General features: G+C 60.6%; 183 protein-coding genes, 8 tRNA genes and 6 rRNA genes (1 of these 197 running past the window's edge). 82 read left to right on the top strand and 115 right to left on the bottom strand.

Annotated features, from left to right (window positions below; all coding sequences use genetic code 11):
• The 3 genes from GXM19_RS08545 to GXM19_RS11150 all read left to right on the top strand — a co-directional run.
• Positions 1–68 carry the 3' portion of a MurR/RpiR family transcriptional regulator gene (locus GXM19_RS08545; protein ID WP_050766130.1) on the top strand. It extends 487 nt beyond the left edge of the window, so only the last 68 of its 555 coding nucleotides appear in the window; its start codon lies off the left edge, out of view; the stop codon is at positions 66–68.
• Positions 69–279: 211 nt separating this feature from the next.
• A complete protein-coding gene (locus tag GXM19_RS08540) occupies positions 280–1,218 on the top strand; it encodes an IS110 family transposase (RefSeq protein WP_338149297.1) in 939 nt (312 codons plus the stop codon).
• Entirely contained in the window at positions 1,158–1,469 is a 312-nt protein-coding gene (locus GXM19_RS11150; RefSeq protein WP_233544231.1) for a transposase, read from the top strand. Before GXM19_RS08540 ends, GXM19_RS11150 begins: the two co-directional genes overlap by 61 nt.
• A 527-nt stretch (positions 1,470–1,996) precedes the next feature.
• On the opposite strand, the gene pyrE is transcribed toward GXM19_RS11150, so the two are convergent.
• Positions 1,997–2,680 carry an orotate phosphoribosyltransferase gene (pyrE, locus tag GXM19_RS08535; RefSeq protein ID WP_006236284.1) on the bottom strand — a complete coding sequence of 228 codons (684 nt, stop codon included), beginning with the start codon at positions 2,678–2,680 and terminating at the stop codon, positions 1,997–1,999.
• Between the two features lie 437 nt (positions 2,681–3,117).
• Here pyrE and mgtA point away from each other — a divergent pair, with 437 nt between their 5' ends.
• Positions 3,118–5,886, top strand: a complete 2,769-nt coding sequence (mgtA, locus tag GXM19_RS08530; RefSeq protein WP_006236285.1) for a magnesium-translocating P-type ATPase — start codon at positions 3,118–3,120, stop codon at positions 5,884–5,886.
• 181 nt (positions 5,887–6,067) lie between these two features.
• On the opposite strand, the gene GXM19_RS08525 is transcribed toward mgtA, so the two are convergent.
• Positions 6,068–7,582 carry a helix-turn-helix transcriptional regulator gene (locus tag GXM19_RS08525; protein WP_040360100.1) on the bottom strand — a complete coding sequence of 505 codons (1,515 nt, stop codon included), beginning with the start codon at positions 7,580–7,582 and terminating at the stop codon, positions 6,068–6,070.
• Between the two features lie 391 nt (positions 7,583–7,973).
• Between GXM19_RS08525 and GXM19_RS08520 the strand changes: the two genes are divergently transcribed.
• The 4 genes from GXM19_RS08520 to GXM19_RS08505 all read left to right on the top strand — a co-directional run bounded on the left by GXM19_RS08520 (position 7,974) and on the right by GXM19_RS08505 (position 12,271).
• Positions 7,974–8,711 (top strand): DUF4428 domain-containing protein, encoded by a 738-nt coding sequence (locus GXM19_RS08520; RefSeq protein WP_006236287.1) that lies wholly within the window; start codon positions 7,974–7,976, stop codon positions 8,709–8,711.
• Between the two features lie 24 nt (positions 8,712–8,735).
• Positions 8,736–10,058 (top strand): hypothetical protein, encoded by a 1,323-nt coding sequence (locus GXM19_RS08515; RefSeq protein ID WP_006236288.1) that lies wholly within the window; start codon positions 8,736–8,738, stop codon positions 10,056–10,058.
• A gap of 48 nt (positions 10,059–10,106) precedes the next feature.
• Positions 10,107–11,348 carry an SPFH domain-containing protein gene (locus tag GXM19_RS08510; protein ID WP_006236289.1) on the top strand — a complete coding sequence of 414 codons (1,242 nt, stop codon included), beginning with the start codon at positions 10,107–10,109 and terminating at the stop codon, positions 11,346–11,348.
• 80 nt (positions 11,349–11,428) lie between these two features.
• Entirely contained in the window at positions 11,429–12,271 is an 843-nt protein-coding gene (locus GXM19_RS08505) for a hypothetical protein (RefSeq protein ID WP_050766192.1), read from the top strand.
• Positions 12,272–12,382: 111 nt separating this feature from the next.
• Here GXM19_RS08505 and GXM19_RS08500 read toward each other — a convergent pair whose 3' ends face one another.
• From GXM19_RS08500 to GXM19_RS08450, 11 genes are all read right to left on the bottom strand, one after another.
• Positions 12,383–13,003, bottom strand: coding sequence for a response regulator transcription factor (locus GXM19_RS08500; RefSeq protein ID WP_006236292.1), 621 nt, complete (start codon positions 13,001–13,003; stop codon positions 12,383–12,385).
• On the bottom strand, positions 13,000–14,499 hold the full coding sequence (locus tag GXM19_RS08495; protein WP_147293025.1) for a sensor histidine kinase: 1,500 nt from the start codon (positions 14,497–14,499) through the stop codon (positions 13,000–13,002). The genes GXM19_RS08500 and GXM19_RS08495 overlap by 4 nt, the downstream gene beginning before the upstream one ends.
• Positions 14,496–16,295: a histidine kinase N-terminal 7TM domain-containing protein gene (locus GXM19_RS08490; protein ID WP_040360126.1), complete on the bottom strand. Its 1,800-nt coding sequence runs from the start codon at positions 16,293–16,295 to the stop codon at positions 14,496–14,498. Before GXM19_RS08490 ends, GXM19_RS08495 begins: the two co-directional genes overlap by 4 nt.
• A gap of 253 nt (positions 16,296–16,548) precedes the next feature.
• The gene (locus tag GXM19_RS08485; protein ID WP_006236296.1) at positions 16,549–17,193 is read right to left on the bottom strand and encodes a DUF4867 family protein; all 645 of its coding nucleotides are present in this window, start codon (positions 17,191–17,193) and stop codon (positions 16,549–16,551) included.
• A 135-nt stretch (positions 17,194–17,328) separates the two neighbouring features.
• Positions 17,329–17,817, bottom strand: a complete 489-nt coding sequence (locus GXM19_RS08480) for an S-ribosylhomocysteine lyase (protein ID WP_006236297.1) — start codon at positions 17,815–17,817, stop codon at positions 17,329–17,331.
• 202 nt (positions 17,818–18,019) lie between these two features.
• A complete protein-coding gene (locus tag GXM19_RS08475; RefSeq protein WP_040360103.1) occupies positions 18,020–19,030 on the bottom strand; it encodes a LacI family DNA-binding transcriptional regulator in 1,011 nt (336 codons plus the stop codon).
• Positions 19,031–19,212: 182 nt separating this feature from the next.
• Positions 19,213–20,631, bottom strand: a complete 1,419-nt coding sequence (locus GXM19_RS08470; RefSeq protein WP_040360109.1) for a 6-phospho-beta-glucosidase — start codon at positions 20,629–20,631, stop codon at positions 19,213–19,215.
• A 146-nt stretch (positions 20,632–20,777) separates the two neighbouring features.
• On the bottom strand, positions 20,778–22,226 hold the full coding sequence (locus GXM19_RS08465; RefSeq protein WP_040360110.1) for a PTS transporter subunit EIIC: 1,449 nt from the start codon (positions 22,224–22,226) through the stop codon (positions 20,778–20,780).
• 70 nt (positions 22,227–22,296) lie between these two features.
• Positions 22,297–23,136, bottom strand: a complete 840-nt coding sequence (locus GXM19_RS08460; RefSeq protein ID WP_040360113.1) for a PRD domain-containing protein — start codon at positions 23,134–23,136, stop codon at positions 22,297–22,299.
• Between the two features lie 249 nt (positions 23,137–23,385).
• A complete protein-coding gene (locus GXM19_RS08455) occupies positions 23,386–24,360 on the bottom strand; it encodes a nucleoside hydrolase (RefSeq protein WP_006236303.1) in 975 nt (324 codons plus the stop codon).
• A 30-nt stretch (positions 24,361–24,390) separates the two neighbouring features.
• Positions 24,391–25,353, bottom strand: coding sequence for a ribokinase (locus tag GXM19_RS08450; protein ID WP_040360116.1), 963 nt, complete (start codon positions 25,351–25,353; stop codon positions 24,391–24,393).
• A gap of 187 nt (positions 25,354–25,540) precedes the next feature.
• On the opposite strand from GXM19_RS08450, the gene GXM19_RS08445 reads away from it, so the two are divergent.
• Both GXM19_RS08445 and GXM19_RS08440 read left to right on the top strand, forming a co-directional pair.
• Positions 25,541–27,757, top strand: a complete 2,217-nt coding sequence (locus GXM19_RS08445) for an acyltransferase family protein (protein WP_006236305.1) — start codon at positions 25,541–25,543, stop codon at positions 27,755–27,757.
• A gap of 670 nt (positions 27,758–28,427) precedes the next feature.
• Positions 28,428–29,585 (top strand): IS110 family RNA-guided transposase, encoded by a 1,158-nt coding sequence (locus tag GXM19_RS08440; protein ID WP_225093533.1) that lies wholly within the window; start codon positions 28,428–28,430, stop codon positions 29,583–29,585.
• Positions 29,586–29,698: 113 nt separating this feature from the next.
• On the opposite strand, the gene GXM19_RS08435 is transcribed toward GXM19_RS08440, so the two are convergent.
• The 5 genes from GXM19_RS08435 to GXM19_RS08410 form a co-directional block, all read right to left on the bottom strand.
• The gene (locus GXM19_RS08435) at positions 29,699–30,187 is read right to left on the bottom strand and encodes a transposase (protein ID WP_239057613.1); all 489 of its coding nucleotides are present in this window, start codon (positions 30,185–30,187) and stop codon (positions 29,699–29,701) included.
• 77 nt (positions 30,188–30,264) lie between these two features.
• Positions 30,265–31,038 carry an IS21-like element helper ATPase IstB gene (istB, locus tag GXM19_RS08430; RefSeq protein WP_006234495.1) on the bottom strand — a complete coding sequence of 258 codons (774 nt, stop codon included), beginning with the start codon at positions 31,036–31,038 and terminating at the stop codon, positions 30,265–30,267.
• Positions 31,038–32,270 carry an IS21 family transposase gene (istA, locus tag GXM19_RS08425; RefSeq protein WP_006234496.1) on the bottom strand — a complete coding sequence of 411 codons (1,233 nt, stop codon included), beginning with the start codon at positions 32,268–32,270 and terminating at the stop codon, positions 31,038–31,040. Before istA (GXM19_RS08425) ends, istB (GXM19_RS08430) begins: the two co-directional genes overlap by 1 nt.
• A gap of 411 nt (positions 32,271–32,681) precedes the next feature.
• A protein-coding gene (locus tag GXM19_RS08420) for an IS3 family transposase (protein WP_370448105.1) occupies positions 32,682–33,823 on the bottom strand; the annotation gives its coding sequence in 2 pieces (ribosomal slippage) (positions 32,682–33,565 and positions 33,565–33,823; 1,143 coding nt in all).
• 44 nt (positions 33,824–33,867) lie between these two features.
• Positions 33,868–34,293 (bottom strand): IS110 family transposase, encoded by a 426-nt coding sequence (locus GXM19_RS08410; protein WP_239057612.1) that lies wholly within the window; start codon positions 34,291–34,293, stop codon positions 33,868–33,870.
• A gap of 340 nt (positions 34,294–34,633) precedes the next feature.
• Here GXM19_RS08410 and GXM19_RS08405 point away from each other — a divergent pair, with 340 nt between their 5' ends.
• Entirely contained in the window at positions 34,634–35,968 is a 1,335-nt protein-coding gene (locus tag GXM19_RS08405) for an IS256 family transposase (RefSeq protein WP_115596155.1), read from the top strand.
• Between the two features lie 428 nt (positions 35,969–36,396).
• Here the strand turns inward: GXM19_RS08405 and GXM19_RS08400 are convergent, their stop codons facing one another.
• The 9 genes from GXM19_RS08400 to trhA form a co-directional block, all read right to left on the bottom strand.
• Positions 36,397–37,593 carry an Nramp family divalent metal transporter gene (locus GXM19_RS08400; RefSeq protein ID WP_006235731.1) on the bottom strand — a complete coding sequence of 399 codons (1,197 nt, stop codon included), beginning with the start codon at positions 37,591–37,593 and terminating at the stop codon, positions 36,397–36,399.
• Between the two features lie 74 nt (positions 37,594–37,667).
• Positions 37,668–39,512, bottom strand: a complete 1,845-nt coding sequence (locus tag GXM19_RS08395; RefSeq protein ID WP_040359669.1) for a magnesium transporter — start codon at positions 39,510–39,512, stop codon at positions 37,668–37,670.
• Positions 39,513–39,848: 336 nt separating this feature from the next.
• Entirely contained in the window at positions 39,849–41,036 is a 1,188-nt protein-coding gene (locus GXM19_RS08390; protein ID WP_239057611.1) for an IS110 family RNA-guided transposase, read from the bottom strand.
• 247 nt (positions 41,037–41,283) lie between these two features.
• Positions 41,284–42,690: a polysaccharide deacetylase family protein gene (locus GXM19_RS08385; protein WP_040359671.1), complete on the bottom strand. Its 1,407-nt coding sequence runs from the start codon at positions 42,688–42,690 to the stop codon at positions 41,284–41,286.
• Positions 42,691–42,762: 72 nt separating this feature from the next.
• Positions 42,763–43,518 (bottom strand): PRC-barrel domain-containing protein, encoded by a 756-nt coding sequence (locus GXM19_RS08380; protein WP_006235736.1) that lies wholly within the window; start codon positions 43,516–43,518, stop codon positions 42,763–42,765.
• Entirely contained in the window at positions 43,518–43,907 is a 390-nt protein-coding gene (locus tag GXM19_RS08375; protein ID WP_035136593.1) for a YtxH domain-containing protein, read from the bottom strand. The genes GXM19_RS08380 and GXM19_RS08375 overlap by 1 nt, the downstream gene beginning before the upstream one ends.
• Before the next feature lie 136 nt (positions 43,908–44,043).
• Positions 44,044–44,877, bottom strand: coding sequence for a cyanophycin synthetase family protein (locus tag GXM19_RS11145; protein ID WP_006235738.1), 834 nt, complete (start codon positions 44,875–44,877; stop codon positions 44,044–44,046).
• 24 nt (positions 44,878–44,901) lie between these two features.
• Positions 44,902–46,275 (bottom strand): hemolysin family protein, encoded by a 1,374-nt coding sequence (locus GXM19_RS08365; protein ID WP_006235739.1) that lies wholly within the window; start codon positions 46,273–46,275, stop codon positions 44,902–44,904.
• 110 nt (positions 46,276–46,385) lie between these two features.
• Positions 46,386–47,069 carry a PAQR family membrane homeostasis protein TrhA gene (gene trhA / locus GXM19_RS08360; RefSeq protein ID WP_006235740.1) on the bottom strand — a complete coding sequence of 228 codons (684 nt, stop codon included), beginning with the start codon at positions 47,067–47,069 and terminating at the stop codon, positions 46,386–46,388.
• 186 nt (positions 47,070–47,255) lie between these two features.
• On the opposite strand from trhA, the gene GXM19_RS08355 reads away from it, so the two are divergent.
• Positions 47,256–48,221 (top strand): alpha/beta hydrolase, encoded by a 966-nt coding sequence (locus GXM19_RS08355; RefSeq protein WP_006235741.1) that lies wholly within the window; start codon positions 47,256–47,258, stop codon positions 48,219–48,221.
• Between the two features lie 133 nt (positions 48,222–48,354).
• On the opposite strand, the gene GXM19_RS08350 is transcribed toward GXM19_RS08355, so the two are convergent.
• The 6 genes from GXM19_RS08350 to GXM19_RS08325 form a co-directional block, all read right to left on the bottom strand.
• Positions 48,355–49,560, bottom strand: coding sequence for a DUF362 domain-containing protein (locus tag GXM19_RS08350; RefSeq protein WP_006235742.1), 1,206 nt, complete (start codon positions 49,558–49,560; stop codon positions 48,355–48,357).
• Positions 49,561–49,712: 152 nt separating this feature from the next.
• Entirely contained in the window at positions 49,713–50,618 is a 906-nt protein-coding gene (locus GXM19_RS08345; RefSeq protein ID WP_082222915.1) for an IS3 family transposase, read from the bottom strand.
• On the bottom strand, positions 50,561–51,070 hold the full coding sequence (locus GXM19_RS11140; RefSeq protein ID WP_006234611.1) for a helix-turn-helix domain-containing protein: 510 nt from the start codon (positions 51,068–51,070) through the stop codon (positions 50,561–50,563). The genes GXM19_RS08345 and GXM19_RS11140 overlap by 58 nt, the downstream gene beginning before the upstream one ends.
• 209 nt (positions 51,071–51,279) lie before the next feature.
• Complete coding sequence (locus GXM19_RS08335; protein WP_006235743.1) at positions 51,280–53,952, bottom strand: ABC transporter permease; 2,673 nt, start codon at positions 53,950–53,952, stop codon at positions 51,280–51,282.
• A gap of 8 nt (positions 53,953–53,960) precedes the next feature.
• Positions 53,961–54,674, bottom strand: coding sequence for an ABC transporter ATP-binding protein (locus tag GXM19_RS08330; RefSeq protein WP_040359674.1), 714 nt, complete (start codon positions 54,672–54,674; stop codon positions 53,961–53,963).
• Positions 54,675–54,808: 134 nt separating this feature from the next.
• Positions 54,809–55,168, bottom strand: a complete 360-nt coding sequence (locus GXM19_RS08325) for an IS110 family transposase (protein WP_050766140.1) — start codon at positions 55,166–55,168, stop codon at positions 54,809–54,811.
• Positions 55,169–55,418: 250 nt separating this feature from the next.
• Between GXM19_RS08325 and istA (GXM19_RS08320) the strand changes: the two genes are divergently transcribed.
• Positions 55,419–56,651 (top strand): IS21 family transposase, encoded by a 1,233-nt coding sequence (gene istA, locus GXM19_RS08320; protein ID WP_006234496.1) that lies wholly within the window; start codon positions 55,419–55,421, stop codon positions 56,649–56,651.
• Positions 56,651–57,424 carry an IS21-like element helper ATPase IstB gene (istB, locus tag GXM19_RS08315; RefSeq protein ID WP_006234495.1) on the top strand — a complete coding sequence of 258 codons (774 nt, stop codon included), beginning with the start codon at positions 56,651–56,653 and terminating at the stop codon, positions 57,422–57,424. The genes istA (GXM19_RS08320) and istB (GXM19_RS08315) overlap by 1 nt, the downstream gene beginning before the upstream one ends.
• Here istB (GXM19_RS08315) and GXM19_RS08310 read toward each other — a convergent pair.
• The gene (locus GXM19_RS08310; protein ID WP_050766167.1) at positions 57,414–57,956 is read right to left on the bottom strand and encodes an IS110 family transposase; all 543 of its coding nucleotides are present in this window, start codon (positions 57,954–57,956) and stop codon (positions 57,414–57,416) included. The genes istB (GXM19_RS08315) and GXM19_RS08310 overlap by 11 nt on opposite strands.
• A 379-nt stretch (positions 57,957–58,335) precedes the next feature.
• Between GXM19_RS08310 and GXM19_RS11135 the strand changes: the two genes are divergently transcribed.
• Together GXM19_RS11135 and GXM19_RS08300 are read left to right on the top strand one after the other, a co-directional pair.
• On the top strand, positions 58,336–58,845 hold the full coding sequence (locus GXM19_RS11135) for a helix-turn-helix domain-containing protein (protein ID WP_006234481.1): 510 nt from the start codon (positions 58,336–58,338) through the stop codon (positions 58,843–58,845).
• Positions 58,788–59,693, top strand: coding sequence for an IS3 family transposase (locus GXM19_RS08300; RefSeq protein WP_082222915.1), 906 nt, complete (start codon positions 58,788–58,790; stop codon positions 59,691–59,693). The genes GXM19_RS11135 and GXM19_RS08300 overlap by 58 nt, the downstream gene beginning before the upstream one ends.
• A 74-nt stretch (positions 59,694–59,767) precedes the next feature.
• On the opposite strand, the gene GXM19_RS08295 is transcribed toward GXM19_RS08300, so the two are convergent.
• From GXM19_RS08295 to GXM19_RS08285, 3 genes are read right to left on the bottom strand one after another with little or no spacing between them, the layout of a single operon-like run.
• Positions 59,768–60,973 (bottom strand): ABC transporter permease, encoded by a 1,206-nt coding sequence (locus tag GXM19_RS08295; RefSeq protein WP_006235746.1) that lies wholly within the window; start codon positions 60,971–60,973, stop codon positions 59,768–59,770.
• Positions 60,960–62,147, bottom strand: coding sequence for an ABC transporter permease (locus GXM19_RS08290; protein ID WP_006235747.1), 1,188 nt, complete (start codon positions 62,145–62,147; stop codon positions 60,960–60,962). The genes GXM19_RS08295 and GXM19_RS08290 overlap by 14 nt, the downstream gene beginning before the upstream one ends.
• Before the next feature lie 9 nt (positions 62,148–62,156).
• Positions 62,157–63,095, bottom strand: coding sequence for an ABC transporter ATP-binding protein (locus GXM19_RS08285; protein WP_006235748.1), 939 nt, complete (start codon positions 63,093–63,095; stop codon positions 62,157–62,159).
• 198 nt (positions 63,096–63,293) lie between these two features.
• On the opposite strand from GXM19_RS08285, the gene GXM19_RS08280 reads away from it, so the two are divergent.
• Together GXM19_RS08280 and GXM19_RS08275 are read left to right on the top strand one after the other, a co-directional pair.
• The gene (locus tag GXM19_RS08280) at positions 63,294–64,439 is read left to right on the top strand and encodes a sensor histidine kinase (RefSeq protein WP_006235749.1); all 1,146 of its coding nucleotides are present in this window, start codon (positions 63,294–63,296) and stop codon (positions 64,437–64,439) included.
• Positions 64,436–65,065 carry a response regulator gene (locus tag GXM19_RS08275; RefSeq protein WP_006235751.1) on the top strand — a complete coding sequence of 210 codons (630 nt, stop codon included), beginning with the start codon at positions 64,436–64,438 and terminating at the stop codon, positions 65,063–65,065. Before GXM19_RS08280 ends, GXM19_RS08275 begins: the two co-directional genes overlap by 4 nt.
• A 601-nt stretch (positions 65,066–65,666) precedes the next feature.
• Here GXM19_RS08275 and GXM19_RS08270 read toward each other — a convergent pair.
• From GXM19_RS08270 to bilR, 8 genes are all read right to left on the bottom strand, one after another.
• Positions 65,667–72,965: a Spy0128 family protein gene (locus GXM19_RS08270; RefSeq protein ID WP_006235752.1), complete on the bottom strand. Its 7,299-nt coding sequence runs from the start codon at positions 72,963–72,965 to the stop codon at positions 65,667–65,669.
• A 707-nt stretch (positions 72,966–73,672) separates the two neighbouring features.
• Positions 73,673–74,014, bottom strand: a complete 342-nt coding sequence (locus GXM19_RS08265; protein WP_006235753.1) for a 4Fe-4S dicluster domain-containing protein — start codon at positions 74,012–74,014, stop codon at positions 73,673–73,675.
• Positions 74,015–74,021: 7 nt separating this feature from the next.
• Complete coding sequence (locus tag GXM19_RS08260) at positions 74,022–75,110, bottom strand: hydrogenase large subunit (protein ID WP_006235754.1); 1,089 nt, start codon at positions 75,108–75,110, stop codon at positions 74,022–74,024.
• 5 nt (positions 75,111–75,115) lie between these two features.
• A complete protein-coding gene (locus GXM19_RS08255) occupies positions 75,116–75,832 on the bottom strand; it encodes an NADH-quinone oxidoreductase subunit C (RefSeq protein ID WP_006235755.1) in 717 nt (238 codons plus the stop codon).
• Positions 75,832–76,419, bottom strand: a complete 588-nt coding sequence (locus GXM19_RS08250) for an NADH-quinone oxidoreductase subunit B family protein (protein WP_006235756.1) — start codon at positions 76,417–76,419, stop codon at positions 75,832–75,834. The genes GXM19_RS08255 and GXM19_RS08250 overlap by 1 nt, the downstream gene beginning before the upstream one ends.
• A 12-nt stretch (positions 76,420–76,431) precedes the next feature.
• The gene (locus tag GXM19_RS08245) at positions 76,432–79,314 is read right to left on the bottom strand and encodes a proton-conducting transporter transmembrane domain-containing protein (protein ID WP_006235757.1); all 2,883 of its coding nucleotides are present in this window, start codon (positions 79,312–79,314) and stop codon (positions 76,432–76,434) included.
• Positions 79,315–79,495: 181 nt separating this feature from the next.
• The gene (locus GXM19_RS08240) at positions 79,496–79,891 is read right to left on the bottom strand and encodes a helix-turn-helix domain-containing protein (RefSeq protein WP_006235758.1); all 396 of its coding nucleotides are present in this window, start codon (positions 79,889–79,891) and stop codon (positions 79,496–79,498) included.
• Positions 79,892–80,339: 448 nt separating this feature from the next.
• On the bottom strand, positions 80,340–82,370 hold the full coding sequence (bilR, locus tag GXM19_RS08235; protein WP_040359676.1) for a bilirubin reductase, long form: 2,031 nt from the start codon (positions 82,368–82,370) through the stop codon (positions 80,340–80,342).
• A 1,028-nt stretch (positions 82,371–83,398) separates the two neighbouring features.
• On the opposite strand from bilR, the gene GXM19_RS08230 reads away from it, so the two are divergent.
• The 4 genes from GXM19_RS08230 to GXM19_RS08215 all read left to right on the top strand — a co-directional run bounded on the left by GXM19_RS08230 (position 83,399) and on the right by GXM19_RS08215 (position 87,334).
• Positions 83,399–84,556, top strand: coding sequence for an IS110 family RNA-guided transposase (locus GXM19_RS08230; protein WP_225093533.1), 1,158 nt, complete (start codon positions 83,399–83,401; stop codon positions 84,554–84,556).
• A gap of 226 nt (positions 84,557–84,782) precedes the next feature.
• Positions 84,783–85,223 carry a hypothetical protein gene (locus GXM19_RS08225; RefSeq protein ID WP_006235761.1) on the top strand — a complete coding sequence of 147 codons (441 nt, stop codon included), beginning with the start codon at positions 84,783–84,785 and terminating at the stop codon, positions 85,221–85,223.
• An 11-nt stretch (positions 85,224–85,234) separates the two neighbouring features.
• Complete coding sequence (locus GXM19_RS08220; RefSeq protein WP_187367069.1) at positions 85,235–86,329, top strand: tyrosine-type recombinase/integrase; 1,095 nt, start codon at positions 85,235–85,237, stop codon at positions 86,327–86,329.
• Positions 86,330–86,377: 48 nt separating this feature from the next.
• Positions 86,378–87,334: an ORF6N domain-containing protein gene (locus tag GXM19_RS08215; RefSeq protein ID WP_006235763.1), complete on the top strand. Its 957-nt coding sequence runs from the start codon at positions 86,378–86,380 to the stop codon at positions 87,332–87,334.
• Between the two features lie 71 nt (positions 87,335–87,405).
• On the opposite strand, the gene GXM19_RS08210 is transcribed toward GXM19_RS08215, so the two are convergent.
• The 3 genes from GXM19_RS08210 to GXM19_RS08200 all read right to left on the bottom strand — a co-directional run bounded on the left by GXM19_RS08210 (position 87,406) and on the right by GXM19_RS08200 (position 89,928).
• Positions 87,406–88,395 carry a caspase family protein gene (locus GXM19_RS08210; RefSeq protein ID WP_006235764.1) on the bottom strand — a complete coding sequence of 330 codons (990 nt, stop codon included), beginning with the start codon at positions 88,393–88,395 and terminating at the stop codon, positions 87,406–87,408.
• A gap of 10 nt (positions 88,396–88,405) precedes the next feature.
• Positions 88,406–88,774 carry a TIR domain-containing protein gene (locus tag GXM19_RS08205; RefSeq protein ID WP_040359710.1) on the bottom strand — a complete coding sequence of 123 codons (369 nt, stop codon included), beginning with the start codon at positions 88,772–88,774 and terminating at the stop codon, positions 88,406–88,408.
• Positions 88,775–89,412: 638 nt separating this feature from the next.
• The gene (locus tag GXM19_RS08200; RefSeq protein WP_006235766.1) at positions 89,413–89,928 is read right to left on the bottom strand and encodes a helix-turn-helix domain-containing protein; all 516 of its coding nucleotides are present in this window, start codon (positions 89,926–89,928) and stop codon (positions 89,413–89,415) included.
• A gap of 51 nt (positions 89,929–89,979) precedes the next feature.
• On the opposite strand from GXM19_RS08200, the gene GXM19_RS08195 reads away from it, so the two are divergent.
• The 5 genes from GXM19_RS08195 to GXM19_RS08175 all read left to right on the top strand — a co-directional run bounded on the left by GXM19_RS08195 (position 89,980) and on the right by GXM19_RS08175 (position 94,448).
• The gene (locus GXM19_RS08195; RefSeq protein WP_006235767.1) at positions 89,980–90,369 is read left to right on the top strand and encodes a hypothetical protein; all 390 of its coding nucleotides are present in this window, start codon (positions 89,980–89,982) and stop codon (positions 90,367–90,369) included.
• Between the two features lie 128 nt (positions 90,370–90,497).
• Positions 90,498–90,689, top strand: coding sequence for a helix-turn-helix domain-containing protein (locus GXM19_RS08190; protein ID WP_147293024.1), 192 nt, complete (start codon positions 90,498–90,500; stop codon positions 90,687–90,689).
• 540 nt (positions 90,690–91,229) lie between these two features.
• On the top strand, positions 91,230–92,792 hold the full coding sequence (locus GXM19_RS08185) for a PTS transporter subunit EIIC (RefSeq protein WP_006235769.1): 1,563 nt from the start codon (positions 91,230–91,232) through the stop codon (positions 92,790–92,792).
• Positions 92,793–92,830: 38 nt separating this feature from the next.
• Positions 92,831–93,100 carry a hypothetical protein gene (locus tag GXM19_RS08180; RefSeq protein WP_040359680.1) on the top strand — a complete coding sequence of 90 codons (270 nt, stop codon included), beginning with the start codon at positions 92,831–92,833 and terminating at the stop codon, positions 93,098–93,100.
• A 19-nt stretch (positions 93,101–93,119) separates the two neighbouring features.
• Entirely contained in the window at positions 93,120–94,448 is a 1,329-nt protein-coding gene (locus GXM19_RS08175) for a 6-phospho-alpha-glucosidase (protein WP_040359682.1), read from the top strand.
• 74 nt (positions 94,449–94,522) lie between these two features.
• Here GXM19_RS08175 and GXM19_RS08170 read toward each other — a convergent pair whose 3' ends face one another.
• Positions 94,523–95,380, bottom strand: a complete 858-nt coding sequence (locus GXM19_RS08170) for a MurR/RpiR family transcriptional regulator (protein ID WP_006235773.1) — start codon at positions 95,378–95,380, stop codon at positions 94,523–94,525.
• 579 nt (positions 95,381–95,959) lie between these two features.
• Positions 95,960–96,036: transfer RNA gene (locus GXM19_RS08165), tRNA-Met, on the bottom strand.
• A gap of 197 nt (positions 96,037–96,233) precedes the next feature.
• Here GXM19_RS08165 and GXM19_RS08160 point away from each other — a divergent pair.
• Entirely contained in the window at positions 96,234–97,007 is a 774-nt protein-coding gene (locus tag GXM19_RS08160; protein ID WP_006235774.1) for a type III pantothenate kinase, read from the top strand.
• 86 nt (positions 97,008–97,093) lie between these two features.
• Here GXM19_RS08160 and GXM19_RS08155 read toward each other — a convergent pair whose 3' ends face one another.
• The 4 genes from GXM19_RS08155 to GXM19_RS08140 all read right to left on the bottom strand — a co-directional run bounded on the left by GXM19_RS08155 (position 97,094) and on the right by GXM19_RS08140 (position 101,833).
• Complete coding sequence (locus tag GXM19_RS08155; protein WP_006235775.1) at positions 97,094–98,290, bottom strand: ATP-binding protein; 1,197 nt, start codon at positions 98,288–98,290, stop codon at positions 97,094–97,096.
• Positions 98,291–98,540: 250 nt separating this feature from the next.
• Positions 98,541–99,242, bottom strand: a complete 702-nt coding sequence (locus tag GXM19_RS08150; protein ID WP_006235776.1) for a hypothetical protein — start codon at positions 99,240–99,242, stop codon at positions 98,541–98,543.
• A complete protein-coding gene (folP, locus tag GXM19_RS08145; protein WP_115596153.1) occupies positions 99,243–100,985 on the bottom strand; it encodes a dihydropteroate synthase in 1,743 nt (580 codons plus the stop codon).
• Positions 100,986–101,080: 95 nt separating this feature from the next.
• A complete protein-coding gene (locus GXM19_RS08140) occupies positions 101,081–101,833 on the bottom strand; it encodes an NAD-dependent protein deacylase (RefSeq protein ID WP_006235783.1) in 753 nt (250 codons plus the stop codon).
• Between the two features lie 135 nt (positions 101,834–101,968).
• Here GXM19_RS08140 and GXM19_RS08135 point away from each other — a divergent pair, with 135 nt between their 5' ends.
• Positions 101,969–102,787 (top strand): exodeoxyribonuclease III, encoded by an 819-nt coding sequence (locus GXM19_RS08135; RefSeq protein WP_006235784.1) that lies wholly within the window; start codon positions 101,969–101,971, stop codon positions 102,785–102,787.
• 150 nt (positions 102,788–102,937) lie between these two features.
• Here GXM19_RS08135 and GXM19_RS08130 read toward each other — a convergent pair whose 3' ends face one another.
• Genes GXM19_RS08130 through GXM19_RS08120 form a run of 3 tightly spaced genes read right to left on the bottom strand, consistent with a single transcriptional unit; the run spans position 102,938 to position 106,186 of the window.
• Positions 102,938–103,651: a DUF6580 family putative transport protein gene (locus tag GXM19_RS08130; protein ID WP_006235785.1), complete on the bottom strand. Its 714-nt coding sequence runs from the start codon at positions 103,649–103,651 to the stop codon at positions 102,938–102,940.
• 4 nt (positions 103,652–103,655) lie between these two features.
• Positions 103,656–105,299: an ABC transporter ATP-binding protein gene (locus GXM19_RS08125; RefSeq protein WP_006235786.1), complete on the bottom strand. Its 1,644-nt coding sequence runs from the start codon at positions 105,297–105,299 to the stop codon at positions 103,656–103,658.
• Positions 105,299–106,186, bottom strand: a complete 888-nt coding sequence (locus tag GXM19_RS08120; protein ID WP_225094074.1) for an energy-coupling factor transporter transmembrane component T — start codon at positions 106,184–106,186, stop codon at positions 105,299–105,301. The genes GXM19_RS08125 and GXM19_RS08120 overlap by 1 nt, the downstream gene beginning before the upstream one ends.
• Before the next feature lie 199 nt (positions 106,187–106,385).
• Between GXM19_RS08120 and glmU the strand changes: the two genes are divergently transcribed.
• From glmU to gltA, 5 genes are all read left to right on the top strand, one after another.
• Positions 106,386–107,798, top strand: a complete 1,413-nt coding sequence (gene glmU / locus GXM19_RS08115; protein ID WP_006235788.1) for a bifunctional UDP-N-acetylglucosamine diphosphorylase/glucosamine-1-phosphate N-acetyltransferase GlmU — start codon at positions 106,386–106,388, stop codon at positions 107,796–107,798.
• A gap of 193 nt (positions 107,799–107,991) precedes the next feature.
• Positions 107,992–108,978 (top strand): ribose-phosphate diphosphokinase, encoded by a 987-nt coding sequence (locus tag GXM19_RS08110; protein WP_006235790.1) that lies wholly within the window; start codon positions 107,992–107,994, stop codon positions 108,976–108,978.
• A 223-nt stretch (positions 108,979–109,201) separates the two neighbouring features.
• Positions 109,202–109,831 (top strand): aminoacyl-tRNA hydrolase, encoded by a 630-nt coding sequence (gene pth, locus GXM19_RS08105; protein WP_006235792.1) that lies wholly within the window; start codon positions 109,202–109,204, stop codon positions 109,829–109,831.
• A gap of 373 nt (positions 109,832–110,204) precedes the next feature.
• Positions 110,205–111,044, top strand: coding sequence for a sulfide/dihydroorotate dehydrogenase-like FAD/NAD-binding protein (locus tag GXM19_RS08100; protein ID WP_006235793.1), 840 nt, complete (start codon positions 110,205–110,207; stop codon positions 111,042–111,044).
• Positions 111,035–112,444: an NADPH-dependent glutamate synthase gene (gene gltA, locus GXM19_RS08095; RefSeq protein WP_006235794.1), complete on the top strand. Its 1,410-nt coding sequence runs from the start codon at positions 111,035–111,037 to the stop codon at positions 112,442–112,444. The genes GXM19_RS08100 and gltA overlap by 10 nt, the downstream gene beginning before the upstream one ends.
• Before the next feature lie 122 nt (positions 112,445–112,566).
• On the opposite strand, the gene GXM19_RS08090 is transcribed toward gltA, so the two are convergent.
• The 13 genes from GXM19_RS08090 to GXM19_RS08030 all read right to left on the bottom strand — a co-directional run bounded on the left by GXM19_RS08090 (position 112,567) and on the right by GXM19_RS08030 (position 124,125).
• Positions 112,567–113,190 (bottom strand): cytidylate kinase-like family protein, encoded by a 624-nt coding sequence (locus GXM19_RS08090; RefSeq protein ID WP_006235795.1) that lies wholly within the window; start codon positions 113,188–113,190, stop codon positions 112,567–112,569.
• Between the two features lie 48 nt (positions 113,191–113,238).
• Positions 113,239–113,877 carry an amino acid ABC transporter permease gene (locus GXM19_RS08085; protein ID WP_006235796.1) on the bottom strand — a complete coding sequence of 213 codons (639 nt, stop codon included), beginning with the start codon at positions 113,875–113,877 and terminating at the stop codon, positions 113,239–113,241.
• A gap of 3 nt (positions 113,878–113,880) precedes the next feature.
• The gene (locus GXM19_RS08080) at positions 113,881–114,627 is read right to left on the bottom strand and encodes an amino acid ABC transporter permease (RefSeq protein ID WP_006235798.1); all 747 of its coding nucleotides are present in this window, start codon (positions 114,625–114,627) and stop codon (positions 113,881–113,883) included.
• A gap of 25 nt (positions 114,628–114,652) precedes the next feature.
• Positions 114,653–115,528, bottom strand: coding sequence for a transporter substrate-binding domain-containing protein (locus GXM19_RS08075; RefSeq protein ID WP_006235799.1), 876 nt, complete (start codon positions 115,526–115,528; stop codon positions 114,653–114,655).
• Positions 115,529–115,536: 8 nt separating this feature from the next.
• A complete protein-coding gene (locus GXM19_RS08070) occupies positions 115,537–116,268 on the bottom strand; it encodes an amino acid ABC transporter ATP-binding protein (RefSeq protein WP_006235800.1) in 732 nt (243 codons plus the stop codon).
• 173 nt (positions 116,269–116,441) lie between these two features.
• Positions 116,442–117,347 carry an IS3 family transposase gene (locus GXM19_RS08065; RefSeq protein WP_082222915.1) on the bottom strand — a complete coding sequence of 302 codons (906 nt, stop codon included), beginning with the start codon at positions 117,345–117,347 and terminating at the stop codon, positions 116,442–116,444.
• A complete protein-coding gene (locus GXM19_RS11130) occupies positions 117,290–117,799 on the bottom strand; it encodes a helix-turn-helix domain-containing protein (RefSeq protein WP_006234481.1) in 510 nt (169 codons plus the stop codon). The genes GXM19_RS08065 and GXM19_RS11130 overlap by 58 nt, the downstream gene beginning before the upstream one ends.
• A gap of 178 nt (positions 117,800–117,977) precedes the next feature.
• On the bottom strand, positions 117,978–118,421 hold the full coding sequence (locus GXM19_RS08055; RefSeq protein WP_006235801.1) for a GatB/YqeY domain-containing protein: 444 nt from the start codon (positions 118,419–118,421) through the stop codon (positions 117,978–117,980).
• A 54-nt stretch (positions 118,422–118,475) separates the two neighbouring features.
• The gene (locus GXM19_RS08050) at positions 118,476–119,699 is read right to left on the bottom strand and encodes a peptidylprolyl isomerase (protein ID WP_006235802.1); all 1,224 of its coding nucleotides are present in this window, start codon (positions 119,697–119,699) and stop codon (positions 118,476–118,478) included.
• A 187-nt stretch (positions 119,700–119,886) separates the two neighbouring features.
• The gene (locus GXM19_RS08045) at positions 119,887–120,351 is read right to left on the bottom strand and encodes a PTS sugar transporter subunit IIA (RefSeq protein ID WP_006235803.1); all 465 of its coding nucleotides are present in this window, start codon (positions 120,349–120,351) and stop codon (positions 119,887–119,889) included.
• Between the two features lie 152 nt (positions 120,352–120,503).
• Complete coding sequence (gene purN / locus GXM19_RS08040) at positions 120,504–121,205, bottom strand: phosphoribosylglycinamide formyltransferase (RefSeq protein WP_006235804.1); 702 nt, start codon at positions 121,203–121,205, stop codon at positions 120,504–120,506.
• Positions 121,195–122,298, bottom strand: a complete 1,104-nt coding sequence (purM, locus tag GXM19_RS08035) for a phosphoribosylformylglycinamidine cyclo-ligase (protein ID WP_006235805.1) — start codon at positions 122,296–122,298, stop codon at positions 121,195–121,197. The genes purN and purM overlap by 11 nt, the downstream gene beginning before the upstream one ends.
• Positions 122,299–122,454: 156 nt before the next feature.
• A complete protein-coding gene (locus tag GXM19_RS08030; RefSeq protein WP_006235806.1) occupies positions 122,455–124,125 on the bottom strand; it encodes an amidophosphoribosyltransferase in 1,671 nt (556 codons plus the stop codon).
• Between the two features lie 294 nt (positions 124,126–124,419).
• Between GXM19_RS08030 and GXM19_RS08025 the strand changes: the two genes are divergently transcribed.
• Complete coding sequence (locus GXM19_RS08025) at positions 124,420–125,649, top strand: putative ABC transporter permease (RefSeq protein WP_006235807.1); 1,230 nt, start codon at positions 124,420–124,422, stop codon at positions 125,647–125,649.
• 90 nt (positions 125,650–125,739) lie between these two features.
• Here the strand turns inward: GXM19_RS08025 and GXM19_RS08020 are convergent, their stop codons facing one another.
• The 6 genes from GXM19_RS08020 to GXM19_RS07995 form a co-directional block, all read right to left on the bottom strand.
• Complete coding sequence (locus tag GXM19_RS08020) at positions 125,740–126,189, bottom strand: molybdenum cofactor biosynthesis protein MoaE (RefSeq protein WP_006235808.1); 450 nt, start codon at positions 126,187–126,189, stop codon at positions 125,740–125,742.
• A gap of 3 nt (positions 126,190–126,192) precedes the next feature.
• Positions 126,193–127,191 carry a class B sortase gene (locus GXM19_RS08015; protein WP_006235809.1) on the bottom strand — a complete coding sequence of 333 codons (999 nt, stop codon included), beginning with the start codon at positions 127,189–127,191 and terminating at the stop codon, positions 126,193–126,195.
• A 35-nt stretch (positions 127,192–127,226) separates the two neighbouring features.
• Complete coding sequence (gene purE / locus GXM19_RS08010) at positions 127,227–127,691, bottom strand: 5-(carboxyamino)imidazole ribonucleotide mutase (RefSeq protein WP_006235810.1); 465 nt, start codon at positions 127,689–127,691, stop codon at positions 127,227–127,229.
• 336 nt (positions 127,692–128,027) lie between these two features.
• Positions 128,028–128,378: a type II toxin-antitoxin system RelE family toxin gene (locus GXM19_RS08005; RefSeq protein WP_006235811.1), complete on the bottom strand. Its 351-nt coding sequence runs from the start codon at positions 128,376–128,378 to the stop codon at positions 128,028–128,030.
• On the bottom strand, positions 128,375–128,695 hold the full coding sequence (locus GXM19_RS08000; protein ID WP_006235812.1) for a type II toxin-antitoxin system prevent-host-death family antitoxin: 321 nt from the start codon (positions 128,693–128,695) through the stop codon (positions 128,375–128,377). The genes GXM19_RS08005 and GXM19_RS08000 overlap by 4 nt, the downstream gene beginning before the upstream one ends.
• A 331-nt stretch (positions 128,696–129,026) precedes the next feature.
• Positions 129,027–130,094, bottom strand: a complete 1,068-nt coding sequence (locus tag GXM19_RS07995) for an alpha/beta hydrolase (RefSeq protein WP_006235813.1) — start codon at positions 130,092–130,094, stop codon at positions 129,027–129,029.
• A 124-nt stretch (positions 130,095–130,218) separates the two neighbouring features.
• Here GXM19_RS07995 and GXM19_RS07990 point away from each other — a divergent pair, with 124 nt between their 5' ends.
• The gene (locus GXM19_RS07990) at positions 130,219–130,974 is read left to right on the top strand and encodes a GntR family transcriptional regulator (RefSeq protein WP_006235814.1); all 756 of its coding nucleotides are present in this window, start codon (positions 130,219–130,221) and stop codon (positions 130,972–130,974) included.
• Here the strand turns inward: GXM19_RS07990 and GXM19_RS07985 are convergent.
• From GXM19_RS07985 to rpsF, 15 genes are all read right to left on the bottom strand, one after another.
• Complete coding sequence (locus GXM19_RS07985) at positions 130,971–131,831, bottom strand: PTS system mannose/fructose/sorbose family transporter subunit IID (protein WP_006235816.1); 861 nt, start codon at positions 131,829–131,831, stop codon at positions 130,971–130,973. The genes GXM19_RS07990 and GXM19_RS07985 overlap by 4 nt on opposite strands.
• Positions 131,815–132,591 (bottom strand): PTS mannose/fructose/sorbose/N-acetylgalactosamine transporter subunit IIC, encoded by a 777-nt coding sequence (locus tag GXM19_RS07980; RefSeq protein ID WP_006235817.1) that lies wholly within the window; start codon positions 132,589–132,591, stop codon positions 131,815–131,817. Before GXM19_RS07980 ends, GXM19_RS07985 begins: the two co-directional genes overlap by 17 nt.
• Positions 132,592–132,605: 14 nt before the next feature.
• Positions 132,606–133,082 (bottom strand): PTS sugar transporter subunit IIB, encoded by a 477-nt coding sequence (locus GXM19_RS07975; protein WP_006235818.1) that lies wholly within the window; start codon positions 133,080–133,082, stop codon positions 132,606–132,608.
• 269 nt (positions 133,083–133,351) lie between these two features.
• Positions 133,352–136,666 (bottom strand): carbamoyl-phosphate synthase large subunit, encoded by a 3,315-nt coding sequence (carB, locus tag GXM19_RS07970; protein WP_006235820.1) that lies wholly within the window; start codon positions 136,664–136,666, stop codon positions 133,352–133,354.
• Between the two features lies 1 nt (position 136,667).
• The gene (gene carA, locus GXM19_RS07965; protein ID WP_006235821.1) at positions 136,668–138,107 is read right to left on the bottom strand and encodes a glutamine-hydrolyzing carbamoyl-phosphate synthase small subunit; all 1,440 of its coding nucleotides are present in this window, start codon (positions 138,105–138,107) and stop codon (positions 136,668–136,670) included.
• A gap of 207 nt (positions 138,108–138,314) precedes the next feature.
• Complete coding sequence (locus GXM19_RS07960) at positions 138,315–139,280, bottom strand: hypothetical protein (protein ID WP_006235822.1); 966 nt, start codon at positions 139,278–139,280, stop codon at positions 138,315–138,317.
• 19 nt (positions 139,281–139,299) lie between these two features.
• Positions 139,300–141,072 (bottom strand): ABC transporter ATP-binding protein, encoded by a 1,773-nt coding sequence (locus tag GXM19_RS07955; protein ID WP_006235823.1) that lies wholly within the window; start codon positions 141,070–141,072, stop codon positions 139,300–139,302.
• 80 nt (positions 141,073–141,152) lie between these two features.
• Positions 141,153–141,848, bottom strand: a complete 696-nt coding sequence (locus tag GXM19_RS07950; protein WP_006235824.1) for an NUDIX domain-containing protein — start codon at positions 141,846–141,848, stop codon at positions 141,153–141,155.
• 21 nt (positions 141,849–141,869) lie between these two features.
• Positions 141,870–143,174: a phosphoribosylamine--glycine ligase gene (purD, locus tag GXM19_RS07945; RefSeq protein WP_040359685.1), complete on the bottom strand. Its 1,305-nt coding sequence runs from the start codon at positions 143,172–143,174 to the stop codon at positions 141,870–141,872.
• A 118-nt stretch (positions 143,175–143,292) separates the two neighbouring features.
• Entirely contained in the window at positions 143,293–144,579 is a 1,287-nt protein-coding gene (locus GXM19_RS07940; RefSeq protein WP_006235826.1) for an adenylosuccinate synthase, read from the bottom strand.
• A 93-nt stretch (positions 144,580–144,672) separates the two neighbouring features.
• The gene (dnaB, locus tag GXM19_RS07935; protein WP_006235827.1) at positions 144,673–146,070 is read right to left on the bottom strand and encodes a replicative DNA helicase; all 1,398 of its coding nucleotides are present in this window, start codon (positions 146,068–146,070) and stop codon (positions 144,673–144,675) included.
• Positions 146,071–146,289: 219 nt separating this feature from the next.
• Positions 146,290–146,805, bottom strand: a complete 516-nt coding sequence (gene rplI, locus GXM19_RS07930) for a 50S ribosomal protein L9 (protein WP_006235828.1) — start codon at positions 146,803–146,805, stop codon at positions 146,290–146,292.
• 15 nt (positions 146,806–146,820) lie between these two features.
• The gene (gene rpsR / locus GXM19_RS07925; protein ID WP_006235829.1) at positions 146,821–147,087 is read right to left on the bottom strand and encodes a 30S ribosomal protein S18; all 267 of its coding nucleotides are present in this window, start codon (positions 147,085–147,087) and stop codon (positions 146,821–146,823) included.
• A gap of 72 nt (positions 147,088–147,159) precedes the next feature.
• Entirely contained in the window at positions 147,160–147,612 is a 453-nt protein-coding gene (locus GXM19_RS07920) for a single-stranded DNA-binding protein (protein ID WP_006235830.1), read from the bottom strand.
• A 48-nt stretch (positions 147,613–147,660) separates the two neighbouring features.
• Positions 147,661–147,954, bottom strand: a complete 294-nt coding sequence (rpsF, locus tag GXM19_RS07915; protein WP_006235831.1) for a 30S ribosomal protein S6 — start codon at positions 147,952–147,954, stop codon at positions 147,661–147,663.
• 504 nt (positions 147,955–148,458) lie between these two features.
• Here rpsF and GXM19_RS07910 point away from each other — a divergent pair.
• Positions 148,459–148,549, top strand: a tRNA-Ser gene (locus GXM19_RS07910).
• A 48-nt stretch (positions 148,550–148,597) separates the two neighbouring features.
• Positions 148,598–148,688, top strand: a tRNA-Ser gene (locus tag GXM19_RS07905).
• A 160-nt stretch (positions 148,689–148,848) separates the two neighbouring features.
• Here GXM19_RS07905 and GXM19_RS07900 read toward each other — a convergent pair.
• Positions 148,849–149,856 carry a PDDEXK family nuclease gene (locus tag GXM19_RS07900; protein ID WP_006235833.1) on the bottom strand — a complete coding sequence of 336 codons (1,008 nt, stop codon included), beginning with the start codon at positions 149,854–149,856 and terminating at the stop codon, positions 148,849–148,851.
• Positions 149,857–150,160: 304 nt separating this feature from the next.
• On the opposite strand from GXM19_RS07900, the gene GXM19_RS07895 reads away from it, so the two are divergent.
• Both GXM19_RS07895 and GXM19_RS07890 read left to right on the top strand, forming a co-directional pair.
• Positions 150,161–150,850, top strand: a complete 690-nt coding sequence (locus tag GXM19_RS07895) for a trimeric intracellular cation channel family protein (protein ID WP_239057610.1) — start codon at positions 150,161–150,163, stop codon at positions 150,848–150,850.
• A gap of 107 nt (positions 150,851–150,957) precedes the next feature.
• A complete protein-coding gene (locus GXM19_RS07890; protein ID WP_006235835.1) occupies positions 150,958–152,103 on the top strand; it encodes a DUF8173 domain-containing protein in 1,146 nt (381 codons plus the stop codon).
• Between the two features lie 127 nt (positions 152,104–152,230).
• Here the strand turns inward: GXM19_RS07890 and typA are convergent, their stop codons facing one another.
• The 14 genes from typA to GXM19_RS07820 all read right to left on the bottom strand — a co-directional run bounded on the left by typA (position 152,231) and on the right by GXM19_RS07820 (position 167,308).
• On the bottom strand, positions 152,231–154,069 hold the full coding sequence (typA, locus tag GXM19_RS07885) for a translational GTPase TypA (protein WP_006235837.1): 1,839 nt from the start codon (positions 154,067–154,069) through the stop codon (positions 152,231–152,233).
• Positions 154,070–154,186: 117 nt separating this feature from the next.
• Complete coding sequence (locus GXM19_RS07880) at positions 154,187–154,636, bottom strand: hypothetical protein (protein ID WP_040359688.1); 450 nt, start codon at positions 154,634–154,636, stop codon at positions 154,187–154,189.
• Positions 154,637–154,666: 30 nt separating this feature from the next.
• The gene (locus GXM19_RS07875; RefSeq protein WP_147293023.1) at positions 154,667–155,038 is read right to left on the bottom strand and encodes a hypothetical protein; all 372 of its coding nucleotides are present in this window, start codon (positions 155,036–155,038) and stop codon (positions 154,667–154,669) included.
• 18 nt (positions 155,039–155,056) lie between these two features.
• Positions 155,057–155,557 (bottom strand): bifunctional nuclease family protein, encoded by a 501-nt coding sequence (locus GXM19_RS07870; RefSeq protein ID WP_006235839.1) that lies wholly within the window; start codon positions 155,555–155,557, stop codon positions 155,057–155,059.
• Positions 155,558–155,715: 158 nt separating this feature from the next.
• Positions 155,716–155,792: transfer RNA gene (locus tag GXM19_RS07865), tRNA-Ile, on the bottom strand.
• Positions 155,793–155,796: 4 nt separating this feature from the next.
• Positions 155,797–155,872 (bottom strand) — tRNA-Ala (locus GXM19_RS07860).
• A 67-nt stretch (positions 155,873–155,939) separates the two neighbouring features.
• Positions 155,940–156,016 (bottom strand) — tRNA-Ile (locus GXM19_RS07855).
• A gap of 301 nt (positions 156,017–156,317) precedes the next feature.
• The gene (gene gyrA / locus GXM19_RS07850) at positions 156,318–159,029 is read right to left on the bottom strand and encodes a DNA gyrase subunit A (protein WP_115596225.1); all 2,712 of its coding nucleotides are present in this window, start codon (positions 159,027–159,029) and stop codon (positions 156,318–156,320) included.
• Positions 159,030–159,070: 41 nt separating this feature from the next.
• The gene (gene gyrB / locus GXM19_RS07845) at positions 159,071–161,101 is read right to left on the bottom strand and encodes a DNA topoisomerase (ATP-hydrolyzing) subunit B (protein WP_040360015.1); all 2,031 of its coding nucleotides are present in this window, start codon (positions 161,099–161,101) and stop codon (positions 159,071–159,073) included.
• Positions 161,102–161,206: 105 nt separating this feature from the next.
• The gene (locus tag GXM19_RS07840) at positions 161,207–161,770 is read right to left on the bottom strand and encodes a DciA family protein (protein WP_050766185.1); all 564 of its coding nucleotides are present in this window, start codon (positions 161,768–161,770) and stop codon (positions 161,207–161,209) included.
• Positions 161,757–162,863, bottom strand: coding sequence for a DNA replication/repair protein RecF (gene recF, locus GXM19_RS07835; protein WP_006236184.1), 1,107 nt, complete (start codon positions 162,861–162,863; stop codon positions 161,757–161,759). The genes GXM19_RS07840 and recF overlap by 14 nt, the downstream gene beginning before the upstream one ends.
• A 10-nt stretch (positions 162,864–162,873) precedes the next feature.
• Positions 162,874–163,977: a DNA polymerase III subunit beta gene (gene dnaN / locus GXM19_RS07830; RefSeq protein ID WP_006236186.1), complete on the bottom strand. Its 1,104-nt coding sequence runs from the start codon at positions 163,975–163,977 to the stop codon at positions 162,874–162,876.
• Positions 163,978–164,215: 238 nt separating this feature from the next.
• Complete coding sequence (locus GXM19_RS07825; RefSeq protein ID WP_040360018.1) at positions 164,216–165,940, bottom strand: DnaA ATPase domain-containing protein; 1,725 nt, start codon at positions 165,938–165,940, stop codon at positions 164,216–164,218.
• Between the two features lie 15 nt (positions 165,941–165,955).
• Positions 165,956–167,308 (bottom strand): ATP-binding protein, encoded by a 1,353-nt coding sequence (locus GXM19_RS07820; RefSeq protein WP_006236189.1) that lies wholly within the window; start codon positions 167,306–167,308, stop codon positions 165,956–165,958.
• A gap of 345 nt (positions 167,309–167,653) precedes the next feature.
• Here GXM19_RS07820 and rpmH point away from each other — a divergent pair, with 345 nt between their 5' ends.
• From rpmH to GXM19_RS07775, 9 genes are all read left to right on the top strand, one after another.
• On the top strand, positions 167,654–167,788 hold the full coding sequence (gene rpmH, locus GXM19_RS07815; protein ID WP_019127408.1) for a 50S ribosomal protein L34: 135 nt from the start codon (positions 167,654–167,656) through the stop codon (positions 167,786–167,788).
• A gap of 20 nt (positions 167,789–167,808) precedes the next feature.
• Positions 167,809–168,147, top strand: coding sequence for a ribonuclease P protein component (gene rnpA, locus GXM19_RS07810; RefSeq protein WP_006236191.1), 339 nt, complete (start codon positions 167,809–167,811; stop codon positions 168,145–168,147).
• On the top strand, positions 168,144–168,368 hold the full coding sequence (yidD, locus tag GXM19_RS07805; RefSeq protein ID WP_082222962.1) for a membrane protein insertion efficiency factor YidD: 225 nt from the start codon (positions 168,144–168,146) through the stop codon (positions 168,366–168,368). The genes rnpA and yidD overlap by 4 nt, the downstream gene beginning before the upstream one ends.
• 29 nt (positions 168,369–168,397) lie before the next feature.
• On the top strand, positions 168,398–169,168 hold the full coding sequence (locus GXM19_RS07800; protein WP_006236192.1) for a YidC/Oxa1 family membrane protein insertase: 771 nt from the start codon (positions 168,398–168,400) through the stop codon (positions 169,166–169,168).
• Positions 169,169–169,212: 44 nt separating this feature from the next.
• A complete protein-coding gene (locus GXM19_RS07795; protein ID WP_022093802.1) occupies positions 169,213–169,782 on the top strand; it encodes a Jag family protein in 570 nt (189 codons plus the stop codon).
• A gap of 96 nt (positions 169,783–169,878) precedes the next feature.
• Positions 169,879–170,616, top strand: a complete 738-nt coding sequence (rsmG, locus tag GXM19_RS07790; protein ID WP_239057609.1) for a 16S rRNA (guanine(527)-N(7))-methyltransferase RsmG — start codon at positions 169,879–169,881, stop codon at positions 170,614–170,616.
• Positions 170,617–170,750: 134 nt separating this feature from the next.
• Positions 170,751–171,551 carry a ParA family protein gene (locus GXM19_RS07785; RefSeq protein ID WP_022093800.1) on the top strand — a complete coding sequence of 267 codons (801 nt, stop codon included), beginning with the start codon at positions 170,751–170,753 and terminating at the stop codon, positions 171,549–171,551.
• Entirely contained in the window at positions 171,544–172,449 is a 906-nt protein-coding gene (locus GXM19_RS07780; RefSeq protein ID WP_172544928.1) for a ParB/RepB/Spo0J family partition protein, read from the top strand. The genes GXM19_RS07785 and GXM19_RS07780 overlap by 8 nt, the downstream gene beginning before the upstream one ends.
• Entirely contained in the window at positions 172,439–172,693 is a 255-nt protein-coding gene (locus tag GXM19_RS07775) for a hypothetical protein (protein WP_006236197.1), read from the top strand. The genes GXM19_RS07780 and GXM19_RS07775 overlap by 11 nt, the downstream gene beginning before the upstream one ends.
• 199 nt (positions 172,694–172,892) lie before the next feature.
• Here the strand turns inward: GXM19_RS07775 and rlmN are convergent, their stop codons facing one another.
• Entirely contained in the window at positions 172,893–173,945 is a 1,053-nt protein-coding gene (rlmN, locus tag GXM19_RS07770) for a dual-specificity RNA methyltransferase RlmN (protein WP_006236198.1), read from the bottom strand.
• An 85-nt stretch (positions 173,946–174,030) separates the two neighbouring features.
• Between rlmN and GXM19_RS07765 the strand changes: the two genes are divergently transcribed.
• Complete coding sequence (locus GXM19_RS07765; RefSeq protein ID WP_006236199.1) at positions 174,031–174,996, top strand: D-alanine--D-alanine ligase family protein; 966 nt, start codon at positions 174,031–174,033, stop codon at positions 174,994–174,996.
• Positions 174,990–177,884 (top strand): helicase C-terminal domain-containing protein, encoded by a 2,895-nt coding sequence (locus GXM19_RS07760; protein ID WP_006236200.1) that lies wholly within the window; start codon positions 174,990–174,992, stop codon positions 177,882–177,884. Before GXM19_RS07765 ends, GXM19_RS07760 begins: the two co-directional genes overlap by 7 nt.
• Here the strand turns inward: GXM19_RS07760 and GXM19_RS07755 are convergent.
• Complete coding sequence (locus tag GXM19_RS07755) at positions 177,881–178,798, bottom strand: helix-turn-helix transcriptional regulator (RefSeq protein WP_006236201.1); 918 nt, start codon at positions 178,796–178,798, stop codon at positions 177,881–177,883. The two genes, GXM19_RS07760 and GXM19_RS07755, sit on opposite strands and share 4 nt — an antisense overlap.
• Entirely contained in the window at positions 178,785–179,807 is a 1,023-nt protein-coding gene (locus tag GXM19_RS07750) for a helix-turn-helix transcriptional regulator (RefSeq protein WP_006236202.1), read from the bottom strand. Before GXM19_RS07750 ends, GXM19_RS07755 begins: the two co-directional genes overlap by 14 nt.
• Positions 179,808–180,005: 198 nt before the next feature.
• On the opposite strand from GXM19_RS07750, the gene GXM19_RS07745 reads away from it, so the two are divergent.
• Both GXM19_RS07745 and GXM19_RS07740 read left to right on the top strand, forming a co-directional pair.
• Entirely contained in the window at positions 180,006–183,176 is a 3,171-nt protein-coding gene (locus tag GXM19_RS07745; RefSeq protein ID WP_006236203.1) for a hypothetical protein, read from the top strand.
• Positions 183,177–183,197: 21 nt separating this feature from the next.
• Positions 183,198–183,416, top strand: coding sequence for a hypothetical protein (locus tag GXM19_RS07740; protein ID WP_022094153.1), 219 nt, complete (start codon positions 183,198–183,200; stop codon positions 183,414–183,416).
• A gap of 66 nt (positions 183,417–183,482) precedes the next feature.
• Here the strand turns inward: GXM19_RS07740 and GXM19_RS07735 are convergent, their stop codons facing one another.
• Positions 183,483–186,914 (bottom strand): SpaA isopeptide-forming pilin-related protein, encoded by a 3,432-nt coding sequence (locus GXM19_RS07735; RefSeq protein WP_006236204.1) that lies wholly within the window; start codon positions 186,912–186,914, stop codon positions 183,483–183,485.
• A 297-nt stretch (positions 186,915–187,211) separates the two neighbouring features.
• On the opposite strand from GXM19_RS07735, the gene GXM19_RS07730 reads away from it, so the two are divergent.
• The 17 genes from GXM19_RS07730 (at position 187,212) to rrf (GXM19_RS07650) (ending at position 209,585) form a co-directional block, all read left to right on the top strand.
• Positions 187,212–187,286, top strand: a tRNA-Gly gene (locus tag GXM19_RS07730).
• 423 nt (positions 187,287–187,709) lie between these two features.
• On the top strand, positions 187,710–189,056 hold the full coding sequence (purB, locus tag GXM19_RS07725) for an adenylosuccinate lyase (RefSeq protein WP_006236205.1): 1,347 nt from the start codon (positions 187,710–187,712) through the stop codon (positions 189,054–189,056).
• 128 nt (positions 189,057–189,184) lie between these two features.
• The gene (locus tag GXM19_RS07720) at positions 189,185–189,448 is read left to right on the top strand and encodes a TIGR03905 family TSCPD domain-containing protein (protein ID WP_006236206.1); all 264 of its coding nucleotides are present in this window, start codon (positions 189,185–189,187) and stop codon (positions 189,446–189,448) included.
• Complete coding sequence (locus GXM19_RS07715) at positions 189,448–190,659, top strand: twin-arginine translocation signal domain-containing protein (protein ID WP_006236207.1); 1,212 nt, start codon at positions 189,448–189,450, stop codon at positions 190,657–190,659. Before GXM19_RS07720 ends, GXM19_RS07715 begins: the two co-directional genes overlap by 1 nt.
• Positions 190,660–190,812: 153 nt before the next feature.
• Positions 190,813–191,535, top strand: coding sequence for a response regulator transcription factor (locus GXM19_RS07710; protein ID WP_006236208.1), 723 nt, complete (start codon positions 190,813–190,815; stop codon positions 191,533–191,535).
• Between the two features lie 11 nt (positions 191,536–191,546).
• Positions 191,547–193,112, top strand: coding sequence for a sensor histidine kinase (locus GXM19_RS07705; protein WP_040360026.1), 1,566 nt, complete (start codon positions 191,547–191,549; stop codon positions 193,110–193,112).
• A gap of 118 nt (positions 193,113–193,230) precedes the next feature.
• On the top strand, positions 193,231–194,109 hold the full coding sequence (locus tag GXM19_RS07700) for a phosphoribosylaminoimidazolesuccinocarboxamide synthase (protein ID WP_006236210.1): 879 nt from the start codon (positions 193,231–193,233) through the stop codon (positions 194,107–194,109).
• Positions 194,110–194,685: an ABC-2 transporter permease gene (locus GXM19_RS07695; RefSeq protein ID WP_035136480.1), complete on the top strand. Its 576-nt coding sequence runs from the start codon at positions 194,110–194,112 to the stop codon at positions 194,683–194,685.
• Between the two features lie 89 nt (positions 194,686–194,774).
• Positions 194,775–196,055: an aminopeptidase gene (locus GXM19_RS07690; RefSeq protein ID WP_040360029.1), complete on the top strand. Its 1,281-nt coding sequence runs from the start codon at positions 194,775–194,777 to the stop codon at positions 196,053–196,055.
• Positions 196,056–196,083: 28 nt separating this feature from the next.
• Positions 196,084–196,156, top strand: a tRNA-Lys gene (locus tag GXM19_RS07685).
• 777 nt (positions 196,157–196,933) lie between these two features.
• Positions 196,934–198,439: ribosomal RNA gene (locus tag GXM19_RS07680) — 16S ribosomal RNA — on the top strand.
• Positions 198,440–198,840: 401 nt separating this feature from the next.
• Positions 198,841–201,815 (top strand): 23S ribosomal RNA (locus tag GXM19_RS07675).
• A 146-nt stretch (positions 201,816–201,961) separates the two neighbouring features.
• Positions 201,962–202,077: ribosomal RNA gene (rrf, locus tag GXM19_RS07670) — 5S ribosomal RNA — on the top strand.
• Together the 16S, 23S and 5S rRNA genes form the textbook arrangement of a ribosomal RNA operon.
• Before the next feature lie 247 nt (positions 202,078–202,324).
• Positions 202,325–204,019: a phospho-sugar mutase gene (locus GXM19_RS07665; protein WP_006235592.1), complete on the top strand. Its 1,695-nt coding sequence runs from the start codon at positions 202,325–202,327 to the stop codon at positions 204,017–204,019.
• A 422-nt stretch (positions 204,020–204,441) separates the two neighbouring features.
• A 16S ribosomal RNA gene (locus tag GXM19_RS07660) occupies positions 204,442–205,947 on the top strand.
• Positions 205,948–206,348: 401 nt separating this feature from the next.
• Positions 206,349–209,323, top strand: a 23S ribosomal RNA gene (locus GXM19_RS07655).
• 146 nt (positions 209,324–209,469) lie between these two features.
• Positions 209,470–209,585, top strand: a 5S ribosomal RNA gene (gene rrf / locus GXM19_RS07650).
• A gap of 130 nt (positions 209,586–209,715) precedes the next feature.
• Here rrf (GXM19_RS07650) and GXM19_RS07645 read toward each other — a convergent pair.
• Complete coding sequence (locus tag GXM19_RS07645; RefSeq protein ID WP_138113597.1) at positions 209,716–210,183, bottom strand: hypothetical protein; 468 nt, start codon at positions 210,181–210,183, stop codon at positions 209,716–209,718.
• A 277-nt stretch (positions 210,184–210,460) separates the two neighbouring features.
• Between GXM19_RS07645 and GXM19_RS07640 the strand changes: the two genes are divergently transcribed.
• Positions 210,461–210,892: an Hsp20/alpha crystallin family protein gene (locus tag GXM19_RS07640; protein WP_040359532.1), complete on the top strand. Its 432-nt coding sequence runs from the start codon at positions 210,461–210,463 to the stop codon at positions 210,890–210,892.
• 82 nt (positions 210,893–210,974) lie between these two features.
• Here the strand turns inward: GXM19_RS07640 and GXM19_RS07635 are convergent, their stop codons facing one another.
• Positions 210,975–211,784, bottom strand: coding sequence for an MBL fold metallo-hydrolase (locus tag GXM19_RS07635; RefSeq protein ID WP_006235598.1), 810 nt, complete (start codon positions 211,782–211,784; stop codon positions 210,975–210,977).
• Between the two features lie 48 nt (positions 211,785–211,832).
• Between GXM19_RS07635 and tilS the strand changes: the two genes are divergently transcribed.
• The 5 genes from tilS (at position 211,833) to GXM19_RS07610 (ending at position 218,551) form a co-directional block, all read left to right on the top strand.
• Positions 211,833–213,371, top strand: coding sequence for a tRNA lysidine(34) synthetase TilS (gene tilS / locus GXM19_RS07630; RefSeq protein WP_006235599.1), 1,539 nt, complete (start codon positions 211,833–211,835; stop codon positions 213,369–213,371).
• A gap of 148 nt (positions 213,372–213,519) precedes the next feature.
• Positions 213,520–214,068: a hypoxanthine phosphoribosyltransferase gene (gene hpt / locus GXM19_RS07625; RefSeq protein WP_006235600.1), complete on the top strand. Its 549-nt coding sequence runs from the start codon at positions 213,520–213,522 to the stop codon at positions 214,066–214,068.
• A gap of 61 nt (positions 214,069–214,129) precedes the next feature.
• Positions 214,130–216,208 carry an ATP-dependent zinc metalloprotease FtsH gene (gene ftsH, locus GXM19_RS07620; protein ID WP_256637916.1) on the top strand — a complete coding sequence of 693 codons (2,079 nt, stop codon included), beginning with the start codon at positions 214,130–214,132 and terminating at the stop codon, positions 216,206–216,208.
• A gap of 171 nt (positions 216,209–216,379) precedes the next feature.
• A complete protein-coding gene (locus GXM19_RS07615; RefSeq protein ID WP_040359535.1) occupies positions 216,380–217,564 on the top strand; it encodes a pyridoxal phosphate-dependent aminotransferase in 1,185 nt (394 codons plus the stop codon).
• Between the two features lie 165 nt (positions 217,565–217,729).
• Complete coding sequence (locus GXM19_RS07610; protein WP_006235603.1) at positions 217,730–218,551, top strand: phosphatase; 822 nt, start codon at positions 217,730–217,732, stop codon at positions 218,549–218,551.
• 65 nt (positions 218,552–218,616) lie between these two features.
• Here the strand turns inward: GXM19_RS07610 and rlmD are convergent, their stop codons facing one another.
• Positions 218,617–220,065 (bottom strand): 23S rRNA (uracil(1939)-C(5))-methyltransferase RlmD, encoded by a 1,449-nt coding sequence (gene rlmD, locus GXM19_RS07605; protein ID WP_006235604.1) that lies wholly within the window; start codon positions 220,063–220,065, stop codon positions 218,617–218,619.
• Positions 220,066–220,414: 349 nt separating this feature from the next.
• On the opposite strand from rlmD, the gene GXM19_RS07600 reads away from it, so the two are divergent.
• The 4 genes from GXM19_RS07600 (at position 220,415) to GXM19_RS07585 (ending at position 225,071) form a co-directional block, all read left to right on the top strand.
• On the top strand, positions 220,415–221,275 hold the full coding sequence (locus tag GXM19_RS07600; protein WP_006235605.1) for a transporter substrate-binding domain-containing protein: 861 nt from the start codon (positions 220,415–220,417) through the stop codon (positions 221,273–221,275).
• On the top strand, positions 221,275–221,928 hold the full coding sequence (locus GXM19_RS07595) for an amino acid ABC transporter permease (RefSeq protein ID WP_006235606.1): 654 nt from the start codon (positions 221,275–221,277) through the stop codon (positions 221,926–221,928). Before GXM19_RS07600 ends, GXM19_RS07595 begins: the two co-directional genes overlap by 1 nt.
• Positions 221,921–222,685, top strand: coding sequence for an amino acid ABC transporter ATP-binding protein (locus tag GXM19_RS07590; RefSeq protein ID WP_040359537.1), 765 nt, complete (start codon positions 221,921–221,923; stop codon positions 222,683–222,685). Before GXM19_RS07595 ends, GXM19_RS07590 begins: the two co-directional genes overlap by 8 nt.
• Before the next feature lie 310 nt (positions 222,686–222,995).
• On the top strand, positions 222,996–225,071 hold the full coding sequence (locus GXM19_RS07585; RefSeq protein WP_040359539.1) for an elongation factor G: 2,076 nt from the start codon (positions 222,996–222,998) through the stop codon (positions 225,069–225,071).
• 129 nt (positions 225,072–225,200) lie between these two features.
• On the opposite strand, the gene GXM19_RS07580 is transcribed toward GXM19_RS07585, so the two are convergent.
• Positions 225,201–226,184 carry a DNA/RNA non-specific endonuclease gene (locus GXM19_RS07580; RefSeq protein WP_050766155.1) on the bottom strand — a complete coding sequence of 328 codons (984 nt, stop codon included), beginning with the start codon at positions 226,182–226,184 and terminating at the stop codon, positions 225,201–225,203.
• A 119-nt stretch (positions 226,185–226,303) separates the two neighbouring features.
• Positions 226,304–227,314, bottom strand: a complete 1,011-nt coding sequence (locus tag GXM19_RS07575) for a LacI family DNA-binding transcriptional regulator (protein WP_040359542.1) — start codon at positions 227,312–227,314, stop codon at positions 226,304–226,306.
• Positions 227,315–227,729: 415 nt separating this feature from the next.
• On the opposite strand from GXM19_RS07575, the gene GXM19_RS07570 reads away from it, so the two are divergent.
• Together GXM19_RS07570 and GXM19_RS07565 are read left to right on the top strand one after the other, a co-directional pair.
• Positions 227,730–229,202, top strand: a complete 1,473-nt coding sequence (locus GXM19_RS07570; RefSeq protein WP_006235614.1) for a PTS fructose transporter subunit IIC — start codon at positions 227,730–227,732, stop codon at positions 229,200–229,202.
• Between the two features lie 144 nt (positions 229,203–229,346).
• Entirely contained in the window at positions 229,347–230,621 is a 1,275-nt protein-coding gene (locus GXM19_RS07565) for a class II D-tagatose-bisphosphate aldolase non-catalytic subunit (RefSeq protein WP_006235615.1), read from the top strand.
• The last annotated feature ends 65 nt before the right edge of the window (positions 230,622–230,686 follow it).

Raw genomic sequence — 230,686 nt, 5'->3', positions numbered from 1 at the left:
ACTACGCCCGCTGCTCCGAGTTCCTAGAGCACTCGTTTCCCTACGCCCGCCTGCCCGGGCTCAAGTAGTCATTTAAGAACGTCCATTACAGTCGAAATTGTCAGCCCGGGACCGTCTCGGGCTACGATTGAGGCGCGCCCAGAACGGGCCGCCGACCGGGCGCCCGCGCACGGCCGAACGTCCCTGCCCCCGAGAGGGCCTGTTGGGTGCTGCCGGCGCGGGACGCGCCGCCCCCGACGGCTGATAGGAAAGTGCCGGGCAGGCGCCGCGGCTGGTAATGTGAGTGCCGAGGGGGAGGCCATCCGGTCGAACGACTACCGGAAGGATACCACCGTGAAAGCGCCATCCACCAGACCCGCGGCCGTGCTCGGCCTGGACGTCGGCAAGTCGTCGCACTGGGCCTGCCTGATCGACCGCGACGGGGAGGTGCTGGCCAGCGCCCCCGTCCGCAACAGGGAGGCCGAGCTCGACGCGCTGTTCGCCTCCGCGCCCGCCGGCACGCTCGTCGTCGTCGACCAGTTCCGCAACATAGGGTCCCTCGCCGTGAGGCGGGCCCGCGCCGCGGGGCTCGGGGTCGCCCACCTGCCCGGGCTCGCCGCCAGCCGCGCCGCGGGCCTGTTCGCCGGCGAGGCCAAGACCGACGAGCGCGACGCCGCGGTGATCGCGCGGACCGCCCTGGGCGTGCCGGACTCCCTGTCGGGGGGTCCCGGGCCGCGGCGAGGCCCTCGAGGCCGCCCGCGCCCTCTCGTCGCAGCGCGACCACGTCGTCGCCTGCGCGACCAGGGACAAGAACCGCCTGCGCGCGGTGCTGCTCGAGTCCTGCCCGGCCCTCGAGGCCGCGGTCGACCTGTCGGACCGGCGGTGGCTGGAGCTGCTCGCCGGGTTCGGCGGGGGCGTGGGGGATCGCCCGCTCCGGGGCCGAGGGCCCGCGGGCCGAGGCCGCCGGGGAGGCCGCGGCCGCCTCCACCGCGCCCCCGCCGGCGCTCGTCGAGGCCGAGAACAGGCAGGTCAGGTTCCTGGCCGCCCGGATATCGGAGGCCCTCGACGAGGCCGGGGCCCTCGAGGCCGAGACGGCGGCGCTGCTCGAGGGCGACGAGACCTACGCGTGTCTGCTCACCGTGCCCGGCATCGGCCCGAGGACCGCGGCGCAGCTCGCGGTGTCGGTCGACATCGGGAGGTTCCCGGACCACGACCACCTGGCCTCGTACTGCGGCATAGCCCCGAGGGTGAGGAGCTCCGGCACGTCGGTGAGGTCGGTCAGGGCGTCCAGGCGCGGCGACGCGAGGCTCAAGTCCCTGCTGATCTTCTCGTGCAACAGCCTGGTGAGGTCCTCGGGGCGCTACGGCGAGTACTACCGGGCCTGCAGGGCGCGGGGCATGGGGCACGGGCGGGCGCTCAAGGCCGTCGCGAGGAAGCGGCTCAGGGCGATATACGCCGTGATGCGCGACCGGGTGCCCTACCGGGAGTAGCCCCGACGGTTGACAAAACTATAGGAACACCCAATGACTAATGGCCGACCTAATAACGACTTCTCGTCATTAGGTCGGCCATTTCAGCTCTAATAACTATTTATTCCGTAAACTCGTTATTAGAATCTGGCATAGGAGGCCAGGCTCACATGTGGCACCACAGCGGAAAACAGCTTGCCCCTGCGCCAACCGAATGAGCGTTGATTTTCGGACACCTATCCAACGAGCGTGAATAATCTCCCACTTTGAGCCCACACGGGGGCCAAAAACGGGAGATTATCCACGCTCATTCCTAAGTAGTCATTGGGGACGCTCTTAAACGACCAGTCAAACAAGAACGTCCTCAATGACTACCACGGCAACGCCGATGTTTTGGCAACGCCAGCGAGCGGGTCGCATTTGTGACAAGGTGACGTGAAACGAAAGGGCGCTGACCTTCTGGTCGCGCCCTTGAAGTTGAACGTCAGATTGTCCAAATGCGGCCCGCGCAGCGTCGAGCTGTTACGGCGTTTGGTAAAACGCCGTAACTACTCCCGAGCTCCGTACTGCTCGTAGTAGGCGTCGATGGCCGTCTTGAGTTCGTCATCGATGACGACCTTGCCGTCGATCTCGTGGTTGTAGAGGGTCTCGACGACCTCGGCCATGGAAACAATGCTCGCGACGGGGAAACCGTACTTTGCCTCGATCTCCTTCTGCGCGGTGGTCACGCCGCCCTTGCCGACCTCCATGCGGTTGAGGGACACGATGAGGCCCTTGATTTCGACGTCGGCAGCAGCCTTAACCTTGGGATAGGTCTCGTCGATGGACTTGCCGCTGGTGGTAACGTCCTCGACCATGACCACGCGATCGCCGTCCTGCGGCTCATAGCCCAACAGGTTGCCCTTATCGGCACCGTGGTCCTTGGCCTCCTTGCGGTCGCAGCAGTACTTGACCTCCTTGCCGTACAGCTCGTGGTAGGCAATTGCGGTCACGACGGCCAGCGGAATACCCTTGTAGGCCGGTCCAAACAGGACATCAAAGTCGTCGCCAAAGTTATCGTGAATGGCCTGGGCGTAATACTCGCCCAGCTTCTTGAGCTGATAGCCCGTCACATAAGCGCCGGCGTTCATAAAGAACGGGGACTGACGGCCGCTCTTGAGCGTAAAGCTGCCGAACTTAAGAACGTCGGACTCGACCATGAACTTGATGAACTCTTGCTTGTAAGCCTCCATGCGGGCTCCTCTCGTAATCGCGTACGTGCTTCCAGTTTAGCGCAGGCGAAGCGTCGATGCGGGTACGCTTTGAGGCCACGGCATTCTGTAAAGGCTTTGTCAGGGGCAACGGTTTTCCGAACAATGGGGTTGACACGGCGAACCCCCTCATCAAGAATACGGGCGGATTGAAACGGGTACGAGATACCCAAAGCGCGCCGCGCCCGTCCATAAGGAGGTGTGCCATGGAAGGCAGTCATAGTCGAAAAACCTGCATGTCGCCCTCGGCACGCCGCGAGGACTCCGTATTCGCATAAGCGCCACCAACCGATTGTCAAAACCACCACAAAGGTGCCTGTCCCCTTTGTGGTGGTTCGTGAGCATGACGTGAGCGACATCTAGGTTTTTTGCAACTCAATACGACACGTACGCTAACTCCCTTCAACAAGGAGGACCCTATGCTGATGCTCAAAACCGCCACGGTACTCGAAGCCATCTCCAAGCGCCGCCGCGCGGAGCGCCCTGCCGCTCACACCGGCCTGTCCAAGAACACCATATTCGCCACCACCCATAGTGCCGATGACGCTCTCGTACTGCTTGGCGCCACGGCAAACGGCCTCACCGCCGAGCAGGCAGCCGAGCGCCTGGACGCCTCCGGCCCCAACACCATCGAGGCAACGACCAAAACGCTCGCCCGCCGCGTCGCCGACGCGTTCATCGATCCCTTCGCCGGTATCCTCGCCGCGCTCGCGCTGGTCTCGCTCTACATCGACGTGCTCGCCGTGCCCGAGCCGCAGCGCGACCCCTCCACGGTCATCGTCATCGGCATCATGCTGCTGGTATCGGGCGGCATGAAGTTTATCCAGGAAGCCCGCAGCGGCAATGCGGCAGAGGCTCTCAAGGACCTGGTGTCCAACACTTGCACCGCCCTGCGCGACGGTGAGCGCCTCGAGATCCCCTTCGACGAGCTCGTTCCCGGCGATGTAATCCGCCTCTCTGCCGGCGATATGGTGCCGGCCGACGCCCGCATCGTCACCGCGCGCGACCTGTTTGTGATCGAGTCCGCGCTCACCGGCGAGAGCGAGGCCGTCGAGAAGACCGCTGCCACCACCGTCGTCGATGGTGCCGGCGGCTCTGCGCTGCCGCTCTCTGCCTGCAAGAACATCGTCTTTACCGGCACCTCCGTGCAAAACGGCACCGCCATGGCGCTTGTCGTTGCCACCGGCTCGGACACCTACCTGGGCAGCATCGCCAAAATGCTCAACGGGCGCGGCGAGAAGAGCGCGTTTGACCGCGGCGTCTCGAGCGTCTCCATGTTGCTCGTACGCCTCATGCTCGTTATGGCGCCGGCCGTCTTTGCCATCAACGCCGCCACCAAGGGCAACGTCATCGACGCGCTGCTGTTCGCCACGAGCGTGGCCGTGGGCATCACGCCGCAGATGCTTCCCGTCATCGTGACCACGAGCCTGTCGCAGGGCGCCAAGGACCTCGCCCGTCGCCAGGTTATCGTCAAGGAGCTGCCGGCGATCCAAAACCTGGGTGCCATGGACGTCCTGTGCTGCGACAAGACCGGCACCCTCACCGAAGACCGCATCGTGCTCGAGCGCTACCTCAACACCGATGGCAACGAGGACGCGCGCGTGCTGCGCCATGCGTTTTTGAACAGCTTCTTCCAGACCGGCCTCAAAAATCTTATCGACCTGGCCGTAATCGACCGTGCCGATGTGACGCCCTCGGCCGTCGTGCCCGATTCTATGCTGGGCCAGAGTCTGCGCGACCGCTATACCAAGGTCGACGAGGTTCCCTTCGATTTCTCGCGCCGTCGCCTGAGCGTAGTTGTCGCCGACGCCCAAGGCAAAACCCAGATGGTTACCAAGGGCGCTGCCGAGGAAATGCTCGAGATCTGCTCCTTTGTCGAGATCGATGGCATCGCTCAGCCGCTCACCGACGAGAAGCTCGCCCAGATTCGCAAGCAGATCGCCGGACTTAACGCCGAGGGCCTACGCGTAATTGCCGTGGCGCAGAAGACCAATCCGCGCTGCGTGGGCGAGTTTGGCATCGCCGACGAGTGCGACATGGTGCTGATGGGCTTTTTGGCCTTCCTCGATCCGCCCAAAGCAAGTGCCGCGGGCGCCGTCGCCACCCTCGAGGCCAAGGGCGTGGCGGTCAAGGTCCTAACCGGCGACAACGACCGCGTCGCCGCCACCGTCTGCGAGCAGATTGGTATCGATGCGAGCAACGTCTTGCTCGGCTCCGAGATCGATGCGCTCGATGACGCCGAACTTGCCGAGCGCGCCGAGAAAACCCACCTCTTCGCCAAGCTCTCGCCGCTGCAGAAGGCGCGCCTGGTACGTGTCATGCGCGAGATGCTCGGCCACACCGTGGGCTTTATGGGCGATGGCATCAACGACGCCGCCGCCATGCGTGCGAGCGACTGCGGCATCTCGGTCGATTCGGCCGTCGACATTGCCAAGGAATCCGCCGATATCATCTTGCTTCAGAAGGACCTGGGCGTGCTCGAGCGCGGCATCATCGAAGGCCGCCGCACCTACGGCAACCTGCTCAAGTACCTCAAGACCACGGTGAGCTCCAACTTTGGCAATGTGCTGTCCGTGACCGTCGCGAGCCTGTTCTTGCCGTTTTTGCCCATGAGCGCCCTGCAGCTGGTGCTGCTGTCGCTGGTCTACGAGATCGTGTGCATCGCGCTGCCGTGGGACACCGTCGATGACGCCTGGACTGCCCGCCCGCGTGCCTGGGACGCCGCGTCCATCAAGGGCTTTATGCTCGAGCTGGGCCCCGTGAGCTCGCTGTTTGACATCGTGACCTTCGCCGCGCTCTTCTTTGTCGTGTGCCCCGCCGCCGTGGACGCAAGCTGGTCCGAGCTTGCCGCCGCGGGCGACGTCGCGGGTATGGCGACCTTTGCTGCGCTCTTCCAGAGCGGCTGGTTTGTCGAGTCCATGTGGTCGCAGACACTCGTGGTCCACATGTTGCGCTCCCCGCATCTGCCGAGCCCGCGCGACCACGCCGCGCCCGCGCTGTGTGCGCTCACCGTGCTGGGCCTGGCGCTCGTCACCTGGCTGCCGGCAAGCCCCATCGCCGATGCGCTCGGCCTCATGCCGCTGCCCACGAGCTTTTTTGGGCTGCTCATTGGCATCGTTACCGCCTATATCGCGCTCACCCAGCTGGCAAAGCGCCGCTACATTGCCCGCCACGGCGAGCTGCTGTAGCAAGTAGACGGAAAACACCCTGCCAGCTGCCGTTGCCACTACCACAGCTGCCAACGCCGCTGCCGTTGCCTCTGCCGCCGCCGCAGTCTGTCCCCCCAGCAGTTGCGGTGAAATAGTTCCTGTTTAAGGTCCCGTGACTTTAATTTAGGGATTATTCCACCGCAACTTATTGGAGGATTAGCTAGTCCTTGGGTGTCCAGGACCAGAAGAAGTTGAAAAGGGCTACACGCGAGGCGGTGCCGGTCTTTTTGTTGATCGAGGAAATGTGACGATAGAGCGTGGAGCGCGAAAGGAAAAGCGTTGTGGCGATGTCCTGAACGCTCTGGTCCGAAACGACCAAGACCTCAAGAATATCGCGCTCGCGCTCTGTAAGCCCAAAGGTGGCGACGAAGGCATCAAGGCGTTCATCGGACGTGAGCTCCGCTGCCTCCACGGGCTCGGGGTCGGAGCATGTGGGCGCAAGATTCCCACCAAGATCGTCGGTGGCAAGCGGCAGTCCGTCCCGCATCGCGGCATCATCGGCTCGTTGCCCCAACTGCCCCAGCAGCGTAATCGCAATGCCCACAAACATCACGAGCGCCGCACCGACCGCAGCCAGCACATTTTGACTCGAGATAATCGCCACTGCCGGCGCCGTCACGAACATCGAGCACACGTTGTTGACGACGCGACCCATGCACGGCCAAAAATATGACCAGCGCGCATAGAGCGAGACGGCGGCATATTTTGTGGTAAAGAACACCACGAAAAAGCCCGAGCCCAGATAAAAGATGATCGTGGCAGCAAGCTCGTTGCCGCCATTGCCATCGACGATGAGCACAAAGAACGAAAGCGTGGACAGTATGGCGGCACATGTCATGCCGATATTCATATACGAGCGGCCGTGCAGGTCAAATAGTGCGCCAGCGACCAACGAGCTCACGACAAGCAGCAGGCGCGGCCAATCGCCCAAATCGACGGCTCCGACAGCATGCAGGGTCGTGAAGCCCGCGTTGAGAGCGGCGAATACGCTGGAAAGATACGCCGTCGCCACGGTTAGGCGAACTACGGCGCGACGGAATGCCGCCTTTGCCTCGGGATCGTCATGCCACTTGGCGCCATATTCCAGAGCATCTACCGAAAGCCCGGCAGCACTGGGTTCAAAGTTGGGATCGGACTCGTCGCGCAGCTTGGCGCGTCGGGCACCGTGGAGCAACGCCACCTGCGCGATCGCACAGACGACCAGAACAGCCTGCTGAGGAATGCCGACAGGCATCACCATGTGGTTGAGAACCTGCACCAGAACGCCCATGGCGTAAGAAAGTGCGGCGGCGCGCGCCAAGCAGGGCGTTCGCGCAAAGCGCCTCGCAAAATTTGCATGAGCAGTCGATCCGCAGTAGCCCAGCGCGCAGCACGCCACCAAACCGCCGGCAATTACCACCTCAACCTGAACCGCCATAATCAACAGCAGCAATGCCGCCACCAGCAAAACGCCCGTGACGTCACTCGTTGCGTCGATAGCATGGGGACGGCGATAGTACAGAATGGGACGCACAAAGAAGCCAATCACGCTCGCGCCGATGACAAGGCTCTCATAAATAACGACCTCGTTCGGAGACACGAACTCGGCCATGCGCACATCAAAAAGATACTCGCACGCCAAAAACGTGAAGAAGAACAGCGCCAGGCATATAATCTCCCGAATGCCCCGACGCAAATATGCGGTTGTGTCTCCTATGCCCCTCATGGTTAACCCCCAGCCGCTCAATTGTCTGGAAATCTATTTTAATAAGGAACCAGTCTCAATATCGAAGCCAGGCTCGAAATGCTGCCAATTCGACCCCAGCCGTCCACATCACGCCGCGATTTTGAGCCGCATGGACCAGAAGGGACGCGTGCGATCTCTAGCTCGGCCAGGAGTGTCCCCAACTACCACTCATTTAAGTACGTCCCCAATGAGTGGCCGAAGAGTGTCCCCGGCGTCCAATCAAAAAATGGGCCATGTGTCCCAGTTGTGGAGACTCCTTGAGCCGTCTGGGTAACGCGAAGGATCGCGCACTCCCCCATCATCAAAAGTGACACACGCTACCAGTTGATGGGAGGCAGCCATGGGCTTCTTTGACAAGATGTTTGAGAAGAAAGAGTGCGCGGTTTGCGGTACCGAGCTGGGACTTCTAGGTAAGACAAAAATCAATGAGGGCTACCTGTGCAAAGAGTGCGCCGGCAAGCTCTCCCCCTACTTTCACGGCTATTGCTCCAGCACCGCGGACGATATCCGTGAGCAACTCGCCTACCGCGAGGCCAACGCCGAGCGCCTGTCTTCGTTCAACCCCACGCGCACGCTTTCTGCCGGGCGCACCAATATTATGCTCGATGAGGACGCGGGCCTGCTGATCATCACTTCGCAGAGCCGCTGGCGCGACGCCAATCCCGACATCATCGAGTTCTCGCAGGTACTCGGCTGCGATATGGATATCGACGAGCAGCGCACCGAGATCTATCGCGAGACCAAGGACGGCGAGCGCGAGAGCTACAACCCGCCGCGCTACGACCTGGATTACGACTTTAATCTGACCATCCACGTCAACACGCCGTACTTTACCGAGATCAACCTGCGCGTGAACGACTCCACCATCGATCAGCGCGGCTCCATCGAATACCGCGAGGCCAAGCGCCAGGCAACCGAAGTCCGCGATGCGCTGGTGCAGCTGCGCCAGGAAACGCGCGACAGCGTCGTGGCCGCCAAGGCTCCCAAGACCGCGGTCACCTGCCCCTTCTGCGGAGCCACCACCATTCCCGATGCCAGTGGGCGCTGCGAATACTGCGGCGGCGCCATCGGCGCATAGCCTCCGGCAGCGAAAGGACCGATCATGGCCTTCGAGAGCGTTAACTATCAGTGCCCTGCCTGCGGTGGCCCCTTGCATTTTGCAAGCGCCGAGCAAAAGCTCGTCTGCGACTACTGTGACTCGCGCTTTGAAGTCGAAGAAGTCGAGGCCCTCTATCGCGAGCGCCAGGACAAGGCAGACGCCAAAGCCGATGCCGCAGCCGCAACGCCAAAGCCCGTCGCCGACGACGCGGTGCAGGAGCTCGCCCAAAACGCCGGCTACATCTGCTCGTCGTGCGGCGCCGAGCTCGTGTCCGACGGCACCGTCGCTGTCACCACCTGCCCGTACTGCGGCAACTCCGCCGTAGCGCCCGGTCAGCTTTCGGGCGACTTCTCGCCCGACCTGGTGATTCCATTTAAGCTCGGGCGCGATGACGTCACGGCCGCACTCAAGGAACACTACAAGGGCAAGATCTTGCTGCCCAAGAGCTTTGTCACCGGCAGCCACATCGACGAGGTCCAAGGTGTCTACGTGCCGTTTTGGCTCTACGGTGCCCGCGTTGACGGCGAAGTGTACTTTGACGCGACCAACGAGACCGTGACCGAGGAATCCGACCGCACCGTCACGACCACCGACCACTACGATGCCTATCGCAAGGGCAATATCTCGTTTAAGCGCGTGCCCGTCGACGGATCGTCCAAGATGCCCGACGGCCACATGGACGCCATCGAGCCGTTTGACTACGACGCACTGCGTCCGTTCTCGGTCGCATATATGCCCGGCTACATCGCCAACCGTTACGACGAGGACTGCGAGACCTGCAAGGCGCGCGCCGAGCGCCGTATGGAAGAAAGCACGATCTCGGCCCTGCGCGAGACCGTCGTCGACGAATACGACGATGCCACGGTCGAAAGCAAGCAGCTCGACTACACCTGGGAAGACAGCGACTATGCCCTGTTCCCCGTGTGGATGCTTTCCACCTCGTGGAACGGCAAGAGCTACCTGTTTGCCATGAACGGCCAGACCGGCCGCTTGGTCGGCGAGCTTCCTTGCTCCAAGCCCAAGCTCGCTATCGCCTCGGTGCTGTTCTTTGTGATCGGATTTGTCCTCTCCCAGATCCTCTTCATGGGTGAGAACGCCTTCGATCCGGATTACCTCACCTTTGATATCGAGGGCATCCTCATCAACATCGTCGCGCCGCTGATCATCGTGGTCATCGCAGACGTGCTGCTGGTGGGCCAGCTCAAGACGGCCAACGAGGCCACCCACGCCGATTGCTACTGTGGCGAGCTCGACCTGACCGAGAAGCACGACACCTTCAGCCACACCGAGACCACCGTTGTCATGAAGGACGACAAGGACGATTAACCATCCTGACCAATACCACCCGGCCTTTGACGAGAAAGGAAGATCACCATGGGACTCTTGAAAGCTGGATTGGGTGCTGCCGGCGGCGTCATGGCCGACCAGTGGAAGGAATTTATCTACTGCGAATCGATGCCCGCTGACGTCTTGGCCTGCAAGGGCAGCAAGCGCACCGGCGGCCGCAGCTCCAACACGCGCGGCGAGGACAACGTCATCTCCAACGGCTCGGTCATCGCCGTCAACGACGGCCAGGGCATGCTCGTGGTGCAAAACGGCAAGATCATCGAAGTCGCGCTGGAGCCCGGTGAGTTCGTCTTTGACACCGGCAGCGAGCCGAGCGTCTTTAGCGGCAACCTGGGCGATTCCATCAAGGAGACCTTCGCCAATATCGGCAGCCGCTTTACCTTTGGCGGCGACGCGGGCAAGGACCAGCGTGTCTACTTCATCAACACCAAGGAGATCATCGGCAACAAGTACGGCACCGCCTCGCCCGTGCCCTTCCGCGTGGTCGATAACAACATTGGCCTGGACGTCGACATCTCCGTGCGCTGCAACGGCGAGTATTCGTACCGCATCACCAACCCGCTGCTGTTCTACACCAACGTATGCGGCAACGTGACCGATAGCTACACGCGCGACAAGATCGACAGCCAGCTTAAGTCCGAGCTGCTCACCGCCCTGCAGCCCGCCTTTGCCAAGATCTCGGAGATGGGTATCCGCTACAGCGCCATCCCCGGCCACACCACCGAGCTCGCCCGCGCGCTCAACGAGGTCCTCTCTGCCGACTGGCGTGACCTGCGCGGCGTTGAGATCGTAAGCTTTGGCGTCAACTCCATCGCCGCCTCGCAAGAAGACGAGCAGATGATCAAGGACCTGCAGAAAGCCGCGGTCATGCGCGATCCCACCATGGCGGCAGCCAACATCGCCAGCGCCCAGAGCGATGCGATGCGCGCGGCAGCCGCCAACCCCAACGGCGCGATGGCAGGCTTTATGGGCATGGGCATGGCAGGTGGCATGGGCGGCATGAACGCCAGCCAGCTGTTCGCCGCCGGCCAGGCACAGCAGCAGGCCGCCCCGCAGCCGGCTCCGGCTCCCGTCCCCGCACCGGCTCCCGCCGCCGCACCTGCGGCCGGCACGTGGACTTGCAGCTGCGGCGCCACCAACACCGGCAAGTTCTGCTCCGAGTGCGGTAGTCCCGCACCCGCCCCGGCACCGGCCAAGTGGTTCTGCCCCAACTGCGGTAGTGAAAACGGCGGCAAGTTCTGCAGCAACTGCGGAACGCCCCGGCCCTAGCCCCTCTATCTGGTAATTGGCGGGGGATCCGCCACCCCCGCATTTGCTTCTATGGGTTTCGTTCGATGAAGGAGGACACCATGAAGACAACGTTCAAAAAGTCCGTACTCGCATTTCTGACATGCGTCCTGGCGCTCGCCTTTGCCCTGACGGGCTGCAGCGGCGGCGGCAAGGACCCCAAGGCCAACTTCGTCGGCAGCTGGCAGTACTCGGGTGGAACCTTGGATGGCGAAGAGCTCACCGATGAGTACATGGATATGCTCAAGGAGTGGGGCCTCAACTGCGTCCTGATCCTCGACGAGGACGGCACAGGCGTCCTCGATATGTTCCTTGAGGTCGCCGACCTGAAATGGGAAGCCAAGGACGCCACCACCGTAACGATCACCGCCGAAGATGAGTCGCACGACCTGAAGCTCAAGGACGACAAGCTCGTCCTTGAGGTGGAAGGCGACAAGCTTATCTTCACCAAGTCCGACAAGGATCTGTCCGGCACGGTGAAGAAGGATCGCGAGGCGGCCGAGAAGGAAGAAGAGGTCGATGAGGCCGTCGAAGACGACGACGTCCAGAGTGTCGAAATCTCCCCCGCCGTCACCGTCGCCGATGACGATCTGTGCACCATCACCATCACCGAGAAATTCAAGGACGACTGGGGCGACATCGGCTTTGTCGTCAACATCACCAACAAGAGCGACAAGGACCTGACCTTCTACGCTCCTTCCGGCAAGACCAACGTCAACGGCACTATGAAGGAACCCTGGTTCTCGGCTAACCTGATGCCCGGCACCAGCGCCACCGAGGAATTCACGTTCTCGAGCGGCGAGCTTGACAGCCTTGACGACCTGGTCAATACGACCATCGGCATCGACGCCTACCTGACCGATTCCTACGAGGACGTCGCCTCCTACAGCGCAACCATCGCGTAGCGGCAGACATCGACGGCCGCGGATTGGCGGATACATCCGCGCACATGTCAGGCGGGGCCGCAGGAGTTGATCCTGCGGCCCCGTCGTTTTTGTGCCGATGCGTAACGAGCGCTAGCGCTCCATATTGGGAACGATGCTGCCCTCCGTTACTGCGCGCACGGCCAAGCGCATGATGTTGTCGTAGCCGGTCTTGTTGAGGATCTCCGAGATGCGACGCTTGATGGTGCCCTCACTCATAAACAGCTCGGCCGCGATCTCGCGACGGCTCTTGCCCTCGCAGGCAAGGCGCAAAATCGATAGCTCAACATCGTCGAGTGCCGCCGTACCCGAAAAAATACTCTCGGGCGGCTTGGGAAACGTGCAATAGCCCGCCAGCGTGGAGCGCATCACGGCGAACAACTCGTCGATACCGACGTTCTTGTACACAAAGCTATCGACGCCCGCCTCGCGGGCCTGATCGACAAAGGTGATCTCGGGCATGCCGGTCATGATAATGACGCGGCACTCGGGCAGTTGTTCTTTAATGCGCGCCGCCGCCACGATGCCGTTGGAATCATGCTCGGTGCATACGTCCATCAGTATCATGTCCGGGCGCTCCTTGAGCGCGACACCCAAGGCCTCGGAAGCATCGGCAATGGCGGAAACAACGGTCATATCGGGCTGGTCGCCAACGGAACGCGCCAGGCTCTCGCGCAGGATGGCCTGGTCTTCGACTATAAGGACGCGGATCATGAGCTTCTCCTTTGAGCTGTGGCGCTGGCGTTGAGCGGGATGGACACCGCAAGCGTAAAGGGCGGGGCGGCATGGATTTCCAGGCAGCCGCCCAGATCTTGCGCGACATGCCTCATACCTGGGATACCCGTTCCCTCGCGATACGATACGGGTGCAGGCGCGCCGTCGTTAGAAACGGTCATCCGCGCAACAGCGCCGTCTTCCGACGTCTCCCGCCACAGGCGCACATGGACCCGATGGGCCTGTGCATGCTTGGTGGCATTGGTCGAGGCCTCACGGATAATCTGCAAAAATGCGGCGGCGACACGCGCGTCCTCAGGCAGCGCACCCTCAACATCGATCTGCACACTCACCAGGCCAAAAGCATGGACGATATCACCCAGCTGCTCTGCAGGCTCGCTGGCACCGCCACTGCGCAAATCGGCGGCAATTGAGCGCAGCAGCGGGTCGATCTGCTCGAGCGACTCGTCATCCAGGCGCCCCTCCTCCAGATAACGATGGAGGATGGACAGGCGCTGCCCGATCACGTCGTGCACGCGAGCGCGCATACGCAGATAGGCCGCATTGTCAGCAACTTTTTTGACTTCTTCGATCTGGGCTTGGAGCTCTTGGCCCGCAAGCTCAAGCAGGTGGTTGGCTTGCGCTAGGCGATCATGAGCATGCGCATACTCTGTTACATCCAGGCCGATAATGCGCTCAAAGAGGCGGCCCGAAACCATAACGTCATCGTGCACAAACAAGCGAATCTCGGCGGGAGAAACCTCGACCACCGCCCGCGCCTCACCAAAGCGGTCCAGATTAATCCGCACACGGTTCTGGCTGCTTTCGGGCATTTGCATGCTGAGTTTGCGCAGGCCGTTCCATGTACCGCTCATATCGCCTAGGTCGGTGGGCATATGAAGCTCCACCAGGTTTTTGCGCATGCAGCGGTTCATGAGCAGCGGACGGCCCCTCGGGTCCAGATACAGGATGCCCACGGGAATCACGTTGATGGTCTCGATCGTCGAGAACGCGGTGATATCCTCCTGGCGGTTACGGACGTCCATCAAGAGCGCCGCGATGGAACGGAACAGGAAGAACGCTCCCTCTGCGATAAGGACAACGGTCCACGCCGAGCCCATGGCAAAAACCACCGGCGGCGTCACGGCGACAACAAGCAGCAGCTCGACCAGCATGACGGGGCGACGATAGCGCACCATAAGCACCACGCCATAGGCAAAGATTGCGGCATTGAGCCACAGCGCTCCGCCCATTGCCCTGGCGCAAACGTCAAGCGGCGCCACCAGATACGAGCCAGACGACGCGAACAGGATAAGCGCCGAAACCACCAGGTGAAGCACGAGGCTCGCCTCGTAGGTGCAAACCGCCTTACGGTTATAGGACGAGCGGCGCGATGCGATGAGCGGAACGTGGATCGTCTGCAGGCACGCAGCCAGGGCAAAGACAATATCGAGTGCAACGATTTGGGGAAGGATGAGCGAAATCTGCATCGTCACTCACCCGCCCGCGGCATCAACACGATCATACGCAACTGGCCGGGTTCGCCCTCAAGGCGGTATGCCACGTTGCGCCCTTGCAGAGCGCTTTCGAGCTCTTGCGCAGCGGGCGTCTGCGAAAGATCTTCATCATCGTTGGAAAAAAGCGTGGCACGCAGCTCGACACTGCACCGGTCATGGTCGCCCAAGTGATACATAAGCGCCGGATGGTCGGTGGTGTAGGCAAAAAACGCAAAGTCATACACGCAGTCGTACAGGGCGCTTACTGTACTGGCGTGCAACGGGCGCCGTATGGCGATAATCGAGGCGCAATCGATATCGATGGTGCGCAGGTCGCTTGCGAGCTCGTTGGCAATGAGCTGAATGCGGTCGCGATCAAAGCCGCTCTCCCCGTGCTGCGCCAACGTGAGTGACCCCTTGCGCTTGCAATAGGCGACGAGCATCTTGGCGCGCTGCAGCATGCGGTAACGCTCGTGCGAAGACACTTCGTCGGTCAACGGCGGCAGCGAGCTCAGCAGGTCGTACATCCCTTCGAGCGCGCGGACAAGCGCTTGATCCACGTCTTGGACCAGCAAGGTCTCGGCCTCTTGATCTGCCAAATGCGTCTTAAGGTCGTAGTCGGCGGCGAGCAGCTCATTTTGACGCTGCAGTTCCATGCGACGATGTGCCAGTTCACGGTTAAGCTCGTTGAGCTCCGACACGTCTTGGGCGAGCAGGGCCGATCCGCCCAGCAGTGGAAAGGCACGGTACATCACATCGGGATCGGACGCCACGGCAAAGGCATGGGCGCGGCCGTGCTCCTGGGTCCGCAACTCCTCGCGCACGCCTACCGGCGTTGGCTTTGACACCGGCGTGGCATAGACCTCCTGCAGGTCGCGCGTTAGAACTTTGAGGTCAAGCGGCAAGGTGTCGAAGATGCCGGCGATGTCGTGATACGACGGAACGACACCGCAATCGAGACAGATTTCCATCGCCACCACGCACAAGACGCAATAGATGAGCGAGAAGTTGAGCCTCCATGCCCAGGGCACGCGCAACGCATATGAGATGGCAAAGAACGCGCCGCCCAGCAGCACGAGCGCCGCCGTGCCCGAGAAACGTTGGATGCGAAAGGACGAGGACCGGCCCACCAGGATAAAAAAGGCCACAAAGTTAAAGGCCGTCCACACGAGGACGGCGAAATAACCCCAGCCGTACGTGTAATCGTTGCTCCAGGTGTCGCTTGTACGGTCAAAGTGGAAGACCTGCTGGTGAAAATCGTTGGTGAGAACAAATCCGATAAGCAGGATAGCCACAATCCACAGCGCAGCGCAGTAGCGGCGACCCAGGCGGTGTTGCTCCAGGCCCGCAAGGCGCAAACCACACAACTGGTAGAGCAGCGGAATGAGCGTCATGGGCACGTAGTACAGGTACCACAGCACGGTGGCATAGAACGGCGTGAACGACTTGTACTTGAGAATGACTTCGATCATCCACAGGGCGCAGATGGTGGCGACGGCAACAAGGCGGCGGCGCAGCACATAGTCCAAACAGCGCAGATAGACCGATACGCCCCAGATCGAAAATACAATTGCGGCGACAAGCAACGGCAGAGAGCTCGAATGGACGAGCGCATCCACGACCTCTTCGGACGCCTCGCTATAGGCGGGCACGGTGTTAGAAAGTTTGGGGTCGAAGGCGAACAGCGCCGGCAAGACTGCCAAAAGCATGAGGAACAGCGCGGTGATGGCGCCGGCGATAGCAAAGACGCGGTGACGGTACACCTGATGTGTTATGCCAACAAGGAATCGCGGCATGGCGAAGAGCCTGCCGCCCCTGGGATCCGCCACGGGTGCGGATCGGGCGGCCGCGTGGCCGATATGTCGCTCGCGGGTACCCATAGTGCTTTTAGTGTACCGACAGGTGGGCCCAAAAAGCGGGCCACATGTCCCAAAATCCGCAGACGGCAAGGCGCCCGGCAGCCTCCCCCGTCCGGCACTTCCCGATATCCGCCCGCCCCAAACCACCGCAAAGGGGACAGGCACCTTTGTGGTGGTTTGGGGCGATGCGCTAGTCCACGGCGATGTCGAGGTTCTTGCCGATGAGACCTACGTAGCCGCCCTCGGCAGCCTTGGGGCTGTCAGCATGGCAGAGAACCCACTTGTCGGCCTTCCAGTAGCAGTAGCTGTCGCCAGCCGTGGGCATGTCGGCTGCAGCCTCGGGGCGCGGGCCGTTGGTGCCGGCGGGCAGCGCCACCATCACCTGGAAGCCGCCGTCGTCGACCATGCAGGGCGTGTAGTGAAGCGTGGTGTTGAAAACCTCAACAAGCGTGCCGGCCGGCACGCGGAACGCCTTGACGCACGCGGTATCGAGCTTGCCGTCCTCGATCTCCCAGCGATGCGCCACGAGCAGGATAAAGTCGCGGGCGCCCAGGTTGAACTCGCTCGCGCGGTGGTACTCCAGGCAGTTGAGACGCGTGTTGTGGCCGTTGCACCAGCCCAGCTGGAAGGGACGACCGCCAAACATGAGAAAGCCCAGCTTATCGGCATCCATGACACCCTCGAGCTCGGGCGCGGAGGCCACATACTTGCTGCCCTCGGGGATGGGCGTGGAGGCAAGTGCCTCGAGCACGGGCGACGTAAGCTCGGACGGAACGTTATCCCAAACGTTGCCATAGGACTTGAACTCGGGATCAGAGACAGAGTAGATATGCATGTTCGCTCCTGTTCGTTTGTGTGACAGTATGAACATTCTAGAACAATCTTGTTCTGTTTTGAGCACTCGGCATAAAAAAGCGCTCCGCAAAGAGCGGGAGCGCTTCTGGCACAAACGTTATTCCTGCAAGCAGCCTTACGCCTGCTGATAGTGCAGGTGATTCTCGTCGATATCGGCCAAGTCGCGGTCGAGGTAGCGGCGCGCGAGCCAGTTTGCCATGGGAAGGTTCTGGTCCAGGTAGTTACCGCACTCCTCGGGAGCGGCACCGGGGATATCGCCCTCAAAGCCAGCGACAAACTCGAACAGCTCACGCACGAGCGGCAGAATCTCCTCGCTCGTCACCTCGCCAAACACGACGAGGTAAAAGCCCGTACGGCAGCCCATGGGACCAAAGTAGACAATGCGGCTCGACCACTCGGCATGATTGCGAAGGAACGTCGCGCCCAAGTGCTCGATGGTGTGGCATTCGGCCGTGTTCATAACCGGCTCCTTATTGGGCGTGGTCAGGCGCAGGTCAAAAGTGGTGACGGCGGCGCCGGTCGCCGGATCGCGGTCGATGCGGCTCACATACACGCCGGGCTCAAGCAGCAGATGGTCAACGGAAAAACTCGCGATGCGCTCCATGGCAGATCCTCTCGGTAGTTAAATTGGGACGGGGCTCTTTTAGCTGGTTCGAATGGTCGCACCAATCATACCAGTCAAAAAAGCCCCGTCCCAAATGAGCTACCCGGGACGGGGATCAATGAGTTTTAAATCCCCGTCCCAGAAAAATCATTCTAGGTAATCTAGAAGGACTTTTCCGCTCTGGGGTCTGGCGCCGTTCCGACTAGATCTCGCGCACGCTTTGGCGCTCGACAAAATAGGTCGATACGGCCGTCTTGCAGGTATAGCTCTTGGGATTGCGGATGTTGCCCACCAGGCGGCGCACCGCGATCTCGCCCACCTCGTGCTTGGGAACGTGCACCGTGGTGAGCGGCGGGTTGGAAAAGGCGCCCAACGACAGGTCGTCAAAGCCGATGATCGAGACATCCTCGGGCACGCGAATACCGTGCTCGTTGAGCGCGCGCATGGCACCCACGGCGAGCACGTCGTTTTCGGCAAAGAAAGCCGTCGGCAGGTCGTCGTGCGAGACGCTGTCGAGCCACGCGCCCATATCGCGATAAGCGCCCTCGAGCGTGGTGCCCAGCGTGACACGCCATGCCGGATTGGCCTCGAGGCCCGCATCCTCAAGCGCTTGGCGATAGCCGCGCTCGCGGTCCTTAAAGTTGCGGATGCGAAGGTCGCCCGCCAGATAGCCGATTTGCTTGTGACCTTTCTCGATAAGGTAGTCCACGGCGCGCAGTACCGAATCGGTGTTGGCAATGACCACGGCATCAAAGTATTGGCGATCGCTCCAGCCGTCGAGCACGATCAGGTGGGCGGCGGCGTTGGCGAACAGGGCGTAGTCCTCCTCGCCCAGCTCGGTACCCATCAGCACGATAGCGGCGGACGGATCGGCGATCAGGCCCTCGACCTGCGGGCGCACAGCGTCAAGATCGCTAAAGTCGAGCGTGACAAAGCTCGTGCTCATGCCGTGGCGACGCGCCTGGCGCTCCACGCCCTCGATGACCGCGGGATGGAAGGTGCTCTCGTCCAGGATGGCGGCCGTCTTGCGCGCAAGCACAAACTGGATGCTCTCGAGCTGCGTCGACTGCTGGTAGCCGAGCGACTGCGCACACTCCAGGATGACCTTGGCGGTCTCCTCGCTCACGCTGCGCTTGCGGTTGAGCGCGTTGGACACGGTTGCGGGCGAAAAGCCGGTAATGCGGCTGATCTCGCGGACGCTTGCTTTAGCCATCATTCCCCCTAGCATCGGTCGCGGCCGAGCATCGTGGCTTGACCGCCCCGTGGCTCGGCAACTAAACGACCGCAAATTCAATCTAAACAGAAGAGTAAATGTTTATTAGCTAGTTTAGCCTGTTGTCAAGCAAAGTGGCGCGACTATTCCCCCAACGGGCGCATTTGTCCATCTTAACGTTATTACGCAAGGTCTTCGCCATTGCTTGCTATTACGCGTCGGTACCATTCGAAGCTTTTCTTTTTACGTCTCTCAAACGAGCCCGCACCGCTATCGTCTCGATCGACATAGATAAACCCGTAGCGCTTACGCATCTGTCCTGTGGCGACCGAAACCAAATCGATCGGGCCCCAACAGGTATATCCCATGAGTTCCACCCCGTCGAGCTCGACGGTCTCCCTCATCGCCTCGATGTGGGCCCGCAGGTATTCAACTCGATAGTCGTCTTCTATTTCACCCGAATCTTCCGGCACATCAGGAGCACCCAAACCGTTTTCGACGATGAACAGCGGCTTTTGATAGCGATCCCAGATTTCATTCATGGTGACGCGCAGCCCTTTGGGGTCGATAAACCTCCCCCAAGGCTCCTGTTTTAGATACGGATTAGGCGCCGAGCGAAGAAGGTTCGAATCGAACTGACCTTCCGCATGCGCTTTTGCGACGCGCGTCGAGTAATACGAAAACGAGACGAAATCGACCAGGTTTGCAGCCAGTACTTCGCGGTCATCATCCCGATAGGGCACCTCAAAACCATGGCGGGCGTATTCCTTGAGAACATAGCTCGGGTACGCACCGCGCACCTGGACGTCGGTAAACATGTAATGGCTGCGATTCTCAGCCTGCGCAGCCAGCACATCGTCCGGATCACATGTAGCCGGATAGAAGACACCTGCGTTGAGCATGCAACCGATCTTCGCCCCGGGGCACAGTTCATGACACGCCCCGACCGCACGGGCACTCGCAACCAATACATGGTGCACGGCCGTGTGAACCGTTGCATAGCGATTCTCCCCTTGCTCGAAGATGATCCCCGCCGCCATAAAGCACGCCTGCGTCATGATGTTGATCTCGTTAAAGGTCAGCCAATAATTGACCAATCCCCGATAGCGCTCGAACACGGTACGCGAATATCGATCGAACAGGTCGACCAACCTGCGATCGCGCCATCCGCCATACGCATCGACGAGATGCATGGGGACATCATAGTGGTTGAGCGTCACCAAAGGCTCAATGCCATGCGCGCGGCACGTCCTAAAAACATCCTCGTAAAAGGCAAGGCCTTCTTCATTGGGCTCGGCTTCGTCTCCTTTGGGAAAAATGCGGCTCCAGGCGATCGATAAGCGCAGGCATTTAAAACCCATCTGGGCAAACAGTTCAATATCCTGCTTGTACCTATGGTAAAAATCAATGCCTTTGCGAGCGGGATAGAAGCTGTCGGGTGCCAACGCACGCGGATCAAGGTCTCCCCGCATGACGTCCATGCGTTGATCGCCAAACGGCAGCATGTCGGAATTGGCTAAACCGCGACCGCCTTCGTTCCATCCTCCCTCGCACTGGTTTGCAGCCAGAGCCCCGCCCCATAAAAAATCTTCTCTAAACATTATGGTGTCGTCCTTTCTATCAAATTCCCGGCCCACACTGTCGAACGCAACGGACTCGGCAAGTGCCGCGCAACAGCACAGTACCGTTGCGCGGCCAAGGGGTCGGACCGCGCAACGGCTGGGGAGCATATTTGTGCAGTAGCCTCTTATGCCTCGACGGATTCAACGGCCTCAGAATCGCCGCTCTTGGACTTCAACGGCATCTTCTCCTGTCCTTCAAATCCAAAAACCATCGCCAACGCAAACGTCACGGCACCGCCAGCAAGACACCCGATGGTGCCAGGGATGATATCCTGAGCAAACATGAGCACGTTCATCCATGGGAAACCAACGCCAGTGAAGATATAGACGTTGGCATGAAGAAGGCTTACCAGCAGACCACCGACAGCACCACCAATCATGTTCCAGGCAAGAGCCTTCTTGTCGCGAAACAGGATGCCGTAGATGATGGGCTCACTCACGCGACCGAAGGCATAGGTGATGAACAAGTTCCAGCCCGTGGCTCGACTCTCCTTGTCCTTAGCGCGCAGGCCATAGGCGAGCGCGATGGCAAGCGTGGTGTAGGCTACAACCGCGGCGCCGGGGTATAAGATGGCGTCGTAACCGTTCTGGAGCGCGGCGGGCAATATGGCGGTATAGATCGGCACGTGCATGCCGGTGGCGATGATCAGATTCCAGAATGCGCCGATAACCGCGGTCGCAGCGGGACCGGCAACAGAGGCGAGCCAAATGATGAAATCGGCCACAAGGCCCATGACAAATTGGACGGCAGGGCCGCAGAGGCACAGCGCGACCGGCAACATCACGAGCACCGTACCCACGGGTACGATCAGAACGCGCAACATATCAGGCGAGATCTTCTTAAAGAAGCGCTCAATATAGGACTGGGCCCAGGTGATCAAGATGACCGGAAGAACAGCCTGGGTGTAGTTGACGAGCTGCATGGGGATGCCGAAGACGCTGAAAGGCTTTCCGTCCTCAACAATAGCGAGCATGTCGGGATAAATCATCACAACAGCGATGAGCAGTGCCAGCACAGGACTCGTTTTGAACTTCTTAGCCGAGCTATAGGCGGCAAACACCGGGAAGTAGTAATACGCCGCATCGCCCACCAGGGAAAGGATCCGATACAGGTCGCTCGTTTCGGACATAAAACCGGCGCCTTCGGGCCCAAACAGAATAACGAGCATCTTGAAGATACCGGCGACACAAAAGATCGGAAGGATCGGGGTGATAGCGCCGCTCACGGCATCGAGCAGCTGATTGAAGAGGTGCTTGGGCGCCAAGCGCTCCTTCCAGCTAAGCTGAGGGCCATCGAGTTCCTCGTCAATCGATACCGTGACCTCGAATCCGCCCTGCTTACAAACCTCGTCGTAGACCTTGTCGACCGTGGGCCCGACCACCAGCTGCACCTGCCCTCCGGCGTGCACGACGCTGATGATAGACGAGATGTCCTCAAGCTTCTCATCATTCGAGAGGCTTTCATCCTTGAGGCTGAAGCGCAGGCGCGTCATGCAATGCGTAACCGAAGCCACGTTTTCCGCCCCGCCCACAGTGGAGAGAATCTGCTCTGCCACCTTTTTGTAATTTGCCATCATTGGCTCCTTTGCACAATCTTGGCTTACTGTTCGAATCGGCAAAGGTCATGCCCCGAATGGCTACGGGTTACAATCCTTTTTTGGAGATGATCCGGTTGAGATGGATCATCAGATAGAGTTCCTCCTCCTCGGAGAGCGTGGCGTCCCACGTTTCACGACAATAGGAACCGATATGCTTCACGCACTCTGCCAACTGCGGAAACTCCTCACGAAAGTTCTTGTACATCTGCATGTTGGCGCTGTTCAGCGACTCGCCGGCTTGAATGCGCTTGAACAGGTACCGCAGATGCGTGGCGAAGCGGGTGAAATCAAAGGAATCGCGGTCGACAATAATGCGGAAATCGCTTTCGAGAATCTCGATAACGTCCTCGAGCATATCGTCGAACTGCTTTGTGGGCTCGGCCGTGGCTTTGACGGCTTCAACAACCCGTGCGTTCACGAGATTCATCGCAATACTGGCAATCTCATCCTTGGGAAGCCGCTCTCCGAGCTCCTTCTCGAGTCGCATGACGATAAACTGGGCAGCCTTGTATTCCTTCGGATACGTCTCCCGCACTTCATAGGCAAGAGGCATCGCGATGCGGACCCCCTTTTGGGCTCGCGCAACGGCAAACGACAGGTGATCAGCCATGAACAGCGTCGCATTGGTCGAGAGGTCGTAGGGCAGTTCGTTGGCAACGATGTCCATAACTTTCGCCGCAAACATCACGATATCCGAGGGAAGATCCCTCATGACATCTTGTCCTTTAGGATCAATGTCGTAAAACGTATGCTCGATTTTAGAAAGAGGGAGCTCTCGAGGAAAATCTCCGCCGAAACCGACGCCCCTGCCCATGGCGATGACATCTCGCCCCTGTCCGTCACGGCAAAGAACCGCGTTGTTGTTAAGCTTTTTAATTGCAAGCATGGTGAACCTCCTTTCAAGAACACTCACAGAAAAAGGCATGATAGCCAATAGCAGTGCTATTGCGGTCATGCCTTACGTAACAATCCGTGTTGTATTGCTCTTGGGCATGCCTCCACACAGGAGTAACAATCCAAGATGCAAAATGCATTATAGCGCTCTCCCCGCCCCGGGGACCATCGGGCTGGCGAACGGTAGATGTCGGCCCGCCAGCGGCCACATCGAGCAGATGGGCGTGCTTCGATCCCGAGCCTAGCCTAGGATGCGGGCCATGCGCGCCTTGAACTCGGACAGGAAGCGCGGGGCATCCACGGTCAGTGCCACAAGCGCGCTCTTGTCTGGATCGGATAGGCGGCGCTCATCGCAGATGGTGCGACCGCGGTACTCGCCCAGCAGATCAACACGCAGGTTGCAGCCGAGCGCACCTACGAGCGTGGGGTCGACCGCCACGGCAACGGCCAGCGGATCGTGCAGCGCACAACCACCCAGGTAGGGTGCGTTCATCTCGTACGAGCCAATGTAGTGCTCGACCATGCTCGCAAATGCGCAGCCCGCCATGGTGCCCGAGCCCGTCCAGCCGGCAATGTCGCGGCGTGTGAGCACCACGCGATGCGTCACGTCCAGACCCACCATGGTGAGCTTACGGCCCGAGCGCAGCACCGCGTCGGCTGCCTCGGGGTCGCTCGCCATGTTAGCCTCGGCGCCCGCGCTCACGTTACCGGGCACGGTAAGGGCGCCGCCCATCACGACCACGCGGCCGATGGACATCATCGCCGCCGCATCGCGCTCCAGGGCGAGCGCCAGGTTGGAGAGCGGGCCAGTCGCTACGTAGACCAGATCGGAACCATAGGTGCGCGCGGCATCGATCAGATAATCGACCGCAGCGTTGCCGTCGGCCGAGGTCGCCCCCACCGGCTCGTAGGGCGACGCGGGCACGCTCGCGCCGCCGATGCCGTTCTTGCCGTGAATGAGCGCGGTGGACGCCGGCGGCGTATAGGGCTCAGTCGCCTGCAGAGGACGGTCGGCGCCCAGGTACACCGGCACCTCGGGGCGACCCAGCAGATCGAGCACCGCCAGGCAGTTGTGCGCCGATTGCTCGACGCGCACGTTGCCAAAGCACGTGGTGATGCCCACGAGCTCCACCTCGGGGCTCGCGATGGCATAGGCCAGCGCCATCGCATCGTCAACACCCATATCCAGATCAAGGATCAGCTTCTTGATTGCCATTGTTCTACTCCGCTTCTCCGTCTTTATCGTTTAACCAAACCAATGTTCAACTTCGGCGCGCGTGGGAATCGATTGCTGAGCGCCCAGGCGCGACACCGTCACTGCCGAGGCGCGAGCACCCGCGGCCATGCACTCAAAGAGCGGCAAGCCCCCTAGGCGAGCCGCCGCCAACGCGCCGATAAACGTATCGCCGGCGGCCGTGGTATCGACTACCGTACTCGAAAGTGCCGGCATGCGCAGCAGCTCACCGCCATCGCCGAGCGTAACCGAGCCGGCACCGCCCAACGTGATGACCGCGGCGCCGGCGCCCTTGTCGAGCAGCGCATTGAGCGCGGCGACGCAACTCACATCATCCGTGGGCAGAATGCCCGTCAGAACCTGGCACTCGGTCTCGTTGGGACAGACCAGGTCGACCGCAGGCCAGACCTCCGCAGGCAGCTCGCAGGCAGGCGCCGGATTAAAGACCGTATAGAACCCCAGCTCGCGAGCGCAAACAAGCGCCTCGGCCGTCGCTGCAAGGTCACATTCGCCCTGGGCGATAAAGACGCTTCCGGCAGCCGGGGCAATCTCGCTGGTGTCGCCGTCGAGCTCATGGGCCACCAGACGCCTCAGCGCGCAGGCAACGTCCGCGCCCGCAAGCGCATGGTTGGCGCCCGGTGACAGTACGATGCGGTTGTCGCCCTCGCAGCGAATGATGGTCGCGGTACCGGTCTCCACGTCATCGCGAAGCGCCACGAACTCAACGCCCACGCCAGCATCCTGGAGCCCTGCCACAAGCGCATCGCCAAAGGTATCGCGCCCAACAGCGCCGATCATGCACGTGCGCGCACCCATGCGCGCAGCGGCGACGGCCTGGTTGGCGCCCTTACCGCCGGCGTTGGTGATAAAGCCGCTACCGCCGACGGTCTCGCCCGCGCGCGGCATGCGCTCGCACGCCACCGAAAGGTCCATGTTCATGCTGCCGAACACCGCAACGATGCCGCGATCTGCCATGGAAACCTCCTCATCTGCGGGCCTTATACCCACCGCCAGTCGTCGATCGTGCATTCTCGCACCCCCTATAACTTTAGTTCACTTTGATGTGGACGCGCGCTTGAGCTTGCGCCAGCAGCAAGCATTCACAGGAGCAGGCAGCTACAATGAAGGCGTGCTGATTATTCTCGTCATTGGATGATGTTTTATGGAACAATTCTCGCAATCGGGCTCGCGCGGTCGACGCCGCACGGGCAACGAGCCGGCGCCGCACGAACGCGTGAAGAGCGAACGCCGTGCCAACGAGCCGCGACGCACCGCGAGCCCCCATCGCGCTTCTGCCAACAACGCGGGCCGCGCCAACACTCCCGCCGCGGAGCAGACGCCTGCTCGCCCCAAGTCCCGCTACATCCCTGCCCTTGACGGCCTGCGCACGCTTGCCGTCGTCGCGGTGGTGCTCTATCACCTCAACCTCACGTGGGCGCAGGGCGGTCTGCTCGGTGTCACGATTTTCTTTGTGCTTTCGGGCTATCTGATCACGCGCCTGCTGCTCAACGAAGTCGCTAAGACCGGACGCATCGACCTCAAGAGCTTCTGGATTCGCCGCATCCGTCGCCTGGTCCCCGCCGTGGTGACCATCGTGGTGGTGACCTGCGCGCTGTGCACCATCTTTAACCACGTGATGCTCACCAAGATGCGCCCCGACATCCTGCCGTCGCTGCTGTTCTTCAACAACTGGTGGCAGATTGCCCAAAACGTCTCGTACTTCAATGCTCTGGGCGACCCCTCGCCACTCACGCACTTTTGGTCGCTTGCCATCGAGGAACAGTTCTACCTGATTTGGCCGCCACTGCTGTTTGCCATGGTATCCATGCATGTGAGCAAGCCCAACACGCGCCGCGTGGTTCTGGGCTTGGCTGCTGTCTCCGCCATCGCCATGATGGTGCTCTATAACCCCGCCGCCGACCCCAGCCGCGTGTACTACGGCACCGACACCCGTGTGTTCTCGCTGCTGCTGGGTGCCTGGATGGCCTTTATCCCCGATCGCGACCTGGCGCCGGTGCGTCTCGCTCGTCGTTTGGGGCTCAATCGCCTAGCTGGCGCCGCCAAGCACGGCAAGAACGCCGAGGGCAAGCCTGGCGAGAAGGCCGACGAAGCAGCCGAGACCGCCCCGGCACAGCCGAGCGCCCTCGTGCGTTTTTGGTCCTCGCCCGCATCCATCGATGTGTTGGGCGTCGTGGGTCTGGTTGGCCTTGCCGCCATGGTCGCGCTCACCAACGGCTACACCGCCTTCCAGTATCGCGGAGGCACGCTGCTGTGCTCGATCCTCACACTCATGGTCATCGCGGCCTGCGTGCAGCCCCAGGGAATGGTTGCCCGCGCGCTATCCGCCGAGCCACTCGTGTGGGTTGGCAAGCGCTCCTACAGCATCTACCTGTGGCACTATCCGCTGCTGCTCCTCATGAACCCGGTCGCCAACATCAACGATACGCCGTGGTGGCAGTACATTTTGCAGGTGTTGTTGGTGGTCGCCGTGGCAGAGTGCTGCTATCGCTTTATCGAGACTCCGTTTAGGAAGGGCGCCTTTGGGCGCACCGTCGCCGAATTCCGCGATGGCACCACCACGCCCGCCAACTGGGCACGCACGCACATCCCTGTCTGCGCAGCCTACGCTGTCGTGTTGGTCGTTGCACTGGGCGGCCTGATCTTTGTGCCCGAGACGTCTGCGCTGAGCGGCGAGGGCGCCGAAGTTCTGAACAAGGAAGCCAAGAACACCGCGCCCACCGACCAGCAGGCGGCCGACGACACCGACAAGGACAACGACGGCTTCCCCGATGGCTCCTACGATCTGCTTATGATCGGCGACTCCGTGTCGCTGCGTGCCGTAGACACCTTTGACGGCGTGTTCCCGCACAGCCATATCGATGCCGAAAAGGGCCGCCAGTTTGATGCGGGGCGCGCGACATTTGAGGGCTATATCCAGCAGAACCTTGCCGGCAAGATCGTGGTCTTTGCCCTGGGCACCAACGGCTTGGTAACCGACGACCAGATCGACGCCATCATGGCCGATGCAGGAGATAAGCGTATTGTGGTGTTTGTGAACACGCGCAGCCCGCAGCCGTGGGTTGGCTCTACCAACCAGGCCATCGCCAACGCCGCTACGCGCTACAAGAACGTGCGCGTTATCGATTGGTACGGATACAGTGCCAACCGCAACGACCTGTTCGATGGCGATGGCACGCACCTATCGACCACTGGCGTGACTGAGTACCTCAACTTGATCCACGATGCCGTCAAGAAGGACCTGCCCGTACACCCCGAGGATCACGTCAACGATCCGCAGCCGGCAGCCGTCAAGTCTGCCACCGACGCACTCGTCAATGCGCTCGCTCTCAAGCCGCACAAGCTGGGCACCGACAAGTAACCTGCAGCGCAAACTTCCCACATCCGGAGGGGGTGTCTGCCACGGCAGACGCCCCCTCCGGCAGTTAGGGACGTTCCTTATAATATGAGCAGGACATTGTCAAGAGGCAAAATCGGGCCTGGCCCCAACGATATGGGGTCAGGCCCTCTCCCTATATCAACCCGTCCGCGGCGACCTCGGCGTGTCTTCCCGACGCTCGTCTTTGCAGTTTAATATCCGCCCGTGGCGATCTCTCGCTGGGCAATCCGTTGCTACGGCTGAGGCTTCTACGTCGAACCGACAGTCTGTGCACGCGTGTGGCGCCCTGGGCGCTCGCAGAAAAGGGACCTGAGGTTCGCCTCAACGGCTTCGGATCCAACCGCTTCCGGGGTGATCGGCTTATGTGCGGGGGACCGCCCCATTACAGTCTGAAGTGGGCCACCGATAAATTTCGATGGCGAGCATTCGGCGCATTGCCTACGATACGGGCAAGCCCCGAGGGGCCGCCGATCGGGCGCCTCCGGATGGCCGTCTGCCCCTGCCCCGTAGAGGGCCCGGGGGGTGTTGCCACCGGGGGCGCTCGCCGCTCCGGACGACTGATAGGAAACTGCCGGGCGCAAGCGCCACGGCCAGGTAATGTGGGTGTCGCAGGGAGGGGTTCCGATCGGCCTACCGATTGGAGGATAACACCGTGGCACCACCTAGAATGCCGGAAGCCGTCATCGGGCTCGATGTCGGGAAATTGTCCCATTGGGCATGCGTCGCGACCCGGGACGGCGAGATACTGCTGAGCGCCCCCGTCGCGAACAGGGAGGGCGATCTGGACTCGCTGTTCGGCCGCTTCCCCGACGCGCTCGTGGTCGTCGACCAGTCGCGCAACATAGGCGCCCTCGCGCTCGCCCGCGCCAAGGCGGCCGGGATGTCGGCGGCGTACCTGCCGGGACTCGCGGCACACGGGGCCGCCAGGCTCTTCGCCGGCGACGCCAAGACCGACGAGCGGGACGCAATGGTCATCGCGAAGACGGCGCTGGGCATCCCCGACGCACTCCTGCCGGTCGGGGATCCGGGCCCGACGGTCGCGGCGGCGAGGGCGCTGGCCGCCCAGAGAAACTTCCTGACCTGCGAAAACACCAGGAGCAAGAACCGGCTGCGCAGCATCCTGCTGGAATCGTGCCCCGCCTTCGAGGCGTTGGTCGACCTGTCCGACGGTCCCCAGCTGAGGCTCATGGCATCCCTCGGCGGGGCCTGGTCGGTGGCCGACGCCGGGCCCCGCAGGGCGGCGGCGCTCACGCGCGGGGCGGCGCGCGGCAAGATCGAGGCCCTCGTCCGCTCGACGGCCTCCTCGACAAGGCCGGACGCGGCGGCCATCGCCGCCGAGGACCGGGCGGTGAGGCTGCTCGCGCGCAGGATCTCCGAGAACTCGGCGGAGATCGATGTGATCACGGCGGAGATATCCGCCCTCCTCGAGGGCGACGATACCTACCGATGCCTCCTGACGGTGCCGGGGATCGGCCCCAAAACCGCTTCCGAGCTCGCGATCTCCATAGATATCGAAGACTTCCCAAGCCACGACAGGCTCGCGTCGTACTGCGGCCTGGCGCCGCGCAACCGCCAGTCGGGGACCTCGATCTCCTCGGTGACGGCATCGCGCCAAGGCAACAAGAGGCTGAAGAACCTGCTCATATTCTCGTGCAACTGCCTTACCCGGACAGAGGGAAGATGGGGCGATTACTACGCTAGGTGCCGAGAGCGGGGCATGCCGCACGGCAAGGCGCTCAAGGCGCTGGCACGAAAGAGGCTGAAGGTCATCTACGCGATCATGCGGGACAGGGTGCCCTACGCCGCCTAGTCGAAGCGCTCCGAACAGATTGGAGCCCATCGGCCGAAAGGCCTGGCGTTAGCATGTCGCGATTCAATCTCGAAAACAGCATTGCCCAGTTGACAAAACTATAGGAACACCCCCTACGCCTCCTCGGCCATGAGGCCGACCGCCCACACCCAGCAGGCGAGCTCGCGCGCCGTGGCGACGTTCGCCTTGTTGTTGTGGACCCCGCGCGCGAGCAGGGTCCCGCGCCTCTCGACCAGCCTCCGCACGCCCTTGGCGGCATGCCTGCGGGCGCCCGGGTCCGGGGCCTGGCCCCTGGCGGGCTCCTTCGGCCGCGCGGAGCACGTCAGGTAGTGCCACGCGGCCTCGACCAGCGCCTTTCTCAGGTGCTTGTTGCCCGCCTTGGTGATCGCGCCCCTGCGGTCGCTCTCCCCGCTGGAGTGCTCGGAGGGCGTCAGGCCGACCCATGCGGCGAACGACCGGGCATTCCTGAACCTCGAGAACTCGCCGGCCTCGAACACGAGGTCGGCGGCCGTCGCGGTGTCGACGCCCTTGAGGCAGCGCAGGGAGTCGACCCTCCTCCTCCACCTGGGCTTGCGGGTTGTTAGCGTCAATCTATTTTTCACCAGTTTCGCTAAACAGGCGTGCCGTTCGCGCAAAGGCGGTTTCACCGGTTGCGCTAACGTATTTTCACCGATTCCGGTCACGGCTTGACGGGACCGTCCCTCGGCAGGTCCTTCAGCCTGTAGGACCTGCCCGTTATCTTGACCAGGTGGCAGTGGTGGCACACCCTGTCCGCGATCGCGCTCGCCGCCACGTCGTCCCCGAACACCCTGCCCCAGCCGCTGATCCCCACGTTGGTGGTGATGATCGTCGAGCGCTGCTCGTAGCGCGTCGATATCAGCTGGAACAGCAGGTCCGCGCCCGCGCTACCGACGTCGAGGTAGCCGAGCTCGTCGATGATCAGCAGCCTCGAGTGGGCGTAGTACTTGAGCCTCTTCTTGAGGATGCCGCGCGACGAGGCGTCCTCCAGGTCCTCGACGAGCCGGGCGCAGTCCACGAACCTGACCTCGCGCCCCGCCCTGACCGCCTCGATGCCCAGCGCGACGGCGAGGTGCGTCTTGCCCACGCCGGGGCTCCCCACGAACAGGACGTTCTCGGCCCGCTCGACGAACCTCAGGGTCGCGAGCTCCTCGATCTCGGCGCGCGGGACCGACGGCTGGAAGTCCCAGTCGAAGTCCGCCAGCCCCTTGACGTAGGGGAACCCCGACGACCGTATGCGCTGGCTGGTAATCCTGACCTCCCGGGCGGCGACCTCGACGCGCGTCATCTCCTCGAGGGCGGAGGCGAAGCCCCGCTCGCCCGCGGCGACCATCCTCACGTAGTCGGGCAGGGACGCCGCCATCTCGTGCAGCCCGAGCGCGGAGAGGTTCGCCTGCGCCCTGATCGAGGGGCTACCCTCCGCGACGGCGCCCATCACGCCCCTCCGAGCGAGTCGAGCAGCGCGAGGTTGGCGCGCGCGGCCTCGGCGATGTCCGCGTCGGCCAGGCCGCGCTTCCCCTCGAGGGCCTGCCCATAGTGGTCGGGGTCGTAGTTGATGGGCCTCGACGGCCCGGACGCGGCGTCGTGGACGGCGACCTCCTCGCCGGCCATCCTCACCACGACCTGGCCGCCGGGCATCGCTATGACGCTCACGCGCCGGCCGATGCAGCGCCTGGGCACGGACCACTCCCTGCCGGCGGCCCTGACGAGCATGGTCGGCGGGACGGTCTGGACGCTCACGTCGCCCACCATCGACTCGAGGAGACGGAGGTTCCCGATGGGTCGCAGGCTCTCCTTCTCCCGCATGAACAGCGCGTCAGGCGGCAGGCCGGTGGTGCGGTTCGGCTCCGAGTTTGCCTGGGCCTCGATCCGGGCCACCGCCTCGGCGAGGCCGCTCCACCCGGTGAACTCGCCGCCGTAGGCGAGCAGGCGGTTCAGGAAGCGGTTGGCCGACTCGTCCTTGCCCTTGGTCTGCGGCGAGCGCGGCGCGCAGAGCCTGAGCTCGAAGCCGGCCTCCCGCGCGAACCGCCACGCCCTCTCCTGCCTGGTCCTCCTGCGGCCCGAGACGGTCACCAGGCACGACATGTTGTCCGTGATGCACTCCTCCGGGACGCCGCCGAGGCGGGTGAAGGTGGCGAGCAGGCAGGACAGCAGGTCGTCGAGCGTGCGGCTCCTGACCGGTATGAAGCGGTGCTTCCGGGAATAGCCGAGCGTCGCGGTGAACACGCTGAACTCGAAGACCTCGCCCTCCGAGTCGACGAGCCTCATGCCCTCCTTCCAGTCGAACTGCAGCTGCCTGCCCGGGGGCGTCTCGAACCGCGGGTGCGGCTCGCGGCCGCCCACACCCCCGAAGGGCACGTCGCGGCCCCGGCACCATGCGGTGAAGGCGCCGTACCCGGGCAGCCCCTCCCCGCGGCCCTCGCGCAGGAACGCGTACACGGCCATCTTGGTCATCCCGGGCAGCTGGGCCTTCGCGCGGATCACCTCCTCGAGCGGGTCGAAGGCGCTGCCCCTCGCGGACCTCCCGTCGGCGGCGGCCTCGCCCTCCCGCCAGTACTTGGCGACCGTGTGCCGGTCCATGCCGTGCCTCCTCGCGATCTCGCTGAAGTTCGGCTTCGCGCCGGACCCCCTGTAGACGTTCAGCTCTCCCATTACGTTTCGCTCCATATCCCGCTCCTCCCGGGTCGGATACCCGATCGGAGCATAGTTCCGTTAGCGCAGTTGGTGAAAGTACGTTAGCGGGGTCGGCGAAAGCGCGTTAGCGCATTCGGCGAGATGCGTTTGCGAAAGTGGTTAATTTTAGATTAGCGCTAACACGGGTCTCGGCCTCGACGAGCCCCTCGAGCCTCGCCTTGTCCTCCGCCGCCCGCCTGACCGCGTCGACGTAGTAGGCGAGCGCCTCGTTGTCGGCCCCCTCCGCGAACCTTATCGACTCGATCCAGGACCAGTGCGCCCGGGTCCAGTTGCCCTTCCTGCGGCCGGTGGGCGTCCTCTCGTCGAAGACGAGCCCGTGCCTGAGCAGGAACTTGGAGAGCCGCTGCTTCGAGCGCGAGAGGTCGTCCCTTGGATTGGCAACACCTATTTGGACGATTCCGGGAGGGACAGCCCCGCCTCCCTGAACTCGACCGGAGACATGTAGCCCAGCGTCGAGTGGATCCTGAAGTTGTTGTACCAGTGCACGTAGTCCGAGAGCTTGGCCCGGAGCTCGCGCGTCGTGCCGAACGTCTCGCGGTGGACGAGCTCGGCCTTCAGTATCCTGTTGGTCGACTCGTCGACGGCGTTGTCGTAGGGGCAGCCCTTGGCCGACAGCGACCTCTCAATGCCGAAGGCCTCGAGCATCAGGTCGATCTCGGCGTTGTCGAACTCGCTGCCGCGGTCCGTGTGGAAGACCTCGATGTCCGAGATGGGGAAGGAGAGCGTCGCGAACGCCGACTTGACCAGCCGGGCGTCCTTCCTGGGCCCGGCGGAGTGGCCGACGATCTCCCTGTTGTAGAGGTCGACGAGCAGGCAGACGTAGTTCCACGAGGCCCCGACGCGCACGTAGGTCAGGTCGCTGCATATATGGGTGCGCGGCGCCCTGCCGCCGAAGCCGCGCGCGACGACGTTGGGCACGTCGGCCTCGTTGACCGCCCCGGGGTGCACCTTGAACCTCTTCCTGCCGTATGCGCTGACCAGGCCGTTCTCCCTCATGATGCGGCAGACCCGGCGCCGGCTGACGGTGACGCCCGACCTCTCGAGCGACGCCTTTATCTTGCGCGAGCCGTACCGGCCCTTGCTGGCGGCGTGGGCCGCGACCACGGCCGGCGCGGCGGGGTCCGGCGCGGCGGGCCGGTCGGCCCGCGAGCGCATGGAGTAGTACGTCGACCTCGCGACGCCGAGGAGCCTGCACTGCGCTGATATGGGGTAGCGGCCCTCGTTGGCCGCTATGGCCCTCACTTTCGAGCGTATATCAGCGCCGCTTGTTTTAAGACGTCGACCTCCATCCGGAGCCTGCGGTTCTCGCGCTCGAGCTCCAGGATCCGGTTCTGCTCGGGCGTGCGGTTGCACGCGGCGCGCGGCGAGCCGGTCGCGTTTATCGACTTGATCCACCTCTCCACGGTGCTCTTGCCGAGGTCGTACTCGTCCATGATCTCGCGCTTGGGCTTGCCGGCGTTGTAGAGGTCGACTATCTGCCTCTTGAACTCGTCGGTGAAATGCCTCGGGTGCCTGGGGTCCCTCATATACGGCCCTCCCGTCTCCTGCGCCCCTCCCGGAACTGTCCACATCAGTGTAGCCAATCCACCCTCGCGTCCTCGAGCGCCCTGGTCAGGTCGCGGGCGGCCTCGCACTCGTCGTCGGGGACCCACACCTCGACCACGTTGCCGACCGACAGCATGCGGGCGAGGAACTCGGCGTCGTTGCGGTCGTTCTTCCTGCGCCTGTCCGCGCTGGGCTTGATCATCTTCGAGACGGCGCCGACCACGCAGTCGACCCCGAGGCCGGAGAGCCTCTTCTGCAGGTCGAACCCCGTGACCCCGGACTCGTACACGCACTTGGCCTTTGGGTCCACGGACCGCACCCACTCCGCGACTGCCCCGGCGTCGTAGCCGAAGGTCGCGCAGCGCACCTCCCCGGTCATGACGTCGAGGGAGACTGCCTTTATCGAGCGGGCGTGGACGTCGAGGCCGACGAAGGTGGTAGTATCGAGCATGGGAGCCCCTTCCATGAATGCGGCGTGGCCGCCGCGGCTGAATTAGACACTCACCATTGTCGGCCTAATCCGCGGTCTTTCATGCAGCAGGGGCTCTCAATGTTTTTATGTCCTGCTCATATCGTCTGTGCCGGTACCTAGGGACACTCCTGGCGCAGCCAATGAAGACCTCTACGGATGAATTCCAGGCCGCTCCGTCGCTCCAGACATCGTTTCCGCGCCTCGCGCCGGTAGCGCACAGAGATGTGGTGTAAGAGGCGGGGCATGCCCCGCCTCCGCCCTTTCTTGAAAGGGAGGGGACACCGCCTAGAATTCGTCGTTGGAGTAATGAAGGTGACGAATGGAAGGAAAGGCGATGCCCCAAGAAGAGAGTGTACTGCGCCTCGGCCGCGACGAGGCCCTCGAGGCGGCGAGGCTTTGGCAGGAGTGCGGCGACGCGCGCGAGTTCGCGTGCAGGGTGCTGGGCGGCGTGATGAACGCACTGATGGACTCCGAGGCCCAGCAGATGTGCGGCGCGAGCCGCAACGAGCGCAGCGACGGCAGGGAGAACAGCCGCAACGGCTACCGCCCCAGGTCGCTCAAGACCGCCGTGGGCGACGTGGAGCTCGAGATACCCAAGCTCAGGCACGGCACCTACTACCCCGAGGGCATGCTCGCGCGATGGTCGCGCGTCGACACCTCGGTGGCCGCCATCGTGCAGGAGATGTACGTGTGCGGCGTATCCACCCGCAAGGTCGAGCGCGTGGCGTCCAGGCTGGGCATATCCTCGCTGTCGAGCTCGGAGGTCTCGAGCCTCTGCTCCGACCTCGACGCCGAGGTGGCGGAGTTCCGCCGCCGCGACCTGTCGGGCACGCCGTGCTGCTACCTGTGGCTCGACGCCACCTACATGAGCTGCAGGGTCGGCTCGTCGGTCGTCTCGCAGGGCGTCGTGACCGCGATCGGGCTGGGCGCCGACGGGCGCAAGCACTTCCTGGGCTGCGACGTGGTCGACACCGAGAGCGAGGACTCCTGGGCGGCATTCCTCGGCGGGCTGCGCGAGCGCGGGCTGGCCGGCGTCCGCCTCGTGGTCTCCGACAGCCACGCCGGGCTCGTGGCCGCCGTCTCGCGCCTGTTCCAGGGCTGCGCCTGGCAGCGCTGCGTGACGCACCTGCAGCGCAACCTCCAGAGCGCCTGCTCGGGCAGGCCCGAGGACTCCAAGGCGGCCGTCAGGGACCTCGTGCACGCCGCGGTCTACCAGGACGACCCCGACCTCGCGCGCTGCGTGTGGGCCGAGGCGGCGCCCTGGGTGGCGTCGGTGTCCGCCAGGGCCGGCGAGGTCTTCGAGCAGGCCGAGGACTCCGCGCTGGCGTTCACGGCCTTCCCCAGGGCGCACTGGGCCAAGCTCCGCACCAACAACGTCCAGGAGCGCGCCAACCGCGAGATCAAGCGCCGCTACAGGGTCGTGCAGTCCTTCCCCTCGAGGGAGTCGATGCTGCGCCTGACGTGCGCGAGCCTCATGGAGACCGAGGGACAGTGGTCCCAGCAGCGCGTGTTCTCCGAGGCCTCGGCCGCCGAGGGCTTCGCCGAGCCCGCGGGCAGGCCGGCCCCGACGGAGGGGAGGCGCCGCGCGCTCGGGCGGCGCGCCAGGGAGATAGTGGACGAGATAGTCGAGAGGCGCGGTCTCAAGAAGGAGTAATATCGGGACTTGCAGCGACGGACCTCAGGACGCTCTTACACCACGTCTGCGCGCGCCACCCTCGCGCCTGCCCCAAACAATCAAAACAAGCCCTTTTCGCCGCACCCTCAAAGGTCTGTGGGCAAAAAAGGGCAAATATGAGTACTGTTACCATTTTAGTAGCAGGCAAAACCACCCAAAATGACGTCCGAGCGAACCCTACAACCCCCTAAGACAGCCAACCTGACTGGTTTAAGGCGTATTGGAGCCAATTTTAATGAACATACTATAGGTTATGTTTATTATCTTCTTGAATGTAAATGCTATTCACTTAGCAACAGTACTCATATTTGGCATTTATTGCCCACTGCCATATAACTAACACCCTATAGCAGACAAAAACAGGCCGTAGCCCATCGCTGCGGCCTGTTTGGAGTCCAAAAGAGGCGCTAAGCGCTGTAGCCCATCGCCTGCAGGACAAACATGACAACCGTGAGCACCGTAATCACGCCGATAGTCGCCCAAGTGAGCACGTTCCACACGCGGCCATTGCGGTTGGCACCCATGATGTGACGGTCGGCGGCGATAACCACCTGGAACACCAGAACCACGGGCAGTAGCACGCCATTGATGACCTGCGAGGTCATCATAATCTGGAACAGATCGACGCCGGGCATGAGCACCAACACGGCAGAAATGCCGATGATGGCCGTAATGATGCCGCGGTAAACCGGGGCCTCGTCCCAGCTGCGGTCGGCACCGCGCTCCCAGCCAAATGCCTCGCAGATAGCGCTCGACGTAACGCCCGGCAGCACGCAAGCAGCCAAGAAGCTCGCCGCGACCAGGCCCGAGGCAAACAGTACCGTGGACCACTGACCCGCAATAGGCTCCAGCGCACGGGCAGCATCGGCAGCATCGCTAATCTGAATGCCCGCCGGGAACAACACCGTACCGGTCGTGATGATAATAAAGCCGGCAATGACATCGGCGGCAAGCGAGCCGCTCACGGTGTCGATGCGCTGCAGCACGATATCGTCCTCGCCCGCGTTCTTATCGACCACGTTGTTCTGCGCCAAGAAAATCATCCACGGCGCGATGGTGGTACCGATCGTTGCAACCACGAGCGACACGTAGCTGGGGTCATTTTGAATGTTGGGCACGACCAGGTCGACCGCGACCTCACCCCAGTTGGGGCCAGCCATAAACGCGGCGACAATATAGGTCACGAACACGCAGCTCACCAGCAGCAGAATCTTCTCGATGCGCTGGAAACTACCCGACATGGTAAGCATCCACACCAGCAGCGCCACCAACGGCACCGAGATGCTCGCCGGCACGCCAAAGAGAGCAAGGCCGCTGGCGATACCCGCAAACTCCGAAATGGTCACGGCTGTGTTGGCGATCAACAGCGCCGCCATAGCAAGCACACTCTTGCGCACGCCAAAGCGCTCGCGAATGAGCGATGCCAGGCCCTTGCCCGTGACGCAGCCGCAGCGCGCCGCGGTCTCCTGCGTCACGATGAGCAGCACAGTCATGACGGGAAGCATCCAGAGCATCTTGTAGCCATAGCTGGCGCCCGCGCTGGAATACGTTGCAATGCCGCCGGCGTCATTGCCCGAAAGCGCCGCCAGCAGACCGGGACCCATAGCGCCAAAGATGGCCGCGATGGTCAACTTTTGCTTGGTGCCCGACTTTTGCTTGGTATTTTGCACGCGACCACCTAACCAATGACCGACATGGCGAGCAGCACCGCAGCGGCGCAGTACGCTACGCACGAGATCATGACGGCAATAACGTTCATGGCGGTGCCCGACGTGTTGAGGTCATGCTCGTCACGCCAGAACAGCACCATCAGGTAAATCACGGCACTCATGTTGCCAACCAGGCAAATGATGGCAGCGATATTAAAGCACCCGGTAAAGAGCTGCTCCTCAAACATGGGCGCATCGGGGAACGCAGCGGTGCGCACCAGTTGCGCGCACAGGTAGGTCACGAGCGAAAGGATCAGGCCCATGCCCGTGCTTTGGAAGAAGAATCCCAGGTACGGCTTGGGCTCGTCGTCGTGACCGTCGTACTCGAGGAAGTAGTTCTTGACGAACGACACCATGCGCGAGGCAGCCAGCAGCACGAGCGGCATGGCGCACATGGGGAACACCACCAGATGCGCGGAGCTCAGCGCAGTCCCCAGCACGGTCGCCATAATGCACGAAGCGATGCCCCACACGACGACCCAGTACTGACGATGCACAAACCAGCTGAGCACGTTCGTCGAGTCGTCCGACGCGCTATCGCCCGAGCCGACACCGGCGATCTGCAGGTCCTCCTGATGCTCCTCGGCGATAACGTCCATGGCGTCGTCGAAGGTCACGATGCCCAGGATATGACGGTTCTCGTCGCAAACAGGGATGGCAACCAGGTCGTACTTGGTCATCTCGTCCGTCACGTCTTCCTGGTCTTCGTCGGGTGACACGTAGACCAGATCGCGATAGGCGAGCTGGCCCAGCGTGGCGTCGCGGTCGGCCACGATCAGCGTGCGCAGCGAAAGCACGCCCGTCAGCATGCCGCTCGGATCCTCGGTATAGACGTAATAGACGCTCTCAAAGTCCTCGTCGAGTTTACGAATCGCCTCGATGGCATCACCGACTGTCGCCGTGGCGGGCAGCGAGACAAACTCCGAGGTCATGATACGGCCGGCGGTGTTGTCCTCATAGCCCAGCAGGTTACGAATCGCCTTCTCCTCCTTGACGCCCATCAGGCGCAGGAGCTTCTCGGCCTTCTCATAATCGAGCTCGTCGATCAGGTCGGCAGCGTCGTCCGGGTCCATCATGGCCAGCATCGACGATGCGTCGGTATCGGACAGGCCCTCGAGCATCTCGGTCATGAGCTCGTCGTCATCGAACTCCGAGATGGCCTCGGCGGCCTGTGCCGTGTCGAGCTGCGCGAACACCTGCGCGCGCAGGCGCGGGTCGAGCTGCTCGATGATGTCGGCGATGTCGGCAGGATGCAGCTCGCCAAGCGTCTTGTGCGACACCGAGAGCTGGATGTTCTTAGTCGAGCGATCGAGCAGGTCCATGTAAGACCAGGCGATAATGTCCTCGCTGAGCGGCTTGCCCAGGTGCTTCATAAAGCCCTCGACGACGTGCTCGAGCGCAGGGCTGATCGCGCGCAGCAGACCGCGGGCACCAACTTCGGCACCCAGCAGACGCAGCTGATTTTCGCCCGACATGGAAAACTTGATGTCGTTGACGCGCACGACCTTCATGCCCTGCGTGTCGACAATCTGCTTGTTAAGCACGTCGCGGGCGAGCAAGAGTTCGGTCGGCTGCAGGTACGAAAAACGGATTTCGGTGGCCGATGTCTTAAGGTGTACACCCGTCTCGTCGATACGGTCGACCCATTTGCGCCAGCTGATCATGAACGGCGTCTTGCCGGGCCCGCGGAACGCGAGCGACGTCACGTGCGGAAAAACTTCGCCGGTTGCAATGCCAAAATCGTTAACCACGCCGAGCTTTTCGCCGTCGACGTCCAAGACCGGCAATTTGAGCATCTCACTCAGATAATTCAATGGTGCTCCCCATCATTATTCCTGCGGACCGCGCGACCATGCCGGCACGCAATCCGTGGACTTTTAGATATGTATACGCATGCGCGGGCGGCACGCCGCTCGGCACTCACACCCCGTGCATGCGCAAAAAGCACCTGCATGGGGTCATCGACTGTATGGTCGAGGTTTGGATTTCACCTGTAACCTTTCTCTTGACCCTCATTAACCGCAGTAACTATAGCATCAGCATCGCCCTGCGGCATCGAATTTATGCGCTGCACATTGCAGGCATACCAAACGCTGACGTATCCGTGACATAGCCATTGGGTGTTCCTATAGTTTTGTCAACCGTCGGGGCTACTCCCGGTAGGGCACCCGGTCGCGCATCACGGCGTATATCGCCCTGAGCCGCTTCCTCGCGACGGCCTTGAGCGCCCGCCCGTGCCCCATGCCCCGCGCCCTGCAGGCCCGGTAGTACTCGCCGTAGCGCCCCGAGGACCTCACCAGGCTGTTGCACGAGAAGATCAGCAGGGACTTGAGCCTCGCGTCGCCGCGCCTGGACGCCCTGACCGACCTCACCGACGTGCCGGAGCTCCTCACCCTCGGGGCTATGCCGCAGTACGAGGCCAGGTGGTCGTGGTCCGGGAACCTCCCGATGTCGACCGACACCGCGAGCTGCGCCGCGGTCCTCGGGCCGATGCCGGGCACGGTGAGCAGACACGCGTAGGTCTCGTCGCCCTCGAGCAGCGCCGCCGTCTCGGCCTCGAGGGCCCCGGCCTCGTCGAGGGCCTCCGATATCCGGGCGGCCAGGAACCTGACCTGCCTGTTCTCGGCCTCGACGAGCGCCGGCGGGGGCGCGGTGGAGGCGGCCGCGGCCTCCCCGGCGGCCTCGGCCCGCGGGCCCTCGGCCCCGGAGCGGGCGATCCCCCACGCCCCGCCGAACCCGGCGAGCAGCTCCAGCCACCGCCGGTCCGACAGGTCGACCGCGGCCTCGAGGGCCGGGCAGGACTCGAGCAGCACCGCGCGCAGGCGGTTCTTGTCCCTGGTCGCGCAGGCGACGACGTGGTCGCGCTGCGACGAGAGGGCGCGGGCGGCCTCGAGGGCCTCGCCGCGGCCCGGGACCCCCGACAGGGAGTCCGGCACGCCCAGGGCGGTCCGCGCGATCACCGCGGCGTCGCGCTCGTCGGTCTTGGCCTCGCCGGCGAACAGGCCCGCGGCGCGGCTGGCGGCGAGCCCGGGCAGGTGGGCGACCCCGAGCCCCGCGGCGCGGGCCCGCCTCACGGCGAGGGACCCTATGTTGCGGAACTGGTCGACGACGACGAGCGTGCCGGCGGGCGCGGAGGCGAACAGCGCGTCGAGCTCGGCCTCCCTGTTGCGGACGGGGGCGCTGGCCAGCACCTCCCCGTCGCGGTCGATCAGGCAGGCCCAGTGCGACGACTTGCCGACGTCCAGGCCGAGCACGGCCGCGGGTCTGGTGGATGGCGCTTTCACGGTGGTATCCTTCCGGTAGTCGTTCGACCGGATGGCCTCCCCCTCGGCACTCACATTACCAGCCGCGGCGCCTGCCCGGCACTTTCCTATCAGCCGTCGGGGGCGGCGCGTCCCGCGCCGGCAGCACCCAACAGGCCCTCTCGGGGGCAGGGACGTTCGGCCGTGCGCGGGCGCCCGGTCGGCGGCCCGTTCTGGGCGCGCCTCAATCGTAGCCCGAGACGGTCCCGGGCTGACAATTTCGACTGTAATGGACGTTCTTTGACATAGTCATTGGGGACGTTCTTAAATGACTACCCAATAACTACTCTGCGGTGTCGTCGTCCTCGGCAAGTTGGGGGAACACGGCGTCCTTGGGCATGGCGACCTTCGTCAACGAGGTGAGCTTTTTGCTCAGCGACGTGTCTGTCTTGACCAGGTCGCTGAGCGTCACGATCTTGTAGCCGTCGGCGACAAGGCCGTCGATAATCTGCGGCAGCGCCTCGAGTGTCTGCTCGGCGCATTCGTCTCTATCGGTGAGCAGCACGATATTGCCCGGCGTCACCGAATCGAGCACCGTCGAGACCTGTTCGTCGGCACCGTTGAGCAGCCAGTCGCCCGAGTCGATATTCCACGAGACCACGGCGGAGACCAGGTCCATCGCATCAATCCAGTTTTGCTCGTCAAAGGCAGCGTAGGGAGCACGCAGCAGCATCGTCTTCACGCCGGTCGCCGACTTAATCGCGTCGGTGCCTTTCGTGATCTGTTCGCGTACCGCCTCACGGTCCTGACCCTTGAGCGAATCGTCGCTATAGCTGTTGGATCCGATCTCGCACCCAGCATCGACAATCGCCTTGGCCGTGGCAGGCGAGGCCTCGACCGCATCGCCCGAAAGGAAGAACGTCGCGGTGACGCCCTTTTCCTTGAGCACCTGCAAGATCTGCTTGGTAGCGCCGCTCGGACCCTCGTCAAACGTCAGCGCCACATACTTTTCGTTACCCTTGGGCGCCACGCTGGCGCACGCAACGACGCAATCGGTGGCGGGCACAACCTCGCCGCGGTCTTGCGTCTTGCCCGACTGCTCACCAACCCACACCTCGGAGCGGCCCTGGACACCCCACGTCTGCACATACTCGATAGCGCCCGTACCCTCGACCTTGAGCTTGGGCTCGATAACCGTAGCCTGAACCTCGTGCTTCTCGTAGGTGTTACGGCCATCCTTGACCGTCACCTTCTCGCCGCCCTCAAGCTCGCGGCTGTCCCATTTGCCCTGCTTCACGCGCTTGCCGTCGACCTTCACCGACAGCTTTTCGCCCCCATGGCGCTTGAGCACGCTGTCATCGACGGCCAGCAGGTCGCCTGCGTCGTAGGTGTCAGTCAACTCCTGGTCGTCGATGAGATTCTGCAGCGTAGAGCCCACACGCACCGCGGTCTTCTGGCCGTTGAGCTCCACGTCCACACTGCGGTTGACGTAGCCCACGACGGCAGCGATAAACAGCACGAGCGCACAACCCACGGCAATGAGCGCATAGGGCAGGCGAGACGAACGACGGGGCGTACGGCTGTTGCCGATGCGAGCGCTGCGGTCGCTAAAGCCGCGGCTATGGTTGAGATACATCGCGCCGGGCTTACGGTGACGCTTGCGCTGACCGCTGGGCAGCTGCCCCAGGTCGCGGCGCGCCGTCGGACGCGCACCCGAACGCCCGTTTAAGTTGGATCCGTTTTGGCGCATGTGCCCTCCCCCATAAACACAGCAAGCCGGAGCAACAGGTCTCCGGCTTGCCTCCCATCATTTGGTACGTCGCTATTTTGTAGCTTTTGACGAGCCTCCGCTCGCCTTTTGGTATTCGTCCTTAAAGGCCTTGAACATGCCGCGCGTCTTGCCGAGCTGCTTGCCCAGTGCGCGACTGCCCTTGTCCACGGCAACCGATCCCTTGTCGTCGAGCACCTTGGCGCCCTTTTTGACCTTGTCGCCCACCACGACGCTTGCCTCGGCAGCCTTTGCGGCGGCGCCGCCCGAATACCCGAGCGACTTGACCTCGTCCGAAACAATCATCGCGCCGTCCGCATAGCCGCGCAGCATCGTCGGCGGCACCTGCGTGTCACCAACCAAAACACTCGAAGCAGCACCGGCGGTCACATAGAATGCCTGCACGATGCCCGAGCGTGGCTTGAACTCAACGTCCGAGCAATAGCCCACGACGTCGCCTGATTCCGTGCGCACGTCCATACCGACCCAGATGATGCAATCGTCCAGGTTGATGTCGAGGCGCTTGGCAGCGGCGGCATCGTACGTGTCCTTGACGTCATCGACCGCAATGGCGCCCTCGTAGACACCAATGGCGTCGAGCGCTACGAATCGATCGGGGCGCTCGATCATGCCCGCGATATCGGACTGACGGACCATAAAGCCGACCACGCGCGTACCGCCCGGGGTAAAGACCGGAAAGTGAATCTTTCCGAGCTTTTTAGGGCTGCGCGGCGTGCCGTCCTTTTTGGTGCGCTTGTCCTCGGTAGGCTTGCGATAAATCTTGGCGCCGACAAAATCCCCGGCGCGCATTATGCCTCGGTCGAGGGCTCCGCAGCCTCGGTATCAGCCTCGACGGCGTTCTCGACCACGACGTCGGCGGCAGGCGTCACGTTGCCGCCCGAAATGGCGTCGTTGAGCTGCTCGCGCAGCTGGTCCATGCGCTCGCGGGCCAGGTCAACCTTAGCGCGCAGGTCGTCGGTCTTGGCATCGACCATCGGGCCAAAGTCATTCACCGCAGCACGGGCCTCCTCGGCGCTGTGCTCGTAGGTGTCGCGCATATTGTCCCAGGCGTCGTTGGCGATATCGGCAGCCATGGCGCGGGTCTCGGCGCCCGAGCGCGGGGCCAGAGCAACGCCGACAATAGCGCCGGCAGCGGCACCAAAAAGTGCGCCGGAGACAAAGCTGAAAGTCTTACCCATGATCATTCCTCTCCTGCGGGCACGTCGGTGCCCACCGTTTGAATGCTGTCCATTATACCCGCAGCGCATCACTTGCCGCTCCGCTCATCTGCGTACGGCAAAGGCGCAGGTACGTGATGGTGATAAACGCGTAGGCCTACTCCTGAGGCATAGCTGGCATGGTCACCGTGGCACCCGGGTCCTCGCCGGCGCCGTCCACGAGCGGCAGGCCGCCCTCATGCGCAGGTCCTGCCGGAATCGTCGCCGCACCGCCAAAGACGGCAGCGGAGGCCTCGTGGTTCTCGGCAACCGCGCCCTCGGTATCAATCGCCACCTGGGGCTCGTCGTCAAAGTTGGGGACGCCCTGGGGCTCGGTGGGAACGGGCCCGGCGGTCGCATCGGCAACGGGCTCGGCGTCGACCGGCACATCGCCCTCGTCAGCGCCCTCGTCCTCGGCAGCATCTTCGCCGTTCGCAGCGGCGACGGCCTCGTGAGGATCCTTGCCCTCGGCCTCGGCGCGCATGCCCAACACCAGGTTGCGCAGACCCGCGACCGTGCCTTCCACGTCGGGGGCAGGCTGGTCGGCGTGCAGGTACGCCCAGTCCATCATAAAGGTGGCCGACGACAGCGCACCAATGGCCAGTGCGTCATCGGGGCACGAAAGCTCAACCTCAAAGACGCGCTCGTCGTGCTCGCTTACGCGCGTGCGGCCGCACGAGATGCTACCGGCAAGACCGGTCTCGTTCATGAGCTCAACCGTCACGTGCTCCAGCAGGTGGCAGAGCTCGGTCTGGCCCATGCAGTCCTGGAACTCGCGACCGGAATCACCCAGGCACAGGTGCTTGGCAATCGCCGGCACCAGGTAATACACGCGCGCCGTGGCCTCGATATCCTCCGAGGTCATGAGCGGCATGCCGGGGTTCACCAGCACATGCGCGCAGATCTTGTCCTCGCTGACGGTGACCTTAAGGATGTTGAACAGGCCTGCCATAACTCTCCCCTACTCTTCCTTGCCCTACTCGTCGCCATCGTGCGGATCCACAGAGCCCGCACCCGACGCCGCCGGCTTCTCTGCCGAAGACTCGGAATCCTTCTTATCGGTTTCGGCCGGAGCGATCACGCGAATGAGCGAGATGCGCTGGCCACGCATCGACTGAACTTTAAACTTGTACCCCGCGACCTCAAACACCTCTCCGATGTCGGGCACCGAGTCGCAAAGCTCCAAAATCCAGCCGGCGATGGTCTCATAATCATCGCTTTCCTCGAGCGGCCAACCAAGCTCAATCGCGTCATCGCACGAAAAACGCCCATCAACGAGCCACTCGCGGCGCGAAAGGCGCGTGAGATACTTGTTGTCGGGGTCGAACTCGTCCTCGATCTCGCCGACGATCTCCTCGACGATATCCTCGATGGTGATAATGCCGGCCGTGCCGCCGTACTCGTCCACGACCACCACGATCTGGTCGTGCGAGGTCTGCATCTCGGACAGTAGCGGCAGGATGTCCTTGGTGTCGGGCACAAAGGTGGCGTCGCGCAAAAAGCCGGCGATGGGCTGGTCACCCTTGCCGTCGAGCGCAGGTTGGATCAGGTCCTTGATGTGCGCAATGCCGGCGACGTTGTCGGGATCCTCGTGATAGACGGGGATGCGGCTGAAGCCGGTCTGGCGCATGGTGGACAGCACGTCGGCGACCGTCTCGTCGTCCTCGCACATGGTGGTGTCCACGCGCGGCACCATGACCTCGCGGGCAACGGTATCGCCCAAGTCAAAGATCTCGTGGATCATACGCTTTTCCTCGTCGAGCAGGTCGTCCTGCTCCGAGACCATGTACTTGATCTCTTCTTCCGAGACGTTTTGGCGGTCGTCGGCGCTCTTGATGCGCAGGATGCGGGCCAGGCCATCGGAGCAGGCGCCGGTCAGCCACACGAGCGGACGGGCGATCTTTTGGAAAAACGACAACGGTCCCACGACCTGCTTGGACACGCCCTCGGCATTGGCCAGGCCGATGCGCTTGGGGACGAGCTCGCCGATCACGATGGACACGAAGGCGACCGCGACGGTGATGATGACCGGCGCCAGGCCGCGCGCGATGGCGGAGAGCGGCGCGATGCCAAAGCTCATGAGCCACGTGGCGAGCGGGTCGGACAGACTCGTCGAGGCGACGGCGGACGAGGCGAAGCCCACGAGCGTAATGGCAACCTGGATGGTGGCGAGCAGCTGGTCGGAGTCGGCAGCCAGCTTAATGGCACGCTCGGCGCGCTTGTCGCCTTCCTCGGCCTCGTGCTCCAACACGGCGCGCTTGGCCGTGGTGAGCGCCATCTCGGACATAGAGAAGTAGCCGTTGATGAGGGTCAAAACGAGGGTGGTGATAAGGGAGATGGTTATGTCCATCGGGAGTTTCTCGAACCTCCAAGATTCGGGACGTCAGGTTAAAACGTTGATGGCGGATACGGCAATTGCACCGGCGCCCAAACGAGAACGCGGGCGCGCAGGCGTGGTCGCTAGATTACGAAGAGGATCACCGCCATGAACTGGAAGATGCTGCCGGCGAGCACCCACAGGTGAAACACGCTGTGCAGATAGCGCACGTTTTTGGCGATATAGAACGGCACGCCCGCGGTGTAGCACACGCCGCCGACGGCGAGCAGGGCAAGTGCCACGGGGTTGAGCAGCGCAACAAGTTCGGGCAGCTTAAAGACAACGAGCCAGCCCATCAGCAGGTAGACCAGGCCGCTTACCCAATGCGGCTGGCGCTCGCGTAGGAAGCACTCGAGGGCGATGCCGATGATGGCGATGGCCCATACGGCAAAGAACAGCACAGCGCCGCCGTCGTTTGCGAGCGTGATGAGGCAAAACGGCGTATAGCTGCCGGCTATGAGCAGGTAGATGCAGCTGTGGTCGATGATGCGAAACACGCGCTTGGCGCGCGCGGGCTGAATCGCGTGGTAGAGCGTGGAGGCTAGGTATTCGAGGATAATGCTGACGCCATAGACAATCGCCGCGGCCATATGGGCCGGGCCTCCGCCGCGCAGGGCGGCGAATACGATCAGGAGCACCAGGCCCGCGATACCCAGCAGGCAGCCGACACCATGGGTGACGGAGTTCATGATCTCCTCACCCACTGTGTAGTGTGGAACGACCGCGGTCTTGGGTCGCGGCTTAGAACTGTCGCTCGAATCGGACATGCCGGTTACATCCTCCAACGTAAAGAGTTCTCAACACTATATCAAAGCGTCTAGGTACGTGCGAAATTTGCACCATACGTGACCCTTTGTTTACCCATTCTTTGCCTGTTGACGCATCAACGGCGAACGTCCATAATGCGCTTGCATTAAATGTTGATGTATTAACATCTTATAGGAGAATACCGCATGGCTCAAAACGCACGTTCCCATCGAAAGCTCAAGATAGCCGGCATCGTTGCACTGGTGGTTGTCGTTGCGCTGCTCGGATTTGCCGGCAACTTTCTGTTTGACTTCGCGCTGAATCCCCGCGCGCCATACACCATGAAGATGATGCAGGATAGCAAGAACGACAAAGAAGGTGAGCAGCCGGATGCCGAGGATACCGAGGCGCGGGCATGGTTTAAAGAGAACCGCAAGAGCAGCAACCTCACCGCGGACGACGGGACCGAGCTTGCCGCCTGGTATTTTGCTGCGTCGGAGAGCACGCACGACTACGCCGTCTGCCTGCATGGATATACCAACGAGCCCATCGGTATGGCCCGATACGCCAAACGCTTCCACGACCGTGGCATGAACGTACTCGCACCCGCCGCCCGCGCCCACGAGCGCTCCGGCGGCGACTATATCGGCATGGGCTGGCCCGAGCGCCTCGACATCGTCGCATGGATCGAGCGAATCGTTCAGGCTGACCCCAAGGCGCGCATCCTGGTCTTTGGCGAATCCATGGGCGCGGCGACCGCCATGAACGTCGCGGGGGAACCTCTGCCCGCAAACGTGAAATGCATTATCGAGGACTGCGGTTATACGAGTGTTTGGGACGAGTTTTCTCTGCAGCTCAAGGACGTGTTCGGCCTGCCCAGCTTTCCCTTGCTCGATGTAGCAAACTTGGTGTGCAACGTGCGCGCGGGCTACGACTTTCATAAGGCGAGCAGCGTGGAACAGCTCAAGCGCGCGACGGTTCCCATGCTGTTTATCCACGGTGACCAAGACACCTTTGTGCCGTACAGCATGCTCGACCAAAACTACGACGCGTGCGCCAGCAAGGTCAAGCAAAAGCTCACCGTCCATGGCGCCACCCACGCCAAGAGCGCGCAGGTCGACCCCGAACTCTACTGGAACACGGTCGACGACTTCCTCGACGAGTATTTTTAGGCAAATAGTACGGTTTACTGGCCTATCTGACCCCCTAGCACTTCCGAAAAGCCGCCCGTGGGCACTGTGCTCACGGGCGGCTTTTGCTAACAGTTGTGCTACAAAGGCGCTTGTTTTGTCTAATAGCTAGGTGCTACTTGACCTCGATGAGCTCGTACTTGCTCGTGCCCAGGCCGATCTTCTCGGCGTGCGCGATGCACACGCGCCAGTCGGTGTCGGGATGCGTGATGCAGAAGGGATCCTTGGCCTGCTCGCCCTCCAGATGCTCGTGGTTGTGCTCCATCTTGGCCGCGCTATCGGTGAGCTCGGTGTTGGGCAGCGGCTCAGACGCCATGACGGCGTCGGCGCAGGCCTGGTCGATGGCGACCGGGTCGAAGCTCGCGAACATGCCGATGTCGTTGACGATAGGCGTATCGTTTTCGGGATGGCAGTCGCAGTTGGGACTGATGTCCATGGCAAGCGAGATGTGGAAGCTCGGGCGGCCGTCGACGACGGCCTTCGTATACTCGGCGATCTTGCAGTTGAGCACGTCGGCCGCGGCGTCATAGCCGGGCTTGATGCAGTCCTGGTTGCATGCCGCAATGCAGCGTCCGCAGCCCACGCAGCGATCGTGGTCGATGGCAGCCACGTGCACCGTGCGAGTAGCGCCGCTGGCAAGCTCGCGCTCGCGGGTGCCGTCGAACGAGATAGCGTTGTGCGCGCAGATCTTTTCGCAGGCATGGCAGCCAACGCAGTGCTCGGTCGCGACGTTCGGCTTGCCGGCGGCATGCTGCTCCATCTTGCCGGCACGGCTGCCGCCTCCCATGCCCAGGTTCTTCATGGCGCCGCCAAAACCGGCCTGCTCATGACCCTTAAAGTGGGTGAGGCTGATCACGATATCGGCATCCATGAGCGCCTGACCGATCTTGGCCTCGTGCACGTACTCGCCGCCCTCGACCGGGACGAGCGCCTCGTCGGTGCCCTTGAGGCCGTCGGCAATGATGATCTGGCAGCCCGTGGCATACGGGGTAAAGCCGTTCTGGTAGGCGGTATCGATGTGCTCGAGCGCGTTTTTGCGGCTACCGACATAGAGCGTATTGCAGTCGGTGAGGAAGGGCTTGCCGCCCAGCTCCTTCACGACGTCCGCGACGGCGCGGGCGTAGTTGGGGCGCAAAAAGCTCAGGTTGCCCAGCTCGCCAAAGTGAATCTTGATGGCGACGAACTTGTTCTCAAAGTCGATCTGCTCGATACCGGCGTGACGGATGAGGCGCTTGAGCTTGTCGAGCTGGCTCTCGCGAGCATGCGTGCGCAGGTTGGTGAAGTACACCTTAGCGGGTGCTGCGGGTGCAGTTGCGGTCATAGATCTATCCCCTCGGTCTATATGGCGTTACAGACATAAGGGATGGTACCAGTTAAAGCAGAGTTAATGTCAAGCGCGGCACCTAGTCATTGGGGACAGACTTAAATTGAACTGCGTCCCGAATCTTGGCCTTCTTTTATTAGAAGCGAACACTAGGACGCTTTCAATAGCCGTTTCCGAAACTCCACCGGGGTGAGGCCGCCGAGCGCCACCTGGCGACGCCTCGTGTTCCAATGCACGACGTAGGCGTCGAGGTCCCTCTTGAAGGACTCGAAGTCGGCCCACTCGACGCCCCTGAAGAACTCGTCCTTGAGATGCCCGAACACCTGCTCCGTCGCCCCGTTGTCTAGGCAGTTGCCCTTTCTCGACATGCTCTGCCTGGCGCCGTGCCTCCTGAGCTCGCCGGTCCACCTAGGGTGCTGGTACTGCCAGCCCATGTCGCTGTGGACGATCGGCGAGGCCCCGGCCGGCATTCTCGCGAACAGGCGCCTGAGCACCTCCTCCTGCTGGGCCATGTCCGGGCTCGTCGACACCGACCAGGAGACGATCTCCTTCGTGCAGAAGTCGTAGACCGGGGCGAAGTACGCCTTGCCCCAGGGCTGCCTGAATTCCGTGACGTCGGTCCCGAGCTTCTCCCACGGGGCGCCCGCGCGAAAGTCACGCGCTATCAGGTTGTCGAATCTCTCGCCGACCGGGCCGCGGTAGGAGTTGTAGCGATGGTAGTCGGTCTCCCGGCGGATGCCGCAGCGGATGCCGAGCTCCCGCATCATCTTGAGGACCGTCTTGTCCGCTATCCTCGCGCCCAGCTCGGCCCTCAGGCACATCGCTATCTGGCGGTGGCCGCACCCGTTCGCCGTCCTCGAGAAGATCTCGCGCACGGCCTCCCGGAGCTCTGGCCGGGTCGCTCTCGGCGGGTGCGCTACGGCATAGTGGTAGCTCGACGGCGCGAGCCGCGCGGCCGCGAGCAGGTCGCATAGGCGGTGGTGCCCTGAAAGGGAGGCTACGACCTGGGCTTTCTCCCAGTTTGAGAGCTCTTCTCCGCTTTCAGGGCTATCGATTTTTTTAGATACGCCACCTGGGCCTCGAGTTTGCGCACGCGCTCCTCGAGCTCCCGCTCGCGCGTCCGCCCCCCGGGGCCCTCCGGCCTGCCGCGGCGTCCCGGCTCGAGCGCCTCCGGCCCGCCCTCGCGGTACAGCCTGCACCAGCGGTCGAGCGATGTGGCGGCGGCGATGCCGAAGCGGGCCATCGCCTCCGACCGCGGCATCCCCTCGTCCACGACGGCCCTCGCGACGGCGAGCTTGGTCTCCATGTCGTAGGTCCTGCGGCTCTCGCCCATCCCGATCAGCCCCTTCCTCCCGGTTGCCCGGTACGCGTAGAGCCATTTTCTCACCGCCGGGGCGGGAACGTCGAGCTTCTTGGCCGCGAGTTCGAAGCCGAGGCCGGCCTCGAACAGGTCGGCGGCGCGTGTCCTCATCTCGCGACCGTATCTTGCCTTCTTCCTGCGGGGCATTTCCGATGCCTCCCTTTTCTCGAACCTTAATTTCAAAGTCCAAGAAATGGGATGCAGTTCAAATGACTGAAACCACTCATTGGGGACGGACTTAAATGAGTGCCTCGCCACCTGGCAGCTAGGGACGTTCCTTTCCTGCCGGCAGTTGGGGACAGTCCTTGCCAGCACGGCCGGCGAACCGGCGAATCGGCAAAGACTGTCCCCGATGACTACTCCTGCACCTTGAGAGCTTCGGCCAGGCCCACACGTTTGATGGAACGCATGTGCAGCAACGCCACGACCAGGTAGGTCGCAAAGCCAATGCCGACGCATGCAACCATGGACCAAGCGGGCGCATAGATTTCGATATTGCCGTTGTAGGCGAGCAGCATCGAGCGGAAGATGGCCGTGAGCGAGCCAATAATGACCGGCAGACTCAGCACGAGCGACGCCGCCACGCACAGCGTGATCGAGCGGATGTACAGATGCGAGATCTCGCTATCGCGATAGCCAAAGACTTTCATATAGCTAATCGAACGGGCGCTGTGGTCGATCACAGCCTTGGTCAGTAGATACATAAACAGCAGGAAGATAAACACCGCGAGGCCAACCATCATGCCGATCATTTTGCTCATCATGCCGATGAACTGGTCGCCCACGGCGCGCATGTCGTCGGGCGTGGTGTCGCCGGCAAAGTAGCGCGCGTCGAGGTCGAGCTTCTCGTCGCTCACATAGCCGTTAAAGTAGGCGGCGTCGTTGTCGAACAGCTCGTTAAAGTCGTCGATACTCATATAGATATTCATGTCCGACTTGGAGCCCCAGGCACAGTCCTTGCCCGCGCACTCAAGAGAATAATGCTCGCCCTCGTACTTGTCGTCGAGCGTGACCTTCTGGCCCTCGCTCCAGCCAAACTTGTCGAGCAGGCCGCCGCCAAAGACGACACAGCCGCCGCCGACGTCCAGTCCTTTCCAGTAGCGCGAATCGGATGAAATGCCGTAGACGGAAATCGTCTCCTGCCCATTACCATCACCGCGGTCGTACTGCAGCTGGTAGACGGCGTATTTCTCGGCCTGCGCGATTGCACCCGCATCGTTATCGGTCGTATTGACCGGGTGGATATCGTCGTTGTCAGCGTCGATCTTAGAGGCCTTGTCAATCAGGTCGATAGCCTCATCGCGGTTGCAGCCGAGGGCATCGGCAAGATCGTCAAGGCGCGCATAAAGCGCATCCTTCTTGTCCTGGACCTTGGCGAGCGCGTCCTGCGCCGCGGCCAGGCTCTCGGCAGACGGAGATGTGGTCGCGGCATCAGCTGCCGTCTGCGCCGCATCGGCCGCGTCGTCAAGCTCGTCATCGGCATCCTGGGCGGCGGAAAGCAGCGCGCCGTCAACCGACTGCAAGCGCTCGATTGCCGACCACTGCTCGCGCTCCTCGGCGGTACCCTCGAGCTCCACCGGCGCCTTGAGCGTGTACTGGTGCTCGGCGACCAGGCTCGTCTCGAGGTTGTCCGCGTAGTGCGTCATCGTGGGCAGAATCGCCAGGCCAAAGAGCAGCAGCAGCGAGGCAAACGCAATGCCCACGAAGAGCGTGGCGAAGTTGCCCAGGTTGCGCAGGAAGATACGCAGGCGGAAGCGGGAAACAAAACCCATGCGCTCCGGCAGCTGCAAGCCGCGCTTGGTGCCCGATTTGCCGCTCGCCTCGTGACGAAGGAACTGCAACGGCGTCTTGCCCATCTTGCGAAGCAGGCCCACCAGCGTGATGAGGATGAGCGCGGCGGCGGGAACCACGGCGCACTTCACAAAGATCTCCCAGCTCCAGTACACCTGGAAGGGCGGCAGGCTATACGAACCGTAATAGAGGCTGCGCATGGGCTCGGTAAAGAACGCAACGCCGAGCGCAGTGCCCAAAAGCGCCGCGACCACGCCCACGATAGCGGGAAGCGCAAGGTAGTGCAGCACGATCTCGCGTCGACGATAGCCACTGGCGAGCAGCGTGCCGATGATGGCGCTCTCCTCCTCGATGGTGGCGTCGGTAAGGACCACAAAGACGAACGCCATGATCACGATGATGATGTCGAGCAGCGTCATCCACATCATAGAGTCGCCGTCCACGTCATCGCGCGCATAGCCAATGCCCTGATTGGAATCGGAGTCGATCAGATCGTCCACGCGCGCATCGGCGTCGGTCAGTGCCTCGACCATATCTTGCTCAGCGTCGATGCGGTCCGCGGTGGGGAGGTTGCGATCGGTAAAGGTGAAGGAGTAGGTGTAGGTGTAGGCGGGTGCGCCGCCGGCATCTTCGAGCGCGGCAAAGCCGCCATCGGCGACCTCGGCCACGCCGTACGTGATGGTGTTCACCGTAAAGTCCGAATTGTTGAGGAACAGCGCCTGGCTATCGGGCTGAGTCATGATGCCGCAGATGATGTAGGTGCGGCCCTCGAGCTCGACTTTATCGCCCACGGACAGGTTGTTATTGGTGGCAAAGACACGGTCGATGGCCACCTCGTCGTCCGCCTTGGGTTCCTTGCCCTCACAGTAGGACGCAATGTCCACCTTAGCACGGTGTGCATAGGTGCGCAGCGTGCGCTTGGTGCCATCGTCGCCGGCGGTCTTTTTGATGATGGCGTCGATGGAGAAATTCTTGTAGAGCGTGACGCCGCCGACGTCGCCGGCTGCATCCTCGGCGGCCTTGAGTTGATCGTCGGTAACCTCGAAGGAGGTGGTCACGCGGCCGTCCTCAATCGTGTACGCATCGCGCATGTCGTCGATAAGGCAGCCGATGGAATGCGCTGCGAGCAAAAAGCCCGAGGTGAGGGCGATGCTTCCGCACATAAGAAGAAAGATGCCCAGGTACTTGCCGATATTGCGGCGCAGCTCGCGCGGGAGACGTTTTGCGAGAGGCGTCATGGCGCCGCCTACCAATCGAGCTCGGCGGCCGCGACGGGCGACTCGTTGAGCTCATCCTCGACGATGCGTCCGTCGCGCAGGCGCAGCACGCGGTTGGCCATGCGGGCGATGGCGGCGTTGTGCGTGACGATGATGATGGTGCAGCCGTAGGTGCGGTTGACATCCTCCATGAGCTGCAAGATTTCCTTGGACGTCTTATAGTCGAGCGCACCGGTGGGCTCGTCGCACAGCAGCAGGCCCGGGTTTTTGACGAGCGCACGGCCGATGGCGCAGCGCTGCTGCTGGCCGCCCGAAACCTGGCGCGGGAACTTGTTGCGGTGCTCGTAGAGACCCAGCGAACGCAGCAGGTCGTCGATGTTGAGCGGCTTTTTGGACAGGTGTGCCGTGACCTCGATGTTTTCCTTGATGGTGAGATCGGGCACCAGGTTGTAGAACTGGAAGACAAAGCCCAGCTCACGGCGGCGATACTCGCCCAGGTCGGTAGGTTTGAGCACCGTGAGGTCGCAGCCGTCCACCAAAATAGAGCCAGCGTCGGCATCCTCCAGGCCGCCGATCAGGTTAAGAAACGTCGACTTGCCCGAGCCCGAGGGCCCCAGCATGACGCAGATCTCGCCTCGGTTGATGGACGTGTCGATGCCATCGAGTACCGTCAGGCGCGCATCACCGTCGCCGTAGTGCTTTTTGAGATCCTTAACCTGGACGTAGGCTTCCTGCGTTGCCATGGTATCCCCCATTGTTAGCCTAGTACTACTTTATGAACGTAATAGTAAACCTTGGCGAACTATTTTGGGGCGAGAGTGGGGATTTGTTTCAGACTAGTCATTGGGTGTTCCTATAGTTTTGTCAACCGTCGGGGCTACTCCCGGTAGGGCACCCGGTCGCGCATCACGGCGTATATCGCCCTGAGCCGCTTCCTCGCGACGGCCTTGAGCGCCCGCCCGTGCCCCATGCCCCGCGCCCTGCAGGCCCGGTAGTACTCGCCGTAGCGCCCCGAGGACCTCACCAGGCTGTTGCACGAGAAGATCAGCAGGGACTTGAGCCTCGCGTCGCCGCGCCTGGACGCCCTGACCGACCTCACCGACGTGCCGGAGCTCCTCACCCTCGGGGCTATGCCGCAGTACGAGGCCAGGTGGTCGTGGTCCGGGAACCTCCCGATGTCGACCGACACCGCGAGCTGCGCCGCGGTCCTCGGGCCGATGCCGGGCACGGTGAGCAGACACGCGTAGGTCTCGTCGCCCTCGAGCAGCGCCGCCGTCTCGGCCTCGAGGGCCCCGGCCTCGTCGAGGGCCTCCGATATCCGGGCGGCCAGGAACCTGATGTTAGCGCTAATCTAAAATTAACCACTTTCGCAAACGCATCTCGCCGAATGCGCTAACGCGCTTTCGCCGACCCCGCTAACGTACTTTCACCAACTGCGCTAACGGAACTATGCTCCGATCGGGTATCCGACCCGGGAGGAGCGGGATATGGAGCGAAACGTAATGGGAGAGCTGAACGTCTACAGGGGGTCCGGCGCGAAGCCGAACTTCAGCGAGATCGCGAGGAGGCACGGCATGGACCGGCACACGGTCGCCAAGTACTGGCGGGAGGGCGAGGCCGCCGCCGACGGGAGGTCCGCGAGGGGCAGCGCCTTCGACCCGCTCGAGGAGGTGATCCGCGCGAAGGCCCAGCTGCCCGGGATGACCAAGATGGCCGTGTACGCGTTCCTGCGCGAGGGCCGCGGGGAGGGGCTGCCCGGGTACGGCGCCTTCACCGCATGGTGCCGGGGCCGCGACGTGCCCTTCGGGGGTGTGGGCGGCCGCGAGCCGCACCCGCGGTTCGAGACGCCCCCGGGCAGGCAGCTGCAGTTCGACTGGAAGGAGGGCATGAGGCTCGTCGACTCGGAGGGCGAGGTCTTCGAGTTCAGCGTGTTCACCGCGACGCTCGGCTATTCCCGGAAGCACCGCTTCATACCGGTCAGGAGCCGCACGCTCGACGACCTGCTGTCCTGCCTGCTCGCCACCTTCACCCGCCTCGGCGGCGTCCCGGAGGAGTGCATCACGGACAACATGTCGTGCCTGGTGACCGTCTCGGGCCGCAGGAGGACCAGGCAGGAGAGGGCGTGGCGGTTCGCGCGGGAGGCCGGCTTCGAGCTCAGGCTCTGCGCGCCGCGCTCGCCGCAGACCAAGGGCAAGGACGAGTCGGCCAACCGCTTCCTGAACCGCCTGCTCGCCTACGGCGGCGAGTTCACCGGGTGGAGCGGCCTCGCCGAGGCGGTGGCCCGGATCGAGGCCCAGGCAAACTCGGAGCCGAACCGCACCACCGGCCTGCCGCCTGACGCGCTGTTCATGCGGGAGAAGGAGAGCCTGCGACCCATCGGGAACCTCCGTCTCCTCGAGTCGATGGTGGGCGACGTGAGCGTCCAGACCGTCCCGCCGACCATGCTCGTCAGGGCCGCCGGCAGGGAGTGGTCCGTGCCCAGGCGCTGCATCGGCCGGCGCGTGAGCGTCATAGCGATGCCCGGCGGCCAGGTCGTGGTGAGGATGGCCGGCGAGGAGGTCGCCGTCCACGACGCCGCGTCCGGGCCGTCGAGGCCCATCAACTACGACCCCGACCACTATGGGCAGGCCCTCGAGGGGAAGCGCGGCCTGGCCGACGCGGACATCGCCGAGGCCGCGCGCGCCAACCTCGCGCTGCTCGACTCGCTCGGAGGGGCGTGATGGGCGCCGTCGCGGAGGGTAGCCCCTCGATCAGGGCGCAGGCGAACCTCTCCGCGCTCGGGCTGCACGAGATGGCGGCGTCCCTGCCCGACTACGTGAGGATGGTCGCCGCGGGCGAGCGGGGCTTCGCCTCCGCCCTCGAGGAGATGACGCGCGTCGAGGTCGCCGCCCGGGAGGTCAGGATTACCAGCCAGCGCATACGGTCGTCGGGGTTCCCCTACGTCAAGGGGCTGGCGGACTTCGACTGGGACTTCCAGCCGTCGGTCCCGCGCGCCGAGATCGAGGAGCTCGCGACCCTGAGGTTCGTCGAGCGGGCCGAGAACGTCCTGTTCGTGGGGAGCCCCGGCGTGGGCAAGACGCACCTCGCCGTCGCGCTGGGCATCGAGGCGGTCAGGGCGGGGCGCGAGGTCAGGTTCGTGGACTGCGCCCGGCTCGTCGAGGACCTGGAGGACGCCTCGTCGCGCGGCATCCTCAAGAAGAGGCTCAAGTACTACGCCCACTCGAGGCTGCTGATCATCGACGAGCTCGGCTACCTCGACGTCGGTAGCGCGGGCGCGGACCTGCTGTTCCAGCTGATATCGACGCGCTACGAGCAGCGCTCGACGATCATCACCACCAACGTGGGGATCAGCGGCTGGGGCAGGGTGTTCGGGGACGACGTGGCGGCGAGCGCGATCGCGGACAGGGTGTGCCACCACTGCCACCTGGTCAAGATAACGGGCAGGTCCTACAGGCTGAAGGACCTGCCGAGGGACGGTCCCGTCAAGCCGTGACCGGAATCGGTGAAAATACGTTAGCGCAACCGGTGAAACCGCCTTTGCGCGAACGGCACGCCTGTTTAGCGAAACTGGTGAAAAATAGATTGACGCTAACACCCGGGACCCCCGACAGGGAGTCCGGCACGCCCAGGGCGGTCCGCGCGATCACCGCGGCGTCGCGCTCGTCGGTCTTGGCCTCGCCGGCGAACAGGCCCGCGGCGCGGCTGGCGGCGAGCCCGGGCAGGTGGGCGACCCCGAGCCCCGCGGCGCGGGCCCGCCTCACGGCGAGGGACCCTATGTTGCGGAACTGGTCGACGACGACGAGCGTGCCGGCGGGCGCGGAGGCGAACAGCGCGTCGAGCTCGGCCTCCCTGTTGCGGACGGGGGCGCTGGCCAGCACCTCCCCGTCGCGGTCGATCAGGCAGGCCCAGTGCGACGACTTGCCGACGTCCAGGCCGAGCACGGCCGCGGGTCTGGTGGATGGCGCTTTCACGGTGGTATCCTTCCGGTAGTCGTTCGACCGGATGGCCTCCCCCTCGGCACTCACATTACCAGCCGCGGCGCCTGCCCGGCACTTTCCTATCAGCCGTCGGGGGCGGCGCGTCCCGCGCCGGCAGCACCCAACAGGCCCTCTCGGGGGCAGGGACGTTCGGCCGTGCGCGGGCGCCCGGTCGGCGGCCCGTTCTGGGCGCGCCTCAATCGTAGCCCGAGACGGTCCCGGGCTGACAATTTCGACTGTAATGGACGTTCTTAAATGACCAGTCACAAGGGACGCTCTTTCGCCACCCGGCAGTTGGGGACGCTCCTTATCTGCCCCCGATGGCTAGTCATTTAAGTCTGTCCCCAATGAATACTTTTGGTCGTTTGAACTGCATCCCATTTCTTGGACTTTGAAATTAAGGTTCGAGAAAAGGGAGGCATCGGAAATGCCCCGCAGGAAGAAGGCAAGATACGGTCGCGAGATGAGGGCACGCGCCGCCGACCTGTTCGAGGCCGGCCTCGGCTTCGAACTCGCGGCCAAGAAGCTCGACGTTCCCGCCCCGGCGGTGAGAAAATGGCTCTACGCGTACCGGGCAACCGGGAGGAAGGGGCTGATCGGGATGGGCGAGAGCCGCAGGACCTACGACATGGAGACCAAGCTCGCCGTCGCGAGGGCCGTCGTGGACGAGGGGATGCCGCGGTCGGAGGCGATGGCCCGCTTCGGCATCGCCGCCGCCACATCGCTCGACCGCTGGTGCAGGCTGTACCGCGAGGGCGGGCCGGAGGCGCTCGAGCCGGGACGCCGCGGCAGGCCGGAGGGCCCCGGGGGGCGGACGCGCGAGCGGGAGCTCGAGGAGCGCGTGCGCAAACTCGAGGCCCAGGTGGCGTATCTAAAAAAATCGATAGCCCTGAAAGCGGAGAAGAGCTCTCAAACTGGGAGAAAGCCCAGGTCGTAGCCTCCCTTTCAGGGCACCACCGCCTATGCGACCTGCTCGCGGCCGCGCGGCTCGCGCCGTCGAGCTACCACTATGCCGTAGCGCACCCGCCGAGAGCGACCCGGCCAGAGCTCCGGGAGGCCGTGCGCGAGATCTTCTCGAGGACGGCGAACGGGTGCGGCCACCGCCAGATAGCGATGTGCCTGAGGGCCGAGCTGGGCGCGAGGATAGCGGACAAGACGGTCCTCAAGATGATGCGGGAGCTCGGCATCCGCTGCGGCATCCGCCGGGAGACCGACTACCATCGCTACAACTCCTACCGCGGCCCGGTCGGCGAGAGATTCGACAACCTGATAGCGCGTGACTTTCGCGCGGGCGCCCCGTGGGAGAAGCTCGGGACCGACGTCACGGAATTCAGGCAGCCCTGGGGCAAGGCGTACTTCGCCCCGGTCTACGACTTCTGCACGAAGGAGATCGTCTCCTGGTCGGTGTCGACGAGCCCGGACATGGCCCAGCAGGAGGAGGTGCTCAGGCGCCTGTTCGCGAGAATGCCGGCCGGGGCCTCGCCGATCGTCCACAGCGACATGGGCTGGCAGTACCAGCACCCTAGGTGGACCGGCGAGCTCAGGAGGCACGGCGCCAGGCAGAGCATGTCGAGAAAGGGCAACTGCCTAGACAACGGGGCGACGGAGCAGGTGTTCGGGCATCTCAAGGACGAGTTCTTCAGGGGCGTCGAGTGGGCCGACTTCGAGTCCTTCAAGAGGGACCTCGACGCCTACGTCGTGCATTGGAACACGAGGCGTCGCCAGGTGGCGCTCGGCGGCCTCACCCCGGTGGAGTTTCGGAAACGGCTATTGAAAGCGTCCTAGTGTTCGCTTCTAATAAAAGAAGGCCAAGATTCGGGACGCAGTTCAGTTTAAGTCTGTCCCCAATGAGTAGGTGTCTAGGCGTGGGATTTGTTGTGGGCGAGGGCTAGGCCTACGGCGGCGATGGCCGCGGCAAAGAGCACTGTGACGCCCAGATCGCAAGCGATGTCGCCCAGCACGGTGGACGTCAGGTCCGCGGCGAGCGCCTTGCCAATCGCGTCGTTCACCCAATACGTCGGCACAAAATGCGCCGCGGTCTGCACGGCTGGGCCCATCAGCGACAGCGGCATCCAGGCGCCGCCCAAAAACGTCATGAGCATGCCGAGCAGGTTGCCCACACCGTTGAGCAGCTCCTCACGCGCACCCAGGCTCGAAAGGGCAAAGCCAACGGCCAGAGGCGTGCACGCCAGGGCAAACGTCGCCGCCAGCGCCAGGCACACACGACCCACGCCGACCTCGGCAACCGCGCCGGCAAAGCCCACGACGCCCATCATGCTCGACACAAACCAGATGCAGACGGTGATCACAGTGGCGGCCGCAAACACGGCGAGCGAACGCCGGCGCTCGGAGATTGGGCCGGCATCCATACGACGCACGCGCTCGGGCTCGTTCATGCCCGAGAACACCAGCCCCACCGATACGATGACCGACGAGATAATCGCGTACGCGCCAAAGTTGAAATACGACTTGAGCATGGCGGCGGCAGTCGAACCAACCTTGACCTGCTCAATCTGGACCTCGGCGCGCTTGGCGGCGGCATGCTCGGCGGCCTTGGCGACGCTACCATTAGAGGCGGCGGGCTCTAGGGCCGCTGCAGCGCCCGCGAGCGAAATCCAGCGCGAGGCCTCAGCAGACGAAAGCGCCGCCGCCATGGTGCCGGCACCGTAGGTCACATCGAGCTTGGGCAGGGCCTCCCCCGCGCGGGCGGCCGCGACCAGGTCGTTCTCAAACCCCTCCGGGATAAAGAACACGCAGTCGGCGCTACCCTTGGCGCTGTTGCTCTTGGAGAGCGCGTCCGCAAGATCGTAGGTATCGTCGCCGACGCCCGTGACCAACTCAAAGCGCGACCCCAGGTGCTTGGTGAGCGCATGCGAAAGGTCGCTGTCGTCGCGGTCGACCACGATCACGTTGGCATCGTAGGGCTCGTACTCGGTGAGCTGCGACGAGTTCCAGCTCACCGATGCCGCGATGAATACGCCCATGAGCGAGATGAACACCGTATAGATGAGCAGGTAGAACGGGTGCGCCAGCGCCATGCGAAGCGCAGTCTTAAAGGTGCTCATAGCGGCTCCTTCCAAAGGTCAGCGTGGCGGCGGCAACGAACAGCAGCGCCATAAGGACCAGCGCGCCGGCGCGAACGACAAAGGGGCCCAGGTTCTCAAAGAAATACAGGCGGTTGAACATGTCGCAGATGAGCTTGACGGGGTTGAGCCAGCACTCGGCCGGGCAGGCGCGGGCGACGTCGTCGGCAAGCGCCATCGCCGGCTCGCCGTAGAGGCCGGCGAACAGGGCGCACGTGGTAGCAAAGCCCGTGAGGATGCCGGACTTGGACGCCTTGCCGCCCTTAACGGGAAGCGTGCCCACAAAAAGGCCCAAGCCCGTGGCGGCAAGCGCGGAAGCGGCGCCACCCACCAGACACAGCCCCTCGCGCCCGCCAAAGTCGACGCCCACGACCAGGCGCACGTAGCCGATCGCGATCGTCATCGAGGCAAAGGAGACCAGCCACGAGCCGACAAAGATGCCGGTCAGCGATGCCGTCTTGGAAAGACCGCCCACACAGCGACGTGCGCCAAGGCCCGACAGATTGGGCTGCAGGTCGACGACGCTCAAGGCGGCAAACTCCGCAGACATCATCGCGACCAGGCCAAAAAGCGCGTAATAGTAGACGACCGTGCCATCGGGCGTGGTGCGTGTCAGGCTTACGCGGCGGGTACCGCCCTCGAGCGATAGAGCGCGCGCAACCGCCTCCGGGTCGGCGAGCGCCGCCGGGTTGTCCTGGGCAATCTGGGACATGAGCTCGGCATTTTGCGTATATGAGCTCGCCACCGTCTCCAGAATGCTGCGGTCGGTGAGCACCGACGTGGCGCGCGAACTGTCGTAGCTCGAGAGCAGCGTGAGCTTGGGCGCGCCCGTGGCATCGACCGTGTAGATGCCCGCGACCTCGCCCGCCTTGAGCGCGCGGCTTGCGTCGGCCGCGTCCTCGCACTCGTGAATCTCGAGCAGCTGGTCGTCGCCCTCCTTGGCAAGCGAGGTCACCACGTCCTTAAAGGACGAAGCGCCCCAGGCTTCGTCAGCGACAACGGCTACCGGCACCGGGTCGACCTTGCCGTCGGAGCTGAGGTTCGCAAACATAAACACGAACATCGTGGAAAGCGCAATGGGAAAGATCGCTCCCCAGACCCAGGTGCTCGGTCGACGCAATAGCGTCTTGAGTGTGGTGATGATGGTATTGAACATGGCCACCCCCTAGTCGCGCAGCTCGCGGCCGGTGATCTCGAGGAACACGCCGTTGAGGGTCGGCGGCTCACTCCACACGCGGCCTAGCGCCACGTCGGCGGCGCGCAGCGTGTCGAGAATGTCGACCAAATTGTGCGGACTCGCTTCGCAGGTGCAGACGAGCTCGCCGCCGGACAGCTCAACGCTGAGCACGTGCTCGAGGGCGCGCAGTCGCTCGACCGTGGCGGTCTCGACGTCGCCGACCTCGACGGTCACGCGCTCGCCCATCTGAATCATGCGCTTGAGCTCGTCGTTGGTGCCCTGCGCCAGTACGCGCCCGCCGTCCATGATCATGATGCGGCTGCAGATCTGCTCGACTTCCTCCATGCAATGGCTGGTATACACCACCGTGGCGCCCTCGTCGCGCAGACGGCAGATGCCCTCTAGGATGGCGTTACGGCTCTGCGGGTCGACCGCCACCGTGGGCTCGTCAAAAAAGATGAGCTCGGGCTTGTGCGCGATGCCGCAGGCAATGTTGAGGCGGCGCGCCAGGCCGCCCGAGAGCTTGCCGGGGCGAAACTTGGTAAAGTCGCCCAGGCCGACAAAGTCGATCGCCTCGTCCACGAGCGCGCGGCGGCACTTGCGGTCGTTGACGTACAGACTACAGAAATAGTCGATGTTCTCGCGCACAGTGAGCTCGTCGAACACCGCCACCTGCTGCGGCACTACGCCGATGCGTCGCTTGAGGTCGTAGCGGGTGGGCGTCATGGGCTCGCCGAACAGCTCGATGGTGCCCTTGTCGTAGGTGAGCAGCTGCAGGATGCAGTTGATGGACGTGGTCTTGCCTGAGCCGTTGGGGCCGAGCAGACCAAAGATCTCGCCAGGGGCGATATGCAGGTTAAAGTGGTCGAGCGCAATAAGATCGTCGTAGCGCTTGACGAGGTTTTCGACGTGGACGATGTCAGTCATGAGGCGGCCCTTCTGTTGATCGCGGCCCGGTACGATTGCATCATCGCAGGAGCAGGCGGCGCGCACCAGTGAGCTTTGTCACGAGTGCGGGGGCCTGGTCGCGCGGACCGCCGACACCACCGTTTCGCCGCACGGGAGGAATGTCACGGTTGCGCAGGCGGCCTCTCCCCCGCGCGCGGCATCGCGTACAATACCCGTATGAACAGGCTTTTCGACAAATCGATCGTGCTGGCGTGCTGCATTGCGGCCGCTATGGGCCTTGCTGTGGACGCGCGCCTGGTCGCGGCGTTTTGCCTTGGCGTTATCGCCACCTCGCTGGCCGAGGTCGCACAGGGAGAACGCACGCGCCGTGTAAGCGAGACCGCGAGTTACGCTTACATCATCGCGGCTGTCTTCGTGCCGCCGTTTGTGCCGTTTGCGCCCCTCGCCCTCTATGACATTGCGCGGCGGGTGCGCCGTGAGCATGTCTGGCCTGCGCTGGGTGTGGCCACCATTTTTGCCTTCGTACTCGCTGCGGATTTCCGCGCCGGCATGCTTCCCGCCCGAGCGCTCCTGCTGACCGCTATCCTTTCAGTTGCCGCCACCTTGCTATCGCTACGTACCGCCCAGTTAGAGCGCGAGCAGCAGCGCATGCGCCGTACCCGCGATGAGCTGCAGGAACGAGCCCTCGCGCTCGAGGCGCGCAACCGCGATCTAGCTGACCGCCAGGACTACGAAGTCGAGCTCGCGACGCTCGCCGAACGCGCCCGCATCGCGCGCGAGATCCACGACAATGTGGGCCACCAGCTCACGCGCGCCTCGCTGCAAGCCGAAGCACTGCGCGTGGTCCACGCCGACGAGCCCGGCGTCGCCGCCGATTTCGCCGACGTTAAACGCACGGTTGACGAGGCGCTCCAGCTTGTGCGCACCAGCGTCCATGCGCTCAACGACAACGCTGTCGACCTTTCCGTGCAGCTCGAACGCATTGTTGAAGGCGCGCGCTCGGACGGCGGCCCGCAGATTGAGCTTGAAGTTATGGCCGAACATGCACCCGCAAACGTCGCCAACTGCTTTGCGGCGGTCCTGCGCGAGGCGCTCTCCAACACCATGCGCCACGCTTGCGCCCAGACCGTCACTGTACGATGCATGGAGCATCCGTCGTTTTACCAGCTCATCGTTACCGACGATGGCGCGGGCGGGGTCCAGGCAAGCGGCCGCGGCGCCGCGGCGGGCATGGGACTCGCCTCCATGCGCGAGCGCATCGAGGCGCTTGGCGGCACCTTCACCGCCGGCCCGCGTGCCGGCGCCGGCGGCTGGCGCGTGTTTGCCACCGTTCCCAAACAGCAAGGAGATGAGGACCGATGAGGCTCATCGTTGTCGACGACGACCGCCTGGTGGTCGATTCGCTCAAGATTATCCTGGGCGCCCAGCCGCAGATCGAGGTGGTGGGCACCGGCGCCAATGGCGACGATGCGGTGACGCTCTACGCCGAACACGCGCCCGATATCGCACTGCTCGACATTCAGATGCCGGGGCGTGACGGACTTTCGGCGGCACGCGAGATCCTTGAGCGCGACCCTTCGGCGCGCGTGGTGTTTCTGACGACATTCTCGGATGACGAGTACATTGTGTCGGCGCTCAAACTGGGTGCCCGCGGCTACCTGATCAAGACCGATGTCGCCGCCATTCCGCCGGCGTTGGCGCAGGTCATGGACGGTAAACGCATACTCGAGGGCAAGGCGATCGAGGACATCGACTTTGACGGAACGGGCGTCGAAGCGGGCACGCCCCGCCGGCCCGCAGCCTTCGCCAGCCTGACCGACCGCGAGTTCGAAGTCGCCGAGCTCATCGCCCGCGGCCTCGACAACAAGGAGATCGCCGCCACCGCCTACATGGGCGAAGGCACCGTGCGCAACCACATCAGCTCGATCCTTGCCAAAATGGGCCTACGCAACCGCACACAGATCGCCATTGCCTACCTGCGAGGGTAATTACCCAACGGCCGACCACCCCGGCATAGCAAAATGGCTGTCACCGATTTAATACCATTTCAAAACTATGCCGGATTACGGGGCTAAACCCAGGAACCCCGTCCATACTTGCGTTTTTCGAAAAATGACGGCTCATCTACCTGCGGTTTTATTCTTGCAACTATCGGCATGGTTGGGGGTTCGCGATTCGGCCCCGTAAACCGACATAGTTTTGGAACAGTGGGGTCACATACCGACGCCCCGCAAGCCGTACAGAGCCAAAAATGATCCGTTTTCTTCCGCCCGCGGAGATCGGCTGACGGCGCCCGCCACGAAATGGGCCCATCTACTACGCTTGACTCGATACCCCCGACCATAACCGCGTTTCATGAAAAATCGCAGGCGTTTTACCTGCGGTTTTGTTTTCGCGCATTTTGGCATGGTTGGGGGTAAGGGGCTAAACGTAGTAGATGGGCCGGTTTCGTGGCGCCCCCGGCACACAAAAGTGCCGCCACGGAGAAGGGAGATGTCTCCGTGGCGGCTGGGGGTGGGGTGGGGGCTATATTTTTGGCTTTTCGCCAAGCGGCCCGGGACCTTTTGGCCCCGGGCGCTGTCAGCGCGCCTAGCACTTACGGATACCCCAGACTAGGGCTCCGACGCCGGCCATGGCGATAACAAACGCCATGAGCAGTGCGGCAGCCTGCTGGTCGCCCGTAGTAGGCAGGAAGCCCTTGACCGTCTTGACGATGTTCGTCACCGTCTTGGGCGTGCCGGGATCGGGCGCCGGCACGGGCGTCTCGGGCTTCTTGTACGTGTTGTTGAACACGATACCCTCGACGCTCTTGTCGCCCTTGGCAAAGGCGACGTTCGCCTTGAGGTTGCCCTCGCCGTCATCGACCACGTTGACGGTCGCGGTAAAGACGGACTTGTCGTAGTTCATACCAGCCTCGTCGCCCTTGACCTCGCTGATGGTGTAGACGTACGTACCGGGCTCGTCGTACTCGAGCTTGTCGAAGTTGATCTTGCCGTCGGCGTCGTTGGTAACGGTGGACTCGACGTCCTCGCCAACGAGCTTAAAGCTAAACTCGTCCTTCTTGAGCTCGCGTCCCTCGAGCACCTTGATGGCACCGATGGAGACCTGGGTAGGCATGGCGTGATACTTGTTGGTAAAGCCAGCCGACTCGGTGGTTCCCTCGAGCTTGTGCGTCGCGGTCAGCGTACCGTCACCGTTGTCGGAGACGGTGGTCACGACGGTGTAGGTCGCGCCGTCATAGGTGACGCCCTTGTACAGGCCGAGCGCGTTGGGGCAAGCCTCGCGCAGCGTGTACGTGTGCGTGCCGGGCGCCTCGTAGCGGATCGGGCTCAGCGCAACGTTACCGTCGACGTCATTGGTGCCGCTCGCGACGACCACGCCGTCCTCGAGCAGCTCAAACGTGAACTCGCCAGCTGCAAGGTCGCGTCCGGTCAGACGCTTGACCGTCTTGACCTGATCGGTCACGGAAGAATCGGTAGGCGCCACGCCGTAGGTGTTGGTGAACGTGAAGCCTGCACCGTCGCCGCCTTCGCGCACGACACCCAGGTATCCGGTACCGTCGTCAGTCACGGTGTAGGAAACCTTGCGCGTGGCGTTGGCGTCGTTGGTCACGCCAGGGGCGCTACCGGACTCGGTCACCGTGTAGGTAAAGGTGTGCGAGCGCGGAGCGGTGGAGGCTGCGGGCTCGGACTCGTCGTTGGACTCGTCGGTGTCAGCAGCGTCGGCGTCAACCTCGACCTCGTCGGCGTTAGCCTCGGCGTCGTTCGATGCGTCGTCAGAAGCATCGTTCGTCACGCCCAGGGCGCGGTTGAGGTCCTCAAGCGTAAAGTGGATCTTGCCAAAGTCCACGTTGCCGGCCGCGTCGTTGGTTGCGGTCGTGCGCTCGGGCATCGGGGCGCCAGCCTCGTCAGCGGTCACGGTAAAGGTGAACTTGCCCGTGATGTCAGCCGGGGTCAGACCCTCGGCAGCCTGGAGCTTCTTGGTGCCGGTGAGTGCGGCATCCACGGCCTCGGCGCCGTAGACGTTTTCGAACAGGGGCTCGACGCCGTCATAGACGGGCGTCGCCGTCAGGGTACCGTCACCGTTGTCGACGACGATAACCTTAAAGCTAAAGCTCGGCGTTGCGGCCGTGATGCCCTTGGCCGCGAGCGGGGATGTGTACTCGAAAGCCGTGTAGTTGATGGTCCACGCAAGCTTGGCATCCGTGTCGGTGCGGATGGCGCGGCCGGCGTTTACCAGATCGGCGAGCATCTCAGTGGTGTAATGCAGCGTGCCAAAACTCACCTGGCCGTTAAGGTTGGTAACGCACATGCCATCGATGGCTTCTGTCTCACCTGCATAGGCGATACCAAAGTAGAACTCGCCGTCGACCATCGGACGACCGGCCAGGGTCTTGGTGGCGACGACCTGAGCGACGGTGCCACCATGCGTGTCGGTCGTAGCGCTGTAGCTATTGCGGAACGGGACCAGGGCACTCTCGACCTTGTTCTCACCGCTCTTGTGGACCGTCGTATGCATACCCTCGGGACCGCCGGAGACGGTCGTCGTGGCGGTAAGCGTACCGGCACCGTCATCGGCGACTGCGATCGTCACGGTACGCACGGCGTCGTCGTAGGTGTAACCGGGCTTGCCGTCATTCTTCTCGGCTACGGTGTACGTGAAGGTCTTGCCGGCGTCGGCCTGCGTAAACTTGACCTCATGGCCAGCCAGAATGTCAATCAGACCGACCGTCGCCTCTGCCGTTGCAGGGGACTTGAAGTTGTTGGCTCCGGGCAGCAGGCCAAGCGCGTTGGCCGAAGCCTCTTCGGCGGGCGTCACGGTAAAGGTGAACTGACCCTCAGTCATGGGACGTCCGGAGAGGCTCTTGCTGAGCTTGAGGCCGCCGGCCGCGGTGTAGTTAAGCTCAGTGCGGTACGTGTTGGTGAAGCGTCCGTTTTCCTTCTTGGTGACATTGGCGATCAGCTTGCCCTCGCCGTCCTCAGTCACGGTCACCTCGGCGGTCGCGGCGTGCTCGTCATACGTCATGCCGGCCGCGTTGCCCGCGTTCTCGCGGATCTCGTACTTATAGGTTCCGGCAGCCGTGTAGCGGATCTTGCCGAACTTGATGGCGGCGATACCGTCCTTCGCGTCGTGCGTGCCCACGGTTACGGTTGCGGGATCGGGCAGCGGGGTGCCCTCGGCGGCAGTGATGGTAAAGCTGAACTTGTCCGCATCCGTCCAGTCGCGGCCGTCAATGGCCTTGCTCAGGTCAAAGTCGAGCTCTGCATCGAGCGGGATCACACTGTAGGTATTCTTGAACTCGGCGGGTTCGTCGCCCTTCAGGACATGCTTCGCCTCGAGCGTGCCGTCGCCGTTGTCGGTAATGGTGGTCTCGATGGTGTATTCGGCGGTGCTGTAAGTGATGCCCTTGCTGGTGGTTCCGCCGTTGACCTCGCGCAGCGTGTAAGTGTGCTCGCCAGCCTCGGTGTACTTCACGGCGCTCATCGTGATCTTGCCGTCGGCAGCGTTGGTGCCGGTGGCGACGACATCGTTACCCTCGACGAGCTCGAAGGAGAACTCGCCGGCAGCAAGCTCGCGGCCGTCCAGAACCTTGGTCGCGGTGATCTGGTCGGTGACGCTGAACTCACCAGGATTCGGCTTGTAGCTGTTGCTGAACTTCGCCTCGTCGTCGCCCTTCAGGACATGCTTCGCCTCGAGCGTGCCGTCGCCCTTGTCGGTGATGGTCGTCTCGATGGTGTAGGTCTTGCCATCGTAGGTGATGCCGTTGCCGGCGTCGCCCGGGACCTCGCGCAGCGTGTAGGTGTGCTTGCCGGGCTCGTTGTAGGTGATCTCGCTCATCGTAATCTTGCCGTCGGTAGCGTTGGTGCCCCTAGCGACAACCTCGTTGCCCTCGACGAGCTCGAAGGAGAACTCGCCCTCAGTCATGTCGCGCCCGGTCAGGTACTTGGTCGCCTTGATCTTGTCGGTAACGCTGGAATCCTTGGGCGTCACGTTATAGGCGTTCTCAAAGGTCGCCTTCTCGTCGTTCTGCAGCTTGTGCTCCACGCTGAGGGTGCCGTCTCCGTTGTCCTTGACGATGGTCACGATGGTGTACTCAGCGGTGCTGTAAGTAATGCCGTTTTCGGTGGTGCCGGCCTTGGTCTCGCGCAGCGTGTAAGTGTGCTCGCCAGCCGCGGTGTAGGTGACGGAATCCATCACGATCTTGCCGTCAGCATTGTTGGTGCCGGTGGCGACCACGCTATTGCCCTCCACGAGCTCGAAACGGAACTCGCCAGCCCTGAGGTCGCGCCCGGTCAGTGACTTGGTCGCCTTGATCAGGTCGGTGACGCTGGAGTCCTTGGAGCCAGGCTTGTAGGAGTTGGTGAACTTCGCCTCGTCGGCGCCCTTCAGCTTGTGCTCTACACCGAGCGTGCCGTCGCCGTTGTCCTTGACGACGGTCTCGATGGTGTAGGTCGCGGCATCGTAGGTGATACCACCGACGTTGCCCCTGACCTCGCGCAGCGTGTAGGTGTGCTTGCCGGGCTTGTCGTAAGTGATTTTGTCCATGACAACCGTGCCGTCAGCGGCGTTCTTGCCGGTGGCGACGACCTTGTCGCCCTCGACGAGCTCGAAGGAGAACTCGCCTTCCTTGAGGTCGCGCCCGGTCAGGGACTTGCTCGCCTTGATCCGGTCGGTGACGCTGGAGTCCGTAGGCGTCAGGTTGTAGGCGTTCTTGAACTCGGCAACCTTGGCGTCCTTCAGGACATGCTCGGCCTTGAGGGTGCCGTCGCTGTTATCGGTGATGGTGGTCACGATGGTATAGGTCTTGCCGTCGTAAGATATACCGTTGCTGGCGGTTCCGCCGTTGACCTCGCGCAACGTGTAGGTGTGCTCGCCGGCCGCGGTGTACTCGATGGCACTCATCGTGATGTTGCCCTCGGCGTCATTGGTGCCGGTGGCGACAACATCGTCGCCCTCGACGAGCTCGAAGTTGAACTCGCCGTCCTTGAGGTCGCGGCCGTCCAGGACCTTGGTCGCGGTGATCTTATCGGTGACGCTGAAGCGCTTGGGAGTCAGATTGTAAGCGTTCTTGAACTCGATACTCTTGACGTCCTCGTCGCCCTTCAGCTCGTGCGTAGCCACCAGCTGGCCCTTGCTGTTATCGCTGATGGTCGTCACGATGGTGTAAACCGTGTTGTCGTAGTCAATACCACCGGCGTTGCCCTTAACTTCATGCAGCGTGTAGGTGTGCTGGCCGATCTCGGTGTACTCAATGGGGCTGAACGTCACCTTACCGTCGGCAGCGTTCTCAACGGTCTCGATAAGCTCGGAGTCCTCGCCCTTAACCTCGCGCAGCTCAAAGCTGAACTCGCCGGCTGTAAGGTCGCGCCCGGTCAGGACCTTGGTTACGTCAATCTTGTCGGTAACGCTGGACTCAACAGGATTCGTAGCGTAAGCGTTTTCGAACATGACCTTGCCCGAGGTCACCTTCACCTCAGCGCTGAGCTCACCTTTCTTGTTGGGCGTCACCGTCACGGTGATTTCCGCAACATTCTTGCTGTAGGCGATGCCGTCGACCGTGGTCCCGGCGTTCGTCTCGATAACCTTGTAGACATACGTACCGGGTTCGGTGTATTCGATCGTGCCGAAGTTAATGGCAGCCTTGCCCTTGTCCAGGTCAGCATTGGTCACGGACACAGCCACGGGCGCAGTCGCGGACTCGGGCATCGGGGCGTTGCCCTCGGACGTCAGCCTAAACTCAAACTTGTCCTCATCCGTCCAGTCGCGGCCCACGAGCACCTTGGTCAGGCCAAAGTCTGCCTTGGTATCCACCGTCGCCGGCGTCATGTTGTACGCAAAGCTAATCTTGCCGTTGTTACCCAGGTGAACGTCAACCTCCGTGGCGTTGTTGTTCCACTTGGGGTTGAGCACGTCGGTCACGGTGCCGGTGAGGTTACCGCCCACGCTCTCCTTGGTGGTGTGGAGCTCATCAATAAAGGCCAGACGTGCGGTCCCCTTGCTAAACGACAGGTTTCCACTCGCGTCGCGCACGACGGCGCCCTCAAAGTTCGCAGCGTCTTCACCGGCAAACTCAATAACAGCAGTACGGGATTCGGCCTTTCCGTCTGCGCCCAGCGCCTCAAACTCATCCTTGTAGTAATACTTGCTGCCGACAGGCAGCGAACCCGTTGCAGGCGTCGTGCAGTTCTTATCCGTGTAAATGGGGGTCTGCTTCTGGAAATAGTAATAGCGGTTGGTGTCGGCAGGCTCAAAGTTCGCGATCGTATCGCCCAGCGCGCCAGCGTTCCACTTGTTCGTGTAGAAGTTAACGGTCTTGGAACCGTTCTCCGCGGTGGTCGTATTGCTCTTGATGTAGTCCTCGAGCCCCTTTACGTTCTTGGGCGTAAAGAGGTTATCGAGCGCTTCTTTCTTAACGCTCGAGGTGTAGTTCACCTGGATGGGCTCAGTATTGTCGACCGTAAGAACACCATCGGTGATCTTAAAGTGGCGCAGCGGAATCAGCGACGCGGGGATCTTGACCGTCACGATATCGCCGTTCTGGGGCTTGCCCTCTTCGGCATGCTGAACGGTGATGACCAGGTTCGCAGCGGCACCAGAAAATGTGTAGGTGTCGACGTTACCCTCGGGCTTCTTTGACGGTTTTTCAAACGTCTCGCCGCCATACACGACGGACGTAAAGTTGTCGACCTGCATAAAGTCGCCCAGCTCATCGGTAAACGTGATGTAGCCGGACTTATGCTCGCCATAACCGCTGTGAACTTCTGTCGGGTAACCAGTTTGGATAATGCTTCCCGAGATCTCTTCGAAGATTTTCTCGAGCTCAGAGGCGCTGGTTGCCGACTTGTAGTAGTCGGAGTTTTCCGCACGCGTGCCATAGTCGATGACCCACTCGCCCCAGAAAGAGATGCTTGACGTGGCACCAGGATAGTTGCTCGACACAGCATGCATGAACTTGTTCACTTTGCTCGTGCCTTCAGCTGTGGGGTCGGCGCTGGGATTTGCTCCGCTAAAGATGCCAATAGTATAAATGTCGGCACCATTAGCTTTGAGGCTCTTGGCGCTAGCGATGGCGCTATCGGCAACACTTGCCTGGAATCCACTTGAACTCGTAGGTGAGCCATCGGTAAAGAACACAACAATCTTCTTGGCATCTGCACGACCAGAATTAATAGTAATGTTCTCGGCCAGCTCCAGACCATAGTCGGCTTGCGTGGAACCGGCAGGATTGATGTTGCCAACCGTGTCCTTGAGGCTATCCGCATCCTTGCCCTTGCAGGACGTCAGGTTCTTCATGGTCTGCGAGTAGTTGTAGGTGTACCGTCCATCACGATAAGTGTCGTTGCCGACCTTATCAGTCTTCTTCTTGCCCGCAAACTTTACGATGGCAACCCGATGCTGCTTGGACGCATCTGTAATGCTTTGGTTTTGCGCGGCGATGGCGTCAATAAAGGTATTGGCGGCCGTCTTTAGCGCATCGATGCGCTTTGTGTTGTCGCCCGTGCCCATAGGGTCGTCCATCGAGCCAGAAGCATCCAGCACCATCACGATGTCGAGCGGCTTGCCGGAAATCGTCGTATCGGATGTCGAAGAGATGGCAGACAGCGTGGTCAGGAAATCCGAATCCCCGCTCTCGACTGCCTTGACCGTCTTGTCGGTCCAGATTCGGCCGACGTTTTGAGTTGTTACTTCCTTTCCGTTATAGCCGCCGGCCCAGAACTTCCAGTAGTTGCTGGTGTCGGGGTCGACGACCTTTCCGGTCATTGTCGGTCCGTCCATTCCGGTGCTGGACCTGGCGTTGGCCTCGGGCAGCATGGCAAATGCTGCAGCCGGCAACACAAGCACTACGGCAAGTATCACCGCCAAGAGACCCCTCGTGTACTTACTCATCGCGTCTCCCTTCTCGCGGTCTCAGACCTTGCAACAGCCTAAAGTTACGAAATGAGACACAATTTGGGCAGGTGACACATGTTCCAGATTCCGTTTTGGGCGTGAGACAAATGTCTCACCAAAGTTGAGACACGGCATTTTCGCAGGAAAACGGGTGCGACTCGGAGCCATCAGGCAAAAATGATCCGCTTTCTTCCGTCCCCGGGGGATCAATTGGTGGTGCTCGCCTCAAAACTGGCCCATCTACTACGTTTGACCCGATACCCCTGACCATAACCGCGTTTCATGAAAAACCGCAGGCGTTCTACCTGCGGTTTTGTTTTTGCGTCGTTCGCCATGGTTGAGGGTGGCAGCCTAAACGTAGTAGATGGGCGCATTTCGTGGCAGACGGGCCACGTGGCAGCCCTCGCAAGGCCAAAATGATCCGTTTCCCTCTGTCCACGGGAGATCAAGGGCCGTTACGGATATGGTGCCATTTCAAAACTATGCCGGTTTACTACGATAAAAACGAGGTCGCCGATCACGCGCGACTTTTTCACAAAACTGCAAGCCGTCTACCTGCGGTTTTTGTTTTGCCAAATGCGGCGTGGTTGAGGGTAGGCGATTTATCGTAGTAAACCGGCATAGTTTTGTTCGCGGAGGCTTAGCCGCACGTTCACGCGCGGGGCCGGTGGGGCAATTTTGCCCCACCGGCCCCTATTCCAGTGCTATTCCAGCTTGGTTTCTACCGTGGGAGTCTTGTCCGCTGCGACCGGAGTGCGGGCGGTATCCATAGTCAGGCAGTGCTTGGGGCAGCTCTCGATGCACTCGCCGCATACCACGCAGGCATACGGGTCGATCGACCAGGTACCGCCCTTGCGATCGACCGCGAGCGCACCCGCCGGGCAACGCCGCGCGCACATGCCGCAGCAGATGCACACGTCCATGTCATTGACGATATGCCCGCGCAAGCGCTCGGGCGCCGCCAGCTTCTCCTGCGGATAGCACACCGTTACCGGCTGCTTGACCATAGAACCCAAGGCCGTCTTGGCAAATGTCAGTAAACTCATGCCGCGCCTACCTTTCCGTGCAGCTAATGCAGGGGTCGATGGTCAGGATAATCATGGGCACGTTGGCAAGGAGCACGCCCTGCAGCGCATGCGTCAGACCCGCCAGGTTTTGCGACGTCGGAGTGCGCACGCGGAAACGGTCCAGGTTCTTGGTGCCGTTGCCGCGCACATAGTAATACGCCTCGCCACGCGGCTGCTCAATCACAACCTCGCCGCGCGCGCCGTCAGCCGGCGTAAGCTTGGTACGCCCGCCGATACCGTCGTGCGGAATCTTGCCCACAAGCTCCCTGATGATGTCCATGGCCTGCGTGACCTCGGCACAACGCACCTGACAGCGGGCATAGCAGTCGCCGTCGGTGGCAACGATGGGCTCAAACGCAGCCAGATCCGCATAGGCGCCGTCACCGAACATGCGCGCGTCGTAGTCCACGCCCGAAGCGCGGCCAAACGGGCCGACCATCGAAAGCTCCAGCGCATCCTTCTTGCTGATCACGCCCACGCCATGCAGGCGCTCGCCGCAGCTATTGTCGTCCAAAAACGTATGCACCAGGGCCTCGTAGTCGGGGCGCATGGCGTCAAGCGTCTGGACAATCCCCGCCAGCTCGGAGTCCTCAATGTCGTGCTTAAGGCCGCCGATCTCGTTGATTGACAAAATCACGCGGCCGCCGCACGTGCTCTCAAAGATCTTGAGAATCTGCTCGCGCAGGGTCCACGAACGATAGAACAGCGCCTCAAAGCCAAAGGCATCGGCGAGCAGGCCCAGCCACAGCAGATGCGAGTGAATGCGCGAAAGCTCGTGCAAAATGGTGCGGATATACTGCGCGCGGCCGGGCACCTCGATGTCGAGCATGCGCTCGCAGGCGCTGGCATAGCCGTAGCTGTGGCCCACGGCGCAGATGCCGCAGATGCGCTCGGCGATGTAGCCAAACTGATGCATGTCGCGCCTTTCGGTTAGCTTCTCGAGCCCGCGGTGCACAAAGCCGATCTGCGGAATTGCCTCGATGACGCGGTCGTCCTCGATCACCAGGTCCAGATGAAGCGGCTCGGGCAGCACCGGGTGTTGCGGGCCAAACGGAATAACGGAGCGATGTGCCATGGACCTTACGCCTCCTTTTTCTGCTTGTCGCGGGCGGCCTTGGCAGCAAGCGCCGCGCGGACCTTGGCCGCTTTCTCGGGATCCATGGCGGCGAGCTTTGCCTCCATCTCGGCAGCCTTGAGCGCGGCCTTGGCAGCGGCATCGTCATGCTGAGCATCGGAGCCGGTAGCCGCAGCGGGCTGGGCGGCAACAGCGTTCGCAGCATCGCCGGCACCCGCGGCGCCCTCCCCCGCAGCAGCAGCGGCAGCGGCCTTCTCGGCCGCAGCCTTGCGCGCCTTAGCCTCTGCGGCGGCACGGACCTTCATGGCCTTCTCGCGCGCGGCCTTCACCTCGGGCGTGATAACGCTCATGGGCTCGGCCGTTGAGACCTGGTAGAAAAAGCCCTTAAAGTCGATCTGCATGTCGGTGATGGCAAGCCCAAACAGATCGTGTGCCTCGTTCTCAAACGGGAACACCGCCGGATAGTACGAGCTGATGGACGGAATCTCCTGGTACTGGTCGATGCCCTCGACCACCAGGTTCTCGATCGCATAGCTACCATCCTGAGCGATCTGCTCCTGTGCAGCACGAACGTTGATAAACGTATAGACCAGGCGATACGTGCCGTCGTCGACGTTGCGCTCGGCGTGCATTTGCACAAAGCGCGCGCCGACGCCCTTGAGCGCCTGGACATGCGACAGGAGCTCGTCGATCCCGACGGTGGTATAGATAGCCTTCTGCATTACTCAGCCTCCTTTGCAGCGGCGGGCGCGGCGGGCTTCCCGGCAGGCGCGCCACCGGCACCGTCAGCCCCGGCCCCCGCGGCCACAAACCCGTCCTCGCCCAACTCAACGCCACCGTCCCAGGTAGCGGCGCCGCCCACGGTGAGCGGGTCGCCGCCGGCGCGCATCACGGCCTCCTTCTGGTCCAGGATGCCGCACGCCTCCACGATGGCATCGATCACGGTCTCGGGGCGAATGGCGCACCCGGGCGCGTACACGTCCACGGGAATCGCGCGGTCCACGCCGCCGATTACGTTGTAGGCATCGCGGAATACGCCGCCCGAGCACGCGCAGATGCCGCACGCCACCACGCACTTGGGCTCGAGCATCTGGTTGTAGATCTGGCGCACGACGGGCAGGTTCTGGGCATTGACCGACCCCGTCACCAAAAAGATGTCCGCATGCTTGGGGTTGCCGGTGTTGACCACGCCAAAGCGCTCCGCATCGAACAGTGGCGTGAGCGAGGCCAGCACCTCGATATCGCATCCGTTGCAGCTCGAGCCGTCGTAATGAATAACCCACGGCGAGCGCGACATTTTATGATCCATGAATGCCGCCTCCTAAATAAACACGTCGACGAGGATGGGCATAAGGTTGAGCAGGCCAAACACCAGCGCCACGCCCCATCCGAGCTTAAAGCAGCTGCGCCAGGTGCTGCGTGCGAAGGTGTTGTCGATCAGCACCTCGACAAAATACGTCGCGGCCATCACGACCAGGGCTACGACCCAGCTCACCGGGTTGTCCCAAACAAAGAACATGCCCACCCACATCAAAAACAGCACGGTCTCGCACCAGTGCATAAGGGTCATCTTTGCCAGCGTGCCGCCGCTCATCTCGGTGGCGACGCCCTGAACGATCTCCTGATGCGCGTGATGCGAGTACGAAAGGTCAAACGGCGACTTGCGCAGCTTGATGGTGAGCACCGCGAGCAGCGCGAGGAAAATGGGCGCGCTGTACACGATGATGGGGGCCGACTGCCCCGTCACGGCGATGGAATCGAAGCTATCGGTGGCAAGGTACAGGCCCACGCTCATCAGCAAAACGGCGGGCTCGTAACTCATGACCTGCAGCAGCTCGCGGTCGGCGCCGACCTGGGCAAACGGGCTTTGCGTCGAGGCGGACGCCAACACCACAAAGATCGCGGCGAGCGTCACCATAAAAGCGCACAGCAGCGTGTTGGAGCCCGACACAAAGATGCCGCCGCCCACCACGGTAAAGATGAGCGCGCACGCCATGTAGGTATCGTCCATGGTGTTTACGCTGGCAGGAGCCTTGCGCAGCAGCTTGGCAACGTCGTAGAAGGGCTGCAGCAAGCGCGGGCCCACGCGGCCCTGCATGCGAGCCGAAAGCTTACGGTCAACGCCGTCGATCAGGCCGCCCACAAGCGGCGCCAACAGGGCAAACGCCACGGTGCCAATAAAGATGCCCACGACACCCGAACCTTCAAAATACTTACCGCGCAGCACCGAGGGCGCACTCATGGCAAGCCGCTCGGGCCCAATCCACGCGCAACACAGCAGCGCAAACAAGATAATGCTGCAGCACACGACACTACCCGCGGGGCCAATACGCTTCTCGCCAAGGGCGTCCTCCGAGTACCAATTGCGCTTTTCGGCCTTCACCTCGTGGCCCATCGAGCCGCGGAAATGACGGTAGTTGTCGGTTCCCACGCCCGAAAGATATACGTTTACGTGCGGCTTGTTGCTCACGCGGAATGAAGTCAGCAGCACCACGGCGATAAAAGCCACGATAACGACCATCAGATACATGGCATCCTTGCCGATAACGTACGGCACGCGGCCAAACACCATGGCCAAGTAAGGCGACACCAGACCGCTCGAGATAACCGGGAACGCCACGCAGCACAGAATCAGCAGCGCGGCGATGGTGTTGAGGGCCACCCATTCGGTCTTATGGACATTGACCTCAACGTTTTGAGCCGTGGGGTCGACGCCCGAAAGCTTGGCAAGCCACTTGCCCCAGAAGTAAAACGTCGCGGCCGAGCCAAAGGCAAGCACCATGATCATGAGCACGTTGCCGGTCTGGGCAAACGCCACCAGGGCGCCCCACTTGGACACGAGCATGCCAAACGGCGCCACAAACATGCCCATGATGCCCAGCATCATCAGGCGCGTCAGGTGCGGCATGCGGCTGAACATACCGTCCATGTCCTCGATATTGCGGCTGCCGATATGATGCTCGGCGGTGCCCACGCACAGGAACAGCAGCGACTTTGCCACCGTATGGAACAGGATCAGGAAGATGGCGGCCCACACGGCCTCGGGTGCGCCGACACCCAGGCAAGCACTGATGAGGCCCAAGTTGGAAATGGTGGAGTACGCGAGCACGCGCTTGGCGTTGCTCTGCGAGATGGCCATGAGGGCAGCGAGCAAAAACGTGATGGCACCCACACTCGTGACCATAAACCCGGTCACGGGATAGATGGCATAGAGCGGGCTCAGCTTGACCATCAGGAACACGCCGGCCTTGACCATGGTGGACGAGTGCAGCAGGGCGCTCGTGGGCGTGGGGGCGACCATGGCGCCAAGCAGCCAGGTATGGAACGGCATCTGTGCGGCCTTGGTGAGTGCGGCGAGCGACAGCAGGATGACCGGCATCACCAGCAGCGCGGATTGCGCGGTTCCGGCGCCGGAAAGCTCGATCATACCCGAGATGGTCAGCGGCATACCGTTAACGTGCAGGTACATGAGTCCGGCCAAAAACGCGATGCCGCCCAGCATGTTGAGGATGATCTGGGTGAAGGCGTTCTTGATGGCCTCGGGCGTGCGCGTATAGCCAATCATAAGGAACGAGCACACGGTGGTGATTTCCCAGCCGCAGAACAGCCACTCAAGGTTGTCGCTCGTCACGATAACGAACATGGCCGAGAGGAACAGGAACATGAGCGCCAGGAACTGCGGGCGACGGTCGGGCGCGGTCTGCCCGCGCAGCGCGGCCTCGTGCTCGTCATGGGCCTGGAAGTCCTTCATATAACCCAAGGCATACACGCAGATTAGGCTGCCGACGATGCCGACGGCGAGCACCATGATCACGCTCATGTAGTCCAGGTAGAGCGGCGTTGCCGTGACGGCTTCGGCCGCGGGCAACGTCATGGCTGCAAAGGCGAGCGAGCCCACCAGCTGGACTATGCCGAGCACCGTGGTGAGCGCGTTCCTATATTTGTACGCGTTGTACAGGATTACGGCGCACAGGATGACGTCGATGACGGAGCTGATGATCGAGAGCACATGCGAGGTGCCGGGGGCAACCTCAAAGCTCTGCGGACCCGTGCCAAAAAACATGACGGCGACTACAACTGTCACCGCCATAATAATGCCGGAGCCTACAAGCCCCACCGCATCGCGGGCGCGGTCACCGCGCGCGAGCAGCATGCCCAGCGCCGGTACCAGCGGAAACAGGGTAAGGAAATACAGTAGCGTCATACCATCACTCCCCCGTGCAAAAACGCTGCAATTGTTTAACGTTATAGCTCAATTGAGGAGTAGCGGCGGCAGGTTTTCGGTCAACTGGGGAGTTTTAGGCGTACGAGGCAAGGAGCCTGTCCGCATTGGAGTAGAGGGGCGGCAAGAAAAATGCGCCCCTGTGGGCGCACCATCCCGTTTGCTATTCCGCCTTTTTAACGCGCGGCTTGCGACCGCGCGGCTTATCGACCAGTGCGGACTCACCGCTCTCGCGGTACTGACGGCACCAAGCCTTGACCGAAGACTCGCTGGGAATCTTGTGCTTGATCATGGCCTCGCGAACCGTCAAGCCGTTTTCCAGACGGTCCTTAACCACAGCGAGCTTTACGTCGTACGAATAGGTGTGATGATGCGAACCGGCATTGAGAACGGCGTCGGCACCGCCCACGGCATACGCGCGGGCCCACTGACGAGCCGTGGCCTGGGGAATGCCAAGCTCCGCAGCGAGGGCACGATGACCGACCCCCTCTTGGAGGATCTCGACGGCGCGCTGCCTAACCTCGGGCGCATGCGTGCGAGTCCTAGTTGCTTCCGACATACCTGCCACTTCTTAGCCTTAACCGTTAATCTGCTTTCTTACGTGCAAGTTAGATAGTAGCATTTTACTGTTTGCTCAAAGCAGTTAATTAAAATAGACGCGGCGTTATCTGGGCATTTGGCACCAAATTACGACATTTCTTTATCGATTATTTACGCTGGTAGCTGACTCGCAGCTAATCGTCATTCGCTTGTCAACAAAATTGGCATCTCTTTATGTCCTTTGGTATAGAAGATATAGTTATTAACCCCTCCCCCAATAATTTTGAGTAATCTGCAAGGCAGTAGACGTCCTCACTCCTCATGATTACCGCGCATTGCCATCCACCGGAGCAAAACAAAAGGGCGGGACCTGCTGCGCTTGCAGGCCCCGCACCGATTGACACCCGACGGGACGCAGTCGGGCGAGGCGGATCCGTGCTACCGCCCCGCCTGGCCGCGATGCTCAACTACAGCTCGTTGGCCGCGTGATACGCCGTGCGGATGGCGCTCGCAATGTCGGCGGTGCGCTCGCCCGAGCAGTCGCCCACGCAGGTCACGGGCACCGTCACGCCGTCCAGGTCAAACGCGTTGGCCTTGGAGCCCACGGCCATCACCACGTAATCGCAGGCGATATTTACCGGCTCCTCGGCGCCGTCCTCGGTGGTGCGCACGGCCTCCACGCCCTCGTCGGTAATGGCGGTCAGGCGGGTCTTCACGTGCTGCTCCACGTTGTGCTCGGCAAAGTCGCTCATAATCAGCGGCAGAATGGTCTCGGACTCGCCCGCGGCAATCTTGTCGAGCATCTCCACGATCGCCACCTCGCAGCCGTGCTGCAGCAGGTACTCGGCAGTCTCGGTGCCCACCAGGCCGCCGCCAATGACGGCGACGCGGCCCGTAAGCTCCACCTTGCCGGCCAGCACGTCCCAGCTCGAGACGACCTTGTCCGAGTCGGCACCCGGAACGGGGATGACCACGTCGTGCGCGCCCACGGCCACAATCGCGGCATCGGCGGCGTTGAGGTCCTCTGCCGTAGCGACGTGGCTGAGCTCAACCTTCACGCCCAGGCCAGGCAGAATCTTCTCGTAATACTCGACCGAGCGCATGATCTCGTCCTTGCGCGGAGGCGCAGCCGCCAGCACAATCTGGCCGCCCAGATGATCGCTCGCCTCGTAGACGGTCACGTCGTAGCCGCGCTTGGCCGCCACGCGCGCGGCCTCCAGGCCGGCGATGCCGCCGCCCACCACGGCGACCTTCTTGTCGCCCTCGCCCGGCTTGATGGCGATGGTCGCCTCGTCGCCGTTCTCGGCATTGAGCACGCACGAAATGTACTTGCGGTTTTGAATCGCATCGACGCAACCCTTGTTGCAGTTGAGGCACTCGCGGATGGGCTCACCCGTGGCGGCCTTCAGCGCAATGTCGGGGTCGCACATGAGCGAGCGGCCATAGGCGATGATGTCGGCGGCGCCGTCTTCCAGAATCTTCTCGCCGGCCTCGACCGAAACCACGCGGCCCACGGTTGCCACCGGCACGGAGACCAGGGCCTTGACGCGCTCGGCCACGGGCAGCGTCCAGTTGTAGGGCATGGCGCCCATGGGCGGAATGGTGTCGCCCATGTTGCCGGTGTGGTTGGCCTGTGCGACCTGGATCATATCGATGCCCGCGCCCTCGAGCAGCTTGGCGAACTCGCAGGCCTCGTCGGGCTGCAGGCCGCCCTTGCCGCGCGGCGTGCCGTCGGGGTTCTCCATGATCACGGGGAGCTTGTACTCCACCATCAGCTGCGGCGCGGCTTCCTTAATGGCAGCGACGACCTCCAGCGCGTAGCGAACGCGGTTCTCGAACGAGCCGCCGTACTCGTCGGTGCGCTGGTTGAGGATGGCCGAGCACAGCGAACCCACCAGACGATCGCCGTGGACCTCGATGGCGTCGATGCCGGCCTGCTGCGCACGGGCGGCCGAGGCAGCGATGGCCTCCTTGATCTGGGTGAGTTGCTCTACGCTCGCCTCGTTCACAAAGTGCTGCATGTCGTGATGCAGCTTGGCGTAGGCCTGGTTGCGGATCTCGTTGGACTCGGCCATCTTGGCGGCAAAGGTCTCCTCGTCGCCGGCGGCCTTGGCCTCCTGCGCGGCCTTGGCGGCAGCCATGGAGCCCATGACCATGCGGCCGACACCGGGCACATCGTACTCGGGGTGGAACAGCTGCAGCGCGACCTTGGCGCCGTGCTTGTGGACGGCATCGGCCAGCGCCTTAAACGTGGGGATCTGGGCGTCGGTTGCCAGCTTGGGCGTGGGGCTTGCGGTCATGACGGGAGCAACGTCGCCGATGACGATGTAGCTCACGCCGCCACGGGCCAAGCGCTCGTAAAAAGCCAGGCTGCGCTCGCCGATGGAACCGTCACGCTCCTCGTAGCCGGTGGTCAGCGGCGGAAACATAATGCGGTTCTTGAGCTCAAGGGGGCCAACCGTAATGGGCTGGAGCAGCTTGGATGCAGGTGTGGTCATGGACATTCCTCTCTTGTAGGCGCGGCGGCGATGATGCCGCGTAGTTGTCTAGAGGATATGGCATGGGAATACAACAGCGCAACGGAAATCGGCGGACAGCAGGTAGCGGCAGGTGGATGGGGATGGGCGGGGCGGCCCGTCGGTTCGTCTCAATCTGTAACAGTTACTCGGCAAAACCGGGTCTTACTGTTACAGATCGAGATATTCCCCTCGACCCAACCTCAACAATCTCAATCTGTAACAGCTAGACCCACTTTTGACCCCTACCTGTTACAGATCGAGACAAACCAAACCCGCCTGCTAGAAAATCTAAATCTATAACAACAACTCGGCAAAATCCGTCCCTCGTGTTACAGATTTAGACAAACACGACCCAACCCACCGGTATATCTCGATCTGTAACACCTAGCCGCCCAAATCGGGTCTAGATGTTACAGATCGAGATTTTGTTTGAGAGGCCGAGAATTGAACCGAAGAAACGATCCCGGAATAACAAAAAAGCTCGCCGACTAGGCCGACGAGCTGCAAGTTCTTGGTCGCGGGGGCAGGATTTGAACCTACGACCTCCGGGTTATGAGCCCTTTCCCGATGAGTAAAGCATATTATTCCGATTATAACGCTTGTGTTTCTTTTGTGGCTCTGACCTGCGGCTTTTAGTCAATCTCGATAAATCTCGCACAACCACGCGAAACCGCGTAGCCCTGCCGATTCCCCCCGATTTCCCCCATTTCCGTTCGCCCCGTCTAACAAATCCCCCATTACAGTCTGAAGTGGGCCACCGATAAATTTCGATGGCGAGCATTCGGCGCATTGCCTACGATACGGGCAAGCCCCGAGGGGCCGCCGATCGGGCGCCTCCGGATGGCCGTCTGCCCCTGCCCCGTAGAGGGCCCGGGGGGTGTTGCCACCGGGGGCGCTCGCCGCTCCGGACGACTGATAGGAAACTGCCGGGCGCAAGCGCCACGGCCAGGTAATGTGGGTGTCGCAGGGAGGGGTTCCGATCGGCCTACCGATTGGAGGATAACACCGTGGCACCACCTAGAATGCCGGAAGCCGTCATCGGGCTCGATGTCGGGAAATTGTCCCATTGGGCATGCGTCGCGACCCGGGACGGCGAGATACTGCTGAGCGCCCCCGTCGCGAACAGGGAGGGCGATCTGGACTCGCTGTTCGGCCGCTTCCCCGACGCGCTCGTGGTCGTCGACCAGTCGCGCAACATAGGCGCCCTCGCGCTCGCCCGCGCCAAGGCGGCCGGGATGTCGGCGGCGTACCTGCCGGGACTCGCGGCACACGGGGCCGCCAGGCTCTTCGCCGGCGACGCCAAGACCGACGAGCGGGACGCAATGGTCATCGCGAAGACGGCGCTGGGCATCCCCGACGCACTCCTGCCGGTCGGGGATCCGGGCCCGACGGTCGCGGCGGCGAGGGCGCTGGCCGCCCAGAGAAACTTCCTGACCTGCGAAAACACCAGGAGCAAGAACCGGCTGCGCAGCATCCTGCTGGAATCGTGCCCCGCCTTCGAGGCGTTGGTCGACCTGTCCGACGGTCCCCAGCTGAGGCTCATGGCATCCCTCGGCGGGGCCTGGTCGGTGGCCGACGCCGGGCCCCGCAGGGCGGCGGCGCTCACGCGCGGGGCGGCGCGCGGCAAGATCGAGGCCCTCGTCCGCTCGACGGCCTCCTCGACAAGGCCGGACGCGGCGGCCATCGCCGCCGAGGACCGGGCGGTGAGGCTGCTCGCGCGCAGGATCTCCGAGAACTCGGCGGAGATCGATGTGATCACGGCGGAGATATCCGCCCTCCTCGAGGGCGACGATACCTACCGATGCCTCCTGACGGTGCCGGGGATCGGCCCCAAAACCGCTTCCGAGCTCGCGATCTCCATAGATATCGAAGACTTCCCAAGCCACGACAGGCTCGCGTCGTACTGCGGCCTGGCGCCGCGCAACCGCCAGTCGGGGACCTCGATCTCCTCGGTGACGGCATCGCGCCAAGGCAACAAGAGGCTGAAGAACCTGCTCATATTCTCGTGCAACTGCCTTACCCGGACAGAGGGAAGATGGGGCGATTACTACGCTAGGTGCCGAGAGCGGGGCATGCCGCACGGCAAGGCGCTCAAGGCGCTGGCACGAAAGAGGCTGAAGGTCATCTACGCGATCATGCGGGACAGGGTGCCCTACGCCGCCTAGTCGAAGCGCTCCGAACAGATTGGAGCCCATCGGCCGAAAGGCCTGGCGTTAGCATGTCGCGATTCAATCTCGAAAACAGCATTGCCCAGTTGACAAAACTATAGGAACACCCCCCTGATACAATTCGCGCTAGAAGGGGGCTCCGAGCAGCCCCCTCGACACCGGGCCGCGCGGCCCCTCTTCCTCACCACGGGCCGCGCGGGATACGTGAGGGAAAAGGGAGGCCATGCCGAAGGTCACGGGCTGCGGCGAGATCGAGGAGATCGAGCGGGGCAAGGTCCACAGGATCAGGCACCATCTGGGTAAGGACCCCGCCACGAGGAAGTACATCCGCTCCCCGAAGAGGACGGTGCACGGCACCAAGTCGGACGTGAGGCGGGCGCTCGAGGAGTACCGCCGCGAGCTGGAGAGTGGGTTCGCCAACCCCGACAAGGTGACGGCGCCCGAGCTCGGGTGGAGGTGGCACGAGCAGCGCAAGCTCCTCAAGAACCTCTCGCCGCTCACGCACAAGACCGACGAGTGCGAGCTCAAGAAGGCGGAGCGGTGGTTCGCGGGAGTGCTCGTGAGCGACCTGTCGCTGCTCAACATGGTCTACGCGGACCCGCGCGAGGAGCACGGCATGTCGCAGCGCGGCGTCCACAAGCTCAACGCCGTCATGTTCAGGTGATGGACCTCGCCGTGAAGGAGCACCTGACCGAGCACAACCCCTGCCGCGACGTCGAGGTCTCGCGCCCGCGCTCGGCTGAGAGGACCCCGCTCACGCTCGAGGAGGCGATCTCGCTCTGTCAGGCGCTCCACGGCGACGAGCTCGACGACAGGCGCGTCGCCATCTGGCTCGCGCTCGCGACCAGCGTGAGGCGTGGCGAGGCGCTCGGCCTCACGTGGCGCTACGTGGACTTCGACAACATGCGGGTGTTCATCAAGTACCAGTACACCGAGAACAAGGCGCTGCGCGAGACCAAGAACCGCCGGTCGCGCTGGATCGCGATCGACGACGGGACGGCGCGGTACCTGCGCACCTGGAAGGCCGTGCAGGTGAGGCGGATGCAGGTTCAGGGCCTCTCCCAGACCCCGAACACCCCGATGTGCTCGGACGGCGACTTCGGCTTCCACGACCCCGACAACTTCTCGACGTGGCAGAGGGGCTACTTGATCGAGCACGGCCTCGGCAGGATGGAGGAGGCCGAGGAGGGCGGCCGCAAGCGGAGGCGCTACGTCGGCTACGACTTCCACGAGCTGAGGCACACGCAGGCCACCTTCCTGATCGGCAACGGCATCGACCCGAGGAGCGCGCAGGGGAGACTCGGCCACGAAGTGTCGAGCATGACGATGGACGTGTACGCGCACATGATGGGAGGGAACGACCGCGAAGCCGCCGATCTCATGGGGAGGCTGCTGCGAACCGGAGGCGGCGGGCAGGAGGCCCCGGGCGAGGAGGCGCGCGCCAATCAGGCGGCCGGGGAGCCGGTGAGGCTCACCGTCGTCGGGCCGAACCCGGACCTCTGCCCCTGTCCCGGCGCGAAGCTCGTCGAGCGCGAGGTCGTGCGCGACGGCCGCGCCGCCTGGGTCGAGGAGTGGCGGATCACGGCGTCCTCGGCCGCCGATCTCCTGGAGATCCAGCGCGGGGCGGGCGCGCCCATCACCATCGACGGGAGCCGGATCACCGTCATGGCGAGGAAGGCTTGGGGCCGACGTCGCCACGACGAAGCACACTCCCTCCCTAACGTCAGAGGTCATCGCCGCTGGACCGGCAGGCGACAAAGCTCAGGATGATAAAATGCTTTCGACGCAGGAGCGTCCCCATCTTTGAATCGAGGAACCATGAGCGATTTTGATGCCGAGAACGAATCGGTCGAAACGAGCGCGCCGATAGCCCTGGTCGATTCCGCAAACATAGAGACCCTAATCCATACCGTCCGTGGGCAGCAAATCATGCTCGACACCGATCTCGCTCGGTTATACGAGGTAGAGACAAAGAATCTCAACCGCGCCGCCGCACGCAACGCCGACAGATTCCCCGAGGACTTCCGTTTTCAACTGACCAAGGAGGAGGACGAGTCTTTGAGGTGCCAAATTGGAACCTCAAAGACCATGGAGGGCCGCGGCGGGCGGCGTTACCTCCCCTATGCCTATACCGAGCAGGGCATAGCCATGCTGTCCGGCGTGCTACGCAGCGAAGTGGCGGTGCAGACCAGTATCAGTATCATGAGGGCGTTTGTCGCCATGCGCCACTTCCTCGCCGAAAATGCCACCCTGTTTGAGCGGCTGCGCGGTGTCGAGTTGAGTCAGGCGGCGTTTCAGCAATCGACCGACGAGCGTTTCAACCAGGTGTTCCGCCTGCTCGAAGGCGAGGTAGAGAAACCCCAGCGGATCTTCTTCGCCGGGCAGATGTTCGACGCCTTCAGCCTGCTGACAGATCTCGTGGGCCGCGCCGAGCGCGAAATCTCCCTCGTGGATGGCTACGTAGATGTCCACACCCTGAACGTCCTCGCAAAGAAGCGCAAGGGCGTCGCGGTGACCGTCTACACGTCCGGCAACCGGCTCACGCAAGGCGACGTCGACGTGTTCAACGCACAGTACCCGCAGCTCACCGTCCGCCGCACCAGAACGTTCCACGACCGCTTCCTTATCCTCGACAGTGCGACCGCATATCACATCGGTGCATCCCTCAAGGACGCGGGAAAGAAATGCTTCGGCATAGACCTCATCCAAGACGAGGAGCTGACGAAGATGCTCATCGAGAAACTAAAGCTCCTCGATGAGCATCAAACGGCTTGAGCGTTATCCGACCTCTAGCCACAAGCCCTAAAGTTTGAGCATGATCGCTGAAAGCCTCGTTAGTCAACATGTCAAAGCAGGCCCTGGTCCGCAAGCCTTCGATAATGCTTGCCGAGGAGCGTCAACCGGCAGGACTTGCTCTCCATCGCCGCGTTCCACATATGGTCGGCGCCAACTGGAACCAGAAGACCATGCCGGTTGTATTTCTGGAGCAGAGAGAACACCAGGTTGTTCCTGGGCTCTGCTGGAGGCATAGCGTCTGTTCTTCCCTCGTCCCTTGGCTCATACGACGGATCCAGCCTGTATTCATAGTCCTCTGTTGGGAAGAGCTTTTTCAGCTTCCGCAAATCATCGAGTGAGATTGCGGGATCGACTTCGCGCAGCGACACGAAGCTGTCCGTGTTCGTTTTGAAAACGGGTCTTTGGTCCCACATGCCAAGCGATTGATCGATGTGCGCATAGACGCTGCCCGGCGTGATGCTGCCCGTCAGGTTCGCCGCAGCACCCTCTAGGGCGTTTATGAGGAGACTTGTAAAAACGCCATGCCCCTTACGCTCAAGCGAGGGCTGATCGCTTCGCGAGGCGGTGAGTATGGTGACGCCCTCCGAGATTGCGGCATGGTTCTCCATGCCCGGGACCGACCCTGCCGCCCCCGAATAGCAGCTGTCAAGGATAACGATTCTGTGGCGCGCGCTCGAGCCGTTCGCCAGATCAACGAGTTCCCTCAGAGAGAGCCCCTCGTCTCCCCGAGTGGAATCAGACCCATTGATAAACCCGCCGGTTGACTCGATATACCCGTGTCCAGAAAAGTAGAAGAGCGCTATTTCGGCTTTTGACTGAAACAGCCTGCGCGCCTCATCTTTGATTGCAGTGCGATTCACGACATGGTCTGGGCCGGTTGCATACAGCTCCTTGCAGTCAAAGTTTCTGCTCCGAGAGGAATCCCCGTTGCGCTTGAGGAGGCGCGCGACCTCCTCGGCATCGTTCACGCAACCCGAAAGATTTGGTATGCGCTTGTCAGAATAGTAGTTAACTCCAACTACTAGGGCCATTCTGTCCATCGCCCAGCTCCTACAGACTGTCGATGAAATCTTCGATATGGCTCCAGGTCCATGAAACCGTGCGTACACCGGGAAGATCAGTTCGGTCATCGCTATACGCCCAGATTCCCAGCACCTTCTTCCCCTCCTCGCGCGCGCAGCCGATTTCCCACTTTTCCCCACTTGAGCTCAACGAGTTCTTGCTTACGAGCGCAATCACGCCGTCGGAGCGCTTGATGCGAGTGCGGACCTTCTCCTTCCAGGCGGTTGCGTACGGCTCCTTGACCGACATATCGATATACTCGAAGGGCGACTTCGTGTTGAGCGACTGACCCTTCAGAAAATCGCGTTGACGTTCGTCCTCGATTGCAAACGCAACGAATACCGTCTTCTTTTCCATAAATCTCACCTTTCGCATATAAAAACAGCTCCTTATCAGTATAAACCTGACCGGTTGCGATTCTCCACCGGAGCGATCCACCTCATTACCGCGCCCATCTGCACGTCGCAAGGATCCCACCTCCAGCGGGCTCCGATAAAAGTGGGGAGTGGAAACTCCTACGACATCCCATGTCGCAGTAAATGTCGTAGCAACGTCGTAGTAAACCAGCCACGCCGTCCTAAGACCCAACTTCGTGGCAGCCCATGCCCGAGATACGGCGGTGGCCTTCGGGTGGCGTCTTGATTCGAGACACCGTTGCCGCAGGCTTAGTCAAGCCCGTCGACCCCAACACGGCGCCGCGCCATATGCGCTACGTCCCATACTGGGCCTAAGGGGCAGCCTAACTTTCCGTAACTTTCCAAAAGAGGAGAATTGCCCCTCTTTTTTTGATGGGCGGGGTTTCGAGCTGCGGATACGCATCTCTTCAAGTCGCCTCTAACTTTCCTTAACTTCCCATCCGTCCCATTCCCACGTGTTGCGCCTCAGCTGCGCGGCGTCAAGGGCGCTCGCGGAACCCCGCGCAAATCTGCGCTCCGCTCCGATTGGTGGGGGTTGCCGCGAACAACCCCTGACCCCCTTCGCCTCGGCGCGGCGCTTCAGGGAGCAAAGCGCAAGGCGCCGCAGGGCAAGCGCCTTCCGCTTTGCCCGCAGGCAGAGATTCTACGGGCCGGAAGGCCGGAAGGGAGCGGGACATGAAGGCGAGCGAGGTCATCGTGGAGCCGGAGGGGCGCAGGGACCGCAGCGCATGGGACAGGGGCTCCCGGCTCGAGCGCCTCCGGCCCGCCCTCGCGGTACAGCCTGCACCAGCGGTCGAGCGATGTGGCGGCGGCGATGCCGAAGCGGGCCATCGCCTCCGACCGCGGCATCCCCTCGTCCACGACGGCCCTCGCGACGGCGAGCTTGGTCTCCATGTCGTAGGTCCTGCGGCTCTCGCCCATCCCGATCAGCCCCTTCCTCCCGGTTGCCCGGTACGCGTAGAGCCATTTTCTCACCGCCGGGGCGGGAACGTCGAGCTTCTTGGCCGCGAGTTCGAAGCCGAGGCCGGCCTCGAACAGGTCGGCGGCGCGTGCCCTCATCTCGCGACCGTATCTTGCCTTCTTCCTGCGGGGCATTTCCGATGCCTCCCTTTTCTCGAACCTTAATTTCAAAGTCCAAGAAATGGGATGCAGTTCACCGTCGGGGCGTTCCTCGAGTACTGCGAGCTGCGGGGGTTCCGCTCCCCGGACAACGACCCCCACGGCTGGGCGCGCGTCTGCCAGGCGGTGGCGAACTTCATGGGTGCCGACGGCCTCAGCGTGGGCATCTCGCGCTACGAGGGCGACGCGCGCATGGACCCGGGCGACAACGGGATCTACGTCATCGAGGGGTGGCGCATCGCCGAGCGCCTGCGGGCGGAGTACGACCCCGGCTGGGAGCCCACCGGGATACGGGATGTCCGCCCCGAGGATGAGCAGCGGGCCCACGACCGCGCCGAGATGCTGCGCGCCATCGACGCCTCGCGGCCCGAGGGCCAGAGGCTCGGGGCCTACCTCGATGCCGAGTGTTTTCCGTAACATCTAAATCGACAAAAACGGCAGCATAAAGTCGAAACTTCCCGCAAGGGGCATGCTGACCAGATCGCAGGGCCATCTTGGTGGTGCTTCGTATCTACCAAAGGAGGCCCGGAGAGGAAATGATCGGCATGACCGACAAGAATTCTATACGCCTGCTGTGGCGGCAGGGGGACAGCGTCGCCGAGGTCGAGCGCAAGACCGGCGTGAGCCGGGACACCGTCTACAAGTACCGCAACATGGACGACTTCAGCCCCGAGCCGCCCGCGAGGCGGGCGCAGGGCTCAAAGCTCGACCCGTACAGGCCCCTGATCGAGTCCTAGCTCAACGACAACATGCGCAGCGGGCGCAAGCAGCTACGGCACGCGGGGCGCGTATGACGCCGGGCCTTGACGGCCTTCCGGTTTATCTGACCACGCTACCAGTGGAAACGAACTCGGCACGCCGAGTTGCGCCGCAAAATCCCGGGCGCACGTAGTGCGCCCTTATCCGGCTCCTCCTCCTTTCCTCCAGGATGCCCGGACGGCAAGATTCGGAACGTCCCCTCAATATCCAAACTTCACGCAAGCCTAATGCGAATAGAGACAGACCTGGCAAATCAAGACACGGCTAGCCGCTCGCACCCAAAGCCATTTGCCTAAAAATGAATACCGTTGACCGAAATGGAAATACGGTAACAACGAAAAAGACTAGTCAAGCTCGTTTTAAGCACCGTTTGTTCCAGCCCGCCCCAACTGCAGACATCCCAACTATCATGAATCCAGTAAACAGAGGCGGACATCAACATCCAACGCCGGCAAGCATGCGGGTGCCTCCTCTGCCTAAGGGGCAAACCCCCGAGATTAGTTAGGAGAGGGGAAGAGATGGATAAAGTCAAAACGGCCTTCCAGAACTTTGGCCGCGTTATCGTCGACCCTATTTTGTACCTTTCGGTAACGGGCATCATTTTGGCCATCGCCACGGTATGCTCGCTCGGCAGCGGAGTTGTCGCGGATCTGGGCACGCTGCTCTCCGCGGCAACCAACTCCGCGGTGATCGGCAACCTGCCGGTGATTTTCGCAGTCGGCCTAACGGCAGGCTTCGCAAAGAAGCAAAAATCCAACGCGGCAGTGTTTGGACTTATTAGTTACCTCATGTTCCTGTATGTCAACAACGCCTACCTGACGCTCACCGATCAGCTGGCAAAAGCCGGCGCGATGGGTCTGTATGGCACTGGCCAGGCAACGGTACTGGGTCTTCAAGTTACCGATGTCAACGTCTTCGGCGGCGTACTCATCGGATGTTTCTGCGGTTGGCTCTATAACAAACTGATCGATGTAAAGGTATCGGACTATATCCGGATTTACGGCGGACCCCGCCTGGCACTTCTGGCGATGATCCCGCTGAGCATTGTCTTTGGCATCGGAGCGACTGTCGTGTGGCCCCCTATCGCCAACGCCATCAGCAACGCGTCTTCATTCATCGCAGCCTCGGGCGGTCTGGGCGTTTTCATTTACGGCTTCCTGAACCGCGTCCTCGTACCTCTCGGCATGCACCACTTTATGTGGATGCCGTTTGACTACTCCGCGATTGGCGGCACGGCGGTCGTCGCCGGCCAGAGCGTTTCCGGCGCAGCAAACATCTTCTATGCCGAGCTTCCCCATATCGCCGACGGATCCCTCACCACAGTCGACCCCTCTGTCCGCTTTGCCATGTTCGGCTTTGGCAAGGAATTCGTAACCCTTGGCACCGTGCTCGCAATGATTGCAACTTCCCGTCCGGAGAATCGAAAAGCCGTCGCAGCCATGCTGGTGCCAATTTACATCACCGCCATGCTCTCCGGCATCACTGAGCCGCTCGACTTCATGATCCTGTTCGCGTCTCCGATTCTCTGGGTTGCCTACAGCCTGTTCTACGGACTGGGCGAGATGCTCCTGTTTGTCCTGGGAGTCCGCTTGCTTAACATGTACGGTGGCATCGAGCTGCTCACGCTCAGCCTGCCTTTGCCAATGGGCGTCACCAAGTTCCCGATTTACATCGTCTTGGGCATCGTGTTTGCCGCCGTTTCGTTCGTCGTGCTGGCGATGGTGATCAAGAAACTCAACCTCATGACGCCCGGTCGTTCTGCAGAGTGGTCTGCCGAGGTCTCTGGCGATGCCAACGCTCTCGAGTCTTCCGGAACGCCGGAAGTCGACGCAAAACAGCAGGAGATGGTGCAAAACATCATCGACGGCCTTGGCGGTAAGGACAATATCAACACCATGGGCTGCTGTATGACTCGCCTCCGTGTCGAGGTCAAGGATCCCAACAAGGTCAACGAAGAGATCATCAAGAAGGCTATTGACAAGGGCTTATTTAAGAACGGCACTAATGTCCAAATTATCGTGGGAACCAACGTGCACTCCGTCTACGACCTGCTTCGTCCCATCCTTAATCTGGAAGATTAACAGTCGCCTGATCGACAGACGACAAGCAAGGAGACCTCATGTTGACCAAAACGTTACATTCAATCCGAGGCATGTTCGAACGCTTGCTCAACATGTACAAAGAAAAGTCGACAAGGGGTCTTCTCGCTCTGATGGCTGCATTCGTATGCGGTTTTATCTGGCCACTCCTTGGTCTACTCGCTGCGGTTTGGACCCGGCATTCAGGAAAGCACGCGGATGCGGGCAGCGTTGCGGGCATGGCGGCCGTTATCAACATCGTTACTTACTTCATACAGATAGCGACCAGGATTGTCTGCGGCTCGATTTGATTTGAAAGGCATGAACAACATGAACGGATACAAGATTGTAATCTGCGGCGGCGGCAGCACCTATACCGCCGGTATCGTCAAAGACCTGATTGATCAAAAGGACGAACTGGGGATTCGTGAGCTTTGGCTCTATGACATCGACAAGGAACGCCAGGACACGGTCGCTGTGGTGGTTAAGGCAGTTATCGATGACCTTGCTCCCGAGATTCCCCTGCATGTAACTGTCGACCCCAAAGAAGCATTTACAGATGCGAACTTTGTTATGGCGCAGATGCGCGTGGGCGGGCTCAAGATGCGTATCCAAGATGAGCAGATCAGCCTGCGCCATGGCGTAGTCGGCCAGGAGACCTGCGGAGCAGGTGGCATGGCCTATGGCATGAGGACCATCTTCCCCATGTGCGAGCTTGTCGATTTCTGCGAGGAGTACGCCTGCAAGGACTACTGGATCGTCAACTACTCCAACCCCGCTGCCATCGTAGCCAAGGCGATGCACAAGCTACGTCCAAACGCTCGCATTCTCGACATCTGCGATATGCCAGTAGAGATTGAAGCCCGCATGGCGGAGATTTTGGGCTGCGAACTCAGCGACATTGAAGTCGACTACTTCGGCCTCAACCACTTTGGGTGGTTTACCAACGTGCGTTGCAAGGGCGTCGACGTTACAGACAAGCTCAAAGAGCATGTGCGTAAATTCGGCTACATTTCCGAGGCAAGCCTCAATGACGCCTTGGTAAAGGACCCCGATTGGGCCCATACCTTCAAGAATGCGGCGACGATTTCCACGCTATTCCAGGATTACCTCCCCAACACCTATTACCAGTACTACCTGTTGCCCGATGCCTGCGTGGAATACATGGACATCAATAACACGCGTGGCATGCAGGTCGTAAACGGCCGCGAAAAGCGGATCTTTGATGCTTCTGCGGCGCTTAAGCGCGGTGAAAAGGTCGATCTCACGCAATTCTATGTAGGCGTCCACGGCAGATTCATTGTCGATGTCGTCAAGTCTCTAGCGCATGACCTGCGACATCGCCAGCTGGTAATTGTGCCCAATAATGGCGCAATCGAGAATCTCTCGGACGACGCGACCGTCGAGATTCCGGCGTACATCACCGATCGAGGAGCCGAACCGGTCCGCGTCGGGAAGATCCCCCGCTTCTACAAGGGCCTTATCGAACAGCAGGATGCCTGCGAAGGCCTTGTGGTCGAAGCCGTTATCGAAGGCTCCTACCAGAAGGCACTCGAGGCCTTCACCCTCAATCGCACGATCCCCTCAGCGCGCGTGGCTAAGGAAGTCTTGGACGACATGATTGAGGCGAACAAGGGCTATTGGCCTGAACTGAAGTAGAGAAACCATCCAAATAGCAAAAGCACAAAAGGTGGCCTCAAGGCAAAAATGCTTTGGGGTCACCTTTTGTATGACTAAATCTCCGCAAAACTCGTAAAGATGAACGAATCGGCCTCGTGTTTTACACGATAGTTCTCTTGATAATCCTGATTGAATATAAGCGAATAAATAACCTGAAGCGTATACGTGAGCGAGATCATGGAAGAGTAATTGGCAACCTTTCCAATCACGCGCTCTGATTTTGGAATGAGCAGGACAGTATCGCATTGCCTGGCGAGCGCCGAATCAGAAAACGCCGTGATTAAACACGGCTTGATTCCGCGCTCGGAAAGAGCGGCGGCGTATTTGGAATAATCATAGTGAATGCCGCTGTAGCTTAGGAATAAAAACAGGTCTCCGGGCCTACCGTTCTTAACGTGCAGTGTCTGCAGGCCCCCGTCGTCTGCCATGGTGACATGACGATCGAGCTTGAGAAGATTGTTGCGAAAGATACATCCCGCCAGATAGCTTTCCCCTTTAGCAAAGATGTAAATTCGCGGGGCGCTAAGAACTGCCTTGGCGATTATGCTCAATTTGGCGCTATCGAGCTCAATTTTCGTTTGATCTATGACGCCCTTCAAGAGATTTGCAAGGTTGCCCTCGATGGCCTCAATTGAATCGGTACTGCCAAAAGGACGATTGTGATCGACAGTGGCAGCCAGAAGATAGTCTCCGCTTATCTCCTGGATGAGCTGCATGATCAACTCTCGATAGCCGCTTAGGCCCAATTTCTTACAAAAGCGGATGATAGTCGCGTTCGAAGTGTAAGTCTCCTGTGCGAGCTTTGCCATAGTGAGGGTCTTAAGGTCGCCGGTATGATTGAGCAGATAGGTAGCAATGGCTCGGTCGGTTTCATTAAAAGACGCGCTGTTACGCAGGCTGTCAAGAATCATGGTCGCTCCGATCGCTTTAGTTTGTCACTTAATTATGTCATTATCAAAACGACGGGCAGCTCTTCATACGCTGACTTACGCCCTGCAATCTCTCTTCTGATATTCCGCATGCTTCGGCAACATTATTTGTGCGGAGCACATCGCTCAAGTCTCAGCGAACAGATACGAAGAAGTTCGATTGCCAGAATTCACTGCCCGCCTTGAGACGCAGAGACGGCCTCCGAACAAGCTACATGCGGACTTGAGACAGCATAGCGCTCGCCCGTCGGCATCCTACGACCTGTATCCCCCTCTCCCCTGTTTCCGTGTTGAGAGCAGTAAACGGGGCTCCAAGGGGACTTGTCCCTTTGGAGCGCAGGGTCCGGGGATGGCGCGGTCCATCCCCGGCACTATTATTAGCTAAGGACCGCCGGAACTCCTCCCAATTGGAGTTTATCGGTCGATAAGTCAAGCCGACCGGCCCGCGATTATCAATGGTTTATTTGCTTCACATAATAAATTGACTCAGGATTCACCCGCAAAGTAAACCGATAAAGAAAAAGCTCGGAAGCAATTTTGCTTCCGAGCTGCTAAAAGTCTTGGTCGCGGGGGCAGGATTTGAACCTACGACCTCCGGGTTATGAGCCCGGCGAGCTACCAGACTGCTCCACCCCGCAATGTCTGGGCGCCTCATGTGCGCAAGAAAGAATATTACACGGGAGTTCGGTAAACGGCAAGGAAAATCTCGTAGAGCATAATTCCTTCATATTTAAAACCCCTCAGCCCCTATCACCGTAAACGAATCGCAGCCGAGCGCCGTCGACGGCACGTATACAATGGTGCGCGTCCTTTTATGCCAACACCGGGAGTAGACATGCTGCTCGCTATCGATATGGGAAATACGCAGACGGCCATGGGCCTGTTTGACGGAGACGAGCTGGTGCAGTCGTGGCGCATGCCCACCGACCGCTCTTATACCGCCGACGAGATCCATGTGCGCCTGATGGGTTTCTTTAAGATGTACGGCCTTTCGCTCGACGCGGTCGACGCGATCGCCTTTGCGGGCGTGGTGCCGCAGCTCTCGCGCGAGTGGCACGCCGTGGCCGACCGCATCGCGGCGGATGCCATCGTCATCGGGCCGCAGACGGCTGCCGTGACCAAGCTGCGCGCGGCGCGCCCCCAAGCCGTAGGTGCCGACCGCGTCGCCAACGCCGTTGCGGCCGAGACTTTCTACGGCGCGCCGGCAATCGTGGTGGACTTTGGCACCGCGACCAATATCGACGTCATCGATGAGGACGGTTATTACATTGGCGGGGCGATTGCGCCGGGCATCCGCATCTCCATGGACGCGCTTGCCGCCCGTGCCGCCAAGCTCGCCAGCGTGCCGCTCGAGGCGCCCGAACACGCCATCGGTCGCGACACCGAAGAGTGCATCAAGGTCGGCGCCGTGATGGGCGCCGCCGCCATGGCCGAGGGCCTGGTCACGCGCATGAAGCGCGAGCTGGGCCGCGAGGATGCCACCGTTATCGCCACGGGCGGTCTCGCCGGCATTGTCGCCGATTCGACCGATGCCTTCGACGTGGTCGACGGGCAACTCACCATCAAGGGCATCTGCGAAATCTACCGCCGCATGCAGGAGCTGGGATAGAGTAAACGCCAGGTCGCAGCAACCAGCCGCCAATCCTATTCCTCAAAATCGAAAATTTTTCAGTTTTGAGGAATAGGATTTTTTTGCTAAGCCTCGCCGCACAACCACCTCGCCAGGTCCACGATCTGCACCCCATCGCGATCCGTGGCCTCGTGATGCGTGCGGGCAAGAATCATCTTGGGATACGCATCGCCAATGCTCAGCAGTGGCGAAATCTCGCGTTCAAACGTCTTATCCGAGCTGATGTCGTCGCTCACCTGAATGTAGAGCTTCTCGCTTCGCTTGATTGCTACAAAGTCTATTTCCTTTTTATAGAGCACACCGACGTATACCTCATATCCGCGGCGCAGCAGCTCGATTGCCACCATGTTCTCGTACACGCGACCCCAGTCCATATCGCGTGTACCGAGCAGTGCGTATTTGAACGCGTGGTCTGCCAGGTAATACTTCTCGCCGCTCTTAAGGTATTTCTTGCCGCGAATGTCATATCGACGAACTTTATAGAAGGCAAACGCATCGCACAGGTACCCCATGTACGCACCGACCGTCTTGTTCGTTATCTTTAGCCCATCCGCGTTCAAAACATCCGTAATGTTGCGCGCCGACGTTATGTTGGAGACGTTGTCCATCATGTAATCGGTAATGCGCAGCAGCGCCGATTCGTTTCTCACGTTATGCCGCTGCACGATATCTCTCACAATGAGCGTCTTAAAGACGTTGGAGAGATATTGATAGCGCTGCTCCTGCAGTGGATAAGGGTAAGAGCCAGACATACCGCCGGTTCTCGCGTACTCATCGAAGTCGCGGTCAACCTCGCCCTCGTCGCCATAGGAGCGATACTCTTCAAACGAGAATGGGAAAACCTCGATCTCGAACGTGCGCCCCGTAAAGAGCGTCGACAGGTCGCTTGACAGCAAAAAGGCGTTCGATCCGGTAATGAAAATATCGTACTGCTCGGATGCATGGAGGCTGTTGATCGCGCGTTCAAAGCCGTCGCACATCTGAACCTCGTCGATAAGCAGGAAGTTTTGCTTGTCGGACACTCGATGCTCTTTCACATAGGCGAGCAGGGCATGATATTCGAGCAGGCCCTCGAACTCGTCGAGGTTGTAATTGATATGGATGACATTCGAATTGGACAGATTTGCCTCCACGTAATCGCGGAGGGCCTCGAGCAATTTTGACTTACCGCTACGGCGAATGCCCGTTATGACCTTGATGTCCGGTACGCCAATAAGGCTCGTCAACGTGTCCATATATGACGTTCTATTGATGAGTTTCATTGGTGCCTCCCTGCGGTCTTCTATCGCTATTCCTCAAAAACGAAAATTATTCAGTTTTGAGGAATAGACTCTGCAACGAATATACCTCGTTAAAGGCCGAGCTGGCTTAATTCTATTCCTCAAAATCGAAATATTTTCAATTTTGAGGAATAGAACCGCGATGCCACCCTGTAGTCGCGTAAAGACCCTCCCCGGCACAGCCGAGGAGGGTCTTGTTGTCATCGCTATCTTTGAGCGCGGGCGCCTCGCGTTACAGTCCGCGAATCCGTACGGCCTCGGGCGGAAACTCCTGCTCGCCGGCATCGGTCTTGATGGTCGCGCGACCCCAGATGTCCAGGCCTGCAAACACACCGACCGCAAGCGGCAGGCCGTTGGGCGACACCGCCGCAACTTGGCGGCCCAGCAGCGGCACCATGTCGAAGTACTCGCCCAGCACGGGAGCCAGCGGCCCTGCGGCGCCTTGCGGCGTGTTGGCAACAACCGCCCAGGCGTCCACGCGGGCCAGCACGGCGGCGGCCAGCGCCTCGACCAGCGCTTCGTCAGCCACGTCCACACCAAGCTCGCTCAACGCCGAACGCTCAATATCCACCGTCACGGCACCGAACATGCCCGCAGCACCGGCACCGCCGTTCACGGCAACACGCGCGAGCGACGTCTCAAACGCAGGCGTTCCGCACACGATATCGCTCGGCCACTGGATACCCACCTTACCGGCAAGGCCCAACCCCGGCGTCGAAGCCGTGCCCACGAGCGCGTCCATCATACCCATCGCGGCCACAAACGGCAGGCCATGGAAGGCGTGCATATTCACATCCGGACGCACGACCAGCGAAAACGCCAGCGAAGCGTTGCCCGCGCTCCATGCGCACCAGCCCGCGGACACGCCCTCGCGGCCCGCGTCACGTGCCGCGTCGAGCTCGGTGCCGGCGGCAACAGCATTCATCTCGATCATCTACATACGCCCCAATTCGCCCACGATATGACCCACGCGGTCCTCGGGCTCCTTGACCTCGACACCGTTGTAGCGGAAGAACCGCGCCGGGTCGTGCATCAGGTCCTCGAGCGGCACCAGCACAAAGTCGCGCTCGCCAATGAGAGGATGCGGCAGGCGCAGCTTTTTGCCGCCGTGGGTCTCGCCGTCCATCCACAGCAGGTCCAGGTCGATGGTGCGCGGACCGTTGGCCTTGGCCTTTTTGGAGCGGTCGCGCCCCAGCTCGGCCTCGATCTTCATGAGCTCATCGAGCAGCACCAGCGGCGCCAGCTCGGTCTTGATCTCGATGACGGCGTTGGCAAACGCGTCCTGGCGCGTCTCGTAGGCCGGCTCGCTCTCGTAAATCTTGGAGGAGTTGGACACGCAGGTGAGTGGAATCTCGGCGATCATCTCGCGTGCGGCGCGGATGTTGTCGCAGCGATGCCCCAGGTTGGAGCCCACGGCCACAAACGCGCGGCGCGGCTGCGGCTTGGCAACCGCCCAGTAGCCGTTCAGGAACTGCGCAAAACCCGCGGCGTCGTGCACGCGCACGATGTTGGCACCGGCCTGGATGGCGCCCAGGCACACGCCAAACGTAGCGGCATCGCGCTCGGCGGCCTCGGTCACGCCCGAGACGGCGCCCACAAAGCGCTTGCGCGACACGGCGCACACGAGCGGATAGCCCAGTGACGCCATCTTGGCAGTCTCGCGCTGGATGACGATGTCCTCGTTAGCCGACTTACCAAAGCCCGGGCCAGGATCGATGCAGATGCGGTCGCGCGACACGCCGGCATGGATGAGCGTGCGGGCCTGGTCGGACAGAAAGCCCATGACGCGGCGCATGATGGGCGCCGAATCGGGCAGGGTAAAGCGGCGGAGCTGCGAGGTGGGCACATAGGCCTCCTCACGGCGGGCACTGCGGCGCATCATGGCGGCCAGGCGGTCATTGGACTCCGATGCGGCCTCGGTGGCTGCGGGCGCGGCCTCGGGCGCGGGCGCGACGGTCTCGGCGGCAGCAGCCTGCTCGGCGGCCGGCGTCTCCTGCTCGCTTGCAGGCTCGGACGTGGGCTCCGGTTCGCCAAACGGCAACGAGGGCTGCACCACGCCGCCCGGAAGCTTGGCCTCCGGCTTAGGCTCGCCCAGCAACTTGCCGCGACGGCGGCGAGCCGGCTTCTCGGCCTCACGCGCGGCCTCGGCAGCCGCCTCGCGCGCCTTCTCGGCAACAAACGCCGCTGCCGAGGTATCGAGCTGCACCGTTGCGTGCGTGCGGACGGGCGCGGCGACCTCGCCGGCATGCATCACGATGACGCCGCAAGTGCTCGTCTTAACGAACTCGACCATCTTGGGATCGGTGAAGCCGGTCACGTCGTTGACGATCGAGGCGCCGCAGCGCACGGCCGCCTTGGCAACCGCCACATGACGCGTGTCGATCGAGACGATGGCGCCCTCCTTGGCCAGCGCGCGCACCACGGGCAGCACGCGGCGAGCCTCCTCGTCGGGGTTGACCGGGGTAAAGCCGGGGCGCGTGGACTCGCCGCCCACGTCGATGATGTCGGCGCCGGCGTCGAGCATCGCCAGGCCGTACTCGATGGCGGCATCGGGGTCGAAGTGCTCCCCGCCATCGCTAAACGAATCGGGCGTCACGTTGAGGACGCCCATGATGCGCGGACGGTCAAAGCTGAGCTCGTACTTTCCGCACCGCCATGTCTTGCTGTCGTTCGCCATGAACATCCTCCTAAAATGCCCACGCCGCCGAGCCTGGGGAGCTGGCGGCGGGGTCGCTTTGCACTCAGTCTTTCTATTGTATCCGCGCGCGCGGGCTAGAACGCAAACGCGGCCGCGATGTCGCAAGAAATCAGCAGGTCGGCATTTGCATCCTGATCGGTGGGAGCAAGGTTGCATATGGCCAGCGTATCGCCGGTAAAGTAACGCGTAAGGCCCGCCGCCGGATACACCACGAGCGAGGTCCCACCCACAATGAGGGCATCAGCCGCGGCGATGGCGGCAACGGCACCGGTCAGCACATGCTCATCGAGCGGCTCCTCGTAGAGCACCACATCGGGCTTGATGCGCCCGCCGCACGCAGGACACACAGGCACGCTCGCGGCGTCCTCGTGCTCGCGCGAGCAAATCCACTCGGCGCTATAGACCGCGCCGCACGACTGGCAAATGTTGCGATGGACCGATCCGTGCAGCTCGAACACGCGCTGCGAGCCGGCCGCCTGGTGCAGACCGTCGATATTTTGCGTCACCACGGCGTCGAGCTTGCCGGCGCGCTCCAGCTCGGCCAGCTTGGTGTGGCAGCGATTGGGCTTGGCGCCAAGCGCGATCATCTTGGTGCGGTAGAAGTCGAAGAACTCGGCCGGATGCGCCTCGTAAAAGCTATGCGACAGCATGGTCTCGGGCGGATAGGCAAACTGCTGGTGATACAGGCCGTCCACGCTGCGGAAATCGGGGATGCCACTTGCCGTGGAAACACCAGCGCCGCCAAAGAAGACCACGCGCTTGTGGGTGTCAAACAGATCCGCCAGCGCGGCGGAGGCCTGCCTGGGGTCCGATATTGCCTGCGTCATATGAGTCCTCCGTCCTTGTTAGTCGGGCAGCGTTGAGCGACGTCCCAGCATGCGGCCTTTAAGTCAGTATGCGCGGATCCCACCCCGCCCCTGTTGCGCTAATCTTAAGCCTGCCAACCCCGTCGAAAGGACACCATGCCTCAGACTTACACTTTCGCCTCGTGGAACGTCAACGGCCTGCGCGCCGTGCTCAAAAAGGACCCGAGCTTTATCCAGATCGCGCAAGAACTCGACGTCGATATCCTGGCACTGCAAGAGACCAAGCTGCAGGAGGGCCAGGTCGATATTGACCTGCCCGGCTATCACCAAACCTGGAGCTACGCCGAGCGTAAAGGCTATTCGGGCACCGCGGTCTTTAGCCGCCAGGAGCCGCTGCGCGTACTGCGCGCCGATGCGCTGCTGCCCTACGCCGGCGGAGGCGAGGCGGCCGTGCTCGTCGCCCAAGCCGCAACCGAGGGCCGCGTCTGCGCGCTCGAGTTCGACAAATTCTGGTTTGTGGATGTCTACACGCCCAACGCACAAAATGAGCTCGCGCGCATCGACGTGCGTATGGCCTGGGACGATGCCTACCGCGGCTTTTTGAACGCGCTCGAGCGCGAGACCGGCAAACCCGTCGTAACCTGCGGCGACTTTAACGTGGCGCATGAGGAGATCGACCTTAAGAACCCCAAGTCCAACCGCGGCAACGCAGGCTTTTCGGACGAGGAACGCGGCAAGTTTACCGAGCTGCTCAACGCCGGCTTTACCGATACCTGGCGCGCGGCAAACCCCGACGTCGAGGGCGTCTACAGCTGGTGGAGCTATCGCTTTAATGCCCGCAAGAACAACGCCGGCTGGCGCATCGATTACTTTCTGGTAAGCGATTCGATCGCCGCCAACGTTCGCGACACCGGCATCCGCGGCGACATCTTTGGCAGCGACCACTGCCCCGTCACCCTCACGCTAGAGCTCTAGCCCCAAGTAATTCCTCTAGGGGACAGAGGAAAACAGATCATGTGACCCCTCTCCCCCTATAAGGTGCGGTGGAATAGTTCCTGTTTGGGCAGCAAATAGCCAAAAACGAGAACCATTCCACCGCAAGTTCGTGAGGGAACGCGAAATGCCTTACAGCCCGTATTTCACGACGACACGGTTAATGCGACGGCACCAAGGCTTGTACAAGGCAGCCAAGAACACGCAGGTCGCGAGGCCGTGTGTGATATCGAACGGCACTGCCGTGGCAAGACGTGCCATGGCACCCGCCCACGTGAGCGGTTGAACAAAACCGATAATGTCGTAGGCGTTGATCACAACGCCGTACAGCAAACCCGAAGCAAAGCCGTAGGTCAGCAGCGCCGGCATACGCACGGTGCCATCGGCGCGATCAAAAGCGCCGGCATGCGCCAGCGCACCGCCAACGTATCCCACGAGCCCCCAGGCATACATCTGCCACGGCGTCCACATGCCCTGCCCAAAAAAGAAATTGCTGGTCAGCGCCGCCAACGCACCGACCATAAAACCATTGCGGCGACCAAGCGTCGCCCCCGCGATAATGGCGATGGCACTCACGGGTTTAAAGTCGGGAATGGGGCCAAACAAGATGCGCCCCGCCGCGGCCAATGCTGCCAGAACCAGCGTGGGCATAATCTGGCGCAAACCCGGACGAGATGCCTCGTAACCCGCAAAGAACAGCGCGAGCACCAGCGCCACCACAACCAGCATGGCCAATGCTGCCTGCTCAACACCCGACAGCAACGCGGCAGCCATCACCGCCGGCACCGCCAACAACAGCGGGACCTCCAGTTTTGCAAGCAAGCGCGCGACGCGATAATCCGTCATCCCATCACGCCCTATAAAACACGTTATCGGCAAAGAAGTCGGCCGGCGGCTCCATGCAGGCAATCTCGCCGTCAAACATCATGACGACGTCGTCGGCTACCTGCTCGGCAAAGTCCAAATCGTGCGTAGCCATGATGACGGTGCCGCCAGCCTTCGCATGGTCACGCAGGGCGCGGGCGATGATGCGGCGGCTGAACAGGTCTAGACCCTTGGTGGGCTCATCGAGCAATAGCAGTTCGGGGCCGATTAGCAGCAGTTTTGCCAATGCAAGCAGTTGACGCTGCCCGCCCGAAAGATCGTACGGATGGCGTCCATCCAGACCCGACAACCCCAAGCTCGCCGCACGCTCCCGCGCCAAGTTCTCGTCATATCCGCAGGTCGAGGCCCATTCCATCAGCTCATCGCGAACCGTCTCGGCAACCAGCAATGCTTTGGGATTCTGAGGCAGCAGCGCCGCCGAGGCCGCTCCGCGCACCATGCGGCCGCGCTGCAGCTTGGCGGTCTTCGCCAGCACCGAGAGCATCGTCGACTTGCCGCAGCCGTTACCGCCAACAACCGCATGCACCGCACCGGCCGAAAACGACGCATCGAGCCCACGCAACACCCAGCCGGACGCTCGATCGTAGCGAAACCAGCCTTCCGACAGGGTGGTAGCCGACCCGCCGTGCATTTTTTGGAGTATTCTGCTTCCATCCGTGCGCGAGAAGGCTTCCGAGCCGTTCTCGAGCGACGTTTGCGCCACAAATTCGGACGATTTGTCCAATTCCGAACTTTTTTTCGCGCTCGATACGTCCCCGGGCGGCTCCAGAGAACCCAAATTGTCCTCACGCCTGCTGAATACTCCGTTTTTTGCACATCGGATGGCACCCCACCCCAACATGTCATCGGAAAACAGCGATTCTCGGCGTCCCAAAGAAGACATATCCGCCACCTCGCGCACGCGACCGCCCTCAATCCGGTACGTACACGTCGCATACTCGAGCATCGGCCGCGGCTGATGCGTCGCCACAACAACCGTGCAGCCCAGCTCGCGATTCACACGAAACAGCGCGTGCAGGAAATTCTTCTCCGCAACCGGATCAAGCTGAGACGTGGGCTCGTCGAGCAGCAGCACGCGCGGGCGCAACGCCAGAACGGCCGCCAACGACAGCAACTGTTTGCGACCACCCGAAAGCGTGTCAGTATCGCGGTGAAGCCAATCTTCCAGCCCAAAGAAATAGCTGGTCTCAGCTACGCGACGGCGCATCTCATCACGTGCTAGCCCCAAGTTTTCCAGGCCAAACGCCATCTCGTGCCACACGGTTTCGCACACGATCTGGTTCTCGGGATCCTGGAACACATAGCCCACGCGCTCCGCCGATGCCCGCACATCCATGTCGGCGACGGGCTCGCCCAGCACGCGCAGCTCGCCGGAGCGCGTACCCGCCGGCGCGATCTCGGGCTTGAGCAGCGACAGCAGCGTCGACTTGCCCGAACCGGTACCGCCAACAAGCAGTGCAAACGCACCTTGGGAAACACGCCAATCAAGCCCCTCGAGCACCGGTGCCTCGGCCCCGGGATAGGCAAAACTAAGGCCTCGCACCTCAATCGCCGGCGCGGCCGAGCCATATGCCACACCCGCCGCCGAGCTCCTATCCAACCGAGCCATCAGCCAAACCTCTTCTCATCAATCGCGTGCGACGCGCAAGGCAGCATCATCCAGGCAGCGTACACGACATAGCCCAGCCACGGCGCCGGCACCGATAGTTGCGGGTAAAACGAATACTGCATCGTCGCAGTCCACGCCACTGCCGTCGTGGCCATGCCAAACAGCGCAAGTCCAACCAGCGCGGCAACATCGCCGCGCCCCAGCCGATACCGCGCATACGTCGTTCGACGCGTCGCGGCGCCCCACCCACGGGAACGCATGGCGTCCGCGCGCTCCAGCGAATCTTCCATGCCCCAGCCCATCAACACGCTCGACGCCCGCAGGCGCGATCGCACGGGATCGGTGGGCGCGCGGCCCGGCACATCAATCGCATCCTGCACCGCCAGCACCGTACGACCGCGGCGTAAAAACTGCGGGATAAGCCTCATGCACATCGAGATCATGAGCGCAATCACCGGTGCGGCATTGCCCAGCAGCGCGAGCACCTTGTCGTATTCGAGCATCGACGCCGCGGCCTCAAACCACAGCACGCTCGCCACAAACAGCCCGCCCATGCACAGGCCGTATACCATGCTTTCCAGATACACCGCGCGCATGCCAATACGGAACAGCTCCGTCGAGCCCGAGGCGCTAAACAGCGGATTGACCAGCGCGATAATCAAAATCACCGGCAGCTGCCAGCGGAGTGCGCCCAGCGTGCGGGCAGCCCCGCGCGTCGCAAATCCATACGCCAGCCCGCCCGCAAGTGACAGCGCAATCAGCACCGGCTGCATCGAGAACATGGTGAGCCCCAGCGTCAGCACCATGTAGAGGGCCGGCACAGCCGGATGCGACATCGAGAATGCCGCGACGGGCTCGCCGCCAAACTCCTCTTGTATGTTGTCCACGGGCACCCCCGTCCCCTCGCTCAAACGACAGCTCCGCAGCACCGCCAACGCCGCACGCAAGCAGCGCAAACGCCACGCCGGCGGCACCGACATCGGCCGCCATGAGCCAATCGCTACGCGCTCAACATATGCCTGCGGTATCATATTGCGCCGTGTATCGTTTCCAAACACACGTCTCTATAACGTAACAGGAGATCACATGGACGCAACCGCAATTATCCTCGCTGCCGGCGAGGGCACCCGCATGAAGTCGAACCACTGCAAGGTTTCGCACAAGATCCTGGGCAAGCCCATGGTCCAGTGGATCGTCGACGCCACCATCAAGGCCGGCTGCAGCCGCGTCGTGGTCGTCATCGGCAGCCACGCCGACGAGATGCGCGCCCTTATCGACGGCACCTACGCCAACAGCGCCACCAAGGTCGAGTGCGTTGAGCAGACCGAGCGCCTGGGCACCGGCCACGCCGTGAAAGTCGCGCTCGAGGCCTGCGGCATCACGCAAGGCCCCGTCGTCGTGCTCAACGGCGACTTGCCCCTCATCACCGCCGACACCGTTGCCAAGTTCGCGCAAACCGTCGCCACCGGCGAGCTCGCCTGCACCGTCATGACCATGACCCCGCCCGACCCCTTCGGCTACGGCCGCATCAAGCTGGGCGCCGACGGCCAGATCGAGCGCATCATCGAGCAGAAAGACTGCACGCCCGAGCAGGCCGCCACGCTGCTGGAGTGCAACGCCGGCTGCTACGCCTTTGACGGCGCGCAGCTCGCCGCCCACATTAACGAGATCGGCAACGACAACGCGCAGTCCGAGTACTATCTGCCCGACATGCTCGAGATTCTCAAGGGTCACGGCCAGGCGGTCTCCATCTTCCACTGTGACGACTACCGCGACGGCCTGGGCGTCAACAGCCGCATCCAGCTCGCGCAGCTCACCGCCATCGCGCGCGACCGCATCAACGAGCACTGGATGGCCGAGGGCGTTACCTTCATCGACCCCACGCAGGCCTGGATCGGTCCCGACGCTACCATCGGCCGCGACACCGTCGTGTGGCCGCAGACGCATCTGATCGGCCACGTCACCGTGGGCGAGGAGTGCCAGCTCGGCCCCAACAGCCGCCTCACCGACACCACCGTCGGCAGCGGCTGCATCATCGATGAGACCATCGCCATCGAGGCCGTCATCGAGAACGGCGTCGACTGCGGCCCGCGCGCCTACCTGCGCCCGGGCACCCACATGCTCGACGGCTCCAAGGCCGGTACGCACGTGGAAATCAAGAAGTCCACGATCGGCGAGGGCTCCAAGGTGCCCCACCTGTCCTACATCGGCGACACCACCATGGGCTCCGGCGTCAACGTGGGCGCGGGCTCCATCACCTGCAACTACGACGGCGTCCACAAGCACAAGACCGTCATCGGCAAGGATGCCTTTATCGGTTCCGACACCATGATGGTCGCGCCCGCCCAGATTGGCGACGGTGCACTCGTGGCCGCCGGCTCCGTCATCACCGAGCCGGTCCCGGCCGACGCACTCGGTCTGGGCCGCGCCCGTCAGGTAAATATTGAGGGCTGGGCCGCCGATTATCGCCGCCGTCTGCACGAGGACGACGAGGCATAACGTTTTACCAAGCACAAAAGGGGCTGTTCCCACGGGGACGGCTCCTTTTTCTATCGTGACCTGCGCGACCGGATGAGTGGTCGGTTCGTGTCCGTTGACGGTAAAGACGTTATCAAGACCCGATTAACCCCGCCGCACGGTTACAATGCAAAAAGGCATCTATATGGCATTCGATGTATAAAGGAGAAGGGTAATGCCGATTAATGATCCCGAGAAGTCGGAGAATATGCGCAAGTCCATCCGCGTGTATTCCGGTTCCTCCAACCGTCCCCTCGCTCAGAAGATCGCTGAGTACCTTGGGGTCGAGCTTTCGGGCCTTACGCTAAAGCAGTTCGCCAACGGTGAGATTTACGCCCGCTACGACGAGACCGTCCGCGGCGCCGACGTCTTCCTGATTCAGTCCGTGGCCGGCGGCAACGTCAACGACATGCTCATGGAGCTGCTCATCGCCACTGACGCTGCCAAGCGCGCATCCGCCCGCTCCATCACCGCCGTTATCACCCACTACGGCTATGCCCGCCAGGACCGCAAGGCCGGCCCGCGCGAGCCCATCACCGCCCGCCTCGTCGCCAACCTGCTCGAGCGCGCCGGTGTCGACCGCATCATCACCCTCGACCTGCACCAGGGTCAGATCCAGGGCTTCTTTGATATCCCGGTCAACCACCTGTCCGCACTGCCGCTGTTTGGCCAGTACTACAACGACATGCACTTCGACACCGACAACCTGGTTGTCGTCTCCCCCGACGTGGGTCGTGCCAAGGCCGCCAAGAAGCTGTCCGACATGCTCGGCTGCGACCTGGCCATCGCCCACAAGGGCCGTCCGCGCCACAACGCCGCCGAGGTCATGGGCATCATCGGTGACATCAAGGGCAAGACCTGCGTCATCAACGACGACATGATCGACACCGCTGGCACCCTGTGCGCCAACGTCAAGGAGCTCAAGGCTATGGGCGCTGGTGACATCTACGTCTGCGCCACCCACGGCATCTTCTCCGGTCCGGCCATCGAGCGCCTGAACGACGCCCCGATCGTCGAGTGCGTCGTCACCGACGCCATCCCCGTCGAGGTCGGCGGCAAGATCAAGACCATCTCGGTCGCCGAGGAGTTCGCTCAGGCCATCTCCGCCGTTTACCACGAGGAGCCCGTCTCCACGCTCGTCGGCGGCGACTTCGCGCTGTAGTCGCATCGTCCTTGCAACCCGGCGCATCGCCGTCGGAACAGAAGAAACCCCCGCGCTCCCCCTTGCTTCGCAAAGGTCGCGCGGGGGTTTCTTCTGTTCCGACGGCTCGCTCTGCCGCGGCCGCGCTTTTGTCTGGTGGGATTTCGCTGAAGCAAAGCCTCGCCTTCGGCGGGCGTGGTAGCCTTTGTCGTTGATTAAACTTTTGTGTAACGAAAGGAAGCATATGGCAGCTGCACAGCCGCTTAAGATTCGCATGGTTGCCGGGCTTGGCAACCCGGGCGAGGAATATGCCGAGACCCGCCACAACGCCGGTTTTAAGGCAATCGACGAGCTGGCCCGTCAGGCCGGCGTCACGTACTGGAAAAACCAGGCCGGCGCCGAGGTCGCGCTCATCAACATCAACGACCCCGAGGAAGAGGGCGGCAAGCGTCAGATTGTGCTGGTCAAGCCGCAGTCGTACATGAATACCTCGGGCGGCCCCATCTCCAAGCTCTGCCGCGAGTACAAGATCAAGGCCGAGGAACTGCTCGTGATCCACGACGAGCTCGACATTCCCGCCGGTGACGTGCGCGTCAAGGTGGGCGGAGGCCATGCCGGTCACAACGGCCTGCGCTCCATCATCGACAAGATGGGCAGCCGCGACTTCAGCCGCATCCGCACCGGCATCGGCAACCCTCCCGGTAAGATGGCCGTCGCCGACTACGTGCTTAAGCAGCTGCGCGCCCGCGAGGCCGAGGATTTCCAGGACACCTGCGCCCGCGCGGCCGACGCCGCCGGCCTGGCGATCGTGCACGGCGTGGTCTACGCCCGCGACCATGTCAACGGCGCCGCCTCCGCCAACGGCAAGCACTAAAACCTATCATTTAGGGACAGGTTTATTTTGGCAGGTTTTACCTGCGGAAACGCCCCAGTTGCGGCATCGCAATAAACCGCGCGCCGCCATACGCACATAGCACCCCAAGGGGGCCGGCCCCATCACAACCCGAGGCCGGCCCCCTTTGCCGTTTTACCCGATAAAACTGACCAAAATAAACCTGCCCCTATTTGGTAGGCCAAAGTGGATAAACCCTGCTCCCAACCGCCGAAGACACACGTAAGTGACATGTCCATGAGGGTATAATTTGCACCGTATGTCTGCACAACGCCTGTGCGCGTACGGTTTTATTCGGGCTACCGTCCATTTCCGTGGAGGCACGGTTCGGCGGCCCTAACAAGAGAGGGGTTCTATGTATAAGATCCTGGAGAAGACGCAGTTCTCGGAGAAGGTGTTCAAGTTCCGCATCGAGGCGCCCGCAATCGCCAAGCATGCGCACGCTGGACAGTTCCTCATGGTCCGCGCCAACGAGACGGGCGAGCGTGTCCCGTTTACCCTGGCCGGCTGGAACGGTGACGAGGGCTGGGTCGAGTTCATCTTCATGGTGATCGGCAAGACCACCGAGATGCTGTCCACCTACGAGGCCGGCGAGTCGCTGCGCGACGTCGTGGGCCCGCTGGGCGTTCCCACCGAGATGGCCGAGGGCCCCTGCGCCGTCATTGGCGGCGGCGTCGGCCTGGCAATTGCCTTCCCGGTCGCCAAGCACCTGGTCGAGACCGGTCACGAAGTTCACGCCATCATGGGCGCCCGCACCAAGGACCTCCTGCTCATGGAGGACCAGTTCCGCGAGCTCCTCGACGAAGACCACATCCACATCACCACCGACGACGGCTCCTACGGCGAGCAGGGCGTTGTTACCGCTCCGCTGGAGCGCCTGCTGCAGGACAAGGCCGTGAGCCAGGTCTTCTGCGTCGGCCCCGTTCCGATGATGAAGTTCTCGACCCTCACCGCCCAGAAGTACGACACCCCCATCACCGCGTCCCTCAACCCCATCATGGTTGACGGCACCGGCATGTGCGGCTGCTGCCGCGTCGAGGTGGGCGGCGTGACCAAGTTCGCTTGCGTCGACGGCCCCGACTTCGATGCCACCCTGGTCGACTGGGATGACCTTCGTGCCCGCCAGGCCGCTTACCGTTCCGAAGAGGGCGAGTCCCTCAAGGCCTATGAGGAAAAGAGCTGCGCATGCCACTAGTTAACGGTCGTTTCGTTGCCGATATGAAGTCGCCCCGCACCCCCGATAACGAGGAGCCGGCTGCCGAGCGCGCCTGCGACTTCCGCCCCGTCGACAAGGGCTTCACCGAGGAGATGGCGCTGGCCGAGGCCGAGCGCTGCCTCAACTGCAAGAAGCCGTTCTGTGTTGAGGGCTGCCCCGTCAACATCAACATCCCCCGCTTTATCGAGCAGATCCGCGAGAAGGACTTCGGCGGCGCCCTCGATACCATCCGCGAGGACTCCATGCTTCCCGCCATCTGCGGCCGCGTCTGCCCGCAGGAGAACCAGTGCGAGGGCAAGTGCATCCGTGGTAAGAAGTCCGAGCCCGTGGCCATCGGCCAGCTCGAGCGCTTCCTGGGTGACCGCCCCGAGCTCGCCTCCACGCCCAAGATGGCTCCCAAGAACGGCAAGAAGGTCGCCGTCGTCGGCTCCGGCCCGTCCGGCATCACCTGCGCTGGCGAGCTCGCCCGCAACGGCTTTGACGTTACCGTCTTTGAGGCCTTCTTCACCGGCGGCGGCGTGCTGGTCTACGGCATCCCCGAGTTCCGTCTGCCCAAGGCGGTCGTCAAGCGCGAGATTGACGGCCTGGAGGACATGGGCGTCAAGTTTGAGTACAACTCCGTCGTGGGCAACATGGCCACGGCCGAGGAGCTGTTCGAGCAGGGCTTCGACGCCATCTACGTGGCGACCGGCGCTGGCCTGCCCAAGTTCCTCAACGTCCCCGGCGAGAACCTGCCCAACGTCTTCTTCGCGAACGAGTACCTCACCCGCGTGAACCTGATGAAGGCCAACAAGTTCCCCGAGTACGACACCCCCACCAAGCACGGCAAGAACGTCGTCGTCTTTGGTGGCGGCAACGTGGCTATGGACGCCGTCCGCACCGCCAAGCGTCTGGGCGCCGAGCACGCCATCATCGCCTACCGCCGTACCGAGGACGAGATGCCCTGCCGTCGCGCCGAGCTGCACCATGCCAAGGCCGAGGGCGTCGAGGTTCTGCCGCTCGTCTCCCCGCTCGAGTTTGTCGCTGGCGAGGACGGCTCCGTGTGCGCCGTCAAGGTCCAGAAGATGGAGCTCGGCGAGCCTGACGAGTCCGGCCGTCGTCGCCCGGTGCCCATCGAGGGCGCCATCGAGGAGATCCCCTGCGACGTCGCAATCTCGGCTATCGGCACCAACGCCAACCCCTTCGCAAAGAAGATCGGCGGCAAGATGGAGCTCAACAAGTGGGGCTACATTGTTGCCGACGAGGAGACCGGCCAGACCACCGATCCCCGTATCTGGGCCGGCGGCGACATCGTCACCGGTGCCGCTACGGTCATTCTGGCGATGGGCGCCGGCAAGAAGGCCGCCGCTTCCATCACCAAGAGCCTACTGGGCGAGTAATCATCCGCAGCGCTAGCTACCAAACGGCAAAGTCCCCGTCGAGCACACGCCCGGCGGGGACTTTTTCTATGCCGGCCGACTACCACAAAGGGGACAGGCACCTTTGTGGTGGTTTTGGTCGGTTAGCCTTCGAGCTGTGCCACCTTGTAGCGGTAGGCAGCGGCGATAACGTCTTTACAACCCTCGCGGCCCAGCTTGGCGCGGTTGACGACGATGTCCTTGCCACTCGTCATCTTCCACTTTCCGGCGCTGTAGCGCTTATAGAACGCCTCGCGCGCCTTCTGCTGCTGCTTGACCAGCTTGGCGCCCTTCTTTTTGTTAAGGCCGCGCTTCTTGCGCACGATCTCGACGCGGTCCTCAAAGGGCGCAGTCACCAGCACGGCGATGTGGTTGGGGTTGTTGCGCAGCAGATAATCGGACAGACGGCCTTCGATAATGCAGCTCTCGGTCTCACCCAGATCCAAAATCACCTGGCTCATCTTTTGGAACAACTTGTCCGAGTACGAACGCGCATCGTAGCGGTCGGGCAGAAACGCCATGTTCTCCACGGCCAGGCGCTCGTCGTAGGCGGCCATCTTGTCGAGCGACTCGCCCGCGCGCAGCGAAGCACGCACCAGCAGATCGTTATCGTACAGCGGAATCCCCAGCTCATCGGCGAGGATACGACCAATCTCGTGGCCCTCGGCGCCAAAGTCGCGCGCGATGGTAATGACCACAGGATTCTTCTTGTTCTCCAGATCGCTCATCGCGATTCCTTTCTCTATGTGACAAAGGGGCTGTCCCTTTGCCACATTCTACGCTGCCACCATTCGCCTCTGATATGCGCGAACCAGCAGCGAGATACCAAAGTTGAGCACAAAGTACATCGCAAACACCAGGCCGTAGAGCATAAGAACCTGCGACAGGTCGATCGCGTGAGCCATCACGACATTTGCCGTGTACATGAGCTCGGCCACGTTAATGCCCGAAAGATACGAGCTGTCCTTAATGACAGTCGTGCACTGGCTAAACAGCGCCGGAATGATCGTCTTAAACGTCTGCGGCAGAATGATGTAGCGCATGGTGGCAAAGAAGCCAAAGCCCTGGCTCTGCGCTGCCTCAAACTGGCCGCGCGGAATCGAGTTGAGGCCGCCGCGCACAATCTCGGCCATAACAGCGCTGGTAAACAGCGTGAAGGCGATGGTCGAAATCACAATGTCCAAACCCTGCACCGTAAAGTAGATAAACAGAATCCACAGCAGGTTCGGCGTGCAACGGAACAGCTCGATATAGGCGCTCACCAAAATACGGAACGGGCGGGGCGCATAGCTCTTAACGAGCGCCAGCACCGTGCCAAAGATGAGCGAGAAAAAGATCGACAGCGCCGAGATCTCGATTGTCTTAACAAAGCCGCCCCAAATGTAGAGCAGGTTGGTCGCGTTGAAGATTTCCATGCGCTAGGCCTCCTCTACGTTGTCGAGCCCCAGCTCGGCCAGGCTCACGCCGCGCGGACGCTCCTTGGAGCGGCGCTCGAGCCACTGCACCAGCATGGCGAGCGGAAAGCAGATGATGAAGTACATAAGGCAGCAGACGATGTATCCCTGCAGGTAACCGTACAGACTCACAAAGTTGTCGGAACGGTACATAAGGTCGCCGCCGGCCACAAGCGCCAGCACCGACGTGTTCTTGACCAGGTTGAGCGCCTGGTTACACAGCGGCGGCAGAATGATCTTGAACGTCTGGGGCAGCACGATGTACCAGTACGCCTGCGCACGGGTGAAGCCCTGGCTCTGGGCCGCCTCCATCTGACCGCGCGGAACCGCCTCGATACCAGTGCGGATGACCTCCGAGATGTAGGCCGCGTGATACAGACCCACGCCCAAGAAGCCCAGCACGAACGGCGCGATGCGCACCGGCTGATCGGCACCAGTCATGGCCTGCAAAAACTGCGGACCGGCCATGTACATAAAGAGCACCTGCACGGGCAACGGGGTGTTCTGGTAAAACTCCACGTATACGCGGCTTATGGCGCGCAGCACGCGCGAACGAGTGGTAGAGAACACGCCCAGCAGCGTGCCCAGCACCAGCGACAGCAGCAGACCGGCAACGACCACCTGCAGCGTCACGCCAAAGCCCTCCCAGAAGGGCCCCATGTTTTGAAATGTCGTCGACCAACGGTCGGCGTCAAATAATCCTTCGAGCATTTGATTCCTTCCTTGGACGATGCGCCTATACAAGACCCCAGGTCTTAACCTCTTGGTCGAGCCAGCCATCGGCCAGGCGATCGCAAATCACCTGATCGACCACGGCGGAAAGGTCGCAGCCCTTCTTGGTCGCCACGCCGTAGCCCTGCTCGCCAAACTTGACCTCGGGCTGCAACAGCTCAACGGTCTCGTTCATGTAACCGGCCAGCGTGGAGCGGTCCATGGCAAAGACGTCGATATTGCCGGCGTCGAGCGAACTCTTGATGATGGGGTAGCCGCTAAAGGCCCTAAACTCGGGCTTGCAGCTAAAGCCGTTGTCCTTGATCATCTGCTCGATCAGGCTCTGCGTGGTGGCGCCCTGGCTCACGCCAATGACCTTGCCATCCAAATCCTCAATCGAGGTAAAGCCCGAACGCTTCTTGACCATGAGTCCCACGTAGTCGGTGCGGTACGGCGTCGAGAAATCCCAGCTCTTCTTACGCTCGTCGGTGATGGTGTAGGTCGCCGCGACCACGTCAAGTTGGCCGTTATCGATCAGCGGGCCGCGCGTCTTGGGCGTTACGTCGGTAAACTCGACAAGCTCCTGGGCGCGGGCCTCCTTGTAGCTCACGCCAAAGACGGCAGCGGCGATCTGGTAGCACAAATCGACTTCCATGCCCTCAAAGCGGCCCTTGGCGGTGTCGTAATAGCCATAGCCGGGAACGTCCTTCTTAACGCCGGCATTCAGATGGCCACGCGACTTGATGGCCGCAAGCTTGGACCCCTTGTCGGAGCCCTCGCCGCTGGTGGAGTTGCCGCAACCGGTAAGCGCGGTCCCCGTCAGCGCAAGCATGCCGGCGCCAGCCAGCTGCAAAAAGCGACGGCGCGACACGGCCGCCCTCGTCATATCCGTCATGTCCATCACCGCGCCTAGTGCAAAATCTTGGACAGGAACTCGCGGCAGCGCGGGTTCTCGGGGTTGTCGAAGAAGTGCTCGGGCGTGCCCTCCTCCAGAATGCGGCCGTCCTCCATAAAGATGACGCGGTCGGCCACCTGGCGCGCAAAGCCCATCTCGTGCGTCACGCAGATCATGGTGATGTCCTCCTGCGCGAGCTCAATCATAACGTCCAGAACCTCCTGGACCATCTCGGGGTCGAGCGCCGAGGTCGGCTCGTCAAACAGGATGATGGGCTGTTTGGTGCACAGGGCACGGGCGATGGCGATGCGCTGCTGCTGACCGCCCGAGAGGTTCTGCGGATACTCGCCTGCCTTATGCGCCATGCCGACGCGTTTGAGCGCGGCGATGGCGATCTCGGTCGCCTCCTCCTTGCTCTTCTTTTGCAGCTTGATGGGCGCAAGCGTCAGGTTGCCGAGCACCGTCATGTTGGGATACAAGTTGAACTGCTGAAACACCATGGAGCTATACTTGCGAGCCATCTCCAGGTGATTCTTTTTGGTGAGCGACGTACCGTCGATGACGACCTCGCCCGACGTGGGCTCCTCCAGATAATCGACGCAACGGATGAGCGTCGACTTACCCGAACCGGAAGGCCCGATCATTACGAGCTTCTCGCCGCGCTTGACGGTGAGATTGATATCTTTGAGCACATGCAGGTCGCCAAAGTACTTGTTGAGATGCTTGATCTCGATCATGTCTGCCATGAATGTCCCTTCCCTGCGTTTATACGAGTTGCACTATTGTACGGAAAGAACCACGTTTCCGCAGCCCACGCTACATCCCCGTAAAGAACCCGCAACCTTCCACCCACTCATTGGGGACAGGCTTAAATTGAACTGCGTCCCGAATCTTGGCCTTCTTTTATTAGAAGCGAACACTAGGACGCTTTCAATAGCCGTTTCCGAAACTCCACCGGGGTGAGGCCGCCGAGCGCCACCTGGCGACGCCTCGTGTTCCAATGCACGACGTAGGCGTCGAGGTCCCTCTTGAAGGACTCGAAGTCGGCCCACTCGACGCCCCTGAAGAACTCGTCCTTGAGATGCCCGAACACCTGCTCCGTCGCCCCGTTGTCTAGGCAGTTGCCCTTTCTCGACATGCTCTGCCTGGCGCCGTGCCTCCTGAGCTCGCCGGTCCACCTAGGGTGCTGGTACTGCCAGCCCATGTCGCTGTGGACGATCGGCGAGGCCCCGGCCGGCATTCTCGCGAACAGGCGCCTGAGCACCTCCTCCTGCTGGGCCATGTCCGGGCTCGTCGACACCGACCAGGAGACGATCTCCTTCGTGCAGAAGTCGTAGACCGGGGCGAAGTACGCCTTGCCCCAGGGCTGCCTGAATTCCGTGACGTCGGTCCCGAGCTTCTCCCACGGGGCGCCCGCGCGAAAGTCACGCGCTATCAGGTTGTCGAATCTCTCGCCGACCGGGCCGCGGTAGGAGTTGTAGCGATGGTAGTCGGTCTCCCGGCGGATGCCGCAGCGGATGCCGAGCTCCCGCATCATCTTGAGGACCGTCTTGTCCGCTATCCTCGCGCCCAGCTCGGCCCTCAGGCACATCGCTATCTGGCGGTGGCCGCACCCGTTCGCCGTCCTCGAGAAGATCTCGCGCACGGCCTCCCGGAGCTCTGGCCGGGTCGCTCTCGGCGGGTGCGCTACGGCATAGTGGTAGCTCGACGGCGCGAGCCGCGCGGCCGCGAGCAGGTCGCATAGGCGGTGGTGCCCTGAAAGGGAGGCTACGACCTGGGCTTTCTCCCAGTTTGAGAGCTCTTCTCCGCTTTCAGGGCTATCGATTTTTTTAGATACGCCACCTGGGCCTCGAGTTTGCGCACGCGCTCCTCGAGCTCCCGCTCGCGCGTCCGCCCCCCGGGGCCCTCCGGCCTGCCGCGGCGTCCCGGCTCGAGCGCCTCCGGCCCGCCCTCGCGGTACAGCCTGCACCAGCGGTCGAGCGATGTGGCGGCGGCGATGCCGAAGCGGGCCATCGCCTCCGACCGCGGCATCCCCTCGTCCACGACGGCCCTCGCGACGGCGAGCTTGGTCTCCATGTCGTAGGTCCTGCGGCTCTCGCCCATCCCGATCAGCCCCTTCCTCCCGGTTGCCCGGTACGCGTAGAGCCATTTTCTCACCGCCGGGGCGGGAACGTCGAGCTTCTTGGCCGCGAGTTCGAAGCCGAGGCCGGCCTCGAACAGGTCGGCGGCGCGTGCCCTCATCTCGCGACCGTATCTTGCCTTCTTCCTGCGGGGCATTTCCGATGCCTCCCTTTTCTCGAACCTTAATTTCAAAGTCCAAGAAATGGGATGCAGTTCAAATGAGTACCCGCTCATTGGCACTCATTTAAGCCTGTCCCCAATGAGTACCCAGCCAAAAAAGGGGCGCGACCGCAATGGTCACGCCCCTCAGCATCGGCTATGTGTCGGCCGGCGCTTACGCCAATTTTGCACCGACGATCTTTGCCGCGGCCGGCTTGTCGAAGTTGCCGCCGGTGGCCTTGCCCAGAGCGCCCATGACCTGGCCCATCTGCTTCTTAGACGTGGCACCCAGCTCGGCGATAACCTGCTCGATCAAGGCCTCGAGCTCCTCGCCCGAAACCTGCGCGGGCAGCAGACTCTCCAGAATCTTGACCTGCTCGGTCAGGTTGTCGGTACGCTCCTGGTCGGTACCGGCCTTGATGGACATCTCCAGCGTCTCGCTCGTCTGCTTAATCAGACGCTTGATCATGCTGTTGACGTCTTCCTCGGTCACATCGCGGCGCTCGTTGACCTCGATGTTCTTCACCTCGGCCTTAACCTGGCGAATGATAGACAGGCGAACCTTGTCCTTGGCCTTCATGGCCGCGATCATTTCCTTCTGCAGCTCTTCGTTGGTCATCTGCAAATCCTCCTCAATAGCGTGGGCGGCACTCACGCGGGCACCGCCCCATGATTACTCAGTCTTCGACGAATCGTCGGTCGAACTCTTGGTGACGCCCTTCAGGCTGACGTTGTACGGCACGTCCTTGGGCATGGGGTTAACGGTGATGTCGGCGTCCTTCTTGTACTGCTCCAGCCACTCGCTGTACGCGGTGCTTGCCGCCTGCGTCTTCACCACGTTGGAGACGTACTTCTTGATGTCCTTGGGCACCTGCTTAATGTCATCGACCTGATTATCGACATGGAAGTAGTCGGTGCACTTGATGATGTGATAACCATAGGTCGACTCGACGACGTCGCTCACATCGCCCTTGTTGAGCCCCTCGAGCGCCGCCTGGTAGCTGTCGACGAAGGTAGTGAGCTTGTCCCAGCCAACATCGCCCTTCTTGTCCTTGGAGCCGGTGTCATCGGAGTACTGCTCCACGGCGTCCTCAAAGCTCAGCTCGCCGGAGTTAATCTTGTCCAGGCACTCCTGCGCCTTGGCCTTGGCGGCGGCCTTGTCCTCGTCGGAAGCGTCAGAATCGACCTTGATCAGAATATTCGACGAGCGACGGGCGTCATTGTAGTTGGACAGGTTCTCGTTGATGTAATCGACAATCTCGCTGTCCTTGGGCTTGCTGGTGGGTGCCACGGCATCCTTGAGCTTCTGCTGCGCCAGGCTCTCCTTGAGCGAGTCCTTGTAGGTGTCCTCGGTGTAGCCATAGGTCTTAAGCGTCTTCTTAAAGGCTTTGGCGCCGCCGGCACTCTTGCAGGCGTCCTTCCAAGCCTTCTCGACCTCCTCGTCCGAGACGGTCACGCCGTTTTCCTTCTGCGCCTGCTGAAGCAGAATCTGCTGCGCGTAGGAGTCGATGAGCTGCTTGCGGTACTTCTTGGGCGTGAGGTCATTGTCAACCAGGTACTGTGCCCAGTCCTTGTCCTTGGTGTAGCCGTAGGACGTGCGCATGCTCATAATCTGCTTGGTCACGGTGTCCTCGGTGAGGTTGGTGCCGTTGATAGTGGCAGCCACGCCACCAGTGAGCTTATAGCCTGAGCTGGCGCTTTCGGTCTGCGACATCAGGCCGGAGCACGCCATGGCCGAAACGGAGAGCAGCATCGCCAGCACGCCGATGACCACCAGGACAATCTTGACGGTCTTGGACACATAGGTCTTGCGCTGCTTCTTGCGAGAGCTGGAGGCGGCGCGGGACCGTTGCTCGGACGTCGGCGCGACCTCGGGGTTCTTTTTCTTATTTGCCATGTTTGGCCTTTCGCATCACGAATCGAACAAACGCCATTGTGTCACAACGCAGCCCTCGCGGCACACCTGGTGCATGGGGGACAGGTTAATCTGCACCATTTTGGTGCAAAGGGGACAAGTCTGGCAGTTGGCAGTTAGGGATGTTCCTTTTCTGCCGGCAGTTAGGGACAGTCCCCAAGTGCCGGCCTTAAAAGTGGCGACGGATGGCGTCGACCATGCCCTGCGGCGTGGTTTGGCCGAGCACGTCGGCTGCGGCATCGGCGTCCATAAAGATGTTCATGAGCGCCTGCAGGGCCTCGACCTGACCGCCCGGCTCTGCGATGCCCAGATTGATGACGATCTGCGCCGGCACCGGAGCGCCCATGCCAGCCATAGCGTTAAATGTCACGGGCGCGGCGGGCTTCACCACCGCGATATAGGGCTTGGCCACAAACCCCGGATCGGTATGCGGAATGGCAATGTTTGCCGCCGGCATGGCAAGACCCGTGGGATAGGCATCCTCGCGCGTGCGAACGGCGTCGAGCCAACCGGATGCAATGTAGCCACGTGGTGCAAGCTCGCCCTCGAGCCGCGCGAACACCTCATCCGGCGTCGCACACTCCCAATCAAAAAACACCAGCTCAGACGTAAACAGCGCTTCGTTATCCGCCATGCGCTCACCTCTCTCATCTAGTCACCTGCGACGTTCTTGAATGACCAGTCGTTAAAGCCCGTTCCCGATGACTACCCAAAACAAAAGGTGGCCACGCGCGCCTTGGCGCCAATGACCACCCTGACTACTCGGCTAAATTGTACTGTGCGCTGCTAGCCGCGAGGCGCGTCAATTGCGACCTTGCCGCTCTCCAACACGTGGACGCGGCCGTCGGCGAGCATTTGCACGACCTCGGGATACAGCACATGCTCAATCGCATGGATGTGCTCCTCGAGCGTGTCGACATCCCAGCCCTCCTCGACAGCCAGCGCGCGCTGGGCGATGATGGGGCCGTTGTCGTAAATCTCGTTGGCAAAGTGCACGGTCACGCCGGTCACCTTGACGCCGCGCGCAAAGGCATCGTCAATCGCATGCGCACCGGTAAAGCTCGGCAGCAGCGCCGGATGCAGATTGACCACGCGGTTGGGAAACGCCGCCAGCAGAGGCGTGTGCACCATGCGCATGTAGCCGGCCATGACCACATACTCGCAGCCGCGCTCGAGAAGCTCGTGCGCGATGATCTCGTCAGCGGCGATGGGGTCGGCGTAGACATCCTTGGACAGCGTGAGCGTCTGGATGCCCGCGCGCTCAGCGCGCTGCAAACCCTTAGCCGAAGGACGGCTCGACACCACAAGCTCAATCGAAGCGTTGAGCTTGCCGGCGGCGATCAGATCGATCAGCGCCTGCAGGTTGGTACCCGAACCGCTGATGAGCACACCGATCTTGAGCGGCTCGGCCGTATCGGTGCCGGTCGGACGGGTGTAGGGCACAAAGCCCAGGCTCGCGGCAGCAGCCATCTGCTCGTTAGCGCTCATCGGAGTACACGACCTTACCGGAGCCCTCGACGCACTCGCCCACGCGGAACGGCTTCTCGCCCAGCGCGACCAGGGCCTCGGTCACGGCAGCCTCGTCCTCGGGGGCGACGATCAGGCACAGGCCAACGCCCATGTTGAAGGTCTTGCATGCCTCGTTGGGCGCGAGCTCGGCCTGGCGCGAGACGTAGGTGATGACGGGCGGAACGTCCCAACCCATCTCGGCGCCGTTACGGGTGACCACGGCGTCAACGTCGTCGGCAAGCGCGCGGTTGAGGTTCTCGGTGATGCCGCCGCCGGTGATGTGGGCGATGGCGTGCACCGGAGCGCCACCGCGCAGCAGCTCCAGAATCGGCTTGACATAGATGCGCGTGGGGGTCAACAGGGCGTCTGCCAGCGATGCGCCGCCGAGTTCCTCGAGCGGACGGCTCAGCTCCTCGGCCTTAGCGGCGGCCTCGGGCGTGCCCGGCTTAATACCGTCGACGCCAATGACCTTACGCACGAGCGAGTAGCCGTTGGAGTGCACGCCGGTGGAAGGCAGGCCCAGGATCACGTCGCCGGGGCGGACGTTCGCGGGGTCGAGCATCTTGGGACGGTCGACGACGCCCACGGTAAATCCGGCAAGGTCGTAGTCGGCAGGAGCCATGACGCCGGGGTGCTCGGCCATCTCGCCGCCCACGAGCGCGCAGCCCGCGAGCTTACAGCCGTCGGCCACACCCTTGATGATCTTTGCCATGTGCTCGGCCTCGATGTGGCCGATGGCAACGTAGTCCAGGAAGAACAGCGGCTCGGCGCCCGAAGCCAGAATGTCGTTGACGCACATAGCGACCAAGTCCTGGCCCACCGTCTCGTGACGGTCCATGATCTGGGCGAGCACGAGCTTGGTGCCCACGCCGTCGGTACCGCTAATCAGAATCGGGTCTTCCATATCCTTAAGCGCGGCAGCCGAGAACAGGCCACCAAAGCCACCGATGCCGCCGATGACCTCGGGACGGTTGGTGTCCTTAACCATCTGCTTAATAGCGTCGACGGCGCGGCCGCCCTCGGCGGTATCGACGCCGGCATCCTCATACGTCACATGCTTGCTGTCGCTCATCTGAGCCTTCCTCTCCCACTACCGTCCGCCGCCCGGGCGCCAAACGGTGCTCATAGTTGCGTTCATATCGGCGCACACCGCAGCGGCGCGCGCCGTAGTATCAACAAAACAGCAGATAAAACCTGCCAAAATAAACCTGTCCCTACATGACAGGTTTTAGGCCTCGCCGTGTTCCTCTTCCCAGCTGCGGTCGTCGTATTTCTCGACCACGGCGTCGTCGTCAAAGTGCAGCGGCTTGTCCAGGTTGCGGGGCTTAAAGCCCTCCATGAACTTGTCGCGGCCAAAACTCTCGGGAATCGCCACGGGGTAGCGGCCGGTAAAGCACGCATCGCAGTAACCGCCCTTGGGCATGACCTTAAGCAGGCCCTCGACCGAAAGGAAGGCCAGCGAATCGGCGCCGATATACTCACAAATCTCATCGACCGTCTTGTTGGCGCTGATAAGCTGCGACTGCACGTCGGTATCGATGCCGTAGAAGCACGGCCAGATGACCTCGGGCGAGTTGATGCGGATATGAATCTCCTTGGCGCCAGCGTTGCGTAGCATCTTGACGAGCTGCACCATGGTGGTGCCGCGCACGATGGAGTCGTCGATGACGACCAGGCGCTTGCCCTCGATGTTGTCGCGCAGCGGGTTGAGTTTCATACGCACGCCCATGGCGCGCAGCTCCTGCGTGGGCTCGATAAACGTACGGCCCACGTAGCGGTTCTTGATAAGGCCCTCGCCAAAGGGAATACCGCTCTCGTGCGAATACCCCTCCGCGGGCGGCAGGCCGGAGTCGGGCACGCCGATGACCAGATCGGCCTCGACGGGCTCCTCGTGTGCCAGCTGACGACCCATGTCGTAACGGCAGGCATAGACGCTCTTGCCGTTCATGATGGAGTCGGGGCGGGCAAAGTAGACCTGCTCAAAGATGCAGTTTGCGGGCTCTTCGGCTGCAGGCACGCCCTGCTCGGATACCAGACCCTCGGCGCTGATGCGCAAAATCTCGCCGGGACGAACGTCACGGACGTACTCGGCACCCACGATGTCGAGTGCGCAGGTCTCGGAAGCAACGACCCAGCCGCCGGCGCGCGTGACACGGACGGCGGAGTCGACCGTCGCGGCGCCGTCCTGCGACGGCAGCTGCGAAACGGATGCGGCATCGGCCTGGTCCAGGCCCTCGTCCACCAGCTTGCCCAGCACGAGCGGGCGAATGCCGTGCGGATCGCGGAATGCGTAGAGCGCCTGCTCGTTGATGAGCGTCATGGCGTAGCCGCCGCGCACGAGCTCCATGGTCTTGCGAATGCCCTCGCGCAGATGGCCTGTACGCTGAGTAAAGTAGCCGATAAGCTTAGTCGCGACCTCGGAATCCGAATTGGAAAGGAACGGCACGCCCAGCTCGATCAGCTGGCGGCGCAGCTCGTCGGTGTTGACGAGGGTACCGTTGTGCGCGAGCGCGATAATGACGCTGTTGATGGTAGAAAGATGCGGCTGCGAGGCTTCCCAGCTCTTGGCACCGGCAGTGCCATAGCGCACGTGGCCCACGGCCAGCTGGCCGGAGAGTGTCGACAGGTCGGCGTTGGAGAACACGCGGTCGAGCAGGCCCAGATCCTTGCGGACCATAACCGTGCCGCCATCACCCACGGCGATTCCCGCCGATTCCTGGCCGCGATGCTGCAGCGCGCGCAGACCAAAGTACGTCAGTCGAGCCACATCGCGATCGGGTGCCCACACACCAAAAATGCCGCATTCCTCATGCAGCTGGTCGGAGTCCGGATCATACGTCGACATGGTCTTCACCTGTCCCGCGGCACGCTCGGCCGCGCGGATGGTTTCTTGAGACATGGCATCCCCTCAGAGCCTCGTTATTTGGCGTTACCTGCCCTATTATACGCACGGCAAGACAAGCACTCCCGCGCATGAACAGCGCTTTTTAAAAGCCCACCGAGCTTATAATCCGTTTTGCAGCCAAACATTTTATTGGGCAACCGCCTCGGGGCCGACGATCCCGCATACTTCCGTTGCGACGCGTCTCGCCCGCCGTTGGGGCTTGCATTGTTGCAATTGGGTCGTTCGTCCTGTCTTTTGGCAGGTCGGCGGCGTATCCTTGTACCTACAGCAAAACGAGAAAGGTTATGTATGGATCGAAACGAACTCGACCCCAGCGTCCCCAGCGCCACGGAGGTCAAGAAGATCCCCCTCATCATTAAGGTATACGCCGTCCTGTGCATCCTGTCCGGCGTGGGCACGCTCCCGTCGGTCGGCGCCTTTATGTGGCAGGTCATCACCGCGCTCATCAACGGCAACGCCGCCGCCAAGCTCGGCGACAACACGCTCGTCGCGGTCGGACTGATTGTCGCCGGCATCATGCTCTCAGCTGCCAGTGCCGTCATCTTGATCATCTTTGGCCTTGACCTCATCAAGAACCAGCGCCGCAATGCCGCCCGTCTGTCCTATATCCTTATCGCATTGACCGTCGTCGAGCTTTTGGTTGACGTGATGCTCCAGGGCATCGGGCCTTTCTTGCTGCGCCCCGCCATCCAGCTCGGCATCCTCGTCGCGCTTTCGACCACCGTCGACCCCACGCTGCGCCAGGAGCGCGAGCTGCAACGCCGCCTGCAGGAAATGCTCGATCGCGACGCCGCCGCCGAGGGCATGCTCGGGCGCGATGAAACCGGCGAAGGCTACATCAAGCTCAACTACTTCAACCTGTTCTGGGTATTCTTTGTCTGCTGCATACTCGGCCTGATCGCCGAGGACATCTGGCACATGACGGTCGACGACCCGGGCGTCTACCAGAACCGCGCCGGCATGCTGTTTGGCCCCTTCAGCCCCATCTACGGATTTGGCGCCGTGCTCATGACCATGGTGCTCAACCGCTTCTACAAAAAGAACCCCATCATTATCTTTTTGGTGAGCGCGCTGCTCGGCGCAAGCTTTGAGGTGTTCGTGGGCTGGTTTATGCAGACCTCGTTTGGCGTGGTCTCGTGGAGCTACTCGCATATGAAGCTCTTTGGCATGCCCGATCCGCTCGCCGTCCTTACCGGTGGACGTACCTGCACGGGCTTCGCCTGCCTGTGGGGCCTGGGTGGCCTTATCTGGATCAAGCTGCTGCTGCCGAGGCTGCTCAAGCTCATCAACATGATTCCCTGGAAGAGCCGCTACTCGGCCACCGTCATCTTTACCATCATTATGCTGGTCGATGGCGTTATGACGCTGCAGTCGCTCGATTATTGGTATCAGCGCGTCAACGGCACGGAACCGGATATTCCCGTTGCGCAGTTCTACGGCAAGTACTTCGATAATGACTTTATGGAGAATCGCTTCCAGAGCATGACCATGAGCCCCAAGGATGCGACGCGCGTGTAGCGTCCACCGCGCCCAAAACGCAAAACGCCCGCCGGTATCACACGTACCGGCGGGCGTTTTTATAAACGAGCCTTCTATCGACGCAAGCCTCTACGCCTCGCGCTCGACCTCACTCACGCATTCGTTCTTGATGGTGCCAACGAGTGCCTGCAGCGCATCGACCACATGCGGGCGAATGTCCCCGCCGATGAGCACGAGCATGATGTCGTCACCCACGGCGAGCTCGCCGCTTGCCAGCCACACGCGCACATAGCCGATACCCGGCATCGCGCTCGTGGCCTCGATAGCAGCCTGCACCTTGCTGGCGTCGTAGCCGAACACCATGCCTCCCACCTTGTGGCCCGGCGCCACGCCATCGGTCTCGACACCGCGCGCCTCGGCCTTGGGCGTCGCACGCACCACACCGTTATGTGTCAGATACATACCGCACGCAGGTGCCGACGAATCGGCCTTGGCCTCGCGCAGCCAAGCATCAACCGAAGGCATCGTTTTGCCATTCTCGAGCATCATTTCCCCTTTCACCGTCATTGAGTAGCCCATTATCTATTCCTCGACCGGCGTGAGCACCATGACGGCACGTGTGTTGCTCAGCGATAACGAACGACAGGTCACAAGCGTTACGACCTTGGTTGCCGAGGCGGCGCGATCGGTGGCATCGCTCGCCACGGCAGAGGCACCGTCGAGCATCTCGGACAGGTAGTTCTTGAGCCCGTCGTCGCCCTCAAAATTGGATGTGCGCGCCTTGGAGTACGTATCCTCAACGACCTTGGTCGCCAGCGGACGCAGCTTATACGTAGCATCCCGTGTGATGTAGTACACATATTCAATGCTATCGAACGTTGCCTGGTCAGTCGTATCCGAAATCACGTTGAACATTGACCCATCGTTCATATGGTGGCCGTAGATCGTGGTCTGCTGGTCAACCATTCCCGGCGCGGTGTCATCGCTATCCAGGAAAATGGCCCCAGATGCATTGGCCGTACCGTCGAACAGCGTGTTGAGGTATTTGGAGTTGTTGTTGGTCTGCACCACGGGATAGTTGATGTTGGTTCCCGGCACATAAATCCAACCCACAATCTCGGGGTTTGTCTGAGCAAGTGCATCAAAGTCGATAATCGGCACGCCGCTGGCGTCCTTATCGCTTATATATTGCTTCTCGATTTTCTGATACGAATCGCTCGCCTGCTTATAGCCAATCTGAGCATTAATAAAGATAGCGGCAGCGGCGACAATCAGACCGATGCCCACGATGATGAGCAGAATGGGAATAATGGAGCGGCGCTTTTTGCGCGGCGGCTCGGTGTAATCCGACGGCGCGGCATGCGATGAAGACCGGGGCGGCTTCTTAGCGTTGCTATAAGATGAAGGTCGATATGCGGCCGGCGCGTCCTGTCGACGATGCGTCGCCGGCGTTACGGAACGCGGCGCGCGCGGCTGCTGAGGAGAGGATGTCCGACCCTGCTGTGCCGCATGGGCAGCACCCGGCTTCGACGGATCGGGAATCTGAGAAGCCTTGAATCGTTTTCCCTGATAGTCGGACATGGCTCTCCTTATACTGCGGTGAAACGGCGGAACGCCTAGGCGTCGGCCATCTCCTGCTTCATCTTCTCGATAACCTTGCGGTACTCGGGGTCGCAAGCGCCCAGAATCTGCGTGGCGTAGATGGCGGCGTTCTTGGCGCCGTTGATGGCAACGCAGGCCACGGGCACGCCCGAAGGCATCTGCACCATCGACAGCAGCGAATCCATGCCGCCCAGGTCACTCGTCTTCATAGGCACGCCGATGACCGGCAGCGGCGTAAAGGCAGCCACGACACCACCCAGGTGAGCGGCCTTGCCGGCGGCGGCGATAATCACTTTGATACCGCGATCGGCGGCAGTCGAAGCCCACTCGTGGACCTTCGCCGGTGTGCGGTGTGCGCTCGCAATGACAAGCTCATAGGGCACGCCCAGCGCCTCGAGCTCGGCGGTGCAACCTTCCATAACGCCCAGGTCGGACTTGGAACCCATGATGATCCCGACAACCGGCTTTTGATCTGCCATAAACAAAGACCTCCTGTTGAGAACGGCGACGCGGCGGATCCGCGACCCTTAACTACTGAGAGTAGTATAGCTGCTCCCGTCCCTGCGGTCTTTGTGGCGCTTCGCGGGCGGGCCAGGCTTTATCTTCACTCCGGTTGCTTCGCAAAGTCGTTCAGATAAAGCCTGGCCCGCCCGCGAAGCGCCCTGCGACCTACCGGGAATTGCCATGACGTACGTTGGCTGATGAATTGGAAGGAAAGGTCAACGGAGACTGAAGGCAATTGGTTCAGCGAAAAACCCTGACGAATCTAATTCGTCAGGGCCCCACCAACGCTCACTCGTCGTTCATCGTTAAAGCTAGATATTCTCTTCCGCCCATTTCTCGAAATCGAGTTCTCGTCTCTGAGCAGTTCGGTAGACTTCCATGTCTTCGCGAGCGCCTACCACTACGATGGCCATCTTTTCTTTAATTCTGATGAGGCGGTACACGATTCGAATGCCACTTCCCCTGAGCTTGATTTTCATAAAGCCAGTCAAATCCGTACCTGCCTTGTTTCCAAGAGGCTTGCCGAATCCACCTTCGTTCTGCGGCAATGGGTTCGTTCTGATTTTTTCTATAGCCTTAAGGACGATCTTTCGTTGGGAGCCGTCCAGACGCTTAATATCCTTGAGAGCATCCGGGTAGAAAGCGACTTCGTACCCACTCATTCAAACTCGACCTCATCCATCTGATCGAGTTCGTCCTGGCTCACACCCAGCTCTTCCATAACATCAGACAGGGAAACAAGCGCATCGTCACGTGCCACAGCCACTCTCTTAAGTGCCAACGTTAACAAGGCGAGGTCCTCCTCCGCTTGCTTCGCTTCCCTATATTCATCGGGTGTCACAATCACAAACGCTGGCTTGTTGTGTTTGAGAACCACAACTGGATTGTCGTCCCCAACCTTCGAAAATGCAGCCGAGCCCTTACCGTGGCTGAAATCGCTAATTGGAACAAGGTTGTCGAGCATCTGCAAAGCAGGCATACATACCTCCTAAAAATGAATTCTTTTTCGAATTCATTTTATCATTCTTTTTTGCTATATTGTACCACGCAACCGAAACAACCTTTTAGGATACGAATCCGAGCTTAGAATGACTGTTGGCCCTCGCACCGCCCTTGCCTCTTTTATTACGTCAAGTGGTATACAGCGAAGCAAAATGGCGATCTAAAGTGCGCGGCACTCACCTCGTATCGCTACAAAAAACAAACTGCTCCCCACCCACTCGGGCAAGGAGCAAGCCTCATTTTTAATCAGACTGAGAACCACGAATGCAGAAACACAGGCGACTTCAGTCCCTTATCGCCGAGAGACGTTATTGTACAGCCATTTCTTTAAGCTTCTCAGCCATCAACAAACACACGTCTTCCGATTGCGGGTACACGCCAAAATGATCGAAGAAACCATGGTCACATCCGGCATATTCGATGACCTCGACATCGATTCCTGAAGACCGTAATTTTGTAGCCCATTTTTCATCGGGGATACGAAGCGGATCGTATTCGGATGTCACGATAGTCACCGGGGGGAAATCAGTGCAGTCCTCAAGCATTAGCGCAGAAATCAACGGGTCATGAGGAGACATTTTTCCGTGTGCACAAAGTTCGACCATCGGGCCGTCCGAATCGCGAAGATGGTCGATGCGAAAACGCGCAACGTCCTCTTGATCGGCTATCGCAGGAAAATCCTCATATCCCTCGCCCTGTTCGCCCGCAAGGTCGACTTCAGGATAGATTTCGAAGGCATGGGCTACAGCTCCAGCACCCCTGAGCTGAACACACGCATTAGTAAGGCTTCCTCCCGCAGAGTCGCCGGCGACCATTATTTTATGAGGATCGATTCCGAGATCCCCGGCATGCTCACGCACATAATCAAGAGCAAGAACGCAATCCTCGATCTGCCCGGGAAATGCCGTCTCCGGCGCCAAGCGGTATTCCGGATAAACCACCACTGCACCAGACTTTTCGGCGATGAACTCGAGCTGATGTTCAAATTGCAGAACATTCCCCGCCATAAACGCGCCGCCATGCAGGTAAACTAGCGCTGGACTTGCCTCCTTATGATTTGGTGGCGTCCAGACGAATAAATCTATATAGCGATCGGCTGCCTCCATGAGGACCTCATCGCGCTGAACCTCACCATCGAGTAGGCGGTATGTCGGCTTATCCGGGCGATGACGCATTCCAATAAGGCTCGTCCAGCTCGGAGACATGCTAACATTCCGCATCTTCTTGCGGGATACCTCGAGAATTCGCGGGTCAAGCACATGCTCTCTTTCATCATCAGGAACCGGACGAATTTGAACCTCGAGTCCCCTCTTCTCGGTTATAAACGAGCGACCGGAGATGGCGCCAATCAACGCCTCGTCGTATTGTCTGCCCATCTTAAATCCCCTCTCGGCGATAACGCCAAATCGATATTTCCATAACTTTTGAGATAACGGCTTATGATGTCCTCAGTTGTCGTATATCTATGTACTAAAGAAACTGAAGACCAAGGGGTCCACCATGCCTGCAGCAAAAGACGAGCTCACTCAGCCAGAGCTTCTCTATCAGACCGTTGAAAACGATATCCTCAAGAAAATAGTTTCTGGCGAACTCCCCGGCGGCAGTCAGATTCCCACCGAAACCGAGCTTTGCAAGCAATACAAAGTAAGCAGGATCACCGTAAGACGCGCCGTACAGAATCTCATTGACCAAAACTTGCTCTACCGCCTGCGAGGCAAGGGGACATTCGTAAACCCATCGAAGCTCACCCTGAAACGAGGAACAAGCACCATTTTCAATTTGAGCTCCGACCCCCAATACGGCGATAAAACAACCAAGTCCATCTTGGAAACAGGCTTGATCAAGGCTGATGCCCACATTGCACGGGAGCTCAAAATTGACAACGGAACCGTAGTGCAACGAGTTGCGCGCTTGGTTTATATCGAAAATGCCCCCTGCGCCATCGACACCATTTATGCAACGCAGGGCACTCTACCCGGACTACTGGAGCTTCTCACAGACAATGCCAGTCTTTTCGACCTGATCGCCAACCATTACAGCATCGCAACCGGTATTGAGAAACTCAAAATCACCGCAGGAATAGCGGGGCTCCAAGAAGCAAACCTTCTCGGTTATATCGTTGGAGCCCCCGTGAGCGTTGTCGAGCACGTCACATATGCCTGCAATGAAATGCCGCTCCACTATTCGAAAACCGTTTGGCGAGCAGACGCATCGTCCTTCGAGTTCAGCATCTCAAAAGATGGACGCCTTCTCTAGCCCAAAATCCCCAGGACGCCGAGCACAATACCCGCAGCGAGAATGCCCACAATCTGCCAAATAATTTTGACCTGTTTCTTATTGCAAAGACACATGATCCCGAACGCGCAGAGCGGCAAAAGAGCCGGGAATATCCCATCGAGCGTTTCCTGCAACTTAAACGCGGTGTCGCCGAAGTTAAGAGCGAGCGGAGTGGTAACTGCAACGGTGGTCGCCACCATTCCACCAACTACCATTAGTCCCACAATCGCCAGGCCGGACGTAACTTTGTGCATTACATCAGAATCGTTCAGCTTCGAAATCATGCCACTGCCAAGCGAATAACCATACTGAAGCCCAAACCAGCGGATCAGGATCGTTGGGACATTATAAAGAAGCAGGAACAGGATTGGGCCGAGCAGACTGCCCGAAAGGCAAAGTCCTGTCACAACGCCCGTCGCAATCATGCGAAGCGTACTGGCAATCAGTGAATCTCCAATACCGGAAAGCGGAGCCATAAGCGATGCTTTCATGGCGTTAATTGAGGCGGTGTCAAAGTCCTGATTGTTGGCGTTTTCCTCCTCCATGGAGGCCACAATGCCGGCGACCAGAGGATTAAACGTAACTTGAATATTGTAGAACTCAAGATGACGCTTATATGCCTCGATCCGGTCTTCAGGCTTATCGTATAACCGCTTGATTACCGGAATCATGTCGTAGCAGAAACCAACGTTCATTTGTCGGTCAAAGCTCCACATGATGTTGAGTGGAAAGCTGCGCCAAAATAACGCCTTTAAGTCTTTCTTGGTTATTCTCTTATCGGTCGATTTATTTGACTCCGGCGAGAGCTCAAGAACATCATTAGAATTCGTTGTCATCGTCAACCTCCTTAGCGACCGCCGCACTGGCAGGCATAAAAATGTGAGCCATATTGAGAATCCCAATCAGGATCAGCGAAAACGCCACGATACCGATCGTCGGAATGTTTAGATAGGCACTCAGCAAGAAGCCTCCAAAGAATAGGAAGCTCAGCTCCTTGGTGGACAGGATTGACATAAGCTGCGCAAATCCAAGCGCGGGCAGAATACCCGTTGCGATCGTAAGCCCATTCGTAAGCCAATCAGGAATGGCGTCAATCAGTGCCTGAACAGCATCATTTCCAACGTAAAAAGCCACGCCGCAAATCAAGCCAAGCGCAATGATGTAGAGAATTCCATTGGTCCACATAGCGGCTGCAATCGTTTTGGGGTCGTCTTTTTCGGCACCACGATCAGCCCAGACAGCCATAGGAGGCGTAACAACGCTATACATAAGGCTGTCAAACATGCCGGCAAGCACCGCAGTGGGCATAGCAATAGTCAGAGCGGTCTCGGGACCCGCACCCATAGTAATCGCAAAGGCTGTTCCCAAAACTGAACCAACAATTACGTTGGGCGGCACGGCAGCACCAACCTGCCAGACCCCCATGAACGCGAGTTCGAGCTGGAAACCAACAATAACGCCAGTCGGAATATCACCCAAAAAAATACCGACGATCGCTCCGAGGACAATCGGCCGCTCGACCATCGCAGTACCGAGTAAATAATCCGATTGACCTATCGCAGCGGCAAGACCAACCAGAAAAGCCTGAAGCAGCATATTTCTCCCTCTTCCTACAAATCAAAACTTGTTACGATGCGTTTTTTCTCGCTAGCAACCTGCCTTACCTCGAACTCGATTCCATCAGCCATGGCTTTCTTAATTTCATTAATATCGGATTGGGAAAGGCGCACAGCAGGGCCAAGCTCCTTTACGCTGTCCCCCAACGGTCGAGCGCCGCCTAAATTCACAGACGTTATTTTTGGACACGCACGCGCAACTTCACAGGCGTCATGTACATTTCCCGCAACAACAATTAGCTCGTATTTATCCACCGCGCTTCCGTTAAGGGCCACGATGGAATCTTCTACACTTTTGACAACCAATTTGGCATCAGCGGGTTTTGCAATTCGCAGCGCTTGAATTCGCTCTTTGCTTGCGGCGTACTCATCTGAAACCACAAGAATAGCGTTTGCTTCAAGCGTTGGATACCAAGAGAACACGGTCTGCCCATGCACTAACCGGCTATCGACGCGACACAGTTTAATCATTTTGCCCCTTTCTCGACTTGAACACAGACAATCATCCTTGACTGCTAATGGCATATTACGTCATATGACGTAATATGCCATTACATAATATCTTGAACGGTTGAATATCACCGCTAAATGGTATTTATCTCTAAAAACAGGAGGTGCAGTCCGTCTAGACACAGTGCGTCGGGGCGAGAGGGGCCGAGTTTCCTCCTGAGCGACTCTGCTTGCAGCCGGAGCGAAAGGGGGAAATCTCGGCCCCTCCCGCCCCGGCCGGGCAGCTCGACCTAAACCGTGTGCTGCGGCAGGTCCTGCAGGGCGATGACGTCCATGCCCATGTCGTTGGCACTGCCGTGGCCCTGCTGGTCCTCGCGCACGGCCTCGATAGCACTCACGTACGTGTTGGCGGCAGACATCGCGGTCACGCAGGTCACGCCGCGGCGCACCGCCTCGGTACGCAACAGATAGCCGTCGCCACGCGAACCCGGGCCGTACGGTGTGTTGATGATTACCGCAATCTTGCCATCGGCGATCAGGTCGCCGATATTGGGACGCTCGCCGTCGTGCGGGCCGCTGATCTTCTCCACGACCTCGCACGTCACGTTGCCTCCACGCAGAACGCGCGCCGTACCCTCGGTGGAGCAGATATCAAAGCCCAGGTAGCGCAGGATGCGAGCGACCGAAAGGATATGACGCTTGTCGCGGTCGCACACGCTGATGAACACCTTGCCGGCGCTCGGGTCGGGCAGCTTGTAGTCAATCGCCAGCTGCGTCTTGGCGTATGCCTCGGGATAGCTCTTGGCGATACCCATGACCTCGCCCGTCGACTTCATCTCGGGCCCCAGGATAACGTCGGCACCGGGGAAACGACCCCAGGGCATAACGGCTTCCTTCATGCAGAACCAGTCCAGCTGGCGCTCGTCGCTCGGCAGGCCCAGGCTCGCGATGGAATCGCCTGCCATGATACGCGCCGCGCACTTGGCCAGCGGCACGCCGGTGGCCTTGGAGATAAACGGCACGGTGCGGCTCGCGCGCGGGTTTGCCTCGATCACGTAGACGGTCTCGCCCTTGATGGCATACTGCACATTGACCAGGCCGCGTACGCCCAGCGCCATCGCGATGCGGCGCGTGGTCTCGCGAAGCTTTGCCTGCAGGCTCTCGCTAAAGCTGAACGGCGGGATGCAGGTCGCGGAGTCGCCAGAGTGAATACCGGCCTCCTCGATATGCTCCAGAATGCCGCCAATGTAGACCTCTTCGCCATCGCACAGGGCGTCGACATCGGACTCGATCGCACCCTCCAGGAAGCGGTCCAGGTACACCGGGTAGTCGGGGCTAATGCGCGCGGCCTCGGCCATGTAATCGCGCAGGTGCTCGGCATCGTAGGCGATCATCATGCCGCGGCCGCCCAGCACGTAGCTCGGACGTACCAGCAGCGGGTAGCCAATGTGTGCGGCAACGGCCTCGGCCTCCTCAAACGAGGTGGCCTGACCCGCCGGCGGGTACATGATGCCCAGCTTGTCGAGCAGGGCGGCAAAGCGCTCGCGGTCCTCGGCAAAGTCGATGGCATCGGGCTTGGTGCCCATGATGTTCACGCCGCTCTCCTCGAGCATGCGCGCCAGCTTAAGCGGGGTCTGGCCGCCAAGCGTCACCACGACGCCATCGGGGCGCTCAACGTCGATAACGTCCATAACGTCCTCGTAGGTGAGCGGCTCAAAGTACAGGCGGTCGGACGTGTCGTAGTCGGTCGAGACGGTCTCGGGATTGCAGTTGACCATGATGGTCTCAAAGCCGCGGGCCGCCAGCGCATAGCTCGCATGCACGCAGCAGTAATCGAACTCGATGCCCTGGCCAATACGGTTGGGGCCGGCGCCCAGGATCATCGCCTTGGGCTTGTCCGCCGGCGTGGTCTCGTCGGGAGCCACGCACTTCTTGGCATCCGGACTCGTGCGGTAGATGTTCTCGTACGTCTTGTAGTGGTACTCCGTGGCGCTCGAGAACTCCGCAGCGCAGGTATCGACCGTCTTCATGCTGGGAACCACGCCCAGACCCTTGCGATAGGCGCGCACAAAGCGCTCGTCCGAGCCGGTCAGCGCGGCGATCTCGGCGTCGCTCGTGCCGTACTGCTTGAGCAGGCGCATCGCGTCGGCGTCGATATCCTCCACACGCAGGCCGCGGATGCTCTCCTGGACCTGCACCATGTCGTTGATGCGGTTGAGGTACCACGGGTCGATGCCGCAGGTGGCATGGATGCGAGCGATGTCCCAGCCACGGCGCAGGGCCTCGACCACAAAGAAGATGCGGTGCTCGGTCGGCGTGGCCACGGCTTGAGCGAGCTCGTCGTCGCTCAGCTTATCGGCACCCTCCTTGCCACCGGCGCAGATACCCTGGTGACCGTCCTCCAGCGAGCGCATGGCTTTGCCGAAGGCCTCCTCAAAGGTGCGGCCAATCGCCATAATCTCGCCCACTGCCTTCATGCGCGTGGTGAGCGTGGGGTCGGTACCCTTGAACTTCTCGAAGGCAAAGCGCGGCACCTTGACAACGCAGTAGTCAATCGTGGGCTCAAAGCAGGCAGGCGTTGCCTTGGTAATGTCGTTGACGATCTCGTCGAGCGTGTAGCCCACAGCCAGGCGCGCGGCGGCCTTAGCGATGGGGAAACCCGTGGCCTTGGAGGCCAGCGCGGACGAACGGCTCACGCGCGGGTTCATCTCGATGACGATCAAGCGACCGGTCTGGGGGTTCACGGCAAACTGCACGTTGGAGCCGCCGGTCTCGACGCCAATCTTCTCCAAGATGGCGAGCGACGCGACACGCATGCGCTGATACTCCAGGTCGGAGAGCGTCTGCGCCGGCGCCACGGTGATGGAGTCGCCGGTATGCACGCCCATGGGGTCGAGGTTCTCGATGGAGCACACGATGATGCCGTTGCCGGCGTGGTCACGCATGACCTCCATCTCGTACTCTTTCCAACCCTCGATGGACTCCTCGACCAGCACCTCGTGGGCAGGCGAGAGCTCCAGGCCCTGGCTCACGATGGAGACGAGCTCCTCGTGAGCATGCGCGATGCCGCCGCCGGCGCCGCCGAGGGTAAAGCTCGGGCGCAGTACGCAGGGATAGCCCACGCGCTCGGCGATAGCCTCGGCGTCGGCCACGCTGTAGGCATAGCCCGAGCGCGCGACCTCCAGGCCAATCTCGGCCATGGCCTCGTTAAAGAGCTTGCGGTCCTCGCCGCGCTCGATGGCGGCCAGGTCGCAGCCGATCATCTCGACGCCGTACTTGTCGAGCGTGCCGTCTTTCGCCAGCTCGACGGCGGCGTTCAGACCGGTCTGGCCGCCCAGCGTGGGCAGCAGCGCGTCCGGACGCTCTTTCTTGATCACGCGCTCGATAAACTCGGCGGTGATAGGCTCAACATAGGTGCGGTCGGCCAAGCCCGGGTCGGTCATGATGGTCGCCGGGTTGGAATTGACCAGGATGACCTCAAAGCCATCCTCCTTGAGCACCTTGCAGGCCTGGGCGCCGGAGTAGTCGAACTCGCAGGCCTGGCCAATAACGATGGGGCCCGAACCAATAACGAGGATACGCTTGATGTCAGTACGTTTCGGCATGTTAGTTCTCCTCGGTCTCGGTCGCGGCGGTCTCGGCAAAGTTCCAGCCAGCCAGGCGGTCCTTCGCGGTGTCGATGTCCAGGTAGTTCTCCTCGCCGTCCATGAGTCGCGTAAAGGCGGTAAAGAGATAGTGGGCATCGGTGGGGCCAGGCGAGGCCTCGGGGTGATACTGGACCGAGAAGCACGGGGCGTCGAGCAGCTGGATGCCCTCGGCGGTGCCGTCGTTGAGGTTCACATGTGTTAGGCGAATGCGGCCAAAGCGCTCGTTCATCACGACCGGCGCGATTCCGCGGCGCACCCAGACGCGCAGATCTCCATCGGCCGCATGCTCGGTCTCGCCGCCGGAAAGCTCGGGGACAAGCTTGCCCAAGCTGGGGAACAGCAGGCCAAAGCCATGGTTTTGCGCGGTGATCTCCACACGGCGGCTTACCAGGTTCATAACCGGCTGGTTGCCACCGCGGTGACCGAACTTAAGCTTTTCCATCTGGGCGCCGCAGGCCAGGCTGATCATCTGGTGACCAAGACAAATACCAAAGACCGGCACCTTGCCGATCAGCTGCTGCACCTGCTCGTAGGTCTCCACCACGGCGTCGGGGTCGCCGGGGCCATTGGACAAAAAGACGCCGTCGGGATTCATGTCGAGCACCTCACTCGCGGGCGTGTCCCACGGCACGACGGTAAGGTCGCAGCCGGCGCGGACCAGCCCCTCCAGAATGCCGCGCTTCACACCGCAGTCGTAGGCGACCACTTTGTGACGGGCAGGAGCGGCAGCCGAAAGCGCAAAGTCATGCGTGGCAGGCAGGTCGGCAGCCACAAACTCATGAGGCGCGGGGCAACTTACGGTCTTGACCAGGTTCTCGCCTACCAGCGTGGGCGCTGCGGCCAGACGCTCGGCAAGCTCGTCGACGTCGAAGATCTCGGTCGAGATAATGCCCATCTTGGAACCATTGTCGCGCAGATGGCGCACCAGAGCGCGGGTGTCGACGCCCTCGATAGCGACGATGCCGTGGGCGCGCAGATACTCCGGCACGCTGACGGCCGAGCGCCAGTTAGAAGGCGTGGTGCACATGTCGCGAACGATCATGCCGCGCATAGCCGGAGCGCTCGCAGGGCGCACGGCGTCGCCGGGGAAGGCCGACTGGACGTCGGTCTCGTCGATACCGTAGTTGCCGATCTGCGGATAGGTCATGGTTACGATTTGGCCGGCATAACTCGGGTCGGTCATGACCTCAAAGTAGCCCTCGAGTGAGGTGTTGAAGCAGACTTCGCCGGTCGCGGTGCCCTCGGCGCCGCATGCACGTCCATAAAAAATGGTCCCATCCTCAAGATACAGGATGCAGGGACCGCAGGTGCCCTTGCTGGTTTTGGCCAGCATACGCTGGCAAAGCTCGCTGGGCGCGAAGGTGCGGGCGGCAGCGCCCGCGGTATGGTTGTTCGCCATAATTCTCCTTCCCGGTCTCACAGGACCGGCTTAAAGGTGTGTAGTTAGGCCTCGCGGTATTGTAACCGCAAGCATGCCTCATGGCGTTAATTTCATCGAAATGTTTACGAAATGATAATTATGACTTTCTATGCATAATGATTTCTCTGGGACGGGGATTAAAAAATCATCCCGCGGGGCTTATGGCTCACGCGGGATGATGGCGTCTTACTTTTTCTTGTCCTGTTCCAGCAGTTCGGACGGTGTGCGATCGGGCTTGCCGCCGCGGAAAATCTCGCGGCCATGCAGACGATGCTCCAGGTCACGCTCGGCCTTTTCCTCGTCAATCTTGGTCTGGCTCACCACCGGATCCTCAATCAACGACGACACCGAGTTCACCTGCTTCTGAATGCGCTCGGCGATGGTGTCATCCATACTCACGATGCGCATCTTCCAGTCGATACTCGTGGCGTTGGATGAGCTCTTGGTCCACACGAACGTCAAAATGGCGCTCTGGTGGCCCCGCGCGGGGAACATGCCAAAGAAGGAATCGTGCTGAATGTTGCTATCCTCGTCGATATAGGCGTGAACGTTATACACCACGCGGTCGATCTTATCGTTGAGCAGCGCGTTGGTCGCAAGCGCCGCGGCCTGGATCTGCCCGTTGGACAGCAGCTCGAGCTCGTTGGCAGACGATGTGTCCAACACCGTCACCTCGACCGTGCCCGTACGCTCATCGGCTTCATCGACGGTAAAGTCGAGCGGGAACTGCGTAAAGCCGTTGCCCCACTCAAGGCCGCCCTTCAGCGCCGTCGAAACGGTATCGACCGAAACGCTCTCGGACAGGTTGGCGGTGTTCAGACGACGCATCACGCCGTAGCCAATCTGCATGCCCACGATCAGCACCAAAATACCGATGACCACGGCCATCGCGGTCTTCGTAATGGTATGGCTCACCTGCGAGCCCGAAGGATCGTCCTCGGACAGCGGGTCGATATGTTTTGCCTGGCTCGCGCGGTCCTCGCTGCGCAGCTGCGCTAGCGCCGCTTTGTCACCGCGCTTGGCCGCAGCCTCCTTCTCACGCATGCGCTCGGTACGCTTTTTGGCGAGCGTGGGATCCAAGACGCCGGATGCATCGATTTCGGAGAATAACTCCGTCACTTCTTCCGGAGTCAAAGGGTTCTTGTCAGCCATAAACTTCCTGTCATATCAATCAGTCGAGCTCGTGCGCACGCGCACCTTCGAACTGCATTCGATAGTAACGGGCATAGGTGCCGCCACGGGCGAGAAGCTCCTCGTGCGTGCCACGCTCCACAACGCGACCATGCTCAACGGTCGCAATCTCATCGGCATGCTTAATGGTCGAAAGACGGTGGGCGATGATAATCGTGGTGCGGCCGCGTGCCAGCTCTTCGAGTGACTCCTGCACCGCCTCCTCGCTCTCGTTATCCAAAGCACTCGTCGCCTCGTCCAAAATCAGGATCTTGGGGTTCTTGAGAAACACGCGCGCGATGGCAACGCGCTGCTTCTGTCCGCCCGAAAGACGGCTGCCGCGCTCGCCCACCACGGTGTCGTAGCCCTGCGGAAGCGACTCGATAAAGGCATCGATGTTGGCGCGACGGGCGGCCTCGGCGATCTCTTCTGCCGTAGCGCCCGGCTTGCCGTAGGCGATGTTCTCGCCAATCGTGCCGTCAAACAGATAGACATCCTGCTGCACCAGGCCGATGGCGCGGCGCAGGCTCTGCTGCGTCACATCGCGCACGTCCTGACCGTCGATGCTAATGGATCCGGTAGCCACGTCATAAAAGCGCGGCAGCAGCGAACAGGTCGTGGACTTGCCGCCGCCCGAAGGGCCAACCAAAGCGATGGTCTGCCCGGGCTTGATGGACAGGTCCATATGGTCGATAACGGGACGCTCGTCGGCATAGCCCTCGCCCAGCTCGACATCCTCGTAGTTAAAGCACACGTCGTGATACTCCACGGCGCCAGCAGTCACCTGCAGATCCGTAGCGCCCGGCTTGTCCTGGATATCCGGCGCGGTCGAGAGCACCTCGTCCATACGTTTAAAGCCGGCGATAGCCTTCTGATACGTTTCGGCCGAATTGACGAGCGTCTCAAGCGGCGTGCAGAACAGCGAAATATAGAGTGCAAAGGTCGCCATATCGACCGCCTGCAGCTGTCCCTTGGCGACCAGCCAGCCGCCCAGCAGCACCACGATCACATAGAGCACACCCGAGAGCAGGCCATACGTCGCGGTATAGACGCCCATGGCGTGATACATGTTCTCCTTGGACAAAAGGTAGCGGTCGTTAGAGGCACGGAACTTGGCACGCTCGGTCTCCTCGTTGGCAAAGCTCTTGACCACGCGCATGCCCGCCAGAGAATCCTGCAGCTGTGCATTAATGCCGCTGATCTTCTTGCGGTTGTCGCTAAAGACCTCGCGCATGCGCATGTTCTGCCAAAACATGATGACCGCAAACGCCGCCGTCACCACGGCCATGGCAAGCGCCAGCACCGGGGCGATGGTAAAGAGGATCACAAACGAGCCGATGATCTCGATGCCGCAGATGATGATCCACTCGGGCACGTGGTGCGCCGCCTCGCAGATATCGAACAGGTCGTTGACCACGCGGCTCATCATGTCGCCCGAGCTGTTGCGGTCGAAGTACGCAAAGCTAAAGCGCTCATACTGGTCGAACAGGTCCTCGCGCATTTTGGACTCCATACGCGCGCCCATCACGTGACCCCAATAGCTCACAAAATAACGGCAGGCGCAGCGGGCGGCATACATCAGCACCAAGCCCACCGCGATCATGCCGAGCGCCTGCATAATGGCAGCCTGACCCTGAGTAAACAGCCCACCGGTCAAATTGCGCAGGATAATGGGGAACGCCAGGTCAATGGCGGCAAGCACCAGAGCACAAACAGTATCAGTAACAAAAAGCCCCATCTGGGGCTCGTAATACGAAAGAAACCTCTTAAACATGCAGTCCTCGGAGATAAAACAATAACGTAAGACCCTGGGGCAAATAATCAGTAGCGTTTGCCCCAGGGTCGCCCTCGCTTTTAAAGCTCAGTTCCGCCCAGCCTGTGTGCGATGCTGTCACAGGCCAAGGCGCCTACGACGGTCTTGGCGTCTTCGATCTTGCCGTCGAGCACGGCGTCGATCAGCTCGTGCAGCGGCACCAGGTCCACGTTGACAAACTCGTCATCATCGGGGTTGGGCGCATCAAACTCGAGCTTGGTAGCCAAGTAGATGTGGATGATCTCATCGCAAAAACCGCAGGACGTGACAATCGACGTCAAAAAGCGAATACGACCAGCCCTAAAGCCCGTCTCCTCATGCAGTTCGCGCTTGGCGCAATCGAGCGGGTCCTCGCCTGGATCGAGCTTGCCGGCGGGAATCTCGACCGTCACGCGGTCGATGGCGGTGCGGTACTGACGCACCACTATGATCTTGCCGCTCTCGGTCAGTGCTACAACGGCCGCCGCACCCGGATGGCGAACGATATCGCGGGCGCTGCGGTGACCGTTGGGCAGCTCAACCTCAAGACGGTGGACGTCGAGGATCTTGCCCTTCCAGGCGCACTCCTCCGAAAGAATCTTCTCGTGCAGCTCGGTATCGTGCGGGTCGTCGTCGCCCAGCACCAGCGCCGGCTCGTCAGCGACCTCGCCACCAGGCTCGCCCTCGGCGTGCCCATACATGCGGCTGTCCTCTTCGACGATCTGCGCGTCCACGAGCTCTTCGTTCTTCTCGTCCATCCGTCTCATTCCTCTCGGATTTTAGGCATCCCAGGCGTCGCGGCCGCGCAGCGCGCGCAGGCCGATGTCGTGACGCAGGGTCTTGCCCTCAAAATCAATCTTCTCGCAGGCCTCGTAGGCAAGGTTGCGAGCGTTCTCGAACGTGTCGCCCAGAGCGGTCACGGCAAGCACGCGGCCACCATTGGTCACGAGCTGGCCGTCCACCACGGCAGTGCCCGCGTGGTACACGGTCACGTTCTCCATGGCCTCGGCATCGGCGATACCGGTGATGACCTTGCCCTTCTCGTAGCTGCCGGGATAGCCCGCGCTCGTCAGGACAACGGCCACGGCCCACTCGCCGCGCCAGTCGAGCTCAATCTGATCGAGCTCGCAGTTGGCGCAGGCGAGCATGACCTCGACCAGGTCGTTCTTAAGGCGCGGCAGCACGACCTGCGTCTCGGGGTCGCCAAAGCGGGCATTGAACTCCAGCACCTTGGGGCCGGCAGGCGTGAGCATAAAGCCGCCGTACAGGCAGCCGCGGTAGTCGATACCCTCGGCAGCGAGCTCGGCCACGGTCTGCTCCATGACCTTCACCATGGTGGCGTGCTCCTCGTCAGTCACGATGGGCACCGGGCTGTAGACGCCCATGCCGCCGGTGTTGGGACCAAGGTCGCCCTCAAGCGCGCGCTTGTGGTCCTGCGAGGTGGCCATGGGGCGCACGGTCTTGCCGTCGGTAAAGGCCAGCAGCGAGCACTCGGGACCAACGAGCATCTCCTCGATAACCACGGTGTTGCCGGCATCGCCAAAGGTGCCGCCAAAGCACTCGCGCACGGCCTCCTCGGCCTGCTCAAGTTCGGTCGCCACGATAACGCCCTTGCCTGCGGCAAGGCCGTCGGCCTTGACGACCAGCGGGGCGCCTTGCTCGCGTACGTAGGCGAGAGCCGAAGCCTCGTCGGTAAACGAGCCGTAGGCTGCCGTCGGAATGCCCGCACGCTCCATGAGCTGCTTGGAGAACAGCTTGGAGCCCTCCATCTGGGCGCCCTCGGCACCCGGGCCAAAGCAGGGAATACCCGCCGCGCGCACGGCGTCGGCCACGCCCGCCACGAGCGGAGCCTCGGGGCCAATTACCACGAGTCCGCATCCGTGGCTCTGCGCAAACGCCGCCACGGCCGCAGGATCGCAGTCGTCGAGAACAACGTTCTCGCCGCAGCTCGCGGTGCCGCCGTTGCCCGGCGCGATGTAGAGCTTGCCGGCGCGCGGTGATGCTGCGAGCTTGGCTGCCAAAGCATGCTCACGGCCGCCGCTGCCCAACAACAGGATGTCGATGGTTTGAGTGTCCGCCTTCAAGGGTGCCTCCTCTATGGATGAATGGCCCGCTCCGCGCGAGCCCCTTGCAAGCAAATATACCCCTCGGCCGCCCACCCGGGCTGCAAAGGGGTATATCGCAATAACCAAATAGTCCCGATTACTTCCAGAATCGGTTGATGATCTGCTCGCGACCGGCACCAACGCCAATGAACGTCACGCGGGTGTGTGCCAGATCCTCGATAAACGCCACGTAGTCCTGAGCCTCCTGCGGCAGCTCCTCAAAGCTGCGGCAGCCGGTGATATCGCACTTCCAGCCAGGAAGCTCCTCGTAGATGGGCTTGGCATGCTCAAAGCGCACCTGGTGCTCGGGCACGCTCGTGTAACGCTCGCCATCGACGTCATAGGCAACGCACACCTTAATGGTGTCGAAGGCCGAAAGCACGTCGAGCTTGGTCATGGCGATATCGGTAAGGCCGTTGACGCGCGAGGCGTAGTTGGCGATGGGGCCGTCGAACCAGCCGCAGCGACGACGGCGACCGGTGGTCACGCCGTACTCGTAGCCCTCCTCAGTCAGCGTGTGACCGGCCTCGGACTCATAGGAAAGCTCGGTGGGCATGGGACCCGAACCAACGCGGGTGATATAGGCCTTCATGACGCCCAGCACGCGGTCGACATTCTTCATACCGACGCCGGAGCCGGTGATGGCGCCGCCGGCGGTGCAGTTGGAAGACGTCACGTACGGATAGGTGCCGTGGTCGATGTCGAGCAGCGTCGCCTGGGCGCCCTCAAACAGCAGGTCCTTGCCCTCGTCGATCATGTTGTTGAGCAGCAGGCTCGTCTCGGTGATGTAGGGACGCAGGCGCTCGGCCATCGGCAGGTACTCGTCACAAATCTGATCCACGGTGTAGGTGGGCAGGTTGTAGATGAGCTCGAGCTCGGGGTTCACGCGGGCGAGAGCGGTCTCCAGCTTGTCGCGGAACAGCGCCTCGTCCAGCATGTCCTGCATGCGCAGGCCAATGCGGGCCATCTTGTCCTGATAGCACGGGCCGATGCCGCGCTTGGTGGTACCGATGTTCTTCTTGCCGAGCTTCTGCTCAAAGGCGCCATCCAGATCAATGTGGTACGGCATGATGACATGCGCGTTGCCGCTAATCTTGAGGTTCTTGGTGGTGATGCCGTCGGCCTCGAACATGTCGATCTCCTCAAGGACAACCTTGGGGTTGACGACGCAGCCGTTACCGATCACCGACACGTGGTCAGAATACATGATGCCGGAGGGCACCTGGTGCAGGCCGTACTTCTTGCCGTTGACGACGATGGTGTGGCCGGCGTTGTTGCCGCCCGAATAGCGCACGACGGCATCAAAGTCGCCGGCGACCAGGTCGCAGATCTTACCCTTGCCCTCATCGCCCCACTGGGCACCGACCAAAACGGTTGACGGCATGTTTACTCCTCACATTCATGGACTGTCTACGCGCCATGCCGGCACGCAGAAGCACAAAACATTCCCAGTATACCCGTGCAACGGGCGCCTGTCCTACTCCTCGGCATGTGCCCCATCAAGCTCATAGAACTTGGTGGATGCCGGCAGGAACATCAGGTCGACGTCGCCGATCGGGCCCGAACGGTTCTTGGCCACGACGATACGCGTAACGCCCTCGTCGGGTCGATCGTCGCGCGAGGCTTCGGCCTCGTCGGCGGAGCGGTCCAAGAACATGACGATATCGGCGTCCTGCTCGATGGAGCCCGATTCACGAAGGTCGGAAAGCTGCGGGCGCTTGCCGGTACGGGATTCGACCTGACGCGAGAGCTGCGACAGCGCGATGAGCGGGATCTTGAGCTCCTTGGCCATGATCTTCAGACCACGCGACATCTCCGAAACCTCGACGGTACGGCTCTCGGAGCGGCGTCCCGGCGGAGGACTCACCAGCTGCAGGTAGTCCAGGATGATGATTGCCTTCTCCTTGTTATGGAGCATACGGCGGCTCTTGGCGCGAATCTCGGTCACTGTGGTGCCGGGCGTATCGTCAATCAGAATATCGAGCTTGGACAAGGTCTGCGTGGCCTCGTTGATATTGGCCCACTGTTCGGGGCTAATACGGCCCATGCGGAAGTCACTGATCGAGATCATGGCGTAGGCGCAAATCAGACGCTGGGCAATTTCCTTGCCCGACATCTCCAGCGAGAAGAAGCCGACGGTATAACCAGCAGCGGCAGCGTTAAGTGCCAGGTTCAGAGCGAACGACGTCTTACCTACAGCAGGACGGGCGCCGATAATGATGAGCTGACCCTCGCGGAAGCCCATGAGCATGCGGTCGAGCGACGGGAAGCCCGTGGGCACGCCCGCAGCCTGGCCACCGGCCTGGCACACTTCCTCGGCCTCGTTATAGGCCTCGACCATAAACTCGGTCAACGTCTTGTAACTCGACTTGACCTCGCGCGCCGTAACCTTGAGCAGCTTGCTCTCGGCCAGCTCGACAACCTCTTTGGTGTCGGTGGGGGCATTATATGCCAGCGCGTTGATCTCGTTGGTGGCGCCGATCAGCTCACGCAGCATCGAATCGCGGCGAACGATGGCGGCATGATGCTGCCAGTTGACGAGCGACAGGGTCTGACCCATCAACTCCAAAATGTACGCTTCGCCGCCCACGGCATCGAGCTTGTTGATGCTTCGCAGGTAATCGATCAGCGAGATGGAGTCGATGGGAATGCGGCTGTTGTACATATCGACCATCGCGGTATAGATGGTCTTATGAATGGGCCGGTAGAAGTCATCGGGCTGCAGCTCGACCTGGGCTTCTTCGACCACCTCGGGCGATAGCAGCATAGCGGCCAGCACATTGGCCTCTGCATCTTGGTTTTGGGGAAGACCCAACTTTGAGCCGCGGTCCTCGACCGTCAGCCCGGTCTCCCTATCGTCATATGCCATGAGCATCCTTATTCATATCGCTTGCGAGCATCCATAGTATCAGCTACGGTCCCAAAACGCGCCGCGCGCCGCCAATCATCACCGAACCAAACGGATGAACGGTCCTGTATATAGGACTTCGACGCAACGTTCACCATGACACTCACTCAGCGCAAAAAAACAAAAGGGCGCCCTGGTTTCCCAGAGCGCCCTTCTTAGAACAAGATTGTTGCGTTGCAGCAAATGCTACTCGGCAGCAGCCTCAGTCTCGACCTCGGCGGCCTCCTCGACCTCAGCCTCGGCAGCGAGCTCCTCGGCGGTAACGCCGACGAGAACGACAACCTCGGCCTTGATCTCGCGGTACAGCGAGATGGCAACGGTGTGGGCACCGGCAACCTTGATGGGCTTACCGAGCTCGACGCGCTTGCGGTCGATGTCCATACCGAGCTGAGCCTTGATGGCGTCAGCGATCATAGCGGCGGTAACGGAGCCAAAGAGGATGCCCTCGTCGCCGACCTTGACGTCAACGGTGACCGTCTTGCCCTCGAAGGCAGCCTTGGTCTCGTTGGCGGTAGCCAGACGGACGGCCTCGCGCTTGGCGATGTTGTTGCGACGCTCGTCAAGCTGCTTGAGGTTGCCCTTGGTGGCGGCAACAGCGAGCTTCTTGGGGAACAGGAAGTTCTCAGCGTAACCCTGAGCGACCTCTACGACGTCACCCTCGCCGCCCTTGCCCTTGATCTCATCGAGAAGAATAACCTTCATGATGCGTCTCCCTTCTTAGCCGCGGTCGCGGTTGCCACGAGAGGAAACCACGGGGACGGTGTACGGCAGGAGAGCCATCTCGCGGGCGCGCTTGATGGCGTTGGCGATGTCATGCTGATGCTGCGTGCAAGCGCCAGTGACGCGACGGGGCTTGATCTTGCCACGGTCGGTCATGTACTTACGGAGAAGCTGAGTGTCCTTATAGTCGATGAACTCAGTGTTCTCCTTGCAGAACTGGCAGTACTTACGACGCGGCTGACGTGCAGAAAAATCATTAGCCATGTCAAAATACCTTTCATTTGGCAACTTCGGCGAACCGAAGCCGCCTCTCACTCAAAAATAGGTGAACAACCCTTAGAACGGGATGTCCTCATCGTAGACGTCGACCGCGGGCGGCGTAGCCACCGGTGCGGCAGGACGTGCTGCGGGCGCGGGAGCTGCGGGGGCGTAACCGCCCTGATCGTAGCCACCCTGGCCACCACGGGAGCTCATAAACTCGATCTCATCGACGATGACCTCAAGCTTGCTCCGGCGCTGGCCGTCGCGCTCCCAAGAGCTGTAGCGCAGCTTGCCCTCGATCGCGACCTTGTTTCCCTTTGCCAGGAAACGGCTCACGGCCTCGGCGCGGGTGCCGAACATGGTGCAGTCGACAAAGTTGGGATAGTCCTCCCACTCGCCAGTCTGCGCGTTACGGCGACGATCGTTGACGGCGACGCCAAAGGACAGAACCTGGGTTCCGCCGGCGGTGGCGCGCAGCTCGGGATCGCGGGTGAGGTTACCGGTGATGTTCACTCGATTGATGCTCATAACTCACTACTTCCTCTTGGGGCACAAGCCCAATCCAAAACGACAGTCTTACTCCTGGTCGTCGCGACGGACGATCATGTGGCGGACCACAGCGTCGGTGATGCGCAGGACGCGATCAAGCTCGGCGATCTGGGTAGGATCTGCGTGGAAGTTGATGAGGGTGTAGTCACCATCGGTGAGGTCGTTGATCTCGTAGGCGAGCTTGCGCTTGCCCCACTCGTCAACGGAGTCGACCTTGCCAGCGCCCTCAGCGATCGTGGTATCGATACGCTTCATAACAGCGAGACGAGTCTCGGGGTCGAGCGACGGGTCAACAAAGAACAGCAGTTCATAAGCCTTCATATTGTCACCTCCTCTGGGCAAATGTGGCTTCAGGTCGTGAAGGTGCGCCTGAAGCAGGAAAAGACTTGGTAATAATATCTTTCAACCTCCCATGCCGCAAGAATATGCAGCTACAACCTCATGACCTCCACATATGTCCATACTCGCACGACGTTTCATGCGCATTCCAACCAAATGCCGACCAAGAGCTTGACGGATTTGTGGACAAGATACGATGCCGCGGGGACAAGCTGAGCCAAGCCGCAGGTCAACGGGCACAAGGCTGTGGTCGCAAAATGCATACCAGTGGTCCACAGTACCACCCAAAGATTTTTAAATTCATTGCCAAGTCGCTTATGAATACCCCTTTTGAACAATTGAGTTGATCAACCACGCCGGTCGGAAGCCGTTTTTTGGCATCTCAAACCCCACTGCAACGCCAGGCGCGGCCAAGCGTTTTAAAAAATGCCAACTTTTCTGTTTGCACTTTGCGATTCCTCGTGTATACTGACTTTCGCATTTAACGGAGAGTTGTCCGAGTGGCCGAAGGAGCACGATTGGAAATCGTGTAGGCGTCAAAAGCGTCTCCAGGGTTCAAATCCCTGACTCTCCGCCAGTTAATTCCAAAGCAGGCCTTCGAGCCTGCTTTGTTTTTACCCCACGCGGAGGGGTGGCAGAGTGGTTGAATGCGGCGGTCTCGAAAACCGTTTGGCCTGTATAAGGTCACGAGGGTTCGAATCCCTCCTCCTCCGCCATTTAGATTGAGAAAGCTCCCGAGAATGGGAGCTTTTTTGTTATCGAAATACGTCTCGATCCCACGCTTCCCCAAACATGTACGTCAGCCTCAAAAAACGACATTTTTCGACATCTTTGGAGGCTGACGTACACGTTTGGATTGAGCTCACGGGAGCGGCGCTATTCGGAAGGTGCCTCCTCGTCTCGTATGCTTTTCCAGTTGCGGATAAGTGCCTTGCGTAGTTCGTTTTGTTTTCTCTGGTACCCGGTGTCGGTACAGCGAGGCATGCCGAGTGCTTCGCGAATGTTGTTCATGGCGCGGTGAAAGGCGAGCTGGCTGCCGAACTGAGCCGAAGTGAGCGTAACGATTCGATATCCCATTTGGGAGAGAACGGCCTCTCGCTCCGCATCTGCTCCCTTGCGCTCGAGCTCATCGTGAAAACCGCCCTTATATTCGATACCGAGCGCCCTGCGCTTATAGGTCACGAGCGCATCGATTTTGAGCGTTCGAGCTTTGGCGCAATGCCAGAGACGTTGAGGGATCTCGAACGGTTTGTTGAGTTCGACACCTCGGATGCCAACGCCGCCTTCGCTTGTTGGGAGCGAGAGGGCGATTGCCGAAGCGGTCTCCATAGGCGAGGCCGAGCGATCGTAGATGTGCCTGAGCGCGAGCCGTGCACGTGTGGCACCGGGTTTGCCGGGGTGCCGATCGAGCAGTTCGGTTATTTCATCCTTGGAGGTGGTGGCTGGTTGCTCGGTATAAGGGTCGGCGGGATTGAGCCTCATGCGATAATCGCCGCAAACTTCATAGCCATATTCGAGATATTCGATCCTATCCATCCACTCGGCAGCGAGCACGAAGGCGAAGGCTTCGTCGGTGATGAAGATTCCGGGCGTCAACTCGTTAATATGCTCGTAGGGAAGATTTTGTCCAAGAATGTGGCAAACGACGCCTTTGGTACGAATTCGCTCAAATTCGAATACAACCGCGATATCGATAGTCTTAAGCATATCGGACGGAATGCCGCAGTCGGTAAGGGCCTGTCGTATGCGCGCAACACGTTGCTGGGTGGAGATGCCTTGTGCGCCTATCTGGTAGTCGTGCCGCGCAAGAGACTGAACCAAATTCTGGGGTGCATGATGGACAAGCCATGCGGTTTTATGCGAAATGAGAACAGGGGTATCCATTGAGGGCCTCTCGCTCTGAGCCGGTATCCAACTCTTATGTCCGTTGAAGTGGGGAAATATACCGGATGTGAGTAAATCAACTCACTCATGCTGTGAGCTCAATCCAAACATGTACGTCAGCCTCCAAAGATGTCGGAAAATGTCGTTTTTGGAGGGTGACGTACATGTTCTGGACCCCTGGCATTCCAGCAACGCCATGCCCCCACCCAGTCCCGACCGTTTGCCGAGCAATAGGGTCGCAATCGGCGCCGAACATGTACTATGTACGGGCATTGTCAAAATCCGTAACCCAAAGGACCCCATCTTGCCCGTCGTCGCCGCCATGACCATTACCTCACATGCATCGGATGCCATGGTCGCTATTCCGTTTTGGCTCGAGATGTTCGCTGTTGTCGCTGCATCGATCTCGGGTGTACTGGTTGCGCGCGAGCACAAGCTCGACCTGGTGGGCGCGGTCGCGCTCGCGGTGGTCTGCGGTCTGGGCGGCGGTCTCTTGCGCGATATGACGCTGCAGGTGGGCAACGTCTACATCCTCAACCAGCCGATGGCACTGCCGCTTTCCATCGCCACGGCAGCCATCATCTACATTTTCCCGGCAATCGTCGACAAACCCGAAAAACTCATTCCCCTGCTCGACATCATCTCGGTCGGCATCTATGCCGCCACCGGAGCGGACAAGGCGCTGGTCTACGGCTTTGCACCGGCGGTGTGCATCATGATGGGCTTTTTTACCGCGGTGGGCGGCGGCATGTTGCGCGACGGCTTTATGGGCGTGGTTCCGGGCATTTTCCAACGTACTAACTTTTATGCCATCGCTGCCATCGCCGGATCGACAAGCTACGTGTGTCTCGTTATGAGCGGCATCATGAGCAATGTCGCCGCGCTGATCGTATGCGTTGTCGTGACCATGGGTCTGCGCTGGCTCTCGCTGCGCTTTGACATCAAAAGCCCCACCGAAGAAGACATCGCGCGCTTTTTGCATCGCAAAAAGTAGGTAGCGCGGGCTCATCCTTCGAAATGCAACCGAGAGGTTCTTTTAGAGCGCCCGCACGTTGGGTACCCTGTTAGGTATATGCCGAACACCTAACAAAAGGATCAACCATGGCTTTCAATCAAACCGCGGCGGCGCCGTCACACAAGATGCGTCGCTGCCTGCTTATGGCATTCACACTCATCGCGCTCGCGCTCATCGCTCTTCCCACGGCGTCATTTGCCGGCACGGACACCGCAGGAAACATACTTGCGACCGACAATGACGTCGATCCGTCTGGCGTCGAGGGTGACCTGTACTGGACAGGTCAGGCCCTCAACTTGGACGATGCGTCCATCGGCCGCGATATCATCGCCGCGGGCGATACCCTCTCAATTCGCGACTGCACGGTAGGCGGCGCCGTTCGTCTTGCGGCGCGCACAATTGATATCGCCCAAACCACGGTTGATGGCAGCATAACCGTCGCTGGCCAGCACGTTGTTCTCAACGCCGACAGCACCGCCAACTGTTTCTATGCGATAGGCGAGACGGTTGCCCTGCGCGGCTCTACCAAGTCGGCAGCGCTTGCGGGCGATACGGTGACCATCGATGGTACCGTCGATGGCGATGTCGAGGTTTGGGCCGACAAGCTCATCCTGGGCAAGAACGCCCACATCACCGGCACCGTGAACGCGCATGTCTCCGAGGACCCCGAGCGCGCCGCGGGAGCCGAGGTCGGCGCGCTCAAGATCGACCGCACCGAAAACGAGGATACTTCCACCGTTAACGATGTCATCGGCGGCACCGTCGCCGCGGCGCTTTCCACCTGCTTTGTCGCCCTGCTACTCGAGCTCGTCTTTCCGCGCGCGACCGCCAGCGCCGCCGGCATGCTCCACCAGCGCCCCACGCCCCTGTGGGTGAGCGGTCTTCTGGGCACGATTGCTATCGTCCCCGCCGTCCTACTGCTGATTATCTCCATCGCTGGTCTATCGCTTGCCGGAGCCCTCATGTGCGGCGTTATCGGCATCGCATTGGTGTCGAACGCCTTTGCGGGGTGCGCGATCGCCCGCATGGTCAGACACAGCCAAAACCGCTACGCCATGGCAGCCGTGGGTGGCATCGCCGCAGGCGCCCTCACAGGGCTTCCCCTCGTAGGCGGCTTCATCAGCGGCGTGGCCTTTGTCTTTATGCTCGGCTACATCATCCAGATCATCTGGCGCAACGCCCGCCTCAAGCCGCAGCAGCCGACTAACACGCCGGGACTCCCCACCGCTTAGCAGCTAACCGCCACAAAGATGCCAAGCACCTTTGTGGCGGCGCAAACGAACCTGCCCCCTGCACCAAAAAGGGCGCCGACCATCGCGGTCGACACCCTTTCTCGTTAGACGCTATAAAGCCCAGCGCTTATTTGTTGACCTGGCCGGCGCGGACGGCAGCCTTCTTGCGGTCGGTGGCGTTGAGCAGACGCTTGCGCAGGCGGATGTTCTTGGGAGTGATCTCCACCAGCTCATCGTCGGCGATGTACTCCAGCGCCTCCTCCAGCGAGAAGGTGCGGGGCGGCACCAGCTGGACGGAGATATCGGAGGTCGAGGAACGCTGGTTGCCCAGGTTCTTGGTACGGGCGATGTTGACGACCATGTCGCCGGCCTTGCTGCGCTCGCCCACGATCATGCCCTCGTAGCACTCGGTGCCCGGCTCAACGAACAGCTGGCCGCGCTCCTGCAGCGTACCCAGAGCGTAGGCAACGGCCTTCTCGGTGGTCATGGAGATCATGGCGCCGTTCTGACGGTTGCCGATCTCGCCGGCATAGGGGCCGTACTCCAGGAAGGTGTGGTAGAACACGCCCTCGCCGTGGGTGACGTTCATGATGCGGTTCTTAAGGCCCATGATGCCACGCGTCGGAATCTTGAACTCAAGGTGCGTCACGATGCCCGAGGTATCCATGCTCGTCATGATGCCACCGGAAGTGCCAAAGACCTCAACGACCTTGCCCGAGTACTCGTCCGGGCACTCGACGACGGCCTGCTCGACAGGCTCCATCTTGTTGCCGTTCTCGTCCTTCTTAAACAGAACGCGGGGACGGCCGACCTGGAACTCAAAGCCCTCGCGGCGCATGGACTCCATCAGAACGGACAGGTGCAGAATGCCGCGGCCCGAGACCTCGACGCCGCTCTTGTCCTCGAGTTCCTCGATCTTCATGGTCACGTTGTTCTCGGCCTCGTTGAACAGGCGCTCCTTGAGCTGACGGGCGCCCACGATGTCTCCGTCGCGACCGACGAGCGGGGAGGTCGAAGCCTCGAAGACGATGGACAGGGTCGGCGGGTCGATCTCGATGGGCTCGAGCTCGACGGGGTTCTCAGGATCGGTGTAGACATCGCCGATATCGGTGCGGTCGATGCCCACGACGGCAGCGATATCGCCGGCGCCGACTTCCTGGCACTCGGTACGGCCCAGGTAGTCGAAGGTAAAGAGCTGCTTGACGGTGGCGGTGGCGCTGGAGCCGTCGTTCTTCACAACCAGAATCTGGTCGCCCTGATGGATGGTGCCGGAGTACACGCGACCGATGCCGATGCGGCCAACGAAGTTGGAGTGGTCGATGGTCACGCACTGCATAGCCAGCGGGGCGTTCTCGTCAACCTCGGGCGCGGGCATGTCGTCGATGATCATATCGAGCAGCGGGTACATGTCCATATTGCCGTCGTTGGGGTCAAGGCGGGCAAAGCCATTCATGGCGCTGGCGTAGACCACGTGCTCCATGGCGAACTCAAGCTGGTCGTCGGTGGCGCCCAGGTCGGCCATGAGGTCCAGGCAGTCGTTGTAGGCCTTCTCGGGGTTAGCACCCGGACGGTCGATCTTGTTGATGACGATCATGATCTTAAGGCCGGTGTCGATAGCGTGGCGCAGCACGAAGCGGGTCTGGGGCATGGGGCCCTCAAAGGCGTCCACCAGCAGCAGGGCGCCGTCGGCCATACGCAGCACGCGCTCGACCTCGCCGCCGAAGTCGGCGTGGCCCGGGGTGTCGATGACGTTGATCTTGACGTCCTTGTACTCGATAGAGATGTTCTTGGCGAGAATCGTAATGCCGCGCTCGCGCTCCTGGTCGTTGGAATCCAGGACGCGGTCCTCGACCTGCTGGTTGGCACGGAAGGCGTCCGTGGCACGCAGGAGCTTGTCGACCATCGTCGTCTTGCCGTGGTCGACGTGAGCGATGATGGCGATGTTCCTCAGATTGTCTACGCGCATGTAGTTCCCCTATCTTCTATCTATATACAACCGGCACGCGTATGCGACCCACCCAGCAATGCAACGCTCGGCGGGAATATTGAGCCTTTTACCGAAAACTCGTTTATTTTAGCGATTTTAGATGAGAGGGGTTTCCTCACCTGCAGGTTCAGGGTCGCTCCACATAAAACCATCGCCGGCGCCCATGCCCTCATACAGCACATATGCCGAAAAACCGCTCTCGAGCGTGGTTTCGAAGAAGCTCACGAGCAGAGCATCGTGATAGCCGCCGTCAACCTCGACGCAGCCGGTGTAGCCGATGGCATATCGGGCGATACGGCCCAGGCCCTCGTCCTTAAGACCCATCTTGTGTTCGGAGATAAAGTTGGTGGCCGCCTCGAGGCACGCCTCTTCGCCGTCCTCGTCGAGCGCCGCCAGATATCGGTTGGAAGCAGCGTCCTCAATCGCCACAACTACGCCCGGATTCTCGCCGGCGGCAAGGTCGTCCAAGAACGCACCAATCAGGTCACACACCATGGCGTCGAGCTCGGCGGAGACGTTACCGGCGTCCTGCATATCCTGTGCCATCTTTAGACCTTCCCATCGAGTCCGGCGTCGTTACAGTTCCTGTGCCTCGGCGGCGATCTTGGCGGCAGCGTCGCGGGCGCGCATCATATCCATCGCGCGCTTGTCGAGCACCTTGATCTGACTGGTCAGCATTACCGCGTCGACCACACCCCAGATCACCAGGCCCGTAGAGATCGAAAACCCAAGCGCACCAACTGTACCACGAAGGCGCGAACAGATTGCCGCGACAAGGGCGGAGATGACAACCATCTTGATAAACGAGCCGCGGCGTTCGCGAAGCGTGCGGGCCTGCGTCACATAGGCAATGCGCGCCGCCTCAGAAGCCTCAGAGCGCATCTGGGCCTCGCGCGCGATAGCCGCTGCCTCGGCCGACATGCCGCCGGCCATCAGCGAACGCTCCACAACCTGAACGCCCCGCATTTAGAAATCATCGGGGGAGAGCGTATGGACGAACTCGTCGAACTTCTCGAACTCCTGCTCGTCGTCGACTTCCTCGGCGCGGGTAGAAACAGTGCCCAGGCGATTCATGATGTCATCCTCCACAAACATGGGAGCATTGCTGCGCACGGCAAGGGCAATGGCATCGCTGGGGCGGGCGTCGATCTTGCGCTCCTCGCCATCGGCCAGTACGACGATTGTCGCGTAGAACACCGGCGGCTCGGCGCGAACGATCTCGATGCGCTCGAGTTTGGCGCCCAGGGCGCCAACAGTATCGAGCAACAGGTCATGGGTAATCGGGCGCTCGGCGCGGCCGCTATCGATGCCACGGCTAATGGCAGCAGCTTCAAACGAACCAGTCTGAATGGAAAGGGAACGCAGCGGCGCGGGCGAGTCCGATTTGCTGCTGCGCTCACGAAGCACAATAAGCGATGGCACGGGACCGGCGGCCATGACGATGGTCTCTATGTCGACACGAACCATGGAACACCTCCGGTACGTAGCGGTTAACACGCGGCAGCCCGCCGCATTGAATAGCTATACTACCCAATCTTTCGCACAGCACACAAAACCAAAATGAGATTTATCGCAGACAAGAAAAAAGCCCCGAGGCAACGCCCCAGGGCTCTTCACAGTTTTGATGGTGGACCTGACAAGATTCGAACTTGTGACCTCCCGGTTATCAGCCGGACGCTCTAACCAACTGAGCTACAGGTCCATCATGGTGGAGGTTAGGGGGATCGAACCCCTGACCTCAGGCTTGCAAAGCCCGCGCTCTCCCAGCTGAGCTAAACCCCCACGGAGACAGTAATAAACACCCCAGCGGCGACTCGGCTCTCGCTGGGGTGTTTATTGCGAAAGAAAGTGGTGGACCTGACAAGATTCGAACTTGTGACCTCCCGGTTATCAGCCGGACGCTCTAACCAACTGAGCTACAGGTCCATCGCGCAAGGGATATATTAGACGAGTCGTTACGCGCGCGTCAACAACTTTTTTGAAAATCTTTGGGAGGGGTTCGCCCCGGCCGCCCGGCGGCATATGAAGTCGCCTGCTCGGACAGTCCTGACTCGCACGGAGAGCACATTAAGTGCTCTCCGGCTCGTGCGGAACTCGCGATCGACTTCATATGCCGCCGGGCGGCCGGGGCGAACGCGGGTCCCTAGGTTTTCAAAAAAGCGGTCGGCGCGCAGGTGCGCCGACCGCCGATATATGGGGTCTGATGTTTTTGACCGGAGAGGACTACTTACTCGTCAAGGAGATCCTCTGGCATGTCGTTGCCGTCGCCTAGGTCGACTGGGGTCTCTTCGGTGTCGGCTGCGGCCTCGGCGCCCTCGCCTTCGGGTTTTTCCTTGGCTGCCGTCATACGGGCGACAGCGCAGATGCGGTCGTTGTCGTCGACGGTCATCATCTTGACGCCCTGGGTGGCGCGGCCAGTCTGGCTGATTTCGTCGGTCTTGACGCGAATGACCGTCGCGCCCTCCGTCACGATGAACAGCTCGTGCTGCGGGCCCACCGTCTTCATGGCCGCGAGGTTACCCTTACGCTCGGTCATTTGGATGGTGTAGACGCCCTGGCCGCCGCGATTCTGCTCCGGGTAGTCCGCAACCGGCGTGCGCTTGCCGTAGCCGCGCTCGGTGATGACGAACAGATCACCGTTGCCGTTAGTGACTTCCATGCCCAGAACGCTCACGCCGTCCTTCATACCGATACCGCGAACGCCGCTGGTATCGCGGCCGGTGGCGCGCACCTGCTCCTCGGAGAACATGATCGCCTTGCCCGCGGTGGTGGCCAGGATAATCTTGTCGCCCTCGCGCACGCGGCGCACGTTCAACAGCGCGTCGTCGTCGCGCAGGTTGATAGCGATTAGGCCGTCGCGACGGCTGCGGTCATATGCGCTCATCACGGTCTTCTTGACCATACCGCTCTTGGTGGCAAACATCAGGTACTCGTTGGCCGGGAACTCGCGGCAGCTGATGACGCTCGCGATCTTCTCGCCCTCCTCGAAGGGCAGCAGGTTGACGATCGCGGTACCGCGTGCCTGGCGCGTACCTACCGGCAGCTCGTGCACCTTCAGGCGATAGACCTTGCCCTTGCTCGAGAAGAACAGCACGTACTCGTGCGTGGACGCGATGAACATCTCATCGATGACATCGTCCTCTTTGAGGTTGACGCCCGACACGCCCTTGCCGCCGCGCTTTTGGGCGCGGTAGGCGGCAACCGGGATACGCTTAACGTAGCCGGTGTGGGTGATGGTCACGACCATATCCTCGTCGGCGATGAGGTCCTCGACATCCAGGTCCTTCTCGACCTGGCTGATCTCGGTGCGGCGCTTATCGCCGAACTTCTTGGAGATCTCGCGCATCTCTTCCTTGATGACGCCCAGGATCTTCTCCTCATGCGCCAGCAGGTCCTCGTAGTAGGCGATGGCGCGGCGCAGGCCGTCCAACTCTTCCTGAATCTTGTCGCGCTCCAGGCCGGTCAGGCGGCGCAACTTCATCTCGAGGATGGCCGTGGTCTGCTCGGGCGTAAAGCCAAAGCGCTCGATCAAGCGACTGCTGGCCTCGGAGTCGGTCTGCGAGGAGCGGATGATGCTAATGACCTCGTCGATATGGTCGAGAGCCATCAAGTAGCCCTCAAGGATATGCGCGCGGGCCTGGGCCTTCTTAAGGTCGAAGCGGGTGCGGCGGGTGACTACGTCGACCTGGTGGTCGATGTAGTGCTGCAGCATCTCGCGCAGGCTCAGGCATTTGGGAACGCCGTTGACGAGTGCCAGGTTGTTGGCGCCAAAGGTCGTCTGCAGCGAGGTGTACTTATACAGGTTGTTGAGCACGACCTGCGGAATGACGCCCTTCTTGAGCTCGATGACCAGACGGATACCCTTCTGGTTGGACTCATCGCGCATATCCGAGATGCCCTCGATGCGCTTGTCGTTGACGAGCTGGGCGATCTTCTCCTGCAGGGTGCCTTTGTTGACCATATAGGGAATCTCGGTAAAGACCAGGCGGCTGCGACCGGTCTTGGTGGACTCCACGTGCGCCTTGGCACGCACGGTAATGGAGCCGCGGCCGGTCTCGTAGCTCTGCTTAATGCCGGCGCTGCCCATGATGATGGCGCCGGTGGGGAAGTCCGGACCGGGCATGATCTGCATGAGCTCGTCGACGGTGGCGTCGGGGTTGTCGATCAGGTAGCAGGTGGCCTCGATCGCCTCGGCGAGGTTATGCGGGGCGATGTTGGTGGCCATGCCGACGGCGATGCCCTGGCTGCCGTTGACCAGCAGGTTGGGGAAACGTGCAGGCAGTGCCACGGGCTCGGCGAGCGATTCGTCGTAGTTGGGCTGCCAGTCGACGGTATCCTTCTGCAAGTCACGCAACAGTTCCATGGCGGGCTTTGCCAGGCGGCTCTCGGTGTAACGCATGGCCGCCGCGCCGTCGCCGTCGATATTGCCGAAGTTGCCGTGACCGTCGATGAGCGGCGTGCGCATGGAGAACCACTGCGCCAAGCGGACCATGGCCTCGTAGACCGCAGAGTCACCGTGCGGGTGGTACTTACCGATAACTTCGCCGACCGTCCACGCCGACTTCTTGTGCGGGCGGTTGGGGTAGATGCCGCTCTCGTTCATCGCGTACAGGATGCGGCGGTGCACCGGCTTTAAGCCGTCGCGCACGTCCGGCAGGGCGCGCGCCGTGATGACCGACATCGAATACTCGATAAACGACTGCTTCATCTCGCGACCGAACTCCGAAATCTGGAGCTGGCCGCCGTTGATATCCTCGCCGGCCGAGGCGCCACGGTCGACTTCGCCAAAGCTCTCCTCGAGCTCGCCGTCGTCGTCCTCTTCCTCGTCATCATCGGCATCGGGGTTATAGGCGTCCGGGTCGCCGTCCTCGCCCTGCTCAGCACGGGCAAGCAGGCGCTTCAGATCGTCGGGCATACCGGCATCGCCGGCCTCGTCCATACCCTCATTGTTGTTGATATCGTCTGCCACGTTACCTCCTCTTAAGCATCAAGGAATCGTGCATCATGTGCGTGTTTTTCAATGTATTCGCGGCGATAGCCGACCTCGGAACCCATCAGCTCGCGCACGGCGCGGTCCGCCACCACGGCGTCTTCGATCGACACACGCTGCAGGATGCGGGTCTTGGGGTCCATCGTCGTCGAGGCAAGCTGCTTGGGGTCCATCTCGCCCAGACCCTTGTAGCGCTGGACGGTATAGCCCTTGCGCTTCTTGGTAATCTTGCCGTCCTTGGCCTTGCCGTCCTCGTCGTTATCGTCGGGGTTCAGGCCCAGACTCTGGATGGTGTCGCGCAGGATCTCGTCTTCGGGCTGGCGGCCGTTGGGATACACGTAGTGGATCTTGTTGCGCACCTTAATGCCAAAGATGGGCGGGCAGGCAACATAGACGTAGCCGGCATCGATCAGCGGACGCATGTACTTGTAGAAGAACGTCAGCAGCAGGATGCGGATATGCGCACCGTCGACGTCTGCATCGGTCATGATGATGATCTTGTGGTAGCGCGCCTTGGTGATATCGAAGTCGCCGCCGTCGCCGGCACTCGTCGTGACGCCGCAGCCGATCGCGGTAATCAGCGACTGAATGGTGTCACTCGAGAACGCGCGATGGTCACCAACGCGTTCGACGTTCAAAATCTTGCCGCGCAGGGGCAGAATCGCCTGGATGTCTCGGCGACGGCCGTCCTTGGCCGAACCGCCTGCCGAGTCGCCCTCTACGATGAAGAGCTCGGTCAGCTCGGCATCGCGCACCGAGCAGTCAGCGAGCTTACCGGGCAGGGACGCCGTCTCGAGCAGGCTCTTGCGGCGGGTCGCCTCGCGCGCCTTGCGGGCGGCATTGCGCGCCTTGCAGGCCTGTTGCGCCTTCTTGACGATCTCGCGAGCGGGCTTGGGATGCTCCTCGAGGTAATCGACAAGGCCGTCGGTCACAATCTTGAGCGTGAGCGCTCGCATATAGGAGCTGCCGAGCTTTGCCTTGGTCTGGCCCTCAAACTGCGGATCGGGCAGCTTGACCGAGATAACGGCCGAAAGGCCCTCGCGCACATCGTCGCCGGTCAGGTTGGCGTCTTTTTCCTTGAGCAGGTTCTGCTTGCGCGCGTAATCGTTGATCACGCGGGTGAGCGCGGTGCGGAAGCCCTCAAGGTGCATGCCGCCTTCGGGGGTGTAGATGTCGTTGGCAAACGACATGACGTTCTCGCCGTAGCCGCTATTCCACTGCAGGGAAACCTCGACCTCTCCCATCTTGGCCACAGGCGCGTCCGGGTCCGATTTGCCCTCGATGTAGATGGGCTCCTTAAAGGCCTCGGGGACGTCCTTGCCCTCGTTGAGGAACTTGACGAAGTCGATGATGCCGCCCTCGTAGCAAAACTCCTCCACGTGGGGAGTCGCTTCGCGCTCGTCGGTCAGCACGATTTTGAGGTTCTTATTGAGGAACGCCGTCTCCTGCAGACGGTTGTGCAGCGTATCGAAATCGTAGATGCAGGTCTCGAAGATCTCATCGTCGGGCCAGAAGGTGACGGTGGTGCCCGTCGAATCCGAGGTGCCCACGACCTCCATCTTCTTGACGGTCTTGCCGCGCGAGAACTCCATCTCGTAGGTGTTGCCATCGCGACGAACCTGAACGACCACGCGCTTGGACAGTGCGTTGACGACGGAGATGCCCACGCCGTGCAGGCCGCCCGAGACCTTATAGGCCGAGTTATCGAACTTACCGCCGGCGTGCAAGATCGTCATGACGACCTCGAGCGTCGGGATCTTTTTAACAGGGTGCTCGTCGACGGGGATGCCGCGCCCGTTGTCGACGACCGTGATGGAGTTGTCGGCGTGGACCGTCACCTGGATCTCGGTGCAGAAACCGGCCATGGCCTCGTCGACGGAGTTGTCAACGATCTCCCACACCAGGTGATGCAGACCGCTGGCGCTCGTCGAGCCGATATACATGCCCGGGCGCTTACGAACGGCCTCGAGACCTTCGAGAATCTTAATCTCGCCGCCATCGTAATCGTTTTCGTTTGCCACACGTCCTCCTTCAGTCAAGAAAATGTGTACAGCCTTACTAGTTTATCGTAAAAAAATACCCTCGGGAACGAGGGTATTTGGCTCTACAAGGCCACCAGATGCGATTTAAGGCTCTTTTTTGCCTTGCACGCCCTTGGCCCACTCGGCACTGGCTCTCATGGCGTTCTCGAGGGCCTCGCGCAGTTTTTGGTCTTCGATGGGCGCCACTTGGCGCTCAATCTCGGTGCGCTCGGCATCGCTGAGGTCGGCGTGTGGGGCCGGCGGGCGCTCGGTCGCCGCTGGGCGAAGGCGCTCCTTGGCGGCGGGCGGCGTGTGACCGGGCGCGGTGGTTTTGAACACCAGGCCATCCACATGCGCACCGGCGCGCTCCATGCGCGCGCGGATGATCTCGCGCAACAACGTCATTTCCTGCGTCCACGAGGGCGAGTCGAGATATACCAGCAGCTCATTGGACTCGGGCAGGTAGCGCAGGCCCGTCACATGCCGCCCCTCGCGCGTGCCCGAGCACACCGCGTTCCACGCGCGATAGACCGCGCGCGACTCCTCGGCGGCCTCCATCTGCGCACGGCGCTCAGGGGTCGCAGCCGCCAGGATGCGCTGGCGCTCTGCGTTCAAAAAGCCACTGAAGGCGACCGTTTCGCTCTCGCGCTCGTAATTAGCACGTCTCACCCATGCTCACCACCTTGGCTCGATCAAGCAGGTCATCGGTAAAGTACCCCAGGTTGGTCGTGGTTATGACCGTCTGGATATCATCGCCGATCAGCCGCAGGAAAGCACCGCGGCGTTCGCCGTCGAGTTCGCTCATCACGTCGTCCAAAAGCAGCAGTGGGGCGGTGCCCAGGACATCGCGAGCCACGGCCACCTCCGCCACCTTCCAGGCCAGAACCAACGTTCGCTGCTGACCTTGGCTGGCAAATGAACGGGCGGAGCGACCCGCCACAGCAAACTCAATCTCGTCGCGATGCGGTCCCACCAACGTCACGCCGCGGCGAATTTCCTCGTCGGCGTGCTCATCAAGGGCAGCCAGCATGCGCTCGTACGCCCAGCCCTTCAGCTCTTCGCGATCATCGACCTGGGGCAAATCCCCCAGCGTGGACGCATAGGACACGTTGGCGGCTTCACCGGACGCCACTTGCCCGTAGGCAGTACGCACATGGCCCGCCAGCCGGTCGAGCAGGGCCAACCGGTGCACGAGCAGAGCCGCGCCCGCGCGGGCAATCGAATCGTTCCACGCGCCGAGCATCTCGCGGCAGCACCAGGCCTCCTTGAGCAAGGCGTTACGCTGGGTCACGCAGCGACCATAGGTGCTCGCAAGATCGGCATAGCGTGCGCTCAGTTGCATGCCAAAGTCGTCGAGGGCGGCGCGGCGCACACTGGCGCCTCGCTTAACCATGTCCAGATGGTCGGGGCAAAACAGCACGCTCGGCAGAACCCCGCGCACACCGGCGGCAGAGCATCTCTTGCCGTTGCGGCTAAACGAGCGTTTACCGTCCTCCGCGCTCAATCCCATATCAAGCACGCGGCCGTCGCCCTCGAGCCTCAGCTCGACCTTGCACGAGCCCACGCCGTCATGGACGAGCTCGGCTGCGGTCGGATGCCTAAACGAGGCGCCGCTCGTCAGCAGCTGCAGCGCCTCTATGAGATTGGTCTTTCCCGCCGCGTTGGGTCCCGCAAGTATCGTCACGCCCTCGTCCAGGGCAAGGCGATAGCTATCGAAGCTGCGGTAGTGCGCGACGGAAAGATCGCGGGCGAACATGGTCATAGGGCAGTTGCTAGATGCGGACCGGCATGACCAGGTACAGGTAGTTGATCTTGTCGTAGGACTTGAAGATGCCCGCCTGCGAGTAGCTCTTGAGCTCCAGCGTGATCTCCTTCTCCTTGGACAGGGCATTGAGGCACCCGAAGATGTAGTGGTAGTTGAAGGCGATGGTGCCCGACTCGCCCTCGGCCTCGACATCGATCGTCTCCTGCGCAAGGTCCTGGTCATTGGAAATGGAGGACAGGCCCATCTGCCCGTTCTCGACATCGATCTCGAACTTGACGGCGGGGTTGGCGCTCGCGATAACGGCCACGCGCTTGAGGGCGGCGTTAAAGGCGGCGACGTCGATCTTGACGCTCGTCACGCACGAATCGGGGATGAGCTGCTTGTAGTTGGGGTACACGCCCTCGATGCGGCGCGACACGTAGGTGGTGTTGCCGGCCTCAAAGACGACCTGGGTGTCGGTAGCCCCGATCATGATGGTCGCCTGGCTGGCCATGATGTTCAGCGCGTCGTTAAAGGCGTCGGCCGGAACGTTGAGCTCAAAGGAGCCTTCGAGGGTCGAGGTCTCGACCTGCGTATCGCACACGGCCAAACGGAAGGAATCGGTCGCCACCAGGCGCACGGTGTTGTTCTCGACTTTCATGTGCACACCGCCCAGGATGGGGCGAGCCTTGTCGGTCGAGGTGACGCGCCATACGCGCCCGACCATTTCGGACAAGATATCAGTCGGCAGCTCCACGGCACTCTCGATGGCATAGGCCGGAAACTCGGGAAAGTCATTGGCATCGAGCGTGTTCAGGCGGAAAGAGCTCTTCTCGCAACTGATCAGCACCTGGCGCTCGGACAGCTCAAAGGTGACCGGGGCATCGGGGAGGGTCTTAGTGATATTGGAGAGCATCTTACAGGGGATAACCATCTCGCCCTCTTCTTCGACATGCGCCGCGATGCGATGACGGATCGAGATGGTGTAGTTAGAGGTCTGGAATTCCAAGATGCCGTCTTGGGCCTTAACGAGCACGCCCGACAGGATGGGGAGGGTGGATGCCGAAGCGACACCCTTCATAACGACGCCGATGGCTTGTGTAAGCGAGCTCTGGCTGACGGTGAACTTCATCTTCTAATACCTTTCTATAGATATAAATATCTTAATAATAGTAATAGCACTGACGAAACTGTTGATTACTCACAAAGACGCAGGTCAGACCCAAAAAGAGAATCGACAGCAACCTGTGTGCAACAGGGGTGGTTTTCCACGTTCAAAACCTGCGCAAAACTTTTCATCACCGCGGGTTGGGTTTTAGACACCTTATGCCCGTGGTTTCGACAAGTTTTCAACAGGTGTCTCTATTTTCCTACGAGCGCAGTGTAATTTTATCGCGCAGCGACTTAAGGTCTTCGGTGACGGTGCGGTCTTCCTGGATCATCTTCTGGACCTTTTTGTAGCTCGTGCTGACGGTCGAGTGGTTGCGGTTGCCAAATTCGGCGCCCACCGCCGTGGTCGTCATCTCGCACATCTCGATGGCCAGGTAGATAGCGATATGGCGTGCTTTGGCGATATTGGCGTTGCGACGCGGGCCGATGAGCTCCTCGTGCGTTACGCCGTACTGCTCTTCGATGACGGACTGAACCGTCTGGACGTTGATCTTTTTGGCCGATGTGTCGAAGTACTGGCTGGCGATGGCATCGATATCGTCAAAGGTGAGCTCCCCGCCCTCGCGTTCGCGGTCGCCCGCCTCGCCGGCGCAGCGCTCGCAAAAGCTCTCGAGTTCGCGGATGTTGGTGCCCGAGACCTCGGCCATGTGTTTAAAGTGCTCGTCGGTCAGGTGCCCGCCGTCGCCCCCGTAGGCCGCCAGCAGCGAGTCGTCGCCTGCCTCGGGAGCGGCGACGATAGTGTTCTCGTAATAGCGCTGCAAGATCTTGTATTTCATCTCGTAGCTGGGCTCTGCGACCAGGCAGAGCATTCCGGCGTTGAAGCGGCTGGTCAGACGCTCGTCCATGCTCAGGTCCTTGGGGGCGCGGTCTGCCGCGATGACGACCTTCTTGTTGTTGCGGATGAACTCGTCCATGAGCTGGAAAAAGTAGTCCACGCTTGCGCGCTTGCCGATGATGTTTTGGATGTCATCGATGATGAGCACGTCCACGCCGTGGTACGCCTGCATGATGGGGGCGTTGCTCTTCTTTTGGCGGTCGAACTCGGTCATCAGGTCGTCCAGATATGCCTGGGAGTTGGCATACTTGACCTTGATCTCGGGCGACTTCTCGGCGAGCTCGTTTTTGATGGCAAGCAGTAGGTGCGTCTTGCCCAGGCCCGATTTGCCGTAGATGAACAGCGATGTGCATGTGCCGCGCTCGTCCGCGAGGGCGGCAAACTTGAGTGCCGAGCGATAGGCATGGCTGTTCTCGGGGCCGTAGACAAAGTTCTCAAAGGTAAATTTTGAGTTCGCGGCGAGCGGGGCTCCATCCGTATTCTGCTCGGCCGGCACGGTCGGTGCTGGCACGGGTGAAGCGGGGGCCGCAGCTTGCGTGGATTTAGCCGGCGCTCCGCCCTTCATCTGGTTCATCATGCGACGAAAATCATCGGCCGAGAGCGTGTTCTTGATTGCAATGCCCGAATCCGCGCTCGCCGCTGCGTCGTGAGCGATTGGCATGTGCGTGACGGGTGCGTTCGCTGGCGTCGCCGCCGCGGTCGGCAACGGTGCCATGGTTTCACGGGAAACATCGCTGTGCTGGTGCTCGATTGTCGGCACGTCGCCTGCGGAGGCCGACACCGCCGGGGAAGCAGCGGGAGCCGCGGCGGCCGCCGTCGCGGCAGCGGATTCCGTCGCGGCGCCTTGCGGTGCCACGATGTCGAGCGCAATCGGTGCAAAGGCGATTTCTTCCAGATAGGCCTCAATAGTCGGCTGATGCTTTTTGAGCTGCGCGATGGCAAAGCGCGAGGGGGCCTCGATCGTGAGCGTATCTTCGGTCAGGCTTATGGCGCGCGATTGCCCCAGCATGTTGATGAGGCGTGCATCTTGGCCGTCGCGCTGACAAAAGGCGATGGCATCCCCCAGGATGATGCTTGCTTCCTCGTCCACTGTCTCTCCCGTTCTTTAGCTCTGAGCTCGCACGCGAGCGGCGCCGAGTTCGGTCAGATGGTATTTCTGGCCATGCTTGATGACCAAGCCGGCCTGCGCCAAGTCATTGAGCGTGCGTGACCAAGTGGGGGCCGAGTTTCCAAACGCCCTCGCCAGATCGGTTGCACCGCACGCTTGATTTTGCGCCAGATAGCCTAGCGCGGCGTTGCCGCGATCGCTTACGAACACGTCCGGTTGTGGCTGCGCATACTGATTTGCTGCATTAGGATACATCATTTGAGCTGCTGGTTGTTGAGAACTCTGCATCGGCGGCATTTGCTGTTGAAAACTTTGAGGCCACTGTTGGTAAGGCTGCGGAGGCATCTGCTGGGCCCAAGGGTTGTACTGCTGCTGCGGCATCTGCTGGTACGGCTGCTGATATCCCTGCTGGTACTGCTGCGGGAACTGCTGGCCATACCCCAGTGGCGACATCTGCTGATATGGATATCCCTGTTGGTACGGCTGATAGCCCATTTGCTGGCCACCCGGCGCCCCCGTCGCCTGCTGCATTGCTGCTGCATCCTGATCAGCCAGCGGCATGGCCTCTGGCATGTTTGGCGGCATCGACATAGATGCCGCCTGGGGTTCTTGTGTAGGAGGCATTCCGGGCTGCTGCATCTGTCCCACGGTGGGCTGCATCTGCTGCGCTGCCATGGGCTGCTGCGCAAAAGCTCCCGGCAGGGGATATGTGGGCTGCTCCGTCTCGGGCCGCACGGCAGCGCCGCGTCCGCCGGCACGCTCGATTTCCTGCACGCGTTTAGGGTTCAGACTTACCGTAACCACGGTGCCGTTGCCCATGTTGTCCTCGATGGATACGGCACCGCCGGCGTTTTCCAAATACTCCTGCACCATGGGAAACCCTGCTCCGGTTCCACGGATATAGCGCTTCATCTTGCTGTTTGCGCTGGTAACGCCAAAGTCGAAAGCACGTTCCTTGTCGTCGATGCCGGGTCCTTGGTCAGCAAAGCGGATGGTGTCTCCGCCGTCCAGAATCGAGATGATGGGCTCGGCAAAGTGTGCGTGGATAAAGTTTTCGACAATCTCGCGGATGACCATGAGCGAGATATGGCCACCTTGTTCTTTCATGCACTGGTAGACGGTGTTGGTCGTCTCTTCCAAATACGTGCGGACATCTTGCGGATCAATGACGATCACCCGCGGTGTCGACAGCATGTCGTCATAGACGGCGATGCGCGCGGCGTACATGGCTTTTGGCGCCTGCGTGGTCGTCTGCTCGCCTTCCGCACGCTCTTCGCGCACGCCGGTGATGTGCTCGTTGTCGGGTGCCGGGTCTCCGGAATCGACCATGGTGTAAAAGTCGTCAGACATGCCGCTCGCAATCTTTCAAAAGGTTTCGAACAAATAGTAGCTCACCGTGCAACGTTTCTCATCTTTCGACAACTTTTCAAAACTTGTTGAAAACTTTGGAAAACGGGCGAAAAGTTCTCAACATTGCCAACATGACCTGTTGAAAACTCGATGAAATATCGTGAAAGGTTGCCGTGAGGCGCAAATTTCGGTTGTGCTTATGGGGGAACCGTGTGAACTGCGCAACCTTTTACCTTTGATTTCTTGACATTTGAACATTGATTTCCCTACAATCTTCAAGCTCACGTGTCTATATCTGCGTCCGCGTCCCCGCGGACACTCGAAATGCAGCAGGAGGAACTTAAGATGAAGCGTACGTATCAGCCTAATAAGCGTAAGCGTGCCAAGACCCATGGCTTCCGTGCCCGTATGGCTACTAAGGGTGGTCGTGCCGTGCTCGCCCGTCGTCGCGCCAAGGGCCGCAAGCGTCTCACTGTCTAGCAGCGATACACACATCTCGCATGAAGACTATTAAGTCTCGGCAAGATTTCGAGCATGTGTTCAGTCAGGGGCGTCGTTTCAATCACCCTCTGATTCGAATGACCATATGTGAATCGGTTGGCGAAGGCGACTCCGGAAGGGTCGCCTTCGTTGGTGCTAAGCGACTCGGTTGTGCCGTCGTGCGCAACCGATCTAAGCGTGTGATGCGCGAGGCCGCCCGCAGCTGCGGATTTCCCGTTGCGGGTTATGACATCATCTTGTTTGCAACTCCCAAGACGAGGGTTTCCTCGCCGCAGGAGATGGACAAGGCGTTGCGTTCGCTTATGAAGCGCGCCGGCGTTGCCGGGGAGGAGCGATGAGCAATCACGTTTTGCGACGTGTTGCCATCGCTCCTATTCGCATATATCAACAGGTTATTTCGCCCTTATTGCCTGACGCCTGCATTTATTACCCAACGTGCTCGCAATACGCCATCCAGGCGATTGAGAAGCACGGTGTTTTGAGAGGCTGCTGGCTTGCCGTGAGGCGCATCGCTCGCTGCAATCCCCTGCACGTCGGCGGTTATGACCCTGTGCCCTAGCGGGCACTCGCTATCGGAGGAAAACTTACATGTGGGATTGGATCGTTAACATCCTTTTCGAGCTGCTCAAGCTCATCCAGACCTTTGCGGTCGACTGGGGCCTGTCCATCATCATCCTGGTGGTCATCATCCGTCTGCTGCTGACGCCGCTTATGCTCAAGTCGACCAAGTCGACGGCTCGCATGCAGGTGCTGCAGCCCAAGATGCTCGAGATCCAGGAGCGCTATGCCGACGATCCCCAGCGTCAGGCCGAGGAGATGCAGAAGTTCTACAGCGAGAACAAGTTCAACCCCATGGCTGGCTGTCTGCCGCTGCTGATTCAGATGCCTATCCTGTTCGCCCTGTTTACATTGCTGCGCAACCTGCCGCAGTACTTTAACGACGGCACGTTCTCGTTCTTCAACATCCTGCCCGACCTGACCACCACGCCGAGCGCTTCCTTTGCCGATGGCTTTATGGTTGCACTGCCTGCGCTGGTTTGCCTGATCCTGTTTGCCGTCCTGACCCTGATTCCGCAGCTCTATATGTCGCGCAACCAGACCGGCCAGCAGGCTCAGAGCATGCGTATGATGGCCGTTGTCATGACGGTCATGATGCTTTGGATGGGCTGGAGCCTTCCCGTTGGTGTTCTGCTGTACTACGACGTCTCGTCTGCTTGGCAGGTTATCCAGCAGATTTTTGTGACGCAGAAGGTCATCGACAAGGCGAAGGCCGATGAGGAGGAGCGTCTTAAGAACGCTCCGCTGCAGGTTGAGGTCACTCGTCGCGAGAAGAAGCCGCGCCCGCACAAGAAGAAGTAGTGGGATATCAATCTTATTTAGGTACCTAACTTTTGGAGTACGTTATGTCTGAAGAGATCATCGAGGATATGCTTGAGGAGGTTGCCCCGCAGGTCGCGGGCGATTATCCCGAGATTGCACAGCGCTACAAGGCTGGTGAAGAGCTGACCGATGAGGAGCTCGACACCATTGCCGATGTTGCGATTTCCATCCTGCGTTCCATCCTTTCGCACTTCGATGCCGCCAACTCTCCTATCGATGAGTATGAGGGCGACGAGGGTGAGCTGATTTTGGATGTAACGGCTCCCGACCTTGCTGTTCTCATTGGCCGTCATGGTCGCACTCTTGATGCTCTTCAGGTTATGTTCTCTTTGCTGGTGAGCCGCAAGCTTGGCTTTAGGTATCCGGTTGTAGTGGACGTCGAGGGATACAAGAGTCGCCGTCAGGATAAGGTCGCCTCCATGGCTCAGTCTGCTGCCGAGCGTGCCATCCGCACTCATAAGAGTGTTTCGCTTCCGCCCATGAATGCCTACGAGCGCCGACTGGTTCACATTGCACTTCGTGGCAACGATGCAGTCGATACTCATTCTGAGGGTTCTGACCCTGATCGCCATGTGGTGATTGTTGCTCGATAATCTACTCGAGCTTATGCTAGGGGGACGTGGTTTCCACGTCCCCTTTTTTTGTCAAAAGTTCTCGATACGCTGATTTTTGTCAGAAAGGAGCTTCTGTTGTTTGTACTTACCGATCAGCAGGCTGACGAGATGTTGAGTCGCCTAACTTCCTATTGCAAAGAATATTCCTTGAGCGTAACTGATATTGAGCTGAGGAAATGTATCCAGCATTTGGATTTGGTTCTAGAAACAAATAAGACAACCAATCTCACCCGTATTCTTAACGTAGAAGATGCTGCCGTACTTCATATCCTCGACTCACTTGTTTTGCTCCCCTATATCAATAAGGCTCCTGAGGGAGCTTTGCTCGATATGGGAACAGGTGCGGGCTTCCCTGGTATTCCATTAACCATAACCACGCATCGTAAAGCTACTTATATTGACTCTGTTGGCAAGAAGGTTGATGCGGTTAATTCCTTTGTCCATGCTCTTGGATTGAAACATGCTCATGCGGTTCATGATCGTCTTGAAGAATATGCTCGAAGCCATAAGAAGCAGTTCTCCGTTGTAACCGCCCGCGCACTGGCCCCTCTACCGATTCTTGTTGAGTATGCGGCTCCGTACCTGAGGGATGGAGGGCTATTTGTTATAACCAAGGGCAATCCTTCGGATGAGGAGCTTGCTTCCGGCATGTCAGCAGCTAAGATTTGCGGCTTCACTTTGCTTCTGAATGATGCAATTGATTTGCCTGAAGGCTTGGGTCACAGGGAGTTCATTGTTCTTAAGAAGAGTCATCCAGCATCCGTTTCATTGCCTCGTGCAAATGGCGTGGCAAAGAAGAATCCGCTTGCCTAGATGTTTCACGTGAAACATAATGGATACTAACAGCTTGCAGTGTTTCACGTGAAACATAGCAGTTGCTATCGATTCGGAATGTTTCACGTGAAACATCCTCCGTTTGACAGCTTTAATACACACCAGGAGGGACCGTGGGATTTCGCGACGTTAAGCGTTCTAAGAGCGCAAAAGACACGCGTATCATTGCAATCATCAATCAAAAAGGCGGCGTCGGTAAGTCAACGACGGCTGTAAACCTTGCAGCAGCACTGGGTGAGCAGGGTCGTAAGACACTGATTGTCGATTTTGATCCGCAGGGAAACAGCACCAGTGGATTCGGAATTGAAAAAGAAGACCTTGATCACTGCATCTATGATGCATTGTTGAATGATGTGCCGGCAGAATCGCTTGTTCTTGATACAAATTGCAAAAAGGTATTCGTAATTCCGGCTACAATTCAGCTTGCAGGCGCGGAAATTGAGCTCGTAAGCGCAATTGCTCGTGAAACCCGTCTCAAAGATTTGCTTGAGCCGATTCAGGACGAGTTCGATTTTATTTTCATTGACTGTCCTCCTTCGCTCGGCCTGCTTACTATCAACGCCTTGACCGCAGCAGACAGCGTTTTGATTCCGATCCAGTGCGAATATTATGCACTCGAGGGTGTTACAAAGCTGCTTGAGTCAATGAAGATGGTCAAATCACGTCTGAACAAGGGCTTAGACACCTATGGAGTGCTTATGACCATGTATGACTCGCGTACTTCACTATCGAATCAGGTTGTTGAGGAGGTTCAATCGTACTTTGGTGATAAGGCGTTTAAGACGCTAATCCCCCGTACGGTTAAAATCTCCGAAGCTCCGTCTTTTGGAGAACCGGTAATTACCTATGCACCTCAAAATAAGGGTGCAAAAGCATATATGAACCTTGCAAAAGAGGTGATCAAGCGTGCCTAGTGTAAAGAAACGTGGCGGATTGGGACGTGGACTCAATGCTTTGGTCTCAGAGGCCGAGTATGAGACCAGCGGTTCGGCTGCATCGGCTTCAAATGCCGCATCTGAAACAAAACTACCTATTGAGGATATCGTTCCCAACCCTAATCAGCCGCGAATTCACTTTAACGAAACTGAACTTCGCGAGTTGAGCGAGTCAATCCAAGAACATGGCGTTTTGCAGCCGCTTTTGGTTCGCAAGCATGGAAACGGCTATGAGATCATCGCTGGTGAGCGTCGTTACCAGGCGTCAAAGCTTGCTGGCCTTGAAGAATTGCCAGTCATCATTAAAGAGGTAAATGATGAAGAGATGCTGGCTCTAGCTCTTATCGAAAACCTTCAGCGTTCTGATCTGAATCCCGTCGAAGAGGCTAAGGGCTATCGCCAACTCATTGATGCCAGCGGGATGACCCAGGAGGCATTGTCGAAGGCGGTAAGCAAGTCACGCTCTGCAATTACAAACTCGCTGCGTCTTCTCGATCTCCCCGAAGTAGTTCAGCAGATGATTTTTGAGGGCAAACTTACTGCTGGTCATGCACGTGCGATTCTTGCAGTTCCCTATGAGGACGCGCGTATTCGACTTGCAGAGAAAGTTGTTACAGAGGGCCTTTCCGTAAGAGCGACAGAAAATCTTGCTCCGTTGTTTTCTGCCGGAGAAACACCTAAGACGCCGAGGCCTGCAACGCCTCAGTCTTTTAAAAAGGCTGCCCGCGTGCTTCGTCAGGTTTTTAATACCAACGTGCGTGTGAAGAGCTCGCGTGGAAAGAATAAGATTGAGATTGAGTTTAAAGACGAGGAAGAGCTCTCTCGTATTCTTGGCGAAATGATTCAGTTTGATCAAGGAGGCCAAGATGAGGAATAAGATTTTAACAGCGATTGCATTGGTGACGACTGTCGCGGCTGGTGCCTTTGCTGGCTATAGGATCGCGACAGACGATGAACTTCGAGGTCGTTTGCTTCGTAGCGCGCAAGATATCGTCGATACTTCCAAAAAGAAAATGGATGTTATGACAGAAGATGTTGCCATGCGTACTGCTCAGGTAACGAAGAATCCCAAGATTAATCAAGGTTGGGTCAGCAACCAATGGGAAAATGTAGGCTATTAGGTACCTAACAATTACTCAGCATATTTTGAGGGGTCCTTGTCTGATTCATGAGACAAGGACCCCCTTATTTTGGCCGTAAAAATGGGACAGGTAGCAGCTGATTCAAAATTAAGGTCAATAAATGAAACGACCCCGGTTGCATATTCTGTAACCGGGGTCGTTCGATGTTTCACATGAAACGTTTTGGGATGCGACTCCCCTATGCGTTCTTCTGAACTTTGAAGCGCTGCTTCAGCTGTCCGCAAGCGGCGTCAATATCGTTACCACGGGAGTTACGAATCGTGGTCTCGATGCCACGGGACTCAAGACGACGCTGAAGATCCTCAACCTTATGAATAGGCGACGGCTTGAGCGGGCTACCCTCGATGTCGTTAAGCTGAATGAGGTTAACGTGGCACAGCGTTCCCTCGCAGAAGTCGCAGAGCGCCTGCATTTCGGGATTCGTATCGTTGACGCCTTCGATCATGGCATACTCATAGGTCGGGCGGCGGCCGGTCTTCTCGGTGTAGAGCTGAAGCGCTTCGTGAAGGCGAAACAGCGTGTACTTCTTAACACCGGGCATGAGCTTATTGCGCGTCGACTGGATGGCGGAATGCAGGGAAACGGCAAGCGTGAACTGCTCGGGGATGTCGGCAAATTTGCGAATACCGGGAATAACGCCGCTGGTAGAGACGGTGAGGTGACGAGCGCCGATACCGATGCCATCGGGGTCGTTGAGGATTCGCAGCGCCTTGAGAACCTCGTCGTAGTTGGCAAACGGCTCGCCCTGGCCCATGAAGACAACGCTCGTGGCGCGCTCGCCAAAGTCGTTGGATACATGAAGTACCTGGTCGACGATCTCTTGAGCGGTCAGAGAGCGCTTGAGGCCGTTGAGACCGGTAGCGCAAAAGGCACAGCCCATGCCACAGCCTGCCTGGGTGGAAACGCAGACGGAAAGCTTGTTACGACGGGGCATGCCGACGGTCTCGACGGAAACGCCGTCGTGGTACTCGAGCAGATACTTGCGAGAGCCATCTTTGGAAACCTGCTTGGTGAGTTCAGTCGGCGTGTCAAAGGCAAAAGCCTCTTTAAGCTGCTCGCGGAAAGCCTTGGGAAGGTTGGTCATATCGTCAAACGAACAAACGTTCTTCTCAAAGACCCATTCGATGAGCTGCTTCGCGCGGAAGGCGGGCTGGCCAAGCTCGGCCACGAGCTCGCGAATATCGTTTTGGCTCAAGTCGCGAATGTCCTGAGATTTAGTCCTGGGATTCATGGAAGCCTTTCGATTTTGGGGAAACGTAGAGGGTATCGCTACAATATGGTATCAGCTGCAGAAATTATAGAGGAGGAGTCTGCCCATGCCGGGTAAAAGCCTAGAGAACATGCACGTAGCGGTCTTGGCGGGCGGTCATTCCGCTGAGCGCGAGATCTCGCTCAATTCGGGAAAGAACGTCGTGGTTGCCTTGAAGGAGGCCGGCTACACTTCGGTGGAGCTGATCGACACGGCTGCCGATGATTTTATGGTAACCATGGCGACCGGCGGCTTTGACGTGGCGTTTATCGCCATGCACGGTGCCGGCGGCGAGGATGGCGCCATGCAGGGCGCCATGGAGACCCTGGGTATCCCCTACACGGCCTCGGGCGTGCTTGCCAGCGCCTGCGGTGCCGACAAGGAGGTCTCTAAGCTCCTGTACGCCAAGGCGGGCATTCCCATTGCCCCCGGCCTCGCGCTCGAGGTGGGCGATGAAGTCGATATCGATCATATCGTCGAGGTTTGTGGCGAGCGCTGCTTTGTGAAGCCGGCCGTCAACGGTTCCAGCTATGGCATTTCCCTGGTCCATGAGCCCTCCGAGCTGCCCGCGGCAATCGCCAAGGCGTTTGCGTACGGCGACAAAGTGCTGGTCGAGAAGTGCATCGAGGGTACCGAGATCACCGTCGGTGTGTACGGCGAGGACGACGTGCGCGCTCTGCCGATTGTCGAGATTCGCAAACCCGAGGACTGCGAGTTCTACGATCTGGACGTGAAATATGTCGACCCTACGGACATCCATCGCATTCCGGCGCAGATTTCACCCGAGAATTACGCTCGCGCTCAGGAGCTTGCCTGTGCTGCTCACAAGGCCCTCGGTTGCCTGGGTATCTCGCGCAGCGACTTTATCGTGAGTGAGGACGGCCCCGTTATCCTCGAGACCAATACCATTCCCGGCATGACCGATACGTCGCTGTATCCGGACGAGATCCGCCACACCGACGACATGACGTTCCCGCAGGTCTGTGACAGCCTGATTCGTATGGGCCTTCGTCGAGCGGGCATTGCATGCTAATCGAGGACGCGGTTTCGTCAGGAACGCCGCAGTTTGTCATCGACTCCTATGCCACGCTTGCCGAACGCGCCAAAACGCAGTCCTTCGGCCTTATCGAGGAAGATGTGATTGTCCTCGATACCGAGACCACAGGTCTTTCGGTGCAGGACAATGAGCTGATCGAGATCTCGGCGGCCCGTCTTTCGGGCCGCGAGGTCGTCGACCGCTTCGATACCTTCGTGCATCCCAAGCAGCTGATTCCCGCCGAGATCACCGAGCTCACGAGCATTACAAATGCCGATGTGGCAGATGCCCCGTCGGCCGTTGAGGCCGTAGCCGCTCTCGCCGATTTTGTCGGTGGTTGCCCGGTAATCGCACATAACGCCACGTTCGACCGCTCGTTTATCGAGTCGGTCAAAGGCGGCGTCAACGTGAGCGATATCTGGATCGATTCGCTGGCGCTGTCGCGCATCGCGCTTCCGCGCCTGGCATCGCACAAGTTGTCTTTTATGGCCGATCTGTTTGGCTGTGACTCGGTATCACACCGTGCCAATGCCGACGTCGACGCCCTGTGTGGCGTATGGCGCGTGTTGCTCGTGGCGCTCACCGACTTGCCTCAGGGCCTCATGGCGCGCCTAGCCGACATGCATCCGGATGTGCCTTGGTCCTATCGTCCTATCTTCTCATTCTTGGCAGGGCAGAACCCTGGTTCTATCTTCTCTCTCAGCGCCGCTCGTGCTGACGTTCTCAAGGCCGATCGCGCCGACGATCGGGTGGACGCCGACGAACTGCCGGTCCTCAAGATGCCGAGTCGTGAGGAGATTGAGGCAGACTATGCGCCAGGTGGCCTGGTCAATCGCATGTATCCCACCTACGAGCCGCGTGATGAGCAGATCGCGATGGCGCTCGAGGTCCGCGATGCGCTGGTCACGGGCACTCATCGTGTAATTGAGGCGGGCACGGGCGTCGGCAAATCGATGGCCTATCTGGTGCCTTTTGCCGAGGCAGCGCGCCGTAACAACATCACGGTTGGTATTGCGACCAAATCGAACAATCTTGCCGACCAGCTCATGTACCATGAGCTGCCAAAACTTGCCGAGCAACTGGACGGTGGTCTGTCATTTTGCGCTCTCAAGGGGTATGACCACTATCCATGCCTGCGCAAGCTTGAGCGCATGAGCCGCGGCCAGGTCGAGATTACCACCAAGCGCGATCCGGCGGACACGCTCACGGCGGTCGCGGTCATTATGGCGTACGTCTGCCAATCAGCCGATGGCGACCTCGACTCGCTCGGCATTCGGTGGCGCAGCGTCAACCGCCCCGACTTTACGACGGCCTCGCGCGAGTGTGCTCGTCGCCTCTGCCCGTTTTTCCCTGATAAATGTTTGGTCCACGGCGCTCGCCGTCGTGCAGCGCATGCCGACGTGGTGGTCACCAACCATTCCCTGCTGTTCCGCAATGTCGCGGCCGAGGGCAGGATTTTACCTCCGATTCGTCATTGGGTAATCGACGAGGCCCATTCCATCGAGCGCGAGGCGCGCCGTCAGTGGGCGCGCGTGGTGTCGGCGGACGAATCACGCGTTCTGTTTGAGCGCCTGGGTGGCTCGAGCACCGGTGCACTAAGCCAGGTCTCCCGTGATTTGGCAACCTCCGAGGGCTCTACGCTCTATCTGGGCCTTACTGCCAAGGCGACGTCGACGGTTGCGCGCGCGAGCATGGCAATCGCCGACGTGTTCGATGGCGTTCGCGAGCTCGGCCGCCGTGCCCGTGGGGGTTATGACAATGCCAATCTATGGATTGGCCCCGAGCTGCGCGAATCTGACGACTGGCATGATTTCTTACCGTCGGCCTACGCTGCCATCGACGTATTGGAACAGGCTGACAAGAGCGTCGACGCGCTGGTGCAAGCCGTCGCCGCCGATAAGCCCGAGGTTGTTGTCGACCTGGGTGATATCTCGCGCCGCCTGCACGAGCTGGCCGAGAACCTCAAACTCATCATTGATGGCACCGATGAACACTACGTGTATTCGCTGCAGGTCAATCGCAGGCTGCGTGCCGGCGGAGAGTCAATGACCGCAGAGCGCATCGACATTGGCGAGGCCTTGGCAACCGAGTGGCTGCCCGAGGTTCACACGGCTATCTTTGCCTCGGCGACCATGACGGTGTCCAAAAGCTTCGAACACTTTAACCACGCGGTCGGCCTCGATCGCATCGGCGCTTCAACATCCTCATCGCTGCACTTGGACTCGAGCTACGACTTCGATTCGAACATGGCTGTAGTCGTTGCGGGCGATATCCCCGATCCGCGCGATCGCGAGAGCTATCTTACGGCGCTCGAGCGCGTGCTGTTCGACGCCCATCTTGCCATGGGCGGATCGGTGCTCACACTGTTCACCAATCGGCGCGACATGGAAGACCTGTACGCCCGCGTTGAGCCCAAGATGGCCCGTGCGGGTCTGGAGCTCAACTGCCAGCAGCGCAACTCATCTCCTCGTCGCCTGCGCGATCGGTTTATCAACGAGCCGACTTCATCGCTTTTTGCGCTTAAGGCCTTCTGGGAGGGGTTCGACGCCAGCGGCGAGACGCTGCGCTGCGTCATCATTCCCAAGCTGCCGTTCTCGAGTCCCACGGACCCGCTCTCGTGCGAGCGCAACCTGCGCGAAGACCGCGCTTGGGCGCGCTATTCGCTGCCCGAGGCGGTGCTCGAGGTCAAGCAGGCGGCCGGCCGCCTTATCCGCTCGTCGACCGATTGCGGCGTGCTGATTCTGGCCGACCCGCGCCTGGTGACGAAGGGCTACGGAAAGAAGTTCTTAACGTCGCTGCCCACGAGCTCCTACCAGCGCATCGAATCGGCGCAGATCGGGCACTATCTGCAACTGTGGCGCGCACGCCACGAGCGGCGGCGCTAAAGCGGACAGACGAGGGTTTTTGCCATATCGAACAGGCGCTTTGACAGGGCGGGGTCATCCAAGATGCGGATGGCTCCGCCCGCTTCGATTACCTGGCTCAGTAGCCAACGCTCGGAGCCGTAATGCACAGTTACCGTTGCCATGTCTGCCCCGCCGCGCTCGATTAGGGTGATGCCGGCCCAGTCCAGATGCTCCGCCATATCGAATGGCATCAAGAGCTTTGCGCTGCGCTGCGTCCGGGCAAGGGAATCGTGGAGGGATGCGACGTCCGGTGTGTGAGGCACGACGGAGTCTTCCGTCAAGGCGAGTCCCTCGATTTTATCCATGCGATAGGTGCGCTGCTCATCGACTGTGATGTCCCAGGCAATCAGGTATGTTTGGTCGCCGTTTGCCGTAATGCGCAAGGGGTCGACCAGACGCTCGCGTGGCCGTGCATCGTCCATCGAGCGATATGAGATGCGGCAGCGAACGCCGTCCTGAATGGCACAGCTCAGCTGCTGCCAGTGCGACCCGTGGTTGACGGTGTCAAAGACGCGCTGGTTATAGCCGAGCTCTTCGGGTAGAAGGGCGTGTCGAATCCGAGCTGCCGTCTGCGGCTCGATCCCCAACGATTCAAGTTCGTGGTTGAGCACAGCGCCCTCGGCTGCACTCAAGCGCAACGGTAGCACACGCCCGGCGTCACCAGTGAGGACCACACGCTCGCCGTGGCATTCGCAGATGATGCGCGCACCAGATTCTCGGTCCGCGAGCGTCGAGACGATCTCGAGAATCTCGTCGAGCGATACTCCCGTGATGTCAAAGCGGCCGCAAATCTCGGTTCGTGTCATGCCGCTCTCGCCGGCGGCGTAGAGGGCCTCCATGATGTCGATGCCGCGCGAGAGTCTCTGCTCGCTGGTGAGTTTACGCACGGGCATACTCGTGCACCGTCCTTTCAATGAGGTGGTTCCACGCCTGCTTGAGCGATTTGGGGGCCATGGGCCTCATGCCGTCCATGGCGTGGGCCATGCAAAATGAGGCGGCGGCTTCAAGGTCGCGCACGTCAACGGTCCAGATCCATCCCGCATCGGTGTGTGTGAGCTCACCTCGCCCGCGCGTGAGGCCGTTGATCATATCGATCTGCGTCTGAGGGGCGAACGAGAACGTGGCTGCAACGGGCGGTCGGTCGGCGAAATCGAATTCAAAGAACAGATAGTCGTTGAGATTGAAGTCCGCAGGGATGGCGTAGGCCTTCGAAGGACGCCATGCGCGAACGATACGGTCGCAGCGGAATGTCCTGATGTCGTCGGTGACATTGTCGAGGCCGCAGAAGTACGCCACGCCCTCGCGTTCGAACATGCCGTAGACACAGACGGTACGTTCTTTCTGCTCGCCGCGTCCGTTCTGATATAAAAATCGCAGCGCGCATCGCTCGGCAAAGGCACTCCATACCGCATCGACGGTGGGAGAGCGGCGGATCGGTACTTCGTCCACCGTCGTCCTGCCGGTGAGGTAGGCAATTTTGGAGCGAATATCGGCAAGCGGCGCGGCAAAGGTGGAAGAGCCGGCCGCTAGCGTCTGGTCGATGGCGTTGAGTAGGATATCGGCGTCGTCTGCGGTGATGAGGCCGCCTGCAGCAAACGTGTGCTCGCGGTCGATTGTCCACGAGCTTTCCTCGGTCTCCTGCGCACCGGCGGGGCGAACCTCCTTGATTAAGATGCCACGCTCGAGCAGTTTGTCACGATCGCGCCGAAACTTGCGCTTATCCGAGTCGATATTGCCCGAGCCATATCCCAGGTCAGAATCCAAGACGATCTGCTCGGTCGTCAGCGGTTCGGGGGAGCTGTTGAGCACAAAGAAAAGATTGAGGATGCGCTGAGCCGTTTTATCGAAACCGGGCTCCGAATTCCCCTTTTTAATTGTCGCGGTCGCGTCGCTTGCCGTCATAGAGTCCTCGCATGAGAAGGTGGTTTGCTGCCATGATTTTAGTCCGATATGGAGATTAGGCTATATCCTTGTCCGCTCGAGGCGTTAAGATGGCCCGAATTCGGTCGTTTGCGCTCGCTCGGGGTATACTTTCGACTATATACGGTTCTAATGTGCATGCATTGGGCCTATTTGTCGGATTATGGATGTGGAGCGCACATGGCGAACACCCAGAACTATATTAACCACCTGCTGCAGAACACCGGCATTACGCCGGCATGCAGCGAAGAAGAGCGCTTGGCTGCCGAGGATATCGCTCAGATCTTCCGCAACCACGGCTTTGACCCCGAGGTTCAGGAGTTCAATGCCCCGGCGCCCAGTAGATTGGCATTTGCCGTTACCGGTATTCTTGCGTTTGCCGGCGCCCTGCTGATGGGCATCGGCGGCGGTATCGGCTTGGTCGGCACCTTGCTGGCCATTGTCGGCGCCGTTCTTTACGTGCTCGAGCGCACGGGCCACCCCGTGGTTTCGCGCCTGGGCAAGACGGGCGTGAGCCAAAATGTCATCGCCTACCACAAGGCCTCGGGCCCGCTCGCGTCTCCGCGCAACCGCCCGGTGGTCGTTGTTGCACACTACGACTCTCCCCGTGCTGAGCTGCTCGCCCGCGAGCCCTATGCTTCGTATCGTGCGCTCATCGCCAAGCTGTTGCCCGTTGCCACGATTGCCCCTGCTGCCGTTGCCATCCTGCGTATCCTGCCGCTCCCCGGCGCGCTCAAGGTTCTGCTGTGGATTGTCGCGATCCTCGCTTCCCTCGTTGCACTTGCCAACGCGGCAAACATCATCTCTAACCGCCACATTCTTCCCTATACGTCCGGCGCGGTGTGCAACAAGTCTTCTGTCGCCGCTATGCTCGGTGTTATGGACAACGTTGCTCCCTTCCAGGGCGAGAACGAGTTTCCCGACGATGTTCCGTTCGATACCTATTTTGGGGAGCAGAAACGTCGTGCCGAGGAAATGGCGCGCGCGGCGGCGGAGTATGCCGCGGCCCAGCAGCAAAACGACTACGGCAACACCATCGAGTACGAAGAGCCTACCTACGCCGAGGACGAGTTCGGTCAGCCGATTGCTCCCGACGCTCAAACCGAGCCCGAACAGGGCGAGGCTTTTGACGAGCAGATCGAGGGCTTTGAGGGTGCGTCTGCCGACGAGACGCTGATTGGCGCCATCGTGCCCGAGGATCAGAATCAGGCTGTCCAGGCCGAAGAGTTCAATGACGAGGTTCCCGCTGCTGAGCCGGCGGAGGAGCCTGCCGCGGCCGAGCCCAAGCTCTATCGCAACGCCGCCGGCAACATCCGCTTTGGTTCGGATGCCATCCGTGCGCTCGGAATGCTTCCCGAGTCCTGCACGCTCGATTACGAGGAGGGCGAGGAGCCGACGTTTGAGCCCGAGCCTGCGCCCGTTGTCACTGCGGATGATGAGTCTGCCGCGGTTACCGCTGCCGTTGCCGAGCCCGAGGCGGTGTCTGCGATCGATCCCGCGGCAGGATTGGACATTTTGGCTCCCGCCGCGCCGGCGCAAGACGTTGCGGACGAGTCTGACGACGATTACGTTGAACAACCGAGGCGCGTGTCTTACGAGAGCGATACTGATTTCTCGGCCGAGATTCCCGCGGCAACGCCGCATGCCGACATTGCATCCGCGTTCTCGTCGATTGGCGCCAGCGCTTCCAACTTCTTTAAGGGTGCGTTTGCAAAGGGCAAGAAATTTGTCGACGATTTCGAGGAGAAGCGCGCTGCCGCACGCGAGGCTGCCGAGCAGGAGGCTATCGCTCAGCAGCAGGCAGCCGAGGCGGCACGTGAGCGCGCGGCGCAAGAGTTCGAGCAGAACGAGGCTATGCAGTCCGTGCCCGTCGACGCCGCCGAAGCTACAACGTCCTTTGAGTCCCAGCAACCGACGTCCGCGGATGTTGTTGAGGCGACAACGTCTTTCGAGGCTCAGCAGCACGTCGATAGCACCATGTCGTTTGATGCCGCGCAGTTCGATTCCACGATAACGTTTGAAAAGCAGGGCACCGCGATTGCCGAGCCCCTTCCTGTGTCCGATGAGCAGGGCGACGCGGTGGACGATGACGAGCCCATTGATGCTGCCGAAATTCAGGATGCTGCCGAGGACGAGCCCGTCGAGGCCAACTCTGACGAAGAGCAGTACGCGGCAGCCGAGCAAGATGATTCGACCGAGGTCGAGCAGGAGGAAGTGTCTGCGGTTTCCGAGACTCCCGAGACGGATGAGTCGAGGCCTTACTCCACGCAGATTTTCACCATGCCGACCCCGAGCGGTTCCGGTGCCACGGTTGCCGATGTTGCTCCCACCCAGGACGAAACAGTCGATTCCCTTATGGCCCAGATTTCCTCCCAGGCATCGCCGCGTCCGCAGATGAATGTTCCCGATCCGGCGTCGGCACCGTCGCCTGCACCTTCCTCGTCTCCGCTGGCTTCGGTCCCCGATCCGTCGCTGCCGTCTATGAAGCAGGCAAACGTTGCGTCTCGCACGTCGCTGTTCGACCTTCCCGATCCCTCTGCCCAGGTCAACGACCCCTTTGCTACTGCCCAGGGTCCCGAACCCACATCGGCACCCGTTGCGCCTCCTATGCCCGTTGCGTCGGGCGCGCAGCCGATCGAGACCATTTCGGCTCCCGCCCCGGCGGCACCCAAGTCTCGCAAGCGCGGCCTGGGTGGCCTGTTCGGTCGTAAAAAGAAAAACGAGCAGGACAGCATGAGTGACTGGCTGGGCGTCGAAGACGATTACGATGCCAAAAAGTCCGGTCGCGGCATCGGTTCGTGGGATAACTTCGAGGACGATAACGATGGCTGGAAGGGTGGCGCTACGTCTTCCGATGGCGCTTCTTCCGAAGATATGCTCTCGGCTGTCGCCTCTATGGGCGATGATGAGCTGCTCGGTCACGATATCTGGTTTGTGGCAACGGGCGCCTCGGATTGTGATGGCGCCGGCATGAAGGCCTTCTTGGCTTCGCATCGCGATAAGCTCCGCGGCGTATTCTTTATCAATCTTGAATCCGTCGGCGCCGGTAGGCTTTCGGTGGTGACGGTCGAGGGCGAACAGCAGCTGCTCAAGGGCGATCGCCGCATCATGAACCTGGTCAGCAAGGTGTGCAAGTCGTTCCATGTCGATTGTGGCGCGCTCGAGATGCCCTATGCCAAGACCGATGCCTATGCCGCGCTCGAGGCGAGCCGCCGAGCCCTCACCATCGCCGGCGTGGACGGCACGCGTCTGGCTTGCGCTCGTACCGAGGACGACCTGCCCCACAATGTCAACCCGACGAACATTGCCACGGTATCCGAGGTCGTGACCGAGGTTATCCGCCGTTCGTAGACGGAGCTCTAAGGAGTCAACGTGTTTTCGTATATTAAGCGCCATTGGCCTGTCTACGTGATTTTGACCTTGATTGCCATTGCGTTAGGATTTGGGGCTGCCTACATCGTGGGTGCAAAGGGCTCGACCCCCGCCTCCGCAATCAGCGAAGAGGTGGAGCAAGAACAGAGTACGGGTGCCGATGGGATTCCTGAGTCCGAGCAGGCAATCGTTGATGGTGGATCTTCGTCTGCAGAGTAGATACGGCGATTTACATGATTGAAAGCGGGCGAGCCAGGGGACTGGCTCGCCCGCTTTTTCATCGCGCTAGCGCTTCTTTGGGGTCGACCTAAGGCGAGCGAACCATAGGGCTGCGGCACCCGAGGTCAGGAGCGCGGTGATGCAAGCGGCGATGGGAACTGATCCTGTTGCCGGTAGGTCCTGCAGTAGGGTACAGCGTTGAATGACACGGTCCTCGTCATGTGACTCAAGTTTATCGCCGCCGCCGTTGCGGCAAAGATCGACGCGTGCGCTGTTGGTGAGTGCGGTTTGGGGCGTATAAGCCGACGTCGCCTGCATGTGCACGATTGCGCCCCGAGCGTCTGTGCCAAGGATTGCTTTGGCATCGTCAAGGTCGTCGTGCTCATCTTTGAGATCATCGCGGGTCCAAGAATCCGCATCGCTTCGAGTCGTAAAGTCGGCGGCTACCGCACCGTATTCAATTCGAATGCCCGTTACGACGGTATTGGGTGTAAGGTCGAGCTCTTCCGCCTCGAGTGTGGTGGATTCCGTGGTCGAGACATCCGCCTTCCAGAGGCGCCAGCCGTCGTAATCGACGAGGCGACAGTCCTCACCAAGGCTCTCTTTTACTTCGTCGGACTCAAGCCAAGGATTTTCGTGTCCATCGTCAAGTGTCGCGTTCGCCGGTTCATCGACGTCTGTCGAGTCCAACGGCGTCGTGCGATACCACACGTTGCACAGACCGTTGAGGTCGCCGATGGCGACGGGGGTTTCGACTGAGACGAATCTCGCCGTATCGTCCTCGGCACACTCAAGATCATCGGTAATTGTGAACTCATCAACCCAGGTAGTTGAATCGTTTCGAGCGTCGATGGTATAGGAGAAAAGCCCATCCGTATTGGTTTGCATCGCGGCACGGTTTTTACCATCGCCGTTAGCCAACAGGCCCTTTTCGATAGGTTGGACAAGTTCCTGACGCTTGTCGACCTGCCCCTTGATCTCGATGGGCGCATCCTTCATCGCGACGGATTGGACTTCTCCCGTATCCTTTATTTCAAACGTTATCTCCTCGGCAAGGTCATAGGTCCGCGGAGACATCATTTCGCGCAACGAGTAGGTGCCGGGTGCAAGATGTTCGACGCGGTGTGGCTTGTCGGATGAGGTCCAGGAGTCTATTTCGGTTTTATCGGGACCATATAAGGCGAGCTGTGCGCCTTCCACTTCCTGCTCACCGCTTGCATCGACCTTGGAGATATCAACCTTGGTGTAATCGTCGGATACGTTAAGCCGTGCTTCTACAACGGGTGTTTTCTGGTCGGCATAAGTAAGGTCGACAATATGGGTTGTCTGATCGAGCAAGAAGCCTGCCGGCGCTTGAGTCTCGACAACCTCGTAGCGTGCGGTGCCAGATCCCAGTGGGAGGTTGCCCGCGCGTGCTTCTCCAGTTTCATCCGTCGTGACGGTCGCGACAGTCTCACCGTCGAGCGCGGCAATGCTACCGTCGGGGCGCACGATATCACCCGAGGCACGGATCTCAAAGACGGCGCCCGCGAGGCTGCTGCCGTCTATGGCATCGGTTTTAACGATCCTGATGTTTCCGGTCGCGGCGTGGTCATAATACGAGGCGATTGCAACGGGCGTTAGGTTCATGTCGGCGGGTATGTTTACCTCGATCTCTTCGCCGACAAGATAGGGCTCTTTGGCCGAGGTTTCGCGTACATAATAGGTGCCCGGCACGAGCGATTCGGGCAGTGTGACGGTCCCGGTCGCGTCAGTCGTAAAGGTGTCCATTACGTTATGTGCTGGATACCAGCAAGTTTGTGAGACAGGTTCGTGATTGCTGTCGAGGAGTTGGAAGGTGAATCCGGCTAGGGGAACAGAAGCGCCTGTTTGGGCATCGCGTTTTACAATCTGGAGATGCGTCGACAGAGCGTGGTTGTCCACGATATATTGAAGCTCGGCGTCGTCGGAAATCTGATTGGCCCCGACGGTCCATTCCCCTGCACGTTTAAAACCCTCGGGGACGGTTTCCGGAACCTCGCGAACCGTGTAGCCGGCACGGTCGTATGGGACGGCTCCGTGGACACCGGCGGGTCGCTTGCCTGCGCCGAACCATGCTTCGGGCTGATCTTTGGTGGAGGCAAAGCCATAGATGTTTGTGATCAGTGTGCCAACAACCTGCTGAGAGCTGTTGCTGACAACCTCAAAGACAACACCACCCGCCGGCTGCTCCAGGCCGGATTGGTCGCTATTGCCGTAATCCTTGAATTTGGAAATCTCAAGGTTAAACGCAATGGGGATATCGGAAACGCGAGATTCGATCTCGACCACGCCTGAATCGCCGAGCTGGTCGGCTCCAACGGTATAGGTCCAGCTGTCGTTGGATGGCAGGTAGCCCTCGGGGGCTTTTGATTCGTAGATGGTAAAGGTTCCTAAGGGGACATCGGCGAGGGCGGCCCGACCGCTTTCGTCGGTCGTGAGGATTTGTGCCCATCCAGGGGTTGATTGCGACACACACGTGAACTCTGCTCCTGCGAGTGAAGATCCCACCTGGGGGCCGGCATTCGTCGCGGCATCGAGTTTTACGATACGCAGGTTGATGGTGCCGGGCTGTTCATCAATGACGACCCGCCCGCCGTCATTCCCCGTGGTAAAGGCAATACGATCGTGGCGGGGGACATAGCCGGCCGGCGCCTTCGTTTCAACTAGGTAGTATGCCGTGTTGGGCAGAAGTGTTGCTTGCGCTCGACCGTTGCTGTCCATCTTGATGGTGCCGACACGCGCGCCGCTGGCGCTCTCAAAAATATCGAATGTTGCCCCGGTAAACTGATAGGTATTGTTTCCGCTGGTAATAACGGTGTTAGCAGACTGCTTTTGGAAGGAAACAGAGACCGCCGGCAGTACATAGAGCATGTCTTGACGTTTGCTGCCGCCCGATACGGCCCCTAGATAGCGTCGCGCGCGGTGCGGAGCGGCTTTGATGCTTCCTGATTTTGCGCTGTCGTGGAGCCACCGCGCAGCCGCCACGACTTCATTGTCGGCGGTAAAGTGTCCGCTCTTGGTTTTACCCTGAGCGGTCGTGTAGGAGTAGGTGCCGTCGACATGGGTAGTGCCGTTGAGCATCCATACGGCAAGCTGGGTGGCGGCGCGGGCGCGATCGGGTGAAAGATGGTAACCGTCAAACGACGTGGTGGTGGGATATCCGTGACAAACGATTGCCGCGAACTCGTCGTCGAGCCACACCCAGCCTTGATCAAAGTTGAGCCATGGGCCACCCGGTTTGGTGGGGCCGGGGCGCTCCTGGTTCATGCAGTAGGCAATCGAGGTGTCTTGAGCTTCATACTTGCCGATGAAGAAGGGCCCACAATCATCGCTAATAGTGCGGAAGCCGAGCTGGTCGTAGCCATCGACGGCAAATGCGGCTCCCGGTGCCAGGCAGCCGAAAAGCAGGAAGAGGAGCAGGAGCAGCGGACCTGTTGCGATTGCGCTGTGGACAGAGTGCGTGGGTGCGTTGGACATGGCTGCTCCTTATCCCTCGTGCGCCGCACGGGGAGGCTGCGACGCGTAGGATGAGGCTACCCCCGAGGTTCATGCGGGTAAGTACCGGAGCCTGACCAAAAGCTTGCCCAATTCCTGACAAATTGAGCTCAAATACAACAATCAAGCAAAAGCGCAGGTAGAAGATAAGGGGAACAGGAAGCCATAGGTCCTCGTCTCCACAATTGACGCGATTTTCAAACGAATCTCCACAGCTAAAACAAGCATCGCCACCCTTGTATCGAACAAGACAACCGCGTTATACTATCCCCCACATATGCGGGCATCGCCAAGTGGTAAGGCATCAGCTTCCCAAGCTGACACTCGCGGGTTCGAGTCCCGTTGCCCGCTCCATTCGAATTTCAGGCACGGTAACGTTTCGTTACCGTGCCTTTTTCAATAAAGTGCCGGGACTCGAACCCGACAGGGTGCGAGCGTTAAATAAACGCGAAGCGTTTATAGCGAGCAGGCAAGGTCGCCGATAGGCGGCCGCAGCCGGTGCGGATTTGCGAAGCAAATACGCGGACGTCCCGTTGCCCGCTCCACCGAGCGCGGGAGAACTCGGGACGGCCAATTCAACAAAGTTTTCCCCATCGTCTCCGTGAATCCGAGGAGATCGCCGCAGCCGGTGCGCGTCCGCGACGCGGGCGCGCGGACGTCCCGTTGCCCGCTCCAATTCCAAAATGTTAGGTTAATGCCTACTGCCCATACTTGCACCTGCGCACGGTACAATGGTTGGGTTACGACCAACGTGCCAATAACCAAAAAGGAGCCGCTATGATCGATCGCTATACCCGCCCGGAGATGGGACACATCTTCTCCCTCGAGAACAAGTACGCCATTTGGCAGGAGATCGAGGTTCTGGCCTGCGAGGCCCAGGCGGAGCTCGGCAAGATCGGTATTTCCAAAGACGAGGCCCAGTGGATCCGCGACCATGCCAACTTTGAGAAGGCGAAGGTCGATGAGATCGAGGAAGTCACGCGCCACGACGTCATTGCCTTCCTGACCAACATGAAGGAATACATCGATGCCGATGTTCCCGAGGGCGACCCCAAGCCCAGCCGCTGGGTTCACTATGGCATGACCAGCTCCGATCTGGGTGACACGGCCCTGTGCTACCAGCTCACCCAGGCCTGCGACCTGATCGTCGAGGATGTCAAGAAGCTCGGCGAGATCTGCAAGCGTCGCGCCTTCGAGGAGCGCAACACGCTCTGTGCCGGCCGCACTCATGGCATCCACGCCGAGCCGATGACCTTCGGCATGAAGTTTGGCTCTTGGGCCTGGGAGCTCAAGCGCGATCTGGATCGTCTTGAGGACGCCCGCAAGAATGTTGCCTTTGGTGCCATCTCGGGCGCTGTCGGCACGTACAGCTCCATCGAGCCGTTCGTCGAGGAGTATGTCTGCGAGCACCTGGGCCTGGTTCACGACCCGCTGTCCACGCAGGTTATCAGCCGCGACCATCACGCCTATCTCGCCGGCGTTCTCGCCACCACCGCAGCCACCTGCGAGCGCATCGCTACCGAGGTCCGCAATCTGCAGAAGACTGATACGCTCGAGGCCGAGGAGCCGTTCCGTAAGGGCCAAAAGGGCAGCTCAGCCATGCCGCACAAGCGCAACCCCATCACCATGGAGAAAGTCTGCGGTCTGTCGCGCGTCGTGAAGTCCAACGCCCAGGTTGCCTTCGATAACGTCGCCCTGTGGCACGAGCGTGACATTTCGCACTCCTCTGCCGAGCGCGTCGCCCAGGCCGATAGCTTCATCGCCCTCGACCACATGTTCCAGTGCCTCATCCGCGTTATCGACGGCCTGCAGCTGTACCCTGCCCGCATGATGGCCAACCTCAATAAGACCCGCGGCCTCATCTTCTCCTCCAAGGTGCTGCTCGCCCTCGTCGACACGGGCATCACCCGCGAGGACGCGTACGCCATTGTGCAGGAGAACGCCATGGCAACTTGGCACGAGGTACAGGATTGTGTCTCCGGCCCCACCTTTAAGGAGCGTCTCGAGGCCGACCCGCGCTGCACCGTCAGTCAGGAGAAGCTCGACGAGATCTTTGATCCGTGGGACTTCCTCACCCGTATCGACACGGTCTTTGATCGTCTGGAGCAGCTGAGCTTCGAGTAGGTTCGGGCATAACGTTAGCTTTTTAGGGCGCTTTGCTGGTAATGTGTGTTGCCGGCAAAGCGCCTCGTTGCATTTAGGGAAAGACGGGGATAATAGTCGTCTCGAATAACATTCTGAGAGGGGATCGCATGATTTCGTTTGATTACAAGCCTCAGGGCGTGTGTGCTCGCAATATTCACCTTGATCTTTCCGATGACGGCAACAAGGTGATGGGCGTTGAGTTTACCGGCGGCTGCGACGGCAATCTCAAGGCTATCTCCAAGCTGGTCGAGGGCGCTCCTGCCGATCGCGTAATCGAGGTTCTCGCCGGTAATACCTGCGGTATGAAAAAGACCTCCTGCGCCGACCAGCTTACACGCGCTATCGAGGCCGCTCGCACCGAGATCGCCTAATGGGTATCGCCGATCACATCAAGAACGGAATATCGCGTCGCGGCTTTGTACTCGGTGGGGCTGCCGCGGGCGCTGCCACGGTGCTTGCCGGATGCTCGAAAAAAACGGGCACCAGCGATGATGCCGCCGGCGAGCCGCAGGTTATCAAGGACGATTCCAAGATCATCTCGATTACGGATGAGTACGAGGCAGTCGACATCGATCTTGAGCCGGCGGCGTCGTGGACGCTGCCTCTGGGTACGCTGCTGTACTACTGCGACGGCGATTACGCCGCGGCGATGATGGCGCCCGCATCGGCGCTGCACGCCAACACACTCGGTGTGCTCAACCTGGGTGATGGCTCGCTTACCACATTAATCGAGGATCCTATCGAGGGCACGGGATATGCATTCTACGATGTCCGTGCCGGCGACGGCGTATTCGCGTGGGTTGAGATGAACTTTGCCAATTCATCGTGGAAGCTCTACGCTCAAAATCTGTCGGGCGCTTCGCTCTCTGGCGACGTGGTTGAGCTCGATCGAGGTGGCAAGGACTATGATCCGCCCCTGTTTACGGCGTTCGGGTCATCGGTCATCTGGTATAAAATGCCTTCGGCAGGCGGCAATAAAACGAGTAGTGATTCGTTTTGCTATCGTCGCTCGCTTGATGAATCCAAGGCCGAGACAATTTGGAAATCGACGGGCCGCTTTGCATCGGCCCCGCGCGCGAGCGACGGCATTTTGACCATCTCGCCGCGTGTCCGCAACGACGAGGGCGTCTACTACGGCATAACGGCAATCGATCTGACCGACGGCAACAACACCAAGCGTGCCCAGCTAGTCCTTCCCTCGTCAGTCTCGCCTTTCGAGGCCGTATATATGGGCGATACCTTCGTGTTTTCTATCGAGGCGGCCTATAGTGGCGTGGGCAGCCTGGGCAATATGGGCACGTATATCGGTAATGAGGGAGGGCCGTACCTCTTTCTGTCACGCGAGCCGCTCGCATGTGCGGCTGGCAAGAAGAATAAATACCTTGTTAAGGTACAGGCGTCGCATTTTCTGATCGACACCTCTACCAAGACCTATGGCTCGCTGCTGTCGCCCGACCGCGCTTTGGAGTATGGCGATTATCCAGCTACGGCGGGAAAATCGGACTCATTCCTTACGTACGCCACGGTGCGTAACAGCCAGGGTATACCAGAGACGGTCACTGCACGCCTATTCTCTCTTTAAGCTTAGAGGGGTTAAAAAGGCGCCAACAGGGGAATAAACGCGTTGTAATTGTGAGTACCGCCCGCCGAGCTGCCGCGTCATAGCGGCATCCGGCGGGCTCAGGTGCGTTAAAATGGGCTTGTTCTTAGCTAATTGAGACAGGGGGGCCGTGTTATGGCTTCAGATGCAAAAAAGATTCTGCTGGTCGAGGATGAGAAGGCAATCCGTGACGCCGTCGCTGCCTATCTCGAGCGCGAAGGCTACTGGGTTGTGGGCGTCGGCGACGGCCAGTCCGCGATCGAGGAGTTCGAGAAGCATCAGTTCGACCTGGTCGTGCTCGACCTTATGCTCCCCAAGATTCCCGGCGAGCGCGTTTGCCGCACCATTCGCGATACCTCGGATGTCCCCATCATCATGCTGACGGCTAAGGGCGAGATCGAGGACCGTATTATCGGTCTTGAGCTCGGCGCCGACGACTATCTGATTAAGCCGTTCTCGCCGCGCGAGCTCGTCGCCCGCGTTCGCGCTCTGTTCCGCCGTGCCCATCAGGCCGACGAGCCCGCCGTCGAGGTACTCGACTTCGGCGATCTGGTCATCGATATCTCGGGCCACAAGATCTTGGTCGAGGGCAAGGAAGTCGATCTGACGGCTTCCGAGTTCAAGCTGCTCACCACGCTTGCCCGCCATCCCGGCCGTGTGTATAACCGCATGGAGCTGGTCGAGAAAGTGCTCGGGTATGACTTTGAGGGCTATGAGCGCACCATCGATAGCCACGTGAAGAATCTTCGCGCCAAGCTGGGCGATGATCCCAAGAAGCCCAAGTGGCTCTACACCGTCCATGGTGTCGGCTATCGCTTCGAGGCTCCGGCCAAGACCGATAAGTCGGACGAGAAATAGGGAAATCACATATGACACCTGCGCGCTTTGAAATCGGACAAAAGCACAAGCAGGAGAGCGAGGCGGGTTCCAAGGCTAGTTGGAACACGCCTCGTTCCGATTCACGGCCAACGATGAGCTATCCCTCGCGCATGGCACTTGCTTTTGCTCTGACATCGCTCATGACGGTATTGGTGCTGGTGGGCGTTGTCTCTGTTGTGTGGGGCACGGTCTTTTCGGATTACACACGCTCCAATATCGTCGAAATCGCAAATTCCGCTGCCGAGAAGTTGGCGACCTCATATGAGGAAAACGGCTCTTGGACCGCGGGAGAACTGCGCACGGTCGCAACGTCGAGTTTGGTTTCCGACGATCTGGGCATGCAGGTCGTCAATAAAAAGGGTGTGATCGTTTATGACGATTCCTGGCCCTCGGCAAGCGCCACCGCCGATGTACGCGAAAACCAGGCTACGACCGACGACACGAGCGGCAAGAGGGCATCGCATAGCCCGGTCTCGTCTGCTCCAACCGACTCCGATAGCGTTGCTAACGTCGAGATTGTAACGTCTTCCGGCGAGCATGTCGGACAGGTAAAGCTGTGGGCCATCGGCTCCGACGCTCTGCTCACCAAGGCGGACTCTGCGTTTAGGGAGAAGACCTTTAACGCCATGGCCCTCGCCGCGGTTGTTGCAATCTGCATTTCGGTCGTTATCGGATCGCTCGTGTCGCGCATGCTCACCAAACCGATTCATCGCATCACCAGTACCGCAAAGCAAATCCGTGACGGCGACCTGTCGGCTCGCACGGGGCTGCGCGGTGATGACGAGATCGATCAGCTGGGTGAGACCTTCGATGAGATGGCCACCTCGCTCGAGAAGGATATGAAACACGAGAAGCGCCTGACCTCAGACGTTGCACACGAGCTTCGCACGCCGCTTATGGCCATGCTCGCAACGGTCGAGGCCATGCAGGATGGCGTGTATCCCACCGACGATGAGCATTTGGAAACCGTTGCTTCCGAGACGCGTCGCCTGGCTCGTCTGGTGCAGCAGATGCTCGACCTGTCGCGCATGGAAAACAGCACGGCTCCGCTCAACCTTGAGCCGGTGGACATGGTTCCTTTCGTGCGTTCCATCGTTAATGCCCAGGAGCGCCTGTTTGTCGACCGCGATCTGCGCCTGCGTTTTGCGGACGAGACCCAGGGTCACGACGATGTCGTCGAGGCCGATCCCGACATGATCACGCAATGTGTTATCAACCTCATGAGCAACGCCATGCGCTACACCCCCGAGGGCGGTTGGGTCGTGGTGTCGGTGCTCAGTGACCGCAAGCACGTCAGCATTGCCGTTTCTGATACCGGCATCGGTATTGCCAAGGACGATTTGTCGCGCATCTTCGGGCGGTTTTGGCGCGCCGATGCCAGCCGCGCCCGCGAAGCTGGCGGCCTGGGCGTTGGCCTCGCCGTGACCAAGCAGATCGTCGAGCGTCACCATGGCTACATATCCGTGGAGTCGGAGCTTGGAAAGGGTACGACTTTTACAATTCATCTGCCCCGCGAGCACACGGCAGACGCGGCATCTACTACAATGGAGCACTAGCTTTTCGCTATTCGGTGAAGGAGGGGCCGCGTCCCTGCCGCTCCGAGTTTGCGAAAACATGCGGGAAAGAACCCGCATTTCTGTCGTATTTAGGTAAGGAGTGACTCACGTGACAACGATGGAGCGTCGTCCGGATTCCCGTGGCAAGGTTCGTGATATTTACGATGCCGGTGAAAACCTGCTGATGGTCGCCACCGACCGCATTTCTGCGTTCGACTTCATTCTTCCCGACGAGATTCCGTTTAAGGGAGAGGTACTCAATCGCATCTCGGCATTCTGGTTCGATAAGTTTGCCGACATCGTCCCCAACCATCTCGTTTCCATCGACCCGGCGGAGTTCCCCGAGGAGTTTGCTGAGTATCGTGACTACCTCGCTGGCCGCGCCATGCTGGTTAAGAAGGCCCAGACGATTCCTATCGAGTGCATCGTCCGCGGCTATCTGACCGGTTCGGGCAAGAAGACCTACGACGAGAACGGCACCGTCTGCGGCATCCAGCTGCCTGAGGGCCTGACCGAGGCTTCCAAGCTTCCTGAGCCGCTGTTCACGCCGTCCACGAAGGCCGAGATCGGTGACCACGACGAGAACATCTCGTTCGAGCGTTGCTGCGAGATCGTGGGCGAGGACATCGCCACGCAGATTCGTGACCTTTCCCTCAAGATCTACAAGGCTGCCGCCGAGTACGCCGCGACCCGTGGCATCATCATTGCCGACACCAAGTTCGAGTTTGGTGTTATTGATGGCAAGGTCACGCTGATCGACGAGTGTCTCACGCCCGACTCCAGCCGTTTCTGGCCTGCTGCCAGCTACGAGGAGGGCAAGATCCAGCCTAGCTACGACAAGCAATTCGTCCGCAATTGGCTCAAGGCCAACTGGGATATGACGGGGGAGACCCCGCACCTGCCCGCCGAGGTCATCGATGGCACGTCCGAGCGCTATCGCGAGGCCTTCCAGATCATCACGGGCTCCCAGTTCACAAGCATGAAGGAGAACGCATAAGTGAGTACCCGTAGCGCCACGAACAAGCGCACGCAATCCCACGAAGTTACCGGGGTTGCGCGCAAGTCTGCCGCATCTGCTAAGCCCGCCCGCCAAGCAGCGAGCTCCGTTCGCGTCGTGCCGGCTTCGTCTAAGGCACGCCGCAAAGAGCTCGAGAAGGGCGAGAACCTCGAGGGCCTCTCTAAAGAGGAGAAGCGCGCCCGCAAGGCCAAGCAGCGCGCCAAGGAGGACCGCATCTATACGGTGTCGAATATCCTCCTCAAGCAGGACGAGGACTACACCAAGCGCCGTCGCATCTGGTGGATTGTGCTCGCCATTGGCATGGTGCTCGTCGTGGCAATTTGGGCCTCGCTGTACTTCGCTCCCGCTGGCATGGTGTCCAGCCCTGTCCAGATGGTCGGCATCGTTTTGTCCTATGTCATCATCCTAGGTGACTTTATCTACGACTTCGCTCGTATTCGTCCCTTGCGCAACATGTACCGCGCGCAGGCCGAGGGCATGTCCGAGAACAAGCTCAACGCTCTTATTGAGCGCGCGGCTGCCGAGGAGGACCAGAAGGACTCCAAGAAGAAGTAGCGTTTGCATTCATACTTATCGCTAAGATATAAGGCGCGTCGTTTTTGCGGCGCGCCTTTTTACTGTTCTATAGATAGATGGAGTGGCACATGATTCGAGCTGCCCTGACGGTCGAAGAGGCTCTGGAGGGCATGAAGGCCCTGGAGCCCAAGATTAAAAACTACGCGCGCCTGGTCGTCCGCAAGGGCGTAAACGTCAAACCCGGCCAGGAGGTCGTCGTTCAGTCTCCGGTCGAGTGCGCGCCTTTTGCCCGCGTGGTGGTCGCGGAGGCTTATGCCGCCGGCGCTGGTCACGTGACGGTTGTTTGGGCTGACGATGCCGTGACGAGGCTCACGTACGAGCATGTCGATAAAAGCTATTTTGAGCAGACGCCCGAGTGGAAGCGCCTGCAACTGGATTCCCTGGCCCAGGACGGTGCCTGCTTTATCTTTATCGAGGGTGCGGATCCTGCGGCCCTCAAGGGCATCGATCCAGCCAAGCCGGCCGCGGCATCCAAGGCGAGGAATACGCAGTGCAAAGTTTTCCGCCGTGGACTGGATTACAACATCAATCCGTGGTGCATCGCCGGCGCTCCGGTCGTGGCTTGGGCACACGAGGTGTTCCTGGGAGACGCCGACGAGGTTGCAATCTATAAGCTGTGGAATGCGATTCTGCACACCGCTCGTGCCGATGGCCAGGACCCGGAGAGCGACTGGGAGCTTCATGACGCGGCGTTCGAAAAGAACCTGCGCTTCCTGAACGACAATCGTTTTGACCGCCTGCATTACACCGCGGCAAATGGAACCGATCTGACGATTGGCATGACGAAGGGTCACGAGTGGGCCGGCGGCAAGGGTAAGACGCCCGATGGACACCCCTTCTTCCCCAACATCCCCACCGAGGAGGTCTTCACCTCGCCTGATCGTATGCGTGCCGACGGTATCGTGTATTCGGCTATGCCGCTCATTCACCACGGTAACAAGGTTGACGATTTTTGGATTAAGTTCAAGGCCGGCCGCGTAGTGGACTACGATGCCCGCGTGGGCAAGGCAACGCTCGCAAGTATCATCGATACTGACGAGGGCGCTGCTCACCTGGGAGAGGTCGCGCTCATTTCCAAGAACACGCCGATCCGCGAAAGTGGTGTTCTGTTCTACGATACGCTCTATGACGAGAACGCTAGCTGCCATCTCGCGCTAGGTGTCGGTTTCCCCGAATGCATCGAGGGTGGGTACGACATGTCCAAGGAGGAGCTCCTGGAGCATGGTGTTAACGTCTCGAGCACGCACGTCGATTTTATGATCGGCACGGACGACATCGATATTACGGGCATTACGCCTGATGGACGTGAAGTTGTGATTTTCCAGAACGGCCAATGGAGTTGGGAATAGTCCCAGACCGTGGTACAATGCCACCCGCGGGCCGTTAGCTCAGCTGGCAGAGCAGGGGACTTTTAATCCCAAGGTCCAGGGTTCGAACCCCTGACGGCCCACCCAAAGATTGTTGAGACGGTCAACTTCGGTTGGCCGTCTTTTTTGTTGCCGGTGCACGGGTTCGAACCCGTCGGGGCGCGGAGCTGAGTAAACGCGTGAGCGTTTGCCAGCGCAGCGCGCAAGGCGCGAAAGCGCCGCAGCGGCCGCCTGCGGAGCAGGCTGAACCCCTGACGGCCCACCCAAAGATTGTTGAGACGGTCAACTTCGGTTGGCCGTCTTTTTTGTTGCCGGTGCACGGGTTCGAACCCGTATCTATCTATATATAAGAACGCTTGGCGAACAAAACCCGCCTTTTACCGATGGGAAACAAATAGCTGATGCCTTTGGAGTAAAGTAGCGCTCCAGAGATGACCGATGTCTCAATACTCATAAAACAGCTGGTCATCGCCAATATCAGAAGCCAATGCTTCAGTTTTAACCTCAGTGACGCGACTGAGGGATCTATTCATTTGTGAACAAAATATGGAGTGCGCGATTCCCGCCCCCGGGGCCCCTCCGGTCTGGCAATATATCTCCTTGCCGCGCGGCCCGGTGGAACCGGATGAGCCGCGGGGCGTGCACCTTGAGAACCGGATACTGCGAGGATGGACACTTCAAGTGTCGCATCCGGGCAGACATCGAACCATTTGAAATGGTCTAACTTGGATTTGTTTTTCGCAAGGCCGCCGAGAGGCGGCCCCGAGAAATTCCTTTTCCTATACTAGAACCATATGAATCGAACGGAACCGATCAGCGAATGACTGAGAGGACCGGACGGGCTCGAAGCCCATACATTTTGGACGGAGAGTTCGATCCTGGCTCAGGATGAACGCTGGCGGCGCGCCTAACACATGCAAGTCGAACGGCACCCCTCTCCGGAGGGAAGCGAGTGGCGAACGGCTGAGTAACACGTGGAGAACCTGCCCCCTCCCCCGGGATAGCCGCCCGAAAGGACGGGTAATACCGGATACCCCGGGGTGCCGCATGGCGCCCCGGCTAAAGCCCCGACGGGAGGGGATGGCTCCGCGGCCCATCAGGTAGACGGCGGGGTGACGGCCCACCGTGCCGACAACGGGTAGCCGGGTTGAGAGACCGACCGGCCAGATTGGGACTGAGACACGGCCCAGACTCCTACGGGAGGCAGCAGTGGGGAATCTTGCGCAATGGGGGGAACCCTGACGCAGCGACGCCGCGTGCGGGACGGAGGCCTTCGGGTCGTAAACCGCTTTCAGCAGGGAAGAGTCAAGACTGTACCTGCAGAAGAAGCCCCGGCTAACTACGTGCCAGCAGCCGCGGTAATACGTAGGGGGCGAGCGTTATCCGGATTCATTGGGCGTAAAGCGCGCGTAGGCGGCCCGGCAGGCCGGGGGTCGAAGCGGGGGGCTCAACCCCCCGAAGCCCCCGGAACCTCCGCGGCTTGGGTCCGGTAGGGGAGGGTGGAACACCCGGTGTAGCGGTGGAATGCGCAGATATCGGGTGGAACACCGGTGGCGAAGGCGGCCCTCTGGGCCGAGACCGACGCTGAGGCGCGAAAGCTGGGGGAGCGAACAGGATTAGATACCCTGGTAGTCCCAGCCGTAAACGATGGACGCTAGGTGTGGGGGGACGATCCCCCCGTGCCGCAGCCAACGCATTAAGCGTCCCGCCTGGGGAGTACGGCCGCAAGGCTAAAACTCAAAGGAATTGACGGGGGCCCGCACAAGCAGCGGAGCATGTGGCTTAATTCGAAGCAACGCGAAGAACCTTACCAGGGCTTGACATATGGGTGAAGCGGGGGAGACCCCGTGGCCGAGAGGAGCCCATACAGGTGGTGCATGGCTGTCGTCAGCTCGTGTCGTGAGATGTTGGGTTAAGTCCCGCAACGAGCGCAACCCCCGCCGCGTGTTGCCATCGGGTGATGCCGGGAACCCACGCGGGACCGCCGCCGTCAAGGCGGAGGAGGGCGGGGACGACGTCAAGTCATCATGCCCCTTATGCCCTGGGCTGCACACGTGCTACAATGGCCGGTACAGAGGGATGCCACCCCGCGAGGGGGAGCGGATCCCGGAAAGCCGGCCCCAGTTCGGATTGGGGGCTGCAACCCGCCCCCATGAAGTCGGAGTTGCTAGTAATCGCGGATCAGCATGCCGCGGTGAATGCGTTCCCGGGCCTTGTACACACCGCCCGTCACACCACCCGAGTCGTCTGCACCCGAAGTCGCCGGCCCAACCGAGAGGGGGGAGGCGCCGAAGGTGTGGAGGGTGAGGGGGGTGAAGTCGTAACAAGGTAGCCGTACCGGAAGGTGCGGCTGGATCACCTCCTTTCTAGGGAGATACGTTCTTAGAGAGACAAACTTTAACTCGAATAGAGGGCAGGAGCCCGTCCGGTAGATGTCCCGCCACGGATGATTCCCCGCAGCACCCGGTCCCCGGGGTCGCACCCGCGTACCTTGAGAGCCGCATAGCGATAGGAGAGAGATGGAAGATCCAATTCTTCCAGACTCGATTCTTTTCTGCGATTTATCAGACAGAATGATAGCAATCATTCATCCGATCCAAACAAGAAGAATTCACTTATTTATGAGTGAGGAGCATCTGATCGCGAGCACAGTGAAACAGACTGTGCCGCGGTATGAGATACCCGAATTGCGACATACGAGCGCTATTCATGATATCGATTAATTAACTTTAGCGACACGTGGATATCCCGCGGGCCCGATGCGGTCCCGCAAGATACCACGGGCGCACGGCGGATGCCTTGGCACAGGGAGCCGATGAAGGACGCGGCAAGCTGCGATAATCCCCGGCGAGGAGCACACATCCTTCGACCCGGGGGTCTCCGAATGGGCGAACCCATGCACAGCAGTGTGCATATCCCCACCCCGAACACATAGGGGTGGGGAGGACAACCCGGGGAACTGAAACATCTAAGTACCCGGAGGAGAGGAAATCAATCTCGAGACTCCCCGAGTAGCGGCGAGCGAAAGGGGACCGATGGCCAAACCGTCGAGCGGGCATACCCGGCAGGGGTTCCGCCGACGGGGTTGCAGGGCCGCGCATCCGGGGGCTGCCGCCCCCGGGCGCAGGTCCGGCTGGGGAGCGGAACGGCATGGGAGGGCCGGCCGCAGCGGGTGACAGCCCCGTACGCGAACCCAGACCGGACGGCGCGACGCGGTCCCTGAGTAGGGCCGGGCACGTGAAACCCGGTCCGAACCTGGGTGGACCACCATCCAAGCCTGAGTACTACCCTGTGACCGATAGCGCACCAGTACCGTGAGGGAAAGGTGAAAAGCACCCCGGGAGGGGAGTGAAACAGTACCTGAAACCGTGCGCCCACGAGCAGTCGGAGCAACTTTTAGTTGTGACGGCGTGCCTTTTGTAGAATGAGCCAGCGAGTCGCTGGCGCGGGGCGAGGTTAACCGAAAGGGAGCCGGAGCGAAAGCGAGCCTTAACAGGGCGACTTGAGTCCCGCGCCGCGGACGCGAAGCCGGGTGAGCTATCCGTGGGCAGGCTGAAGCGGGGGTAAGACCCCGTGGAGGGCCGAACGCACGTCGGTTGAAAACGGCGGCGATGACCTGCGGATAGGGGTGAAAGGCCAATCAAACCCGGAGATATCTCGTTCTCCCCGAAATAGCTTTAGGGCTAGCGTCGCGCGTTCACCGCCGGAGGTAGAGCACCGGATGGACGAGGGGGCTTCGCCGCCTACCGAATCCAACCGAACTCCGAATGCCGGCGGCCCAGAGCGCGGCAGTCAGAGCATGTGGGCTAAGCTGTGTGCTCGAGAGGGAAACAGCCCGGACCGCCCGCTAAGGTCCCCAAGTTCCAGCCGAGTGGCAAAGGATGTGCGTCCGCCCAGACAACCAGGATGTTGGCTTAGAAGCAGCCATCCATTCAAAGAGTGCGTAACAGCTCACTGGTCGAGTGGACATGCGCCGACAATACACGGGGCTAAGCTGGACACCGAAGCGGCGGGATTTTGATTTTCAGAATCGGTAGGGGAGCTTCCCATGGGCGGAGAAGCCGGAGGGCGACCGACGGTGGAGCGCATGGGAGTGAGAATGCTGGCATGAGTAGCGAGAGACGAGAGAGTAACTCGTCCGCCGTGAACCCGAGGTTTCCTGGGCAAGGCTAATCCTCCCAGGGTCAGTCGGGGGCTAAGGCGAGGCCGGTAGGCGTAGCCGACGCGCAGCAGGCAGACATTCCTGCACCGCGCACGCGGCGCTACGACCGACGGGGCGACGGATGGGGGTGGCTCGGCGGGGTTCTGGACGTCCCCGTGATGGAGCGCGGCCCGCGGACCAGGGAAATCCGGTCCGCACGAAGGGCGAGGCTCCGGACGAAGCGACTGAGCGAAGCGAGTGAGCCCGAGGTCCCTAGAAAAACCCCTAGGCAGGCGCGTGCGCGCCCGTACCGCAAACCGACACAGGTGGGTGGGTAGAACATACCGAGGCGATCGGGTCAACCATGGTCAAGGAACTCGGCACAATGGCCCCGTAACTTCGGGAGAAGGGGTGCCCGCGCGTACGTGAACGGACTTGCTCCGGGAGCGGAGGCGGGCCGCAGTGGAGAGGCCCAAGCGACTGTTTACCAAAAACACAGGACTCTGCAGAAGCCGCAAGGCGACGTATAGGGTCTGACGCCTGCCCGGTGCCGGAAGGTCACGCGGAGGAGTTAGCCATTTCGGCGAAGCCCCGAAGCCAAGCCCCGGTAAACGGCGGCCGTAACTATAACGGTCCTAAGGTAGCGAAATTCCTTGTCGGGTAAGTTCCGACCTGCACGAAAGGCGCAACGACTTGGGCGCTGTCTCGACCATGGACCCGGTGAAATTGCACTGGTCGTGAAGATGCGACTTACCCGCGGAAGGACGGAAAGACCCCGTGAACCTTCACTGCAGCTTGGCATTGGCCGCTGGTCCCGCGTGTAGAGGATAGGCAGGAGGCATCGATCCGGAGGCGCCAGCCCCCGGGGAGCCGCCCTTGGAATACTGCCCTCGCGCGACCGGCGTCCTAACCCGAGGCCGTCAACCGGCTCGGGGACCGTGCCAGGCGGGCAGTTTGACTGGGGCGGTCGCCTCCTAAAGGGTAACGGAGGCGCGCGAAGGTCCGCTCGGGACGGTCGGCAACCGTCCTTTTGAATGCAAGAGTACAAGCGGGCTTGACTGCGAGGCCCACAAGCCGAGCAGGTGCGAAAGCAGGCTCTAGTGATCCGGCGGCCCCGAGTGGGTGGGCCGTCGCTCAACGGATAAAAGGTACTCCGGGGATAACAGGCTGATCTTGCCCAAGAGTCCACATCGACGGCAAGGTTTGGCACCTCGATGTCGGCTCATCGCATCCTGGGGCTGGAGCAGGTCCCAAGGGTACGGCTGTTCGCCGTTTAAAGCGGTACGCGAGCTGGGTTCAGAACGTCGTGAGACAGTTCGGTCCCTATCCTCCGTGGGCGCAGGAGAATCGATGGAGGCTGCCCCCAGTACGAGAGGACCGGGGTGGACGCACCTCCGGTGAACCGGTTGTCGACCAACGGCACGGCCGGGTAGCCGCGTGCGGCGCGGATAACCGCTGAAGGCATCTAAGCGGGAAGCCGTTCCAGGGATTAGTTCTCCTTCCGGTAAGGGCCCAGGTAGACTACCTGGTCGATAGACGGCAGGTGCAAGGCTGGCGACAGCCTCAGCCGAGCCGCACTAATCGCCCGAGCTCTTCCGGAACCGCACCTCGCGGCCCGCGGGACATGCGCTCATGCGCGGTCCGGGCACGAGGATGCCCCCGAGTCACCTCCCCTATGCGCCATGCGGCCCCCAGGGCACGTGTAGAGTGAGACCCAGGACACCGTAACGGTGGGCGCCGCCCACCGGTCAGCGGCCAGAGCATGGGGGGCACGCCCGGTCCCGTTCCGAACCCGGAAGCTAAGCCCCATCGCGCCGAGAGTACTGCGGGGTCGGCCCGTGGGAGGCCAGGGCGCCGCTGACCGGTGGACGGCACCGAGCCGTACGCTTGAACTGAGAAGGGGGAGGCCTCGCGGCCTCCTCTTTTTTTGCGTTTACGCGCAACATTCCTTCTGCAATTAAATCAATTTAATCATCCACCGCTGAATATAGACGTTCACCGTTCTTTGGTCGGTTCTTTGTTCTCAATGGACTAATATTTGCTTTAGCGCACTGCTGCGCTTGTCCTGTTTTACACGTGTCGTTTTATTGATTGTGACGGAAGGACTCATATGGCAGATGTTCATGAGCTGCTTGATACTTGGATTGCCAATGTCAAGGACGAGGAGCTCCTCGCTGAGCTTAACACGATGAAGGAGCAGGGTGATGAGGACGCCATCACCGACGCTTTCTTCCAGGATCTCGCCTTCGGTACTGCCGGCCTTCGCGGCACTATCGGTGCGGGCACTAACCGTATGAATATCTATACGGTCGGTCGTGCGACCCAGGGATTCGCTGACTACCTCAATGCGACCTTCGAGCATCCGACGGTCGCCATCGCTCGCGATAGCCGCAATAAAGGTGAGCTGTTCGTCAAGACGACGGCTGCCATTCTTGCAGCAAACGGCGTGACTGCCCTCGTGTATCCCAAGATTTCTCCTGTGCCGACGCTCTCCTGGGCCGTCCGCGACCTTAAGTGCTCCGGTGGCATTTGCATGACCGCTAGTCATAATCCGGCGCCTTATAACGGCTATAAGGCCTATGGCCCCGACGGCTGCCAGATCACCAGCGAGGCCGCCGATGCAATTTCTAAGGCTATCGCCGAGACCGATACGTTCACCGGCGTGAAGTCCATGGACTTCGATGAGGCTCTTGAGCAGGGTCTGGTCAAATGGATCGATGATTCGTGCCTCGAGCGTTATTACGACGCCGTTCTCGCCCGCGGCGTGACTAACCTTTCTGCCGAGGAGATCGCTGGCGCTCCGCTTAAGCTCGTCTACACTCCGCTCAACGGCACTGGCCTCATTCCCGTCACGACGGTGCTCGAGCGCGCTGGCATCACTGATGTCACGGTTGTTCCCGAGCAGAAGGAGCCTAACGGCGATTTCCCGACCTGCCCGTATCCTAACCCCGAGATTCGTCAGGCCATGCAGAAGGGCATTGACCTGTGCGAGCAGGTTCACCCCGATCTGCTGCTTGCAACCGATCCTGACGCCGATCGCGTTGGCGTTGCCGTTAAGAATGGCGATGACTATCTGCTGCTGACCGGCAATGAGATGGGCGTTCTGCTGCTTGACTATATCTGCAAGACCCGCGCTGCTCGCGGTGAGGACCTCACTAAGAAGGTTGCTGTCACTACTATCGTTTCTTCCGCCATGGTTGACGCTCTGGCCGACGAGTACGGTTTTGAGCTCCGCCGCTGCCTGACGGGCTTCAAGTACATCGGCGACATCATTACTTCTCTTTCCGATGCTGGCGAGGTCGATCGCTTTATCTTCGGTTTTGAGGAGAGCTACGGCTATCTGGCCGGTGACCACGTGCGCGACAAGGACGCCGTGAGCACTTCTCTTCTGATTTGCCAGATGGCGCAGTATTACAAGCTCCAGGGCAAGAACCTTGCAGATGCGATGCACGAGCTGTACGAGAAGTATGGCTACTATCACAACAAGACGATTTCGCTGAGCTATCCGGGCGCTGAGGGTGCGGCAAAGATGGCCGGCATCATGGCTGGTCTGCGCGAGAACCCGCCCGCGGAGCTCGCCGGTTCCAAGATTGAGGCTGTCGTGGATTACAACACCTGCGTGAACGGCCTGCCGAAGGCTAACGTCATTGAGTTCGATCTTGAGGGCGGCAACAAGGGTATTGTTCGTCCTTCCGGCACCGAGCCCAAGATTAAGCTGTACATCTTCGCTAAGGGCGCGGATGCCGCCGAGGCTGATGCCGCACTTGACGCGATTGAGGAGTCTGGTCGCAAGCTGCTGGCATAAGGTATTTAAGAGTCTATAGCTATAGATGGGCTAAAGAGGGGATCTCGGATGCGAGGTCCCCTCCTGTTTTTAACCAGCCAGCCGAGAGTACTTATATGTGTAGGAAATGTGTACGCCCAGATTCCCGCCCCCGGGGCCCCTCCGGTCTGGCAATATATCTCCTTGCCGCGCGGCCCGGTCGAACCGGGAACCAGCGCAGGCGTGCACCTTGAGAACCGGATACTGCGAGGATGGACACTTCAAGTGTCGCATCCGGGCAGACATCGAACCATTTGAAATGGTCTAACTTGGATTTGTTTTTCGCAAGGCCGCCGAGAGGCGGCCCCGAGAAATTCCTTTTCCTATACTAGAACCATATGAATCGAACGGAACCGATCAGCGAATGACTGAGAGGACCGGACGGGCTCGAAGCCCATACATTTTGGACGGAGAGTTCGATCCTGGCTCAGGATGAACGCTGGCGGCGCGCCTAACACATGCAAGTCGAACGGCACCCCTCTCCGGAGGGAAGCGAGTGGCGAACGGCTGAGTAACACGTGGAGAACCTGCCCCCTCCCCCGGGATAGCCGCCCGAAAGGACGGGTAATACCGGATACCCCGGGGTGCCGCATGGCGCCCCGGCTAAAGCCCCGACGGGAGGGGATGGCTCCGCGGCCCATCAGGTAGACGGCGGGGTGACGGCCCACCGTGCCGACAACGGGTAGCCGGGTTGAGAGACCGACCGGCCAGATTGGGACTGAGACACGGCCCAGACTCCTACGGGAGGCAGCAGTGGGGAATCTTGCGCAATGGGGGGAACCCTGACGCAGCGACGCCGCGTGCGGGACGGAGGCCTTCGGGTCGTAAACCGCTTTCAGCAGGGAAGAGTCAAGACTGTACCTGCAGAAGAAGCCCCGGCTAACTACGTGCCAGCAGCCGCGGTAATACGTAGGGGGCGAGCGTTATCCGGATTCATTGGGCGTAAAGCGCGCGTAGGCGGCCCGGCAGGCCGGGGGTCGAAGCGGGGGGCTCAACCCCCCGAAGCCCCCGGAACCTCCGCGGCTTGGGTCCGGTAGGGGAGGGTGGAACACCCGGTGTAGCGGTGGAATGCGCAGATATCGGGTGGAACACCGGTGGCGAAGGCGGCCCTCTGGGCCGAGACCGACGCTGAGGCGCGAAAGCTGGGGGAGCGAACAGGATTAGATACCCTGGTAGTCCCAGCCGTAAACGATGGACGCTAGGTGTGGGGGGACGATCCCCCCGTGCCGCAGCCAACGCATTAAGCGTCCCGCCTGGGGAGTACGGCCGCAAGGCTAAAACTCAAAGGAATTGACGGGGGCCCGCACAAGCAGCGGAGCATGTGGCTTAATTCGAAGCAACGCGAAGAACCTTACCAGGGCTTGACATATGGGTGAAGCGGGGGAGACCCCGTGGCCGAGAGGAGCCCATACAGGTGGTGCATGGCTGTCGTCAGCTCGTGTCGTGAGATGTTGGGTTAAGTCCCGCAACGAGCGCAACCCCCGCCGCGTGTTGCCATCGGGTGATGCCGGGAACCCACGCGGGACCGCCGCCGTCAAGGCGGAGGAGGGCGGGGACGACGTCAAGTCATCATGCCCCTTATGCCCTGGGCTGCACACGTGCTACAATGGCCGGTACAGAGGGATGCCACCCCGCGAGGGGGAGCGGATCCCGGAAAGCCGGCCCCAGTTCGGATTGGGGGCTGCAACCCGCCCCCATGAAGTCGGAGTTGCTAGTAATCGCGGATCAGCATGCCGCGGTGAATGCGTTCCCGGGCCTTGTACACACCGCCCGTCACACCACCCGAGTCGTCTGCACCCGAAGTCGCCGGCCCAACCGAGAGGGGGGAGGCGCCGAAGGTGTGGAGGGTGAGGGGGGTGAAGTCGTAACAAGGTAGCCGTACCGGAAGGTGCGGCTGGATCACCTCCTTTCTAGGGAGATACGTTCTTAGAGAGACAAACTTTAACTCGAATAGAGGGCAGGAGCCCGTCCGGTAGATGTCCCGCCACGGATGATTCCCCGCAGCACCCGGTCCCCGGGGTCGCACCCGCGTACCTTGAGAGCCGCATAGCGATAGGAGAGAGATGGAAGATCCAATTCTTCCAGACTCGATTCTTTTCTGCGATTTATCAGACAGAATGATAGCAATCATTCATCCGATCCAAACAAGAAGAATTCACTTATTTATGAGTGAGGAGCATCTGATCGCGAGCACAGTGAAACAGACTGTGCCGCGGTATGAGATACCCGAATTGCGACATACGAGCGCTATTCATGATATCGATTAATTAACTTTAGCGACACGTGGATATCCCGCGGGCCCGATGCGGTCCCGCAAGATACCACGGGCGCACGGCGGATGCCTTGGCACAGGGAGCCGATGAAGGACGCGGCAAGCTGCGATAATCCCCGGCGAGGAGCACACATCCTTCGACCCGGGGGTCTCCGAATGGGCGAACCCATGCACAGCAGTGTGCATATCCCCACCCCGAACACATAGGGGTGGGGAGGACAACCCGGGGAACTGAAACATCTAAGTACCCGGAGGAGAGGAAATCAATCTCGAGACTCCCCGAGTAGCGGCGAGCGAAAGGGGACCGATGGCCAAACCGTCGAGCGGGCATACCCGGCAGGGGTTCCGCCGACGGGGTTGCAGGGCCGCGCATCCGGGGGCTGCCGCCCCCGGGCGCAGGTCCGGCTGGGGAGCGGAACGGCATGGGAGGGCCGGCCGCAGCGGGTGACAGCCCCGTACGCGAACCCAGACCGGACGGCGCGACGCGGTCCCTGAGTAGGGCCGGGCACGTGAAACCCGGTCCGAACCTGGGTGGACCACCATCCAAGCCTGAGTACTACCCTGTGACCGATAGCGCACCAGTACCGTGAGGGAAAGGTGAAAAGCACCCCGGGAGGGGAGTGAAACAGTACCTGAAACCGTGCGCCCACGAGCAGTCGGAGCAACTTTTAGTTGTGACGGCGTGCCTTTTGTAGAATGAGCCAGCGAGTCGCTGGCGCGGGGCGAGGTTAACCGAAAGGGAGCCGGAGCGAAAGCGAGCCTTAACAGGGCGACTTGAGTCCCGCGCCGCGGACGCGAAGCCGGGTGAGCTATCCGTGGGCAGGCTGAAGCGGGGGTAAGACCCCGTGGAGGGCCGAACGCACGTCGGTTGAAAACGGCGGCGATGACCTGCGGATAGGGGTGAAAGGCCAATCAAACCCGGAGATATCTCGTTCTCCCCGAAATAGCTTTAGGGCTAGCGTCGCGCGTTCACCGCCGGAGGTAGAGCACCGGATGGACGAGGGGGCTTCGCCGCCTACCGAATCCAACCGAACTCCGAATGCCGGCGGCCCAGAGCGCGGCAGTCAGAGCATGTGGGCTAAGCTGTGTGCTCGAGAGGGAAACAGCCCGGACCGCCCGCTAAGGTCCCCAAGTTCCAGCCGAGTGGCAAAGGATGTGCGTCCGCCCAGACAACCAGGATGTTGGCTTAGAAGCAGCCATCCATTCAAAGAGTGCGTAACAGCTCACTGGTCGAGTGGACATGCGCCGACAATACACGGGGCTAAGCTGGACACCGAAGCGGCGGGATTTTGATTTTCAGAATCGGTAGGGGAGCTTCCCATGGGCGGAGAAGCCGGAGGGCGACCGACGGTGGAGCGCATGGGAGTGAGAATGCTGGCATGAGTAGCGAGAGACGAGAGAGTAACTCGTCCGCCGTGAACCCGAGGTTTCCTGGGCAAGGCTAATCCTCCCAGGGTCAGTCGGGGGCTAAGGCGAGGCCGGTAGGCGTAGCCGACGCGCAGCAGGCAGACATTCCTGCACCGCGCACGCGGCGCTACGACCGACGGGGCGACGGATGGGGGTGGCTCGGCGGGGTTCTGGACGTCCCCGTGATGGAGCGCGGCCCGCGGACCAGGGAAATCCGGTCCGCACGAAGGGCGAGGCTCCGGACGAAGCGACTGAGCGAAGCGAGTGAGCCCGAGGTCCCTAGAAAAACCCCTAGGCAGGCGCGTGCGCGCCCGTACCGCAAACCGACACAGGTGGGTGGGTAGAACATACCGAGGCGATCGGGTCAACCATGGTCAAGGAACTCGGCACAATGGCCCCGTAACTTCGGGAGAAGGGGTGCCCGCGCGTACGTGAACGGACTTGCTCCGGGAGCGGAGGCGGGCCGCAGTGGAGAGGCCCAAGCGACTGTTTACCAAAAACACAGGACTCTGCAGAAGCCGCAAGGCGACGTATAGGGTCTGACGCCTGCCCGGTGCCGGAAGGTCACGCGGAGGAGTTAGCCATTTCGGCGAAGCCCCGAAGCCAAGCCCCGGTAAACGGCGGCCGTAACTATAACGGTCCTAAGGTAGCGAAATTCCTTGTCGGGTAAGTTCCGACCTGCACGAAAGGCGCAACGACTTGGGCGCTGTCTCGACCATGGACCCGGTGAAATTGCACTGGTCGTGAAGATGCGACTTACCCGCGGAAGGACGGAAAGACCCCGTGAACCTTCACTGCAGCTTGGCATTGGCCGCTGGTCCCGCGTGTAGAGGATAGGCAGGAGGCATCGATCCGGAGGCGCCAGCCCCCGGGGAGCCGCCCTTGGAATACTGCCCTCGCGCGACCGGCGTCCTAACCCGAGGCCGTCAACCGGCTCGGGGACCGTGCCAGGCGGGCAGTTTGACTGGGGCGGTCGCCTCCTAAAGGGTAACGGAGGCGCGCGAAGGTCCGCTCGGGACGGTCGGCAACCGTCCTTTTGAATGCAAGAGTACAAGCGGGCTTGACTGCGAGGCCCACAAGCCGAGCAGGTGCGAAAGCAGGCTCTAGTGATCCGGCGGCCCCGAGTGGGTGGGCCGTCGCTCAACGGATAAAAGGTACTCCGGGGATAACAGGCTGATCTTGCCCAAGAGTCCACATCGACGGCAAGGTTTGGCACCTCGATGTCGGCTCATCGCATCCTGGGGCTGGAGCAGGTCCCAAGGGTACGGCTGTTCGCCGTTTAAAGCGGTACGCGAGCTGGGTTCAGAACGTCGTGAGACAGTTCGGTCCCTATCCTCCGTGGGCGCAGGAGAATCGATGGAGGCTGCCCCCAGTACGAGAGGACCGGGGTGGACGCACCTCCGGTGAACCGGTTGTCGACCAACGGCACGGCCGGGTAGCCGCGTGCGGCGCGGATAACCGCTGAAGGCATCTAAGCGGGAAGCCGTTCCAGGGATTAGTTCTCCTTCCGGTAAGGGCCCAGGTAGACTACCTGGTCGATAGACGGCAGGTGCAAGGCTGGCGACAGCCTCAGCCGAGCCGCACTAATCGCCCGAGCTCTTCCGGAACCGCACCTCGCGGCCCGCGGGACATGCGCTCATGCGCGGTCCGGGCACGAGGATGCCCCCGAGTCACCTCCCCTATGCGCCATGCGGCCCCCAGGGCACGTGTAGAGTGAGACCCAGGACACCGTAACGGTGGGCGCCGCCCACCGGTCAGCGGCCAGAGCATGGGGGGCACGCCCGGTCCCGTTCCGAACCCGGAAGCTAAGCCCCATCGCGCCGAGAGTACTGCGGGGTCGGCCCGTGGGAGGCCAGGGCGCCGCTGACCGGTGGACGGCACCGAGCCGTACGCTTGAACTGAGAAGGGGGAGGCCTCGCGGCCTCCCCCTTTTTTGCGTTTACCGGGCGTAAATGACTCATTTACACCAGACGATCTTATCGTTTTTGGTATTGAGCTTTTATTTAAAGAAAATAAATCGAATAACAAGGGCAACTGCTATGACCGCAATGATCAAAAGCAGGATTGTCAGTCGATGCTGCTTGCGTCGTTTACTTGTCGAAACGAAGATTGATTTTCCCTGTTTTGGCGTTTCGAGATAGCGAGCCGAATGCGTCAAGGTTTGCTTTGGTCGAGGACCTCTTTGTCGATGAGTGGCGGATGCTTTCATCGGCTCATCACTAGCTGCGCTGTTTTTAGATAATGGTGCGTCTTTCAGATATACAGGGTCTCCCGAGGCGACGCCCATATGTTTACGTCCCGTTTGGGCATCCTCGAGCGTTTGATATCGATTTCTCGTCACATACTCGGGCTCCGGATCATTAATGGGCTCTTGCGAGATGTGGGGGCGATGGAACCGCGGCGGCTGCGTGGAAGTATCTTCCCCCTGCGTCGGCATAAACATTTTGTTCTGGTTTTGGTCGTCCATGATGCCCTTTAGCTCGTTACCAACAACGTGTACGCGCTCATTGTAAGCCCCTTGCTATTTGTAGCTGTGAACATACTTGTTATTTAAGCTCTGGTTCAAAGAACCTTAACCTTATTAAAACCTGAGTCAAACACACTTAGATATGCTTATAGTACTAGACTCAAAAAACTTTATAGTCGATGTATATATGAGCACTGGGTGGGCATATATAAGAGCGTCAAAAGAAGTCCCAGTCACCTAGAAGATGACTCGGCAGTCCTTAAAAGGAGTGGTAAACATGGCAAGCATGGTTCCTTATCGTTCGGTTTTTGGCGTTCGTCCTTCTGCTAGCTCGCTGTTCGATCTGTTTGATGATATGACTGACCTTGCAAACAACTCGATTGCTTCCAAGGCGTTTCCCGTTGACGTTGAGGATAAGGGCGACGGCTATGAGGTCAAGGCTTATCTGACCGGCGTCGCCAAGGACGATATCGATGTCGAGCTTAACGAGGGTCGTCTGTCCATTAGCGTGAATGTCGAGGAAGACGAGGAGAACGAGGGCAAGAACTTCCTGCAGAAGGAGTTCAGCTCGTACAGCGCGACGCGTGGCGTGTATCTAAAGGACGCTTCGAGCGAGGGCCTCTCGGCTAAGTACGCTGACGGCATCCTGACCGTTACGGTCCCCAAGATCGTCGAGAAGAAGAACGTTACGAAGATCTCCATCGACTAACTTCGTTGGTGTTCTGCGCTATTAAAAGACAGCAAAAGGGGCTGGGAAGCGATTCTCGGCCCCTTTTGCTGTCTAGGACAGTCTATTGAATGGTTACTGGCCGATGCTGGCTTGCGGGGCGTATCGAGAGTTTTCGCGATCCTTGGAGAAGGGTTGCGGAGCTGCCGACCTCGTCATCCAGGGTTGCGGTCAGAGCTTTGGCATAGCTTTTGACGGTAAGGCTCGGACGATTGTTATCTTGGCTGATATGCATGGCAATGAGCTGTTCGGTGCGTTCGGTAACAAGTTCGCGCGCGGCTTCGGCGGCTTGGCCATTGGAGAGGTGTCCCCTTGCAGACAGGATGCGCTCCTGAAGAAAGCGGGGATATTCTCCCTCGCGCAGCATGGTCACATCGTGGTTGCTTTCGAGTGCGAGGACTCGACAATCTTCGAGGGTGTTCATGGCTTGGCTCGATAGCTCTCCGGTGTCGGTGGCAAAACCGATGGAATCATCGAGGGTGTCGAATCGATAGCCGACTGGATTGATGACATCGTGTGACGTTGAGTAGGTTTGCACGTGGATGCCGGCAATGGATAGGGTGTCACCGGGATCGAATTCCTCGACAGGCAGATGCGAAAGATTTTCTTTGCTCGAAAGAGTGCCCCTGCTGGCAAAGAGGGGGCCGTGCCAGTGCTTGCACCAGACATCGAGGCCCTTGATGTGATCGCTATGCTCATGAGTAATGAGAAGAGCCGAGACGTTGTCTGCCGAGAGCCCCAGTTCTGCCATGCGCTTTAATGTCTCGCGGCGAGACAGTCCGTCATCGACCATAATGAGCCCCTGCGGGCCCTCGATGAGTGCGCAGTTGCCTTTAGAGCCACTGCCGAGGATATGAAGGTGCAGGCAAGACATAAGATTCCAAAGGATACAATGGGTGCGGACGAATAAAGGAGGAAGCGAATGCCAACGGTATCACAGCATTACGGACACCATGCCGTGCCTGGGGCAGTCGATGAGACCCGGACGAGGCAGCAGGCAGCTCCTGTCGTGCTCATGGTATCAGGCGGCGCGGACTCGACGGCACTGCTTCTTATGGCGTGCACATCAAAGCTGGATATCCAAGACGGACGCGGTGTTGCCCCCATTGCTCGCGAGCGCCTGCATGTGCTGCATGTAAACCATCATCTGCGCGGCAAGGCGTCCGATGGCGACGAGGCCTTTGTGCGTGAGCTCTGCGCGCAATATGGTTTACCGCTGTGTGTGGAGCACGCTTATTTTGATGGGGAGTCGGGCAATATTGAGGCCGCGGCCCGCGAGGTGCGCTATGCCGCGGCGCGGAGGTATGTTCGCGAACTCTGCGCCCAGACGGGGGCACCGCGAACGGCGGCTCGTATCTGCACCGCGCACACGTCTTCGGATCGCGCGGAAACGTTTTTGATGAACGCGATTAAGGGTTCGGGGCCCGCTGGTCTATCGAGCATTCCTCGCCGGAGGAATATCGTGGTGCGTCCCTTGCTCGACCTAACTCATGGCGAGCTCGTGGGCTATCTACAGGTACATGGTCAGCCGTGGCGTGAAGACGAGAGCAATGAGGATATCTCGTATCTGCGAAACTACGTGCGCCATCGGGTAATGCCAGTGGTGGCACAGCGTAATGCGAGCGTGTGCAAGACGATTGGCGCCGCCTGTGAGATCTTGGGTGACGAAGATGCGTTTCTATCCCAGCTGTCGGCACAGGCGTTTCGAAGCTGCCTGCGCAAGGAGGCGGCGGGCGCGCTAGTGCTCGATGCCAGACGCCTTGCTGCGGCCGAGGTGGTAATCGCGCGGCGCATCGTGCGACTGGCGATCAAACGCATCGATCCGGGCGCTCGTCCAGAGATGCGACATGTGGAGCGAGTCCTTTCCTGCGTTGCCGAAGGCACAGGCTCGGTCACGCTTCCGGCGGGAATTGACGCGCGCGTCGAGTTTGGCATGCTAGCGTTTAAGGCGCCGGCGGCTCGTGAGGGGCTGGTTGCGGACTGGATTACCATACCCGGTCGTTTGCCGTTGGGCGGGGGGCGCATGCTGGTCGCAGAGCCGATGGCCGTTGAGCCGGGATGCGATATCGTGCGCCGCGCCCGTGAGCTTGCGGCTGCCGGGGAAGTGACAGCTTTGGTAGACGCGGCTGCCCTGGGTTTTGCCGACAGCGATAGTGAGCGGATCCTGGCGGGCTCACGTGGCGAGATCCCTGCAGAGGCGCGATTGGCGCGCCTGTGGGTGGACGGTCCCGCACCGGGAGACGTGATGTGCCCGTTAGGAATGAGTGGCCGAAGCAAGAAGGTATCCGACTTGCTAGGCGAGGCTCGCATTCCCGTTTCCGAGCGCGCCGGCGTGCCCGTGGTGAGGACGGCGCCGGGAGGTGCCGTGGTGTGGGTCGCCGGAGTTCGCGCGGACGAACGTTTTAAATGCACGGCGGCGACGCGTGTGGCTTATCTGCTTCGCGTGGTTGACGCGGATTAGCCCCTCGCACCAGCTGTTCTGTGCGGCGTTGACGGTATTCCCGCGCTGATGGTGCGCGGGCTGGAAAATATACCCCGTGCGCTGCTAGAATGTGTAGTTCGCGTCCATACGGCGGTGTGTGGGCGATTAAGCACAAGAAAGGGTTGTCATGGCTTCTCAACATCCGGATATCGAGAAGGTTCTGTTTACGCAGGAGGATATCGACGGCATCGTTTCTCGCCTGGGCGAGGAGATCACTCGCGACTACGCGGGTAAGGATCTGGTGCTGATCGCGGTTCTGCGCGGTGCCGTTGTCTTTATGGGCGACCTGATGCGCAAGATTGAGCTACCGACCAACATCGATTTCATGGCTGTTTCGAGCTATGGCGACGGTGTGAAGTCTTCGGGCATCGTGCGTATCATTAAGGATCTGGATATCGACATCCGTGGTCGCGACGTGCTGATCGTCGAGGACATTCTGGACTCGGGCCTGACCCTCAAGTACCTGATGAAGAACCTCGAGAGCCGCAAGCCCGCTTCGCTGGAGGTCGCTGCCTTCCTGTGGAAGGACGTTGAGGACCGCACCTCGGCCATCACGCCCAAGTATGTTGGAACCCATTGCCCCGATGCCTTTGTGGTGGGCTACGGCCTCGACTATGCCGAGCGCTATCGTAACCTTCCGTATCTGGGCATTTTGAAACCGGAGGTTTATTCGTAAGATGCCCGACGACCATAACGATAACAATTCCCAGACTCCCCGGGAGCCTAAGATCCCGGGGATGCCCGGAGGCAAGAAGCCCACGCGTACGGGCTGGCTGTATTTTATTTTGGCTTGCGCGCTTCTGGGCTACGCCTTCTTTAACATGGGCTCCGGCTTTGCCAATTCCAGCAATACCGTTAAGCTCGCGACGAGCGAGATGGTGAGCGCCATCAAGCAGGATCGCGTCGAAGATCTGACCTATACGGTTCAAGACGGAAGCGTGACGGGTCATTACTGGAAGACGAAGAAGGACAAGGGCGATACGAGCGAGCTCAAGAGCTTCTCCTCGACCTATGTCGGCTCCGATTCGCTTGCCGAGCTCATGGCGGAGCACCCCGATACCAAGTACATCGTCAACACCAACGATCCCGATTTTTGGGGCGACTTGGCGATGAGTGCGCTTCCGACGATCGCCCTTATCGCCATCATGTTCTACTTTATGCGCCAGATGATGGGCGCCAACAACAGGAACATGCAGTTTGGCAAGACCAACGCCAAGACCAACGAGGCCACGCGCCCCAAGGTCAAGTTTGAAGACGTTGCCGGCGTGGACGAGGCAGTCGAGGAACTCGAGGAGATCCGTGACTTTTTGAGCGATCCGGACCGCTATCGCAAGCTGGGCGCCAAGATTCCGCGCGGCGTGTTGCTGGTGGGCCCTCCGGGCACCGGTAAAACGCTGCTGGCCAAGGCTGTAGCCGGCGAGGCGGGCGTGCCGTTCTTTAGCATCTCGGGTTCCGACTTTGTCGAGATGTTCGTGGGTGTCGGCGCCAGCCGCGTGCGTGACCTCTTTAAGGAGGCCAAGTCCCAGGCTCCGTCGATCATCTTCATCGATGAGATCGATGCTGTGGGACGTCAGCGCGGAGCTGGCTTGGGCGGCGGTCACGACGAGCGCGAGCAGACGCTCAACCAGCTGCTGGTCGAGATGGACGGTTTTGAGGAGAGCGAGTCGGTCATCCTGATCGCTGCAACCAACCGTCCTGACATCCTGGATCCGGCGTTGCTGCGCCCCGGTCGTTTTGACCGTCAGGTTACGGTTGACCGTCCGGATGTGAAGGGCCGCGAGCAGATCTTGCGCGTGCATGCCGAGAACAAGCCGATGGACGAGGACGTGAAGTTTGAGAAGCTCGCCCAGATGACCGTTGGCTTCACCGGCGCCGATCTGGCAAATCTGCTCAACGAGTCTGCGCTGCTGGCTGCCCGCCGCCATCGTTCCGTGATCTCGATGGACGAGGTCGAGGAATCGATGGAGCGCGTGATTGCCGGTCCGCAGCGCAAGGGTCGCGTGATGACCGAGGCCGAGCGCACCACGATCGCCTACCACGAGAGCGGCCATGCCCTGGTGGGTCACATCCTGGAGCACTCCGATCCGGTTCACAAGATCTCGATCGTCAGCCGCGGCCAGGCGCTGGGCTACACGCTGCAGCTTCCGCAGGAGGACCACTTCCTCAAGACCAAGAACGAGATGCTCGACGAGCTTGCCGTGTTCTTGGGCGGTCGCGTTGCCGAGGAACTCATGTGCGACGACATCACGTCGGGCGCGAGCAACGATCTGGAGCGCGCGACCAAGATGGCGCGCGAGATGGTCACGCGCCTGGGCATGAGCGAGGAGCTTGGAACGCAGGTGTTTGGTGAGGCGCAGCATCAGGTATTCCTGGGCCGCGACTACGCCGATCACCAGGATTACTCCGAGGAGACGGCGCGCCGCATCGACATCGAGGTCCAGCGCATTATGCGTGAGGCCCATCGTCGTGCGGTCGAGATTTTGGATGCCCGTCGCGACCAGCTCGATTTGATGGCCAAGGTGCTGCTTGAGCGCGAGACCGTCGAAGGCGACGCCGTGAATGCCCTGCTCGACAACGAGTGGGACGCCTACCTTGAGCGCGAGGGCGATATCCTGGCGGCCAAGGAGGAGCGCAATGCCAAGGCGGCCGGCATGCCGACCAAGAAGCGTGCGCCTCGTATGAGCGAGGAGGAGCTGGCGGCCGATGCCGCGGCATTTGCGCAGGCGGCCATGCAGGAGGATGCCGAAGCCGCATCCGATGATGCCGGCGATGACTGTGCCGTCAATGCCGGTGCCGACGCCGACGCCGACAAATAGCCTTTGTGGCGAAAGCCTCTGCGGGGAAACCTGCGGAGGCTTTTTCTTTTTGTTGATTGGGAGCAGACTTAAATGAGCGTTTTCACGCATTTAAGTCTGTCCCCAATCAACATTGCTGCGGCGCTTTGCTCGGCTAAAGCGTACAATAGCGCCTATGTGAAAGGGGAACAGATGATCAACGAAACTATGTATGCTCGCGGTGCGGAAAGCTCCATCATCCGCGAGATTTTTAGCTATGGCCTTGAGCGCAAGGCGCAGATTGGTGCGGAAAATGTATTCGATTTTTCGCTGGGTAACCCGAGCGTTCCGGCGCCCGCTGCCGTGGCGGAGTCCATTAAGAAGGCCTTGGAGCTGCCGAGTGACCAGCTGCACGGATACACGCCCGCACCGGGCCTGCCGCAGTGCCGTACCGCCGTGGCTGAGTCGCTCAACCGCCGCTTTGGTACGAGTTATGAGGGCAAGGATGTCTTTATGACCGTGGGCGCCGCGGCTTCGCTCACCTGCACGCTCAACGCCGTTACGAACCCGGGCGATGAGGTTATCGTCATTGCACCGTACTTCCCGGAGTATCGCGTGTGGATTGAGAAAGCCGGCTGTACGTGTGTTGAGGCGCTCGCCAATGAAGATACGTTCCAGCTGAGTGTGGACAACGCGCTCAAGGCGATTACCGATAAGACGACTGCCGTCATCATCGACTCGCCGAATAACCCGACCGGCGCCGTGTATACGCGCGACACGCTGACGCGACTGGCCAATGTTCTGCGCGAGGCCAACGCTCAGCGCGATCCCGAGAATCCGATTATGCTCATCTCGGATGAGCCGTACCGCGAGATCGTGTACGGTGCCGAGGTGCCTTGGGTGCCCTCGATCTACGAGCACACCATCGTGTGCTACTCGTATTCCAAGTCGCTGTCGCTGCCGGGTGAGCGCGTGGGGTGGATCTTGGTTCCCAACACCAATCCGCAGGCTGCCCGTCTGATGCCGGCTGTTGCGGGTGCTGCCCGTACGCTGGGTTTTGTATGCGCACCGGCACTCTTCCAGCGCGTAATCATCGATTGCATCGATGAGCCGAGCGATGTCGAGGCCTATGCGCGCAACCGCACCGCGCTTACCGACGCACTAGCGGAGTATGGCTACACCTATGTTGAGCCGGATGGCGCGTTCTACCTATGGGTGAAAGCGTTGGAGCCCGATGCGAATGCGTTCTGTGAGCGCGCAAAGAAGTATGAGTTGCTTGCGGTTCCCTCGGACAGCTTTGGTATGCCGGGTTGGTTCCGCCTGGGCTATTGCGTGAGCTACGAAACGATTGTCAATTCGCTACCCGCTTGGAAACAGTTGGCGGACGAGTATCGTTAAAAGTAAAGCGCTCTGCCTACAATGTTTTACGTGAAACGGGGTTTGGTGTTAAGCCGGACCCCGTTGTCATGGACGTTGTGTCTTTGGGATGGAGTGGTTTTACGACTATCGAAGGCTATGCGTACAATGAATATAAGCGACGGCCGTGCCAGATAAGGAGACCTGATGCCCTACCTGCTTTCTTGTGACATTCATACCCATACGATGTTCTCTGCGCATGCATATTCGACCATTGAGGAGAATGTGTACTGGGCGGCAGAGCGTGGTCTGCAGGTGCTCGGATCTGCCGACCATTTGAGCTCTATGGTTACGGCTTGCCCCAATGACCTGCGCAGTTACCAGTTCTTTATCAACCAGGATATCTGGCCGCGCATTTGGAGCGGCGTGCTGGTGCTGCGTGGTGCCGAGGCCGATATCGTTTCGCTGGACGGAAGCCTGTTTGGCGAGGACACTCTTGTCACGCTCGATATTGCCGGCGATTCGTACAGCCGTCAGCATTCGCTGTTCGATTTGGTTACGCGTAATTTGGATTATTTGGTTGCAAGCGTGCATAATCCGCAGATTGCCGAGGGCGCGACGCTGGCCCAGACGACCGAGATGTATATCAATGCCCTGGAGCACCCCAAGGTGTTCATGCTGGGCCACACGGGGCGTTCGGGCGTGCCGTTCGATATCGACGAGGTGCTGTTGGCAGCTAAGGCCAAGCACAAGATTATTGAGATCAACAACCATAGTCTTGAACACGGTGTCGACACTGAGCATTGGGCCGTATGCCGCAAGATCGCCGAGCGCTGCGCCGAGCTGGGCGTGGGCATTGGCGTTTCGACCGATGCGCACATTGGCATGGCAATTGGTAAGCTCGATTACGCTCGCAAGATGCTCGACGAGATTCACTTCCCGTTGGATCTGATCGTGACGCGCGATCGCGAGACGCTGCTGCGCGAGATGGCGGCAGCCGGCGTGTGCGATCTGCGCAATGGGATGTAGCGGAGTTTATAAACCAAGCGAAGGGGGCGGCCCAGGCGGGTCGCCCCCTTTCTTGTGCCGGTGGATTAGCGGCGTTCGAGGACCGCTACGGTTTCGGTGTGGTCGGTGTGAGGGAACATGTCGACGGGCGTGATCTTGAGCAGGCGATAGCCTCCGTCGAGGAGCTGATGCAGGTCGCGCTCTTGAGTCACGGGGTTGCAGCTGATATAGGTGATGCGGCGCGGCTTAAGCGCGCAGGCAGCTTCGAGGAACTCGGGGGTAGAGCCGGCGCGCGGCGGATCGATGGAAAGGACATCGACCCGCTCGTTGTTATCGGCGGCATCCAGGATGTAATCGGTGGCATCGTCGGCCATAAACCAAGCGCTGCGGGTGAGGCCGTTGAGCTCGGCATTACGACGTGCGTCGGCAATGCCGGCGTGGTTGCGCTCCACGCCAAGCAGCATAATACCGACGCCCTTGTCCTGGGCGGCTTTGGCTGCGCACAGGCCGATAGTTCCACTACCGCAATAGGCATCCATGAGTACGTCGCCCTGCTGCAGGTCCATGCCGTCAATCGCGAGCTGATAGAGCAGCTCGGTCTGCTGCGGGTTGGTCTGGTAGAACGCGGTGGGGGAGATATCGAACTCGCAGCCGAGCAGCTGGTCGCGCATGCACTCGGCGCCATATACAATGCGGGTTTCCTCGCCGAGGATGGCGTTGCCGGGACGTCCGTTGATGTTTTGGGCGACGGTGACGATGTGCGGATTGAGTGCGGCGACAGCCTCAAAGAACTCCTGCGCATGCGGCAAGTCGCGCTGAGCGGTCACGAGCGTAACCATGACCTGGTCGGTACGCCAACCGCAGCGGACGACGGCATAGCGAAGCAAACCAAGATGCTTGTCCTCATTAAAGGCGGGAATATGCAGCCGCTCAGCTTCGCGTGCGATGCCGTTGAGAATCTGACGGGCGCCCGGTGCCTCGACGGGGCATTCGGGTACGGCAACGATCTTGTGCGTGCCGCGCTCAAAGAAACCGCAACGGACAGCGCCCTCCTTACCGGGAGCAAAGGGAGTGGCGGCCTTATGGCGAAAACCGCGCGGCGCAGGATATTTGCCCGGGTCGCCCAGGGTGACTCCCATACCGCGAATAGGATCTACAGCAATGTCTTCACGCTCACAAAGCGAAGCAAAAAGCTCCTCCATAGCAGCCTGCTTGGCGGCGAGCTGCTTCTTATAAGGACGATTGAGCGCTGTACACCCACCGCAAGCTTTCATGATGGAACAAGGAGACTTGGGATCAACGGCCTTGCGCGCAGACGGAGCCGGATTCTTATACGGGCGCTTGGAGCGAGTCTGAGATGCCTTATCCTCGTTCCGACGAGAGCCGGGACGCTTGGCCTTAGCCTTGCCCTTGGCCGACTTACCCTTCGCGTCCTGAGACGACTTGGATTTCTGAGAAGATTTTTTCTCCTCTGACCCCTCAGCCGCCTCGATCAAAGCACGACGAGCCTTACGCTTCGCACGAGATTCTGCCATGAATTAACCCCACTAATTTACAAATTGAAAGCTGAAAGCATTGTACCGTGCCAAGCTAGCGGACGATATACAAGCGCCTATTTCATGTCAGTGATAAGTCCAACGATGTTTGCCCGGCGTGGGCGGGGAGCGGCGCGTAATTAAGTTTATCGCGAGTTCCGCACGCAAAGGAAAGCACTTAATGTGCTTTCCGTCTTGCGCAGGACTGTAGAGCAGGAAACTTAATTACGCGCCGCTCCCCGCCCACGCCGGGCAAACCCTCCCTTGTACTCCATCTCACTAAAGTGTATGATTCTGGACGTTACACGAATCACTTTACTTAACTAAAGTGCCATCAAGGGGGGATACCATGAACACCGATATGTCTCGTCGTCAGTTTGTTGGTCTAGCCGGCTCGCTCGCTACGGTGCTTGGCCTTGGTCTTGTCGGTTGCGGCGGTGGTGCCGGCAAGGGCTCCGCTGCTGGCTCTGCCGCGGCCAAGGATGTGAAGGGCGCTGCGGAGTCCAAGAAGCTCGTGGTGGGCTTTGATAAGTCCTATCCTCCGTACGGCTTTGTGGGCGACGATGGCGAGTACACCGGCTTTGATCTCGATCTGGCCAAGGCTGTTGCCGATAAGCAGGGCTGGGAGGTCAAATACGAGGCCATCGACTGGGATGCCAAGGATACGCTGCTCAACTCGGGCGCCATCAACTGTATCTGGAACGGCTTTACCATGGAGGGCCGTGAGGACGACTACACGTTCTCCGAGCCGTACATGCTCAACGAGCAGGTGCTGGTGGTCAAGAAGGATGCGGGCATCAAGGGCTGGGACGATCTTGCCGGCAAGACTGTGATTACCCAGACTGATTCCGCTGCGCAGGACGTGCTTGAGGGTGACCAGAAGGATCTGGCAGCGACGTTTGCCACGCTCGACACGATCGGCGAGTACAACACGGCCTTTATGCAGCTCGAGAGCGGCGCGGTCGATGCCGTGGCGTGCGACCTTTCGATTGCCCAGTATCAGCTTGCCGCCAAGCCCGATGCCTATACGCAGCTTGATGAGCCGCTGTCCAGCGAGCACTACGCCGTTGGCTTTAAGAAGGGCGACACCAAGTCGGCCGATGCTGTAGCCGAGTCGCTCAAGGCGCTCTACGAGGACGGCACGGTCAAGGACCTCTGCGATAAATATTCAAGCTATGGTTTGTCTTTCGATAATTGGGTGCTCAAGTAATGTCTATTCAGGTCATGATGCAGATGCTTGGCCAGGGGTTCTTGGTCAGTTTGCAGCTGTTTGTGTTGACGCTGCTCGGGTCGATTCCGCTGGGAATTCCCGTGGCGTTTATGCGCATGAGCAAAATCGCGCCGCTTCGCTGGATTGCGCGCATCTATATCTCGGTCATGCGCGGCACGCCGCTCATGCTGCAGATGTTTGCCATCTACTTTGCCCCGTATTACGTGTTTGGCATTTCGCTCACGCCCGATTCCAAGTGGACGGCGTGCGTCGTGGCGTTCATCATCAACTACGCCGGTTACTTTGCCGAGATCTATCGCTCGGGCTTGCAGTCCATTCCGCGCGGTCAATACGAGGCTGCCGAGGTGCTGGGCTATTCGCGCGTGCAGACGTTTCTGTATATCGTGATGCCGCAGGTCGCCAAGCGTATTCTGCCGGCGATGGGCAACGAGATCATCACGCTGGTCAAGGACACGTCGCTGGCGTTTGCCATTGGCGTGGGTGAGATGTTCTCGACGGCCAAGGCGCTGGTCGCCTCGCAGGTGAGCATGGTGCCGTTTGCGATTGCGGCGCTGATTTACTGGGTCTTTAATTTCGTTGTCGAGATGCTGCTGGGCGCCGCCGAGAAAAAATTGGATTACTACCATGATTAATTCGGTAATGAATATATCGAACGCTCGCAAGGCGTTTGGCGGCAATGAGGTGCTCAAGGATATCTCGCTCGAGGTAAAGCGTGGAGAGGTCGTGGCGATTATCGGGCCTTCGGGTGGCGGCAAGTCCACGCTGCTGCGGTGTGCCACGCTGCTCGAGACGCTCGACGGAGGCTCGCTCTTGTTTGGCGACCTTGCCGTTGCGACGGATGCGGGTTCGGGCGCGGTCTATGCGAAGGGCGATGTGCCCAGGCAGGCGCGCTCGCGATTTGGCCTGGTGTTTCAGAACTACAATCTGTTCCCGCACTATACCGTGATGAAAAACATCACCGATGCGCCGATCCGCGTTCTTAAGCGCCCGCGCGAGCAGGCGGAAGCTCGTGCGCATGAATTGATTGCTCAGATGGGGCTTGTGGGCAACGAGAACAAGGTTCCGTGTGAGCTTTCGGGCGGTCAGCAACAGCGCGTGAGTATCGCCCGCGCCTTGGTGCTCGACCCGGAAATCTTGTTCTTTGACGAGCCGACCTCGGCGCTCGATCCCGAGCTAACGGCCGAGGTGCTGCGTGTCATTAAAGACCTTGCCGCGCAGAATATGACGATGGTGATCGTGACCCACGCGATGCAGTTTGCGCGCGATGTTGCCGATCGCGTGGTCTTTATGGATGGCGGCCGCATTGTCGAGGAGGGTCCGGCCGAGCAGGTTATCGACCATCCGCGCGAGCAGCGCACGCGTGAGTTTTTGAGCCGTATCGAGGGATAGGCTCAGGTATTTGCTCAACTATTAATTGAGGCGAAGCCGCCGCAGGTCTTACGGTCTGTGGCGGCTTTTTGTTTGCATCGGCGGGGTTCAATAATCGCCTCACAAGCTTGTCTCTTCCTCTCGCCGCCTGTATTCATACGTGTGCCGAAAGGTGTGCATGGACGGTCGCCCGTGAGGGTAGGGTGGTGGCATAGGACATTTGGAGGGTGAGTCGGCTCGGCTGCCGACCATGCTGCTCCCGGGATGGCACCGACCGCGAACTCTCCCCGTTGGCGTCGCGCAATGCGCGCGGCCCTGCAAGGAGGTCATCATGGGTGCTCCCAAGACCGGCAATGTAAGGAACGTGGTGCTCGTAGGCCAAGGCGGGGTGGGCAAGACTTCACTCGCCGAGGCCATGCTCCACCTTTCTGGCAAGACCGCCCGCCTGGGCGGCCACGACGGCACCAAGCCCACGCTCGACTATGACCCCGAAGAGGTCAAGCGTGCATTTTCCATCTCGACGACCATTGCACCGATCGACTGGAAGGGCGCGCGCATCAATGTGCTCGATGCCCCGTGTTACCCCGATTTTATCGGCGACGCCTTTGCCGCGATGAGCGTCTGCGAGACGGCCCTGTTTGTGGTCGACGCCGAGGCCGGCCCGCAGCCTACGACGGTTAAGCTCTGGTATGCCGCCGAGGACCTGCGCTTGGCGCGTGCGGTGTTCGTAAACCGCCTGTCGCGCTCCGAGGCCAGCTTTGCGACCACGATGGACCTGCTGCAGGAGCGCTTTGGCACGCGACTGGGCGCCGTGACCCTTCCCTGGGGCGAGGGCGAGGACTTTGATGGCATCATCGACCTGGTGCGCATGAAGGCGCGCCATTGCAACGGCGCCGAAGCCGTTGAGTCGGAGATTCCCGAGGAGTATCGTGCCCAGGCCGAGGAGGCCCATGACCATCTGTGCGAGCTGGTGGCCGAGGCTGACGACGAACTGATGATGAAGTACTTGGAAGGCGAGGAGACGCTGACGCAGGAGGAGCTTGAGGGCTTGCTGTCGAAGGCGATTGCCGAGCGCATCTTTGTGCCGGTCTTTGCGGGCGATTGCATTAAGGAGCAGGGCGTCAACTCGCTGATGGACGACATCGCCACGTACTTCCCGGCGCCGACGGACTACGGCGAGATGCCGCTCATCGACGGTGATTCGCTCAAGATTTCGAGCGACGATGACCGTCCGGTGGCGTTTGTGTTTAAGACGCTGGCCGATCCGCAGCAGGGTCGCATCAGCTTTATCAAGGTGCTGACGGGTACGCTTGAGCCGGGTCTTGAGCTGATCAACGCGCGTACCCGCAAGAGCGATCGTCTGGCCCACCTGTATGTGATGTGCGGCCGCGACATGACCGAGGTCGGTCACGCCTATGCCGGCGACATCATCGTGGCGCCCAAGCTGGCGGCCGAGACGGGCGATACGCTCTCGATTACCGGCAAGGTCGAGGCTGCGGCGTTTAAGTTCCCCAACTCGCAGTACCGCATTGCCATCGAGGCCGAGAACCGTGGCGACGAAGAGAAGCTCTATACGTTTATCGAGAAGGCGTGCAAGGCTGATCCGACCATGAGCATCGATCGTGACGAGGAGACGGGCCAGACTATCATCTCCGCCGTTGGTGAGGCGCAGGTTTCGGTGCTGCTCAACCGTTTGGAGGATCGCACCAAGGTCGTGGCCAAGAGCGTGCCGATCCGCATTCCGTATCGCGAGACCATCCGCCGCACGGCGAGCGCCCAGGGTCGCCACAAGAAGCAGACCGGTGGCGCCGGTCAGTACGGCGACTGCTGGCTGCGCGTGGAGCCGCTTATTGGGCCCGACGGCACGAGCGACGGCTACGAGTTTGTGGATGAGGTCGTGGGCGGCCGCATTCCGCGCTCGCTGATCCCCGCCGTGGACAAGGGTGTCCAGGAGACCATGAAGGACGGCATCATTGCCGGCTACCCGCTCACGGGCATTCGCGTGGCTGTGTACGACGGCTCGTATCACAGCGTCGACTCCAACGAGATGGCGTTCCGCGCGGCGGCTCGCATCGGCCTGCGCAAGGCATGCGCCGATGCCGACCCGGTGGTGCTGGAGCCCATCGAGGAAATCACGGTGACTATTCCCGAGAGCTACGCCGGCGCCGTGATGGGTGACATCTCGGCATCGCGCGGTCGCGTGACGGGCATGGAGACCGATGAACGCGGCGACACCGTGGTCATCGCCCAGGCACCTCTCGCCGAGCTGACGGATTACTCGACGCGCCTGCGCTCTATCACGCGCGGCACGGGTGACTTTACCATGAAGCCCGCTGGCTATGAGCAGGTTCCCTATGACGTTCAGGCCAAGCTGGTCGAGCGCTATGAGGAGGGCCGCGCCAAGTAGCGTGTGGCGTTGCCTGCAATGTGGACGCTGACGAAAAGGCCGCCCTGGGTAATCCAGGGCGGCCTTTTTTGATCCCATGGGGACGGAGGAAAACGAATCATTTTTGGGTTACGGGCGGTGCGGTCGGCACTAGTCTCCGGATGCCTGGTTGCGGCCGGTGGCGTAGTCGATCTGCACGTGCGGCTGCAGGTTGTAGCAGTACACGTGGAAGCAGAGGGTCTTGCCGTGGTCCTCGACCGATTGCGCCTCAAGGCGCACGCCGCGGCAGACAAGCTCCTCTTCGTTATACATGGGCGTGACGCGATAGAGCACGTGGTTGCCCGTATCGCGAATATAGTTGAGAATCTGCTCTTCAAACGGCAGCATACCCGTCTCGTTGAGATAACGCGTGCCGGTGAGGAGATTCTTGCGATTGGCGTTCTCGCCGCAGAGTGACCAGGCGATAAGGTGGCAGCGGTTGTAGAGGCTCTGGCCCGGAATAAAGTCGTAGCGCTGCTGGTGCCAACCGGCAGGATGGATACGCGAGATATCGCCGCGCTTGCATTGACCGAGTGACTCGGGGCCCACGCAGGCGAGCGCCTTGCGAGTGCGGCCCAGGCTGTCGAGCTTGGAGAATTTCTTAAAGCAGCCCTCTTCGGTGGCGCGATCGTATTCATCGAGTGTGAATGATGGCGTGCCGAGCGGGTGCATGCTGTCGGCGCGAAGGGCAACGTAGGGGTTGCCGGCGTAGTCGGGAATGCTGCTGAGGTATACGCCGCGGGCGCGGTCAAGATCGGGGTTTTCGACCTCGTCGATGGGGGCGGCGGCGCTGTCCGCGGAAGCGTCGTCATCGGTGTCGGGTGCGGCGGAATCGGAGCCATCGCCAGAGTCCTGGCTGTTTTGAGGGTCCGGGGAGCTCGCCGTTCCCGATTCGAGCCGAGCGACCAGGTCTGCCTCGTCGTCGGTGCGGCTGGGACTCTCGTTTTGTTTTTCGGCCAGAGCCGCCGCCTGCTCATCGCTTTGCGGCGACAGTAACTTGGGCGCTCCGTCGAGCGATCCCGTAAACAGCGCAAACCCGAGCACCACGGCGGTGCCGATGGAAAGTACTTGCTTGTAGGCGGACTTGCGCGACATGGAGGCTCCTGGATGGACGGTTGGGAATCTACCAGTCTAGCAGGAGCCGGCAAGGGCCGTTCTGTCGAACAAATACTTAAGATTTGAGACAAACGCTACTGATTCATTTGTCCCGCGGTCTAGATCGAGGTGGAGTCGAGCCAGTTGAGCTTGCACTCGAGAATGCGCTGCTCGCCGGGTTCGCTGCTTCCGTCAAGTAGGGCGAGCAGCATCTCGGCTGCTTCGCGACCTTCTTGGTCGACGGGCTCGATGATGGTGGAGACGGTCGGTGTGGTGAGATTAGTCCAGTCTTCGCAGTTGAGTCCCAAAAGGCCGATTTGCTGCGGAAGCAGATGGGCCATTGGCTGGAGGGCCTTGTAGACACGGGGAAGTGCCCACTGATTTTGCACGAAGATAAGGGTTCGCTTGGCGGGGTTGAACTTGAATTTAAAGTATTCAGTGAGCTCGTTGATTGACGGCTTGTTGTGATCGATGGGAATCGCTTTGTAGAGCTGCCCGTTCGCTGCCAGCGCCTCGGCATACCCCTGAAAACGCTCCATGCGGGTGCGCATTTCGGTCATGTTGGCGGCAATGGAAAAGAAATCTTCGTAGCCGGCGTCGAGGAGTGCCTGTGTGGCGTTGTACACGCCGTCGTAAAGGTTGGTTTTGATCCAGCTGGTACCTGGGCTATAGATGGCCGCATCGAAAAAGACGACCGGCTTGCCGGCGCGTCTAATGCGGTCATGCACGGCTTTGAAGTTTGCCGTGGGCTGGATGATAAAGCCATCGACGCCCAGCGAGAGCATCTTGTCGACGTACATGAGCTCGGTCTCGGGGTTAAAGTTGCTCGTGCAAACGACCGTCTGGTAGCCCGCGGGGAGCATGACCTGCTCCATGCCATTGAGAACGAGCCCCGCCCATTTGTTGGTGTTATCCAAAATGATGATGGCAATGACGTGGGTTTGCTTGCCGGTGAGCGTCTGCGCTTGGGCGTTGGGAACGTATCCGAGTTCCTTAATGACGCGCGCGATTTTGTTCTGCGTCTTCTCGCTAAGCTTTTCTCGTTTGTCGTTGAGGTAATACGAGACGCTTGCCGTCGAGGTTCCCGCCTCTCGAGCGACGTCTGCGATCGTAACGCGCTGTTTTGCCACAGCGACTCCTTCCGACAGATGAGCATTTTCCAACATGATGACTTTGAGTCTTGGTGAAGGATACGCTTCGGTGAGCGGCTTTTTCCTTTCATATGAGTATGCAACAAATGCGGCATACGGGTGGGGTCGAAATTTGTGACCGGCATGCGCATCTGCCGTCTACCGAGAAAATCAAATACTTCTTGACTTTTGAAATCGAGGGCAAAATCGCAGGATTCATTTTTGGTTAAACGCATAACTAAATCGCATAACCAACGCTCTGACCTGCGCGTTTACCGAAATAAGCTGGCATTAAGAAAAACGAGCACCTATATTGTTCTTGTCGAAAAGACAGCAAGTCCAAACGGCAGGGGATGCTCCGGAGGCCTCCGCAAACGGTGTCTTGCGCACGCAACTCTATGAAAAGAGGGAAGCAATGAAGATCGTAGGCGTTGCCGCCTGTACTGTGGGTATCGCCCACACGTATATGGCCCAGAAGGCGATTCAGGATGAATGCGCCGCCCGTGGCATCGAGTGCAAGGTCGAGGCTCAGGGTGGCCTGGGTATCGAGAATGAGCTCACGCAGGAAGACGTGGACTCCGCCGACCTGGTCCTGGAGTCCGTCGACGTGGGTGTCGAGAACGAGGACCGTTTTGAGCAGAAGATGGCCGAGGGCAAGTTCCTGAAGGTCGGCACCTCTGATGTAATCGCCGATCCGGTAAAGATCATCGACCAGGCCATTGAGATCATCAAGGCGACGGGTGGCGCCGTTGACGCGCCCAAGGCCGAGGCCAAGGCAGAGAAGAAGGCCGTCTCCGCTGCCCCGCAGGCCCCGACACCGGCGTCCAAGCAGTCTATCTTTGCCGATCCTGGCAAGACGCTGCTCAATGCATTCAATACCGGCGTTTCCTATTTTATCCCCATCGTCGTTATCGGCGGCGTGTTTCTTGCCTTCTCGCTGGCATCCGGTACCGCCGGCGCCAACGGCATGGAGGTTACGAACCCGCTGATGGTGAGCCTTAACACCATCGGCATGGCCGGCATCTCCATGATGATCCCGGTGCTTGCGGCATACATCTCCTACTCGATGGCCGGCAAGCCCGCGCTCGCCCCCGGTTTTGTCCTGGGCTACCTGGTCAATAACGCAGTCGTTACCCCTAACGGCAACAGCGTTTCGACCGGCTTCTTGGGCGCCATGATCATGGCGGTCATCTGCGGCTACTTTGTCCGCTGGATGAAGACCTGGAAGGTCAACAACACCATCCAGACCATCATGCCCATCCTGATCATCCCGATTCTGACCTCGCTTGTCCTGGGCATGGCCTATATCTACATCCTGGCCACGCCGCTTGGCTTTGTGATGGACTGGCTCACCGGCGTGCTCGGCAGCCTGCAGGGCGGTTCCGCAGTTGTCCTGGGTCTGGTCATTGGCGTTATGACCGCCTTCGATATGGGTGGCCCCATCAACAAGACCGCCTCGACCTTCACCATGGCCATCATGGCCTCCGGTATCTACGGTCCTAACGGTATGTTCCGCGTCGCCGTCGCCGTTCCCCCGATCGCCTGTGGCCTCGCTGCGCTCATCGCCAAGAACAAGTTCGATGACGCTGACCGCCAGATGGGCATCTCCGCGCTGTTCATGGGCTGCATCGGTATTACCGAGGGCGCTATCCCCTTCGCGGTCAAGGACCTCGGTCACACCCTGCCCGGCATTTGCATCGGCTCTGCCGTGGGTGCGGCACTTGCCGCCTTCCAGGGCATCGACTGCTACGTCCCGCACGGTGGCTTTATCGTCGCCCTTGCCACCAACAACGTCGCGCTGTTCTGCCTGGACATCGTGATTGGCGCCGTGGTCGCCGCTGCAATCCTGATTGCCATGAAGCCCACGCTCGATAAGCAGGCCAAGTAAACCTTTAAGGACTCCGGTTGTGCGGAGGGATGGATTTGACTCCGCACAACCGCCCCTACACAACAAAATCCATCCGTACTGATAGGGCCCACATCTGGGTCCCAGGGAACTTTTGTCAAAAATCCTCTGGAGAAGGAGAACAAAATGTCCAACCTCACCATCCGTCAGGCCGTTCAGGGCATGCTCAAGCTGCAGGATAGCGGCGATCACGCAACCATGGTCGGCATTGGCCCCATGAGCCCCAACCTGATTCAGGCCGTGTTCGAGCTTGCCAAGGACGAGGATTTCCCGCCCATGTTTATCGCCAGCCGCAACCAGGTCGATATGGACGAGATGGGCGCCGGCTACGTCAACGGTTGGGACCAGACGCGCTTTGCCGCCGACATCAAGAAGGTTGCCGACGAGGTGGGTTACACCGGTCCGTACTACCTGTGCCGCGATCACGGCGGTCCGTGGCAGCGCGACGAGGAGCGTAACGCCCACCTGCCCGAGGACGAGGCCATGGAGCTCGCCCGCAAGTCCTTCGTCGCCGACATGGAGGCGGGCTTTGACCTGCTGATGGTCGACCCCACCAAGGACCCCTATCAGATCGGCAAGGTTATTCCGCTCGACGTGGTGCTTCGCCGCACGATCGATCTTATCGACTACCTTGAGCAGTACCGTCGCGAGCATAACCTGCCCGAGGTCGCCTATGAGGTCGGTACCGAGGAGACCAATGGCGGCTTGACCTCTACCGATAAGTACGAGGAGTTCATTTCTCAGCTGCAGCCCGAGCTCGAGAAGCGCGGCTGCCCCATGCCCACCTTTATCGTCGGCCAGACCGGCACCCTTACCCGCTGGACGGAGCAGGTCGGTCACTACAACTTCAAGAACGCCCGCGAGCTTGCCGATATGGCCAAGCGCTATGGCGTGGGCCTGAAGGAGCACAACGCCGACTATCTGGACGACGCGACGCTGCTCGAGCACATCCCGGCACACGTGACCGCCTCCAACGTCGCTCCGCAGTATGGCACCGAGGAGACCCGCGCCTACCTCAAGCTCTGCGCCACCGAGCAGATCCTGGTCGACAACGGTCTGTGCGATGACCCCTCCGACCTGTATCACACGCTGCTGGTCAAGGCTATCAAGACCGAGCGCTGGCGCAAGTGGATGACTGGCGACGACGTCAACCTGCAGGTCGATGACATCCTTGCCGACGATGAGCTCAGCCTGAAGATCCTGGATGTCTCCGGCCACTATGCGTTCAACGATCCCGAGGTCAAGGAGCAGGTCGAGAAGCTCTATCGCAACCTCGCTGCCCAGGACATCGACGGCAAGCGCTTTGTGATCGAGCACATCAAGCGCCCGATCAAGCAGTACGTCGTCGGTCTTAACCTCAAGGGCGTCACGAGCCGCATCGAGAAGGCTCTCGAGGACTAAGTAGCTTTTCCTACACGACGCCGGGCCTGGGGCATGTCCCAGCCGCAGGCCCGGCACATAGGACA

Origin of the sequence: Collinsella aerofaciens ATCC 25986 (assembly GCF_010509075.1) — a bacterium.
Classification (GTDB): domain Bacteria; phylum Actinomycetota; class Coriobacteriia; order Coriobacteriales; family Coriobacteriaceae; genus Collinsella; species Collinsella aerofaciens.
The sequence above is the reverse complement of the archived record's forward strand: the minus strand, read 5'-3'. Positions and strand labels throughout refer to the sequence as shown.

Excerpts from the sequence above, each read along its gene's own strand:
- pyrE (WP_006236284.1), bottom strand. The coding sequence starts at position 2,680 with ATGGAGGCTTACAAGCAAGAGTTCATCAAGTTCATGGTCGAGTCCGAC.
- mgtA (WP_006236285.1), top strand. The coding sequence starts at position 3,118 with ATGCTGATGCTCAAAACCGCCACGGTACTCGAAGCCATCTCCAAGCGC.
- GXM19_RS08520 (WP_006236287.1), top strand. The coding sequence starts at position 7,974 with ATGGGCTTCTTTGACAAGATGTTTGAGAAGAAAGAGTGCGCGGTTTGC.
- GXM19_RS08515 (WP_006236288.1), top strand. The coding sequence starts at position 8,736 with ATGGCCTTCGAGAGCGTTAACTATCAGTGCCCTGCCTGCGGTGGCCCC.
- GXM19_RS08510 (WP_006236289.1), top strand. The coding sequence starts at position 10,107 with ATGGGACTCTTGAAAGCTGGATTGGGTGCTGCCGGCGGCGTCATGGCC.
- GXM19_RS08505 (WP_050766192.1), top strand. The coding sequence starts at position 11,429 with ATGAAGACAACGTTCAAAAAGTCCGTACTCGCATTTCTGACATGCGTC.
- GXM19_RS08500 (WP_006236292.1), bottom strand. The coding sequence starts at position 13,003 with ATGATCCGCGTCCTTATAGTCGAAGACCAGGCCATCCTGCGCGAGAGC.
- GXM19_RS08490 (WP_040360126.1), bottom strand. The coding sequence starts at position 16,295 with ATGCCGCGATTCCTTGTTGGCATAACACATCAGGTGTACCGTCACCGC.
- GXM19_RS08485 (WP_006236296.1), bottom strand. The coding sequence starts at position 17,193 with ATGCATATCTACTCTGTCTCTGATCCCGAGTTCAAGTCCTATGGCAAC.
- GXM19_RS08480 (WP_006236297.1), bottom strand. The coding sequence starts at position 17,817 with ATGGAGCGCATCGCGAGTTTTTCCGTTGACCATCTGCTGCTTGAGCCC.
- GXM19_RS08475 (WP_040360103.1), bottom strand. The coding sequence starts at position 19,030 with ATGGCTAAAGCAAGCGTCCGCGAGATCAGCCGCATTACCGGCTTTTCG.
- GXM19_RS08470 (WP_040360109.1), bottom strand. The coding sequence starts at position 20,631 with ATGTTTAGAGAAGATTTTTTATGGGGCGGGGCTCTGGCTGCAAACCAG.
- GXM19_RS08465 (WP_040360110.1), bottom strand. The coding sequence starts at position 22,226 with ATGGCAAATTACAAAAAGGTGGCAGAGCAGATTCTCTCCACTGTGGGC.
- GXM19_RS08460 (WP_040360113.1), bottom strand. The coding sequence starts at position 23,136 with ATGCTTGCAATTAAAAAGCTTAACAACAACGCGGTTCTTTGCCGTGAC.
- GXM19_RS08455 (WP_006236303.1), bottom strand. The coding sequence starts at position 24,360 with ATGGCAATCAAGAAGCTGATCCTTGATCTGGATATGGGTGTTGACGAT.
- GXM19_RS08450 (WP_040360116.1), bottom strand. The coding sequence starts at position 25,353 with ATGGCAGATCGCGGCATCGTTGCGGTGTTCGGCAGCATGAACATGGAC.
- GXM19_RS08445 (WP_006236305.1), top strand. The coding sequence starts at position 25,541 with ATGGAACAATTCTCGCAATCGGGCTCGCGCGGTCGACGCCGCACGGGC.
- istB (WP_006234495.1), bottom strand. The coding sequence starts at position 31,038 with ATGGGCGCCGTCGCGGAGGGTAGCCCCTCGATCAGGGCGCAGGCGAAC.
- istA (WP_006234496.1), bottom strand. The coding sequence starts at position 32,270 with ATGGAGCGAAACGTAATGGGAGAGCTGAACGTCTACAGGGGGTCCGGC.
- GXM19_RS08410 (WP_239057612.1), bottom strand. The coding sequence starts at position 34,293 with ATGCTCGATACTACCACCTTCGTCGGCCTCGACGTCCACGCCCGCTCG.
- GXM19_RS08405 (WP_115596155.1), top strand. The coding sequence starts at position 34,634 with ATGGAAGGAAAGGCGATGCCCCAAGAAGAGAGTGTACTGCGCCTCGGC.
- GXM19_RS08400 (WP_006235731.1), bottom strand. The coding sequence starts at position 37,593 with ATGGGTCCCGGTCTGCTGGCGGCGCTTTCGGGCAATGACGCCGGCGGC.
- GXM19_RS08385 (WP_040359671.1), bottom strand. The coding sequence starts at position 42,690 with ATGCGCCAAAACGGATCCAACTTAAACGGGCGTTCGGGTGCGCGTCCG.
- GXM19_RS08380 (WP_006235736.1), bottom strand. The coding sequence starts at position 43,518 with ATGCGCGCCGGGGATTTTGTCGGCGCCAAGATTTATCGCAAGCCTACC.
- GXM19_RS08375 (WP_035136593.1), bottom strand. The coding sequence starts at position 43,907 with ATGGGTAAGACTTTCAGCTTTGTCTCCGGCGCACTTTTTGGTGCCGCT.
- GXM19_RS11145 (WP_006235738.1), bottom strand. The coding sequence starts at position 44,877 with ATGGCAGGCCTGTTCAACATCCTTAAGGTCACCGTCAGCGAGGACAAG.
- GXM19_RS08365 (WP_006235739.1), bottom strand. The coding sequence starts at position 46,275 with ATGGACATAACCATCTCCCTTATCACCACCCTCGTTTTGACCCTCATC.
- trhA (WP_006235740.1), bottom strand. The coding sequence starts at position 47,069 with ATGTCCGATTCGAGCGACAGTTCTAAGCCGCGACCCAAGACCGCGGTC.
- GXM19_RS08355 (WP_006235741.1), top strand. The coding sequence starts at position 47,256 with ATGGCTCAAAACGCACGTTCCCATCGAAAGCTCAAGATAGCCGGCATC.
- GXM19_RS08350 (WP_006235742.1), bottom strand. The coding sequence starts at position 49,560 with ATGACCGCAACTGCACCCGCAGCACCCGCTAAGGTGTACTTCACCAAC.
- GXM19_RS11140 (WP_006234611.1), bottom strand. The coding sequence starts at position 51,070 with ATGCCCCGCAGGAAGAAGGCAAGATACGGTCGCGAGATGAGGACACGC.
- GXM19_RS08335 (WP_006235743.1), bottom strand. The coding sequence starts at position 53,952 with ATGACGCCTCTCGCAAAACGTCTCCCGCGCGAGCTGCGCCGCAATATC.
- GXM19_RS08330 (WP_040359674.1), bottom strand. The coding sequence starts at position 54,674 with ATGGCAACGCAGGAAGCCTACGTCCAGGTTAAGGATCTCAAAAAGCAC.
- istA (WP_006234496.1), top strand. The coding sequence starts at position 55,419 with ATGGAGCGAAACGTAATGGGAGAGCTGAACGTCTACAGGGGGTCCGGC.
- istB (WP_006234495.1), top strand. The coding sequence starts at position 56,651 with ATGGGCGCCGTCGCGGAGGGTAGCCCCTCGATCAGGGCGCAGGCGAAC.
- GXM19_RS11135 (WP_006234481.1), top strand. The coding sequence starts at position 58,336 with ATGCCCCGCAGGAAGAAGGCAAGATACGGTCGCGAGATGAGGGCACGC.
- GXM19_RS08295 (WP_006235746.1), bottom strand. The coding sequence starts at position 60,973 with ATGAGCACCTTTAAGACTGCGCTTCGCATGGCGCTGGCGCACCCGTTC.
- GXM19_RS08290 (WP_006235747.1), bottom strand. The coding sequence starts at position 62,147 with ATGTTCAATACCATCATCACCACACTCAAGACGCTATTGCGTCGACCG.
- GXM19_RS08285 (WP_006235748.1), bottom strand. The coding sequence starts at position 63,095 with ATGACTGACATCGTCCACGTCGAAAACCTCGTCAAGCGCTACGACGAT.
- GXM19_RS08280 (WP_006235749.1), top strand. The coding sequence starts at position 63,294 with ATGAACAGGCTTTTCGACAAATCGATCGTGCTGGCGTGCTGCATTGCG.
- GXM19_RS08275 (WP_006235751.1), top strand. The coding sequence starts at position 64,436 with ATGAGGCTCATCGTTGTCGACGACGACCGCCTGGTGGTCGATTCGCTC.
- GXM19_RS08270 (WP_006235752.1), bottom strand. The coding sequence starts at position 72,965 with ATGAGTAAGTACACGAGGGGTCTCTTGGCGGTGATACTTGCCGTAGTG.
- GXM19_RS08265 (WP_006235753.1), bottom strand. The coding sequence starts at position 74,014 with ATGAGTTTACTGACATTTGCCAAGACGGCCTTGGGTTCTATGGTCAAG.
- GXM19_RS08260 (WP_006235754.1), bottom strand. The coding sequence starts at position 75,110 with ATGGCACATCGCTCCGTTATTCCGTTTGGCCCGCAACACCCGGTGCTG.
- GXM19_RS08255 (WP_006235755.1), bottom strand. The coding sequence starts at position 75,832 with ATGCAGAAGGCTATCTATACCACCGTCGGGATCGACGAGCTCCTGTCG.
- GXM19_RS08250 (WP_006235756.1), bottom strand. The coding sequence starts at position 76,419 with ATGGATCATAAAATGTCGCGCTCGCCGTGGGTTATTCATTACGACGGC.
- GXM19_RS08245 (WP_006235757.1), bottom strand. The coding sequence starts at position 79,314 with ATGACGCTACTGTATTTCCTTACCCTGTTTCCGCTGGTACCGGCGCTG.
- GXM19_RS08240 (WP_006235758.1), bottom strand. The coding sequence starts at position 79,891 with ATGTCGGAAGCAACTAGGACTCGCACGCATGCGCCCGAGGTTAGGCAG.
- bilR (WP_040359676.1), bottom strand. The coding sequence starts at position 82,370 with ATGACCACACCTGCATCCAAGCTGCTCCAGCCCATTACGGTTGGCCCC.
- GXM19_RS08225 (WP_006235761.1), top strand. The coding sequence starts at position 84,783 with ATGCCGAAGGTCACGGGCTGCGGCGAGATCGAGGAGATCGAGCGGGGC.
- GXM19_RS08215 (WP_006235763.1), top strand. The coding sequence starts at position 86,378 with ATGAGCGATTTTGATGCCGAGAACGAATCGGTCGAAACGAGCGCGCCG.
- GXM19_RS08210 (WP_006235764.1), bottom strand. The coding sequence starts at position 88,395 with ATGGACAGAATGGCCCTAGTAGTTGGAGTTAACTACTATTCTGACAAG.
- GXM19_RS08205 (WP_040359710.1), bottom strand. The coding sequence starts at position 88,774 with ATGGAAAAGAAGACGGTATTCGTTGCGTTTGCAATCGAGGACGAACGT.
- GXM19_RS08200 (WP_006235766.1), bottom strand. The coding sequence starts at position 89,928 with ATGCCCCGCAGGAAGAAGGCAAGATACGGTCGCGAGATGAGGGCACGC.
- GXM19_RS08195 (WP_006235767.1), top strand. The coding sequence starts at position 89,980 with ATGCAGTTCACCGTCGGGGCGTTCCTCGAGTACTGCGAGCTGCGGGGG.
- GXM19_RS08190 (WP_147293024.1), top strand. The coding sequence starts at position 90,498 with ATGACCGACAAGAATTCTATACGCCTGCTGTGGCGGCAGGGGGACAGC.
- GXM19_RS08185 (WP_006235769.1), top strand. The coding sequence starts at position 91,230 with ATGGATAAAGTCAAAACGGCCTTCCAGAACTTTGGCCGCGTTATCGTC.
- GXM19_RS08180 (WP_040359680.1), top strand. The coding sequence starts at position 92,831 with ATGTTGACCAAAACGTTACATTCAATCCGAGGCATGTTCGAACGCTTG.
- GXM19_RS08175 (WP_040359682.1), top strand. The coding sequence starts at position 93,120 with ATGAACGGATACAAGATTGTAATCTGCGGCGGCGGCAGCACCTATACC.
- GXM19_RS08170 (WP_006235773.1), bottom strand. The coding sequence starts at position 95,380 with ATGATTCTTGACAGCCTGCGTAACAGCGCGTCTTTTAATGAAACCGAC.
- GXM19_RS08160 (WP_006235774.1), top strand. The coding sequence starts at position 96,234 with ATGCTGCTCGCTATCGATATGGGAAATACGCAGACGGCCATGGGCCTG.
- GXM19_RS08155 (WP_006235775.1), bottom strand. The coding sequence starts at position 98,290 with ATGAAACTCATCAATAGAACGTCATATATGGACACGTTGACGAGCCTT.
- GXM19_RS08150 (WP_006235776.1), bottom strand. The coding sequence starts at position 99,242 with ATGATCGAGATGAATGCTGTTGCCGCCGGCACCGAGCTCGACGCGGCA.
- folP (WP_115596153.1), bottom strand. The coding sequence starts at position 100,985 with ATGGCGAACGACAGCAAGACATGGCGGTGCGGAAAGTACGAGCTCAGC.
- GXM19_RS08140 (WP_006235783.1), bottom strand. The coding sequence starts at position 101,833 with ATGACGCAGGCAATATCGGACCCCAGGCAGGCCTCCGCCGCGCTGGCG.
- GXM19_RS08135 (WP_006235784.1), top strand. The coding sequence starts at position 101,969 with ATGCCTCAGACTTACACTTTCGCCTCGTGGAACGTCAACGGCCTGCGC.
- GXM19_RS08130 (WP_006235785.1), bottom strand. The coding sequence starts at position 103,651 with ATGACGGATTATCGCGTCGCGCGCTTGCTTGCAAAACTGGAGGTCCCG.
- GXM19_RS08125 (WP_006235786.1), bottom strand. The coding sequence starts at position 105,299 with ATGGCTCGGTTGGATAGGAGCTCGGCGGCGGGTGTGGCATATGGCTCG.
- glmU (WP_006235788.1), top strand. The coding sequence starts at position 106,386 with ATGGACGCAACCGCAATTATCCTCGCTGCCGGCGAGGGCACCCGCATG.
- GXM19_RS08110 (WP_006235790.1), top strand. The coding sequence starts at position 107,992 with ATGCCGATTAATGATCCCGAGAAGTCGGAGAATATGCGCAAGTCCATC.
- pth (WP_006235792.1), top strand. The coding sequence starts at position 109,202 with ATGGCAGCTGCACAGCCGCTTAAGATTCGCATGGTTGCCGGGCTTGGC.
- GXM19_RS08100 (WP_006235793.1), top strand. The coding sequence starts at position 110,205 with ATGTATAAGATCCTGGAGAAGACGCAGTTCTCGGAGAAGGTGTTCAAG.
- gltA (WP_006235794.1), top strand. The coding sequence starts at position 111,035 with ATGCCACTAGTTAACGGTCGTTTCGTTGCCGATATGAAGTCGCCCCGC.
- GXM19_RS08090 (WP_006235795.1), bottom strand. The coding sequence starts at position 113,190 with ATGAGCGATCTGGAGAACAAGAAGAATCCTGTGGTCATTACCATCGCG.
- GXM19_RS08085 (WP_006235796.1), bottom strand. The coding sequence starts at position 113,877 with ATGGAAATCTTCAACGCGACCAACCTGCTCTACATTTGGGGCGGCTTT.
- GXM19_RS08080 (WP_006235798.1), bottom strand. The coding sequence starts at position 114,627 with ATGCTCGAAGGATTATTTGACGCCGACCGTTGGTCGACGACATTTCAA.
- GXM19_RS08075 (WP_006235799.1), bottom strand. The coding sequence starts at position 115,528 with ATGGACATGACGGATATGACGAGGGCGGCCGTGTCGCGCCGTCGCTTT.
- GXM19_RS08070 (WP_006235800.1), bottom strand. The coding sequence starts at position 116,268 with ATGGCAGACATGATCGAGATCAAGCATCTCAACAAGTACTTTGGCGAC.
- GXM19_RS11130 (WP_006234481.1), bottom strand. The coding sequence starts at position 117,799 with ATGCCCCGCAGGAAGAAGGCAAGATACGGTCGCGAGATGAGGGCACGC.
- GXM19_RS08055 (WP_006235801.1), bottom strand. The coding sequence starts at position 118,421 with ATGACCAACGAAGAGCTGCAGAAGGAAATGATCGCGGCCATGAAGGCC.
- GXM19_RS08050 (WP_006235802.1), bottom strand. The coding sequence starts at position 119,699 with ATGGCAAATAAGAAAAAGAACCCCGAGGTCGCGCCGACGTCCGAGCAA.
- GXM19_RS08045 (WP_006235803.1), bottom strand. The coding sequence starts at position 120,351 with ATGGCGGATAACGAAGCGCTGTTTACGTCTGAGCTGGTGTTTTTTGAT.
- purN (WP_006235804.1), bottom strand. The coding sequence starts at position 121,205 with ATGAGCGCTAACGAGCAGATGGCTGCTGCCGCGAGCCTGGGCTTTGTG.
- purM (WP_006235805.1), bottom strand. The coding sequence starts at position 122,298 with ATGAGCGACAGCAAGCATGTGACGTATGAGGATGCCGGCGTCGATACC.
- GXM19_RS08030 (WP_006235806.1), bottom strand. The coding sequence starts at position 124,125 with ATGTCTCAAGAAACCATCCGCGCGGCCGAGCGTGCCGCGGGACAGGTG.
- GXM19_RS08025 (WP_006235807.1), top strand. The coding sequence starts at position 124,420 with ATGGATCGAAACGAACTCGACCCCAGCGTCCCCAGCGCCACGGAGGTC.
- GXM19_RS08020 (WP_006235808.1), bottom strand. The coding sequence starts at position 126,189 with ATGGGCTACTCAATGACGGTGAAAGGGGAAATGATGCTCGAGAATGGC.
- GXM19_RS08015 (WP_006235809.1), bottom strand. The coding sequence starts at position 127,191 with ATGTCCGACTATCAGGGAAAACGATTCAAGGCTTCTCAGATTCCCGAT.
- purE (WP_006235810.1), bottom strand. The coding sequence starts at position 127,691 with ATGGCAGATCAAAAGCCGGTTGTCGGGATCATCATGGGTTCCAAGTCC.
- GXM19_RS08005 (WP_006235811.1), bottom strand. The coding sequence starts at position 128,378 with ATGAGTGGGTACGAAGTCGCTTTCTACCCGGATGCTCTCAAGGATATT.
- GXM19_RS08000 (WP_006235812.1), bottom strand. The coding sequence starts at position 128,695 with ATGCCTGCTTTGCAGATGCTCGACAACCTTGTTCCAATTAGCGATTTC.
- GXM19_RS07995 (WP_006235813.1), bottom strand. The coding sequence starts at position 130,094 with ATGGGCAGACAATACGACGAGGCGTTGATTGGCGCCATCTCCGGTCGC.
- GXM19_RS07990 (WP_006235814.1), top strand. The coding sequence starts at position 130,219 with ATGCCTGCAGCAAAAGACGAGCTCACTCAGCCAGAGCTTCTCTATCAG.
- GXM19_RS07985 (WP_006235816.1), bottom strand. The coding sequence starts at position 131,831 with ATGACAACGAATTCTAATGATGTTCTTGAGCTCTCGCCGGAGTCAAAT.
- GXM19_RS07980 (WP_006235817.1), bottom strand. The coding sequence starts at position 132,591 with ATGCTGCTTCAGGCTTTTCTGGTTGGTCTTGCCGCTGCGATAGGTCAA.
- GXM19_RS07975 (WP_006235818.1), bottom strand. The coding sequence starts at position 133,082 with ATGATTAAACTGTGTCGCGTCGATAGCCGGTTAGTGCATGGGCAGACC.
- carB (WP_006235820.1), bottom strand. The coding sequence starts at position 136,666 with ATGCCGAAACGTACTGACATCAAGCGTATCCTCGTTATTGGTTCGGGC.
- carA (WP_006235821.1), bottom strand. The coding sequence starts at position 138,107 with ATGGCGAACAACCATACCGCGGGCGCTGCCGCCCGCACCTTCGCGCCC.
- GXM19_RS07960 (WP_006235822.1), bottom strand. The coding sequence starts at position 139,280 with ATGGCTGACAAGAACCCTTTGACTCCGGAAGAAGTGACGGAGTTATTC.
- GXM19_RS07955 (WP_006235823.1), bottom strand. The coding sequence starts at position 141,072 with ATGTTTAAGAGGTTTCTTTCGTATTACGAGCCCCAGATGGGGCTTTTT.
- GXM19_RS07950 (WP_006235824.1), bottom strand. The coding sequence starts at position 141,848 with ATGGACGAGAAGAACGAAGAGCTCGTGGACGCGCAGATCGTCGAAGAG.
- GXM19_RS07940 (WP_006235826.1), bottom strand. The coding sequence starts at position 144,579 with ATGCCGTCAACCGTTTTGGTCGGTGCCCAGTGGGGCGATGAGGGCAAG.
- dnaB (WP_006235827.1), bottom strand. The coding sequence starts at position 146,070 with ATGCTCATGGCATATGACGATAGGGAGACCGGGCTGACGGTCGAGGAC.
- rplI (WP_006235828.1), bottom strand. The coding sequence starts at position 146,805 with ATGAAGGTTATTCTTCTCGATGAGATCAAGGGCAAGGGCGGCGAGGGT.
- rpsR (WP_006235829.1), bottom strand. The coding sequence starts at position 147,087 with ATGGCTAATGATTTTTCTGCACGTCAGCCGCGTCGTAAGTACTGCCAG.
- GXM19_RS07920 (WP_006235830.1), bottom strand. The coding sequence starts at position 147,612 with ATGAGCATCAATCGAGTGAACATCACCGGTAACCTCACCCGCGATCCC.
- rpsF (WP_006235831.1), bottom strand. The coding sequence starts at position 147,954 with ATGAAGGCTTATGAACTGCTGTTCTTTGTTGACCCGTCGCTCGACCCC.
- GXM19_RS07900 (WP_006235833.1), bottom strand. The coding sequence starts at position 149,856 with ATGGATACCCCTGTTCTCATTTCGCATAAAACCGCATGGCTTGTCCAT.
- GXM19_RS07890 (WP_006235835.1), top strand. The coding sequence starts at position 150,958 with ATGGCTTTCAATCAAACCGCGGCGGCGCCGTCACACAAGATGCGTCGC.
- typA (WP_006235837.1), bottom strand. The coding sequence starts at position 154,069 with ATGCGCGTAGACAATCTGAGGAACATCGCCATCATCGCTCACGTCGAC.
- GXM19_RS07880 (WP_040359688.1), bottom strand. The coding sequence starts at position 154,636 with ATGGCACAGGATATGCAGGACGCCGGTAACGTCTCCGCCGAGCTCGAC.
- GXM19_RS07870 (WP_006235839.1), bottom strand. The coding sequence starts at position 155,557 with ATGGTTCGTGTCGACATAGAGACCATCGTCATGGCCGCCGGTCCCGTG.
- gyrA (WP_115596225.1), bottom strand. The coding sequence starts at position 159,029 with ATGGACGAGGCCGGCGATGCCGGTATGCCCGACGATCTGAAGCGCCTG.
- recF (WP_006236184.1), bottom strand. The coding sequence starts at position 162,863 with ATGACCATGTTCGCCCGCGATCTTTCCGTCGCGCACTACCGCAGCTTC.
- dnaN (WP_006236186.1), bottom strand. The coding sequence starts at position 163,977 with ATGAAGTTCACCGTCAGCCAGAGCTCGCTTACACAAGCCATCGGCGTC.
- GXM19_RS07820 (WP_006236189.1), bottom strand. The coding sequence starts at position 167,308 with ATGTCTGACGACTTTTACACCATGGTCGATTCCGGAGACCCGGCACCC.
- rpmH (WP_019127408.1), top strand. The coding sequence starts at position 167,654 with ATGAAGCGTACGTATCAGCCTAATAAGCGTAAGCGTGCCAAGACCCAT.
- rnpA (WP_006236191.1), top strand. The coding sequence starts at position 167,809 with ATGAAGACTATTAAGTCTCGGCAAGATTTCGAGCATGTGTTCAGTCAG.
- yidD (WP_082222962.1), top strand. The coding sequence starts at position 168,144 with ATGAGCAATCACGTTTTGCGACGTGTTGCCATCGCTCCTATTCGCATA.
- GXM19_RS07800 (WP_006236192.1), top strand. The coding sequence starts at position 168,398 with ATGTGGGATTGGATCGTTAACATCCTTTTCGAGCTGCTCAAGCTCATC.
- GXM19_RS07795 (WP_022093802.1), top strand. The coding sequence starts at position 169,213 with ATGTCTGAAGAGATCATCGAGGATATGCTTGAGGAGGTTGCCCCGCAG.
- GXM19_RS07775 (WP_006236197.1), top strand. The coding sequence starts at position 172,439 with ATGAGGAATAAGATTTTAACAGCGATTGCATTGGTGACGACTGTCGCG.
- rlmN (WP_006236198.1), bottom strand. The coding sequence starts at position 173,945 with ATGAATCCCAGGACTAAATCTCAGGACATTCGCGACTTGAGCCAAAAC.
- GXM19_RS07765 (WP_006236199.1), top strand. The coding sequence starts at position 174,031 with ATGCCGGGTAAAAGCCTAGAGAACATGCACGTAGCGGTCTTGGCGGGC.
- GXM19_RS07760 (WP_006236200.1), top strand. The coding sequence starts at position 174,990 with ATGCTAATCGAGGACGCGGTTTCGTCAGGAACGCCGCAGTTTGTCATC.
- GXM19_RS07755 (WP_006236201.1), bottom strand. The coding sequence starts at position 178,798 with ATGCCCGTGCGTAAACTCACCAGCGAGCAGAGACTCTCGCGCGGCATC.
- GXM19_RS07750 (WP_006236202.1), bottom strand. The coding sequence starts at position 179,807 with ATGACGGCAAGCGACGCGACCGCGACAATTAAAAAGGGGAATTCGGAG.
- GXM19_RS07745 (WP_006236203.1), top strand. The coding sequence starts at position 180,006 with ATGGCGAACACCCAGAACTATATTAACCACCTGCTGCAGAACACCGGC.
- GXM19_RS07735 (WP_006236204.1), bottom strand. The coding sequence starts at position 186,914 with ATGTCCAACGCACCCACGCACTCTGTCCACAGCGCAATCGCAACAGGT.
- purB (WP_006236205.1), top strand. The coding sequence starts at position 187,710 with ATGATCGATCGCTATACCCGCCCGGAGATGGGACACATCTTCTCCCTC.
- GXM19_RS07720 (WP_006236206.1), top strand. The coding sequence starts at position 189,185 with ATGATTTCGTTTGATTACAAGCCTCAGGGCGTGTGTGCTCGCAATATT.
- GXM19_RS07715 (WP_006236207.1), top strand. The coding sequence starts at position 189,448 with ATGGGTATCGCCGATCACATCAAGAACGGAATATCGCGTCGCGGCTTT.
- GXM19_RS07710 (WP_006236208.1), top strand. The coding sequence starts at position 190,813 with ATGGCTTCAGATGCAAAAAAGATTCTGCTGGTCGAGGATGAGAAGGCA.
- GXM19_RS07705 (WP_040360026.1), top strand. The coding sequence starts at position 191,547 with ATGACACCTGCGCGCTTTGAAATCGGACAAAAGCACAAGCAGGAGAGC.
- GXM19_RS07700 (WP_006236210.1), top strand. The coding sequence starts at position 193,231 with ATGGAGCGTCGTCCGGATTCCCGTGGCAAGGTTCGTGATATTTACGAT.
- GXM19_RS07690 (WP_040360029.1), top strand. The coding sequence starts at position 194,775 with ATGATTCGAGCTGCCCTGACGGTCGAAGAGGCTCTGGAGGGCATGAAG.
- GXM19_RS07665 (WP_006235592.1), top strand. The coding sequence starts at position 202,325 with ATGGCAGATGTTCATGAGCTGCTTGATACTTGGATTGCCAATGTCAAG.
- GXM19_RS07645 (WP_138113597.1), bottom strand. The coding sequence starts at position 210,183 with ATGGACGACCAAAACCAGAACAAAATGTTTATGCCGACGCAGGGGGAA.
- GXM19_RS07640 (WP_040359532.1), top strand. The coding sequence starts at position 210,461 with ATGGCAAGCATGGTTCCTTATCGTTCGGTTTTTGGCGTTCGTCCTTCT.
- GXM19_RS07635 (WP_006235598.1), bottom strand. The coding sequence starts at position 211,784 with ATGTCTTGCCTGCACCTTCATATCCTCGGCAGTGGCTCTAAAGGCAAC.
- tilS (WP_006235599.1), top strand. The coding sequence starts at position 211,833 with ATGCCAACGGTATCACAGCATTACGGACACCATGCCGTGCCTGGGGCA.
- hpt (WP_006235600.1), top strand. The coding sequence starts at position 213,520 with ATGGCTTCTCAACATCCGGATATCGAGAAGGTTCTGTTTACGCAGGAG.
- ftsH (WP_256637916.1), top strand. The coding sequence starts at position 214,130 with ATGCCCGGAGGCAAGAAGCCCACGCGTACGGGCTGGCTGTATTTTATT.
- GXM19_RS07615 (WP_040359535.1), top strand. The coding sequence starts at position 216,380 with ATGATCAACGAAACTATGTATGCTCGCGGTGCGGAAAGCTCCATCATC.
- GXM19_RS07610 (WP_006235603.1), top strand. The coding sequence starts at position 217,730 with ATGCCCTACCTGCTTTCTTGTGACATTCATACCCATACGATGTTCTCT.
- rlmD (WP_006235604.1), bottom strand. The coding sequence starts at position 220,065 with ATGGCAGAATCTCGTGCGAAGCGTAAGGCTCGTCGTGCTTTGATCGAG.
- GXM19_RS07600 (WP_006235605.1), top strand. The coding sequence starts at position 220,415 with ATGAACACCGATATGTCTCGTCGTCAGTTTGTTGGTCTAGCCGGCTCG.
- GXM19_RS07595 (WP_006235606.1), top strand. The coding sequence starts at position 221,275 with ATGTCTATTCAGGTCATGATGCAGATGCTTGGCCAGGGGTTCTTGGTC.
- GXM19_RS07590 (WP_040359537.1), top strand. The coding sequence starts at position 221,921 with ATGATTAATTCGGTAATGAATATATCGAACGCTCGCAAGGCGTTTGGC.
- GXM19_RS07585 (WP_040359539.1), top strand. The coding sequence starts at position 222,996 with ATGGGTGCTCCCAAGACCGGCAATGTAAGGAACGTGGTGCTCGTAGGC.
- GXM19_RS07580 (WP_050766155.1), bottom strand. The coding sequence starts at position 226,184 with ATGTCGCGCAAGTCCGCCTACAAGCAAGTACTTTCCATCGGCACCGCC.
- GXM19_RS07570 (WP_006235614.1), top strand. The coding sequence starts at position 227,730 with ATGAAGATCGTAGGCGTTGCCGCCTGTACTGTGGGTATCGCCCACACG.
- GXM19_RS07565 (WP_006235615.1), top strand. The coding sequence starts at position 229,347 with ATGTCCAACCTCACCATCCGTCAGGCCGTTCAGGGCATGCTCAAGCTG.